This window comes from Marinobacter lipolyticus SM19, from assembly GCF_000397065.2.
Classification (GTDB): domain Bacteria; phylum Pseudomonadota; class Gammaproteobacteria; order Pseudomonadales; family Oleiphilaceae; genus Marinobacter; species Marinobacter lipolyticus.
The window spans coordinates 175,808-406,493 of sequence record NZ_KE007317.1 but is presented as its reverse complement, the minus strand read 5'-3'; the positions used below and the strand labels follow the sequence as shown (position 1 = coordinate 406,493).

Here is a 230,686-nt window from a genome sequence, read left to right as displayed (position 1 = left end):
GGAGTAGCCGCGCTCCGGCGTCTGTGAGTCGGATTTTCCGATGACTGCGGTCAATCAGCGAAGTGCCGAGCTGGTTTTCAAGTGCCGCCAGACGCTTGGAAATAGCAGGCTGCGTCAGGTGAAGGATTTCGGCGGCTTCGGAGAACGATTCCTGATCGACAATTGTTAAAAAAGCCTTCAGTGCATTTGAGTCCACGCGTTTATCCTGTTTGCCTACTTGTTTAAGGGTAGGTCGCGTGGCGGGCAGCACCTTCCAAAACACGCCATAAATACATCCCTGTAGGCTCGGTCGCGCCTTCCTTGGCGCTCCACGGTTTTGGAAGGTGCTGCCCGCCACGCTCCCCAAACATTTTCAGTGCCTACTGCCAGGTGCCGGGGAGCGGATTGGTATCCAAATCCGTGACCTTCACCAAAGCATAATCGATAACTAATCGGCATGCGATAGATGAAAAACATGAATTGAGGTTATTCAGTGCAAAGCGTTAATATAGCTGCATAGAAAGCGATAACCAGAAACCCCCAGAGAATGAGAGAGAACCATGGCGGGCAAGACCTTATACGACAAATTATGGGACGACCATCTCGTCAAACAGCGGGACGACGGCTCCGCATTGATTTATATCGACCGGCAGTTGCTTCACGAAGTCACTTCGCCCCAGGCCTTTGAAGGTCTGCGCCTCGCCAGCCGTAAGCCGTGGCGGATTGATGCCAACATTGCCACGCCGGACCACAACGTGCCCACCACGGACCGCGAACGCGGAGTGGAAGGCATCGTCGACCCGGTCTCCCGTATCCAGGTCGAAACCCTCGACAAGAACTGCGATGAATTCGGCATCCTCGAATTCAAGATCAAGGACCAGCGCCAGGGTATTGTCCACGTGATTGGTCCCGAGCAGGGTGCCACCTTGCCGGGCATGTCCATTGTCTGTGGTGATTCCCACACCTCCACCCACGGTGCCTTTGGCTGTCTCGCCCATGGTATCGGCACCTCGGAAGTGGAGCATGTGCTGGCCACCCAGTGCCTGGTGCAGCAGAAGATGAAAAACATGCTGGTCAGGGTCAATGGCAAGCTTGGCCCCGGAGTCACCGGTAAAGACGTTGTACTGGCCATTATTGGAAAGATTGGTACTGCAGGCGGTACCGGTTACGCCATCGAATTCGGTGGTGAAGCCATTCAGGATCTGAGCATGGAAGCCCGCATGACCATCTGCAACATGGCCATTGAGGCGGGTGCCCGTGTCGGTATGGTGGGCGTGGATGACACCACTATAAATTATGTCAAGGACCGTCCGTTCTCGCCCACAGGCGATCAGTGGGACGCCGCCGTTGACTACTGGCGTACCTTGCACAGTGATGATGACGCTGTGTTTGACAAGGTTGTGGAACTTGATGGTTCTGCCATTAATCCTCAAGTGAGTTGGGGAACCTCTCCGGAAATGGTGGCCGGCGTGGACGGCAATGTGCCCGACCCGGAGAAAGAAGCGGACCCCATCAAACGAGAGGGTATCGTCCGGGCGCTCAAATACATGGGGCTCCAGCCAAACATGCCAATTACCGATATCAAGCTGGATCGCGTGTTTATTGGCTCCTGCACCAACAGTCGCATTGAAGATCTCCGTGAAGCGGCAGCGGTAGTGAAGGGGCGCAAGGTGTCCCCGACACTCAAGCAGGCCATGGTGGTTCCGGGATCCGGGCTGGTGAAGGCTCAGGCCGAACAGGAAGGTCTGGACAAGATCTTTATCGAGGCTGGTCTGGAGTGGCGTGATCCGGGCTGTTCCATGTGCCTGGCGATGAACGCTGACAAGCTGGGGCAGGGCGAGCATTGTGCATCCACCTCGAACCGGAACTTTGAAGGGCGTCAGGGATTTGGTGGTCGTACCCACCTGGTGAGCCCGGCTATGGCCGCAGCGGCGGCCGTTACAGGCCACTTCATTGATGTCCGTGAATTGATGCACTGATCCACAGGAGAGAACCATGCGCGCATTTACGCAACACCAGGGCATTGTCGCCCCCATGGACCGTTCCAATGTGGATACGGACATGATTATTCCCAAGCAGTTCCTGAAATCCATCAAGCGTACGGGTTTCGGCCCGAACCTGTTCGATGAACTTCGCTATCTGGATGAAGGCAAGCCGGATCAGGATTGTTCCCAGCGGCCGATCAATCCGGACTTCGTGTTGAATCAGGATCGTTACAAGAACGCCAGCGTACTTCTGGCCCGGACAAACTTTGGCTGTGGCTCCAGCCGGGAGCACGCCCCTTGGGCGCTGGATGATTACGGTTTTCGAGTCATTATCGCACCCAGTTTTGCTGACATCTTCTATAACAACTGCTTTAAGAATGGCCTGTTGCCTATTGTTTTGGAAGAAAAAGTGGTCGATCAACTTTTCCGGGAAGCCGAAGAGCAAGTGGGCTATCAGCTGGCGGTGGATCTTGAGGCCAGAACTGTGACCACACCGTCCGGTGAATCCTTCAGTTTTGATGTGGATGATTTCCGTCGGCATTGCCTGCTTAACGGTCTGGATGACATTGGCGTCACGCTGGAAGATGCAGACCTGATCAGGTCATACGAAGAAAGTCGCCGAAAAACGGCCCCGTGGTTATTCAAAGCAATTTAAGGAAAAACTATGTCCAGAACTGTATTAATGCTGCCGGGTGACGGCATCGGCCCGGAAATCGTCGCTGAAGCTGAGAAGGTGCTTCACAAGATCAACGAAAAATTTGAGCTGGGTCTGACCTTTGAGTCCGGGTTGGTCGGTGGTGCTGCCATTGATGAAACGGACAGTCCACTGCCTGACGACACCCTGGATAAAGCCCGCAAGGCGGATGCCATTGTTCTGGGCGCCGTCGGTGGTCCCAAATGGGACAGTCTGCCGATGGCCAAGCGTCCGGAAAAGGGCTTGCTGGGCCTTCGCTCCAGCCTTGAACTGTTTGCCAACCTCCGCCCGGCGATTCTCTACCCGCAGCTTGCGTCCGCGTCTTCCCTGAAGCCGGAAGTGGTATCTGGCCTGGACATTATGATCGTGCGGGAACTGACCGGTGGCATTTATTTTGGCCAGCCCCGCGGAGTGCGTGAGTTGGAAAGCGGTGAGCGCCAGGGTTACAACACATACGCCTACACAGAATCAGAAATTCGCCGTATCGGTCGGGTGGCTTTTGAGGCCGCCCAGCAGCGAGGCAAAAAACTGTGCTCGGTCGACAAGGCCAACGTTCTGGAGGTGACGGTTCTGTGGCGGGAAATCATGGAAGACTTGCGCCGGGAGTACCCGGACGTTGAGTTATCCCACATGTACGTTGATAACGCAGCCATGCAGTTGGTTCGAGCCCCGAAACAATTCGACGTGATTGTGACTGGCAACATGTTTGGTGATATTCTTTCGGACGAAGCGGCTATGCTCACTGGCTCGATTGGCATGTTGCCATCGGCGTCGCTGAACTCGGAAAAGCAGGGCATGTACGAGCCTTGCCACGGTTCGGCGCCGGATATCGCCGGCCAGGGCGTGGCCAATCCGCTGGCTACAATCCTCAGTGCTGCGATGATGCTGCGATACAGCCTGGGTGAGGAGAAAGCCGCAGAAAATATTGAGGCGGCAGTCAGCAAGGTATTGGACCAGGGGCTTCGCACCGCAGACATCATGTCTGAAGGTGCGAAAAAAGTGTCCACCCGGGAAATGGGTGAGGCGGTTCTGGCGGCATTGTAAGTCGCACCCCCTTGGTCACAGCATTTGAGACCCGACGGTAACGGGACGCAGTTGCCGCGGGATCATCCATCCTGTCCCTGCCAGCGATAAAGGTAGAGGGCGGGCATAAAACGAGGTTCAAAGGTCGCACATGAAGCGAGTTGGACTTATTGGTTGGCGTGGCATGGTGGGCTCTGTCCTCATGCAGCGCATGCGTGAAGAAAACGATTTCGCGGATATCGAACCGGTATTCTTTACCACATCCCAGGCCGGTAAACCGGCGCCGGACGTCGGTAAGGAGGGCGTTCCTCCCCTGCAGGACGCGTTTGATATCGATATCCTGAAAACCATGGACGTTGTTGTCACCTGTCAGGGGGGCGATTACACCGGCGAGGTCTACCAGAAACTTCGCGACGCAGGCTGGGAAGGATACTGGATTGATGCGGCATCCACGCTGCGGATGGTGGATCATTCTGTCATCGTGTTGGATCCGGTTAACCGCAACGTTATTGACGAAGCATTGGACAAGGGCGTCAAGGACTACATCGGTGGTAACTGCACGGTCAGTCTGATGATGCTGGCCCTCGGCGGGCTGCTGGAGCAGGACCTGATCGAGTGGGTGTCTCCGATGACGTACCAGGCGGCTTCCGGTTCTGGCGCCCAGAACATGCGCGAACTGCTCAACCAGATGGGAGAGTTGAACAGCTGCGTCAAAAGCGAACTGGACAACCCCTCTTCGGCAATCCTCGACATTGATCGCAAGGTCACCGAAACCATGCGCTCGGATGGCTTTCCGACTGAGCACTTCCAGGTGCCCCTGGCGGGCAGCCTGATTCCGTTTATCGATAAGCAGCTCGAAAACGGCATGAGCAAGGAAGAGTGGAAGGCGGGCGTTGAGACCAACAAGATCCTTGGTCGTTCAGACAACCCGATTCCTATTGATGGTATCTGTGTCCGGATCGGTGCAATGCGCTCCCACAGTCAGGCGTTGACCATCAAGCTCAAGAAGGATCTGCCGGTTTCCGAGATCGAGTCGATCCTGGCGAAAGCCAATGACTGGGTGAAAGTCATTCCCAATGATCGCGATGCGACCATCGAGGAGCTGACCCCGGCCAAGGTGACTGGCACTCTGAGTGTGCCTATCGGTCGCATCCGCAAGCTGACCATGGGGCCGGAGTATATTTCCGCGTTTACTGTGGGCGACCAGTTGCTGTGGGGTGCTGCCGAGCCGCTGCGCAGGATGCTGCGTATCCTCCAGGAACGTTAATAGTTGTGTAACGGTTGGTATTAAATGCCAACTGTGTCCGGTTTCAGAGAACTGGTCAGGGGGCGGAGGCTGAAATCAGTCTTCGCCCCTGTTACTTTTCAAGATTGAATTTGTAGGTGTTAGTGCCGGGGTTAGGCTACTATTTCCCGTGTCGGTGACACTGATCATCGTTCGGTAACAGTAAGTTCCGTACCTTTTATAAAAAAATGGTGCAACGACTGTTGCTGATTGATTGATAAAGCGGGCTTTATCAACAATACTTAGCCCACTGAAAATTAAAAAATTACATAATAACTATAGAAAACCAGACGGAAGTCATCCAACCTCGTCCGATTCTGTTTGAGAAAGCAGTAACGAATAACGGAGACTGGTAAGGAAAAAGCATGAAGGTACGCAAGCTTGCGGTTGCCCTGGCTCTGGCGGGAGGGCTCGGTTCCGGTGTCGCACAGGCCCTGGGGCTGGGTGAAATTGAACTGCAGTCCTATCTCAATGAGCCTCTGGAAGCGGATATTAATCTGCGTAAAAGCCAGGGAGTTGATCCTGACGATGTATTCGTCAATATCGCCTCTGAAAATGATTATCAGAGGGTGGGTATTGATCGAAACCACTTCCTTACCAAACTCCAGTTTGAGGTCACGACCAGTAGTGACGGTAGCTTGATCGTCAATGTGTCCTCAAGGGAGCCTCTCCGGGAGCCATACCTTAATTTTCTGTTGGAAGTGACCTGGCCCAGTGGTCGCTTGATGCGTGAGTATTCGGTGTTGGTGGACCCGCCAGTCTATGCTGAAGAATCTGGAGTCCAGGAGCAGGTCACCGCACCATCGACCCGTCAGATATCGGCGCCTGAAACTCGTGCCACGACAACCCCGCGTACCGATAGCCGTGTCGCTTCGCAAACCACAGGCGGTGCCCGCACATTCGGCCCTACCGGCTCGTCTGATACGCTCTGGAAGATCGCTGCGAGTGTCCGCCCGAATGACAGCGTATCCATGCAACAGGTCATGCTCGCTATTCAGGATCTCAATCCTGATGCGTTTATCGGCGATAACATCAACCGCCTCAAGCGCGGTGAAGTCCTCAGGATTCCGGAGCTGGATAAGATCCAGAGTCGCAGTCCTGCGGAAGCGAATCGTCAGGTCGCTGTCCAGAACGTAGAATTTTCCAGCCCCACCCGAACTGTGGACGCTACAGAACCGAGCACACCCGAAACATCGGTGTCAGGCTCCGAAAGTGCCGGTGGTGATGAGCTTCGGCTGATTGCTGCTGATGACTCTGATAGTCGCAATAGCGAGGACGGAGGATCTGCCGGCGGCGATGGCCAGACGGCCGGTGGCGTTGATGCCGGCTCCGCTGTGGCTATGGAGGAGCTGGAAAGCGCCCGTCGAGAGAATGAGGAACTGAATACTCGAGTCGAAGATCTGCAGGATCAGGTGAAAACCCTGCAGCGGTTGCTTGAACTCAAGAACAGTCAACTGGCCGACATGCAGCAGATGACAGGCGAGGAAGACGCTCAGGCTGCGGAACAGGAAGCGGATGATAGCGCCATGGAGGAAGAGTCCATGGTAGCCGTTGACCAGCCTTCTGGGCAGGGCGGCGCGGAGCAGCCGGACGAAGGTGGTTCGGAAGGCGCAGGGGAGACGTCCGATAGCACAGAAGTGACGGACGAAGTTGTCGGGACCGGCGACGTAGCCGATGTCGAGGGGGCTGATTCCGGTGAGGAAATGGCAGGCTCTGGTGCTGACGCGGCGGTAGCTGAGGGCAGTGAGGCTGTTGCTGATGAGGAAATGGTTGCCAGCGATGAATCTGGCTTGGCTGCACAGGATCCGTCTTCCGTGGAAGCGGTTGGTGGGGCGCCACAGGACGAAGCCCAGCCACCAGTTGCTCAGCCTGATGCTGCCGGACAACCCGCTGATGCGGCGCAACAGCCAGCTAAAGGTTTTCCAGCGAATATCATAGATGCGATTACTAATAACTTCCTGTATCAGATCGCCTTGGGCGGTGGGCTGATCCTGCTGCTGTTGTTACTGCTGCTTCTCGCACGTCGTAATGCCAATCGTGAGAAAGCATTTTATGACCAGATAAACGGCGAAGAGGGTGAGGCAGATTCCTTTGATCTGAATCTTGATGATGAAGGTGCTGCCGAGTCGTCTTCGGATGACCCCATGGCGGAGGCTGAAACCTATATCGCTTATGGGCAGACGGATAAAGCCGTTCATACACTGGAGACGGCAATTTCCCGTGAACCCAGCCGTACCGATCTGAGACTGATGCTGCTGGGCGTATATGCAGACGCTCAGGATCGAAGTTCCTTTGACAAGCAGTTCCAGGAGGTCGAGGCGCTTGAGGATGACCGCGCTACCAGCGAGGCTGTTGCGCTGCGTGAGAAGCTGGAAGAGTCGGATGCCATGCCCAGCATCGATGACCTGGAATCCCAGTTGCGCTCCGATTCCTTCGAGCAGACTGATGAGTCCCGTAACGATCAGGCGGAATCCAGTCAGCCGGAGCAGTCTGAGGACGAGTTCGAGGATTTGGACGTTGATTTCTCTGACCTCGAATTAACCGACTCGACTGTCGAAGATGAGAAAGCCGAGACAGAGTCCGGCAGCGGCATGGTCGAATACGACCTGTCTGGTCTGGAAGACTCTGCAGATGAATCCGGGCTCGATACTGAGACCGAAGACACGGAAGAATCTTTGGATTTTGATTTCGAAGTGAGTGGCGATGACGCGTCCGATGATGGGGTAGATGAGCTGTCCCTGGAAGACTTCGACAGTCTTGAAACTGATCTCACGACGGATGAGTCTTCAGAGCTGGCAGAAGAGCTGTCCTCCCCTGAGGAAAGCTCAGAAGAGAAAGCTCAGGAAAGTGAGGGTCTCGGAGATCTCGACGAGTCGTTCCTGGATGAGTTGGACGCAGAGCTTGATAAGGTTGCCGGTGAGTCCGATGATGATGAATCCCTGACCAGCGAGGAGTCAGCTCTGGACGATCTGGAGCTGGATGTCTCTGATGAAGATCTGGCGTTGATGGAAGAATTTTCGGATACCGAGGATGCCGATACTTCTGAAACCCCGGAGCCCGCTCCGGCGCTTGATGAGGAGCTTGACCTGGAGGATTCCCTGATGGACATGGACAGTGACACACCGGAGGAACTGGCTTCTGCGGAGGAAAGTCTTGAGTCCTCCTCGGCGCAGGAAGAAGAATTGTCGGATCTTGGTGAAGCCGAGTCAGACGCGACCCCGGAGGGGTCTTCTTCCGAGAGTGACCTGGAGCCCCCGGTGGCATCTGATGAACTGGGTGCAGGCGCCCGGAAATCAGCCGTTGATGACATCGCCGAGTCCGATCTTGGCGACGAAGACGATTTTGATTTCCTTGCGGGCACTGATGAGGCTGCCACCAAGCTTGACCTGGCCAGGGCTTATATTGAGATGGGCGACGTTGATGGCGCTCGTGACATTCTCGAGGAAGTGGCGCTGGAAGGGGATGATGAGCAAAAGGCAGAGGCGCAGGATCTCCTTAAAAATCTGTCCTGATTCGTTATAATCAGGCTTGTCGAACGCAGAACGCCGACTCCCGGGACAGTGTCCCGGCCACAGTCGGCGTTTTGTTTTGTTATACCGGTCAGTCGGATTATCTCTTGTTTCAGAACCCGCAAGCACTTACCACAGAAAATGCCATTGGCGACGGTCGCGTCGCACTGGCTTTTGAATACGATGGCCGCTCCTTCCATGGCTGGCAGTTGCAGAAATCCGGTGTACGATCAGTAGAGGCTGAATTGACCAGGGCGGTAGCAAAAGTCGCTGATCATGAGGTGGACCTTGTCTGTGCGGGGCGGACCGATGCCGGTGTCCATGCCAGCTATCAGGTTGCGCATTTCGACACCTCGTCGATACGCAACCTGCGCTCTTGGGTGATGGGCATCAACACCGCGTTGCCTGACGATATTGCTGTACATTGGGCGGGTAATGGCATTGGTGATTTCCACGCCCGATTTTCCGCAACCTATCGTCGATACCGGTATGTGATCTATAACCACCCGGTCAGACCCGGCATTCAGCGAGGCCAGGTCAGCTGGACTTTCCGGCCGCTGGATGCCGACCGGATGAATCAGGCGGCTCAGTTCCTCAAAGGCGAACACGATTTTTCGTCATTTCGTGCAGCAGGGTGTCAATCCCGCAGTCCAAATCGTTTCATGGAGCACATCCAGGTAAGCCGAAAGGGCGAGTTTGTCGTAATAGATGTGCAGGCCAACGCATTTCTACACCATATGGTCCGGAACATGGCCGGGGCATTGATGGCGGTCGGAACCGGGAAGCGACCTGTCGACTGGATTCGTGAGATACTGGACGCCAGGGATCGTACAGTGGCGGGGGTAACTGCTCCGGCGTTTGGACTGTATCTGGTCGATGTGGGGTACCCCGACCGATTCTGGATACCACCAGCACTGTGTGGCCCCGGTTTTCTCCGTCCCTGGTATGAGCCTGAAGACAACCGGCCACGGCAGCCCACATGGACTCATCGAACTGACTGATATAAGGCCTATGAGAACCCGAGTCAAAATCTGTGGCATAACCCGTCCCGAAGATGTTCGTGCTGCTGCAAAGGCAGGCGCGGATGCATTGGGTTTCGTATTTTATGAGCCCAGTCCCCGGTCCGTGAGTCCGGCAGTGGCGAAGGAACTGGTGTCGGTTTTGCCGGCTTTTGTCGCAGCGGTAGGGCTGTTTGTCAATCCGGAGCGGGAGTGGGTTGAAAAGGTTCTGAACACTGTTCCTCTTGATCTCCTTCAGTTCCATGGCGATGAGTCACCGGAGTTTTGTGCCAGCTTTGGCATGCGTTGGATAAAGGCGGTCCGTGTTCGTCATGCCGGTGATATCGAGGATGCGTATGAACTCTATGGAAACGCCAGCGGATTATTGGTAGATGCCTGGGATCCCCAGCGTTATGGCGGTACGGGTAAAAGTTTCAACTGGTCATTGATTCCGGCCAGTCGTCCGCTACCACTGATATTGGCCGGTGGGCTGGTATCTGATAATGTTGCCACCGCCGTAGCGCAGGTTCGGCCCTGGGCTGTTGATGTCAGTGGGGGAGTGGAGAGCAGTAAGGGCGTAAAAGACAGTGCAAAAATTTCCGACTTTATAAACGAGGTTCACCGTGTCAATGAAACTGACTGAAGAAATGCTGAGCGCACTTCCGGATGCACGGGGCCACTTCGGTGCCTATGGCGGACGGTTTGTGTCGGAAACCCTGATGGATTCCCTGATGACGTTGGAAAGAGAATACCTGCGTCTGAAGAATGACCCGGAATTTCAGAAAACCTTTGACGAGGATCTGGCGAATTACGTAGGCCGTCCGAGCCCCCTGTATTTTGCCGAGCGTTTGACCCGTGAAACCGGCGGTGCCCAGATCTGGCTCAAGCGGGAAGACCTGAATCACACGGGCGCCCACAAAGTTAATAACACCATCGGTCAGGCGCTGCTGGCCAGTTTCCTTGGCAAAAAGCGGGTCATTGCGGAAACCGGTGCCGGACAGCACGGCGTTGCAACGGCCACGGTTTGTGCCCGACTGGGACTGGAGTGCCATGTGTTCATGGGGGCGGAAGACATCAAGCGCCAGTCCCTGAATGTGTACCGGATGAAACTTCTGGGGGCCGAAGTCCATTCCGTGGAAAGCGGCACCAAGACCCTTAAGGACGCCATGAACGATGCGATGCGCGACTGGGTGTCGAACGTGGATGAAACCTTCTACATCATAGGTACCGTAGCGGGTCCGCACCCTTATCCCTTGCTCGTGCGGGATTTCCAGTCAGTGATCGGTCGCGAGACCCGTCGACAGTCTCTTGAGCAGGCGGGCAAACTGCCTGATGCTCTGGTGGCGTGTGTGGGTGGTGGTTCCAACGCGATTGGCATGTTCTATCCGTTCCTGACCGATGAGAGCGTGCAGATGTACGGGGTCGAGGCTGGTGGACTGGGCATAGAGACCGGTCAGCATGCCGCTCCATTGTGTGCGGGTCGCCCCGGCGTACTCCATGGCAACCGGACCTACCTGATGGAAGATGAGAATGGCCAGATCGCTGGCACTCACTCCGTTAGCGCGGGTCTCGATTATCCGGGTGTTGGGCCAGAGCACAGCTGGTTGAAAGACATCGGGCGTGCCCGTTATGTGTCGGTGACGGATGATGAAGCCCTTGACGGGTTCCGCACGCTAACCCGGGTTGAAGGCATCATGCCAGCCCTGGAGTCCGCGCATGCGGTGGCGTATGCGCTTAAACTGGCACCAACCATGGATAAGGATCAGGTCATCGTGATTAATGTTTCGGGCCGTGGTGACAAGGACATTCATACCATCGCCCAGTTGGATGGCATTGAAGCCTGATTAACCGGTAAACACTCAGTGTAGAACAGACAGGAGCAGGCATGAGTCGAATTGAAGGGGTGCTCAAGTCCCTGAAAGGGCAGGGACGCAAGGCGTTGATCCCTTACATTACGGCGGGCGATCCGCACCCGGACCAAACCGTTGGTCTGATGCACACACTGGTAGAGGCAGGGGCGGATATCATCGAGCTGGGTGTCCCGTTCTCCGACCCCATGGCCGATGGCCCGGTGATTCAAATGGCCTGCGAACGGGCCCTGAAGCATGGCACTTCCCTGCGCCAGGTGATCGCTATGATCAAGCAGTTCAGGGAAACCGATGACGCCACGCCAGTGGTTCTCATGGGGTATCTTAACCCGATGGAAGCAATGGGGTACGAGGCTTTTGCAGATGCAGCAGCTGACGCCGGTGTAGACGGAATACTGACGGTAGACCTTCCTCCGGAGGAGGCAGACGATGTAGCGCCGTTGTTTACCGCCCGCAACCTGGACGCCATTTTTCTGCTGGCTCCGACCACTACGGATGATCGTATTCGCTCAATCAGCGAGCACTCATCCGGATATGTGTACTATGTTTCATTCAAGGGGATTACCGGAGCAAGCAAGATCAATGTGGATGAAGTGGCCGCCAAGGTGGCCCATATTCACGACATCACAGCACTGCCGGTGGGTGTTGGTTTCGGTATTCGTGATGCTGAAACCGCTGCGGCAGTCGGTCGGGTATCCGATGGTGTAATTGTTGGCAGCGTATTGGTCGATACAATAGCCCGAAATCAGGCGGATTCTGATCAGCTGAAACGGGCGCTGACGGATCTGCTCCACCCGATGCGAGAAGCACTGGACGGTCTGGCTTCCTGAACCTTGGAAACCAGGCGGGCAGGCATCAAAGGATAGGATGAAAACATGAGTAACTGGCTGGACAAAATCATGCCGAGCAAAATTCGCTCGGAATCCAAGCAGCGCACTGGCGTACCTGAAGGATTGTGGAAGAAGTGCCCCAAATGCGGTGCTTTCCTCTACAAGCCTGAGCTTGAGAAGAATCTGGATGTCTGCCCCAAGTGTAATCATCACCTGAGGGTGAGTGCTCGTCGCAGACTGGATGTGTTCCTTGATGTCGATGGTCGCGAGGAAATTGCAGCCGATCTGGAACCCTGGGACCGCCTCAAGTTCAAGGACAGCAAGCGCTACAAGGACCGTCTTGCCCAGGCTCAGAAGTCCACGGGTGAGAAAGATGCCCTGGTTGTCATGAAAGGGACGACCCTTGGGCTGCCTTTGGTGGCCTGTGCCTTTGAGTTCAACTTCCTTGGTGGTTCCATGGGGCAGGTTGTGGGCGAGAAGTTTGTGCAGGCGGCGAATGTCTGTCTCGAGGAACGTATTCCCCTGGTGTGTTTTTCAGCCAGTGGTGGTGCCCGTATGCAGGAGGCAATCCTTTCCCTGATGCAGATGTCGAAAACGGCCGCTGTACTTGAGCGCATGAAACTGGAAGGTATCCCCTATATCTCTGTAATGACCGATCCCGTGTTCGGTGGGGTATCCGCGAGCCTGGCCATGCTGGGTGACCTGAACATTGCAGAGCCGAATGCCCTGATCGGGTTTGCCGGTCCCCGGGTCATTGAGCAAACCGTTCGTGAGAAGCTGCCAGAGGGCTTCCAGCGCAGTGAGTTCCTGCTGGAGCACGGTGCCATCGACATGATTCTCCATCGCCACCAGATGCGTGAGCGTATCACCCATGTACTGGCGAAGTTTACCGGTCAGGAAAAGCCTGCAACAGAAGCACCGATTGAGTTTGAAGTCACTGAAAGACCGGAAACCAATGCCCCCGAAAGCTGATCATCTATCCCGGCACCCGGAAGCTCCGGGTGCCGGAGCCACACTGGATCAGTGGCTTTCCTATCTCGAATCGATTCATCCCGCAGAAATTGAGCTCGGCCTTGACCGCGTGTTGATGGTGCTGCGTCGGCTTTTTCCGCGCAAACCGAAGGCACGGATTATCACCATTGCCGGCACCAATGGAAAAGGCAGCACGGTCTCTTGCCTGGAAGCTTTGTTGATGGCTGCGGGCCGGACCACTGGTGCTTACACCTCACCACATCTTCAGCGGTACAACGAGCGTGTACGGTTGAATGGCGAAGACGTTGGCGATGAAGAATTGATGGCTGCCTTCAGTAAAGTGGAGGCAGCCCGTAAGAATATAACGCTGACGTATTTCGAATTCGGCACTCTCGCGGCTTTCGTGCTGTTGGCTGATGCTGGGGTTGAGGACTGGATTCTGGAGGTCGGACTCGGTGGGCGGTTGGATGCGGTTAACGTACTCGATCCTGATCTGGCAATCATAACGTCAGTGGATATCGATCATGTCGCCTTCCTGGGTAATGATCGGGAGATCATCGGCTTCGAAAAAGCAGGGATACTCAGGCCCGGGATACCGGCCATCTATGCGGATATAGACCCACCCCGGTCTGTTCTGCAACAGGTCGCAGCACAGCGTGTCAAGCTACAGCGCCTGGGTCACAGCTATCACATTGACGCCTCGGGCAGGGAAGTCGTTGTTCGTTTTCGGGACGAGAGCCTCGCAATATCCCTTCCAGCGGTGTCGTTGCCGTTAAACAGTGTTGCTGCGGCCGTGGCCGCCTTTCGGGAGCTCGAACCACAACAGTTGCCTGAGTCCGTTGCCGAAGTGATTGCCCGGGTACGGGTCCCGGGGCGGTTCGAGAAGTTGGCCAGTCACCCCGACGTTTACGCGGATGTTGGCCATAATCCCCACGCTGCCCGATGGCTTGCAGCCCGCCTTGAGTCTATGAAGTCTTCGGTCGGGCGTTTGATTGCGGTCTATGGCGCGCTTTCCGACAAAGACGTTGAGGGGGTTGTTCTGGCCATGTCGCCGGTCGTTGATCAATGGTACCGGGGGGGGCTGGACTGCCCCCGGGGCCTGGCCATCGGAGAGCTGGCGGAGCGGGTCAGGTCAGCCGACTCCGGACTGAATGTCATTGAGAGCACTACGGTATCCGGTGCGCTCAAGACAGCACTGGAGAACGCAAACCCGGATGACCTGATAATCGCTTTTGGCTCGTTCTTTACCGTAGCGGAGATCCGTCGAGATCACGATCCCCGGTGACAGGATGGGCAGGAAACAGTCTTAAAGTTTGGTCATACCTGGGAGTGAGGCTTTGAGTTCTCCGTAACAGGCGGTTAGTATCGGGCCTGAATGCCAACTTCCATTGCCGCCAGTGAGACAGAACAGGGGACATAAAAACGTGGACGGACTGAAGCAAAGAATAATCGGAGCATTAGTGCTGGTTTCTCTCGCGGTTATTTTTGTGCCGATGCTCTTTGATGAGCCCCATTCCGAGCGCACCTCCAGTTCTATCAACATCCCGGAAGAGCCACCGTTCCCGGAAGTCGATGCTCCCGAGCCCCCTGCGGCGGACGCTCCGGCCTACCGCCTGGAAGAATCGAACGAACCTGAACCCGTTCGGGATTCAAGCATGCAGCAGCAGGTACAACGCGCCGATGAAGTTGAAGAGCCGGTATCAGAAACACAACCAGATCCGGCCCCCGAAGCTCAGCCGGCTGAACCTGTAGCGCAGGAACCTGCGCCCACGCCTGAGCCGGAAAGTCAGGAAAGCGATCAACAGGCAGATTCCGCCGAATACGCAGGTTCCCTTGATGGCGCCTGGGTTGTTCAGCTTGGCAGCTTTGGCAGTGCTGATAATGCCCGTAACCTTCGTAACAAGATCCGTGAGCAGGGCTACAACTCCCACCTCCAGAAGATCCAGCGCGGTGATACGACTCTGACCCGGGTTTTCAGTGGACCGTTTGCCGAGAAGGCAGAGGCAGAGCGCGCCAAGCGGGCGCTGGATCGTGAATTTGGTCTGAACAGTCTGGTCACCAGCGGAGGCAAGTAAGTCGCTTGCCAACTGTATAATGGAAAACCGGCAGTTTGGTGCGGAGGCGTTTCCTGTTAGAATTCGCGCTTCAATATCACCACCGGGTTTTCCATGGAAGCGCTGATCTGGATTGACTGGGTCATCATTGCCCTAATTTCCGTATCCACTCTTATCAGCCTCAAGCGGGGCTTTGTTAAAGAAGCCCTCTCGCTTGTCACCTGGGTCGGCGCGTTCATTATCGCGCGGACGTTTCACCCCCAGATGCAATCTTTACTGGAAAGTACTGTCGAAACCCCACTGGTTCGGCTGGTAGCGGCGTTTGCCATACTGTTTTTTGGCACCCTGATCATCGGTGCCATTATTAATAACATGATCGGCCATCTTGTACGTGCCACCGGGCTGTCCGCCACTGACCGTGTGCTGGGCATGGGTTTTGGTCTGCTTCGCGGCTTGGTGGTGGTGATTGTGGGGATAGCGTTCACCCGTTATACCCCACTGGCTCAGGACACCTGGTGGAGAACATCCATCATGATCGACCGGCTGGCGGTCGTGGAAGACTGGTCCAGACGTACTCTCGGGGATGAATTTGCCCGATTCCTGGGACCGGCGGATGAGGGCGCCGCCAGTCCTGATAAACCTCAGCAGAAAGAAGGCGTGGAACCTGTTTCCGCGTCCCGCTAACATTCAGTTATAACGCTTCGGAGATTACCGTATCCATGTGTGGCATTGTCGGCATAGTCAGTACTTCCAACGTGAATCAGTCGCTTTACGATGCGCTGACCGTTTTACAGCACCGGGGCCAGGATGCGGCGGGCATTGTTACGTTTCAGGATGATCGGTTTTATCTTCGCAAGGACAACGGGTTGGTTCGGGATGTGTTCCATACTCGACATATGCGCCGTTTGGTCGGCAATGTCGGGATAGGGCATGTACGCTACCCGACTGCTGGCAGCTCGAGTTCCGCCGAAGCACAGCCCTTCTATGTGAACAGCCCTTACGGTATCACCCTGGCTCACAACGGTAACCTTACCAACGCCGATGATCTCAGCAGGGATCTGTTCCGTACTGATCTTCGCCACATCAACACCAACTCCGATTCCGAGGTCCTGCTGAACGTATTTGCCCACGAACTCCAAAAGCTGGGCAAGCTGGACCCCACCAAGGATGAAATCTTTTCTGCGGTCCGTGCGGTTCACAAGCGCTGTCGTGGTGCTTATGCAGTGATAGCGATGATAACCGGGTACGGTATCGTGGGTTTCCGTGATCCCAACGGCATCCGCCCGGCCTGTTACGGTGTGCGTGAAACCGACGAAGGCAAGGAATACATGATTGCCTCCGAGAGTGTGGCGTTGAGTGCCGCCGGCTTCACCCTGGTCCGGGACATCGCGCCAGGCGAAGCAGTTTATATTGAAACCGACGGTAGCTTGTACACTGAGCAGTGTTCAGAGAAGCCGCACCTGTACCCGTGTATTTTCGAGCACGTCTACTTTGCCCGTCCGGACTCGATCATCGACAAGGTGTCGGTCTACAAGGCGCGGCTCCGGATGGGGGAGACCCTGGCGGATAAAGTGTTGAGGGAGCGTCCGGATCACGATATTGATGTTGTAATGCCAATACCTGACACCAGCCGGACGTCTGCCATGCAGATGGCGCACCTGCTTGGCGTCAAGTTCCGTGAGGGTTTCATCAAGAACCGTTATATCGGCAGGACGTTTATCATGCCTGGCCAGAAAATGCGGAAGAAGTCGGTTCGTCAGAAGCTTAACCCCATTGATCTGGAGTTCCGGGGCAAGAATGTCATGCTGGTGGACGATTCCATTGTTCGTGGCACCACCTGTAAGGAAATCGTGCAGATGGCCAGGGATGCCGGTGCCCGCAACGTGTATTTTGCTTCCGCTGCGCCTCCCGTAAGGTATCCGAACGTGTACGGTATCGACATGCCGTCGGCCAGCGAACTCATTGCTCACGATCGCACGGAAGATGAGATCCGCGATCTCATAGGTGCTGACTGGCTTCTGTATCAGGACCTCGAAGACCTGATCACCTGTGTCAGTGACGTGAACCCGGACATTGAGGACTGGGAATGTTCCGTGTTTACCGGCAAGTATGTCACGGGGGATATTGACGAAGCCTACCTCAATAAGCTGGAAGCCATGCGTAACGATGAGAATCGGTTTGAGGCAGCGGGAGGGGACTCCGCCGATAATGGCATCATTGATCTGTATAACGATGAAGATTAATCGCCACACCGCCAACATCAGGAGCGTACCATGACATTTTGCCGCGACGAACAGGTCTGGATTCCCGAGTCGGATCTCGAAGGCATGTCAGTTGACACGCTGGCGGTGCGTGCCGGGCAGATCCGCACCGGTCAGCTGGAACACAGCGACCCGATCTTTCCGACATCGAGCTTTGTCTATGGCAGTGCGGCCCAGGCCGCTGCCCGCTTTGGTGGGGAAGAACCGGGGAACATCTATTCCCGATTCACCAATCCGACAGTGCAAGCCTTCGAGGGCCGGATTGCGGCTATGGAAGGTGGTGAGCGGGCTGTCGCCACGGCTTCCGGCATGGCCGCCATCCTCAGCACGTGCATGGCACTGCTGCAGTCCGGAGATCATGTCATTTGTTCCCGTGGTGTCTTCGGTACCACCAACGTGTTGCTTCAGAAATACATGGCCAGGTTCGGTGTCGAGACAACATTCGTCAATCTGACCGATATGGCGCAATGGAGGGCCGCGATCCGGCCGGAAACCCGGATGATGTTCATTGAAACGCCATCCAATCCGCTGTGCGAAATTGCCGATATGAGGGCGCTGGCTGATCTTGCCCATGACAATGACGCCCTGTTTGTAGTGGATAACTGTTTCTGCACCCCGGTATTGCAGCGTCCTTTTGAGCATGGTGCTGATGTCGTCATCCACTCGGCCACCAAATATCTGGATGGTCAGGGTCGCTGTATTGGCGGTGTTGTAGTTGGGTCAGACAAACTGATGGAAGAAGTGTACGGCTTCCTGCGTTCTGCCGGACCCACCATGAGCCCGTTTAATGCCTGGGTGTTTCTTAAGGGATTGGAAACCTTACCAATCCGTATGCGAGCCCATTGTGACAATGCGTTAGAGTTGGCGCTGTGGTTGGAACAGCAACCGGCGGTTGCCGAGGTATTTTATGCAGGGCTGAGCAGCCATCCGCAACATGAGTTGGCAAAGCAGCAACAGAAAGGCTTCGGTGGCGTTTTATCGTTCCGACTGAAAGGGGGCAGGGAAGAGGCCTGGGCCTTTATCGACGGTACACGGATGATTTCCATTACGGCTAATCTGGGGGATGTCAAAACAACCATCACCCATCCGGCCACCACCACTCATGGGCGGTTATCCCCGGAGGACAAGGCTCAGGCTGGCATTACGGAGAATCTGGTCCGGTTGTCGGTGGGCATCGAAGCGGTCGAGGACCTGAAGAGCGATCTTGAACGTGGTTTCAGGGCCCTTGAAAAATAACAGCAACGGAAACGTCTGAGTATTCATGGCAGAGTCTGCAAAAGCGCAAAAATCAGGGGAACTGACCGATAAACAGCAGCGATTTCGTCGCCTGGCTGCCCAGGGCACCCGCGAGGGCGCCGTTATTGCCCTGATTGCCCTGTGTATATACATGGCGATGGCGTTGGTCACGTTTAATCCGATGGATCCTGGCTGGGCAAGCATTGGGCATGAGACCAGTGTTGAGAACTATGCCGGTCGCACGGGCGCCTGGATCGCCAGTCTGCTGATGGACTTCTTTGGCCATGTGGCCTTTCTGTTTCCGCTGATGATTGCTGGTTATGCGGTGATGCTGATTCGCCGTCGTAATGATCCCCTGGATTTGCATTGGCCGCTACTGATGATGCGTTTTGGTGGCTTCCTGCTGATTCTGCTGTCGTCGACCAGCCTGCTGTCCCTGTATTCAGTGTTCGGGCTGGGGGTGTCCTCAGGCGGGGTGCTGGGAACGTCCGTATCCGAGGCCATGGTGCGGTTCTTCAATTTGCCGGCGACAACTCTTCTGCTTATTGCGATATTCCTGTTTGCACTCACCGTGACTACGGGCCTGTCGTGGTTCTGGTTGATGGATCAGGTGGGCCTGGCGACCATTCGTTTTGGTACCTGGCTTAAGCATATGTTCAGCGCTGATGGTAAATTCGAAAAGGCGCGCAAGCCTGAATCAGAAGCAAAGAAGCCACCGGAACCACCGGTGGTGAAAGACCGGGTTGGCGGAGCCAGTGGGGCGGGAGCCGCAGTGCGTTGGTGGCACAGAATTCCAGGGTTTGCGCCCAAAAAGGCCAAACCTGTCGTTGAAAAGGAAAGGCCGGATCGTCGTGAACCGGCGATCGATGGTGTTGAGTCACCACTGGACCCGGAACCTGCCCGATTGGAGAGTTTCAGTTCACGGGACGATATAGCTGAGCCGATGGAGGCGCCTTCCGTTAACGGTGCCCGTAGAAAAGAAAAGCCGGAGCCCAAGGGGGCGATGTCCCGGGCGCTGAAAATCTCGCCATTCAAGCGCGACGAACCCGCCAGGAACGATAAGAACAGTAAGGGAAGTCAGCCATCCTTGCTTGAGGACGTGGAGAGCCCGATTCCGCCGATCTCTTTGCTGGACCCACCTGAGGAGCATAAGGAAAAGGGCTATTCAGAAGAATCCCTTGAGCACATGTCCCGGTTGCTGGAAGAAAAACTGGCGGACTTTGGCGTTTCCGTTGAGGTCGTTGAAGTGAATCCGGGGCCGGTAATCACCCGCTTTGAAATCAAGCCAGCACCCGGCGTCAAGGTCAGCAAGATTTCCAACCTCGCCAAGGACCTTGCACGCTCCCTTGCGGTACTCAGCGTTCGGGTTGTGGAAGTTATTCCGGGAAAATCCGTTGTCGGGATCGAGATTCCCAACGAAGAGCGTGAAATGGTTCGCCTGAGTGAGGTGCTCAGTGCAAAGGTATTTACAGACTCCTCCTCCGCCCTGACTCTGGCTTTGGGCAATGATATTGGCGGCAACCCGATGGTCGCCAATCTCGCCAAGATGCCTCACCTGCTTGTGGCAGGTACAACCGGGTCCGGTAAATCCGTCGGTGTGAACGCCATGTTGTTGAGCATGCTGTTGAAGGCCACACCGGAAGAGGTCCGCTTTATCATGGTGGACCCGAAAATGCTGGAATTGAGCATTTACGATGGTATTCCGCACCTGTTGGCTCCTGTGGTCACAGATATGAAAGAAGCCGCCAACGCACTGCGCTGGTGTGTAGCTGAAATGGAACGCCGTTATCGGCTGATGGCCAGTCTCGGGGTCCGCAACCTGGCTGGTTACAACCGCAAGATCCGTGACGCTGCGGCGGCCGGCGAGCCGATTCTGGACCCGATCTGGAAGCCGGATGAATACCTCGCCAACGAAGAGCAGGACCGGCCTGAGCTGGAAACCCTACCGTTTATTGTGGTGGTGATCGACGAATTTGCCGACATGATGATGATTGTCGGCAAGAAGGTTGAAGAATTGATTGCCCGGATCGCCCAGAAGGCGAGGGCGGCGGGGATTCACCTGATACTGGCAACCCAGCGCCCGTCGGTGGATGTCATTACCGGCCTGATCAAGGCCAACATCCCGACCCGTATGTCGTTCCAGGTGTCCTCCAAGATTGATTCAAGGACGGTACTGGACCAGGGTGGCGCAGAGCAGCTGCTGGGCCACGGTGACATGCTATACCTGCCCCCCGGTTCCGGTCTTCCGGTTCGGGTTCACGGCGCCTTCGTGGACGACGATGAGGTGCACCGCGTGGTCAGTGCCTGGAAGGCACGGGGCGAGCCGGTGTATGTGGATGACGTATTGAACGGTGCCGAGGGGGAGAATCTACCCGGGGTGCCGACGCTCACTGAAGGTGGCGGCGAGGAGGGCGATGCCCTGTACGATGAGGCCGTCGCGTTTGTGACCGAAGGGCGGAGGGTGTCGATCTCTTCCGTTCAGCGTAAATTCAAGATCGGGTACAACCGGGCGGCGAACCTGGTTGATGCCATGGAAGCATCGGGTGTGGTCAGTGCCGCCGGCCATAATGGCGCGCGGGAAGTGCTGGCACCGCCACCACCAAGAGACTAGGAGTTAGCTGACGATGAAACAACTTGCCCGACTGTTCTGGGTATCGATTGCGGTGGCTGTAATGATGCCGTCATTTGCGGTACAGGCTGAAGACGGAAGCAAGCAGGATGCCTCTGAGCTGGCGCAAATGCTGGAAAGCTACGAATCCTACCAGGCCCGCTTTATCCAGATTGTAGTCAATGAAGGCGGAAACCGGGTCCAGGAATCCCGTGGCTTCCTGAAAGCCAAACGTCCGGGCCTGTTCTACTGGGAAACCCGTGAGCCATATCCCCAGTTTATTGTCAGCAATGGTTCGACCGTTGAAGTTTATGACCCGGACCTGGAGCAGGTGACCGTTCACAATCTCGATGAGCGGGTCCAGACCACGCCAGCGTTACTGCTCAGCGGGGAAGTGGGTAACCTGGACGAAACCTACAAGGTATCCGGTCGCAGCAAGGGTGAGCATACCCACGAATTCACTCTGGAGCCAAGAAGCGCAGACTCTTTGTTTGTGTCATTGCGTCTGACCTTTTTCAAGGGCGAACTCCAGGAAATGCGAATGGAGGACTCCCTGTCGCAGATCAGCGTGCTCAGCTTCGACGATATCGAACTGAATCAGGCCATTGAAGACACCGCCTTCACCCTCGATTACCCTGATGAGGTGGACGTTATCCGGGACGGGGCCTGATGCAGGACAGCCTGTTTGCCGGACAGCAGGGGTTTCGCCCACTGGCAGCCCGCATGCGGCCCGGAAACCTGGATGAGTATGTGGGCCAGGCCCACCTGGTAGGGCCCGGCAAACCCCTGAGGCGCGCTGTCGAGCAGGGGCAGCTCCATTCGATGATCCTGTGGGGGCCGCCGGGTGTCGGTAAGACCACCTTCGCCCAGTTACTGGCCAACCTCGGCGACCTCAGCTTTGAGACGGTTTCTGCGGTCTTAAGCGGTGTGAAGGACATTCGAGCCATCGTCGAGCGGGCGAAACACCGAAAGCATAGCGAGGGCAGGGACACCCTGCTGTTCGTGGACGAAGTCCATCGCTTTAACAAAAGTCAGCAGGACGCTTTCTTACCCCATATTGAAGACGGGACGTTCATTTTCGTGGGCGCCACCACGGAAAACCCCTCCTTTGAACTGAATAGCGCCCTGCTGTCGCGAACCCGGGTCTACGTCCTCAAGAACCTTGAAGAGAGCGATGTGTTGGTTCTGCTTCAGCGCGCACTTGCATCGGACGAGGGCCTTGATGGCCAGGTCGCGGTGGATGAATCCGTGCTGGCTACGATGGCCGCCGCATCAGGTGGTGACGGCCGCAAAGCGCTCAATGTATTGGAAGTAGCAGCTGACCTGGCGGAAGAGGATGCCCAGGGGGTCATGCGGATTACCAGCGAGCATCTGGAGCAGGTGCTCCAGACCAGCCTGCGCCGATTCGACAAGGGCGGTGATGTGTTCTATGACCAGATCTCCGCATTGCACAAGTCCGTGCGGGGATCGGATCCCGATGGCTCCCTGTACTGGCTGTGTCGCATGCTGGATGGTGGATGCGATCCGCTGTACGTTGCCCGTCGACTGGTCCGTATTGCCAGCGAGGACATTGGCAACGCCGATCCCCGGGCGCTGCAACTGGCCATGGACGCCTGGGAAGCGCAGGAGCGCCTGGGCAGTCCGGAAGGGGAGCTGGCTCTGGCACAGGCGGTGACCTATCTGGCGCTGTCGCCCAAAAGCAATGCGGTGTACAAGGCGTTTAACCAATGCATGGCGGATATTCGTAATGATCCGGACTACGAGGTGCCGGTGCATCTTCGTAACGCTCCCACTAAACTGCTTAAAAGTCTCGGTCATGGGGACGAGTACCGCTATGCCCACGACGAACCCGAAGCGTTTGCAGCGGGCGAATCCTACCTCCCGAAAACTATCCATCAACGTCGCTACTATGAGCCCGTTAACCGGGGCCTTGAAATCAAGCTTGCCGAAAAGCGCCAACGACTGGATACCCGCAACACCGAAAGCCCCCGAAAACGCTATCCCTGAGCGGGTGACCACGGTAGCCAGCAGCGCTTGTGCAGGTATAATGGCCTGTCATTCAACACACATCGCTAATCGGAAAAGTCAGGATAACCATGCTCGATCCCAAACGCGTCCGTACTCAGACTGAAGAGATCGCCCGTCGGCTGACCATCAAGAACGTCGAATTTGATACCGCCACCTTCGAGCAGCTTGAAGAGCGCCGTCGTGCCATTCAGGTACGGACGGAAACGTTGCAGAGCGAGCAGAACAAGCGTTCCAAGTCGATTGGCAAGGCCAAGGCTGCTGGCGAGGATATCAAGCCACTGTTGGACGAGGTCGAGAATCTCAAAAAACAGAAATCTGAAGCGGAGGATGAGCTTCGTAAGCTGCAGGAAGAGCTGAATAGCTTTCTTGCTGGTATCCCCAATCTTCCGGACGAGGACGTACCTGAGGGCGACAGCGAAGACGATAACGTTGAGGTGCGAACCTGGGGCACCCCCAGGTCCTTTGATTTTGAACCGAAGGACCATGTAGCGCTGGGAGAACAACTCAAGGGGTTGGACTTCGAAACGGCATCGCGGTTGGCACATTCCCGCTTTGCGGTTATGCGTGGACCGGTAGCACGCCTGCACCGGGCGCTGACCCAGTTCATGCTCGATCTTCACACTGGTGAGCATGGCTACACCGAAACTTATGTACCCTATCTGGTCAATGCCGAGACGTTGTATGGAACCGGACAGCTTCCGAAGTTTGAGGAGGATCTGTTCAAGACCGAGGGAGAGAATCCGCTTTACCTGATTCCCACGGCCGAAGTTCCAGCAACCAACCTGGTATCCAATTCAATTCTTGATGCCGGGGAGCTGCCGCTGCAAATGGTCTGTCATACCCCCTGCTTCCGCAGTGAGGCAGGATCCTACGGTCGGGATACCCGGGGTATGATTCGCCAGCACCAGTTCGACAAGGTGGAACTGGTCCAGATTGTCCGTCCGGCTGACTCGGAAGCGGCTCTGGAGGCCCTCACTGGCCATGCGGAAAAGGTCCTGCAGCTGCTTGAGTTGCCCTATCGTGTGGTTGCGCTGTGTGGCGGTGACATGGGCTTCTCTGCAGCGAAGACTTACGATTTGGAAGTATGGCTGCCGGGCCAGGATAAATACCGTGAAATTTCCTCCTGTTCCAATACCCGTGATTTTCAGGCACGGCGCATGCATGCTCGTTGGCGTAATCCGGAAACCGGGAAGCCCGAGCCCGTCCATACTCTGAATGGTTCAGGCCTTGCTGTTGGCCGTGCACTGATAGCGGTCATGGAGAACTACCAGCAAGCGGATGGCAGCATCGTGGTTCCGGACGTATTGAAGCCGTACATGGGAGGTTTAGACAAGATTCAATGAACGATCGGGACAATGCACCAGGAAAGGGCGTAAGTGCGGGGCGTGCACCAGTTCGGTACCGGGCCAACCCGGTTACCGATAACCCCAACACCTCCAGCGGGGAGGTCGCACTGGTGGGGGCGGGGCCGGGTGATCCGGAACTTCTGACCCTGAAGGCCTGGCGGCTGATGAACTCGGCGGAAGTGGTGTTGTATGATCGCCTGGTGTCACCAGAAATCCTGGAGCTTATTCCCGAGTCCGCCGAGCGGATTCATGTAGGAAAACAACGCGCCAACCATACTTTGCCTCAGGACCAGATCAATAACCGACTGGTAGAGCTGGCGCGAAGCGGTCGCCGGGTGGTGCGTCTGAAGGGTGGTGATCCGTTTATTTTCGGGCGTGGGGGCGAGGAAATCGAAACACTGGCTGAGGCGGGAATTCGCTTCCAGGTCGTTCCCGGTATTACCGCTGCCTCTGGTTGTGCTGCCTATGCCGGTATCCCCCTGACGCATCGGAATTATGCCCAGTCGGTACGTTTCGTTACGGGCCACCTGAAAAATGACACCTGTGATCTGCCCTGGAAGGACTTTGTCCAGAACAACCAGACCCTGGTTTTTTACATGGGTTTGGTGGGACTGCCTATTATCTGTCGGGAGTTGATTGCCCATGGTATGGCCAGCGATATGCCTGTTGCCCTGGTGTCCAAGGGCACTACGCCGGATCAGGAAGTGATCACCGGAGATCTGTCCACCATCGTGGCTCGGGTGAATGAACGTGAGGTTCAACCACCGACGCTCGTCATTATCGGACAGGTGGTCGGGTTGCGGGATCGCCTGGACTGGATCGGCGCGGTTTAATCACACGCCATAGCTACAAAAAAAGGGAGCCTATAGAGGCTCCCTTTTTTGTAGCTTTCAGTTTTCAGTCTTTTCGCTTTGGCAGGACGTCTTTCAGTTTATCCCGCATGTCACGAATAGCTTTCTCTGTGGTCGGCCAGTCAATACAGGCATCCGTGATGGATACACCGTACTCCAGGTCCGCAAGGTTGTCAGGGATGGACTGGTTGCCCCAGTTGATGTTGCTTTCTACCATCAGACCCTGGATAGACCGATTGCCTTCCAGAATCTGATGGGAAATATCCTGCATGACCAGCGGCTGAATGGCCGGATCTTTGCTTGAGTTGGCGTGGCTGCAGTCCACCATGATGGATTTACGCAGGCCGGCCTTGTCCAGGGCCTGTTCGCACAGCGCGACACTGACGGAATCGTAGTTGGGTTTGCCGCCACCGCCACGGAGAACAACGTGACCGTAGTTGTTACCCTTGGTACGAATAATGGCTACCTGACCTTTCTGGTTGATACCCAGGAAACTGTGGGGATGGGAAACCGACTTCATGGCGTTTACCGCGACGTCGAGGCTGCCATCCGTGCCGTTCTTGAAACCGATCGCCATAGAAAGTCCGCTACTCATCTCGCGGTGAGTCTGGGACTCTGTGGTCCGGGCGCCGATGGCCGACCAGGAAATGCTGTCCTGAAGGTACTGGGGGGAAATAGGGTCAAGAGCTTCCGTGGCCGTTGGCAGGCCAATCTCGGCAATGTCCAGAAGCAATCGGCGGCCAATGTGGAGACCCTGCTCAATGTCGAACGTATCGTTCAGGTGGGGGTCGTTGATCAGACCTTTCCAGCCCACGGTCGTACGTGGCTTCTCAAAATAGACGCGCATGACAATCAGCAGGGTGTCGCTGACTTCGTCGGCAAGTTTCTTGAGCCTGGTGGCGTAATCGCGAGCGGCTTCAACGTCATGGATGGAGCAGGGGCCAACGACCACAAATAGCCGGTGGTCCTTGCCATCCATAATGTCATAGATGGCCTGGCGACCCTTTTCAACGGTTTCGGCCGCGGCGCTGGATAAAGGCATTTCCTGCTTCAGCGCTTCAGGGGTAATCAGTTGTTCCTGATTCGCCACGTTAATGTTCTCAAGTTTATTGCCCGACATTCTGTTGTTTTCCCCGGTTCTTAACATTGCAGCGACCCTTTTGAGGGTATCTGATACCCTGCAGGCCGTGCAAATATGAGCTTAACAAGCCGGTATTCATTGCGGTAAACCCCGGCGAGTTGGTTATACTGCGTCATTTGGTAACCCATTTCAACGCTTCTTACCTGCGGATGACGGATGTCTCAGAACCGGCCGAAAACGCCCGCAACACTGCCCCGTGAACTGTTCATGGAGAAGATCCCGGAGGTCCTTTCCGGCATTCGCGTTCCGGACCTACCGTATCCTGCCGGGACAGCGGGAGACGCTGCTGTCTGCGATTGGCGACCACTGTTGTTTTCCTGTTGGACGGAGCAACGGGATGAGCGCGTCATGCAGCTTGTTCGTTCGGTTTCCCTGAATTGGTCGGTACGTCAGATTAATGCTGCCTACGTGGCGGATCGGATTATGGATACCTTTGTCCATACCAGTGGTCTACACCCCGGGCTGGCCCGGCGGGTTGCACGCCTGCGCTTTTTCTTCGCCTGGAGGATGAGTGAGGAAGGTGCCAGTACGTTCAGCGAGGACGTTCTGGCCTGGTTGGATGGCCTTCAGGAATTTCGTGGCTGGAGTGCCTCCGGTGGCCGCTCTGCCAGGGCGTTGCTGGATCAGCTGGATTCCCTGGTCATTTCTGTATCTGCATGTTTTGAGACCGGGGCCCTGGAACCCCTGGAGGCATTCTGCCGGGATTGGCAGGCTGACTCGGAGAAACGGGCCCAGCAAGTATCGCGGCTCCGGCAACGTCTTCTTGAAACCGAGATGGGGGCGGCCAGGCAACGGCGTGCCGAGCAGACTGCCCGTGCCCTGGTGGGGCGTACCCTCAAGGGGCGACATCTACCCAGGCCAATAATCACCTTTATATTTGATCACTGGATGCTTCTGCTCAAGCAGGTGGTGTGGGCAGGTGAAGTGGACGGTGAGAACTGGCGGCATGGCAAGAAACTGTTGGAGTGGCTTGTTTGGATCGGCGATCCGGCGTTGTCCGACAAGGATCGCAATCGCCTGTATCACGTCGGCGAACAGATTGGTGATCGTATTCTGGATGTCTGGCATCGGGTTTTTGGGAAGCCACTGCCGGCAAAGGCTATTGAAGGCATTCAGTCAGTTATGATGGCGCGCCTCCGAAGGGAGATTCCGGATCTGATCGCTGCGTTACCGGACGAGACAGGCTTCTCCTGGGACGCTTCCTGGTTGTCTTTTAATGGCCCTGATTCCAAGAAAGTGGAAGGGCTTGAGGGGCAGTGGTTTGTTGAAGGGGAAGGTGCCGGGGAGCAGCGTCGATATTTCTTTGCGTTGCTGCCAGACACCGCAGAGATTCTGTGGACCAACGGTTCCGGGGTGAAGCTCGGGCTGCAACCCTGGCCATTGTTTGAAGCTGAAAGGCGCCAGGGAGACCTGCGGCCTTTGCCGGCATTAACGCCTTTTGGTCTCGTCCTGACCGAGGCGGTAAGTGCGCTTTCCGGCGTGCTCGAAAGGCAGAGAATATTGCGCGAGAAGGCCGTCAGGGAGGCCAGGAGCAGGGCCGCTGCGATCATGAAAGAGAAAGAGGCCGCAGAAACTAAACGAAGAGCGGAAGAAGTTAAGCGGCTGGCCGAGATCGACAGAGTCCGGCGTGAAGAGCACGAAAAACGGCTCGCCGACGAGCGTGCGGAACGGAAGAGGCTGGAACAGGAAAAGCTGACGGAAGGACAACGACTGGTAGACAGTATCAAACTGGGTGGGTGGATAACGTTTGATGAGAAGGACGCAAACGGTGATCCGGTAAGAATGAAGCTGGCTGTCCGGATCAATGCGTCAAACAAGCTGGTTTTCGTTGACCGACTGGGCCTTAACCGCCGAGAGTACCAGGGTAATGACCTGGTAGAGGCAATCGTTTCCGGGAGTGTGCGAGTACTGGGCAGCTCCGCTGAGTTTGACGAGACCCTAAGCCGTGTTGTGGGAAGGATACGGGTGGGCCGGAATTCGTAGGTCGGGCGTCGAGCCCTTGGAGAAACCGGTGAATGGCCCACCGGGTGTCATGACACCCGTGGGCAGCGAATTCAGTCTTCCAGTTCGCCCATGCCGGTAATATTGAAACCGGCGTCCACATACATGATCTCTCCGGTGATGCCACTGGCCATATCAGAACTCAGGAACGCTGCGGCGTTGCCTACTTCCGCTGTCGTCACATTGCGCCGCAGGGGTGCACGTTTGGCATTTTCCGCCAGCATGCGACGGAAGCTCTTGATGCCCGAGGCGGCCAGGGTCTTGATCGGACCGGCAGATATACCGTTCACCCGGATGCCTTCACGGCCCAGGCTGGCAGCCATATAACGTACGTTGGCTTCGAGAGAGGCCTTGGCCAGCCCCATCACGTTATAGTTCTGCAGTACCTTTTCGGCACCGAGGTAGCTCAACGTCAGCAGCGAGCTGTTCTCGTGCATCATGCTACGGGCACCCTTGGCGAGTGCGACGAAGCTGTAGGAACTGATGTCGTGGGCGATCTTGAAACCCTCGCGGGTTGTCACATCCACAAAGTTACCGTCAAGCTCATGGGCCGGGGCATAGCCCACCGCATGAATGATGATATCGATGGCGTCCCAGTGTTTCCCCAGCTCTTTGAAGACGTTCTCAATTTCTTCGTCACTGGCCACGTCACAGGGGAAGGTGAGTTGGCTACCCCATCCGTCAGCGAATTTTTCCACCCGGGACTGTAGCTTCTCATTCTGGTAGGTAAAGGCCAGTTCGGCGCCTTCACGGGCAAACGCTTCCGCGATGCCATAGGCGATTGAGTGTTTGCTGGCCACGCCAACGATCAGCGCTTTCTTGCCACTGAGTAATCCCATAGATTTTCTCCCTGTGTTCTCGGTTTGCATGCATTATCCCCGAAGTGATCCGATGGGGGTAACGCTCAATTGGTCGTAGGCTTTTGATAGAACAGTGCGGCGCTCAACAGTTCCTGAGTGTAGTCCTGTTTCGGTGCATGGAATATGTCAGTTGCATTTCCGTACTCGACCACCTTGCCGTGCTGGAGTACCAGCAGCTTATGGCTCAGTGCCCGAACCACCGATAGATCGTGACTGATAAAGATATAGCTTAGCTGATATCGGGCCTGGATATCCCGCAACAGATTGATGACCTGTTTCTGAACGGTGCGGTCCAGGGCTGAAGTGGGTTCGTCGAGTATGATCACTTCCGGTTGCAACACCAACGCCCGCGCGATGGCAATGCGTTGACGCTGGCCACCCGAGAATTCATGGGGATAGCGGTGCCTCGCTTCGGGGTCGAGGCCGACATCGACCAGTGCCTGGATGACTTTTCGGTCCTGCTCCTCTGGACTGGCGGGAGCATGGATTTCCAGTCCCTCGCGAACGATTTCAGCGACCGACATGCGGGGGCTGAGGCTGCCAAACGGGTCCTGAAAAACAATCTGCACGCGGCTGCGGTAGGGCCGAAACTGCTTCTGGTCCAGATGAGCCAGTTCCACACCATCCAGTCGAATACTGCCGGTGGCTCCCGTGAGCTTCAGCAATGCGTGACCGATGGTGGTTTTACCGCTGCCGCTTTCACCGACGATGCCCAGTGTTTCCCCGCGAGCAAGAGTGAAGCTGGTATCGCGGACGGCATGGAAGTAGCTGACAGTACGACCGAACAGGCTTTTTTTGGTGGTGAACCGGACATCCAGGTTATCGACTTCAAGCAGCGGCTTAACCGACTGATCCATACTGAGCGGAGCCACCGGAGGCTCGGCATCAAGCAGACGCTGGGTATAGGGGTGTTTGGCGTTGGTGAAAAGCTGTTCTGTGGGTGCCTGCTCCACGACCTTTCCCTGTTCCATAACCGCAACCCGATCTGCATAGCGGTGGACGATGGACAGATCGTGGGTGATCAGCAGGATTGCCATGCCGAATTCCTGTTGCAGGTTCCGCAACAACTCCAACACCTGACGTTGCACCGTGACATCCAGCGCAGTGGTGGGTTCGTCGGCAATCAGTAACTCCGGTTCATTGGCCAGGGCCATGGCAATCATAACGCGTTGTTTCTGGCCGCCGGACAGCTGATGGGGATAGCTGGACAGTCGCGTTTCCGGCGAGGGGATGCCCACCAATTCCAGCAGCTCTATGCACCGTTTTCGTGCCTGAGGGCCACGTAATCCCTTGTGCAGGGCCAGGGTTTCGCTAACCTGCTTTTCCACCGTGTGCAGCGGATTCAGAGACGTCATCGGTTCCTGAAAGATCATGCCGATGCGATGCCCTCGAATCTGTCGAAGCCGCTTATCGTTGGCTGTCAGCAGGTTTTCACCCTGGAAAAGAATTTGTCCCGACGGGTAATGAGCGTGCCGTTCATCCAGCAGGCGCAGGATGGAAAGCGCCGAGACGGATTTTCCGGAGCCGCTTTCACCCACCAGTGCCAGTGTTTCTCCCCGGTTGATATCGATGGAGAGACCATCGACCACCGGTTTGCCGTGGTCGAAATAGATAGAGAGGTCTGAGATTTCCAGAAGTTTGGACATATCAGTTCTTTCTCGGATCAAAGGCATCCCGTACAGCTTCACCGACGAACACCAGTAGGGTCAGCATCACGGAGAGGGATACGAAGGCGGAAATGCCTAGCCAGGGCGCGTGGAGATTGGCTTTGCCCTGAGCAATCAGTTCACCCAGGGAAGGAGACCCGGAAGGCAAGCCAAAGCCAAGAAAATCCAGCGATGTTAGCCCGGTTATAGCACCGGTGAGGATAAATGGCATAAAGGTCAGGGTGGCCACCATGGCATTGGGCAGAATATGCCGGAACATGATCTTGCGATTGCCCAGGCCCAGGGCGCGGGCTGCACGAACGTACTCAAAGTTGCGTGCCCTCAGGAACTCGGCGCGAACCACATCGACCAGCCCCATCCAGCTGAACAGCAGCATAATCCCAAGTAGCCACCAGAAGTTGGGCTGTACAATGCTGGACAGGATGATCAGCAGGTACAGCACCGGAAGCCCGGACCAGACTTCAATGAACCGTTGGCCGAGCAGGTCAATCTTGCCACCGTAGAAGCCCTGGATCGCGCCAACCGCAACCCCGACAATGCAACTGGCAATGGTCAGTGTCAGCCCAAAGAGCACCGAGATGCGGAAACCGTAGATGACCCTGGCGGCGACATCTCGCCCCTGATCATCGGTTCCCAGCCAATTCTCGGAGCTGGGCGGCGCGGGCGAGGGCACATCAAGGTCATAGTTGATGGTGTCATAACTGAAGCGGATCGGTGGCCAGAGCATCCAGCCATTGGCCTTGATCTCGTCAGCAATAAAGGAATCACGGTAATCCGCCTCAGATGGCAGAAAGCCACCAAAAGTCTCCTCGGGCACGGCTTCTGCGACGGGAAAATACAGATCGCCCTGATAGGACACCACCAGCGGCGCATCGTTCGCGATCAGCTCCGCAACCAGGGACAGTCCGAACAACGCCAGGAATATCCACAGGGACCAGAATCCACGGCGATTATTGCGGAAGTTCCGTAGCCTCCGTTGTTGGATGGGGGTGAGTGACATCATGGTTCAGGCACCCTCCCGGCTTTCAAAGTCGATGCGCGGATCCACCAGGACATAGGTGATGTCGCTGATCAGTTTCAGTACCAGACCCATCAGCGTGAAAATATAAAGTGTGCCGAAGATCACCGGGTAGTCCCGGTTCAGGGCAGCTTCGAAGCCCAGTAGACCGAGGCCGTCGAGGGAGAAGATGACTTCGATTAGCAGCGAGCCGGTAAAAAACAGAGACACCAATACTCCGGGCAGGCTGGCGATCACGATGAGCATGGCGTTACGGAACACATGGCCATAGAGCACCTGTTTCTCTTCCAGACCCTTGGCTCTAGCGGTCACCACGTACTGCTTACTGATCTCGTCAAGGAAGGAGTTCTTGGTCAGCAGCGTCAGCGTAGCAAAGCCGCCAATCACGTTGGCAGTCACAGGCAGTGCCAGGTGCCAGAAATAATCCCCGATTTTCTGGTACCAGTTGAGTTCGTCAAAGTTGGTAGAAGTAAGGCCGCGCAGGGGAAACCAGTCGAAATAGCTGCCGCCAGCGAAGAGGACGATCAGCAGGATAGCGAAGAGGAAACCGGGAATGGCGTACCCAACGACAATGGCGGAACTGCTCCAGACGTCAAATCGTGAGCCATCGGTGACGGCCTTGCGAATGCCCAGAGGGATTGAAATCAGGTAAATGATCAGCGTGGACCAGAGGCCGAGGGAGATGGATACCGGCATCTTGTCGAGGATCAGCTCGAGAACGGTACGTTCCCTGAAAAAGGACTCGCCAAAATTGAAGGTTGCGTAATCCCCGAGCATCTTGAAAAACCGCTCATGGGCCGGCTTGTCAAAGCCGTACATGACCTCAATTTCCTTGAGCAGCTCCTCGGGAATACCGCGCGAGCCCCGACTGTCACTGCTGGAAGAGGCCACCTCACCGCCGCTGCTTCCGCCGCTGGCACGGGCCAGTGCACCGCCGCCATGGCCCTCCATTTCAGCTATCAGTTGCTCGACCGGCCCGCCCGGTGCTGCCTGTACGATCACGAAATTGAGCAGCATGATTCCGATCAGGGTCGGGATAATCAGTGCCAGCCGTCTTAGTATGTATACGCCCATCTAGTGGAGCCCTTTCACCGTTGCGTTGATCACAATCATTGGTCAGGGTTGAATCCACCAGTTATCGATATCAATACCGTTCTTTGGTGTTTGTTCAGGGCGTTCGAGGTGGCCCCAGTAAGCAATGCGGTCGCGTGGCAGGTACCACTGCGGAATCACGTAATGTCCGTGTAGTAAGACGCGATCCAGCGCACGTACCCGGTTGACCAGTTCCTCACGATCCGGAGCCTGAATAACCTTGTCGACCAATTCGTCCACGACCGGGTCGCTCACGCCCATGTAGTTCCTGGAGCCGTGCACATCGACATTGGAAGAGTGCCAGTACTCTCGCTGTTCATTGCCCGGCGAATCAGACTGGGGTAGCACCTGGGTAATGACGTCGTAATCGAACTGCCGCACTCGCTGGATGTATTGATTGGTATCGACCAGGCGCACGGACACATCGATGCCCAGTCTTTCCAGATTGTTTTTCAGGGGGAGCACGATGCGCTCAAAATTCTTCTGGTGCAGTAATACTTCAAACGACAGTGGCCGGTCGTTGCTGGTATTCACCATTTTACCGTCCTGAATGTCATAACCGGCTGCCTTGAGCAACTGCATTGCCTTGCGTAAATTGTTCCGCAGGCCATTTTTGCCATCAATAACCGGCGGCTTGTAGGCTTCCTTGAACACATCCTCTGGAAGCTGGTCACGGTATTGGTTCAGTATCTCGAGTTCCCGGCCCTCGGGCAGGCCGGTCGAAGCCAATTCACTGTTTTCGAAATAGCTCTTTGTACGGGTGTACTGGCCGTAGAAAAGGTTCTTGTTGGCCCACTCGAAATCAAAGGCATAGGACAAAGCCTCACGTACCCTTGGGTCCGAGAATTTTGCTTTGCGGGTGTTCAGAACAAACGCTTGCATACCGGCGGGACGTTGATGCTCGATAGCTTCGGTAATAATGGTGTTGTTCTCGAACTTGTCACCGGAATAGGCGGTGGCCCAGTTTTTTGCCGATGGTTCGATGCGGAAATCAAAATTTCCGGCCTTGAATGCTTCCAGGGCGACGGTGTCGTCGGAGTAGTAGTCGAAGCGGATATTGTCGAAATTAAATCGACCTTCTCGCGTGCCCAGGTCTTCTGCCCAGTAGTCTTGCACCCGTTTGAAGGTGATGGATCGACCTGCTTCGAACTCACCGATTTTGTAGGGCCCGCTACCCAGCGGCGGTTTCAGGCCATTACGATCAAATTCACGACCGTCCCAGTAATGGGCCGGCATGATCGGCATCTGGCCAAGAATCAGTGGAAGTTCGCGGTTGTCGGTGTCACCGAAGTCAAAGCGTATTCGATGGTCTCCCTCAACGGTCACCTTGCTGACGTCGGCATAGTAATTCCGGTAGAACGGATGGCCTTCCTTCGTGAGGATGTCAAAGGAGAATTTGACGTCTTCTGCGGTAATGGGATGACCGTCATGGAAGCGGGCTTCTTTACGGAGATTGAAAATGACAAAGCGACGGTCTTCTGGAGTCTCAAGAGACTCAGCAATCAAACCATAGGCGCTGAAGGGTTCGTCACCGGAGGACTCAAGGAGGGTGTCATACAGGTAGCTACTTACACCCGCGGCGGCAACGCCACGGACTACAAAGGGATTGAAGGAATCGTAGCCGTTGGCGACGACAGCCATGCGCAATGTGCCGCCTTTGGGGGCCTCGGGATTGACGTACTCAAAATGACTGAAATCTTCGGGGTATTTTGGTGCGCCATGCATGGCGATAGCGTGACGAACTTCGGCACCGGAATCCGCTGCCAGGACAGGAAGCGGAGCAGTAAGGAGAACCAGGGTCAGGGCACAAAACGACGTAAGGGTTGAGGCTGTCCGTGTTTTTGTCATAGATCTCGCACGTTTTGGTGAATCGTCCAGGAACAATGATTGTTTTTATTCCCCCGGCCCTCCTGCCGTCGGCGACAGAATCAGGGGCTGTTCCTGATATCTACGTAGAGTACCAGACTTTGGCCCGGCTGGAGATAACGGGCTGAGTTAAGGTCATTCCAGCTTGCGATATCGCGCACATTTACCGAAAACCGGCTGGCAATCGCCGACAGGGAATCACCCTTGCGAACCCGGTAGCCGACTTTACGGACCATTGCCTGGCCCCGATTATTGCTGGCGACAGTCTTTGGCTGGCTGGCCTGTGACCAGATGACGATCTTCTTGCCTGGGATCAGGGGATCACCCGGCGCCATATTGTTCCAGGCGGCTACCTCGCGAACGGTGACCCGATGTTCGCGGGCAATATCCCAGAAAGTATCTCCGCGCCGGATAGTATAGTTGACCCGGCTGCCGCTACGATTGCGTGACTGCTTTTTCTCCAGGCGCTGGCTCGCGCTGAGGGCGTACTCGTCGGTACTCTTGCTGGCGGAGGGAATCATCAGGCGTTGCCCAATGCGGATCATGTCACTGTTAAGGTTGTTGACCCTGCGAATGACCGAAGTTGTTGTGGAGAATTTCCGGGCGATGGTGCTCAGGTTGTCTCCGGAGACAACCTGATAGTTTTGCCAGGAGACACGATCTTTTGCAGGGATCTTGCTCAGAGCCACCCTGAAAGTGCTGGCGTTCTCCTTGGGGACCAACAGGCGATGGGGGCCATCTGGAGCTGTCGCCCAGCGGTTGAACGAAGGGTTGAGCAGGTAGATTTCCTCGACATCAACACTGGCGAGCTCTGCGGCTTGGGCCAGATCCATTTGCGAACCCGTTTCCACCACTTCGAAGTAAGGTTCGTCATCCAGCGCCGGTAGTTCAACGCCATAGTCTTCCGGCTTATCAAAAATTTTGGCGAGTGCAATCAGCTTGGGCACATAGTGCGTTGTTTCCCGGGGAAGCTTGAGTGACCAATAATCTGTAGACCTGTTGGCATTACGGTTGCGGCGCATGGCTTTGGATACTGTGCCGCCACCGCTGTTATAAGCGGCCAGGGCAAGGGTGTAATCGCCGTCGAAGCGTTTCGCGAGTCGATCCAGGTAGGTCAGTGCCGCATCCGTCGATGCAAGAATGTCTCTGCGGTCGTCATGCCACCAGCTCTGGGTCAGTCCGAAGTATTTTCCAGTACTCGGGATAAACTGCCATAGTCCTGACGCCCGGCCGTGGGAGTACGCAAAAGGATCAAAAGCACTTTCGACAACCGGAAGCAGTGCAAGCTCGGTCGGTAGCCCACGCTTTTCGGTTTCCGAGATGATGTAGTGCAGGTAGCGGCTGCCACGCTTGACGACCCGGTCGATGTATTTGGGGTGTTTCCGATACCAGTCCAGTTGGGCCTTGACCCTCGGGTCCGTTATATCGTGGTCGAGTTTGAAGCCGGCGCGAAGACGGTGCCACAGGTCGACGCCTCCGTTAGCATTGTCGTCGACATGATCCGATGGCGAGTCCAGCTTTGTCCTGGCAACTTCAGCTGCCGCTTTCAGCTCAGGGGAGATGGCTTCGTCAAGTTCGGTTCGGGAGCTGCCCTGGCTGTCGCCGTGTTCCACAGCCGTCTTGAGTTCCTGGTCACCGGCAGCGACGGTCATTTTTTCTGAATTCAGTGGGTTGCCGTCGGAGGAGGCTCGGTCGGGCGCGTTGTTATAGAAGCTGGCGCAGCCGCCCATTACGGCGCTGGCGAAGACAATTGCAGATATTCGTCTGACCGACATAATAATACTTCCGACTGGCTGACTATGCCGGGTGTGTAGGAAAAACCGGCATATTTAATAAGTTATGGCAATAATTTTGAAAGGATTCTATGGGCGCGCCCAAAGGGGGTCAAGAAACCTCTCGTTACGTCATTGAGAGGATTTGTTAACCACCTAAAAGTGGTCCTTGCCATGTCGTACCGCCGCAAATACGTCGTCCTCGCTGTTTGATGGTAAACCGGTATCGGCACCGTACTCCCGGGCGGCGGCTATGACTGCCGGATCATCCCATCTGAGGAAGGGGTTGAGGCGTTTCTCGTCTTCGAGAATGGACGGAACGGTCGCCTTTCCATTGTCGCGAAGGGTGCGGCATTTTTCTTCGAACTCTCGGAGATTGTCGTCATCAGGAAGCCAATGACGGGCAAATGTCAGGTTGGCAAGTGTGTACTCGTGAGCACAATAGACTTTTGCGTCATCCGGGAGCTTGCGCAGCGTATCCAGGGACTGCCGCATCTGGGCAGGCGTGCCTTCAAACAGCCGGCCGCAGCCACACACAAACAGAGTGTCACCACAGAACAGTACCGGATGACCATCAACCTTTGATTCGGAAAAATAGGCAATGTGATCCAGGGTATGACCGGGAACACCGAGAACCTGGAACGTTATTGCATCCCAGACCACTTCATCACCGGGATGTACCGGCTCGGTAACCCCTTTGAAAGGGGATGTGGCAGGCCCGGTGATTCTGCAGCCAGGTACGTCTGATACAAGGGCGTTGACGCCACCAACGTGGTCCGGATGGTGGTGCGTGACCAATATGGTGTCGAGTGTCAGGTTGTGTTGCCTGAGATGAGCCCTGACGGGATCCGCCTGCCCGGGGTCAACGATGAGAGCTTTGCCGGAATCAGTGTTCGCAAGGCACCATATGTAGTTGTCATTGAAGGCAGGAATCGCGGTAATTGTCAGCATAGGGCCCTACATGTGCCAAGTGGATGTCCCTGTTATGATAATGCATTACGAAGACCGTCCCAAGGGCGGTCATTACATGGCCGGGGACAGACCGTAATGGCATCAAGCGAACCCGTTGATTTTTCGTTACGACACGATAGCTTTGAACGCTGGTATCAGACGCCTCTTGGTCGTGCGTTGCTGGCCGACCAGCGTGCTTGTGTTGATCACCATCTTCGAAACCTTACGGGAGCCAGGCAGTTGCAAGTGGGGATCAGCCATCGTGTTCCGCTGGCCAGCAGTACCGATTTTTCACAGAAGATAGTGACAACCCCAAAGTGGGGGGCGGCTATTCCAGAAGGGGTGGCGGTGTGTGATGCCGATGAGTTGCCATTTCCCGGTGACTCTATGGACCTGGTGATTCTTCATCACACTGCAGACTTTTCTCCCCATCCCCATCAGGTGTTGCGGGAAGCGTCACGCGTCCTGCGCGGAGAGGCCACTATCTTGTTGATCGGGTTCAACCCGGTCAGCGTCTGGGGAGCGCGCCGATTATTATCGCGGTCAAGGACGGGGCCGTGGGGCGGGCGATTCCTGATGAAAAGTCGGATGGAAGACTGGCTCAGGTTGCTGGACTTTTCGGTTGAATTCTCCCGCTCGTGTTTTTATCGTCTGCCGATACAGAAGCCCGTTTCCGAACGGCGCCAGAGTCTGCTTGAGCGGGTATGTGGAAACGGGATCCTGCCTATTGGTGCCTATTACTGTATCGTCGCCAGAAAGCGGGTGTGTTCACGTATTCCCCGCCGCCCCGTGTGGAACAAGCAAAAAGTCATTACACTGCCGGGTTCCGGGACCGTGGGTGTGTCCCGGGGGTGCGCCAGTCGCATCAGTATCAAATCAAGACAGTCAGGGAGTTGTAATGACCGGTAAGGTTGTTCTTTATACCGATGGTGCCTGCAAGGGTAATCCGGGGCCCGGTGGATGGGGCGTGGTTCTCCGGTATGGCGATGCCAGGAAAACCCTGCATGGTGGTGAGCGGCAAACCACCAACAACCGCATGGAACTGATGGCCGCGATCCGTGGGCTGGAAACGCTTAAGCGCGCTTGTGAGGTGGAACTTTTTACCGATTCCCAGTACGTGCGCAAGGGCATAACGGAATGGATGGCCGGCTGGAAACGCAACGGCTGGAAAACCGCCGCGAAGAAACCGGTAAAGAATGAAGACTTGTGGCGGGAACTGGATGATCAGGTTGCCCGCCACAAAGTAAATTGGCATTGGGTCAAGGGGCACTCCGGCGTTCCGGATAACGAACTGGCGGATGAGTTGGCCAACCGGGGTGTTGAAGAGTTGGCTAATACGTAGTCAGAGACAGGGTGAGCATGAGACAGATAGTACTGGATACTGAAACCACGGGTATTGATCCTTCGGAAGGTCATCGCATTATCGAGATTGGCTGCGTTGAAATGATGGAGCGGCAGCTGACCGGTCGTAACTATCACGTGTACATCAATCCCGAGCGTGAGGTAGAGGCGGAAGCCATTACCGTCCACGGAATCACCAATGAGTTCCTGGCGGACAAACCGGTGTTTTCCGAAATCGCCAATGAGTTCTTTGAATTCATCAAAGGGGCCGAACTGGTCATTCACAACGCAGCGTTTGACGTCGGGTTCATGGATTCCGAGTTCGCGAGACTGAAGCCCTTGCGAAAAACCGCCGACCATTGCGGTGTTGTGGATTCTCTTGCCATTGCTCGAAAAAAACATCCGGGTCAGAAGAACAGCCTCGATGCCCTGTGCAAACGTTATGGCGTCGACAACAGTAACCGTGAATTGCACGGGGCACTGCTGGATGCCGAGATTCTGGCCGATGTCTACCTGCTACTGACCGGCGGTCAGACCGCGCTTTCCCTGGATGCGGGAAGTGACGACAACGGTGGTGTTGACGGCATACGTCGTTTGGCGGCAGAGAGAAATCCGCTGAAAGTTCTCAAGGCATCCGAAGAAGAGCAGGCCGCTCATGATGCGTTTATGGAAGTTCTGGCCAAGCAGGCGGGCGGTACTGTCTGGGGGCGTATGGACGGTCCCGGGGAATAACATGGTCGCGGATCCGGAATGAGAACTGGATCAGCCTGTACTATTTGTTACATTCCTGATTTCTTGAGCAACTTGAGTTTTGTGTTATAAGTACCTATTCCAAGAACAGGGCGCGGTAGTTTCCGCGAAGTTAACAGGAAGCGTTTATGGTTCAATCGTCTTTGGCGACGAAGTCACAATCCTTTGATCTGGTCAAAAGTGAAATTGAGCAGACCATAAAGCAGGCCGAGTCCAGCCTTGAACGCTTTCAGGAAAATCGTGAGAGTGGCGAAGACCTCCAGAACTGCGTGGATTTTCTGAACCAGCTTCGCGGTATCTTCATTCTTGTCGAGCTACGCGGTGGTATCCTGCTGTGCCAGGAGGCCGTCACGATGGCGAACGATGTACCCGTCGGCGCCAACGACGACAAGAACATTCTGCTCACCACCCTTAACAGCGCTTTATTTATCCTGCGGCGATACGTCGAGTACTATCACCAGCAACGCGTGGATCACCCGGAACTCTTGTTGCCGGTCATCAACGACTTGCGGGAGGCTCGCAAGGAGAAGCCATACCCGGAATCCTGCTTCTTTGACATTGACGTCAGAAAGCGACCGGACTTCTGTTCCGGGATGTCATTACAACCGTTTGAGGGTAATGAGGCCGAGTACGAGATTCTGGCCCGTCGGATGAGGTTAACCTTTCAGGTGGCCCTGCTGGGCATGTTGCGGGAGCGGAATGAGGTTGTCAGCCAAAAGCTGTTCGGTCGCGCGGCTCGGGGGTTGGCTAGAGTCTGTCGCGGAACGCCAATGGGGGGAATGTGGTGTTTGGCGTCCATCGTCGCGGACACCATGCTCGACCGGGCAATGCCGTTCACAAAGGCGCGCAAGCGCATGTTCATGCGTATCGAGAAGTACGCCAGGGAAGTGGTATACGTCGGAAAAGTATCAACTTCCAAGGATGCCCCGGACTCGCTGATCCGCGATATGATTTATGTGCTCTATCGCAGCGGCTCCGGAAATCCGGAGGTGACGAACATTCTCTCCGCGTATCGATTGACGCCTGCGGAATTTCCAGACTCCATGCTGGAGGCCCATGCCCGCAGGCTTTATGGACCCGGGGCCGACGTTCTCAAGTCCCTGTCAGAAGCCTTGCAGGAGGAGCTTAACCAGCTCAAGGACAAGCTCGACATTATTGAGCGTGGAATTGAACCAGACCTGGCGGAATTCTCATCCATTGCGGAAACCCTTGAGCGTCTAGGCAACACCCTGGTCATGCTGGACCTCAATCAACTGGCTGGCAAGTGTCGTGGAGAAGCGAGCCGATTGCGTAGTTGGGAATCCGAGTCCCGTTCTCCAAGTGAGGATGAACTTTACGCGTTGGCGGACTCTGTGCTGGGTATTGAAGATGCGATCATGCAGATCGTTACCCGGGGCATTACCTCGGAGACGGATTCCCTGGCAGCAGGTGATCGAAAGCGTGATGAGTCCCTGTATCTTCAGGAAGCGACGTACGTTGTTGCCGATGAGGCTCGCAGTGCGCTGACCCTGGCCAAACGCGCTATTACTGCCTTTATTGAGTCTGATTATGACAGGATGCACCTGGCCAATCTTCCAGGCACGCTTCACAGCATTTGGGGTGGCTTGCACATGGTTGGTGATCCCGGCGCGGCAGGCGTTCTGGAGCGTGTTGCTGCATCAATCCAGGCGCGCCTTCTGGATTCCCGGGAGGCGCCGTCGCCCCAGGTGCTGGAAGCTCTGGCCGATGCGCTGACATCCCTTGAGTATTACATCGAGAGCATTGGTAAGCGAGAAGATCGCAACGCCGACCTACTTCGTCTCGCCGAATCGTCAATGAACGACGTAGGCCTGTAGAAAGATATAAAAAACCCCTGCTGCACGGCGGGGTTTTTTTACAGGTCTGTCTGTCCGGGCCGATTCAGCCCATCTTGAACAGTTCACCCAGCTTGGTAGCCAGCATCATGTCGCCTTCGGCGCGCAGTTGACCAGCCATGAATGCCTGCATGCCATCAGTTTCGCCTGACACAATGCCCTGCAGGGTTTCAGAGTTCATGATCAGGGTTACGGAAGGATCGTCGTTCGCACCTTCGTGGAGTTTGCAGGTGCCATCGTTGATGACCAGATGGTAGGTTTTGTCATCTTCGATATCGAACTGGAATACCAGATCCAGGCCTTCGGCTGCGTCTGCGTTGAAATTCTGTTCGAGTTTGTCAAATACCTGAGCTACAGACATTATTTTACCCTTATTGGTGATTGTCATGGCTTGGTGACGGCTTGACGCCCCTGGCAGTGAGCCTGTTCCGGAAGGCCAGGGTTAGCCGACGTAGCCATTCGACTTTATGGTGCCGACCTGGCAGTGTCAAGCTCGATCGAACGCTTGTTTTAAATTTCTATGTTGCTTACCTCAATGAGACCTGTAAGTTACAATCTGCGCTTTGAAAATCAGGCTGGAGAAGCAATTTGGAATTTCTGACAGAGTTCGGTTTATTCGTCGCCAAGGCCGTGACGCTGGTCATTGCAGTGGTCGTGGTTATCTCGGTTGTTATGTCAGCAGCCCAAAGGGATAAAGGAGACGACGGTGAAGGGGAGTTGCGGGTTCGCAAGCTTAACGAAAAGTACCGCAAGCTCAGGGAATCACTCCAGGCCCGTCTACTCTCGGACCATGAACGTAAGGCCTGGGACAAGAAGCATAAGAAAGAAGAGAAAGCCCGGGCCAAGGCGGAAAAGGATAAAGTGAAAGCCGGAGAAGGCCAGGCCGATACCAGGAAACGGGTGTTCGTCCTGGATTTCGATGGTGACATCAAGGCAAGTGACACCGATCCGCTCCGCAGGGCGGTGACGGCGGTATTGAGCGTGGCAGATCCGGCCAGGGATGAAGTTGTGATACGGCTTGAGAGCGGCGGTGGTCTGGTGCATTCCTACGGGCTGGCTGCGGCGCAGTTGGACCGGATCCGCAGCAAGGGCCTGCACCTGACCGCCTGCGTGGATAAAGTGGCCGCCAGTGGCGGTTATATGATGGCCTGTGTCGCGGATCGTATCGTGGCATCCCCCTTCGCCGTACTTGGTTCCATCGGTGTCGTTGCCCAACTTCCGAATTTCCACCGCTTCCTCAAAAAGAATGACGTGGATTTCGAAGTCCTCACGGCTGGTGAGCACAAGCGCACGTTGACGGTATTTGGTGAAAATACCGATAAAGGCCGGCAGAAATTCCTGGAAGACCTCGAAGACACCCATGTGCTCTTCAAGGAGTACGTCAGTGAACGCCGCCCGGGCCTCGACATCACGGCCGTAGCGAATGGCGACATTTGGTTTGGTCGCCGTGCAATGGATGTAAATCTGGTCGACGAAATCAAAACATCCGACGAATATCTCATTGATGCCTGTGAAAGTGCAGACGTAATCTCAGTGAGCTACCAGCGCAAACGGACCTTGCCGGAAAAGCTTGGCCTGGCGACCAGCGCAGCCCTTGAGCACACCGTGTGGAAAGTGTTGGGCGCGTTTCGCAACCAGAAAATCCAATAGCTGATACAGACAAACGGGGACCAGTATGACAACAACGACCAAATTCAAATCCTGGCGTGTCCAGGAGCAGGGCGGAGAATACACTGGCAGTGAACAGACAGTCTCGACCAGCGACCTGCCGGCCAATGAAGTACTGATCAAAGTCAGTCACTCGTCCCTGAACTACAAGGACGCACTGTCCGCTTCCGGCAACAAGGGCGTCACCAGAAACTTTCCCCACACCCCCGGCATCGATGCTGCCGGTGAGGTCATCGAATCCGCTTCTGGTGAGCCAGTTGTTGGCAGCAAGGTTATCGTGACCGGTTACGACCTGGGCATGAACACCGATGGCGGATTTGGCGAGTACGTCCGCGTACCGGCGTCCTGGTGTGTCGCCCTGCCGCAAGGTTGGAATGGCCGCACTGCCATGATCTATGGCACTGCCGGCCTGACAGCCGGCCTGTGCGTCCAGAAATTGCTCCAGATGGGTGCCAGCCCAGAACAGGGTAAAGTCGCTGTGTCCGGCGCCAGCGGCGCTGTCGGTAGTGTCGCGGTGGAATTGTTATCGAAACTTGGTTTTGACGTGGTCGCTATCAGCGGCAAACAGGATCACGCTGACGAACTGAAGGCCCTGGGAGCCTCAGAGGTCGTTGGCCGTGAAGCCCTGGCCGCGGAGAAAAAGCCCATGCTCAAGCCCGTATTCGCCAACGCCGTGGACACCGTCGGCGGACAACCCCTGGCAGAACTGCTGAAACAGATCCAGCCAGGTGGTTCCGTATCCTGCTGCGGCCTGGTCGCCGGCCCGCAACTGGAGACCACAGTTCTGCCGTTCATCCTGCGGGGTGTGAATCTACTTGGCGTTGATTCGGTGGAAATCCCGCTGGCGGACAAAGCCGCTGTCTGGAAAAAGTTCGCTGGAGAGTGGGCCTGCCCGAAAACCGAAGCCTCCGCCCGTGATATCGGACGCGGTCAACTGGACGGCGCCCTGAGGGCGTTTTTGAAAGGAGAGTCGTCAGGAAAGATTGTGCTGGATCACGCTCTTTAAAGCGCTGTCGCTTTGAAGGGAAGGGCTGGCACAAAAGTCAGCGAGAACAAAGGGTAACTCGTTCCCCTTTGTTCGTCCCGGGAGTCAATAGATTCAGGAAGCGCGCCGACGAAATAGCGGCACATCGGTATCCGTAGCAGCCTGATACCCCTGACTGAAAAAGTTCAGAGCACGGGCAGCCTTGGACGCATCCTTATCTTCCCGCAACGCATAGCTATCAAAGCCACAACGCTTCATGAACTGCAACTGATCCAGCAGAACATCCCCGATCGCCCGCAGCTCATTCTCATAGCCAAAGCGCTCCCGCAACAGCCGCGCAATGCTGTAACCCCGGCCATCGGCAAACTTGGGAAAATTCACCGCAATCAGCGGCAGCTCATTGACCAGCCCCTCAAGAATCTCCGGCTCATCGTGGCTGTCGAACCAGACCCCGATATCATCACGGCCTTCAAAGTGCTCCTTGCCAGCCAGCCAAAGATCCGCTGGAATCAGTGCCGGCTGCTCAGGCATGTTCAGGGACTCACCATCCTCAGGACGGGAAACAACAACCCAGGAGTCCTGCTTGATGGCCCCGTCTTTAGTGATAACTTCAGGCATAGACCCGCTCCTTGAATGGCTCAATTCCGATTCGACGATAGGTTTCGAGGAAGGGCTCTTCCTCCTTCCGGTTGTCGACATAAACATCGATGATCTTGGCGATGACATCCGGCATGTCTTCCTGGGCGAAGGAAGGCCCGAGGATCTTGCCGATGGTGGCGTCATGATGTGACGAACCGCCGAGGCTCACCTGATAGAATTCTGCGCCTTTCTTGTCGACACCCAGAACACCGATGTTGCCAACGTGATGGTGGCCACAGGCGTTCATGCACCCGGAGATGTTCAGATCAATGTCCCCTAGGTCGTAAAGGAAATCCTTGTCGTCAAAGCGACGCTGTATGGATTCGGCCACAGGAATCGACTTGGCGTTGGCCAGGGCGCAGTAATCGCCGCCCGGGCAGCAAATGACGTCGGTCAGTGTATTGAGGTTGGCAGTTGCGAAGCCCATGGGCTCAATGCTCTGCCAGAGCTCAAACAGCTGGTCCTGGCGAACGTCAGCCAGCACGACATTTTGCTGGTGGGTGACACGGACCTCGCCAAAGCTGTATTGCTCTGCAAGCTCGGCAATCTGTTCCAATTGGGTGTCAGACACATCCCCGGGCGGTGTGCCGGTTTTCTTCATGGTCAGGGTGACGATGGCGTAACCCGGTTTCTTGTGGCTGTCGACATTGTGGCTGAGCCACTGATCAAACTGACGGTTATCGAAGCGCTGGGACGCCAGCAACTCAGTGGCGTTCTCCAGTGCATCGTAGGCGGGCTCAGTGAAGTAGCCCTGAATCCGTTCAATGGCTTCGCGGGTCAGGCGAGTGGGGGAGTCCTTGATATGGGACCACTCAGCTTCAACCTTCTCGGCAAAACCTTCCGGCGTCAGTGCCTTGACCAGAATTTTGATTCGCGCCTTGAATTTGTTGTCCCGGCGTCCGTAGCGGTTATAAACCCGCAATACAGCTTCCAGGTACGTCAGCAGGTCCAGCTCCGGCAGGAATTCGCGAATAACCGGACCGACCATCGGGGTGCGGCCGAGGCCACCGCCCACATGGACGCGGAAGCCGAGCTCCCCCTGATCATTACGCACCATCTGCAGGCCGATATCGTGAACCTGGATGGCCGCACGGTCGGTTTTCTCGGAAGCGTTGACCGCTACCTTGAACTTGCGGGGCAGGAAGGCAAATTCCGGGTGGAACGTGGACCACTGACGGATAATCTCGCAATAAGGTCTGGGATCAGCGACCTCATCGACCTGAACGCCGGAGAACTGATCCGTGGTGGTGTTGCGAATGCAGTTACCGCTGGTCTGGTTGGCGTGCATTTCCACTTCCGCCAGTTCCGCCAATATGTCCGGGACGTCTTCCAGCGCGGGCCAGTTCAATTGGACGTTCTGGCGGGTGGTGAAGTGGGCATAGCCTTTGTCGTAGTCACGGGTAACCCGTGCCAGACGGCGCAGTTGCTCGGACCGAAGCATGCCATAAGGGACGGCGATCCGCAGCATGGGCGCAAGACGCTGAACGTAAAGACCATTCTGGAGGCGAAGGGGAAGGAACTCGTCTTCGCTCAGCTCGCCAGCGAGAGCGCGCTCGGTCTGGTCTCGGAATTGGGCAACCCGTTCGGCTGCGATTTGCCGATCGTGTTCGTCGTATACGTACATAGTAAAACGTCCTGCTAAAACGCGTGGTATAAGGCATTATAGCCCTTTGAGGGGGGCAGAATATCACCGTGCATATATTCTTAAAATGATTATTTCCAAATATGTTTATCGATTTGGGTGATAATGAATTGCCAACAGGACTGGACGAATATCAATTCAGTGCTTAACTTAACCCTACAACAAAAACAGGTTTCAGGAGGTTTCCGGATGAAGAAAGGTACGCATTCCGATAGCAGTGTCGATGCCGTGGCTGCGGTATTACTGGTCATGCTGGTGGTGGCATTTGCCGTGGTCTGGGTAAGCGGGCAGTAGTCTACTGCCCGGATAGCACCAGTTTCACAACAAGGATCAGAGTCACAACGAAGCCGACAGTGAATAGCAGGCCCGCGATGATATAGGGAAGCGGGCTGTGGCTGGAGAAGTCCTCTTGCCGGCGCTTGTCCGACTGAACGCCGAATGCGCCGGCGATAATGCTTTGCATAATTTTCAGCACCCCTGGACGCACTGAAGGGGATTTCTCGTTCTTGTTGTCCTCTTTTCCTTCGTTTGTCATCAGAGTTATCCCGCTACAGTGAACTATTCTGCCGGATCATAGGCCAGACTGGGAGCCAGCCAGCGCTCGGCTTCCGCTTTTGATATTCCCTTGCGCTCAGCATAGTCTTCAACCTGATCCGCGCCAATCTTGCCGACGGCAAAGTACTTGGACTCGGGGTGAGCAAAGTACCAGCCGGATACCGCAGCTGTGGGATACATCGCAAAGTGTTCGGTTAATTCGATCCCGGCTTTGTCCGTTGCATCGAGCAGAGTGAACAACGTGGCCTTTTCGGTATGGTCGGGACAGGCCGGGTAACCGGGAGCCGGCCGGATTCCGCGATAGCGCTCGCGAATCAGGTCTTCGTTCGCCAGTTTCTCGTCCGTCGCGTAGCCCCAGAATTCCTGCCGAACCCGCTCGTGCATCCGTTCGGCAAACGCTTCCGCAAGCCGGTCAGCAAGGGCCTTCACCATAATGGCGTTATAGTCGTCGTTGCGGTCCTTGTACTCAACGGACAACTCTTCGGCACCAATTCCCGCAGTAACGGCGAAGCCGCCAACGTAATCGTTCTTACCCGAACCCTCGGGCGCTACAAAATCAGACAGAGCCATCATCGGCTTGCCGGGGGCTTTGTCATCCTGTTGTCGCAGGTGGTGCAGGGTGGTCAGCTCTTCGGTTCGCGACTCGTCTTTGAATACGACAATATCATCACCCCGACGTTGTGCCGGCCAGAATCCGATCACGCCCCGTGCAGAGACCCGTTTCTCATCGATCATCTGGTGCAGGATCTTCTGGGCGTCATCAAAGAGTGTTCGGGCTGCCTCGCCGCGCTTGGGGTCATCAAAAATGGCCGGGTATTTTCCGGAAATGTCCCAGGAGATGAAGAACGGGGTCCAGTCGATATAATCCACCAGCTCGTTAAGGTCAAAGTCCTCGAATACGCGGACACCGGTAAACGTCGGTTTCGCAGGCTGGTAATCCGTGAAGTCGATCTCGGGTGCGCGATCCCGGGCCTCTTTCAGGGACACCAGTTTTGTGCGCTCTCCACGATTCTTGCGACGTTCGCGGATTTCGTCGTATTCCTTGTGTGCGGCTTCAACAAAGGCAGGTTTGGCTGTGTCGCTGAGCAACTGGGAGGCCACGTTGACGCAGCGGGATGCATCTGACACATACAGGGCAATATCGTTCTTGTACTGCGGTTCGATTTTGACCGCTGTGTGAGCCTTGGAGGTGGTAGCGCCGCCGATCATCAACGGAATATGGAAGTCCAGGCGCTGCATTTCCCGGGCAACATGAACCATTTCGTCCAGAGACGGAGTGATCAGGCCGCTCAGACCGATGATGTCGACGTTTTCCTTTTTAGCCATTTCAAGGATCTTGTCGCAGGGCACCATCACGCCCATGTCGATCACTTCGTAGTTGTTGCATTGAAGCACGACACCTACGATGTTTTTCCCGATATCGTGGACATCGCCTTTTACGGTGGCCATCAGGATCTTGCCCTTGGCCTTCTGGCCCTCGGACTTTTCCGCTTCGATGAATGGAATCAGGTGAGCAACGGCCTGCTTCATCACGCGGGCACTCTTGACCACCTGTGGCAGGAACATCTTGCCGTCACCGAACAGGTCGCCGACCACGTTCATGCCGTCCATCAATGGGCCTTCGATCACTTCAATAGGATGTTCGGCCTCAAGGCGACAGTCTTCGGTGTCCTCGATAATGTAGCTGGTTATACCCTTGACCAGTGCATGTTCGAGGCGCTTTTGCACGGGCCATTCACGCCAGGCCAGATCCTCTTCCTGGGTTTTGCCGCCTTTACCCTTGAAGCGTTCGGCAATCTCCAGGAGGCGATCGGTGCCGTCGTCCCTGCGGTTAAGCACGACGTCTTCCACCAGTTCCTTGAGCTCCGGATCGATCTCATCATAGATCACCAGCTGGCCCGGATTCACGATGCCCATGTTCATCCCCGCCTTGATGGCGTGGTACAGGAACACGGAATGGATCGCCTCACGGACCACATCGTTGCCACGGAACGAGAATGACACGTTGCTGACGCCGCCAGAAATGCTGGCGTGGGGGAGGTTCTCCCGAATCCAGCGGGTGGCATTGATGAAGTCGACAGCGTAGTTGTTGTGCTCCTCGATGCCGGTGGCGATGGCAAAAATGTTGGGGTCGAAAATGATATCGCCCGGGTTGAAGCCAATGCCGGTAAGAACATCATAGGAGCGTTTGCAGATTTCTGTCTTCCGCTCATAGGTGTCTGCCTGGCCCTGTTCGTCAAAGGCCATAACAACCACGGCGGCACCGTAACGCATGCAGTCACGGGCGCGCTTGATAAACTCCTCTTCGCCTTCCTTGAGGCTGATGGAGTTCACCACCGCCTTACCCTGGATGCAGCGGAGGCCGGCTTCGATCACATCCCATTTGGACGAGTCGATCATGACGGGCACGCGGGAGATATCCGGTTCGGAGGCCACCAGGTTCAGGAAGGTCACCATGACCTCCTTTGAATCCAGCATACCTTCGTCCATATTGATATCGATGATCTGTGCGCCGTTCTCGACCTGATCACGGGCGACGCTAAGCGCTTCCTCGTACTGTTCTTCCTTGATCAGGCGCAGGAAGCGTTTGGAACCGGTTACGTTGGTACGTTCGCCGACGTTAATGAACAGGGTGTTCTCGTCTCCGGTGAACGGTTCCAGTCCGGACAGGCGTAGCGCCTTGGGGCGCTTCGGAATCTTGCGGGGGGGATACTTGGCCACCGCATTGGCAATGGCTTCGATATGGTCCGGGCGTGACCCGCAGCAGCCGCCGATAATGTTGAGGAAACCATCCCTGGCGAAACCTTCGATGATCTCGGCCATTTCTTCTGGCGTTTGGTCATACTCGCCGAATTCGTTGGGCAGACCCGCGTTGGGATGGGCGCTGACATAGGTTTCTGCCTTTGTGGACAGCTCTTCCACATAAGGACGCAGCGCATCGGCACCAAGCGCGCAGTTCAGGCCGACGGAAATGGGCTTGGCGTGAGCCACCGAGTTCCAGAAGGCTTCCGTGGTCTGCCCGGACAAAGTGCGGCCGGAGGCATCGGTGATGGTGCCGGAGATCATGATCGGCAGGGTAATGCCGCTGTCTTCAAAATATTGTTGGGTGGCGTAAATGGCTGCCTTGGCGTTCAGTGTATCGAAAATGGTCTCGATCAGGATCAGGTCTGAGCCACCCTCGACCAGACCTTCCACCGCTTCGTAATAGTTGTCCACCAGGGTCTGGAAATCGACGTTACGATAGCCGGGGTTGTTCACGTCCGGGGAAATTGAGGCAGTGCGCGAAGTGGGGCCCACAGCACCGGCTACAAACCGGGGCTTTGCCGGGTTCTTCGCGGTAAACTCGTCCGCGATTTCCCGCGCCAGCTTCGCGGCGGAAACGTTCAACTCCTTCGCGATGGATTCCAGCCCGTAATCCGCTTGTGACAGCTGGGTCGAGTTGAAGGTGTTGGTCTCAATGATGTCCGCGCCGGCATCCAGGTAATCCGCATGGATATTGCGGAGCAGGGCAGGCTGGGTCAGGTTCAGCAGATCGTTATTGCCCTGAACCTCCCGGTCGTAATCCGCAAAACGATCACCGCGAAACGCTTGCTCGTCCAGTTTCAGATTCTGGATCATGGTACCCATGCCGCCATCAAGGACAACAATGCGTTCCTGCAGGGCCTTGTGGAGTTGTTCAAGGCGTGTGGTGCGATCGGTCATAGCGTATTCCGGAAGTCGTGTTTAACGTCGTATTTAACTGAATGGCGCGGGATCATAGCAAAATTGCGGGATTCCGTCCCGGTACCGATGACGATAGTCAATTATTCACGTCAATAAGGGAAATTCATCATCGCTGTAAAGCCCGACTATTTTACTTGGTCTTTCATGTTCAGGCGAACTCCCTTAAAATGAACTGAAACTTTCAAACGGGTTGAAAACATGGCATTGGTTACTGTGACTGATCCCGCACGGGATTACCTGGCACAACTTATCGAAAAGCAGGACGTGGAAGGCATGGGCGTGCGGATCTTCGTGACCCAGCCCGGCACCAAGAATGCCGAAACCTGTCTGGCCTATTGCCCACCCAATGAAGTTGTTCCAACGGATGAACAGCTGGATATGGGTAAATTTACCCTGTTCCTGGACCATAATTCGGTACCCTTCCTTGAGGAAGCGTATGTCGATTACTCCAAGGACCAGATGGGAGGTCAGCTCACCATTAAGGCGCCCAACGCCAAAGTGCCGAAAATTGATGACGACGCTCCACTGCCGGACCGTGTGAATTATATACTGGCCTCCGAGATTAACCCCAATCTCGCCGCTCACGGTGGGGATGTCTCTCTGGTGGAGATTGTCGAAGAATCTGTCGCCGTGCTCCGCTTCGGCGGCGGTTGTCAGGGCTGTAGCGCTGTCAGTCTGACGCTCAAACAGGGTGTGGAGAGTACGCTGAAGGAACGTGTTCCCGAGATTACGGCTGTCAGGGATGTAACGGATCATACCGTGACCGAAAACGCTTACTACCAGTAAATTTCTGTCCATAGTCTGACGCCCGGTTCCAGCTAACAAGTTGCTGGAATCGGGTATCCTTTCCGCTGCTGCCGCATTACCCCCGCTTGATTGGCTGCTCGGCCAATGCTCTTGCAATTCAATTACTTCATGATCTGTCACACAATCAAGAACTACGGACGGGTACCATGCCTGTCTGATAAATAAGGCGCACTCGCGGGGAACGCATGCCTGCGACATTTACATTACCGGGGTTTGATTTGTTCGACGTTGCACTTCTCACTGTGCCAATGATGGCGGCGATCGTTGGCTGGTTTACCAACTGGCTCGCCATTCAGATGTCCTTTTATCCGGTCCAGTTTATTGGAATCGGCGCCATCGGCTGGCAGGGCGTTATTCCCCGCAAGTCTGAGAAAATGGCACACATCTGTATTGATCGGACCCTGCAGCAATTCGGGGATCTCAATGCTGTTTATCGGAAGCTGGAGCCCCATCGCATCGTTGAGCAGGTCGTCGCCCAGGTACATCCGCGGCTTGATGAATACATTGATGAAGTCATGTACGAGATTCAGCCTGTCCTCTGGGATAACCTGCCGCTGTTCCTGAGAAACCGTATCTATGAATGGGCGAGGGAGCAGCTGCCCTCACGCATTGAGTCGCTGGTGGAAGATTTCGGGGATGATCTGAACGACCTGGTCGATCTCAAGGCCCTGTTGAGTCGCGAACTCGAACATCATCCTGACCTGATGAACCGGATCTTCCAGCAGGCCGGTTCAGTCGAATTGCGCTCTGTTATAAATCGTGGGGCCATTATTGGTGGCCTGCTCGGTGCGATTCTGGCCTCGCTTTGGGCGAAGTATCCGGAGCCCTGGCTTCTGCCGTTAGGCGGTTTTGCGGTTGGTTTCCTGACAAACTGGCTGGCGATTAACCTCATTTTCAGCCCGCTGAAGCCCAGACGGCTCTTGTTCTGGAAAGTCCAGGGTCTGTTTCTGAGGCGGCAACCGGAGATCAGTGATGTGTGGGCGCGCCTGGTCGCAGAAGAGCTGATAACCGTTGAAAAAGTGGCTGATGCGATGATTAACGGTAACCACGGCGATCGCACCCGAGCCATAATCCAGAAGCACCTGCGACCGTTACTGGATAATTCAGTGACGATGAAAATTACCGCGCAGGTGGCTGTCGGAATGACAGGCTACACGGAACTGAAAAAAGCGATGAACCAGAAGGCGGTCGGTGCTACCCGGGACGTCTTCGGCGATCCGGCATTCAACCGGGAGCGGGCTCCTGTGGTTGCTGAGGTGCTTGCAGGGCAGATGAAATCCCTGAAGCCATCGGAATTCCAGGACATACTTCGCCCGGCCTTCCGGGAGGAAGAAGTTCAGTTGATGGTTGTTGGTGGGCTGTTTGGTGCCGTGGCGGGCCTCCTGCAGTTTGTTGCCCTGAACAACCTGCTATTGTAATCAGCCATAAACTACCCCTAGGAGAGCCACGCATGGAATTCGGATTAATGTTACTGGCCCAGGCCAGCATCACCGCCCTGGTCGTATTGGGTGTACTGGCTGGCTTCTGGTTCAAGGTTGTGCGTCCTTACCTGGATCGAAAGGTCGAAGAGTTGATTGAAGCCTCGCGTGAAATCGAGCCGGGTGTTACGCGCGGGGTGAAAGCCGGCGTGGCAGAAACCCTTAGAGAACTGCCTGAAAGCACCGTCAAGGAATCCACTCGCCAGTTCCTGAAGTTCGGTTCAGGGTTATTTGAGAATGGGCTGAGCAGTTTTCTGGGCAGCGCTGCAGACCTGGAGCGCCAATCCCGGGGGAATGGCGCTGATCAGCGGCCGGATTAAAGGCAATTGGTCGGGCGGGGCAGTCCGGCAATACGGCAGGCTGTTTTGGCCGGCGTTCCGGGGAACAGTTGCATCAAATAAATGCTGTTTCCTTTCGCCTCGCCAAAGGCTTCCTTCACCGCTTTGACGAACAGGCGGTTTGAAGGAGGAGATATTTCATGTTCGTTGTAAAAATCCCTCAGAAACATAATGATTTCCCAGTGATTTTCAGATAGATCGATTGCATCTTCAGAAGCAATTTCCCGCGCAATATCTGTTGTCCATGCAGAGGCATCTTCCAGAAACCCCTCGTTGTTACGAATAACCATTGTCATGATTTACCAGCTGATAACCCGTTGCGCCTGAATGGTGAGAGAGACCATATCATCGAAGGTGACCTGGCCGGAAATATCCTGTTCTGGATCAATCGCTCTGGCACGAAGATCCTCCTGCAACGCATAAACGGTCTCTGGCAGTGTGATGGTTGAATCTGCGAGAGCAGTGACGGCATTGCCGGTCAACAGGATTGCATCCTGCTCACCCATCATTCCCAGACATTCACGAAACCGTGTGTGGCCCGGCGACTTGCTTATAATATGGAGTGTGTGCATAACAGTTGTATCCAGTTGGAGGCGGGCGATGCCTTAGCCTGAAAACGCGACGTGTTGGTACTGTTGCAACGTCGCGCCTGTATTATCAATCCGGGTTACGCCATTAATCAGATTGTCTTCATTGAGGCCGAATCGATGGCAGGCCGCGGTATCTGCCAGAAGCGATTCGACTCCGAAAATGCTGGCTGCTGCCAGGTTCCGTTCAACTGATTTCTGGTTAATACCGCCGGGTTCCTGCCCCTGTTTCAGCCAGAGTACGCCAGCATCGATAAATAACAGCGACACCGGCTGATCAAAAGCCGCCAGCGAGAAAGCCATATCCAGGCTCTCACGTCCTCCCCAGCTACCGTAGGGGGGCTGATCAATGACAATCAGCGTGTGCATGATTCAGGCTCCACCGTGGAAATAGATAACGCGGGACGATTGAGCGCTGCTCTTGATCGTACTCTCCACCCACTCGCCGAGGCCGGCAATTTCAAAAGGTGTCGCAAGATTGCTGGCAGGCAGTTGGTAGCGTCTCTGCTCGGACTCGTTAACCAGGCCTCGCCTGAGTGCCGAGGCGATACAGGCAACGGCGGGTACCGAATGTTCCTGCAGGAAGTCGCTCCAGGCCCGTGTCCAGTTGATTTCGTCCGAGGGCGGTGACGGCAATGATGAGGCCAGATGGACGCCATCTCCGTAAAGGAATACCCGATCAATGGTATGGCCGGCCCTGAGGGCTGCCTGGGCGAATCCAAGCGCGGTTTCTGGCGCCTGGGAGCTGTAAGGGGCGCCGGTAATGACCAGCGTGAACGTATGGTTGTCTGCAGGCATCTGTAACGGTCAATTCCGATGAGGTCAGGTTATCAAGTGTACCGAAAGCAAAAGCCCCGGCAAATGCCGGGGCTTTCAGACCAAATCAATATTCGATCATTGATCAGTCTTCGCCGCTGAACGCCATCAACAGGTGTAGCAGGCTGACGAAGAGGTTGTAGATGGATACATACAGCCCCACCGTGGCGATCACGTAGTTACGCTCGCCACCCTTGATGATCTGGGAAGTCTCGAACAGGATCATGATCGAAGCAAAGATGGTGAAGCCCGCGGATACCGCCAGGTGCAGCACGGAGCTTTGCATGAAGAAAGCCAGCAGCATGGCGCCGATCAGCACAAATGCACCAGCAGTCAGGAAGCTGGACATGAAGCTGAAGTCTTTCTTTGTGATGATTGCTGTCGCCGATAGCCCGACAAACGCCACAGCGGTCAATGTGAGTGCCTGAGCCACAATCTGTGAGGCGCCGGCCGCCACGAATGCACCGATAATCGGGCCCAGGGTATAGCCCATGAAACCGGTCAGGGCGAACGTGGTCAGAATGCCCCAGGGGCTGTTCTTCAGTTTATAGGTGGCAAACAGCAGGCCAATATAGCCAACGATGGTGATCAGGAATCCCGGGTGAGTGCCGTTCATGTTCAGGAAGGCAGTCAGAGCCGAGAAGGCCAGGGTCATACCCAGCAGCATATAGGTGTTGCGCAACACCTTCATGGCATCTGCACTGATGCCAGTGGTCGCGCGCTCAGTCTGGGGAGCGGAGTAGGCCCCCTGATTATTGCGAACGCCGAATCGTCTGTCTTCCATTGTCATCTCCGTTGGTAAAACTTCTGGTCACTGACACCACTATAATGTCACTACCGCAACTTTCAATCATTTACGACAGAAAAGCACGTAACAGATTCCATTAAAAGCTGTTAATGTTCAAATTTCCGGTCGACTTCATGCAGGGCGTTGACAGGGCAGGCAATTCCGGTATCATGCTCACCGCTGTCGCAATGACGGCGATGGAAAAACGGTGGGCTGGCAGAGTGGCTGAATGCAGCGGTCTTGAAAACCGCCGAAGGTTAGTAGCCTTCCCGGGGTTCGAATCCCTGGCCCACCGCCATTTTCCTCTTCTTTGCAGTAACGTCCTTATATCCATACCAGATCCGCTCCATCGGAATTCCAACGGGTTTCGCTAAAGAAGCGGTGAAAAACAACCCGCTCGTTCTGGACATCGGCAAGGTTGGCAAAACAGAATTCCAGTTCCTGTCCCGGCAGTCTCTGGGCCAGTTCTCCGGCATCCAGGGCGCCGAGGGTGCCTGGTTTCGGATACCCCCCAATCGTTTGGCAATCATTCAACAAAACAATAGGTTTACCGTCACCGGGAATCTGCACCGATCCCACAGCAATGCCTTCGGAAATAATTCCTTCCGGTGCCCGCTCCAGCGCCGGTCCGTCGAGTCTGAATCCCATCCGATCCGATTGGTTACTGACGCGGTAAGTGTTGGTTGTCAGTCTCAGCAGGTCTTCCTGGTGGAACAATGAGTACTGAGCTGCTGGCACCAGTCGCAGGGTCAGCCGGTCAGAATAGTGGCCACGGAAACGTTCCGGGACCTGTCGAGGCTGATATCTGGCCGTGGCGTGTACAGGTGAGAGGATGTCTCCCTTCTGGATCGCCTCTATACCCTCAATCTGTTCCCGCACGACCACGGATCGTGAGCCAAACCAGGTGGTCGTATCAAAGCCTCCGGGGGTCGCGAGATAGGTGATCCTTCCGGAGCGGGTGGGATCGACGGCGATGGTATCGCCTTTATGAAGTTGAACCGTCTGCCAGCCGTCCGCAGTATTGCCGTTCACGCGGATGCTGGTCGCAGCACCCGCCACTGCAATGACCATGTCGGTTTCGGCCTCAGCTTCAAATCCTCCGAGTAATATTTCGACGCACGCGCAATTGGCGGGATTGTCCAGCAGTTTGTTGGCCCAGCTAAAGCTGTGAATGTCCAGCGCACCACCCGCTGAGAGACCGTGCCTGCGATATCCCCGCCGACCGGAATCCTGCACAGTGGCGCGGGCCCCAGGGTTGATAACGCGAAGCCCGCTCACAGCTCACCGCCCAGTTTCAGGAACCGCTCACGGGATACCGCATGAAAGCTCACGAGATCGCCGACGTTGAGCAGAGACAGGTTGACGGGATCGAACAGGCTGACAGGGCTCCTGCCAATCAGTTGCCAACCGCCGGGGGAGACTTTGGGGTAAACCGCAGTTTGACGGTTGGCAATGCCCACGCTTCCTGCAGGCACTCGTGCGCGGGGGGTGTCCTTTCGGGGTGCAGCTATGGCGGGCTCTACCTCGCCCATAAATGCGAAACCCGGGGCAAAACCGATCGCATAAACGGTGTATTTCCGACCGCTATGAAAGTTGATGACATCATCAACACTGAGGCGGTTGTTCCGGGCGATCCATTCCAGGTCCGGGCCGGTTTCCGGGCTGTAATATACCGGGATGTCGTGGGTGACCTGGCCGGACGAGTCGCCGTAGGGGCTGTCTGGCACGGTTTCACTGGCTTTTCGAAGAGAGCTGTTCAGGTGTGCCTCAACTCCTCGGAAATCAATCCTCACAGGATCGTAGATCACCAGCAAAGTGGTGTAAGAGGGCACAAGGTCTACCAACCAGTCATCACTACTTGCGTCTATCAGGTTACACAATCGGGCAATGTGGCGTGGCAAGGTATCACTGATATCGTCGGCAAGGGTGATCAGTACGCTGTCTTCGGAGACTGGCGAGATCTTCATTGCGCTGATTGCAGGGCGTCTCGTATGGCGCGAACCGCCGCCAGTGCGTTGTCATTGTCGCCATGGACGCAAAGGCTGTCCGCCGGCAGCTCGAGCCATTGTCCATTGACGCTGGTGATGCCGCCCTTCGTGGCAAATGACAGGGCCTGGTCGACAATACGTTGCGGATCATGATGAACCGCGCCTTCCAGCTTTCTGGATACCAGTTGCCCCTGATCATCGTAGGCGCGGTCGGCGAAGGCTTCCAGCAAGAGCGGTATGCCTACTCGTCCGGCCAGCTCCTGGTGCCTTCTGTAGTGAGTGGTGACCGGTATCATCAGTGGCAGGTTGGTGTGGTAGGTCCGGACAGCTTCCATCACCGCTCGCAAAATGGTGGCATCCCTCATCATGTCATTGTTCAGGGCGCCATGAGGTTTGACGTAACTCAGCAGCAGGCCCTCAGCCCGGCACAAACCCTCCAGGGCGCCGAGCTGGTACAACATCAGTGCCTGGATCTCTTCCGGGGAGTGAACGATTGAACGTCGTCCAAAACCGACAATGTCATGATAAGATGGGTGGGCGCCTACCTCTACCTTGTGCCGAGCCGCCAGGGCAACGGTCTGGCGAATCACCATCGGGTCTGCCGCGTGGAAGCCGCAGGCCACGTTCGCCATGTCGATCAGGGGCATAACGTGCTCATCCTGCCCCATACGCCATGGGCCGTAACTTTCACCAAGGTCGCAGTTCAGTTTCATCGTTCATGCACCTTCAGAAAGTTCTGTCCGGGTACACCACATTCTTCTGTTGTTGCGCCAGGACATCCCGATGTTGCAGTGCCTCCGGGCTGTTGTCCGGAACGGTCCAGCCCTTGAGATTATCTTCTATCAATCTGACCAAAGCATCAATATGCCCGGGAGACGCATTCAGGGCGGGGATGTAACTAAAGCCCTGGCCGCCGGATTCCATAAAATACTCGCGGTTCTCTTCGTTGATTTCCTCAATGGTCTCGAGACAATCCGAGGAAAAGCCGGGACAAAACACATCAATGGATGTGATGTCTTTTCCGGGCAGGGCCTTGAGGGTTTCATCGGTGTATGGCTTTAACCATTCCTCTCTCCCGAAGCGGGACTGGAAAGTGGTCAGGTATTCGTCTGCTCCCAGGCCCAGGCACTCCGCGAGCAATCGCGATGTCTTGTGGCATTCGCAGTGGTATGGATCGCCCTTTTTCAGGTATTTCAAAGGAATACCGTGGTAAGACAGAATAAGCTTCTGGTTCCGTCCATGCTGCTCCCAATGAGCCCGGATGTGGGCCGCCATTGCCTCAATGTAAGGCGGGTAATCCGGATAATGGGAGATGAAGCGCAGATCCGGGAGCCAGCGCCTGCGTGTAAAGTCCTTTGCGATGGCGTCGAAGGTTGAAGCCGAGGTCGACGCCGAGTACTGGGGATAGAGCGGAAGAACGATCAGTTTGCGGACGCCCTGATCCTGCATCTCATCCAGCACCTTGGCAATAGAGGGATTGCCATAACGCATGGCAAAACCGACGACAATGTGATTGCCATACTTCCTGGCCAGAATCTTTCGAATACCTTCAGCCTGGTTTGCGGTATGCGTCAGCAGCGGTGATCCCTCAGGCTGCCACACCCCGGCGTAGGCTTTAGTGGATTTCCGTGGCCGAATTCTGAGGATGATGCCGTGCAGTATCAGCCACCAGATGGGGCGGGGAAGTTCCACCACCCGTGGGTCAGACAGGAATTCACCGAGGTAACGTCGAAGCGCGGAAGGGGTCGGAGCATCCGGCGTACCGAGATTGGTGACCAGTACACCAAGCTTCTCAGGCTGCCGGTGGTTAAAGTTTTCTATTCCTTTGTACTGCATTTGCTGATTCCTGGCTGGCGATTGATGGCATGGGCCGTTCTGGTCCGCGTCAGCCCTGCCTGGCTGCCTGCTGTGCGAGCCTGGGAGCCAGACCGCCAATGTCATAACCGGCATTGCGAGCCTTGGTGAAAATGACCTCGACGGGGGTGTTGCGGGCTGCGCTCAGGGCCCACAGAGCCGTGCAACGGGTGCCTGAACGACAGAAGGCCAATACGGGGGTTTCGGCCTGCTGGATCATGGGTGCGAACTGATCCACATCCTGGTCGGTGATATTGCCGGATTCCACGGGCAAATACACCCAGTTGAGACCGTGTTCGCGGGCGGCGGCTTCAAGCTCGGCCATAGGCGGTTGCCCGGGCTCCTCATGGTCCGGTCGGTTGGCAACCAGAGTCCTGAATCCCAGTCTGGCAATTTCCGCTACGTCGTCGACGGCAATCTGGGGAGCCACGGTTATCTGATCATCGATCTTTCTAAGGTCCATAATGCAAACAAGCCTTTGAAGGTGAGTTGAAAAATATGCCGCAATGATGACATAGCAGAACGGATCTTTCAGAGCGGCCAGGTACTATTTTACCGGAAAATGTTTACTGGGTGCGGCGGCGACTGCTCTCGATCATTTCAAAGATCACCATACCTGCAATCATCGATGCGACAAATACCGCAGCTTTGATTTCGCCTGCCCCCAGTGCGACCAGTCCTGGCCCCGGGCAAAAACCCGCAATCCCCCAACCAGCACCGAACATCAGGCTGCCGATCACCAGGCGAGTATCAACTCGGTCGCTTGCTGGTAATTTCATGTGGAACCCGAGAAAACTGAGCGTTCTTTTGCGGGCAATTGCAAAGGCAAAAAAGCCAACAAGGATTGCTCCTCCCATCACAAAGGCCAGGGAGGGATCCCAGAGGCCAGCAATGTCGAGGAATCCGAGCACTTTTTCAGGATTCGCCATCCCTGAAATAAGCAGGCCCAGACCGAAAACGAGTCCGGCACCGAATGCTGAGAGCGAATACTTCATGTTCTTAACCTCCGAATGCGTGACGAATCAGGTATACGGTCACGAAGCCTGTACCCATGAAGGATAGCGTGGCCACCAGTGAGCGCGGAGAAAGGCGTGAAAGACCGCATACGCCATGTCCGCTGGTGCAGCCAGAACCGTATCGAGTGCCGACCCCAACCAACAGACCGGCGGCGATGATGGCAGGGTAGTCGGCCTCGATTCTTATGGCAGGCAGCTCAGTCATCATGAGCCAGGCGACAGGTGCGCCTACCAGCCCGAGGATGAATGCAATCCGCCATCCGATATCGCCAGAACGAGGCGCAAGGAGCCCGCCAAGAACTCCGCTGATACCGGCAATGCGACCGTTGAGCAGAACAAAGCTGGCGGCTGCCAGTCCGATCAAAAGGCCTCCTGTAAGGGCAGACCAGGGAGTGAAACTGTTCCACGAGATGTCGATCATTGAGTGCTCCTTCGGATGTGGGGACAGCCTGAAATTATAAATGGAATAAGCATAGATGTAATAGATATATGTGCCGATTGAGCAAAAAAAAGCCCGGCACTGGTGGCCGGGCAGAGGCGTGCGAGTAGTATCCATGAAAGACTTCCAGACAAACCGGCATCAGCAGGGACACCGGTATAGGGAAGTATTGACTATAATTTGTACACTTCAAGCCGCAGTCGCTTTACTTTGAAAACATTTTTTCATATTGATTGGGTGCTTATACTGCCGCCGGTCGTTGTGCGGGTTACAGGCGCGTACTATCCACTGAAATTCACCATCGCCTGTAATACAATGGTGCCACTATGCAGTTTTGAGCCCCGAGGTTGTTACATGTCTGATGATGAAAACGAAAACAAGCCCCATAATGATCCGCAGCTGGCGGGCAAAATAAAGGATTCCGCGCGTCAGATCTGGCTGGCGGGACTGGGGGCCTACACCAAGGCCGAAGAAGACGCCGGTCGATTCTTCGAGCGACTGGTCCAGGAGGGCGAGCAGTTAGAGGACAAAACCCGCGGCGTGGTTGAGAAACAGATCAAGACCGTCGAGGATCGGGTGGGCGATGTTCGTGAGCGTGCCACCGGTACCTGGGATAAGCTGGAACATATGTTCGACCAGCGGGTATCCGGAGCGTTGCGGCGGTTGGGCATCCACCGCCGTGAGGAAATAGACGCCCTGGAACATCGTATCGAAGCTCTGGAGGCCGAGTTACGCCGTTTGCGGGGTGACATCGGGGATGATTCCGAGGAGTAACGCGAAGCAGTGTTACAGGTAGTCCTGGCTCATCAGGCAAACCTGTTCTTTTTCATCGGGGCCGAGGTACGGCAGCAATAATTGCATCATCTGGTAGACGCCCCGGCCGGGATCGACTGCATCCCGGTCATCCAGATGGGAAAGGCTGTCATAACTGCTCCAATAACAGGCTGTTAGCGTCAACTGTTCACAAAGAGATGAAAGTTGGCTGTCGCTGATGTTCATCATGCCCTGACGCTGCAGGCTTCCGCAAATGGTGGCAAATGCTGCTGTTTTCTTTTTCAGTATCCGCTTGAATCTGTTTTGCAGTTGGTCGTACCGGGACAGGACGTTGACCAGGTCCTGGTACAGAAAACGGTACCGCGCGACCGTTTCGAACAGCAGGTGGAGAAAGAAGCTCTGCTGATCAAGGCTGATCTCCACGTCCTCCGGCACCGCGAGCAAGTCAATCATCTCGTCTTCGTAACGATCAAACAGTTCTCCGACGATATCGCCCTTGCTTTTGAAGTGGTAGTAAAGGTTGCCGGGACTGATCTCCAGTTCGTCGGAGATCAGCAGGGTCGTGACATTGGGTTCACCAACGCCATTGAACAGCATCAGGCTGGCGTCGAGTATTCGGTCGCGGGTTTTGATTTTTTTCATGTCGCGGCCTGGTTGTGGATTAAAGATCGAAGCGGGCCCAGATCGGGCAGTGGTCCGACGGTCGCTCCATGGCGCGGATGTCATAGGACACACCGGCCTCCCTGGCCTTTGGTAACAGGCTGTCGCTGGCCATAATCAGGTCGATGCGCAGGCCCCGCTTGGGCTCCCGCTCAAATCCCCGGCTACGGTAGTCGAACCAGCTGAAGGTATCGGCTTCGTCGGGGTGGAGATGGCGGAAAACGTCAGTGTAACCACGGCTCTCGACCTGACCAAGCCATTCACGCTCTTCCGGGAGGAACGAACATTTGCCTGTGCGTAACCAGCGCTTGGCATTATCGGCCCCGATACCGATGTCTTTGTCGGTCGGTGAAATATTCATATCGCCCATGAGCACAATGTGGCCGCCTTCTGCTTTCAGTTCATCCAGATACCGCATCAGGTCACTGTAGAACTTTTCCTTGGCGGGAAACTTGACCGGATGGTCCCGGCTTTCACCCTGAGGGAAGTAGCCGTTAATAACAGTGATTTTCTCACCATTACGGGAAAATTGACCGGTAATCAGACGCCGCTGTGCGTCCTCGTCATCCCACGGGTAGCCTTTGGTCACTTTCTCTGGTTCCTGCCGCGACAGCAGCGCAACACCGTAATGGGTTTTCTGGCCATGGAAATGCACGTGATAGCCGAGTTCCCGGATCGCCTCTACGGGGAACTCCTCATCCTTCACCTTGGTTTCCTGAAGACCGATGACGTCCGGGTTCAGGGTGTTGATCACTTCTTCCAACTGGTGCAGGCGGGTACGGATACTATTGACGTTGAAGGAAACGAAGGTCATCGATGAACACTCTCTGATTAGCTGGCTCAGTGGTATGGGCTTTAGCGCAGGAGTTTACCACAGCCAACCGGGGATTCCGCCTTGGCTGAGAGGACGTGGTCATGGAGTCAGTTTACAGTCCGGCTGTCGGATGACGTTGTAGCGGATGTGGACGGTATAGTTACCGTCTTCGGATTTCCGGATATTGCTCAAGCCAATGTAGTCGGTGAGGGCGCCTGATTCGTTGTAGCCCAGGATGATAGGGTCTACCAGGAAACGCGCAATCATTCCTGAAGGTCTTATGCGAACGATGTGGGCTGCATCGGTCCTGTTGGTCGATGCCTCCTCCATCACGAACCCGTAATGCTCGCCACGGGTCGGGCCCAGAAAACGGAAGTTGACTGAGCGCCCAGAAACCACTGCATCCCAGTTGCGGCGTACGAAGTTATCGAAGCCTGCATCCACTACGACGGAATCGTTGAAGCTTACATTGAATGCTTCCGTTTTCCCTGACCGGGTCTGCCAACGAATGGCGAGGGTATCGTCATCAGCCTGTTTCACGATGAGAGATTCGTCGAATGCCCGCTGTTGGAAGGTCATTGCCGGGCGAAGCGGCGAGTGCTGGTAGTCCAGTTGCTTGGTGGCAAAGGTCCGTCCAGTGTCGGGCTCTCTGTAATCCACAGAATGTGTATCGGGTTGCCAGATACCACGGTGACAAGTTCCGGCCACAGTATGATGTTCTTCATAGACGAGGGAGCCGCTGTCGCTGGCCTTTCCAACGAACTGAAACGCTGACTCAGCAGCATATGCCCCGGTGGCCAGTAGCCAGGCCGCGGCCATTGACAGGGATTGGTGAGCCTTCATGATGCAAGCTCCGTGTATAGTGCGTTGCGAACCAGCAATAGCAAGGGGAACACCACCATCCACCCAAGAGCCAGTGCCACCAGTGACAGATTCATCATCGGCAATTCCACCGCTCCGAGCTGGCTGGCAGACCAGTACGCGAAGGGGCCAGCCATTGGCGCGAGCACCCAGGGCAACCATCGCTTTCGGCTCACCCATTGCAGCGAATGGCACAGGGTGGTCATGAACATGGCCCAGATTGCGACCAGCCAGACGGGGGTCAGCATGACCTCACCTGACTTGTCGGCCAGCACACCCGTCTGAAACCAGACGCCATCGAGGACACCGCCAACCACGGTACCGAAGCCTATAAATTGAGCTTCAACCCAGCGATGCTGACTGACCAGGACAAAATGCGCGATCAGTAAAAGCACGACGACGCCAGCCGCCAGCAGCCCGGGATACAGCACGCAAATCAGCCACCCGGCCTGGAACAGCAAAAAGTTCAGGATATTGCGAGCTGTTTCGGAGCGGATCATAGGCTCAGAATGTTCTCCCGTTTGTTGCCCGGCTTTGCCAGAACCAGCTGCGACACGCCAATTGCCCGCTCGCTGAAGCCAGCCTCACAATAGGCAAAGTAGAAATGCCACAGCCGACGGAATGCCTGGTCGTACCCCATGGCATCAAGATTCCTGCTGTTGGCCATAAACCTGTCACACCAGTCGTGTAGGGTGCGGGCATAGTGAAAACCAATGTCCTCGGCATGCGTCAGCACCAGATCGCTGCCTTTGCGAACAGATCCGAGAATGGCTCCGAAGGACGGAATGAAGCTACCGGGGAAGATGTAACGCTGGATAAAATCCACGTTACGTAAGGCGCGCTGATAACGCTGCTCCGGCATGTTGATGGCCTGAATCAGTGCAAGGCCATCCGGCTTCAAAAGACCGCTGATCTGGCTCAGGTAGCTGTCAAGGAACTGCGGCCCCACCGCCTCGATCATTTCGATGGACACCAGTTTGTCGAACTGGCCAACTAGGTCCCGGTAATCGTCGAACAACAGTGTAATGCGATCGGTCAGACCTTCCTCAGCGACCCGTTGCTTCGCCAAAGCCAGCTGTTCTTCCGATATGGTGGTCGTGGTCACGTGGCAGCCATAGTGCTTGGCCGCATGAATGGCAAATCCGCCCCAGCCAGTCCCGATCTCGATGACATTATCACCGGGTTGCAGATCCAGCTTGCGGCAGATGGTATCCAGTTTGTACACGGCTGCTTCGTCGAGGGTGCTTTCACGGCTTGGATAGATGGCCGAGGAATACGTCATGGTCGGATCCAGGAACGTTTCAAACAGGTCGTTTCCAAGATCGTAATGGGCGCTGATGTTCTTCCGTGAGCCGGTTTTGGTGTTCCGGTTCAACCAGTGCAAACTCTTCAATGCCGGCTTGGTGATCCAGCTGAAGCGATCTTCGAATGCGTTCATCCGGTCGACGTTACGGGTAAAAAAGCGGAGCAGGGCGACCAGATCCGGCGATTCCCAGTCCCCGGCGACCCAGGCCTCGGCGGCCCCCACGCTTCCGCCGGTGAGAAGATCACGCCAGGTGCTGTGGTGGCGGATAATCAGCTCAGCGGGGGCATATCTGGTGTTGCCGTCACCGAAGACGAGGTCGTCGGAGTCGCGTTCTCGTACCGTCAGGATGCCGTCCTTCAGCAACGCTAATTGCTGGCAAACCAGACGCTTGGCGACGCGGCTGGTGACCGGAACGGACGTACTGCCGGCGCCGGTTTCCAGTGAGGTATTCAGGTTCTCCATGAGCTCACCCTTCCACTTGTCTTGTCAGTGTTGTTTGTTTCAGTCACATCAAGCCCGCTGTCACTACTACCCAGCCGGAAAGCGGTATCGGATTCCTGCAGTTTGTCCGGGTGGGTGTAAAAGGGCGCACCCTTGAGTTTGAGCTTCAGGGCATGCCAATAAATGCCTGCAGCGACTTTCAGGGCTTCAAGAGGGAATTGCCGCAGGCTTTTGTGTAATTTTTTACGTGTCAGTGGGGTACGTTGGACTACCAGAGTGGCATCAAATTGCTTGCGACCTTCCTCGAGCACATTCATGTGAATCCGCAATTCGGGCCCACGGAAGCTGAAGGTCCATTGGTAGTGCTGGTCCATACCATTGAATGGTGACACGTGAAATCGTTTGCTGAATCCAAACCGCTCAGACCGCCAACCCGCCTGGCTTACATCACTGCCGATGGTTTCCAGGCAGTACACATGGCGCTCGTGCCAGGGAGTGTTGGTAATCTGTGCAAGAATAACCTTCGGGACCGCGCCGGTTTCAGGGTGGTCTCCCCGGGCATAACAGAAATAGAAACTGACCGGGTTGAATACGTATCCCAGGTAGCGGGGGTGGGTAATCAGTTCCACGGGGCCGTCTGGTCGCCATCCTGTCGCGGTCTCAACCTGATTCCTCACAGCACCTGACAGATCCCCGGACTCAGGATCAAAATAATCTGAACGATACAGCGACAGCCAATTGAAACGCTCCAGGGAGAACAGCTTACTGACCCGGGTAACACGCTCCCATTCGTCCAGGTTGAGGGCCAGCATCCCGGTGTTGTAACAAAACTCATGACCGACCGGGCTTTTACGGCGATGGCGAATACTGCCTTCAAGCCACTGACTGGACAGCGGGTGAACCACAGGATTGGCAGCATGCGTAGCCATACCTAGAGCTCCACCCCAAAGGCCTCAGTAACGCGAAGGGCGCTGCGGACGCCGTCCTCGTGGAATCCATTGAACCAGTAGGCCCCACAAAAATGACTGCGGTTGCGGTTGCCGATCTCTTCATAGCGGTTCTGAGCAGCCACCGCGTCGAGCGTAAACACCGGATGGGCGTATTCAAAACGTTTGATGATGCGGTCTTCGGCAATATCCCGGCTGCGATTCAAGGTGACGCAGAAGGTTTCCGGTGCATCGTGGAAGTTCTGCAAGATGTTCATGTTATAGGTGACTGAAACCGGTTCAGTCCTGTGCTCTGGCATGTAATAGTTCCAGGCAGCCCAGGCTCGCCGGTTTGATGGCAGTACCGAACTATCGGTATGAAGCACCACGTCGTTTTGTTGGTAGGCGATAGCTCCGAGGATGCTGCGTTCTTCATCTGTGGGGTCGGACAGCATGGCGAGCGCCTGGTCACTGTGACAGGCGAAGATCACCTGATCGAATTCGTGTTCCTGGTCCAGGCATGTGAGCAGGACCTTGTCCGGAAGCCGAGCGACAGAGCTGATCGGGCTATTCAAGTGCGTCCGATCCCCGAGCCTGTCCATCATTTTATTGACGTACTGCGCAGAGCCCCCCGAAATGACACGCCATGTCGGCCGGTCATCGACTGACAACATCCCGTGATTGTTGAAAAACTGCAGGAAGAAGCGAATCGGGAAGCTTTCCAGCACGACTTCCGGAGCAGACCAGATGGCCGCGCCCATGGGCACGATGTAATGATTACGGAAATAGCGAGAGTACCGGTTACGGTTCAGGTACTCGCCAAGCGTTTCTTCATCGGTAATCTCACCGGATCGGAGATCTGCACGGGTTTCCTTGTTGAACCGGAGAATTTCACGGATCATCTTCAGGAATGGCAGATTCAGCAGGTTTCTGCGCTGGGCAAACAGGGTGTCCAGGCTGGTTCCGTTGTACTGAAGGCCATTTGCGCGGCAGTCCACGCTGAAACTCATGTCGCTGACCTCCGAAGCCACACCAAGCCGATCCATCAATTTGATGAAGTTAGGGTAGGTCCAGTCGTTGAAAACGATAAAGCCCGTGTTTACCGGCCAATCCCGTCCTCCGGCCTGAACGTTTTCTGTGTTGGTATGGCCACCGGCATAATCACCGGCCTCAAAAAGCTGAACATCGTGGTGTTCAGACAAAAGCCAGGCAGCAGTGAGGCCGGAAACTCCGGCGCCAATGACAGCAATGCGCTGACGAGGTTCATTCATCTGGGTAATTCCTGTTAATGGTCACTTTGCCGGGCCATGGCTGCCGACATTCGATCAATGATTGAGCGGGGCAGAGCGCCCAGCAGGCGCAGTGTCCACGTAAAGCGTTTGGGGAACGCAATGTCATGCCGCCCGTTGGCCAGACCTTTCACTATTCGCTGGGCGGCGTCCTCGGCGGTCACCAGGAATGGCATGGGGAAATCGTTGCGGTCCGTCAGCGGTGTTTTTACGAAGCCGGGTGATACCACCACCACGTCTATGCCTTCGGCAGCCAGATCGGCTCTGAGCGCATAGGCGAAATAGCTGAGGGCAGCCTTGGAAGCGCCGTAGCCCTCGGCACGCCCGAACGGGAACCACCAGGCCGAGGAGCTCACAATAACCAGCGTTGCTGGTTGGCCCTTTGCTCGGGTCCGGCGGAGGGCGGGCAGGGCGATATCCAGACAGCGTGCGGTACCAACCACGTTGGTCTGAAGGTTGTTGGCGATAACATCGCTGTTGTAATCCCGTACGTCCAGGTACTCACAGGTGCCTGCGTTAAGGATCGCCATGTTCAGGTCGCCATGACTCTCCAGTTGCGGCGCTATGCTCTGGAGCTGCTGGCGATCCGTAGTATCGGCAGGAGCCACAATTACGCGGTCCGGTGACGCGGACTGAATGGCCTCCAAAGGCTCACTGCGCCTACCAGTCAGAATGAGCCGGTGGCTGTGCTCAAGCAGTGAGCGGGACACAGCCTCGCCAATGCCTGACCCGGCACCAGTGATCCAGATATTGGAGGGGGCCCCCAGTCTTCTTCTCATGCCGCGTGCTTCCTGATCGAGCGAATAACCCGGCCAACGAGGGGAAGGTGTTCATACAATAACTGCCCGGCGTCGAAGTAATCCCGGTGGTGAGTTACCTTGCCGTTACAAATGATCAGGTTGCTCATGCCATCGACTCGGATTTCCCGACCCCGACGAATGCGTTTGTGCCGCAGCCGCATGACCCACGGAATCGCCACCTTCCCCCCTGCGACGACGGGGTCACCGAAATCGAACTGGCAAGACAAGACGTTGGCGTACGCGCCTGCAAAGTAATGGGTCAGGTGATCCAGTCCGGACACCGAAGACAGTGGATCCTGAAACTTTACTGTTTCACTGTACACCGACGAGAGCGTACTCAGGTTGCCGGCGTCGAGAGAATTGAACAGTTCCTGGAATCGTTCGAGGGTTGCCTTGACGGCGGAGTTCCTTGTGCCAACTTCAATAACCGGGGCGGTGCTCACGGTTGCTTCCTCTTTTGTTCATCAAGTGTGCGGGTTTCTTCCTGAATGTGTCGTGGAATCCGGTTGAGATCCCATACGATGCCGAGTTTTGACAGTATCCATAGTCCATACCAGGTCATATCGATTTCGTACCAACGAAAGCCCTGGCGAACTGACTGGGGCCAGCGGTGATGGTTGTTATGCCAGCCTTCTCCCAGCGTAAGAAGGGCGAGCCAGAAATTGTTACGACTGTCATCCGGGGTATCGAACCGGCGCTTGCCCCAGACATGGGACAGTGAGTTGATGGAAACGGTGGCGTGGAACAACGCGACCGTTGAGATGAAAAAGCCCCAGACCAGTAACTGCAGCCCATTGGTCCCAAGGCCGGGAGCCCAGGCTGCAAGCGCTTCTCCAACGACATAGATCAACACGGCCGCTGCCGCGGGTACCAGAGAGTCGAAACGGTTAACGAAGCGCAATTCCGGGAACTTCATCCAGTCCTTTACGCGTCTCTCATCCATCGAGAAACCGGCATCACAGGTAAACCAGCCGGCATGAGACCACCAGAAGCCCCCATGGTGCGGGGAGTGCAGGTCCTCCTCCTGATCGGAATGCTGGTGATGGTGACGATGATGTGCTGCCCACCAGAGAGGACCGCGCTGCGCGGCACTGGCACCGAGGATTGCAAAGACAAGTTGCGCCGGACGACTGGTTTTGAACGTTTTGTGGGCAAAGTAACGGTGGTAAAAACCGGTTATGGCAAACATTCGAAGGATAAAAAAGCCCAGGCCGAAAGCCAGTGCGAATCCGCTGACTCCAGTAAAGAGGGCCAGCAGGCACGCAAGGTGTAACGCAATGAATGGGATGACCCGTACCACGTTGAATGATCGTGATGTAGAGTCAATGTGATCCGAACCGGCGGAGGAATCGAACCATCTCAGAATGTTTGTTAGCCAGTATTGCGCTCGGGTCATACCCAGACTGCCCTTGTTTCGTGAGTAACTGTTAAGAATTCAGATAACCGTAAGTTGAAATGCCTGTTCTGAATTACGTTTAAACACTCGCTTTTGGATGCACCATCAATGACGAATCATCAGAATAGCCAGTGCCTTGATATACGCCGAATAGCGGTGGTTGGTTCAGGTGTGGCCGGCTTGTCTGCCGCAATTTTGCTGGAACAGCAGAATCACAGCGTGACTGTCTTCGAAAAAAGCCGCGGCCCAGGCGGTCGTTTGGCTGCCAAACGGGTTACTGGCGGGTCTGCGGACATTGGAGCGCAGTATTTCACAATCCGAAATCCGGAGTTCAGAACCTTTCTTGAGAAAAATGCAGGGAATGACTGTTTCGGCCCATGGCAGGGGCGTTTTGGTTTTCAGCATCCGGATGGGCATTGGCAGGCTTTTCCTGCTGAGACACGCTATGTTGGCATTCCAAGGATGACGGCTATCAGCCGCGCGCTGGCCTCGGATATCGACGTCCGGGCGGAAGTGCGTATTGATACTATGGCCCGGAAAGACAGAAAGTGGTATCTGACAGATACGTTTTCGCGGCATTACGGGCCTTTTGATCAGGTAATTGTTACCGCGCCTCCCGCCCAGGCTCGCGACCTGTTTACGAACAGTGGCCTGATGAATCTGGCCTCGGCACTGGACGGGGCTGTGCCTGCCGTTCAGCCATGCTGGGCCGTGGCGGTTCATTTTGAGTCCGCGCCAGGGGCGGAATTTGAAGGCATGCGTCCGCACAACGGCGTTCTGTCCTGGCTTGCTAATAATTCCAGCAAGCCGGGCCGCGAGGACCACGGGCAGTGGTGGGTTCTCCACGCAACATCGCAATGGTCTGCGGAACACGTGGAAACTCATGCGGATCAGGTGATTGACGTTATGCTCGACGCCTTCAGGGAGATTACCGGTTTTGACTCAATGCCTGACGAGACTGTTCCCCATCGTTGGCTATACGCGCGCTCCGACGGCGACGACCACCCGGGGTGCCTGTGGTTTCCGGCCGAGGGTATTGGCCTGGCCGGGGACTGGCTCTCGGGCGGACGGGTAGAAGGCGCCTTTGACAGTGCCAGCGAGCTGGTGAGAACCATGAATCAGTAACAACGGGACGTCGCGTACGCTAACGCTCCACCTTTATTTCGTCACATCGGGTTGGAGATAAAAGTGAGTAATGGTGTCGTCACTGAACTTGCTGAAGAACGCACTGACTTTCGTGATCTTGCGTAGCGACCGCTTGCGGTTGATCGGCGCCCGGACCAACACCTTTATGCCGTTGAAGTTCTCCTGAATATTGGAAAACCGTGCGCGCATGGAGCAGGTAACCACCCGTGCAGGATCCAGTTTCAGTTCCTTTGCCAGCCACTGGCTATGATTCTCAATACCCTTGGCCGTCAGGTCTTCCCGGGTATCGAGGTGGTTAAGCTTGATCCGGTCAACAATGCACCGGGAGAAACTTTTGGGGTGCTGGCGGGCTACCTTGCGGAATGCCTCCCAGAAAAAATTGTCCGTTAGCTCGGCAAAATAGTGCATGTTGCTGAGGCAGGTATCGACCCACTCAAAGCTCTCCGGGTCTTCCAGAACTTCATTGATCGCCTCCCGCAGCAGCCAGTCAAAACCGAGGGCGGTTTTGTGGGCGTACACCTTGCGATACATCTGGTGGCGGCTGTAGACAAAATCCTCCAGGGCGCCGAGGCCTTTCTGGGTGATGGCCAGCCCAAGCCAGGGCTCCGACACATCCCACCCGAACCGCAGATTGCTGAGCAGGTGGTCCAGATTAAATCCACCAATGGTTACTGACGAGTGAAAACCATCCCTGAGCATGTAGTCAGCCCGGTCGGCGTCGATTTCTCCGGATACGATGGAAGAGAGCAGGTCCATTACCAGTCGGGGTATGTCGGCATCACTGAGGGCACCTGAGTGGGCCTCGTCACCGGCGATGAAGGCCCAGAATGTGCGGGCGTGATTACAGAACGCCTCACTGGGCTGCACATCGGTGGTCTCCATGATGCCGATCACGTCTCGAGCGTCCAGCCCGGCGGCCTGGATATCAATATCCGCCAATACTTCATGGGCAACCCGAACTGAATAATGTTCATGCTCGAGTTCCCCGGGTTGGCTACTGTGGTAGGCGGAAAAATCCACTCCTTCCCAGAGGTCTTCAAATCGGCCCGGGCGGGACATTAAATCGCGGATACGGCGAGCCTGAGTGAACTGATGGGAAAAGCTTGAGTGTCCACTATCGTGCAGCAGGCAGCCCAGGCGAATAGTCTTGGCCAGGTAATCAATGGCATCCAGCTGGCTCAGGCTCAGATCGGTTTTTTCGCTCAGTTGCTTCTCCCGAAGGTAGGCATCGATCATCGAGCGGAACATGCGGGTGCCAACATGCATGACACCAATGCTGTGGAGAAACCGGGAATGAGTCGCCCCGGGGAACACAAGGCTGAGAATGTCGTTCTGGCAGATATTGCGCAGACGTTGGAACAAGGGGTGGTCAATGACCCGGATTTCATGGCGGTAAAGCGGAATACCGCCGTGAACCGGGTCCATGATCAGCTTGTCATAAGCTCCGAGAAGATCGTTTACGGCGCGCCTCATTTCCGGATTTCTCCCAAAATCATCAAACTTGCCTTGTTATATCACAGGGTCGTGCCAGAATAGGCGTTAAGTACCCGATTTATCCTTTACCGATGGTAGTTTAGGGCAGAAGCCATGACTTCGCGCACCGAGCGCATACTAATAATTGACGCCGATGAAAAGGCGCGCACCGAACTGAGCCGGCACCTTGAAACTCGAGGCTTCTACGTGAACGGGTGTCGGGACATCCGCGCGGCAACCAGGATGTTTGCTCAATCGATCCCGGACGTTATCTTTGTGGACATACCGCCCGAAGAAATCCGCGAACTGACGTCCCGGCTGGAAGACCTGGAAACCTTTACCCCCATTGTGGCCTGTTCCGACACGGCGGAATCGGTAGCTGTGGTGAATGCCCTGCGTGCCGGTGCGGCCGATTTTCTCCTGAAGAACTGCTCCGATGATAAGGCCGCGCTGGACGATGTCATCGGCAAGCTCTTTGACAGGGTACGGATTAATCGTCTGAACCAACTGTATCGTCAGGAACTGGAAGAAGCGAACCGGGATCTGCGAAACGGTATTGCGGAATTAAGAGCAGACCAGCGGGCGGGGCGCAAGGTGCAGTTGCGCATGCTGCCGGACAATGACCAGAAGCTGGCTAACCTCAGCGTTTCTCACCTGATCAAACCGTCCCTGTATCTGAGCGGAGATTTCCTGGACTATTTCCGGATATCTGCAGACAAAGTGCTGGTCTATATTGCTGACGTCTCCGGACACGGCGCCAGCTCGGCGTTCGTCACGGTGTTGCTGAAAAATCTCACCAACCGACTTCAGCGTAATCTCCGCCGTGGATCCAGTGATGACATCCTGTATCCCGATCGTTTTCTGGAGAGGATTAATTCGGAGTTGTTGGATACCGGGCTCGGTAAACACGTAACTGTATTTGTTGGCATAATCTCCGTGAATGAGCGTAAATTGAATTATGCGGTAGGCGCTCATTTTCCTATGCCGATCCTGTCCTTTGAAGGCGGCGAGACGGCTTTTCTGGAGGGAAGTGGATTGCCGGTAGGTTTGTTTGAATCACCAGAATGGGAAGTGTACGAAGTGCCACTTGAGAAACCGTTCCGGCTGATCCTGTTTTCGGATGGCATTCTGGAAGTCATCCCGGCAAAAAGCCTGGATGAAAAGGAGCAGACACTACTTGAACTCGTGTCAGGAGGTCGTCACACTATCGCATCTCTGAACGAGGCTCTGAATCTTGACGCGATTACAGAGTTGCCGGACGATATCGCGATCGTTTCGGTTACCGATACGGATATGGTATCTGGTTCGGAAAACACGTCGTCGAATTAGTGGCAGTGTAAATATGGCTGGTTACAAGATCCTGCAAGCCGAAAATCAGGGTATTTACCTCCTGAAGTTTATTGGGGAAATCCGGCTGAACCTTTGTTCAACGCTGGACAATCTGGTTGAGTCCATTACCCAGGATCCCGAATTCAAAACGGTGGTGATCGATCTTACCGAATGCGAGATCATCGATAGCACCACTCTGGGCCTGCTGGCAAAGATCGCCATGGCCGCCCAGAAACGAAGCCATTTCCTGCCCACACTGGTTTCCACCAACCCCGACATTACCCGAATCATCACTTCCATGGGTTTCGACAAGATTTTCATCATTGTTCGTGAGCCCGCATCCCGGATTGAAGAACTTGAGGAAATTCCCGTACTGCGTGCCAGTGAACAACAGGTTCGCGATAAAGTGCTGGACGCCCACCGCGTACTGATGGGTCTGAACAGCCGTAATAGGGAAGAGTTCAAGAATCTGGTTCGCGCCCTGGAATGTGAAGAACACGGCTGATCACGGCCACGTCTCCTGTGAGCATGGCAGCCGCGACCTCATCTGATCCAATAAAAGAACGGACGAACTATGCCTGATCAAAAAGACCCGCAAACAACAGGGGCGTCCTCCACTGGCCGTGATGTGGCCGTATTGGGCGGTGGCAGCTTTGGCACTGCTATGAGTAAGGTGCTGGCGGACAATGGCCACACCGTGCATTTCTGGATGCGAGACAAAACTCAAGTCGAAGAGATCCGCAATACTGACGTTAACAGCCGATACATGCCGGGAGTCAAGCTGGAAGGCGACGTTCAGCCGACTACGGATCTGGCAGGAGCCGTTGACAAGGCCGAGGTAGTATTTCTGGCCATCCCGAGCAAGGCATTTCGAGCTGTAATCCGGGAGCACAGCAAGGATTTTGCGGATGGTCAGATCGTTATCAGCCTTACCAAGGGTATCGAGGAGCTCGGCTTCAAGTTAATGAGTGAAATTCTCCAGGAAGAGATTCCGCGTTGCCGCATCGGCGTCCTGAGTGGGCCCAACCTGGCGGGGGAGATCGTTAACAAGGACCTGACCGCAACCGTTATCGCGGCAAAGGATCCGGAAGTTCGTCGCGCCGTACAGGACCTCCTGGGGTGTGAGTATTTTCGGGTCTATGCCAATGTGGACGTTTATGGGGTTGAGTTGGCTGGCGCGCTCAAAAACATCTATGCCATCGTTTCCGGCCTGGCTGCCGCGCTTGACCTTGGGGAGAACGCCAAGGCCATGCTGATTACCCGCGGGCTGGCGGAAATGAGCCGGTTTGCGGTCAGCCTTGGTGCCAACCCAATGACCTTTATGGGGCTGGCTGGTGTCGGTGACCTGGTTGTGACCTGTACCTCTCCGAAAAGCCGGAATTATCGTGTCGGTTATGCGGTCGGTAAGGGCAAGAAGCTGGATGACGCGGTGGCAGAACTGGGGCAGGTAGCCGAGGGCATTTACACCCTCAAGCTGGTGAAGGAAAAGTCGGAAGCAATTGGCATTTACATGCCCCTTGTGAGAGGGCTGTACGAAATTCTGTACGATGGCGCTTCGATCAGCGCGGTCATTAACAGCTTGATGATGTCGGTCCAGAATTCCGATGTGGAATTTATTTTGCCCCGGACCATTAGCCAATAACCGTCATGTCAGCCGGAGGTAGCCCGTGCATCTGATCGTTATGCGCCATGGTGAAGCCGGGTGGCACACCATTGACCAGGAACGCGAACTGACTGAAGCAGGGCGTGCATCGGTTGCCTCCGTCGCTGCGGATATTGCCGAATCCCCCTGGCGCCCGGAGATTGTCTGGTGTAGCCCGTTGGTTCGTGCCAGGCAGACGGCGGCCATTATGTCCGAGATCATCAATTGTCCGGTGATCGAGAAAGACTTCATAACGCCGGACGATGACCCTGGGCGCTGCCTGGACGAATTGCTGGAAGTGGTGACGTCGCCGCTGATGCTGGTCTCGCACATGCCGTTCGTTGGTGCCTTATCCACCTTGTTGGTGGATGGGCATCGCCGTGGTATTCCGTTCATGACCTCACAGGCGGTTCTTCTGGAAATGCCGGTAGTGGGGCCTGGATGCGCGGATATCCGGGCCCAGTTCCTGCCCTGATTCAGGCGAGTTAAAGCGAAAGAGAGTGCTCGATTCCTATATGTACAGTTTTCCAATTGATTACATAGAACCCGTCTTCCGTCCGCCCAGTGAGGCGAAATCGCTCATTCTGCCTGTCACCAACGGCTGCTCATGGAATAAATGCACCTTCTGCGAGATGTACACACAGCCTCAGAAAAAGTTCAGGGCACGGAAGCCGGAAGAGGTGCGCGAAGATATTGAGAAGGCTGCAAAAAGCCTGGGCGGAGTGCGCCGAGTGTTCCTCGCGGACGGCGATGCCATGGTGTTACCCACACGCAGGCTGCTGGAGATCCTGGCAGACCTGAAAGCCGCGTTTCCTGAACTGCAACGGATTTCCAGTTATTGCCTACCCAGGAATCTTGCCAAAAAGACCGTCGAGGAGCTGGCTCAACTGCGTGAGGCAGGACTGAAGATATTGTATGTGGGGATGGAGTCCGGAGACGACGAGATCCTGCGTCGGGTCAACAAGGGCGAAACCGGTGAATCCACCCGTTCCGCACTCCTGAAAATCCGTGAGGCGGGTCTGACCAGTTCGGTCATGGTCCTTAACGGTCTTGGCGGTGAGGTTCTTTCGGAACAGCATGCTATCAATACCGCAAAACTGTGCAATGACACCCAGCCGGATTACCTGTCTACACTGGTGGTGAGTTTTCCGCAGGGGGAGGAGCGTTTCCGGGAGGGATTTGGCGAGGATTTTGTTCCTCTCAATCAGGACGGCCTGTTTCGGGAGATCCAGCTCTTTCTTGAGCATCTGGAGCTGGAAAAGACCATCTTCCGCAGCGATCACGCGTCCAACTATCTGGTGTTGAAAGGCACCCTGGGACGTGACAAACAACGATTACTGGACGAAGTAAACCTGGCAATAAACAGCCCCGGCGCGGCAGCATTGCGCCCGGAGTGGATGAGAGGGCTATAACGCATGGCGCATAATCCGGAGAGCATAGCGAAACAGGTCGAACAGTCAGGTGGCGCCGGCAAGGGCCTGCCTCCTCTGGATAAATGGCATCCGGAATTGTCCGGTGATATCGATATCCGGATCACCCGGGATGGGCAGTGGGTTTATAACGGTGAGCCCCTGGCGCGAGAGGCTATCGTGCGACTGTTCTCAACCATCCTCCGGCGAGAGGACGACGGCGACTATTATCTGGTAACCCCCGTTGAGAAATGGCGCATCAGTGTTGAGGATGCTCCGTTGCTGGCCCATTCCCTGGAAGTGAAAGGGCAGGGAACTGATCAAACGCTTTACCTGACCACCAATGTGGGTGAAACCCTGGCAGTAGGCGCAGAGCATCCCCTGGCTGTTGGGCGCTACCCGGACAGTGACGAGCCGCGCCCGGTTGTTATGGTCCGGCACGGCCTGGAAGCCAGACTGGTCACTGCCGCCTTCTACGACCTGGCAGACCATGTCGTTGAGAGCATGACGGATGGCGACTCATCGGTTCTGGGTGTCTGGAGTGGCGGAAACTTTTATGAAATCGGGCGGGGGAGTTGAAAAGACTCACTTTGCCCCAAACAACTGACGGTAGAAAAGGCAGTCCGACACTTGTTAAACTGTATTTTCGATCTTGTTACCGAGCCTGGCTCTCTAACGAGGCCCGGTGGTCGTTAGTCCCTCTGTGCAGTCTGGCTGTTCATGATTACTCGCGATTACCCAAATTCAATTAAACAGTCATTGCGACACGCAAGGAGATCACATGGCCCAACCTCGTGTTGTCACCATCCATTACACACTCACTAACGACCAGGGCGAGCAGCTAGACTCTTCCCGTGTAGAAGGTCGTGAGCCTCTGACGTATCTGGAAGGTGCACAAAACATTATCGGCGGACTGGAAAGTGCGCTGAACGAAAAGAACGCCGGTGACCAGGCAAAAGTTACTGTCGAGCCCGGTGAAGGCTACGGTGAAGTTAACGAAGAGCTGATCCAGCCGGTTCCCCGTTCTGCATTTGAAGGCGTTGATACTATCGAGCCGGGTATGCAGTTCCAGGCACAGACTCCGGGCGGCCCTCAGGTTGTTCGTGTAGTTGAAGTTGGCGACGAAACCGTCACTATCGATGCCAACCACCCGCTGGCGGGTGAGACTCTGCACTTCGACGTAGAAGTAGTAGAGACTCGCGATGCGACCGACGAAGAGCAAGAGCACGGCCACGTGCACTAAGCTTTTCCGAAGCGTTATCGAAAAACGGCTCCTTTGTGAGTCGTTTTTTTTATGCCTGGAAAAAGTGTCGGATATGGTAAGGCCGTAATCCGACAAGCCAAAAAAAACGGCCCATGAAGGGCCGTTTTTTATCGGAAGCCGAACTTACATGTTCGGATAGTTGGGGCCACCGCCCCCTTCCGGAGTCACCCAGTTGATGTTCTGTGCAGGATCCTTGATATCACAGGTCTTGCAGTGAACACAGTTCTGGGCGTTGATCTGGAACTTCTTGCCGCTGCCATCTTCGGATTCAACCACTTCATATACACCAGCCGGGCAGTAACGCTGTGCGGGCTCGTTGTATTTGGGCAGGTTGTCCTTCAGCGGGATGTCCGGATCGGTCAGTTTCAGATGAACCGGCTGATCTTCCTCGTGGTTGGTGTTGGAAATGAACACCGAGGAAAGCTTGTCGAAGGTAAGGCTGTTATCCGGTTTCGGATAATCGATCTTCTTGCACTCGGACGCCGGCTTCAGGGTGGCGTAATCCGGGATGGTATCGTGCAGGGTGAACGGTAAGCTGCGACGCAGGATGTTCTGCTCGAAGAAGGCGATGCCGCCGCCCACGATATTGCCGAACTTGTGCATGGCCGGACCAAAGTTGCGCTCGTCATACAGCTCCTTGTAGAGCCAGCTGTCCTTGAAGCGATCGGCAAAGCTGGTGATTTCCTCCCCGGACTTACCTTCTTTCAATGCTTCGAACACCGCTTCCGCGCCCAGCAGGCCGGATTTCATGGCGGTGTGGGAGCCCTTGATCTTGGAGAAGTTAAGGGTACCGGCATCACAGCCCAGCAGCAGGCCACCCGGGAAACTCATCTTCGGCAACGAGTTGAAGCCGCCCTTGGTGATGGCGCGGGCACCGTAGGAAACACGCTTGCCGCCTTCCAGGAACTTGCTGATTTCAGGGTGCAGCTTGAGGCGCTGGAACTCATCGAACGGACTCAGGTGCGGGTTGCTGTAGGACAGGTCGGTGATCAGGCCGACATAGACCTGGCCATTTTCCAGGTGGTACAGGAAAGAGCCGCCTGTGGAACCGCTTTCGTTCAGAGGCCACCCCGTGGAGTGTACGACCAGGCCTGGCTCGTGTTTGGCCGGATCGATGTCCCACAGTTCCTTGATGCCAATGCCGTAGTGCTGGGGATCCTTACCTTCGTCCAGCTTGAAGTCATTGATCAGGCGCTTGCCCAGGTGACCGCGACAGCCTTCGGTGAACAGGGTGTACTTGGCGCGAAGCTCCATGCCCGGCATGTAGCCGTCTTTTTCGCTGCCGTCACGGGCCACGCCCATATCGCCAGTGATGATGCCTTTTACCTGGCCATCTTCAATGATGGTCTCGGAAGCGGCAAAGCCCGGATAAACTTCCACACCCAGGCCTTCAGCCTGCTCGGCCAGCCAGCGGCAAAGGTTGCCCAGGCTGATGATGTAGTTGCCGTGGTTGTGCATGTTCTTCGGCACAAAGGCATTCGGGATTTTGGTGGCCTTTTCCTGATCTTTCAGCAGGAAAATGTCATCCCGGGTGACCGGGGTGTTCAGCGGCGCGCCTTTCTCTTTCCAGTCGGGGAAGAGTTCGTTCAACGATGTTGGCTCGAATACGGTACCGGCCAGGATATGAGCCCCGATTTCGGAACCCTTCTCAACGACACAGACCGTCAGTTCTTCACCAGCTTCCTGCGCCAGTTGCATGACCCGGCAAGCTGCCGAAAGGCCAGCGGGCCCACCGCCGACGATAAGAACATCAAATTCCATCGATTCGCGTTCCACGTTGGTCTCCTCATTACTTCTATAATGGATATTATGTGCCCGCAGGCGGATAATTCAGGGGCGTTATCATACCGGTAAAAGTCCGTATAGACGACTCCCCAAAGTCGAATTGCCCGACTTGATAAGACTTTTGACAACCCCAAGGGTAGCGCATATCGAAAATCAAACAAACGTTTGTTTGAAATTGGGGCGCTCCTTTGGCATTGTTAGCAAAGATGCTAAATATGTGTTCTGAGTCATTTTTTAGTATCGTCTCACAGCTTGACCGAGTCAATACAGAGTCAATTGGCTGTGAAAACAGGCCTGGCGTGTCGAACGGGGCTATTGACCCCGTGCACCTTTGCCTGCAGTATAAGTCCGCCGTGACAGCGGGCCCCGCGTGAGGCAGCTGTTTGTAACGTTCGGTCTGAAGCCCCATAATTCTGGCCTCACATCGAAACGACAGGAATCGAGAAACACTCTGTTTTCCACATAGGTGGAGTCATTTTTTGGGAGTGTTTCTGATTGCGAGTCATTAAACCCATCGTAGAAGAACGAGGAATCTATGAAGGTTCTGGTCGCTGTAAAACGAGTTATCGACTACAACGTAAAGGTGCGCGTCAAGCCGGACAACACCGGCGTTGATCTCGCCAACGTCAAGATGGCAATGAACCCATTCTGCGAAATCGCTGTTGAAGAAGCGGTTCGTCTGAAAGAGAAGGGTGTTGCCAGTGAAATCGTGGTGGTATCCATCGGCCCGAAGGCCGCCCAGGAGCAAATCCGTACTGCTCTGGCTCTGGGTGCTGACCGTGGTATCCACATCGAAACAGACGAAGAGGTTCAGTCTCTCGAAGCGGCCAAGCTGCTGAAGAGCGTGGTGGAGAAGGAAGAGCCGAAGCTGGTCATCCTGGGCAAACAGTCCATCGATTCCGACAACAACCAGACTGGCCAGATGCTGGCCGCGCTGACCGGCATGGGTCAGGGCACGTTCGCATCGGAAGTGGTTGTTGAAGGCGACAAGGTCAACGTCACCCGTGAAATCGACGGTGGCCTGATGACCCTGGCGCTGAGCCTGCCGGCCGTGGTCACCACCGACCTGCGTCTGAACGAGCCGCGTTACGCTTCCCTGCCGAACATCATGAAGGCCAAGAAGAAGCCGCTCGAGTCCATGAGCCCGGCCGATCTGGGTGTCGACATTGCCAACCGTCTGTCCACCCTGAAAGTGGAAGCACCGGCCGCCCGTCAGGCGGGTGTGAAGGTCGCTGACGTGGCTGAGCTGGTCGATAAACTGAAGAACGAAGCGAAGGTGATCTAAATGAGCATCCTTGTAATTGCTGAACACGACAACAGCAGCCTGAAGCAGGCGACCCTGAATGTGGTAGCGGCTGCCAAGGCCATTGGCGGTGACATCGACGTACTGGTCGCCGGCGAGAACTGTGGGGCGGTGGCAGAAGCCGCGGCCAAGGCCGAAGGCGTTAACAAGGTACTGGTTGCCGACAACGCAGCGTATGGTCACTTCCTGGGTGAGAACCTGGGTGAGCTGGTGGCTGAAGTAGGTAAGGGCTATAGCCACATCCTGGCCGCTGCCGGCACCACCGGTAAGGACTTCATGCCGCGCGTCGCCGCGCTGCTGGACGTGGCCCAGGTCTCCGACATCATCCGTGTCGAGTCCGAGGACACTTTCGTTCGTCCGATCTACGCTGGTAACGCCATCGCCACTGTGAAGGCGAACGATGCCATCAAGGTCATCACCGTGCGTCCGACTGGTTTCGATCCTGTTGCCGGTGAAGGCGGTTCCGCCTCCGTTGAGCAGCTGGACATCGTGAAAGACGCTGGCCTGTCCGCCTTCGTGAATGAAGAACTGGCCAAGTCCGATCGTCCAGACCTCGGTAGCGCCGGCATTGTTGTGTCTGGTGGCCGTGGCATGCAGAACGGTGACAACTTCAAGATGCTGGAGCAGGTTGCTGATCTGCTGGGCGCCGCCGTGGGTGCGTCCCGTGCTGCTGTTGACGCCGGCTTCGTGCCGAACGACATGCAGGTTGGCCAGACCGGTAAGATCGTTGCCCCGCAACTGTACATCGCTGTTGGTATCTCCGGTGCCATCCAGCACCTGGCTGGTATGTCCGATTCCAAGGTGATCGTTGCGATCAACAAGGACGAGGAAGCACCAATCTTCCAGGTTGCCGATTATGGCCTGGTAGCGGACCTGTTCGAAGCGGTTCCGCAGCTTGAGGAAGAGTTGAAGAAGGTTCTGTAACTTTCTGAGCTCTCAGAAAAAAGGCACCTACGGGTGCCTTTTTTTATGCTTTCTGGAAATGATCCGTTTTTCCGCTTTGCTGATGATCAGCGTATCCGCCAGGATATGCAGCGCCCGATTGGTTGTACGTACGCCATGATAGATCTGTTGACTGGTCTGATCGTGGGTTTGTCGGGCCTTGCGGGCTGTCTGGCGGAACTGGTCATCCCGGGAGAAATGATCAATCAGGCCAAACGTGGTTGAGGAAATTGCTTTGTGGACCTTTTCTACAGCTGTGGCACCGCCGGTGACGGTTTCTTCCAGTAGCTTCGCACGGTTACGCACTTCCAGCAGGTCCATCCGGCTTTTCTGGATAGCGCTGTTTGCTGCAATGCGGTGGGAATTGACCACCCGCAGTCGGCGACGGCTGTCGAGCACTTGCCAGTATGTATAGGCCAGACCTGCCGAGCTTGCGGTCAACAGGGTGGCAGAGGCAATCAGAATAGACATGGGTTACCTCATTCAGCGATATTCGATGTGCATCTGTACGTCGATTTCACGTTCGTCCAGTTCCCGTTCCAACTCCTTCATCACTTCCTGATACACCATTTTGCGTACCATAACAGGCAAATGATCGGCCAGAACTCGGGCGGACCGGGATTCTCGCTTGGCAACAGAAATCGGATCGACAACGCGGAGCGTAAGGATCAGCTCGGGGTCCCGATCCGGTTCTGTGATGTCATCACTTTCCATCATCTGGGCGATGACTTTACGTTGCTCGCAGATCTGCCAGAACAGAAAGGCGCTGAAGATGGCAAGCAACAGACTCAGGATCAGTAACAGTGTCACCAAGGTTGACCTCCGGGACGTGTGTATTTTTCATTGTGTTTCCTGCAGTGTGCCGGATACATTGTGACAAACGATTGGCCGTGCCGACGGTCATTTTCAGGAGATATTACATGGTTTGGTTCAAGGCATTTGTGAGTGGCTTTATTGCGACTATTATTTTCCACCAGGGACTGTTTGCTTTGTTCTACCTGGGCGGCATGGTGCCAATGGCACCCTTCAATATAACGCCGGTACCGCCTTTTGGGGTGCCGGCGGTGGTATCACTGGCGTTCTTCGGAGGGCTGTGGGGTATTGTGCTTTGGGCCCTCCTGGGACGTCTTGTCGGGATGAAATTCTGGCTGGGCCATGTCATTGTGGGTGCTGTCGGCCCCACTGCAGTGGCCATGTTGGTTGTATTTCCCCTCAAAGGTCTCGATGTCTCAGCTCAGAGCTGGGTCGGTGGGTTGCTGCTGAACGCTTTCTGGGGCCTGGGTGTTGCGATATTTATGCATTTATTCCAACGGAGAAAAGGATAATCAATGACGAAATCAACGCAGACAACCTATGACTTGGTGGTCTTTGGGGCAACCAGTTTTGTGGGCCAGATACTCACACGTTACTTGCTCGAGGCATACGGAGTGGGTAAGTCCGTGTCCTGGGCCATTGCGGGACGCTCCGAGAGCAAGCTTGCCACATTGAAGGAAGATCTCGGTGGCGACGCTGCGGATTTGCCGGTCATCATTGCGGACGCTGCGGGGGAAGCTGATCTGCAGGCCATGTGTGACCAGACACGGGTCATCATCTCCACCGTTGGTCCTTATGCGTTATACGGCGAACCCCTGGTGCAGGCCTGTGTGCGCACCGGCACCGATTACTGTGACTTGACCGGCGAAGTGCAATGGATTCGCAAGATGGTGGAGCGCTATGAGGAAGAGGCCAAATCCTCAGGGGCCCGGATCGTTCATTGCTGCGGCTTTGACTCGATACCATCGGATATGGGTGTGTGGTTCCTGCAACAGCAGGCGGAGCAGACCTTCGGCGCCCCCTGTCGCGATGTCAGGATGCGAGTGAAGGCGGCGAAAGGGGAGTTCTCCGGCGGGACGGTGGCCTCCATGATCAATATCGCCAAGGAAGCGGCTTCCGACCCGAAGCTGAGGAAAGAACTGGCGAATCCCTTTTCCATCTGCCCACCGGATCACCGCTCCCAGGCTCGTCAGCCAAGCCTGAAAACCGCGGAATATGATGAGGACTTTGGTGTCTGGCTGGCGCCGTTTGTCATGGGGGCCATCAATACCCGCGTGGTGCATCGCTCCAACGCATTGCAGCAAGCCCGTTACGGCAAGGAATTCACCTACGACGAGGCCATGATGACCGGGCGCGGCATAAAAGGGCGCCTGACGGCCTATGGCATTACCGGTGGCCTGGGAGCATTCTTCACGGCATCGGCTCTGAAGCCCACACGCTGGCTGGTAGAAAAGTTTGTTCCTGCACCGGGTGAAGGGCCAAGCCCCGAAGCGCAGGAAAATGGCTACTTCGACCTGCGTTTTATTGGCAAAACCGAGGACGGACGCACCCTGATAACCAAAGTCACCGGTGACCGTGATCCAGGCTACGGTTCCACCGGAAAAATGTTGGGGGAAGCGGGTATGTGTCTGGCTTTTGATGTACCCGCCGAGCAACCGGGCGGTTTCTGGACCCCGGCCTCGCTGCTGGATGGCAAACTGATGGACCGGCTGACCAGCAAGGCAGGATTAGCCTTTGAGCTGGTTGAAACCCGCTAACCCGGCAGATGGATCACGCGGTCGGTGCCCGGAAGGGCATCGGGCCCGTGGGCCAGACTGATCACGGTTTTCCCTTCCAGAAGCAAGTCCATTCGTTTCGCAATCCGTGCCCGGGTTCCGGCATCCAGGCCGGTAAACGGTTCGTCCAGTATGACCACCGGAGCCGGGTTCAACAGCACTCGTGCCAATGCTACGCGCCGAGCCTCCCCCCCCGATAAGCGGCTTCCTGAGCTGCCCAGCCAGGTATCAAGCTGGTCGGGCTCTGGGGCGAAGCGATCTGCCAGTTCCACCACTTCCAATATGCGCCACAGTTCGGTCTCGCTGGCGTTCGGGGCCCCCAACAGTAAGTTGGCTCTCAGGGTATCCTCGAACAGCACGGTTTTTTGGGTGAGATACACTAGGTCCCGCGTGGCCAGATTGCCATGGGCGGCTGGCAGCAGCCCGGAAAACACATCCGCCAGGGTGGACTTGCCGCTACCGGAATAACCCAGGATGCCCACACGCTCGCCAGCATTGACCTCAAGTTCAAAATGAGTGAACAGCGGGGCGTGGCCCGGATGTTTTACAGCCAGATTTGTTGCGAAAAGGGCCGCGTTCGCTGGTAAACCTTGAGCACCGGTATCCCGAGCCGGTTCCTCTGCCTGACAATCCCGGTTCAGACGACTGGCTGAGGCAGCCGTTGCCCCCAATTTGCCGAACGCGTCAGGCAGCATGGCGTAGATTTCCGCGAGGCCGAGCAGGGCAATAGGCAACAGGACCAGCACCGGCCCGGATACCACTCCGGCACGAAACAGAGCGAAACCCGCCCATAGGGTCAGAACCGCTGAGAGATTAATCAGCAGATGTGAGCCGGCCAGGTGCCAGCCTGCCAGGGTGTCCGCCTGAGCTTGCTCAGACGTCACTTGGTGGGCCTGACGCATCAGCCACGCCGCGTGCTTGCCGGTTCTGCCGGCAGCGGTCAGCTCGGCAAAGCCCTCGATGTACTCAATCACTGCCGTTCGTAATGATTCCTGACAGTCGCTCTGTCTTGCGGCCAGATGCCGTGTTCTCAGATAGGTGCCGATCGTGGCGATAAGAAACGCGACCAGCAGCACAAGTCCCACCAACGTTGCTGTCTTTATATCAAACAGAGCGGCCGTCAGAGCGACAACGAGGGCGGTAACCAACGCGGCAAGCGCTGTTGGTGCAATCAGCCGGAGGTACAGGGTATCCAGAGCATCGACATCGCTGGTGAGCCTGGACAGCCACTCGGCTCCGGTCAGTTGCCTCCTGTGGCGACGGCTGGCCGAGGCCAGACTCTGAAACAGTGCCACCCGGATGTCTGTAAGCAACCGCAAAACCGTATCGTGGTTGTATACCCGCTCCAGATACCGGAACACCGTTCGGGACACCGCAAAAAAACGGATAGCGCCACCGGGTACATACAGATTGATAGTCGCGGCAACGCCTGCGGCCAGAAGCATCCCGACCAGTGCTGTCTCAGTGATAAACCAGCCAGAAACCGCAAGCAGTCCAATGCCGGAGAGCAACGTCGCCATAATCAGAGCGCCCCCCATCACCAGTCTGCCGGGACGCTTGAAAATAAGCGCCAACCACGGTTTGAGGTCACGCATTGCGAACCTCCCCATCGGAAACCAGCAGCACCCGATTGGCCAGTGTCAGCAGCGCCTGGTGATGGGTAGAAAAGATCAGTGTTTTACCGGCAACCGCCAACTTGTGTAGAGCCTCCAGTACAAACACCTCGCTATCGCTGTCCAGACCGGCGGTAGGCTCGTCCAGAAGGATCAGGTCGTAATCCGCCAGAAAAATACGCGCCAGACTCAGGCGCCGGGCCTGTCCGCCAGACAGGCCCTGGCCGTCTTCGGACACGAGACTGTTTATGCCCTCCTGCCGACTGTCCAGAAGTGGACCCAGGCCAACATTGCGCAGGGCCGTATCGATGGCAATGTCCGAGGCATCCGGCGTAGTCAGGCGGAGATTGTCAGCCCAGGTTCCCTGAACCAGGAAGCCTTTTTGCCCCAGCCAGCCAAAACGAAAACTGCCGGGTGGCTGGGCGAATAGATGAATTCTGCCACTGTCTGGCGCCATGAAACCGGCCAGCAGGTGCAAAAGGGTCGATTTCCCGCCACCGGAAGGGCCGGTGAGGGCAATCACTTCGCCGTTGGCAACCACCAACGAAACGTCCCTGAGCACATCCTGGTTCGCCCTGAACGTCACCGAAACTGAGTCCAGCTCAATAACGTCACGCGCACTGCCGGGATTGGCGGTTCCAGCAAGCTGCCGATGGCTATCCACCGGCGTGGTTAGTCGTTGCAGGATTTCTGCGCCGGCACCCAGGGCGGCAGCGCGATCATGGTAATGCTGGGAGAGCGTTCGTAATGGCTGAAAAAACTCAGGTGCCAGTAACAGGATCAACAGCCCGGAAAACAGCGTCAGTTCCTCCGAAGGGCCATAAGTGATGTAGCCCAGCAAGCCAAAGCCGATGTAAATGGCAATCACCGCAATAGCCACGGACGCAAAAAATTCCAGTACCGCCGAGGAAAGAAAAGCCACCCGCAGGGTTTTCATGGTGATGCGCCGGTAATGGTCCGAGCGATTACGGATGAGCTCCGTGGCGTCGGCCGTCTGGCCAAAAAGCTGAAGGGTTGTGAGGCCCCGCACCTTGTCCAGAAACTGCCCCGACAGCCGGCTGATGGTCTCGAAATGTTGCTGGTTCAGCTTTTCCGCGCCCATACCCACCAGCGCCATGAACAGCGGGATCAACGGCGCTGACAGGATCAGAAACATCCCGGCCAACCAGTCCAGCCAGAACACCAGAACCAAGATCAGCATCGGCACCACAACCGACAGCATCATCTGGGGGAGAAACCGGGCAAAGTAACCATGCAGGGCCTCAACATGGCCAATCCATTCCCGCGCCAGGGTTCCTGCTGAAGACTGCCCCAGGGCAACCGGCCCCGTCGCCTGCCAGTGCTTGTGAATCTGGCGGCGGGCGTCACGCCGGACCTGTTCACTGCAACGGGCGGCAAGTCGAGTCTGGAAACCCTGTCCGATAGCGCGGATAAATAGCGCCAGGATCAGCCAAAGGAAGAGCGGGGTGAGATCCGCAACCGGAACCTCGTCAATGACGCCCAGATGGATAATCCGGGCGAGAAAGACCATCTGCGCGATCGTGGCGATACCGGCAACTACGCCCGCCACAACCGTACTGCGAATCCACAGACGGTTGCCACGGGCCAGTTCCGACAGCCATTGCCTGACGGCCTGCTGACTGGTGGGTGAGGTTATGTCACCCGTCTCAGCCACTTAGTGATAGCCCTCGCCGGCGCGAACCTTGCCCCGGAACACCCAATAAGTCCAGGCGGTATAGACCAGCACGATGGGAATTACGAACAGCAGCCCCAGCAGCAGGAACAATTGGGACTCATAGGCGGAGGCTGCATCCCAGAGGGTGTAATCCGGCGGTACCACATAGGGCCAGCGGCTGACGATCAGGCCCAGGTACGTAAAGATGAACAACCCCATGGTCGCCACGAAAGGCATACCCTCAAACCGATTGCGGACTGACCGGAAAATCTGGAAGGCGCAAAGCAGTGTCAGCACCGGCAGGACCCAGATAACAGTCAGGCTGGAGAACCAGCGTCCCCGCACCAGGTCATCCACGAACGGCGTCCAGACGCTGATAATCCCGAACACCACCAGCACCCCGGCCAACAGTGGCAGGGTGATCCTGTAGGCCCACTCCTGCAGCCGTCCCTCAGTTTTCATGATCAGCCACGTGGATCCCAGCAGGGCATAGCCGGCGAGCATGCCGAGGCCTGTAAGCACGGTGAACGGCGTGAGCCAGTCGAGAGCGCCCCCAACGTAAACCCCATTAGCCGTTTCAAAGCCCTGAATATACGCGCCAACCACCGCGCCCTGGGCAAACGCCGCCAGGGTGGAGCCGCCGGCAAAGGCCCAGTTCCATAGATAGCGGGACGTGCGGGCCTTGAACCGGAACTCGAACGCCACGCCACGGAAGATCAGACCGGCCAACAGCAGGAACACGCCAATATAGAGCGCGGGCAGGAAGATCGAATACACCATCGGAAACGCTGCCAACAGACCAGCGCCACCCAGAACCAGCCAGGTTTCGTTACCGTCCCAAACCGGTGCGACTGAGTTCATCATGGTGTCCCGGCTTTCCTCAGAGGGCGCGAAGGGGAAGAGAATGCCAACCCCGAGATCGAAGCCGTCCATCAGCACATACATGATGATGCCGAAGCCGATAATGAATGCCCAAATCAGGGGCAGATCAAACAGTTCCATAATCAGTGACCTCCCTGGTTGGCTGGTTTTTTTGGCTTGTCGTTGCTGTATTCAAACGGCACATGGGTGGCCGAAAAAGGCCGTGCCGGCCGTTCGGCTTCGTGCTCGTCTTCATCGTGCCGGTCTTCCAGCCCCACATAGAGAACGCGCATCAGGTAATAAACGCCTGCAGAGAACACCAGACCGTACACCACGATATAGCCGATGAGTGTAAACAGCGCCATGCCACCGGTTAGCGAGGGTGTGACGGACTGAGCCTGGGTCATCATCCCATACACCAGCCAGGGTGCGCGGCCCACTTCGGTGACGAACCAACCGGTGAGCACGGCAATGAACGGTGCAATACTCATAAAACGCAGACCTTGGAGGAACCAGCCTGTACGCCAGTAACGGCCGCCTGCACGAAGCACAAGGCCGGTCACGGCGAAGATAATCATCAGCAAGCCAAGGCCCACCATGATTCGGAAAGACCAGAATACAATCGCAACCGGAGGCTGCTCCTCAACCGCCACCTCATTCAAGCCGGGCACTTCGCCATCCCACTCATGGGTCAGAATGAAACTGGCCAGACTGGGGATCGCGATCTCGAACCGGTTGGTCTGGTTTTCCTGATCCGGAATCGCAAACAATAACAGCGGTACATTGCGCGAGGTTTCCCAGTTACCCTCCATTGCCGCAACCTTCATGGGCTGGTGTTCCAGAGTGTTCAGGCCGTGGAAATCGCCCACCACTGCCTGGGCCGGAGCGATAAACAGCAGCAGCCACAGACACATGGACAGCGCCTTTCGGTTGGCTTCTACTTCCCGACCTTTGAGCAGGTACCAGGCACTTACGCCCGCGACCACAAAACTGCCGGTCAGGAAGGAGGCCAGCCCCATATGCAGGAACCGGTAGGGGAAGGACGGATTGAATATTGCCTCGCTCCAGGAAGTCACGTAAAACACGCCATCCCGCAGTTCAGTGCCCGCCGGGGTCTGCATCCAGCTGTTGGCTGACAGTATCCAGAACGATGAAATGAACGTACCGGTGGCAACCATAATAGCGGCGAGCAGGTGAACGCCCGCAGGTACCTTATCGCGGCCAAACAACAACACCCCCAGGAATGCCGCTTCCAGAAAGAAGGCGGTGACCACCTCATAACTCAGTATCGGACCGAGATAGTTGGCCGATGCCTGGGCGAAGTTACTCCAGTTGGTCCCGAACTGGAATGACATCACGATACCGGATACCACCCCCATGCCGAAGACTACTGCAAAGACCTTGGTCCAGAAGGCCGAGAGCTTTTCCCAGATCGGGCTTCGGGTTTTAAAGGCGAGGCCTTCGAGCACGGCGATGAAGGAAGCAAGCCCGATGGTAAAAACCGGGAAAATGGCGTGAAATGACACCACGAACGCGAACTGAATTCGCGATAGGATGAGAGGATCTAGGTCCATGGGAACCCTCCGGTAAAGTTCACATTACAACAAACGGGCCAGCGTACCCGTTCAGCCGCTGCCTTAGCTCAGTTTGTTATATTGTTATTACCGGCAGATAATCATTATGTTACTAAATAAAACGACAACCTCGATAGGGCAGATTGTCGCATCCTTGACATGAAACAAGTATGGGGAAGCCGATGAGCTTTTACGAAAACCGCATACTGCCACACATCATAGACCGCGCCTGTTCAATGGGCCAGGTCATGAAGTTGCGCAGCCAAATAGTGCCCCGGGCGAAAGGCCGGGTGCTGGAAGTCGGCATGGGTTCGGCCATCAACCTGGAGTTCTACAACCCGGACAATGTCAGCCTGGTCTACGGACTGGAACCCTCAGAGGGGATGAGACGCAAAGCACTGCCAAATCTCGCCCGTTCCCCGGTTCAAGTCGAATGGCTGGATCTTCCCGGAGAGAAAATCCCTCTGGACGACCACTCCGTAGACACGGTATTGCTCACATTTACCTTGTGCACCATCCCTGATTGGCAAGCAGCGCTCCAGCAGATGTGGCGGGTACTCAAGCCCGGTGGTGAACTGCTGTTTCTGGAGCATGGCGAATCTCCCCACGACAGCACACGGAAATGGCAGCACCGAATCACACCCGGCTGGAAAAAGCTTGCGGGTGGCTGCCACCTGAACCGTCACATCGCCGACCTGATCCGACACGCAGGCTTCGAAATCCTGGAACTGGAGAACCTCTACATACCCAAGGCACCCAAGATAGCCGGCTACATCTACAAGGGCAGAGCGGTCAAACCGGCAGAAGTCTGATTCGCGGCTGGAGAAGGTGAGGGCAGATTCCGGATTGCGTTAACTTACGCGGCCTTATACAATTCTGCCCCTCAAAACCTCCCTCCGATGCCCGGATGGTGAAATTGGTAGACACAAGAGACTTAAAATCTCTCGGCCGCAAGGCCGTGCCGGTTCGATTCCGGCTCCGGGCACCATAAAAATCAGTATGTTGCGACATTTCCTTCTGATTTACGACATTTAACGCTGCAGACCATTAGTTCTCCCACTCTGAACCCATAGTAGCTGGAGCTTGGCGGTGTGTGGCATTCAAATTGTCAGAGCCGAATCACGATACAGTCCCTCCTTGAGCAAAAACGAGAAGCCACGCGATTACATAGCAACCCAAGTCGGACTCGGCTAGGCTGTTGTAAATATGAGAACTTTAGAAATCGCAGGTTAGAAGAAATGCGGAGTTATGTGGAACGCACGTTTCTGCGATATTTGCGAAAGCGGTCTAATACGGCGTTAAATCAGTAGTGATACCGGAGCTGGGCGATAAGCAAAGCGTCATCCGTGACTTTGTAAACTATTCGGTGTTCTTCGTTGATCCGGCGAGACCAGTACCCGGCGAGGCTGTGTTTTAGGGGCTCTGGTTTGCCAACACCTTCAAACGGTTCTCGCTTGGTCTCTTTGATCAGCTTGTTGATTCGGTTAAGAATCTTTTTGTCGGTTTTCTGCCAGTACAGATAGTCTTCCCAGGCGTTCTCGGAGAAGATGAGTTTCATTCAAGAAGTTCCTTTTCTTGACCACCGCCTTGCTCCAGCTCGGCAACGGATTCCAGCAAACGCCGTGCGTTTTTTGGTGCGCGCAGAAGGTATGCAGTTTCTTGCAGCGCCTCGTAGTCCTCGAGGGAGATCATTACCACTGACTGCGACTTGCTCCGGGTGATGATCACAGGGGAATGGTCTTCACAGACCTGCTCCATGGTTTTTGCTAGATTGGTTCTAGCGGCTGTGTAGCTAATGGCATCCATGAGGTTTCTCCTGTACAGGATGTTGTTCGTGTGCAGAATACCGTACAATAGGTTGTGAGCCAACTCGTAGTTTCGAAAAAGGTGAGCAGAGAACGAAACGCACCGATGTGAACAATAGATACTATCCGTGGCAAGGATGGTTTTTTTCGACTAAAGAGCTTAGCGAATCCAAGGATTGCCGACGGCACCTTGAAATTCTGCTTGCTGGGCCGTTCAAGGACGCTGGGATTTTGGAAGGTCTTCGAGATCGTGGTTGTGAGATGTCTGTGGCGATTATGTACGGTTTCACTCAAGGTGGTCCTACTATCTCGCCAGATCAGATGCGCGGATTGGCCGCTGCGGGTGTAGAGGTGTGGTGGGATTTGTATCACGAACCAGAGATTCAAGGCGATGAATCGGGTTGCTGCTAATGGCCAAACCAATGCAGGCACGGCGACCCCCATTACATTGCGGCTTCGCCTCCACTACAAAGCCGTGCATGCTGGCTGCGTTAGGCTTCAGAAACAAGGCATTCCCTGCTATGGCAGAGTTAATAGAATGTGAGACAGAACGGCTGTGTTTGCGGCAATGGCAAGAAAGCGATTTCAAGTCGTTCGCCACTCTGAACGCCGATCCAAAGGCCATGGAGTACTTTCCCGAACCGCTGAGTGGCCAAGCAAGTACTGAGATGGCGGAGAAAATTCGCTCGCTCATCGAGCAGCGTGGTTGGGGGTTCTGGGCAGTCGAGGTCAAGGGTGCCGAGTCGTTTATTGGTTTCTGTGGGCTACACGTACCCACTGCAACTCTGCCTTTTTCTCCGTGTGTCGAGATTGGCTGGAGGCTATCGTCAGCATACTGGGGGAAAGGCTATGCATCAGAGGCTACTCGTGGTGCGCTAAATGTTGCATTCCAACCGTTAGAGCTCCCCGAGATCGTCTCCTTTACCACAGTTGGCAATCAGCGATCGCGTCGGGTCATGGAACGCATAGGCATGAAGTACAGTGGCCAGTTTGAGCATCCCAGCTTGCCTGAGAATAGCCCCTTGCGGCCGCATGTACTTTACCGTTTACGACGAGAGCAGTGGGGTATAAAAGCTTAACCAGTGCATTAAATTTGTTCCGGCCCGATGGGCCTCCACCGGTATGGAGACAACGTGAAATATTTTGCGTACGGATCAAATATGTCACTCCTCAGACTGAAAGGGAGGGTTCCGGGTGCTGAGCGAATAGGTATGTTCACACTGGTCGAGCACTCTCTCCGGTTCCATAAGTGGAGTAAGAAAGACGGATCTGCAAAATGCGACGCGCTATTCACCGGAAATCCCGATGACTGTGTTATTGGTGCGCTGTTTGAAATACAGGATTACGAGAAGGGCCCGCTAGACAAAGCTGAGGGATTGGGCTTCGGCTATGAGGAAAAACGGGTGATGGTAACAGATACTCAGGGGAACTCCCTTGAGGCTTTTACATACTACGCGACGACAACAGATCCATCGTTACTCCCTTACTCCTGGTATTTACATCACGTCATACAAGGCGCGAAAGAAACAGGGGTTCCTGCTGACTACCTGAATGCTCTCTCAGCCACAAAAAGCCAGGAAGATCCTGATCGGGAAAGAGATGCAAGGGAGCGAGCGATATACAGGTAACCGCCGCAAACAGAGCGACGGCTTTCCGGCCTACTGGGGCACCCTGGCACCTTTTCAGTTTTAAAAAATGGGTTCGCCTGTCGCTTTGACCGCATAAAACAGGCAGTCGCTCTTCGCAATAACGGGGTTGGTGGTAATCATAAAGGCTTTGATGGCCTGGGCGGGGTAGATCTGCCCATCCTTTACCCTGAGAACCTGCTCCATGTTCTCGGTCCGGTTGTGGCTGATCGCTGTGAGGATGCCAAGGCCTTTTTTTCCAATCCATCCGAGAGGCTCATCGGGAGAAACGATCCCGAAATTGCGGTGCTCGATGTCTGGTGGAAACGTGAGGTCAGCATGCCCGCTGGGTTCAAGGCGGTATTCTATGGTCGCTTCGGGTGCCAGTTCCACCCGAATAGGGTTTCGCAGTACGGCGACATTCCACTCCGCTTTTTCCAGCGACAACACGTCGGATCTCGAGGCATACCGAACGAGTCCTTCGTAAGCCAGTTGATGAGCGTGATCATCCTGGGCGCCACCACACTCGATGGTTACCGTGGGTACTTCCTGTTCCGAATATTCCATCAGAGCACCCAGACGAAGATCCGTCATGATGAGGCGATCGGTGTAGAGGGAAGTTAGCGCCTGATGTGCGGCATCATTGGTGATGCTCACAGCGAACGCCGGGCCTGTGCCTGAGGTATTGTGCACATCCAGAAGGCATTCAGGTTGCGCCTTGCGAAGCTCTGCCAGCATGGCTTTTGCGATGGCCCCTTCCTCTCCTTCGAATGGTTCCTTGAAACAACGGTTGAGGTCGCGTCCTTCGGGCAGCTGTCGTGATGAAAACGCCGGTGGAATCTTTGCGGGATAAACTCCTCCGAGCAGAAACAGCATGTTGACCTCGGGCGTGTGTTGCTCCAGTAGCCACCGGTGAAGCGCAAACAGACCCGAAGGCTCATTGCCGTGAAGCAGCGTCGCCATGGCCCGGGTACGGGAGCGATCGCGACCGGCAACATGAACCACCGTGGGCTTGTTCAGTCGGTCCAGCCACTCGAGGGGTGAGCGACCCAGCGTCCGGGGTGACGGGTCATTGAGATAATCAAGTAGGTTGGCGTTGCTCACGGTGACAGTGTCCATTCATGCAGCGGGATGTTCTTCTTCTGGTTGGCCATGTAAAGAGCCAGCATACTCCGGAACGCCTCATCGGGACTCATAGTCCTTAAAAATAACTCGGTGATGTGTCGCTGCCACCGGGCGCCAGACATGTTGGATTCAACTCGGCCTTCGATGATGCCCAGCAGGCGGTGAATCTCTGCCTCATCTACGGCTGTTTGTTTCAATGTTTCCCGGGCCCGTGGCAGCAGTTCACGGGCCACGGTTAACAGGGAGGTATCCTGCAACTGAACCTGGTCCTTTTGTGGCCAGATGATTTCGGCGTCGATGCCATATTTGGCGGCGCGGTAGAAATTGTGTTCAGCGTAATGGAACGGGAGTATCGACGTCAGATGATCGATGTCATCGAGCACTGCCAACGCAGCCCCGATCACGAACAGTCCGTTCGCACACATATCAACGGCCGTCGGACCTGCCGGCATAGAGCGAATCTCGATGCGTAGATGACCACCGTCTGCGTGATCAAAGATGGCCCGGTTCCAGGGCCAGGTGGTGCCCTGGTGCAGACGCAGCTCGGCCAGTTCCGGCACCTCTCCTCGATCAACCACGGCTATGGGATCCTCATCCGACGTTACTGGAAGGATAGGGGGATACAGTGATGCGGAAGCCGCAAACAGCTCCCAGGCACTGCGTGCCCAGCCGTTGCCGTAATAGACTCTTGGTGGGTGGCGCCAGGTTTTATGAGTGGGGGATCGACTGTCTATGGATTGCTTGAACAGCGCAATACGGGTTTCGTCCCAGAGGTGGTGGCCAAACAGGCTGGGCGAATTGCTGGCCAGAGCAAGAACAACCGGAGTAACGAGTTGGACCGCGTTGAAATAATCAGCGAAACGATGCGCGGGGACACGCCAGTGCAACTGGAAGGACGTATTCGCCCCTTCCATATAAACGTCGTCGGCCTCCAGATCGATGACATCGTTACCCCCGATATGGATGCTGAATGGCTCGCCCCGTTGCTTGAGCAGCGCGTTGGATAGGGCATGGTAGCGGGGTACGTCTGTCATCGCCTCCGCCCCTATATCGGACTGACGAAGAGTGGGCAGAATGCCGATTGATACCAGTTCGCCATCCAGTGCTGCGGCGTGGCGGTTAATCCGTCGGATGGCAGCGAGCAGCTCTTGTTCTGTTCTGGCAAATGGTTTCCCCCTGAAAGCCTGGGGGCTGAGATTGTATTCGAGGTTGAAGCGGTTGAGCTCAACCGTCAGTTGGGGATCCTGAACGCGGGCGGCGATCTCTGTGTTGATGGGTTGAACTCGCAGGTCAGAGTTTACGATGTAGAACTCAACCTCGGCGCCAATGGAAAACTCTCCCTCACCAAAGCCGGGCCGGTTCAGAAGACGAGTGAGAGCTTTAAGGTCCGTCCGGACCTTAGCAGCAAAACGTTCAAACTCGTCCGCCGAAAATTCCGTTTTCTTGATCGACAGTCCCACGGCAACGTCATCTCTTGTACTGACTTACCTTGATAGTAGTGGAAGATGCGCCAGGCAGCAGCTCAGGACCATCAGACCATGGGGTTACATAGGTTGTGCAAGTATTCTTCAAATAGCTCCGGGATAACAAAATTGTGAAGATCCCTGGCTTTCGTGACCAGCGTCATGCTCTTCAAGTCCTACCATGCCAAAACATGGTTATTCTCACGACATTCCGCTATAAAAGACGTGGGCCGGGTGCCCTGTCAAGGTAATGAAAAACCAAGGGAATGAGATTTTATGAAGCAGCAAACCTTTATCAAGTCAGTCATGGTGACGTCCGTTGCTCTGGTTCTGTCCGCCTGTGGTGGTGGCGGTGGAGGGGGCGGGAGTGATCGTGAAGTGTCGTCTGGTGGTTCGCTTTCTATGGATGATGGCGGGTATTCAACCCGGAAAGCATCGCTTAACACGCAGCAAGATTTCGAGGGTACGACGTCTGCCTATCAGTCATCGGAAGAAGCTCTGGACCTCGTGACCGAAGTTGAGGACGTGATCAACTCTGGCGGGCTGGAAGAGATTGTTCATGACGGTGCGACTGCGCAGGCGCTGGATGATTCCGTGGATCTGGCTTGCGAAAATGAGAACGGCTCGGTCAAGGTTACCGACAAATCTGTCTCCAGCGTTATTGATGTTCGTTACGACTTCAGTAATTGTCGTTTGACGACGGTCAGTTTCGGGCAGGTTGCGCTGAACGGTTCCTATACCTACAAGGAAAGTGGTAGCTCCAGCTCCGGATCGGAGTCCTGGACTGGTTCGGAAACGTTCAATATCTCCGGGAGTTTCGTGGCCTCTGGCACACCCTTCGCGCTCAAAGGGGGGGATCGCTGGTCGGAAACCTTTGATGCTGCTGCCGAGCAGGGCACGTTGACACTCAGTTCCGATGTTCTGGAGTTCAAAAAAGGGACAAGTTACGTCGCATTGCAGAACTCTCTCATCACCCTCGGCATTGATGGCAACCAGCTGGCTTTAAGTACTGAATTCAGGCTGATCAGCTCTGCTATGAACGGTTACGTTGACTATACAACGCCCAGTCCCATGGTGATCGATCTCTTCCAGGAGAGCACCTGCCCTGTCCAGGGGATTAATCGTATGGAAGGGGACGGAGTGGTTGAAGTGCGTTACGGCGTGGACACCGGGACAGGTGCGGACATTGTCGTAGAGGTAAACAACAATACTGTTGCGTCCTATGAGACCTGCGACGAGTCGGGTATCAACATGTTCCCGGGTGCGTTATAGAAACCGGGTAATCAACTGCGGACCGCCCGCCGATAACGTCTTACTTCGGTCCAGCCGTGAACGGCGAGTGTGGAGAATATAATCACACCGCCGATCAGGCTGAGTTTGGGCGGCACTTCCCCGAGGAACAACCAGACGAGGAAGGAGCCCAGTACGGTTTCCAGTAGCAGCATGAGGCTGACTTCCGCCGCCGGTATGTAGCGGGGGCCGATCTGGATCAGAATGCAGGCCATCGGTAGAAACACCAGGCAGAGCAGGGCGATAAAGAAACTGTCCCGGGGTGAGGGTATTTGTGCGCCGCCGGCCAGGGCGGCTATTCCTGCCAGCGCCAGGGCGCCGAACATCAACATCACGCTCATATCGCTGTCCGGTTTGGAGCGGGCCATATTGAGGTTGGAGGCAAGGGCGGTGGCGGCAACGGCTGCCATCATCAAGCCCAGCGGGTCGCCCTTGCCCCATTCGCCAATGGCCATGAAGGTGGCACCGGTTACACAGACCAGGATGACAATCCAGGTTCTGAGGGGCAGGGTTTCTTTCCACACCAGCCACGCGATCACCGCGGCGATCACCGGTGAGGTGTTGAGGATCACCAGCACATTACCAGCGGCGGTGTTTTTCATGCCTACCACAAAACCCAATGTGCTCACGGCAAAGGCGCTGGCGCAGAAAAGACCCTTGAAGCCACACTTGTGGATTTCGGATACCAGTCGGGAGCGGTACCTGAGCCAGCTGATGGCAAAAAAGCTGAGAGTCAGCAAAAGGCCCCGCCAGAACAGGAATACCACCGGCTCCACGGAGGTTATTTTTACCAGGAGTGCGTCCGGGGTAATAAACAACACACCCAGTGCCGCAATGGTCAGCCCTTTTATACGGGTTGGCTCCACGATCTAGCTGTCCGTTATCAGGCGTGCGCTACTGGCTGCTCTGTTCCGGTAATGGCTCGATGGTGTTGATGTCTCCGGTTGGTACGGCAGGGTCATCCCTCATGACGACGAAGATGCCACCCAGGATGATGGCAACGCCAACAATGATTTTGAAGATCATGGATGTGTGCATGATTGCCCGCTCCCTACATTTGATTTCCTTACTCTTATCGTGCGGGCAGAGGCGGATAATAGCAACTCAACGCAAGGGCAGCTTGCGCTGCCCCTGAGCTCTGTCATTACAGATCGGTTTTTGGGTTCAGGTTCACTCCAAACGCCGGGGAGGCCCAGCCTGCAACTGTTTCACTTCTGGCAGGTAGTGGTTCTCCGCCTGTGGTTACGGTCTCTTCATTGCCATACTGCAACCACGTCATAGTGGGCACTTCGCCGACCGGTGGTTTGCTGTAATCACAGACGCCGTCGGGGAAGATTTCCGCCACTTGTAGCGCAAACTCTTGAGAACTTCTCACACCAGTGAGGGGGTTCTCCGGATAGTCCGCAGGGTCCACGGGTTTGAGTTGGCACTTGTTGCTCAGTGTGGTGATGGAGTCACCGGCTACGGTACGTGGTGTGCCAAACCGTGTCTGGACTACCAGCTTCTGGGCTTCCACCACCTGGTCGGTAATGGGCTGGAGTGGATCAGCAATGGTGTCGGGGAGCCCCAGGTCACCCAGATCCAGGCCACAGACTTGTCCGGTGGCAACGTCCAGTATCTGACCCAGTTCGGCGGGGAATGTGGGAATCTGGTCCGAATCGAGTCCGTCTATCTGCGGTTCCGGATAGAGAAGATTGCCGGTGTAGGGCGCCTTCGGACCTTCCTCCGAGAATGGCGCAGACATTGACAGGCAACGGTCCCTGGCAGTAACTGGCTTGTTGGCGATAACTTTAGCCGGTACCGGCGTTGCTTCCTGATCGGCTTCGATGGCTGCCAGCCATTGGTCCATCACCAGCAGGGCTTCGGTGGTGAAGATAGTGTCACCGGCCAGTGGGAAGGCGCCGTACCAGATCACCTGGTTGCGGGCGTGGCCCTGGGTTTCTTGCAGACGTGCCCGTACCTGCCAGGAGTGGAAGGCATCGTGGGCAATGCCAGGGTCCGGGCCTCGCAGGTCGATGATGGGCACGTTGGCGAGATTTTCCGCAGTATTAACCGCGCCGGTGCGATAGGCGTTTTCCAGCGCTTCCGGATCCGCGACCGTGCGCTCATCCTGGTAGTTAATATCAACGTCCAGACCACCGATGTCGCGGTTGACGGCCAGGAACTGGTCCCCGGTGATGACACCGTCCTGCAGTGCTTTGAGGCCATATTGAACACCGCTGTTGTCCAGCGGGATTCCGGCGAAGCCCCGTGACAGAAGTTGCTCATTGGGAGACCACGCCTCAGGCTGACGAGTGCCAAACTGGCTGACCATGTAGTCAATCAGACCACAACGCAAGCCGTCGGGATGGGTTTCCGGGTCATACACTTCGGCTTCCCCAGCCAGGCCCGGGCAGTTCTCCTGGTCCGGTTCGGCCGATGGGAAGAACGCCAGGTCTGAAACGACCGGGTTTACCGGCAGGTGACCATACAGTGCTGGCCACTGGGCTACAAAGACGGGCGAGGTGAGCAGGCTTTCGACAAATGTAAGAAGGTCAGCCGGGTCTTCGGATACCTGGTTTCCAAGATACTCGTTCAGCAGATTGTAATCGGCAAACTGGGTGGCAGTGGTCCACACGTCGGGGTAGGAACACTGGACGATCAATCCCTGGTAGATACCCGGGTAGGCATTCGCGATGTGCTGTTGGGCGATGGCACCACCAGAGCATCCGGTACCGATGGTGTAACGCACCGGGCCATATTGCTCGACGATGTGTTCTTTCGCCATAACAAGGGATTCCGCCGCCGTTACCAGGTTAACGTTATGACCAAGGTTGGCCTGGGCGGTGGACAGGGTTACAAAGCCGCGGGCAAGGGCAACGGAGATGCTGTCCCCCAGAAGGGTTTCAGCGCCTTCCGGGGCCGTACCGGCGATATCGCCATTGGGCGGGTGCCCCATGCCATAGCTGACCCCGACATTGCCGCCGTGGTGAATCAGGATCTTGCCATTCCACTGCTCCTGCGGTGCCAACGCCGTCCATTTCTGGTCCGGCTGAAACAGGGACATCACTTGATAGCGATCGCGGTTCATGACGCCTGTCTCAACCCTCACGATATAGGGAACCGTGACGCCTTCATCAGTGGTGACCTGAGCAATGTCCTCGGATGGCGGTGGGTTCTCTGGATCGTAAGGCAGGAAGGCACCAGGAAACCCGGGAGATTGCGGGTCAAAGTTTTCAGCAAACAGATCAAACTTTGACTGGGGTACATACTTCAGTTCGAATTCCGCGGGCTGGTTGCACTTGTCGTCCACGGCATTGGCGTTGGTGCAGTTCCAGGGTTGGACTTGAGGTCCGGAGAATACCGGACCACCTTTGGGGTGGTTGGTGATGATTTTACGCAGCACGCCGCCTTTACCCAGAATAACCTTCAGTTCGTTCTCGCCGAGTTCCAGGCCAGAGATCAGGCCACGGAGCGCGCCGTTCTCCATGGTGGTCAGAGCGTCGCTGATGTCTTTGCTATTGAGCAGAATTCTGGCGCCCTTCAGATTCGCTGATGCCACTTCGACCAGGGCATCGCCACCGTTGATCAGGTCAGGGCGGTTTGACAGTACCCGGATAGCACCCTGGCCGGCTACTTCTTGCTGTTCGGAATCCACCACACTGCCAGTGTCATTGGGATTGTCGTCGGAGCTGCCGCCACTTCCGCCGCAGCCGGTGAGCGCTATTATCGCGGCCAGGGGTAAAGCTTGTTTGATTAGTCTCATGGATACCTCTTTTTGTTGTTTTTTGTGATGCTTTGTCACGCTTTGCCGTCATAAAACCATAAGTTTTACGGTCTGGGCGTTGGCCACGCGGACATTGGGGGGCGTCACTTTTGTGACCTGGGTCACGTTTAACTTTGGCGACAGTCAGTGTGATCCCGACGAAAGTCGGCTCGACTTACGAGTAGCAGCCCGGAATACTGAAGAAAACCCTGAGGAGTCCATCGCCATGACTGCGGAAGAGATGATTACGGTTGCCACTGAAAATGGTATTACTACGCTAACCCTCAACCAGCCCGAGAATCGAAACAGCCTGTCCATGTCGATGCTGCGGGCTCTTTCTGAGCGTCTTGAAACCCTCGAGGATGATCCCGATACCCGGGTGGTTGTGCTCGCCGCCAGTGGCCGGGTGTTCTGTGCCGGTCACGATCTCAAGGAGATCCGGGAGCAGTTTGGTGATCAGGATCAGCAGAAAGATTTATTTGACCAGTGCAGCAAGGTCATGCAGCAGGTAGTGAACCTGCCAAAACCGGTGATAGCCCGGGTGGCGGGTGTTGCCACAGCTGCTGGTTGCCAGCTGGTGGCCAGTTGCGATCTGGCGGTGGCGGCGGATACAGCGCGTTTCGCCACCCCGGGCGTCAATATCGGGTTGTTCTGTTCCACGCCGATGGTGGCATTGTCCCGCAATGTTCACAGAAAGCACGCCATGGAGATGCTGCTGACAGGCGAGATGATCAGCGCGCTCCGGGCGGAACAGATCGGGCTGGTGAACAAGGTGGTGGATGAGCAGGTACTGGATGACATGGTGTACAACATGGCGGGGGTCATTGCTGGCAAATCCACTCACACCCTGAAGATCGGGAAGGAAGCCTTTTACCGGCAATTGGAGCTCGGTCTTGCGGATGCCTACGATTACACATCACAGGTCATGACCGATAACCTGGCCGCAGGCGATGCTCAGGAAGGTATCTGCGCGTTTCTGGATAAGCGCACCCCGGAATGGAAGGACAGCTGAATACACAGGGTCTGTTAAGTGCATGTTATAAAATAGGAAATATCCCTTTTATGTACATCTGTACTACTTCGGTGACTCTATAGAGGAAATCCGTCTTTTGCGCACTCCTTGTTAGCACTAATACTCATAATGTGGTTTGGGATACCAGGATAGTAGCCACATTATAAAAAACGACAAGGAGAGTGGAAATGAACCCAGGTACTACAACCCTCGGGAAAGCGGGGATAGCGATAGTTGTAGCCATTGCAATGTGTCTTGCGTCGGCAACGGTTTTCGCTAACTCCAAATCCAATAATGGTAAAAACGGCGGATCTGAACCATCAGTAATGCCGTCCTATATCGGCAGCGCAACCGCGCTCGATGTGTCTCTCAATCTCTTGCTTCTCAACGAAAGAATCGTGCTATCCGATACCGGCGAGCTCGATAGCAGTGGTGGGAGCAAGGATGAGTCCCTGATCAACTATCAAGGAGATGTGGTTCAGGCGAGCGTGCTGCACGCCACCACCGTGGGCTCTGGCAATCGTACTGATTCCATGGCCATTACCGCAGGGCTCGGGCTCGACCTGACTTCTCTGGGCGTCGATCTGACAACCAGCGCCAAGGTTCTTCAGGCCGTTGCTTCGGCGGAGTGTACCAATGGATCGCTTCATCTGTCGGGATACTCCGACATCCTGGGGCTGACGATCAACGGTATGCCCATTAATGTGAGTGGGGAGCCAAACCAGACCCTGGATATTGGCGGGCTGATCAAGGTGACGATCAATGAGCAAGTCGGGACAGACAACAGCCTTACGGTGACCGCCCTGCGTGTTGAAGTGCTGGGGTCTTTGGGGACGCCTGTTGCTGAGGTGGTCGTATCCCGTGCCGAAGCCGGCTTGATCTGTGGTAGTGGACCAGATGGCGAATGCCCGCCAGCGGCGGACTTTGTCACCGGCGGCGGCTTCTTCAACGATGACTATGGCCAGCGGGTGAACTTTGGTATGAACGGCGGAGTGTTCCCCAGTGGGGAACTGAAAGGTCGCTTCAATCTGGTGGCACCGGGTCACCATATTCGGGGCAGCTCCGTTGTGGATTATCGTATTATCGATGCCACAACCCGCGAGCTGGATTACATTGCCGATGACAGCGGCGCGACGTTCTGCACAGTGACTGTTGCAGATAATGGCGAGCCGGGACGAGCCGATACTTTCGGCATCAGTTGTGACTCTGGTTATTCGGCCAGTGGGACGCTGAGCCAGGGCGGAAATATCCAGCTCCACAAACCGACGTCATGCAAGGCAAACGATGACAGCAAAGGTGGCGGTAACGGCAACAAGGGAGGTAAGAAGAAATAGCCGCCATGTTTTGGCCGGCCCGGGCCGTAAGTCTGGGCTGGCCTTTGAATCCTCAAGGTTTGCAGATGGACTCGCTGGATGAGAGTTGGTGGCCCACTGAAATGCCGTTGTTCCGGAAAAAGGACTGGTTCATCTCCAGGGCAGAGGAAAAGCTCACGCCTGCACGATACACCGGGCAACCTGATCCCGACGGAGACCGACAGGGAACCATCTGCCTGATGGCCACGATGGTGCCCTCCTTATCCAGGTAGGCGATATCCAGGGGAATCAGTGTCTGGTACATCCAGAACCCGTGGTCAGGCCTTCTGGGTTCTTCATAGACAAACAGCATCCCGGTATCGGGTGCCAGAGACTCTCTCCCCATCAGGCCATTACGGCGCCCAGATTCCGTGATTGCCATTTCCACCGTAATCGGGACGATCCTGTGATCGGTAATCAGGCATGCCTCTCGGAGTGATTGTGACACCGGCACCTCTGCGTTGATATCCCCGGTAACAAGGCAGGTTAGCAGGAGGCCTGTGTTCAGAGCCCGATTTATCCTGCTCATGAACGCAGTCGATAGCCTGTTTTGAAGATCCACCAGATGGTCGCCATGCACGCGGTCAGGAACAGCAGGATCATGCCGGCACTGATGCCCACGTGGATATCGGATACGCCGTAAAAGGCCCAGCGGAACCCACTGATCAGGTAGACCACCGGGTTAAACAGGCTGATGGTCTGCCAGATCTCCGGCAGCATATCGATGGAGTAAAAGGTGCCACCGAGGAACACCAGGGGTGTCACAATCATCATCGGGATAATTTGCAGTTTCTCGAACCCGTCCGCCCAGATGCCAATAATAAAGCCGAACAGACTGAAGGTGATGGACGTAACCACGAGGAAGAAAAACATCCAGAAGGGATGCAGCACGCTGTAATCCACAAACAGTTTGGCGGTGGCCAGTATGATCAGACCAAGGATGACCGACTTCGTGGCTGCGGCCCCCACATAGCCCAGTACGACTTCCACGTAGGATACAGGAGCGGAAAGCACTTCATAGATGGTGCCCGAGAACTTCGGCATATAAATCCCGAAGGACGCGTTCGAGATGCTCTGCATCAACAACGAAAGCATCACCAGGCCCGGGATAATGTAGGCGCCGTAGCTGATGTTATCGATGGCGCCCATACGGCTGCCGATAGCGGAGCCGAAAACCACGAAATACAGCGATGTCGAAATAACCGGTGACGCCACGCTTTGCATCAGGGTTCGGCGCATGCGGGCCATCTCGAAATTGTAGATTGCACGGATACCAAAGAAATTCATGGGTTGCTCCAGTTTGTCGGCGCCACTATTCGTGAACCAGGCCGACGAAGATCTCTTCCAGCGAACTTTCCCGGGTCTTCAGGTCCCGGTAATCAATGCCGATATCCCCAAGAGTGCGAAGCAAACGGGCTACACCGGCCTGTTCCTGTTGGGAGTCGAACGTGTAGATCAGTTCGTAACCGTCATCAGACAGTTCAATCGGCTCCAGCACCAGTTCACCGGGTACTTTCTCCAGCGGTGAATGAAGTTGCAGGCGTAGTTCCTTTTTGCCGAGTTTGCTCATCAGCCGGTCCTTGTCTTCGACCAGGATGATTTCCCCCTGACGGATGACCCCGATCCGGTCCGCCATTTCCTCGGCTTCTTCGATGTAATGGGTGGTCAGGATAATGGTCACTCCATCTTCCCGAAGATGGCGAACCATCTCCCACATATCCCGGCGGAGCTCTACATCCACCCCGGCTGTCGGTTCGTCCAGGAACAGGATCCTGGGTTCGTGGGACAAGGCCTTGGCAATCATCACCCGGCGTTTCATGCCTCCGGAGAGGGACATGATGCGGTTATCCCGCTTATCCCAGAGCGATAAATCTTTCAGGACCTTTTTGATATGCGACGGTTTGGGCGCCTTCCCGAACAGGCCCCGGCTGAATGACACAGCATCCCAAACCGTTTCAAAGGAGTCTGTGTTCAACTCCTGGGGAACCAGGCCGATGCTCTCCCGGGCCTTGCGATAATCCCGCACGATGTCGTGGCCAGCGGCTTTGACTTCGCCGCTGGACAGGTTGACGATGCCGCAAATGATGCTGATCAACGTGGTTTTACCCGCGCCGTTGGGACCAAGCAGGGCGAAGATTTCACCGGGGGTAATGTCCAGGTTGATATCCTTCAGGGCCTGAAATCCATCGGCGTATACTTTGTTCAGGTGCTTAACGGAAATGTCCGGCTGCACTGGCGTATCCTGTAGGTGGTGAATCAAAGCGCCGTATTTTCTCACGACTGGCAGTGGTTTAGAAACCTTTGCGTTCCTGTTGTGAATGACCATAATGCCACTTTTATCCGGGGGAATTGGAATTGATACGAGCGGTGACGGTTATTGTATTGATTATAGGGCTGGTCGCTGTGGTCGTATTTGGGCCAGGGTGGCTCATGTCAGGTGATACGGATAAAACTTCCAAACTACCGGTATGTGACCTGAATGCGGGCCCCTGCCAATGGGAGATGAATGGGAAGCCATGGGTAGCGGAGCTTGAGCCGGGTAAAGCAGGGGCGCAGGGGCACGAGTATCTGCTGCGCGTCCACACACGCTACGAACCGGACCGGCTTCTGGCGGTTTTGAAAGGGGAGTCCATGTACCTGGGCGAATACCCGGTGCCCCTGAACCGCACTGAAACCAAAGCCGGCATTCATGTATGGCAGGCGACATTCGTTGCCCCATTCTGTACGACCGATCCCGACATGCTGTGGCGTTTGGAGTTTCAGCAAAGCAATAGCGCCCTGGATCCGCTGCCAGTCAAATTGATCTTCGAGGCCGAAGGGCCAGGCGCCTGAGGCCATGACAGCCCGGCAGGATTGTGTAGAATGGCCGGGATAACAAGATTGCCAGGGACGATGCCATGAATTACAGCGACAGTGTTCAGAAAGTCCTTCTCCGTAAGATAACCAAGGCCGAACAGGATCTTCTGCAGCTTAAACTGGATTATTGCCGGTTTGTCTATGGGCTGACGCATCGGTCACGGGTTCAGGTTGGGGGAAAGTCTTACCTCGTGCGTTCGGTGGATGTGGAAGCCATGAGCCGCCAGAATGACGGAAGCTTCAGCAAACCCGATGTTGCCGGTGTAGCTGCGGATACAACCGGACCAGCGCAGCCCATCGACTTGGGTACCCAATGGGAACTGGAACAACCCACAGTCGCAAAAGAGACCAAGGCTTCAGCAAGTCGGCATGGTCTGTAACGCCAGTTTGCGGCGAATGTAACGACCCAGGATGTCGATGCCGATATTCAGTAGCGCCGTGATCAGAATCAGGACCATGGCGCGATCAAAACGGATTTGCTGGATCGCACTGTCCACGTAGAACCCCAGGGTGTAGATACCCAGTATCCCAAGGATGGCGGTTTCCCGCATGATAATTTCCCAACGATAGAACAGGAAAGCCAGGAAGGAGCGGTAGACTCTTGGTACCAGTTCCCAGCTGTATCGGCGATACCCCGTTGGGGCATCGGGGCGAAGCTGTATGGTGTTGGTCTGACGTCCAATCAGGTGACCGATGATGCCGCCGTTGTGTAGCGCCAGGGCGACCACCGCCGGCAGCATGGACGGTCCCCAGAGCTGTAGCAGGATGTAGGCAAGGATATATTCGGGAGTAGAACGAGCGATTACCAGGAACACATGGCCGGATGTGCGCCTGATCGGTCCCCCGAAGTGATTTGAAATCAACGGAAAAGCCAGCAAGGTCAGGATCCCGGTGGCAACCAGTGCAATCTGGGTGAGCAGCAGGGTGTTCCAGATCCCGGGCAGGGCCTCCGTGAGCATCAGGTCGCTGAACCAGGCTCCCAGTTCGGTAAGCCCCTCACCATCCCGAAGCGGTGCTGGAATGATGTCCTGAGTGAAGAAACGTGCCACGTTACCCCAGACGATGGGCATACCATCGCCAAGGAAAAACGGTGCGCCCAGAATGTACACCGGCAGCAGTTTCGGTTTTACCCAAAGGGGAATGGTGGCGATCAACACATAGAACAGGATCAGCATTGCGCCGGCCTGGGAGTACAGCCCCTGGGAGAACGAGGTTTCCAGATAAAAACCCAGGGTTGGCAGCCCGACGAACCCGAGAATCGCACTGGACCGAAGGCCGCATTCCAGCCGGTATGCGGTATACGTCCGGAGCTGAACCCAGCAATCCGGTATGCGGGTGTATAGAAAGGTGGAAATGATGCCGGTGCCCGGGGGCAGCAGACGAGCCGGCCCTGGATCTGCTTCATCCAGAATCTCCGAGTAAACTTTGGCAAAGATGCCTGAGTAGGGAATGGCGATTGCCAATACACCTGTCAGCGGGTGGAAGCCAAAGAACTGCAGAAAAATTAACGCCCAGAAAAGTTCGTGTATGGCGCGGATGAAGGCGCAGAATATCCGCACCGGATAAAATCGATAGATCAGTGAAAGCAGGAAGCCGCAGGCACTGCCCAGTGCCACACCGACAAACGCGAATGCTACCGTTCTCAGTAGCGCAGTGGCCAGGCCTTCGGTACTGAAGAAATCTGGTGTTGCCACCCCAAGGAAAAAGCGCCCGAGATCCCGCCAGGGGTTAGCCGTAGTGATGGCGATGTCTGCAAAAAACAGGGCGGCGATGGCTATCACCAGAAATAGCAGACTGATTCTCAGGGTGGGGGAGAGATGCATAAAGTTGCAGTCGCCCTTTAGTAAAGCGGCATGATATCAGCCGCGGAAAGCCGGTCGCTGGATTCATCCAGGGCAATCTGGCCGTCCTGAATACCGACAATTCGCGTGGCGTAAGCCAACGCTATCTCCACATCATGAAGGGCGATGACGCTGGTCGCAAATCGTTGGCTCAGGGCCTTCATCACAAGATGGGCCAGCGGACCATCCAGCGCTGAAATCGGTTCGTCTGCCAATAACAGGTTTGCATTACGGTAGATCGCGCGGGCGACGGCAACGCGCTGCCGTTGGCCGCCAGACAGGGAGGCGGCCGGAGTCCAGAACTTATCGACCATGCCCAGTTCCCGCAACAGGCTTTTTACAGCTTCCTTATCCTTACGGAAGGGGCGAACAAGAGTGACGGTGTTGTACCACGCCGGATGCGCATCAAGCTGCCCCATAAACACGTTATGGAACACCGGTAACCCATTCACCAAACCAAGATCCTGTGGTACCAGAGAGGCATGACCGTCAACGCGATCATGAATAAGCTTGATCAGCGTTGATTTGCCGGCACCGCTCTTTCCGACCAGTGCCACACGTTCGCCTTCCCTGACATCCAGGCTGAGCGGGCCAAGGACCCGCTCACCATCAAAGGATGCGGTCAGTCCGGATAGTTCAAATCCTGACATTAATCCAGAATTCCAATCTGCTCGGCGACTGAACGAATAGGCTCGTAGTTTTCGTTAGCTGTCGGGATGAAGCCTGAACGGGGGAAGCTTTCCAGCAATTCCGGGTCATCCATGTTCAAAAGAGCCTGGCGGACTTTATCAGTGAAGCCTTCGCCATAACGGGCATCCACGTCTCCACGGATGGTCCACTGGTAGTCCGGGTACGCCGGGGTCTTCCAGATGACGCTCACTTCGTCGGTATTCACATTACCGTTTTCGAGTTCTTTTTCCCAGACCGCATAATTGAGGGCGCCAACTTCGTAGGTGCCAGCTTCCACCAGGCGCAGGGTCCGCGTGTGGTTGCCACTGAAACCTACCCTGGAGAATACGTCTTCCGGAGCCTCAGAAAATGTCTGGCGGATATAGTGTTCCGGCATTACACGGCCGGAAGTAGAACCTTTCGAGCCGAAGGTAAAGGTCTTGCCCCGTATCCCTTCCGGCAGCGTATCGGACGCTTCCAGGCCAGTGCTCTTGTGTGCGATAAAATAGGTGTAGAAGTCTACATCCTCAACTCCCTGGGCCAGGGCCTGTGAACCCGGAACGAGGGAGCGGGCCTGAACGCCGGACAATCCGCCAAACCAGGCCAGTTGTACCTGATTGTTGCGGAAGGCGGAAACGGCCGCTGCGTAGGATTTCACCGGAATGTATCGTACCTCGACACCCAGCTCTTCCTGCAGGTAATCGGCGATGCCCTGAAAGCGCTCCATCAGCTTGGTTTCATCTTCATCGGGTATGGCTGTGAAGACAAAGGTCTGGGCGGAAACGGCAAAAGAAGTGAGGGCTAGCAGGCTGGAAAGCAATATTTCCCGTATATAGCTCATGGCCATTGTGATTCCTTGTTTAACAGTGGGTATTTCAGTGCGTTAGGGCACGGACGTTCAGGATACCCTGATTTACCTCCGGCATGAACATCTATACGATTGACCTGCACAAACAGGTCATCACCTGGCTTCTCGGGTACATCAATAAGAATCAGTAAATGCGGAACGCCGAAAAATGCACATCCAGATTCTGACACCTGCACCACCGGGTTCCCGGGCAGGCAATAGGGCCACAGCGGAACGTTGGGCAACGTTGCTGGAAAATGCAGGGCACCGGGTGTCAGTGATCACCGGATTATCTTCAGAAGACTGCGATCTTTTCATTGCCCTTCATGCCTGGCGCAGCCATGAGGCCATCCGGGATTTTCGCCGGACAAATCCGGCGGTTCCGGTGATTGCCGTGCTGACCGGAACGGATATATACCATCATCAGTTTGAATATCCTGACGACACCCATAAATCCATGGCATTGGCGGACTCCCTGATCGGTCTGCACCATGGGGTTGCCGATGATATTCCGGAAGCTTACCGGTCAAAACTGATGACGGTGGTGCAGTCTGCCGGATTGATCACACCATCCCGAACTGACGATCATTATTTCGATGTTTGTGTGATTGGCCATCTACGGGACGAAAAAGACTCGCTGCGGGCGGCGCTTGCCTGCCACTACCTGCCGGAGATTTCCCGGGTACGGGTCTTCAACGCCGGTAATCCCCATTCTGAAAGTTGGCAGCGTCAGGCCGAAGCCGAACAGGCCAGAAATCCCCGTTTTCAATGGCTCGGCGAACTGGACAAACAGGCCACCGATGCGCTCATGGCCCGCTCAAGGGTGATGGTCATCAGTTCTGTGATGGAAGGTGGCGCCAACGTGGTGTCGGAGGCCTGTCGCGCTGGTCTTCCCATTATAGCGTCGGATATTCCCGGAAACCGGGGACTGCTGGGCACCAACTATCCCGGCTATTTTCGGGTGAAGGATGAGCAACACCTTGCCGAATTGCTATACCGTGCGGAAAGCTCTCCGGATTACTTGTCGCAACTCCAGCAGTGGGTAGCAAAACTGGCTGGGGAGTTTGTTCCAGAGGCAGAACAGGCGGCCTTGCTGAGGGCAATAGAAGTGGCCATCGCCAACAGCAAGAAGAGACTCAGTCCCGAAGACTGATCGGTTCGATGGGCCCGCGTTCGTCCTGCGGTTTGACCATGCCGATAATCGTTGTGTGGGGATAACCCAGGGCCTTCAGTTCCCGTACGCAATCATCCGCAACGTCCGCAGGCACACTTGCCAACAGTCCACCAGCCGTCTGTGGATCAAAAATCAGAGGATAGCGGGGATGATTGATCCATTTCTCCTGATCCTGAATACCCCGGCGAAGCCGGATATTGGCGGGCTGAAGCGAGCTCAAAATGCCGGCCGCAGCCGTTTCCTCAGCACCTGGCAGAATCGGGATGGCAGACAGATCCAGCTCGGCATCCACACCGGAGGGCCTGGTCATCTCCACCAGGTGCCCCAGCAGGCCAAACCCGGTCACATCTGTACACGCTTTGGAGCCGTATTTCCGCAGGCACTGGGCCGCACTCTTGTTGGACTGGATCATTGATGCGAGAGCCGAATCAATCCAGCGGCCTTTTGCCGCCAGTCTTGCATGGGCAGCAAACAGGGTGCCTGTGCCAATGGGCTTGGTGAGGATCAGTGCATCGCCGGCCTTGAGACCGCCCTTGCTCATGACTTCGTCGGGATTGATCAGTCCGTTGACGGCAAACCCCAGGGCCAGCTCCCGGCCCTCGCCGGTATGACCACCCACCAGGGCGCAGCCGGCAGCGTTCAATACCTCTACGGCACCGGACATCATCTGGTACACCACATCTTCCACCTTGGACTCGATGCCATAGGGCACGGTCGCAACGGCGGTGGCGCTCTGGGCTTCGGCGCCCATGGCGAACACATCGCCGAGGCTGTGGTTCGCCGCCACCTGACCAAAGATGTAGGGATCATCAATAAACGCACGGAAGAAGTCGACGGTATGAACCACCGCTTTTCCGGGAGGCACTCTCAGCACGGCCGCATCGTCAGGGGCGTGAAGACCGATAATAATGTCATCCCGTTCAATCGGCTTCAGTTCACCGAGCGCACGTGACAGGACCGTGCTGCCAACCTTGGCGCCACAGCCACCACATCGCATGGCGACTGCGGAAATGGCCTGAGACGCTTCCTCGGCACTCTGTGCGGCAGCGGTATCCGGTAATTTTCCGGTATCTTCCATGGCTGGAAGATCGCTGAACTTGTCCATGAAGCGGCGATCAATCCAGTCTTTCCAGCGCCACACCCACGAGCCAGAGAACGAAACATCACCGCGGGAGGCGACAGCGTATTGATCGCCAGTACTGATCAGCGCCAGCCATTTCTTCTGGGGATGAAAGTCCTTCGCAGACTTACCCGTCGCCAGACGTTTTAGATTATCCGCCAGGGGCGGACCCTGTCGGACTGCAAACACGCCGGCTTTCTCTCGGGGATGATTGACCACGTTGGCGATATCACCGGCAGCTAAAATGGCTTCATCCGTTTCGGTTTGCAGTGTGTCCCGAACACGAATAAATCCACCGTCGTCGAGTGCCAGTCCGGTTTCCCTCAGCCAGGCAGGTCCCCCGGCGCGAGTGACCCAGAGTACTTCGTCAACGTCGAATTTCTCACCGTTCTCGGTATGAAGTCTTCCTGCTTCTACTTGCGAGACAGGGGAGGCCAGATGCACCTTCACACCACGGCTGCTGAGTTTCTCGGAAAATACTGCGCGCACCTTGGCATTGTGTGTAGGCAGGATTTCCGTGGCGGCATCAAACAGATGGAAGTGCAACTGGTCCGGATCAAGGCCCCGCTGTTTCAACTCATTCCGCAAACGGAACTGCATGGCGAGGGTCAGTTCCACGCCACCGGCGCCGGCACCCACCACAGCCACAGTCATGGGACCCCGGTGGTTCTCAAGCCGAGACAGCAACGCCAGCCATCGACTGTTGAAACCGTTAATCGGTTTAACAGGCACGGCATGATCCGCCGCACCAGAGACTTCTTCGACACGCGGGGAAGAGCCGATGTTGATGGACAGAAGGTCGTAAGGCACATTCGGACGACTTTTACAGATAACCCGTTTCCGGTCGCGGTCGAGCCCCACGGCTTCATCACGATAGAAGCGTGCGCCGGCGTACTCTGCCAGCCGGCTCAGGTCTATGTGTACATCGTCGTAGGAATAATGCCCGGCCACGTACCCCGGAAGCATGCCGGAGTAGGGGGTATGGGTGTCGCGGCAGATCAGTGTTAACCGGACACCCGGTACGGGGTTCATGGCGAACCGCTTCAGAACCCCTACGTGGCTGTGCCCGCCGCCAATCAGGACAATATCCCGTAATACAGGCTGATCAGGCGTTCGCATCAAAGAACTTTTTTGGCTTCGTCAGACAGCGTCGCGAACCCCTTTATTTTTGAGAACGCTTGCAGCTTTTCCTTATCAGCATCAGAGGGTGTGGCGATCTGCTCAATGGAATTAATACCGGCTTCCTGCATCTTCTTTGCGGTCGCCGGGCCGATGCCCTTAACGCGGGTCAGGTCGTTCTTGTTCACAGGCTTTGCGGCCTTCTTGGCGGGTGCCTTTTTGGCCGTGGTTTGGGGTTTGGGCTTGGCAACTGTCTTGGCCGGCACCTTTTTAGCGGCAGGCTTTTTAGCAGCAGGTTTTGCCGCCGTTTTTGGTTTGGTGGCCTTTGATTTGGCTGCACTGACTTTGGCAGAAGCCGAGTCTGCAGTTTTCTCTATTTCCTTTTTGGCTTCTTTGCTGGCAATGCCCAGACGATCCAGGATGCTGTTCTGCAACTCATGAAATTCATTCAGGCGGCGCTCAAATTCCTCATTAAAACGTTTCATTTCCCGATCGCGCAGCTCATCTACCTCTTTCAGCAGCTTACGAACCGGTTCCTGAATCTGATTCTGGAGACTGTCGAATTGTTTGAGTGCGTCGTTAATCAGTTTTTCGATCTGGGAAGACGTTTTGTCGAATTCCTTGTTCACTTTTTTGACGATTTTATCCACGCTTGGCTTGGCTTTCTTGGCCATGAAGGCAATCTCCTTGCGGTTTGAACGAAGTGAGGGTGGTGCTTAATCAGGCCGTTTGCTGTAAAGCAGAACCTGGCCCGGAGGAACGTCGTGATTTCAGTGACTGTTTTTTTATGACCACATCCCGGATACGCCGGAGTTTGTCGGTCACCGGAGAAGCATCTGAATCTCCGACTTCAATAAAATCAATCGAATAAAAGAAATTGCTACAGTGTTTTCGGCGCTCTGTGACCAGGCCGGATATACCCTTGGCCTGAATATTCTCAAACGGCATATCCATGATCAGGTCCAGAGTGACCGTATCGCCCGGTTTAAAGACTTTGTCCGTTTTCATTACACAGCCAAAGTTGTCCAGCTCAAACAGTGCCGCTTCAACCGTTTCCTTACGAAAAAGGCCATGCTTGATGCGAAAGCGTGCGATGAGATCCGGTAGTGCTTCGTTCATGAAAGATTGTCTCGGGTTCTCCGGGGCCGGAATGCTGTCCGGTCCAACTATACCGTTGGTGGTTGATTAAACAATAGTCACACATAAAAGATTTGGCAACGGTGTCAGCGCCATACGATAGCCCTCTCAGACTGTTCATCAACTCTATGAACAGTCTATCCGGGCTAAATCAGCGTGTTTTGACATCATACATGTCCGTTCTACGGTCCTTGAGGTTTGTCACCGAACCCTCATTGCGCACCAGTTTGAGTTTTTCCAGATCCATGTCGGAAAACATGATCATCTCGGTGTTGGGCGTGGTTTCGGCCATGACAGCATCATGGGGAAACGCAAAGTCAGAGGGTGAGAATACGGATGACTGAGCGTACTGGACGTCCAGGTTCTCTACTTTCGGCAGGTTGCCGACGCTACCGGTGATCACCACGTAACATTCGTTTTCGATGGCGCGCGCCTGGGCACAGTGCCGGACCCTCAGATAGCCATTTTTGGTATCAGTCCAGAAGGGCACGCAAATGATATCGACGTCCTGGTCGGCAGCGATACGCCCCAGTTCCGGAAACTCTATGTCGTAGCAGATCATGATGGCGACACGGCCCGCATCGGTATCGAATACCTGAAACTGGTCACCCCCTTCAATCACCCAGTCCCGGCGTTCGTGCGGGGTGATGTGAATCTTCCTCTGTTCGTCGACCCGACCGTCACGATGGCACAGGTACGACACGTTATAAACCCGGTCGTTCTCCAGTAAAGGCATTGAGCCGGTGACGATGTTGATGTTGTAGCTCACCGCCATTTCGGACATCTCATTACGGAATTGTTCTGTGAAACCCGCCAGGAAACGAATGGCTCGGGTCTGGTCCATCTGGTCGGTCAGGCCCATCAAGGGTGCGTTAAAAAACTCGGGAAACAGGGCAATGTCACTCTTGTAATCGGACAGCGCATCAACGAAGTACTCCACCTGCTTGAGCACTTCTTCCACCGATGTGAACTCCCGCATCTGCCACTGGACGGCACCGAGGCGAACCTGTGTCTTTTTCACGTCGAGTACGGGTGAGGGTGGCGTATAGAGGATATTTCGCCATTCGAGCAAGGTTGCGTACCCGAGGGATTTCTTGTCCTCCGGCAGATATTTGTGCATCAGGCGAGTGACCTGAAAATCGTTTGAAAGCTGGAATGTGAGGATCGGGTCGTAGATTTCCTTCCGGTCCACTCGCTGTATGTATTCCGCTGGGGAGTATTGGTCCGCATACTTGTAGTAACCGGGAACACGACCACCGGCAAGAATGGCGCGCAGATTCATCGAGCGGCACAACTCCTTGCGGGCTTCATACAGCCGGCGTCCCAACCGATAGCCCCGGTACTCAGGATGGATAAACACGTCCAGCCCGTAGAGAGAATCACCCTTGGGGTTATGCCAGATTTTTTCGTTGCGAAGAATCAGGTCGTCATACGTATGGGGGTTACTAAAGCGTTCGTATTTCACGCAAACTGTCAGCGCGACGGCAATCAACTGCCCGGAGTCTTCGATGCATATCTGGCCATCGGGGAACTGCTCAACCAGTGCCTTGATGGTCTCCTTTGGCCATGCGCCACCAATATCATCATAAATCTGATCCATCAGCTGCTGAAGCTGTTCGTAATCGTCCAGGGTAAGGTTGCGGAGATTGAGATGCAGCTCTTCGTGGGCCATACAGAGAGGCTCCCGTAACTAATGATGGAATGGATCGGCTCAGGTTTGGATTACTATACCTTAAGCAATAGCAGGCATTTTATCAGAAGGCATTAAAGACTTCGCATTCGCCGCCGAAAGACTGGGTAACTTATATTGGAGATCCCCCCCGTGCAATTGACGTTTGGTCAAAAACTGCTTACCGCTTTTGGTGTCCTGCTGGTTCTGGTCATGGTGGCGTTCACGTTCTCCAGCGACTTGCGATTGCAGCACACCACGGATACTTATGTTGATGCCCTCATAGACGAGGCCGTCGCGCAGAGTACGTCCGGCATTGCCGATTGGCTCAACACCCGGCTGGCCATGACCGAGGCAACGGCTGAATCCATGGAGCAAATACGCACCGACCGGCAGGCGAGGGTGCTGCTGCGATCCGCTACGGCCGGCGGTAAGTTCAAGGATGTTTACGTGGGGCGAGAAGACGGCTACATGCTGATGAAAACCGAGGAGGATAACGCCAGCCTACCATCGGATTTTGATCCCCGAACCCGTCCCTGGTACCAGATTGCCATGGATCTTGGCCGCGCCTCATTCACCAAGCCGTACAGGGATGTTATTACCGGCAACACGATCATCACCGCTTTGGCTCCGATAAAATCTGGCCCTTACCGAGGGGTAACAGGGGGAGACATCGCTCTGCAAGCCATTGAAGAAAGTCTGTCAGAGGTTACGTTGGCGGGTACAGGATACGCGTCATTGATCAGCGCCGACGGCACGGTGTTGTTCCATCCAGATGAAGAGTTGATTGGCAAGGGAATCAGTGAACTGATTGGTCAATCCCCGAAACTGGATGGCGCAGATCACCGTTACCAGGCCGACGGGGCTAACTGGAATGCCAGTTTTCATGGGATCAGCGATGCACGGGGCGTGGACTGGTATCTCGGTACATTCGTGAATCAGGACATGATCCACGAGCCGGTCGCAGCTGCCCGGGTGACAGGTATCATTATGGCGCTGGCGGGTTTGGTGATCTCAGTGCTTGTCTTGCATTTTGGTATTCGCGTACTGATGGCACCAGTGCACCGTCTGAACCGTGCAATGGCGGATATTGCCACTGGTGATGCGGATCTGTCTCAGAGGCTGGATGATAGCGGGACAGATGAGTTTGCACGCCTGGCCCTCAGCTTTAATAGCTTTGTCAGCAACATTCAGGCAGTAATCCGCGATGTTCAGAAAGGCACCGCGGAACTCAAGGATAATGTTGCATCCCTTCGCCAGACCGCAAGCACCAGCCGCACCAGCGTCGAAAGCCAGCAGGCGGAAGTCGATATGGTCGCCACCGCTATTAATGAGATGTCGGCCGCCGCCGGCGAGATTGCCCAGAATGCCCAGCAAACTGCCGATGCCGCCAATACAGCTGACAGCGACAGTCGCGCGTCACTGGAGACAGTTGAGGCCTCCCGTGATGCGGTTCAGAAGCTGTCCCGGGAGATCACCGCTGCAGCGGAGGTAATCGACACCCTGGGCAAGGATGTGAGCAATATCACTTCCGTGCTGGCTGTCATTCAGGGGATTGCCGAACAAACCAACCTGCTTGCTCTCAACGCCGCCATCGAGGCTGCACGTGCAGGCGAAGCCGGTCGTGGCTTTGCCGTGGTCGCGGACGAAGTGCGTAATCTGGCCAGCCGGACTCAGGACAGCACGGAAGAGATCAACAGCATGATTGAGCGACTGCAGAAGGGCGCCAGCAACGCGGTAGATGTCATGAAGCAGTCAACGGCTGTCTCTAATGTCAGCATGGAGAAAGCCCAGGATGCCATGGAAGCACTGAACCGTATAGCCGAGGCGATCACCTCAATCAGTCAGATGACCACGCAAATCGCCACCGCATCCGAAGAGCAGACATCGGTGACGGAAGAGCTGAATTCCTCCATTACACGAATTTCGGATCAAGGTCAGGAAGCGGCCACGGCTGCCAGTGAGAACGACGTCTACAGCAGCCAGATTGAGTCGATCGGCAACACGCTAAACCAGAACGTATCGCGGTTTCAGGTCTAGCGTTCGGTTTCTGACATTACTGGCTCAGCAGCTGAAGCCTGCGCTGAAGGTTGTCCAGAGTCTGGCGGCCAACCATACGTGATTCTTCGCTCAGGAAAGGATTCTTGAGCACGATAACGGTACGACGATCAAGGGCCAGGGTTTCAATCGCCTTGCCGTAGTAATTGGCAAGAAACTGCGCGAAGCTGCCATCCAGAATGGCGCGTTCCATACCCAGTTGAACACGGTGCGCTGTCAGATAATCGTAGGGAGAGGTGAAAAAATAGGAGGGCATGGGATAAGCCAGCATTATTGACGGCTCAATAACCAGCTCCGGGTCATTTTCAATGGCCAGATCGAACATGACTTCACTTACACCCCGGGCAAAACAATCAAACCGATCGTTGCGCAGCATCCGAAACAGTAGCTCATAGCGGGTGTGGGTGATCACCGGAATATCATTAATCTTCAGGATATCCGTATCGGGCCAGTGCAGGCCCTGTCCGATACGGATGCCCCGATCCCTCAGGTCCTCCACTGTGCGGACGCCCTCAAACAGGGGTAGCGAATGGGGAAGAACCACGCAGACCCGGAACCCAAGCAGGCCGCCGTCAATCGGGATGGGAATAGCCAGCAGTTGTGATTCCCGCTCGGTGCTGCTGGCGACATTGGCAATATCAATCAGCCTGGTGCGGCCATGGGCCAGTTCCCGAAGCACTCGCCCTTGACCCATCTCCTCGCTGCGGATGATCCGGAAATCGCCATACTCAGGCGTTTTTTTCAGGGCGAGCTCGAGCAATGCCCGAATGGCGGGACTGTCGTAGTTTCGGTACCAGAGTATGTATTCCTGTAGCGGAGGGGGCTGATAGGAGGTATTCCTGACCTCTGCCAGACATTGAGCTGTGCCTGCAAGGATGCTTAAAAGTATCCCGAACACCATCCTCAGCGGGTAGGGGCTCCTTGGCGGAGGAGGGTGGGAGCTACATGCCATGCAGTCTTTCTCCGTGCTTCCATGTTGCGGGAAAGTAGGTTCGTATCCAGTTTAGAGCATAATCCTTTTAACTTAAGGTATGTAATTCAAAAAAACTGTAAAAACTGACCCGGGTCCAAAAAGAAAGAGACTAACCCGGAGCAAGATCCCCCAGGGTTTGCAGAAAAATCTCACCGTATTTTTCCAGCTTTGCCGCACCCACACCATTCACTTCCGCCAGCTCGGAAAGGGTGGTGGGGCGCCGCTCCAGCATGTCGAACAGTGTCGTGTCGTGGAAAATCACATAGGGTGGAACGCCTTGCTGTTCCGCCAGCGACTTGCGGCAGGCTCTTAACGCATCCCATCCGGCCTGATCGGTAATCTGATCGCTGATTTTTGTGCGGGCGCTGCCGGAGCTGGCTCGCCCGGACGATTTGACCGGCGCCGGGTCCTTACGTAACTGAATCGGTTCATTACCTTTCAGCAGCGGGCGACACTGTTCCGTGAGCTGAAGCGAGCCGTAGCCTTCAGGATCAGCCCGGAGATACCCGTTGGCGACCAGTTGCCGAAACACCGATTTCCATTCGTTGACCGAGAGTTCCGTGCCGATGCCGTAGGTGGAGACCTTGTCGTGGCCAAATTGACGGATACGCTCGTTCTCAGAGCCTCTGAGCACATCGATCAGGTAGGTAACGCCATAGCGCTGACCGGTCCTGAACACGCAGGACAAGGCTTTCTGTACCGCAACGGTGCCGTCCCAGGTGTCCGGCGGATTCAGGCAGGTGTCGCAGTTTCCACAGGGCCGGTCCAGGACGTCGCCAAAATACCGGAGCAGAACCTGCCGGCGGCAGCTGGTCACTTCACAGAGCCCCAGCATGGCGTCCAGTTTTTGCCGCTCGACCCGCTTGAACTGGTCGTTCCCCATGGACGCTTCGAGCATCTGCCGGAGCTTAATGACGTCCTGCAGGCCGTAGACCATCCAGGCGGTAGAGGGTTTGCCGTCACGTCCGGCGCGGCCGGTTTCCTGATAATAGGCTTCCAGGCTCTTGGGGAGATCCAAGTGAGCAACAAACCGCACGTCGGGCTTGTCGATGCCCATGCCAAACGCGATGGTAGCCACCACAATGACGCCATCTTCCCGCAGAAAACGCTCCTGGTTTCGGGCTCGTTCCATCGCATTCAAACCAGCATGATAGGGCAGAGCGGTATAGCCCTTATCCGCCAACATGCGCGCCGTGGCGTCGACCTTGTTGCGGGACATGCAGTAAACAATGCCACAATCACCATCATGTTCTGCTTTAATAAAATCCAGCAACTGTTTGTTTGCATTTGTTTTTGGCGAGATTCTGTATTGAATGTTCGGACGATCGAAACCGCTGACGAAGTGGCGGGCGCGGGTCAGAGATAACCGCTCGGCGATTTCCTTACGGGTTCGTTCGTCGGCGGTCGCCGTCAACGCGATGCGGGGTACCCCGGGGAATTGCTCTGCCAGCAGACTCAACTCCAGATAATCAGAGCGGAAATCATGCCCCCACTGAGAGACACAGTGGGCTTCGTCGATGGCAAACAGGGATATCGACGCGTTGTGGAGCAGGTCGATTGTCCGCGGCTGTATCAGTCGTTCTGGCGCGCAATACAGCAGGTCCAGCTCGCCAGTCATCAGCGCATTTTCGGTATCTCTGGCCTGGGCATAATCCATCGTGGAATTCAGGAACGACGCCCTGACGCCCAATTCATTCAGTGCGGCTACCTGATCCTGCATCAAGGCAATCAACGGTGAGATAACAACTGCCGTACCTGCCCGCACCAGCGCCGGCACCTGGTAGCACAGGGATTTACCACCACCGGTAGGCATCAATACGAGAGCGTCACCACCATTGACCACCTCGTGGATGATCTCTCCCTGCAGTGGTCGGAAGGTTTCATAACCAAAGACCTCGTGCAGAACCTGTTCAGGTTCTTTCCGGGAAAGAGTTGGGCGTTCTGTGCTCAGTTGATCAAAGTCCATGGATGCCAGTGCCGGGATGCGGGAATGGTCGGTCAGGTTATTCGAGGGTCGAAATCATACCAGATTAGCGCGCTAATTAGAGGCAAAACACCCGGATAAACGCTACAATACCGCGATTTTTAACGTCATCGCCAAGAACTGCAGACTTTGAATGACACTGAAAACAACAGGAACTCCATGCAGGAATTTGATGCCATCCGTCCTTACTCGGACGAAGAAACCGGTTCTGCCATCAAGCGCCTGGTGAATGATCCGGAATTTCTGGACATGATCGCCCGTTTCAAATCCCCCACACTGGCCCGCTGGGCTCCGGGAGTGTTGCGCCTGTGGATCAAGCGCTGGCTCGTCAAAAATTTTGGTCGTTTGACGCGGGTCGATGACCTGCAAGCCAAGGTGTCTGAGTATGTAGGGGAGTTGGTGGAGCACACAACCACCCGTGTAACCCAGAGTGGTCTGGAGAATCTCGATAAACATACGGCGCACCTGTTTATTTCCAACCATCGGGACATCGTGTTTGATCCCATGGTGGTGAACCACTTGCTGTTCGCCAATGGGTTCAACACAACCCGTATTGCAATTGGTGACAACCTGCTTGCCAATCGGGTATTTGCCGAGATGATGCGCCTGAACAAGAGCTTCGTAGTGCGCAGGAACATGACCAGTCCCCGGGAAATGCGGGATGCTTACATCACGTTATCCGGCTTCATCAATCACAGCATTGATACCAACCACAGCATCTGGATTGCCCAACGGGAAGGTCGTGCAAAGGATGGTCTGGATTTTACCGATCCGGCGATCATCAAGATGTTCTACATGAGCAAGAAAAAAAGTGGTCTGGATTTCGCCGAAGCGATGAATCGCCTGCACATTGTGCCGGTGTCCATCGCCTATGAATACGACCCCTGCGACGCGGACAAGGCCCGAGAGCTGGAAACCCGCGCCCGGACCGGAAGCTACACCAAGGCATCGGGCGAAGATACCGAACAGATCATGAAGGGGTTGACGGGATTCAAAGGGCATGTACATGTGCATTTTGGCGCCCCAATTGCGGACTCCCCGGATAACGCCAAGGATCTCGCCGCACGAATCGACCGGGAAATGCACGCCAACTACCACTTGCATGCCTCGAATCTGGTGGCACATCGGCAGAGGGGCATTCATCCGGATGCCCACGCCACGCCTGAGACGGTAAGTGATTCCGTGGTGACTGCGGAAACCTGGTCCCCTGCTGAACTGGAAGCTGCAGAGGCGGAAATGGAGCGAAGGCTCGACAGCTGCGACGAGGCGATTCGACCCTACCTGCTGGACATGTACGCAAACCCCGTAGCGACCGCATTGCAGGCGAACGATCCCGACGCGAACACACCCGGCACCGACGATTGAGGTATTTTGTGCAGGAACTTGAGTATATTGAACTGGAGACCATCCCCAACCCTACGGCTTCCGTGATCTGGCTTCACGGACTGGGTGCCAGCGGTCACGATTTCGAGCCGGTGGTTCCCGAACTGGGACTGCCCGCCGGCGCGGCCGTGCGTTTTCTGTTTCCCCATGCACCTGTGATGCCGGTAACCATCAACGGCGGTATGAGTATGCCTGCCTGGTACGACATAAAAGCCATGGACATCGACAGGGTGGTCGACACAGAACAGCTTAAAGCCTCAGCCGATGCTGTGGCCCGCATGATAGACCGTGAGATTGAAAGAGGCATTTCCGCCGAGAACATTATTATTGCCGGCTTTTCCCAGGGTGGCGCGGTGGCTTATGAACTCGGCCTGAGCTACCCGAAGCGGCTGGCGGGCATTCTCGCTTTGTCTACCTACTTCGCAACATGCGACACAATTGAGCTGTCTGCTGCCAACCGGGCCATTCCCATCAATGTCTATCATGGGTCGTTTGATCCAGTGGTACCCGAGGCCCTGGGCCGCCGGAGTGTGGAACAGCTTGAAAGCATGGGCTATCAGCCCCGTTATGAAACCTACCCGATGGAGCACAGCGTCTGCCTTGAAGAAGTTCAGGATATTGGTCGCTTCATTCGTCAGCACGCGCTGTAGTCCCGGACAAGGTCCCCTACAGCCAGATCATTGCACCCATCTCCAGGGGATGGGTCAGTCCCTCGTGGAAGGGGTACATCCGGATCCTCAGAGACTGTAGTCCCGGATAAGGCGGCAGAATTCGTGCAGAAAAGAGCGTATCGCCGCCTGTCTGTTCGTCGTCCTCGGCTTCACACTGCAGCAGAATACGGTCAGATCCGGTGCATTCGTGGGTGCCGGTGCATTCTGGTGTTACCAGACATTCCACGTGCACATCTTCCGGCTTCAGGCCATTGAGTTGCACGCTCACTGCGAGGTTTATCTCCTGGTCGTGCAAACACTCTGCGGGCATGCGTTGACGGACCGATAAACTCACTCCCTTCCAGTCACGGCGAATTCTTTCTTTCCAGTCCGCCAGTTCCGTTGCCAGTTGGTAGTTGTTGGCGGAGAGTTTTTTACCCTGAGTACAGGCCGGTTGGTAGTAGCGCTCGACATAGTCCATAACCATGCGTTGGCTGTTGAATCGAGGCGTGATGGTTTTCATCGAGGCTTTGGAGCGTTGTACCCAGCCCTTGGAATAGCCCTGGGAAGCCCGGTTGTAGTAAAGGGGTATGACTTCAAACTCGATAAGATCGAGCAGGTCCCGGGCTTCTTCCTGGTTCCGGAACTCCGGATCGAGATCGATGCTGCGCGGATTGATGGTCCAGCCGTTTTTGCCGTTGTAACCCTCACCCCACCAGCCATCCAGCACGCTGAGGTTGAGGGCGCCGTTCAGAGCGGCTTTTTCTCCCGAGGTTCCGCTGGCTTCCTTAGGATATTCCGGTGTGTTCAGCCAGACATCGACGCCACACAGCAGACGGCGTGCCATTGCCTGGTCGTAGTCCTCCAGAAGAATGATGTGGCCCATCAACGCCGGCTGCATAGCCAGATCATGAATGACCCGGATCATTTGCTGACCAGGCTTGTCTTTCGGGTGAGCTTTCCCGGCAAAAACCACAACCACCGGGCGTTCGGGATCCGTCAGCAGGCGTTCGAGACGTTCCAGGTCGGAAAAAATCAGTGTTGCTCGTTTGTAGGTAGCAAACCGACGCGCAAAGCCGATAACCATGGTGTCTTTTTCCGGTGACACCAGGTGTTGTGTCATCCGTTCGGTTGCTGAGTGACCGGTGCCGTTACGACGGTGTTGACGCCTGAGGCAGCGCACGATGTAGTCACCCATCTGCTGTTTCAGGGCTTTGTGTACACTCCAGTAATGATAATCCGGAATTCTGTCAACAAACTCCCAGAAATCCGGATTTCGAAGCTCGCTTTTCCAGGTGGGGGCCTGGATATCGAACAGGCTGGACCACTCCGGTGCGAGGAAGGTGGGTACGTGGACACCGTTCGTGATGTAGCCGATGGGGTTATCTTCGGGCGGTATCTGGGGCCAGATTTCACCTTCCATTCTTGAGGCAACGCCTCCATGGATTCGGCTGACACCATTGTGGAAGCGCGAACCGCGCAATCCGAGGCTGGTCATATTGACCGAGTCGCCAGAGTTTTTCGAGCCAAGCCGGAATACCGTGTCAAAATCCAGGCCGGCTTCTGCAAGGTATTCTCCCAGACTATGCTGGACCAGCCCACGGGAAAAGATGTCATGACCGGCCGGAACCGGGGTGTGGGTGGTGAACAGTGTTGATCCGGCATTCAGCTCCAGGGCAGCGTCAAACGTGAGGCCTTCGGCCATTGCCTTGCGACAGCGTTCCAGGATCAGGAAAGCGGCATGGCCTTCATTTATGTGCCAGACGGTAGGAGAAAGTCCGAGTGCATCCAGCACCCGAACGCCGCCAATGCCCAGCAGCATTTCCTGGCTGATCCGTGTGGTCTCGTCGCCGCCATATAACTGCAGAGTGAGTTCTCTGTCCTCAGGACTGTTTTCTTCAACATGGGTGTCCAGCAGATAAAGACAAATATGACCCACCCGGGCTTTCCAGACTTTGGCGTAAACGACTCGGCCAGGGAAGGGCACAGAAACCAGTAATGGCGCGCCGTCCAGTTCGACCAGTGAAATCGGCAATTCATCGCTGAAATGAGACTGATAGCGGGCAACTTGCTGGCCCTGGGCGTTGATGGTCTGGATAAAATAGCCCTGCTGATAGAGCAGCCCTACCGCGACGAACGGTAAACCAAGATCACTGGCGGCTTTACAGTGATCACCTGCGAGAATCCCCAGACCACCAGAGTAAATCGGAAAACTCTCATGGAAACCAAACTCGGCGCAGAAATAGGCAACCAGTGATGTTTCCGGATCAAGCTGAGTGGTTACCTCCGGTCCCGGCTCCACTTCCAGGTAGGCGTCGTAAGTGCTCAGAATACGCCGGTACTCAGAGAGAAACGCCCGATCTTCAGCTGCCTCGTCCAGGCGATTCTGGGCCACGCGCCGGAGAAACAGTTTTGGATTATGGGCCACCTTCTGCCATAGTCGCGGATCTATACGGGCAAACAGGTTGCGAACGCCGTGATCCCAGCTGTAGAACAGATCGTTGGCCAGTTCGTCCAGCCGGGAAAGGGATTCCGGGATGCTTGGCCGGGCTTCCAGCTTGAACTCAGTCGCTTTGTGCATGTTCGTTGCCTCCCACGAGGGCTTTCCCTGTTAGTCGTCAATAATGCTCTGTCGGGCGGCCAGAATTTGACGGTAAATATCGATATATTCCCGTGCGCGGGGCTGCCAAGAATAATCTCCGGCCATACCGTTGCGCTGGAGGCGCTGACGCGTATTCGGGCGATTAAAGCCTTCAAGTGCCCTTGTAAGAGCCGCCAGTAGCGCCGGTCGTTCCGGCGAGTCGAAAGTAAAGCCATTTGCCTGGTCAAACGGAACATGTTGGGGTTCGAAAACAGTATCCCTGAGCCCACCAACGCGGTGCACCACAGGTAGTGTTCCGTACCGCAGGCTGTACATCTGGTTCAGACCACAAGGCTCAAACCGGGAGGGCATGACAAACAGGTCAACCCCAGCGGTAATACGGTGGGCGAGCGCCTCGTTGTAACCCAATGTTACCGATAGCCTGCCGGGGTACTGTTCCGCGAGTTGGACAGCTGCTTGCTCGTACTCTCGAAGCCCCGACCCCAGAATTACGCACTGACAGCCTTTATCGAGTAAAGCAGGCAGCACATCCAGTAGGAGATCTATGCCCTTTTGCTCGACGAACCGACCGACGAAACCCAGCAACGGAGCTTCTGTGTTGGCTTCAAGCTCGACCTGTTGCTGCAGATCTTTGCGGCATTGTTGTTTGTCGAGTAGATGATCCACATCATAGTGATGATCAAGATACGGGTCGGATTCCGGATCCCATTGGCGGGTATCGATTCCGTTGAGAATTCCGGTAAGGGCGTGCTCACGATGTCGCAGCAAGCCGTCCAGGCCATAGCCAAGTTGCGGATTGCAGATTTCCTTCGCGTATCCCGGGCTGACTGTGGTCAGATGGTCGCTGAACACCAACCCGCCTTTGATAAACGACAGTTGGCCATGAAACTCCAGTTGGTCAAAGCGCCACAGAGAATCCGGTAACCCCAGTGACCGAAAGGTCTCGTGGGAGAAAAGCCCCTGATAGGCAAGATTATGGATGGTGAACACCGTCGCGGGACGTTTGTAACTGCTGTTCATCAAAACGGGTACCAGCCCGGTTTGCCAGTCATTGCAGTGGACCACATCCGGTATCCAGTTCAGATCGGCCTGACCCAGCGCCATCATGGTCGCTACCCGGGCGAACAGATGATACCGATGAGCATTGTCCCACCAATCGCTGCCTTCCTCGTTCTGATAAGGATTTCCGGGACGATCAAACAGGGGCGGGCAGTCCACGAGCCATAACGTCACAGACGAACCAGGAAGCTGAGTCTGCCAGAGCGTTACCGGATAGACACCGATTCGCAGTTGTGCCTTTCGGAGCGAACCGTTCTTCCTTGCTGCGGCCATTGCTGCCGGATAACCGGGCAGTAGAATGTGTACATCCTGATCCTGCTGATGCAGGGCTTCGGGCAAGCTTGCCGATACATCCGCAAGCCCGCCTGTTTTGATAACGGGGTAAACCTCACTGGTGACAAACAGTACCCGGATCATGGTTTGTGCTCCAGCACGATGGCACCCAACGGTGGTAGTGTCAGGCTTACCGAATGGGGTCTGCCCATCCACGGCACTTCCTCGGCTCTGATGGCCAATGGGTTGCCGAGATTACTGCCACCGTAATAGGTCGAGTCCGAGTTCAGTCGTTCCTGCCAATGTCCGTCACAAGGGACACCGATGCGGTAGTCAAATCGGGGCACCGGGGTATAGTTGATGATAACGACAACAGACCGATCGTCGGCTTTTCTAAGAAAGCTGATCACCGACTGGGGAGAATCGTGGCAGTCGATCCACTCAAAGCCATCCGGATGAAAATTGACCCGATGCAGTGCAGGCTGTTCTTTCAACAGGTGATTCAAGTCCCTGACCAGATGTTGTAGCCCCCGATGTGAGTCTTGCTCCAGAAGTCCCCAATCGAGTTCTCGTTTTTCACTCCATTCCCGTCGTTGGCCGAATTCGCCACCCATGAACAGCAATTTGGCGCCGGGGTAGGTGTAGAGGTAAGTGAACAGGAGCCGGAGGTTGGCCCGCTGCTGCCAATCATCCCCGGGCATCTTATTCAGCAGGCTGGCTTTCTCATGAACCACTTCGTCGTGGGACAGGGGCAACAAAAAGCGCTCGTTGAAGGCGTAGATCAAGCCGAACGTAAGTTTATCGTGGTGATACTGTCGATACACCGGATCCTGACTGAGGTAGTCCAGCGTGTCGTGCATCCATCCCATATTCCATTTCAGGCAGAAATCCAGGCCGCCGACCGATGCCGGCCGAGTCACCTGGGGCCATGATGTCGACTCTTCTGCAATTATCATGGTGCCGGGATAACGCTCACGGCAGACCTGGTTCAATTCCCGCAGAAAGGCGATGGCTTCCAGGTTTTCGTGGCCACCGTGAACGTTTGGTAGCCAATTGCCTTCAGTTCGCGAATAGTTCAGGTACAACATGGATGCCACCGCATCCACCCGTAGACCGTCAATATGGTAGGTGTCCAACCAGAACAGCGCACTGCCAATCAGAAAATTACGTACCTCGTGACGGCCGTAATTGTAAATCAGGGTTCCCCAATCCTGATGTTCACCCTGCCGGGGGTCTTCGTGTTCATACAATGCCGAACCATCAAATCGCGCCAGGGCGTGCTCATCCTTGGGAAAGTGTCCGGGTACCCAGTCCAGTATCACCCCGATGGAGTTTCTGTGACAGCAATCCACGAAATAGCGGAAGTCATCAGGGTTACCAAACCGGCTGGTCGGTGCATAGTAACCGGTAGTCTGGTAACCCCAGGATTCATCAAGCGGGTGTTCGGTGATCGGTAGCAGTTCAATATGGGTAAACCCCATCTCCCGGACGTAAGGCACCAGCTGCTCTGCCAGCTCCCGGTAATTCAGCCAACGACCGGATCCATGCACACGCCAGGAACCGGCATGAACCTCATAGACGGAGAGCGGTTGTTCTCGCCAGTTCCAACGGCTGCGGTGGAATAGCCAGTCGCCGTCACCCCAGCTGAAATGACTGCGTCGGGTGACAACCGCTGCGGTCGCTGGACGAGGCTCGAACGCCTGACCATAGGGGTCGGTTTTAATCAGCAACGCACCGTTAGCTGAAGTGATCGAAAACTTGTAAAGCCCGCCTTCTGGAACATCTGGAACAAACAACTCCCAGACACCGCTTTGCTCATGCTTGTACATAACATCAGCATTGCTGTCCCAATCGTTAAAGTCACCAATGACACTGACGGCTGCAGCGGAGGGTGCCCACACGGCAAAACGGACACCCTCCGCGCCTTTTTGTCGGCACAAATGAGCACCCAATACGTTGTATATATGCCAGTGTTTTCCCTGGCCGAAGAGGTGCAGATCAAACTCACTGAGGCTGGGGTTATCCATAATCCATCCTGATCTCTCCTGAAACAGAGCCACTCCATTGGACGCCAATCAGGCTGGCCAAATAATGACCTATGACAAGTTTACGTCATCTTCCCGGTGCTAGAGTTCTATAATGAGTATGTCGGTCAAAATATAGTCGACTCTGCCCTATAAGGTAATGGGAGGAGTAGAAGACCATTCAGGTTTTCAGGGAAGCCGCTATGCAAACTACGAAACGATTCGTTAGCCGACTCACGCGACAGACACTCGCGCTCGTGTTGGCCGGGGGCAGGGGAACACGTCTGTATGATCTCACCAAATGGCGCGCAAAGCCGGCGGTGCCTTTCGGTGGCAAATTCCGCATCATCGATTTCCCTCTATCCAACTGTATCAACTCGGGTATTGCTCAGGTTGGCGTCGTAACCCAGTACAAATCCCACTCCCTGATGCGCCATATCCAGCGCGGTTGGGGGTTCCTGAGAGGGGAGCTGGGTGAGTTTGTCGAGCTCCTGCCGGCACAGCAACGAATCGAAACCTCGTGGTATGAGGGGACGGCAGATGCCGTGTTACAGAATCTCGACATCATTCGCAGCCACGCTCCCGAGTATGTGCTGATACTGGCCGGTGACCACGTATACAAGATGGACTACGGCACGATCCTGGCGTCCCACGTCGAAAACGATGCGGATGTGACGGTAGGGTGCATTGAAGTACCACTCGACGAAGCCACTGCCTTTGGTGTGATGTCAGTTAATGACGAATTCCGGATTACCGAGTTTGTAGAAAAACCGGAACACCCTAAACCTCTACCGAAACAGCCGGGCAAGGCGCTGGCGTCCATGGGCATATATGTGTTCAGCACCCGGGTTTTGTTTGATGAATTGTTGCGTGATCATCAGCTTGCATCAGATTCTTCACACGATTTCGGCAAGGATATTATTCCTTCGATTATTTCCCGGCTGCGAGTCATGGCGTTCCCGTTCCGCAATCCCATGCTCAATTGCCCTGCCTACTGGCGGGATGTCGGCACCATTGATTCTCTTTGGCAGACAAACCTGGAACTGATTGGTGTCAGCCCGGAACTGAATCTCTATGACCCCGAGTGGCCAATCTGGACCTACCAGGAACAGCAGCCTCCGGCGAAGTTTGTGTTTGATGATGATGACCGCCGGGGTATGGCAGTGGACTCCATGCTGGCGGGAGGGTGTATCGTTTCGGGTGCACTGGTGCGGCACTCGCTGCTGTTTTCCCAGGTGCGGGTGCATTCCTATAGCACGGTTTCCGATGCGGTTATATTTCCTGATGTTGATATTGGTCGCCACTGCGAGATTCACCGTGCCATTATCGATCGAGGCTGTCGTATTCCGGCCGGCACCAAAATAGGCGTAGACTCCGAGAAAGACCGTGAGCGGTTTTACGTGTCTCCCAAAGGCGTTGTGCTCGTCACTCCCGAGATGCTCGGGCAGGATTACCCCCATGGCCTCTGACCAGAGTACCCCGGTTGTCTTCTGTTGGCATATGCACCAACCCGGATACCGCGATCTTAAAACGGGTACCTTTCTGTTTCCCTGGGTGTATCTGCACACCCTGAAAGATTACAGCGATATGGCCGCGCATCTTGAGGCCCATCCCGCCGCTAAAGCGGTGGTAAATTTCGCCCCGGTCCTGCTTGAGCAGATCGAAATCTATCTGGTGGACATCGAGCGCTGGCGTCATGGAGCAGGGGAGATCGGTGATCCTTTATTGGCGGCGCTGGTTGCCTCCCGTTTGCCTGATCCGGGAACGCCGGGATTTCTCGATATCGTGGAGAAGTGCTTGCGCGCCAACAATGAACGAATCATTCAGCGTTTTCCCGCCTATGCACGATTGGCGCAGCTTGCAGAGTTCTATCGCTCAAAGCCTGAAATGCAGCGGTATATCGCACCGGCGTTTCTCTCGGATCTGCTCGTCTGGTATCACCTTGGCTGGATGGGAGAGACCATTCGCCGCAGTAATAGCTGCGTACAGGCGCTGCAGGAGAAAGCCATGGGATTCAGCCTCGACGACCGTACTGCGCTGTTGAATGTCATCTTTGAAACACTTGCAGGCATAGGCCCCAGATACCGCCACCTGGCTCAGACGGGGCAGGTAGAGTTATCTGTCAGCCCATTCACACACGCCATGGTGCCGTTGCTGATTGATCTTGGCAGTGCCCGTGAGGCATTGCCAGAGATAGCATTACCGGAACACGCCAGTTATCCCAATGGCGACGCCCGCGCGCAATGGCAACTCGAAAAGGCCAGGGAGGTATTTCGTCGTTTCTTCGGCACCGAGCCCACTGGCTGCTGGTCTTCGGAAGGAGGCCTCAGTCAGCAGACACTGCACCATTTGCAACAGTCGGGATATCGCTGGACCGCCAGTGGTGATTCGGTTCTGCAAAACAGCCTTTCGCGGGCGCAGGCCGACGGATACGAGCCAGGAGATGGTTCTATTCACCAGCCTTACCAGTTCGGTGACGCCGACGTCACCGTTTATTTCCGTGATGACGGTTTATCGGACCTGATTGGATTCACCTATGCAGACTGGCACGCGGAGGATGCCGTAGGTGATCTTGTCCATCACATGGAAAATATTGCCTCCCACACCAGCCCGCACTCCCATCGAGTCATTTCAGTCATTCTGGATGGGGAAAATGCCTGGGAATACTATCCGGAGAATGCGTTCCATTTCCTGGGCGAGCTATACCGGGTACTGGAGAATCATCCTCGCCTGGCACTGACGACTTATCGTGAACTGTTGGAGAAGAGCGCCACTGAACCTCAGCATCTCCCGTCGATTGTTGCCGGGAGCTGGATTTACGGGACATTTTCAACCTGGATAGGTGATCCGGACAAGAATCGTGCCTGGGACCTGCTCTGTGAAGCCAAACAGCATTATGACCGTGCTATTGATAATGGCTCTCTGACCGCAGAGCAGAAACTGGCAGCAACAGAACAATTGGCGATCTGTGAAGGCTCTGACTGGTTCTGGTGGTTTGGAGATTACAATCCTGCCCAGGTAGTAAGTGACTTTGAGCACCTTTACCGCCGCCACCTGGTCAACCTGTATGAAATGATTGGCTATCCGGCCCCTCCGTCCGTATTCCAGACCCTTAGCCAGGGCAGTGGTGCTCCCGCTCGAGGTGGTGCAATGCGTCCAGGTCATGATTTCGATGGTGTGCTATGAGTCAGACCCGCAACTATCCAGAAGCGTTGGCGCGCCGCCGTGCAGGGGTGCTGCTCCACCCGACTTGCCTGCCGTCACTGCATGGTGTACTCGGCGACAGTGCCCGCCGTTTTGTCGACTTTATGACAGAGTCGGGCCTGTCTGTGTGGCAAACACTACCACTGGGGCCCACCCATGCCGACCTTTCGCCCTATCAATCCTTATCCGCACACGCTGGCAATCAGGACTTGATTGATCTTGGGGAGTTGGTTCACGTTGGCCTGATCAGAGATATCGAACTGACTGATAGCGAAACAAGGATTGAACGGCAGTCGATATTGGCCACGGCCTGCGACCGTTTTTTCAAGCATACAGAAGAACGGTTTCATGGCCCTACGCTAGCCGAATTTGAGGCGTTCCGTAAGGCAAACGAGAGCTGGCTTGAGGACTACTGCCTGTTCAGTGCCATTCGCGGGGTCTACCCGGAAGAAAGCTGGCTGTCCTGGCCCGCGGAACTGAGAGACAGGGACCCCGTTGCTCTTGAGAGTTTTTCGGCGACTCATGCAGAAACCATACGAAGGCTGCAATTCGAGCAATTTCTGTTTGATCACCAATGGCATAGATTACGAGAGTACGCCCACGAGCGCGGCATTCTGATGTTTGGCGATATTCCCATCTTTGTCGCTCACGACAGCGCCGATGTGTGGGCTGCGCCCCATCTGTTCAAGCTGAATGCGTCGGGTGAACCCCAGTTCGTGGCTGGTGTGCCGCCGGACTACTTCTCTCCGGAAGGGCAGCATTGGGGAAATCCGCTTTACGATTGGCCGGTCATGGCCCAGGACGGTTATCAGTGGTGGATGTCGCGACTTGAAACCCAGCGGCGTTTTTTCGATCTGATTCGCATCGATCACTTCCGGGGATTGCAGGCGTATTGGGAAATTCCCGCTGAACACCCCACTCCTCATAATGGCTACTGGGTAGCCGGCCCCGGACACGATTTTCTTGACGCTTGCTTTCAACGCTTTCCGGATCTACCCCTGGTGGCCGAGAATCTGGGCATTATCAGCGATGATGTTGAAAATCTGCGTCACCAATTCCAGTTGCCGGGCATGACCGTTATACAGTTCGGTTTCGATGGCAGCGCGGCCAATCCCCATCTGGTTCACAATCACCGGCGACATGATCTGGTCTATTCAGGCACCCATGATAATGACACCACTCTGGGTTGGTACCTGAACCTTGATGAACACACCAGGGATTACGTAGACAACTACCTGGGCCATTCAAGTGATCCCATGCCCTGGCCAGCCATCCGAACGGCCTTTCAATCCGTCTGCCAGCTTGCCGTCATCCCCATGCAGGACCTGCTTGGACTGGATGGTCGCGGGCGGTTCAATACACCAGGAACAACCACTGGCAACTGGACCTGGAAGCTCGACTGGGGCCAATGCCCAGCCAACTTGCCAGCACATCTGGGCCACCTTGTGCGACTATACGGAAGATTTCCCTAGTACCCACAGTACATTACAAATCAGGCACCACTTTTTGACCTGAATCAAGAGCGGATTGTGCTCAAAGGCGCTATGATTTGAACACTATTTGCTCAATCCGGAAGCGCTGTCAACCAACAGTGGGAGGCTCCATGGAACACCGAGTTAGCAAACGTATTTTGGGAAAACTAGGGCTCCTCGTATATAGGCGCGGGATGCCTGTCGCAACAGGACAGATCCGGGATGCCAGCAAACGCGGCCTTTTTATCGCTACGGATTACACCGACGTTCAACTGAACCAGACCGTCGAGCTTGAATTCCGATTCCCGGATAGAAAGGAGAAAGCTTTCCGTCGTCTCAAGGCTCAAGTGGTCAGAAAATCCGATCAAGGTCTGGGTGTAGATCTGGAGGGACTGGATAATGATGGGTTCACCATATCCGCATTGCTGTCATGGCTTCAGAAGCACAATCACATTGTCAGTTACTTTCCGCCCATTCGTCAGAACTACTTTCATTGAGCACGCCAATGTCGTCGATCCGGGATGAACACCATGGGACGACACTGCACACTGATTTCGCGAACTAGCGGTTAGTCAGATCATGCCGGCACCTGCGGGGCTGTACCTGCATTGGAAATTGCCCGGGGAGCTTACCGGGTTGGCTGACCTTGCCCTGGATCTCCGATGGACGTGGCATCACGGCAGCGACGTACTGTGGCGAACCATTGACCATGAGTGTTGGGATGCAACGCACAATGCCTGGCTGGTACTTAACAGTGTGTCAGGTAAACAACTACTGACCCTTGCCGAAGACGCTGATTTCATCGCCCTTTTGACTGCTCAACTCGCAGCCTACGACGAGTTTTGCCAATCTGCGACCTGGTTTGGTGCAGCCTATCCGGAAACACTGAAGGGCCAGGTTGCCTACTTCTGCATGGAATACGGATTAGCCGCCTGCTTGCCGCTGTACTCCGGCGGGCTGGGCGTTTTGGCGGGAGATGCCCTGAAGGCAGCAAGTGACCTTGGCGTTCCCGTCATCGCAGTGGGTTTGCTGTACCAGCAAGGTTATTTTCGTCAGGAAGTGAATACTGACGGGGAGCAAGTAGAGTTTTACCCCTACAACGACCCTACCATGCTGCCGCTGATGCCCCTCAGAGATGACCAGGAAGACTGGGTGAGGGTGGCTGTGGATCTCCCGGGCCGCTCAGTCCGCCTGCGTGTCTGGATCGCTCGTATCGGGCGCTGCCGTCTGTTGCTACTCGACAGCAACGATCCCCGTAACGAACCCAAGGACCGCGGTATCACCAGCGAACTTTATAGCGGGGATTCGGAAAAGCGCCTCCAACAGGAAATGATGTTAGGGCTGGGAGGATGGCGTTTACTTCAGCGCATGGGAATTCAACCTTCGGTCGTTCACATCAATGAGGGACATTGCGCCTTTGCGCTACTGGAGCAAATCCGAGCGCTGTGCAACGCTACGGGTATGGGGTTCGAAGCCGCCAGACTGGCAACCAGAGCGGCCAATCTGTTCACAACACACACATCGGTTGCTTCCGGTTTCGATCTGTTTCCTGTCAAACTTATCAGCCAGTATTTTTCAGATTACCTGAGGGAAGTCGGGCTGGGTCTGGATGACTTTTTACAGTTGGGCCAGGCTGGCGGCCGCTTCTCTGATGACTTCAACATGAGTTACCTGGCCATTCGCCTGAGCGGTCGTCTGAATGCCGTTAGCCGTGTTCATCAGGAGGTATCACGACATATCTTCAGTGACCTGTTCCCGCAATGGCCTCTGGACGATATCCCGGTAGACTATGTGACGAATGGCATACACACCCCTAGCTGGGATTCCCCGGAAGCGGATGCAATCTGGACCGAAGCCTGCGGCAAGAACCGATGGTGTGGCAGTCTGGAGAAGATCTACCTTCCTTCTGTCTCCATCAGCGACGAACGCCTGTGGGAAATGCGAAGCAAACAGCGTCACCGGCTGATTCGCTTTCTTCGTGGACGACTCCATACCCAGCACTGTGAACACGGAAACGGGACAAATGCAGAAGCTTCCTGCGGACTGCTTCTTGATAATGAGGCGCTGACGCTCGGGTTTGCTCGCCGCTTTACCGATTACAAGCGTCCGGACCTGTTGCTGAGAGATGAATCTCGCCTGCTCCGGTTATTGAATGACCGGGATCGACCGTTGCAGGTTGTAATGGCCGGTAAGGCCCACCCGAATGACCTGCATGGCAAGGCACTTATCCGGCGCTGGAAACAGTTCATTAAACGGTCCGACATGCACGGCCGGGTTGTATTCATCGATGATTACGATCTGGACGTGGCGACCGAACTGATCCAGGGCGTGGATGTCTGGCTCAATACCCCGAGACATCCGTGGGAGGCCTGTGGAACCAGCGGCATGAAAGTGCTGGTAAATGGCGGCCTGAACCTGTCCCAATTCGACGGTTGGTGGGCTGAGGCCTGGCGGCCCGACGTCGGCTGGGCGATACGGCGGGACGCGTCGTTATTCCGGCTGAGTAATTCGTCGGAATACGATGAGGAGGACGCAACAGAACTTTTCACGCTTCTGGAACAACAAGTTATACCAGGTTTTTATGATTTTGATTCAGCTGGCCTGCCCAGGAAATGGTTAGCGATGATTCGCAACAGCATGGAAACACTGACCCCCCTGTATTCCGCCAACAGGATGGTGCGGGAATACACCGAGCAATTTTATATACCAATGGAGAAAAGGCGTCAGGAGCGGTCCGCACAGCATACCCAGTCCCTGGTACTGCAACTGCAGCAGCTTCAGAAACAGTGGCCGCTGCTCAGGTTTGGCCTAATGGATTGCGTCGAACACGGCGACAACCTGGAAGTTTCCGTTCAGGTTTATATGGACGAGCTCGACCCCGGGTTGTTGAAACTGGAACTGGTGGCGGACGAATCCGAATATGGTGGCCGTGTCGTCATGGAAATGCGTGGGGAACACGCCATGAGTGGAAACTATTTATTTCGCTGCCGTGTGCCGATCAGGCCACTGGAGCATTACACGCCAAGGTTGGTGGTGGGCGACTGCCGGCTGAACCTGCCGCTGGAAGACCCCCGGATCCTCTGGCGGTCATAAGTCAATCAGCTTCGCCAGAAAGCAGGGGATAGCACAATCACCACACTCAGGATTTCCAGGCGCCCCATCAGCATACCGACCGACAAAATCCATTTGGCAGCATCGGGCAGTGACGTGAATGTTCCTGCTGGACCGATAATGGCGCCCAAGCCGGGGCCGACGTTGGTCAGGGCGGTCAGGGCACCGGAAATACTGGTGATGAAATCCAGTTGCAGGGCGGCTAATGCCACTGTTAGCAGCAGCAGGCAGAGCAGGAAAATGAAGCTGTAGGCAATCATAGAGGAAATGATTTCGTCGCTCACCGCACGGCCGTTATAGTTACGCGTCAGCACTGCTCGCGGGTGAAGCAGACGCATCAACTGTTCCCTCAGCACGATGAGTGACAACTGGAAGCGGAAAATCTTCATGCCGCCGGCAGTTGATCCGGAGCAACCGCCCACAAACATGAGGAAGAAGAACAGGACAAACGCGAGGGGGCCCCACGCGGAATAATCCTCGGAGGCATACCCTGTCGTGGTAACCACGGAAGTAACGTTGAACAATGTGGCGACGTAGCCATGAATGGGGTCAAATTCCTCGACCGATACGTGCCACCGATGGAGGGTCAGCAGCGCTGGTACAACCAAAAGAATGGTTAAAAACAGACGAACCTGCTGGTCTCGCCATAGCACACCCCGTTGACCATGCATCTCCCGCACAAACAGGAAGAACGGCATGCTCCCGATCATCATGAACAGGGCTCCCTGGAGCAGTATCAGGTCCGAGTCAAACTTACCCATGGATGAGTCCGACGTCGAGAAGCCGCCCGTGGCAATGCTGGTGAGTCCGTGGTTAAAAGCATCAAACAATGTCATGCCTGACAGCCAATAGGTCGTTACGGCAAGCACTGAAAATATGACGTAAACAAGCAGCAGACCTCGGCTGAGGGTTTTCATACGAGGCAGTGCCTTGTCCGTCCATTCCGATGATTCGGTGGCAAACAGGCGCATACCACCCACCCTCAGGAACGGTAGCACGGCGACGAACATACCGATGATCCCGATTCCTCCAATCCATTGCAGAATAGAGCGCCAAAGCAAGAGGTCCCGATCCATGGTATCCAGCCCTGTCAATACGGTCGCGCCAGTGGTGGTGATACCGGAGGTACCCTCGAATAGTGCATCCGTTATTGAGATACCGTTATCACTCAGATAAAACGGTAGTGAAGATAACACTGCGATGATGAACCAGCTCGAAACCGTCAGAACAAACATGAATCGGGGTTTCAGGTCACGGGGCTGGCGATAGGTGGCAACAATTCCCAGGAGCCCAATCGCAAATACGATAGCGGCAGATTCCGCAAACGCCATTGCATTAGGCGCCTCAGAACCTGATAGAAGTATGACCGGTAACGTCATGAAAATACTCAAGAGCACGAACATGACGCTGACAATAAAGATTACGGGGTTAAGGTTTCTCAAAGGAAGCTCAAGCCGACTGAACAGAGAGACGGCGTCAGAATACATGCGGCCTGACGCATTCGCAAGGTAACAAGGGCCTGCGGCAACGGCCTTACCGGGGAATTAATTCACTGTAAATATCAGGTAAATCCGGATCCATGCTCTGGATAAATTCGTTGGTGTAGTGCAACTTCTTAAAACAACGGTGAAAACCAGCAAGGAGCATTAACTGTATGAAAACCTCACGCTCATTGGTATTTGGACTGACCGCCCTCGCGGGTAGTATGGCTGCGTCGCCCGCAATGGCGAATGACATGTACAAGTCAGGTGTCGGCGGTCTGTACGCCGGCTTGAACTACACCTTTTTCAATCTGGAGGACAACTCTGACGATGTGGACGTTGGTGCTTTGTCCGCCAAGGTGGGGGCGCTGGCTACACCTTACTTCGGCGTGGAGGCCCGGGCGGGCTTTGGCGTCGACGATGATCGCGTCGGTGGCGTCGACTACTCCGTGGATAATTTCTTCGGCGGGTACGCTACGCTCAACCTGGCCAATGAATCACCGGCCACGCCTTATGTTATTTTCGGCCTGACCCGGGTGGAACTTGAAGCCGAAGGGCCATTCACAACTGTGACCGACGATGACTCCGACTTCTCCTATGGTGTTGGCGTCAATATTGAAATGGCACCACAGGTGTCCGGTAATCTTGAATATATGCGTTATTATGACAAGGACAACGTCACTGTTGATGGCCTGGGCCTCGGTGTGACTTTCAATTTCTGATCAGGGACGCTTCCCGGGATGGCAGGGAAGGGATTCCCGCCATTAAGCCTTACCTGGAGTCTACTTGAACCATCTTGCCCATCTGTTCCTCGCGCCGGACTCTCCCCACGCCCGCATTGGCAGCGTGATGGGGGATTTCGCCAGAGGACTGAAAGTCCGGGAGCTCCCACCAACGGTACGGGCCGGCGTGCACCATCATCGCGCCGTGGATAGTTTCACAGACAGCCACCCCGAAGTACTTGTCAGCAAGCGACTATTCTCGCAGCAGCGGCGCCGTTTTGCAGGCGTTGCGCTTGATATCCTCTATGATCACTACCTGTTAAGACATTGGCAACAATTCAGCAATGTCGATTCTGGTACCTTCATCGACACTGTTTACCAGGAGTTCCGGGACTACGAATACCTGATGCCCGATAAAATGAAAAGGGTGACCCGGAACATGGTGGAGAATGACTGGTTCGGTACGTACGCTGACCTCGATAGCGTGGGTTTTGCACTGAACCGAGTTGCCCAGCGTATCCGTTTCCAGCATCAGTTTTTCGATATCATCGACGAGATAAAAGAGAACGATCGGGAATTGGAACGCCAATTCCTGACATTTTTCCCAGAACTGATTAAGTATGCCGGAGATGTTTCATGAAGTTAGCCGTAGGACTCACCTTCGCAGCCATGTTGGCCTCATCCGTTCCTGTCCAGGCCGAGGATCAACAGGATCAGGAGCGCCCACCGGAATCCCTGGGGTTCGTGGAGTGGATTGTGCTTCAGGACACCGGGTTGCGTCTGAAGGCACGGCTGGATACCGGGGCTAAAACATCCTCGCTTCATGCGGTCAACATCGAGCCCTTTGAGAAAGGAGATGAGGAGTGGGTGAGCTTCCAGGTACCCCTTGCCGATCACCGAGACCAGGAAAAAGGAGAAAACGGTACCGAGGCTGAAAACGTCGTCCTGGAATTTGAACGCCCGGTGGATCGAACCGTCCTGATCAAACGAAAAGGGGCACCATCCCAACGGCGGTATGTGGTGCGGATGGAGTTCTGCATCGCCGGTTCTACCCATGAAACGGAGTTTTCCCTGGCCGACCGTGGGCGGTTTTCCTATCCAGCGTTGTTGGGCCGACGCTTCATGAGTGACGACAACATTCTGGTCACGTCATCAGAGAGCTTCCTGGCTGAAAACAAATGCGAACATACCACTCTGGATGAACTGGCACAGAATGGGAAAAATCTGGCGAAATAGCAGATTCGCGACCACACCCGCAGGGACTGCGAGTGTGGTGCGTGCTAAATATTAGCCATTCTTGACGGTATAGCTCTGAATCAGGTTTGCATAGTGTGGTAGATGGTTGGCGAGGATACCACCAAAGCCTTCGATATCATTACGCCAGTCACGGTGCAATTCACAGCCAACACTGAACCAGTTCATCAGTTGTGCCCCGGCCTGTTCCATGCGGCTCCAGGCTGCGTCGCGGGTGGTCTGGTTGAAGGTGCCGGATGCATCTGTTACGACAAAAACCTCATAGCCTTCTTCAAGCGCAGAGAGCGTCGGGAAAGCAACACAGACGTCGGTAACAACGCCAGCAATCAGCAATTGCTTCTTGCCCGTGGCCTTAACAGCTTTTACAAATTCTTCGTTATCCCAGCAGTTGATCTGGCCTGGGCGAGCGAAGTAGGGCGCATCCGGGAACATTTCCTTGAGTTCCGGTACCATCGGACCGTTGGGGCCATCCTCAAAGCTGGTGGTCAGAATGGTCGGAATGTCGAAGAACTTGGCGATGTCCGCAAGCGCCAGCACATTGTTCTTGAAATCGTCCGGAGAGAAGTCCCGTACGAGAGAAAGCAGTCCTGCCTGGTGATCGACCATCAGCAGCGCCACATCATCCTTATCCAATCGATTGTATTTAAAAGCCATTTCCCTTCTCCTTCATTTCAGGTGGGTTCTAATTACCGGCCCCAGGTTGAGGGACCGGATCCTACCGCTAGCCATCACCTGTTCTGACTAGCGGTGAAGAATGCCGAACTTTCCATTCTGAAAGTCCGCGATAGCCTGATGGATTTCAGCCTCTGAATTCATGACAAAGGGGCCGTGTCCAACTACTGGCTCATTAATCGGTTCTCCTGTGAGTACCAGTAACCGGGCATCGTTGTTTGATTCAAACTGCAGTTCCTGGCCCTGGCGCTCGAAGCAGGCAACTTCCGCTTCTCGCAGCACTTCCGATCCATTTGACTGCACCGTACCCTTAAGCACCACGACAATGGCGGTGTGTCCTTCCGGGGCTGTCAGAACGACATCGGCTCCCGGTTCCAGCTTCAGGTCCCAGACGTTCATGGGTGTATGGGTCTTCGCTGGGCCCATGTGGCCCTGGTATTCACCAGCGATTACCCGCAGACTCCCAACGTAATCGCCCAGCGAGATGTCTGGAATGTCTTTATTCAGCAGGGTTTGATAGGCAGCAGGCACGTCTTTCGCCCGGGCAGGGAGGTTGACCCAGAGTTGGACCATCTCCAGGACACCGCCGCGCTCAGTGAATTCACCGGAATGAAACTCCTCGTGAACGATACCGGCGCCAGCGGTCATCCACTGCACGTCACCTTCACCAATCAAACCGCCGCTACCGGTAGAGTCCCGGTGCTCCAGTTCACCTTGCAGAACCAGGGTGACCGTCTCAAAACCACGGTGGGGGTGCTGGCCGACACCGCGCCGATGGGTACCAGGCTGGAACTGTGCGGGCCCGGCATAATCCAGGAGCAGAAAAGGGCTGATATTGTTGGCGCCCATTCGATCGTAGGACAGTAGCGACCGAACGGGGAAACCATCACCCACCCAATGACCATTGGGTGTGCTATAGGTGGTCAGTATCTGTTTCATGCGCTCCCCCTTATCTGAATATTAGATCGGCGTTGATTAGGTTCAAGATAGGGGAACGGAGTTGGCCTGAGTAGGTAGCAAAAATTATAATCTGTGTTCTATATATAGGACTCTGAACTATGCAGGACTTGAACGACCTCTTTTATTTTGTGCAGGTAGTGGAGCACGGGGGCTTTGCGCCGGCCGGGCGTGCACTGGGAGTGCCCAAATCCAAACTGAGCCGACGTATTGCGCTGCTCGAGGAACGCCTGGATACCCGGCTGATTAACCGTTCAACACGTCGATTCAGCGTCACGGAGCTGGGCAAGGAGTATTATCGCCACTGCGTCGCCATGCTGGTTGAGGCTGATGCCGCGCAGGAGCTAATTGATCGTTCCCGCTCCGAGCCCCGTGGTTGTATCCGGATGAGTTGCCCACCAGGACTGATCTATTTTCTGGTGGCGCCACTGGTTGTTCAGTTCATGGAGCTGTACCCAGAGGTCAAAATAGAACTGGTGGCCACCAGTCGCCGCGTCGATGTGATCAAGGAGGGGCTCGATCTGGCGCTCCGGGTCCGGTACCCACCGATTGAAGACAGCGGCCTGACCATGAAGGTTCTGTCCAGGAGCCCCCAATACCTGATGGCGTCAAAAGCTCTGGTGGAACGCTCCCCAGAAATCGGATCGCCTGAAGACCTGACTCGATTGCCAAGCATCGACTTCGAGCAGGCCGATGGGCAGCACATCTGGTGCCTGGATGGCCCGGATGACGTCTCGGTGCAGGTTCACCACAAGCCCCGCCTGGTCACGGACGATGTATTCACTCTCAGGCAGGCTGCACTTGCCGGCCTGGGTGTGGTGAAAATGCCGCTCATTGTTGGCGGGCGTGACCTGATAGAGGGGCGGTTGGTGAACGTACTGCCCGGCTGGCAGCCCCGCGGAGGCATTTTCCACGCCGTCTTCCCGTCCCGCCGCGGTCTGCTGCCGGCGATCCGTGCATTTCTGGATTACCTGTCAGAGCAGGTGGATGAGGTGGACTTTCCAGAGCCTGAGCAGAGTATTACGCGGATGTCTTAAATCTGCGTATCGTTGTTATCGATGACGATCCCCGCTTCGTGTAATGCCTTCTGAACGGTCACCGGCGCAACTTTGGTTGCTGATTGGAATACCCGATGGCGTCGCCCGGGATCCATCATGTTGTAGCCAATAGCCTGCAAAACCTCGGTTGAGGGCTCCAGTCTGATGACCTGTTTTCCGGCGCGTTGCAACAACTCTACTTCCCGATCCACAATCCGCGTCATGTACCGACGCGCCACGCGTTCAATACGTGCAAACAGTGACGGATTGGACTCAATGGTGCGCGATGACATCGGCGCCACCACAACCACAACGTCGAGATCGCTGTCCGCCAATAAATCCGCGGAGACGGGAGAGGTAATTCCACCATCCAGATAGGTTCTTCCACCTATCGCAACGGGTGGACACCAGGCCGGCACGCCGTAGGAGGCGCATACAGCATCGACTAGTGATGCATCGGGGGCGTCTGGACGACCAAAGCCTACACGCTCACCGCTATCATTATCGACTGCCATGATCCAGCAGTTGTCGTGTGGGGACCACTGGCCCTCCGGTACGTGGGTATTAATCAGTTGCCGGAACGGTGTCATGTCGAACTGCCCCTGCGGTAGTACCCCGCAGATAGCCGTTAGTGGAGGTACTTCACCTCGCAATCCCTTTCTCAACAACGGTAACCCGGAAAACTGCAGCTTAGGCAATGGCGGATGCCAGGTCCCCCAGGATGTATCGTGATTCCAGTCGCAACCGGAAGACTGGGATTTACTGCCCAGCGAGCCTTCCATCACATCAATCGACACGCCTGCCGACAGCAGGGCAGCCAGCACTGCGCCGACAGAGGTGCCAATCAGCACATCCGCAGAGCGAGCATCCCACGCCAGTTGTCGCTGTAATTCCGCCAGAATCGGAACCGACCACGCCGCACCAGCCACCGCACCGCATCCCAGCGCCAGGCCGACCTTTTTGTTGCTCAAACTAACATTGGAAGTCACGATCAGTTTCCCCTTTGTTGGAAAGTGTAGGCACGCTTATCCCAGCGACTCAGCAGTGATCGCATTTTCATGGTGTGCCAGGGGAAGCCCACGGAGTTCTTGCCATTGGCGTCCAGGTAATAACTGGAACATCCGCCAGTATTCCAGACCGTTGTTTGAAGCTTTTTCTGAATGACGGCGTTGTACCGGCGTTGCACCTCCGGCCGAACATCGAAGCGTGCAATATTTTTGCGGCGCATGTTCTTTAAGGTATCCATGATGTACTGGATCTGGGATTCGATGACGATGTACGCCGAGTTGTGACCGATACCCAGGTTCGGGCCAAGCATCAGGAAGAAGTTGGGAAAACCGCTGACAGTAGTGCCTTTGTAGGCTTCGGGGCTGCCTTGCCATTTCTCCGCCAGGGTCTGGCCATCGGCGCCCGTTACCTGCTCAGCAATCGGGACATCGGTCACGTGAAAACCAGTGGCCAGGATTATGACGTCGACTTCACGCTCACTACCGTCGCTACCCACCACCACGTTGCCGCGAATTTCCTTAACGCCGGAGGCCAGCACTTCCACATTCTGTTCCGCCAGGGCCGGGTAGTAGTCATTCGACATCAGCACCCGCTTACAGCCCATGGTGTAATCCGGGGTGAGCTTCCGACGGAGGGTTTCATCCTTGATGTAATAACGGATATGAGCCTTCGCAATTCTCTGCGCCTGCCTGAGTATGGCCGGATAACGGAATCCAACGCCCATCAATTCAAACGCACTATACAAGGTCTGACGCACGCCATTCAGCGTAAACGGCCATTTATAAAACCGTTTCTCGAGTTCAGCCGTGGCGCGGTTTGGCTTTGGCAAGACCCATTGCGGCGTTCTCTGGTAAAGGACCAGTTCTTTAGTAAACGGCTGGATTTCCGGGACAAACTGGATCGCTGACGCACCAGTTCCTATGACCGCTACCCGTTTTCCAGTCAAGTCAGCTTCATGATTCCAACGAGATGAATGGAACCATTCCCCGGTAAATTCCTGAAGGCCGGACAGCTCAGGAATGATGGGTTCGTGCAAGTACCCCACACAGGAAATCAGTGTATTGGCGTAGTAGAATCCCTGTGCCGTTCTGACCTCCCACTGACAACGTTCCTCCAACCAACGAGAATGTTCAACTGGCGTCTCGAAGCGAATAAAAGGTAGCACTCCGTAGTGTTCGGCGGTGTGACGCACATAAGACAGAATTTCTGCCTGGCCAGCAAAGGTACGGCTCCAGGAAGGATTCTGAGCAAAAGAGAACGAATAGAGTGCTGACGGTACATCGCATTCACAGCCTGGATAGGTATTGTCGCGCCAGGTACCGCCAAGGCCCGATGCTTTTTCCAGCAAGACAAAGTCCCGGTTACCTGATTCAAGCAACTTGATGGCGGCACCGATGCCGCTGATTCCGGCACCAATAATCAACACATCATAGGTTTCAGGCGCTGTACTTTGTGAATGTGGCGGGGTTACGGCTTCACGGGTAGTCATCGCGATTATCCTGGGTTAAAGGTGTTCAAGCTTTCGCATACGGTATCGTATGTGGAATAATCTGAACGCATACGGTATCGTATGTCAATGGCTTATCGAGCAAAGAGCAAGGCACGCGCATGACATCCACAAAAACTGCACCGTCTCGTGAAGCCGCCAAAAAGGCGAGCAGGGAAGCCCTGGTGAAATCCGCCATGGAATTATTTCCCGACAAGGGGTTGGACGTCAGCCTGGACGACATCTGCGCTCACGCCGGTTATACCCGGGGCGCCTTCTATGTGCATTTCAAGAACCGTGACGAGCTGACCTTTGAGGTCATGGGGCGGGTTGGGGAAGAGTGGCTGGATTCCATCTTTGAGGATGCCAGGGAGAAGGAGGGCGATCTGATAGGACTAATGCAACGGTTCCTTGGAGAGTTGATGCGCGGGACCTATCCCATCTCCCGCAGCGGGATCAGGCCTTACCAATTACTTGATGCTTGCGCCAGATCTCCCGCAATTCACGACCGTTATCTAGAATTCGTGCGCGATAGCGTTCGTCGCCTGGCCGTATACGTCACCAACAGTCAGATGAAAAAGCAGATCCGGCCGGACCTGGATTCCGAGCAACTGGCTTCGATAATGATTACAGTCGTTATCGGGACACACACGCTGTACGACCTGGATTATCCCATCGATTTAGCGCGTACTTCTGCCACGCTGTTGCAGTTGTTGGCAGTTAACAACTAAACCATTAGAAGCTGCCTCGATAAAACACGGTTCGCCACCACTGATGCGCGAACATTTGACGGCAGCCTGTTCGGTGCTAACCTTCGATAAGCACACGGCTTTCACGTGAATTTTCCGATATAACCTTCTGCTGTTTGGCCGACTTGTGAGGGATCACCTGAAATACTTCATATTTACAATCCTCTGCTTGTGCCTCGGCCTGGCACCCGCCAATGGTTCAATACGGTCTGAATACGAAGTCAAAGCAGCCTTTCTATACAATTTCACCCGTTTTGTGAGATGGTCTCAAGTTGTCGACAGCACCGCTCCGCTGATCGTTTGCGTTGTTGGTGATGATCCGTTTGGCGAACTGCTCGACCCCCTGCGGGGTCGCAAATCCCAAGGCCGGGAACTTCAGCTTCGGTACCCTGACAGTACCTTTGAGCTCACCGGGTGTGATGTGCTCTATATCAGCCAGTCGCAGTCCCGAAACCTCCCCGAACTCATCAACCTGGCCCGACAGGAAGGCATGCTCACGGTCAGCGACCTACCGGACTTTATTCGGAAAGGAGGCATGCTTGGTTATGTAAAAAAAGGCAACGTCATCCGCTTTGAAATCAACCTGAAAGCTGCAACGGAAGCGGGCCTGACAATTAATTCCCGTCTTCTGGAACTGGCGGTGAGGGTGTTGCGATGATGAGGGGGTGGCGTTATTGGCGGCTTAAAACCAAGCTCCTGTTCCTGACGCTGTTTGTCAGTACCCTGGGAATAGCCCTGGTCTGCGCCAGTCTGATTTTCGTTGAAAACCGGAACTATAAAAAACAGCTTGAATCCGAACTTCATGTGATCGCAGGCATTCTCGCGGAGCAGTCTGCCGCAGCCCTGGTATTTGAAGATAACGTACAGCTCACCAGCATCATTTCCAGCCTTGAGCGCATCAATACCATCCGGCAGGCATGTGTTTACAACGAGCAGGATAACTTCATGACATCCCTGGTCGGCATTGACGAACAACCATGTCCAAGCCTTGACCAGCGCCTGGAGTTGGGGTTTGTCGACGACGTTTATCGACTGTTAATGCCCGTCAGCCTGGGAAACGAAACCGTTGGCAGGCTTTTCCTCAGCTCGCACCTTGAAGTGTTACGAGGCCATATCCGGACCTTTGTCTGGGTGGCTATAGGGATTGGTAGCACGATTCTACTCGCCCTTGTTTTTCTGGCGCTGAGACTCCAGAGAATTGTGTCCGGCCCCATTCTTACGCTGTCCGAGACCGCGGAGCGTATCGCCATGAACCACGATTATTCCATTCGTGCGCCGGTCTCCGGCACCGATGAGCTGGGGCGTCTGGGGAACACCTTTAATGAAATGATTGGCACGATTCAACAGCAGAACCTTCGGATTCTCGAGAGCCGCGACAATCTGGAGCGTGTCGTGGACGCCAGAACCTCTGAACTGAGCATGGCAAACCGTGAGCTGGAAGCTTTCAGTTATTCCGTATCCCACGATTTGCGACAACCCCTGAGGGCCATTGAGGGGTTTGGACAGGCATTGGAAGAAGACTGCGGTGAACATCTCAATGACGTTGGAAAGGACTATTTAAGACGCATTCGCGCAGCGAGCGTGAGGATGGCAAGCCTGATCGATGGGTTGCTGATTTTGTCACGTGTCAGTCGACAGTCGATGGAAAACCACTCCATCGACCTGAGTCAAATGTTGCGGGAGATAACAGACGAACTTAAGGACATCAGTGACCATCCGCCCGCGGAAATACATATACAGCCAGGCATGCAGGTTGTTGGTGATAGCAGGATGTTGCGAATTGTCTTTCAGAACCTGCTGGGGAATGCGTGGAAATACAGCTCCAAGGAGAAAAAACGGGTCATTGAAGTATCAGCAACCCTGGAGGGCAGCGTAATCGCTATCGAAATACGGGATAACGGCGTTGGTTTCGACATGCGGTATATCGACAAACTCTTTGTTGCCTTTAATCGTCTGCACACACCGTCGGAGTTTGGGGGCACCGGAATCGGTCTGGCCACGGTTTACCGGGTGATTCGCCGCCACCATGGCACTATTTCCGCCACATCGGAAGTGGGGAAGGGGGCCAGTTTTGTTGTGAAGTTGCCTGTTTCCGGAGATCAACGCTAGACTGATACGTAGCGTAGCAATGCTGATGCAATTCATTGAAAGAGCAATAAAATATGGACGCTCATTCAATCCTTGTGGTTGAAGACAACCCGGACGATCAGGTTCTTACCATCCGAGCGCTGAAGAGTGCCAGTGAGAACAGTCCTGTGATCGTACTCGAGGATGGACAGGAAGCCCTCAATTATCTGTTTGGGGACGAAGCTGGACACTCCTGCAGAAACCTGGATTCACTGGGTGTGGTTCTGCTTGATGTCAAACTCCCGAAAGTCAGCGGTCTGGAAGTACTTAAACAAATTCGATGCTCGCCGCGTACTAATTGGCTGCCGGTGGTGATGGTCACGTCCTCCGATGAACCAGCCGACCTGCTGGACGCCTATCGGCTGGGAGCCAACAGTTTCATCACCAAGCAGATCAATTATCGGGAATTTACTGAACAGATGACCGTACTTGCCCGGTATTGGCTACAAATCAACAAAGTGCCAAAAGCCGGCTCGGCCCCCTCAATTGGGTAAGGTAGATCCCATGAATGACACAGCCAGCCCGTTACGAATGTTGATTGTCGAGGATTCGGAAGACGATGCCCTGCTTCTGCTGCGGGAGTTACGCAAGGGAGGCATCACCCCCTATCATGAATTGGTTGATAGCGAGGAACGCCTGAGTAACGCTCTTAGCCAGGACAAATGGGACATTGTCATCACCGACCATAATATGCCTGGTTTTTCCTCGTTCCGGGTGCTGGAGCTGGCAGGAAAATACTGCGCGGACCTGCCGGTAATTATTGTGTCCGGGACCATCGGTGAGGGGGTTGCCGTCAAGGCCATGAAAGCCGGCGCCCAGGATTACATCATGAAGGACAATCTGTCCCGGCTGATTCCGGCTATTGATCGTGAGGTGAGGGAAGGCTACGTACGTCGGGCTAAACGTTTGGCGGAGACAACCCTCGAACACATGGCCTACCATGACAGCCTGACCGATCTGGTAAACCGCCGTGAATTCGAACGTCGGGTGGTACAGTCTCTGGAAGACACCCACGCCAACGATAACAGCCGGCATGTATTGCTTTACCTTGACCTTGACCAGTTCAAGATCATCAACGATACCTGTGGACACATTGCCGGGGATCACCTTTTAAAGCAGATAGCGGCTTTGCTGTCACACCATATCCGTTCCGACGATACCCTGGCGCGCCTGGGAGGCGACGAGTTCGGGATACTCCTGCGGGGCTGCAACGAAGTTGACGCTCAGAATGTCGCCGACAAACTGTGCGACGAAGTCAGCGACTATCGGTTTGTATGGCAGAACAAGCCGTTTTCCATTTCCCTCAGTATCGGCATGGTGCTGGTTAACCGTGACTACCGTAGTGCTGGAGAATTGCTCAGCCATGCCGACCTGGCCTGTTATGCAGCGAAAGACCGCGGGCGTAACAACGTTCAGCTGTACAAATCGAACGACGTCGAGATGCTACAGCGCCAGAGCGATATGCGCTGGACCAGCCGAATCCAGCAGGCCCTGCAAAGCGGCAGCTTTTGTCTCTGGCAACAGGACATGGAGGGGCTCCAGCCGAATTCCGTCGACGGGTATCAAACGGAGTTTCTGGTTCGGCTAAAGGAAGGGGGAAATATCATCCCGCCCGGCGCATTTATCCCCGCAGCCGAACGCTTCGGCCTGATGACCAGGGTCGACCGGAAAGTCATTGAACTGGCGTTTCAATACCTCGACCGGACCGGCCTTGGTCGTAAAGACGCAGGTACGTTTTTTATAAACCTGTCCGGGAGTTCGTTCAATGAACCAGAATTGTTCCTTTTTATCCGCCAGATGGCGGAGCGGCATAAATTGAACCCTGAACGCATTTGTTTCGAGATCACTGAAACGTCGGCCATTGCCAACCTCAATGCGACGCAACGATTCATCCAGAATGCCAAACAGTCAGGCTTCAAGTTCGCGCTGGATGATTTTGGCGCCGGCATGAGTTCCTTCTCCTACCTTAAAGCCCTGCCGGTGGATTACCTGAAGGTAGATGGCGGTTTCGTCCGCAACCTGCTCGATGATTCTATTGATCTCGGCATTGTCGACGCCTGCAACCGGATTGCCCACGCTGCCGGGCTCAAGACAGTTGCCGAGTTCGTTGAGAATGACGCGATAAAGACCCGGCTGGTTGAACTGGGACTTGATTACGCTCAGGGGTTCGGGATTTCGAAACCGAAGCCATTGATATGATAGGCCTGAAGGTAAGGACTATAGATGCTCGAGAATGGTGACTTGATTCTGCGCTATCTTGAGCGCCTTGGGGTTGAGTATGTGTTTGGCGTTCCAGGAGGCAGCATTGAACCGCTCTACGATGCGCTGGCACGGAGCGAACGCCGTGGTGGTATTCGGCCCATCACCGCCCGCCACGAATGTGGCGCTGCCTTTATGGCGGAGGGCTACGCCAGAGAAACAGGGAAACTCGGCGTATGCTGCTCTACTGCAGGTCCGGGAGCGACGAATCTGCTCACAGGGGTAGCGTCAGCTTATGCCGACGGCATTCCAATGCTCGTTATATCCGCTCAAACAGCACTCGATAAATTTGGCCAGGGTTCCCTTCAAGAGACATCTTGTACCAGCATTCATACTGTTGAAATGTTTGCCCGGTGCACTCGATACAATACTTTGGTGTCGCACCCTGCCCAACTGGAAACCAAACTGCTTCAGGCTGTGAGTCATGCCATGAGCAACCAGCCTGGGCCAGTTCACCTGAGCATCCCCCTGGACGTCATGCGGCACAGAAATGCCGATGCGGTGGACCCTGGATTACTCCACGCATTTCTCCACCATGATGTGGCTCCCAATCCAACTTCGGTCCAGGCACTTTTGAAAGAGTTGGCCGCGGCCTCCAAAGTCACACTGGTGCTGGGTGAAGGCGCTGCTGAGGCAAGCGACATGTTGGTTGCTCTGGCGGAAGCCAGAAATTGGTTAATAGTTACAACCCCGCGTGGGAAAGGGCTCATCGATAGCTTTCATCCACTTTATCGTGGCGTATTTGGCTTTGCCGGCCACGACAGCGCGACCGATGCACTCAAGCAGGAACACGCCGAACGGGTGGTGGCTATTGGTACGGCTCTGGACGAGGTGTCGACCTGTGGCTGGGATCCGACAACGATACTGTCCGACCGGCTGATCCATCTTTCCAGCAATCCGACACATCTGAGCCGTTCAACCATGGCAAGGTTGGTGATTCTAGGGTCTCCAAAACTCCTGTTTGAGTCAGTTTCGAAGATTCTCATCAAGGGCCCGGACCTTAAACCGATGCAAACGATGGGCGGCGATGACGGCTTGCCCACCAACACCCGGTTTGACGAGGCTGACAGGTGTTTCGATCGTACCGGCCGTATTAAGCCACAGGCGCTGATGAATTATATGAGTCGGATCTGCCCCCTGGATACTCGCGTGCTTATGGACACCGGGAACAGCTTTCTATGGGGCATCCATTACTGGCACGTACGGCGGCCCAACAGCATGTCGCCTGCGAAGAGCCTCTTTAACATTGGGCTGGGCTTTGCATCCATGGGCTGGGCGATCGGCACCTCAGTTGGTATGGCAGCAGCAAACCGGGAGCACCCGGTGGTCTGTTTCACAGGTGACGGCAGCTATCTTATGGTTGGCCAGGAATTGACGGTTGCGCTTCAGGAGAACCTGAATGTCCTGATGCTGGTACTGAATGATTCCTCACTGGGCATGGTTAACCACGGACAGAAACTCAGCGGGGGAGAACAGATCGCGACCCGGATACCTGAAGTGGATTTTACCATGATGGGGTGCGCACTGGGCGTCGAATCCTACAGAGTCGAAACCATGGAGCAGTTGGAAGATCTGGATTTTCCCGACATATTCTCCCGCCCCGGCCCCTGCCTGCTGGAGGTCATCGTTGACGCGGATCAGATACCTCCCATGGGAGCAAGAATGAAGGTGTTAACCAGTTCAATACAAAACTGACAATGAACCAGGGGAAACCACGTGCCCTCAGATTACGTTTATCACTCCAATTTCTGGCTTGAAGAGCCGGAGGATGCCAACCCCTTCGCCGCAAAAGCCTGTTACTGTCACGGTTATGACGTATACGGCCAGATAATATCCAGGGCCGGCTGGTTTGAGTACCTGTTGCTGATGTTCAAAGGTGAACGCCCGCAACCCGCTGAATCAGCCCTGCTGGAAAGGCTAGCCATGGTCCTTGCCAATCAGGGCCCCAAGGAAGCCAGTATCCGTGCAGCCATGAACGGCGGCGTTGCGGGTACGAATCACAGCTCCGCGCTCATGTCGTCCCTTGCAGTAGGGTCCGGTCTTTACGGCGGCTCCCAGGAACTGGAAGTGTGTATGCGACTCTGGAGCGAATGTGGTCAAAACATCGAGCATTGGAAAACCCGCCTGCAGGATCCTCAGGAGGACGAAAGAGCCGATATCTGGCCGAATCTCGAACATGCCCCGGGATTTGACCCGAACGGCGACGATATTCCCACGACACTGCGGCAGTCATTGGACCTTCTTGTTGAGTACGCCCCCTCGGAAGGTGCATTGCATTGGTTACAGGCCCACCGTAAAGCGCTTGAGACTTCCGTTGGCTATCCGGTTTCCATCAGTTCCGTAGCGGCAGCAGCGTTTGTCGATCTTGGACTGGATCGCGACCAGGGCAGTATGCTTTACCTGATACTGAGATTGCCTGGCGCTGCGGCACATGCCCTGGAGCAAAAGAAAATGGGTTGGAAAAAGTTCCCGTTCTATAGCTCCGCGATCGAACTTGAAGATGACCCCGGACCCTACAAACCACCGGTATCGGAGGGAAAGCCATGAATCATGAAAGGTTATTCAAAACCGAAAGTCATTGGTTGACCCGTATAGGAAAGGCCTACCTGACCGAGCGAGTGGTCCTGCACGGCAAGGATCTCCACCATGAACTGGATCACCTTGAATGGCTTCATCTCTACCTGTACAGCATTCTAGAAAGAGATCCCGGGGTAAACGTCGCCAAGATGTTGAATTCATACTGGGTCGGTACAAGCTATCCGGACCCTTCAATTTGGCCGAATCACGTAGCGGCCTTGGCGGGCTCCGTTCGTACTACGCCGTCACTTGGCCTAATGGCCGGTTTGAGCATCTCTGAAGCGTCCATATACGGACGTCGACCGGAAGTTCGGGCGCTCGATTTTTTCTATAGGGCTGGTCGCTGGTGTGATGAAGGAAATGCGCTGGAAGAATTTGTCGATAATGAAAAATCTCGTGGGAGAATCCTATACGGCTATGGCCGCCCCTTGGCCAACACCGACGAACGCATTGCCTTCACGCTGGATAAAGCCAAGGAATATGGATTTGCCGAGGGACGCTACCTGAAGATGGCATTTGCCGTTTACGAACATCTGAATAGCAAATACGGGTATTCAATGAACGTTGCGGCCGTTCACGCTGCACTGGCCGCGGACATGGGCTTCAGTTGCGAGGAATACCAACTTATTCTGACCCCGTGCTTTGTTACGGGTATGGCCCCATGTTTCCGGGACACCAAGCGGCGGCCGGAAGGCAGCTTTTTCCCAATCCGTTGTGAAAGTATCGTTTACCACGGTGTCGGCAAGCGGGATTGGGAAGATACACCGACTTAGAAGCGGTAAAAGAGTTCACCCACCACCATGCGCCCGGGCATGGGGAAGTCGTTCGGAATGGCAGGGGCAGGGTCGGCGAAGGGGCTTGGGTCTTTAACGTCTTCGTCGAACATATTCCTCACGGATAACGAAAGGTCCAGCCCCTGCCATAACCCCCGGGTACGAATCGTCATATCCACTGTCGTGTAGTCTGATACCGGCTCTCTCGGATCAGCGGCGACCCTCTTCTGTTCTCCCACCCAGTTGATCTGGGAGCTCAACAACCAGCGTGGGGAAATGCTCCAGTCAGCACGGGCATAGACTTGGTGATTTGGAGCTTCACCGACTGATCGCCCCGTATTTTCATCTTTCGTATGCTGATACGCATAGTTCCCTTGCAGAGACAGACTTTCCAGGGCCTGATACACCAGTTCAAGCTCGCCACCGTGTCCGGTTCTTTGACCAGAATTCCGGTATTGAGTCGCAATAGGGCCGGCCGTTGGTTCTGCGTTGATGAGATCATCAATCTCGTAATAGAACAGGTTTACACCATACAAAACGCGTGCAGTAGCCTGGTGGGACATCGCAACCTCAAAGGTATCGATGGTTTCGGCGTCGAGTTCACGGTTACCTGAAAAAACCGGGTTATTGGCGACGTAAAGCTCATTCAGTGACGGTGCACGAAATGCCCGGCCATACAGGAACTTGGTGGTAATGGTATCGGTGGTGGCCCATATGAGGGCAGCCCGGGGATTTACTGTACTGCCGAAGTCCGAGTAATCGTCGAAACGGATGCCGCTAACCAACTGCCAGTTTTGGGCAAACTGCCACTCATCCTGAACAAATACATAGTAATTCGTACGGTCTTCCTCAGGCATCCAGACCTCACTGGGGTCGTCGGAAACGTCGACCACGCTGCCCTTGGGGCTGAAATCCGGATTGAAGTTTTTTTCCTCCGTGACTTCGTAGAGGTCTGCCCATAAGGTACCAATCCCGGTATGCACACGGTGATTCCGGAAACCACGGTAAATGGCACTCAGATCGAAGCGAGCCTGATTTTCCTTATACCCCGGACTTCCGATCAATCCGTCAGGATAGGCGCCGCCGAAAGCTCCGGGCGGATAAAGAAAGATATCGTTCTCCGGCTCCTGGGTGATATTGAAGTAGGAGACCCTTGCTTCCAGATCCAGGCCATCGGCCAGATCGGACCACCGGTAGCTGTAATCCGCGTTCAATCGGCGAGACGAAAACTCCCCCCTGGGGTCCAACGCCTGAGCAACCCCCGGACCAGTACCCAGGTTACTGCGGTCCTGCAGGCCAGCCCGGAATGCCCATTGTTCGCCGCCCACTTCAAACCGGGCATCCAGTTGATCCACACCGGTATTGACCGGGCCAGGCGCAAGGGAGGCAGAGGTACCGAAGGCTTCATCGAAGTTGGTCTGATCGTCCCGGACAATGGTTTCCCGCCAACCGTCCGTTGTCTGGTATTCCAGGACCATGCTCATTCCCAAACTTCCGATCTCATCGCCGGCTTCAAGCCAGCCGCCTCGCGTATCGAAGCTACCAACCCTGCCGCCGATCGTCTGGCCGTCGATGGTCTTCGGCCCCTTGGTGGTGATGTTGATGACACCGGAGTATGCGTCGGCGCCATACAGGGCGGAACCGGGGCCCCGGATGACCTCAATTCTCTCAATGGCCTTAACGGGCATACCGCCCCAGGCGTTACCGCGGTTGCCATACATCATGGTGGTGGCCGGCACACCATTAATCAGCAGGAGCGCCTGCGGATTATTACTGGAGGTAATGCCCCGAAATACATACTTCGGGGAAAATGCCTGGTTAGAGTGGTTTACATGCAGGCCTGGCACGGTTTCCAGTACCTGATCAAGGTCCGTGGCCCCCATCGCGGCGATCTCGTCAGCATTGATGACAGAGGTTATCGCAGCAGCCTTGTCCAGCGGTGTTTCTGTTCCGGAGGCAATGGATACGACACGTATCTGGCCAAGTTCTTCCAGGGGAATATCCCAGAGTGCCTCCTCATTACCAGAAACCGTACTGGTAAATGCCAGGCAAACTGTTGCGGCTACCGCCCGAACACACGACAAAGGAAGCAAAGGTTGAAACGATCCATTCAATGGTGGCACTCCCGGACTCAGTCAGGAATAAAAAATTCAATCTGAATAGGAGTTTAGATGCAATCATTGTAGAAGCAAGTTCAGAGTATGTGGATGAGGTTGATTGAACATCGCGAGCGCCGCCAGCCACCGTAATTGGAATAATGTGTTAACGTCCAACGACGACGCGCGAACTTGCACGCAAGCATCACTTTTCAAAGGCGAAGTATCTATGCTCCGTGGCTTTTTGATCCTCACCATTTTCCTTGTCATCGGGGAGTCGTTGTCCTTTGTCCTGGACTGGCCGGTTAGTGGTGGGATCCTGGGGATGATCCTGATGACTCTGTGGCTGCTGACTCAGTCAGGGGCTGCCGGGACGGACGTCGGAGCAGCGAGCCAGCAGTTCATTTCTATACTTGTTGTGCTGATATTGCCGGGCGTGGTTGGCGTGTTCTTTCTTGGAGGACAGTTCGACGGCCAGTGGCTTGCGGTAGGTGTTGCGCTGGTGTTTGGCACCCTCGCCAGCGTGGCAACAACGATGGTCCTGATGATGGCTCTCTTGCCGAAGACGTTGGAGAAGGAACAGCGTGACTGAGTTGTTTGATCGCGTTCAAGGGCTAGGGGCTCATTTGAGCGACTCCCCATTTCTCGCCATAGCCCTGACGATTACTACTTATTTTTTCGGGACTCGGATTTTCGAGAAACTGGAGCGGCCTGTCTGGTGTCCGCCCGTAGTGCTTTCAGCCCTGCTGGTAGCAGGGGCACTGGTGTTATTGTCGGTTGACTATGTGGATTACCAGAAGGGAGCAGGCTGGCTAACAGTATTGCTCGGCCCGGCTACAGTAGCCCTTGCTGTGCCTCTGGCCCAGCAAATACACCATATACGGGCGCTATGGCGCCCGATTCTCATCACCGTTCCCGTTGCCGCGACACTTGCCGTTGTCTATTCGGTTGCCTTGGCCTGGTGGCTGGGTGCAACGCCGGAAGTGATGGCGTCGCTGGCGCCGAAATCTGTGACCGCGCCTATAGCCATCGGCATCACAGAACAAATCGGTGGCTCGGTTGCCCTGATGATGGGCGGGCTATTGATCACCGGCGTAATGGCAACACTGTTTGTTGACTTGTTAGTGCCACGGCTCGGTGTTGACGATGAACGTATCATTGGCTTCGTTCTCGGTGTTAACGCTCACGCGATTGGTACGGTACGGGCTTTTGAAATCAGTCATACAGCAGGTGCTTTTGCCTCTCTTGGCATGGGGCTCACCGGGGTGTTTACCGCCATTTGTCTGCCGTTTGCCGTAGAGTTTCTTGGCGGAGGTATCTTTAATGGCTGACGAGCCGTTTCGCTATCAGCAATTGGAGCAGTGGCTGCTGCAGGGCATTCATGATGAGCGATGGAAACCGGGTGACCGCCTGCCTTCCATTCGCGAACTGTGTGATCAGCGAGGCCTGTCAAAAGCCACGGTTCAGCACGCCCTACAGCGTCTTGAGGCCCAGGGCCTGGTGGAGGTTCGACCCAAGTCGGGGCATTTTGTTTCGCTGGTGCCGACGATCACAAAAACGCCTCGCATCATTTCCCGTATTGAAGCACCCAGGCCGGTGACGGTCAGTGACTTGTTTCAGGACATCATGCGTCGCAGTGCTGCCTTTGATTTGCTCCCGGACTTGCACGCAGGCGCCTTGCCGCCAGGGATTGTGGTACTCAATCGGGCTATTGGAAGAGCGCTGCGACGTCAGCGAGGTGATGACTTCCAGTATTACGATGAACCGGCAGGTGAGCAACTGACGATTCAGTTGGCCAGGCGTGGCTGGCCGGCTCAGCCCGATGACCTTTGTATAACATCGGGTTGCCAGCATGCGCTCTTCCTGGCGCTCATGGCTTCGTGCCAACGTGGCGATGTGGTGGCGATTGAGTCCCCGGGGTTCTATGGGGTGTTACAACTGCTGGAGCAACTCGAACTCCAGGTTGTTGAAGTGCCGACCTCGACAGACACAGGGATGGATATCGACGCTCTGGAGGAAATCCTGGAACACTGGGATGTACGGGCCTGTGTCGTCTCTCCAGCATTCGCCACGCCGGGTGGGGCGCTGATGCCAATGGATGCCCGTCAACGAATGATGGCATTAGCGGACAGGTACGATCTGGCCCTTATTGAAGATGACATATACGCAGAATCGGGTTTTTCCCAGATCCCCGATACGTTAAAAGCGCTGGATGAGACGAACCGGGTGATTCATTGCAGTTCGTTCTCCAAGGTACTGTCACGGGATCTGCGTCTTGGCTGGATTTCAGGCGCACGATGGCATTCTCGAATACTGCACCTGAAACTGGTAACCCAGCTTGCAAGCAGCCGATATCTGCAACAGGGCGTTGCGGACTACATAGAGGAGGGCGGGCTGACCTCTCATTTACGCCGGCAGCGGGGTTTGCTGCGGGAACGGCGTGACCAGCTTCTGACATCGCTTCAGGCCTGGCCCGTACCGGTGCGAGTAACCATTCCACAGGGAGGACTAGCCATCTGGCTGGAGCTACCAGATGGTGTGAACACCTTGGCCGCTTATCCCCAGGCTCTTGATCAGGGCATTGTGATTACACCAGGCCCCTTGTTTTCCGTTTCTGGCGAGTACACCAACTGCTTGCGGCTTAGCTTTTCGCATCCATGGGATGAACAACGATCCCGCGCACTGAGTTAACTGCCGGCTTTGCTGGATCTTACCTGACGCGCCATCTGTACCCATTAAAAATAAAAAAAGTGAGCCTGCACCGATTCAGTGTAACGAATTAATCTCAACCCGCAATTTCATCAATGTGGGTGAGGTAACGTGTACACAGGTAAAATTCATACGCGGAGTTTTACAGGCTATTTTCGGCGCCTCCGATTTTTCGGCGGCGTCATTCTTTTCGCTCTGTATTTCGGCACCGCCTGGCTGACCTGGGGTGACCGACAGGCGGTATTGTGGGATCTATCAGAGAAAAAATTCCACATCTTCGCCGGCACTTTCTGGCCACAGGACCTGGTTCTGCTGTCCGGCATCCTGATCATTTGTGCGTTTGGACTGTTCTTCCTGACCGTGCTTGCCGGTCGGGTCTGGTGTGGCTATACCTGTCCGCAGAGCGTCTGGATGTGGATCTTCATGTGGGCCGAGAAAGTGGCCGAAGGCGACCGCAACCAGCGCATCAAGCTGGATGAGGCCCCCATGAGTGCCAACAAACTCATCAGGCGCATCAGTAAGCATGCGTTGTGGCTGTTGATCAGTTTGGCAACAGCAATCACCTTCGTTGGGTATTTCACCCCCATCCGTGACCTAGTCTCCAGCATACTGACCATGAACGTTGGTGGATGGGCTTTGTTCTGGACGCTCTTCTTTACTGCTGCAACCTACATCAACGCAGGCTGGCTACGCGAGAAAGTGTGTCTGCACATGTGTCCCTATGGGCGTTTCCAGTCCTCTATGCTGGATGCAGATTCGCTGGTGATCACCTACGACGCGGAGCGAGGCGAGAGCAGGGGATCACGCAAGAAGGGGGCGGACTACAAGTCAGAAGGTCTGGGCGACTGTATTGATTGCCAGATGTGCGTGCAGGTCTGTCCCACCGGTATCGATATCCGTGACGGACTGCAGATGGAGTGCATCGGCTGTGCGGCGTGTGTCGATGCCTGTGATTCCGTTATGGACCTGATAGACTATGACAAAGGGCTGATTCGCTACACCAGCGACCGCGAACTGAACGGAGGCGGCCTGCGGATAGTTCGCCCAAGGCTGGTGGGTTATTCGTTTGTTTTGCTTGCTATGATCGCGGTGTTTTCTTGGACCATGGTATCCAGTCCATTGGTGACCCTAGACATTGCGAAGGACCGCGGCCTGTACCGTTACAACTCGGAGGGCCACATTGAAAACAGTTATGTATTGAAGATTACCAACAAGAATCAAAAGATTCAGAGCTATGCGATCCGCGTGTCCGGATTGGAAGGGCTGCAACTCAGTCACACTGGTACCGTGACGGTAAACTCAGGCGAGATGGTCGAGGTTCCTGTTTCTGTGTCCGTTAATCCTGAATCGCTTTTGGGAGACGTCAGCGATATTAGGTTTCATGTCAGTACAGTTGATAGCCCGGCCTTTAAACTTGTTGAGGACAGCAAATTCACTGGAAGTGTTTCGCTGTGAACCAAGGTCCCGCATTTCATTCTTGTCCGCATGCCCAGTTTGGGGATGCGGACCCCAATGAAGTACAAAGACAGATACTGCATTTAACATAATATACATTATGCGCAGTATTGGTATTGCGCAGGTCTATCTGAACGCATCTAAATGGACGACCACAGAAAGTGCTAAAGAATAGCCACAGAAAGTACTAAATTTTCACAAGAAGCGCTAAAACCGTCGCCCACCTATCTATCTACATGTTTGAACGGGATTTTTCGGCTTCTGTCTTGCTTAGTGGCAGTAATTGTTTGGCCGCTAGTTGCTGCACGCTGAAACGCGTTCATGGAAGCGATGTACTGAAACGCATTACTGCTATGGGGAATACCCGCCTCATGCAATGCATTTTCCAGGTTGCGGTAGATCGCGTGGCATTTGCTTTCAGTATCTCCGTTTCTTTTTGAGCCCAGGGTCAACTTTGACGCTTACTGCTAATTAGCAGTTACACCTTTCCACGGTTTGCGATGTTTACAAGGTCATCAACAGTAAGTGTCTGGTATTTTGTTTTCGAGGCAAATAAACGCCAAAACTTAGATTCAAAGTAACGGAAAGCAAGTACCATTGGATTTTGGTGCTTGCTTATTGCTATTGCAGATAAATAAAAATGCATATTCGCAGTAGCTTCGCATGGAAAGTATTTGTCAAAGTCTAAATCAGAAATATCAACATTAAATTCGGATGAAAAATCAGTCAACAACTCGTCGGCATCATCACCGACAATTCGTAATTCTTCACCTATTTTTGTGGCAGTAGAAATCTGATCTGGCTGACATAAAGCATGTTTCGCAACCAACTTTAAAATTTGGTTCGTTAACTCGTCACTGTTCATTGTTTACATTCACCTTCGCCACATTTTTCCATACATTGATTAAATACATTTATATCGTATATCAGCAAGGCGGTACCAGCATACGGAACTGCACGTGACGCTACCCTTCCCATAGTTCTGGCAGCTGCGGTAGCAGCATTTTTACCTACGCGATTGTTAACTTGATGTACTGCCAAACTCCATGCACTGGTTTTACTTCCAGCTTTACCTCCGCCCGCAATACCACTACGGGGTTTATTTACGTAAGGCCCAGTTGCCGCTTCAGTAGCGGCAACACCTGCTTCGGCATAGCCAAGAAATGCTTTAGAAAAGCAACCACATGGGTCTTGGTTTGGAGGAAGAGCCATAGCTTCTTGCCGGGAAATCCCATGTTCAACCATTGGGCTATATGCAAGTCCCAGTGGATCAACGTAAATCAACGGGTTGCCGCCCACGTAGGCGTAAGTGTTTAACCCACCTTGCAACCCAACGGGATCACTTTGAAGATACCGCCCTACATCAGGATCATAGTATCTATGCCAATTGTAAAAAAGACCTGTTTCGAAGTCATAGTATTGGCCAGGCATACGTATATTATTGGTAACGTCATTGGTCGTAACAACAGCCCGTCCAAAAGCATCCCGTTCAGCCTGCCAAATAGTCGTACCATTACCACTAACGACTTCTAAAGGTGCCCCTAGCTGATCATTTATGTAATAGCCAAACTCACCTCCCTGCTCAATAAATAATGGGTTTGATCCCCAAACCGCATTAGGGGCGTACCCGTACCAGGTGTCGATGGCGTTGGCATCATTAATTTCGGCCACAAGGCCGTCCAGAGAATATACATAGCTGGTTGTAATGCCAGCCACAGTCTTACTAATTCGCCGTCCAAAAGCATCGTATTGGTAGTTCGCAACCGGCGCACCGTCTTTCCAGACACCAACCAGGCGGTTTTCTGCATTCCACTGATACGTCCAGATTGAGCCCCCTGTATCCTTTTCGACGAGGTTTCCATTGGCATCATAGCGATACGTATTACTGCCATGATTAATCAATTGATTCAACGAATTGTAGGTCCAAACGGAGTCGATGTGAGATTGGATGCGATTGCCAACCTGGTCGTATGCATACGATTCTGAGTTAGCTCCCTCACGTGTGACCTGTGTTAGCCTCGATGCTTCGTCATAATCGTATGTTTCTGTTCCGCTGGTTGAGGTTTTCGAAAGAATGTTACCTAGCGGATCGAAACTAAAGGCCAACTCCTCGAATATCTCATTGTTACCTAGTGGATCGAGACTAAAGACCAGGTCCCCGAGTGTCTTGTAGCGACGTGACGTGACTGCGGATGTTAGCCTGGATCGATTATCGTATTGGAAAGACGTATCGATTGCGGCATCGGGGCGAGTCAATAATGTATGCCTGCCAGCGCTATCATAGCTGTAGCCAAACGAATGGCCATTCGTGATAACTGACGCCAGCATGCCATTTTCATTGTAATCATAATTCATCAGGGGCGCGCCGCTGAGGTCCATACTTGTTCGGTGCCCAGCAGGGTCATACGCATAAGTGATCATCCGTCCGCTGTTTTGACTGGTTTCCAAAACAAGTCGTCCGGCGTCATCATAGATATAGGTTAACGTTTCCGCCCCGTTGGCAACGGATGTTAAGCGGCCTACCGCATCATAGGTGTAGCTGACCGATGGCGAGCCATCGGAATAGGTTTTACCGAGCAAACGCCCATTAGCATCGAATGAGTACGCGGTGGTCACACCCTTGTGATCTGTCTTGGTAGACAGCCGCCCCGCAGCGTCATAGGTGAAGGTTCCGCCGGCTGGATGAGAAGCTGCTGTCAGGCGCCCGATAGAGTCATAACCATAAGTTGTCAGGCGCCCCTCTCCGTCGGTTACTGACGTCAGTTTGGACATTACGTCATAACCATAGGCGACTGTTTCGCCGGCAGGATTTGTGACACTGGTAAGGCGGTAACCCGGATCATAGGTGTAGCTTGTGATCTGACCGAGTTCGTCGGTAACACTTGTTAGCCGCCCAGCAGCATCATAGGCCAGCGAAACGGAATTTCCATCTGGGTGCGTGATGGAAACGAGCCGGCCGACTGAGTCATAACTATAGCTGGATGTATTATCAAGTGGGTCGCTAACACTCAAAATGCGCCCATAGCTATCATGAGACAGAGTGGTAGTCTCCCCTAGCGGGGTCGTCAGCGTGCTCAGATTGCCTTGAGCATCGTAACCAAATTCGGTCACATTGCCGTTTGGATCCGTGCTTGTCAGGATTCTTCCATAACTATCATAGGCGTGTTGATAGCCATTCCCCAGGGGATCTACCAAACTGAGCAAGTTACCGTTCCCATCGTAAGTGTACGTATAGGTGTTACCCAAGGTGTCGGTTTTGCTGATCACCTGCCCCAACGAGTTATAGGCAAACTGCGTCGTATTTCCTTGTGGATCAGTTTCACTGATTTTGTTTCCGGAGGCGTCGTAACTATAGGAAATCGTATTTCCCAGACCATCCGTCTCAGTCTTGATCTGGCCAAACTCATTGTAGGTCCAACTTTTCGTTTCGGAGCTACCACAACAGCTTCCCTCCACGCTTGTGACTAAGCTCCTACCCGGCTTGTCCGAGAAATGATAGGTTGTGGTATTGTTGAGCGCGTCTGTGACCAGCGTTTCAGAGGAACTTACATAGTTTAATGTGACTTTCTCAATATCGTTATGACGTGAAGAGGTGATCGCCCGTCCCTGATCATCGTAAATGTGAGATTCCAGGGTATGTCCTAGCATGTCTTTAACCGAGGCTATTTGGAAATAATTAGGACCACCACTGCTAAAAGTAAAGTCATATCCAGATCCATCTCTATACCGTATTCCTGATAGTCTTTGCAATGTTTGGTAGTGATAGTCTATGACGATTCCCTGGTCATCTGATATTGACGTTACGAAACTACTGGTATCAGATGAATAGTCTAATGTCAGAGTCTTTCCAAATGATTGGCTTATACTTGCGGGACGATCGAATTCATCGTAACCAATAACTACCTGCTGATTATTAAGATCGGTTATTGTTGTTAGTCTGCCAGAAACGTCGAACTCTTTTGTGACACCGCCTAAAAGGTAAAGAATATACTTACCATCCTCTGTTTTCGTGATCTCCTTGAACTCCCCTGGACGTTCATCTGGGATATAACCGCTTTCGGTATCATCGCGATAGAAGTAAACAGTCCCTCCATCGGCCAGGTTCAGTCGAACTGCAAGATCACCAAATTCGCTTATCGACTCATCTATAATGGTGGTCCAGCCTCTCCCAAACCGCCCCATTTTACTGGATAGACTGTTATATGTGCGCACGAATTTTGGCAGCAAGTGCGCCTTTGGCCATGTAAAATCCTCCTGCTGCAAATACATGTTCCCGTTGGTGACATCGATCGGCTCGCCTACGGCTTGGTTACATTCTTTTGGACCAAGGTCATCATCAATTTCTTCGACCACTTTCAGGGTTATATTAATCGGCCCCTGAGAATCCGGAGACGCGTCCGTGCAGGCGCCGACACTGTTTGCTGCCCAAAGATCAAACTTCCATAGCCCCGGGTAATATAAAGTCTGATAGACAGGCCCGGTGCTGTTATCAAGAGCCGTGTCCAAAACATTGTAGAATGCCGTAGTGCCTGATTCGTCCTTGCCATACACTAAGCCTGCGCGGTATCGCCCATTCAATGAATCACTTGAGATATTCATCCCATGGAATTGATGATGAACCGGAAGGTTATAGGATGAGATTATTCCACACTCGCCATTTTCTAACACACCGTAGCAATCACATGAGCCAAAGCTTTCCGCACGGCCATCAATTCTAATCTTTGTGCGTGCCTCCACGGTCATGCCGTCAGTGAGTTCCTCCCCTGTATCTACGCGGGTAATAGAAGCTTCCCAATCCCTGTGTGTCGGGTTGTGTTCACAGTAGTTCGCGCAAGCAGAGACAGGTGACGGGGTTGCCAACAATGCCCCCCCAAATAGAAGAAACAGCAGTGGTGTGGAAAGACGAATCAAAGCCTTCATGAACATAACCTCCCTGTCATTCCGCCCTTGGGCGAGTACTAAAAACTGACCATAGGTGGATCCGCACGCTGAAAACTGTCAGCGCCTAACGTCGTTCATAAAGGAAATGATTAGCAGAGGGCTGGGCATTTAACAAATTGATAGCTGAAAAAAGTAATTTTTGAGGCTGACATTCTTCTAGGAAGGAAAGTGTTGTTCTCACCCGTAATCGGCCCAGCTAGTGAGCATGATAAAGGCTTACCATGACCCTGACCCCGTATTTGGAAAAATACGGTTCCCGAGCTGGACGACGAATTTAGTACTTTGTGTGGAAACTGAAATCAGCTCGCTATTCTAGAATTTACTTTAAGTTTGTTTAGCACTTTGTGTGGAATTTCTTCTGTAACCATTTGATTCCTGGTTTCAGCGGTTTAGCACTTTCTGTGGTCGTCCACCAACCTAAGATTCCCCAAACAAGGCTTTTCCAAGTCCTGGAGCGCCTCGCGCGGTTTAAAACCCAAGGCCAGTTACCACGATGCAGAAGATTCGGAGTGAACCACCTGGTACGAGGAAAAACTGGGCACTATATGAAAGTGACGTTTAACCAACCTGCGTTTATTAGGTTCCAGAAACCAATCCCCGCAACAAAATAACCTGTTGACAAGAAGGATCTTAGTAAAGAAAATTTGGAAATACTTGCCTTAAAAAACAAGGCAATACCAAACACGATTATAAATAACGACACAGCCAATGATCCAATCCCTAAAATTCCAATTAAGGTATCTCGAGATATATTGAAGTATATAATAAGATAGATGACTGGAAATAACAAAGCCAGTCCACCCACTCCAATTGCCAATACCTTCAATAGAACCTTTACCATTGTGATTAATGTCCTGCCTTCAGGTGTTATGGCCCAATAACAATCCCAACTATAGTGCCAACTGCAAACCCAACCGCTCCTTTCTGTGGTCGTCCATCTATTTTCGCCCTCTCACTGGGCCGGTACGGAAACCGCCACGCGACCGGCTGCCCGTCAAGACGAGCAGCTATAGTGCGACCAACCACCAACCTCAAAGAGCTCCGGCGGCTTCAGCCTGTAGTATTTCTTCTCTACGTCCTCCGATTGCTCGGCGTATGGCTGCGTCATCACGTCCTGCAGTTCTCTCAGCAAAGCGTAATTCCCCGCTGCCGCTTGCTGATAGGCAGGCACAACGAACCACTCCCTCAAACTGTACTTGGGATTGACGAGCTTCATCTGACTGGAAAGCTCCTCAGGAGAGCGAGATTGAGTTAGCGATTGCCATTTTGTGAGCCACGCTGACCAGCGCTTATCTATCCCTTCGGGGTCTGCAGCATAAGTCGCTCCCTTGTAGAAGCTTTTCTTGAGTGGCTCAATTTCATCTGGCAACGACGAGAGTTCCCGGAAGAATAGGGTGTAATCAACAGGCGTTTGCATCATCAGCGTTGCGAGCTCGCGGAACAAAACCGTGTCAAAGGCGTCAAGTCCAAGCTTGGCCGCCCACATCTGCTCCATTTGCGCTTGCATTACCTTCGGGAAATCCCTTTGAATCTCTTCCAGCTGCCGCAGACAGTCTGGATGCCCTGCCAACAAAGGCCGCACCGCCGAACAAAATGAGTGAAAATTGCGTTCTGCCGCTGCTGGTTGGTTGAGGAACGCGAAGTGATGTCCGCCACCCGTCCATGGTTGGTACTGCGGATCAAACACATCGCAGAATCCGAACGGTCCATAGTCGAGCGTGAAGCCGCCCGCAGCACAATTGTCGCTGTTGAAGTTACCCTGGCAGTAACCAACACGGATCCAGTTCGCTACAAGCGACGTCAATCGGCTGCGGAACTCGCGTGCAAGCAACACGACCTTTTCGGCAGTGGCCAGTGACTGGTCGATGGCGTCACCGTACTCACGATCGATCAGGTGCAAGACGATCTTCTCGAGCTCCTCCATCGCCTGCGGGTGTTCCTGTTTGCGGGCACGACGACTAAAGAGCTCGAGCTGCCCTACCCGAATGAACGATGGTGCAACACGCGTCGAGATGGCAACGGGCTCGGATATAAGGATATCCGGATCCATTGAGCGTGAGCCCTCCGAGTACCAAGGTCGCCTGACTTGCTCGGTTTTTGATACGTACAGGCTCAGAGACCGTGACGTGGGCACACCAAGCGCGTGCATGTGCTCCTGGGCCAGGAACTCCCGTACACTGGATCGCAGCACGGCCCGGCCGTCCGCTCCTCGGCAGTAGGGTGTGCGCCCTGCCCCTTTCAACTGCATTTCCCATCGCTGCCCGTTGATGACAGCCTCAAGCACCGAAATAGCGCGGCCGTCGCCGTAGCCATTGCCGGTCTGGAACGGGCATTGTTGGTAGAATTCGGTGCCGTAGATAGACAGCGCGTAGCCACACGCCCACCCGACATTGCGCAGAGGTTCCGGAACCCGGGATAAGTCGCCCGAGAACATGCGCACGAAGTCGTCTGACTGCGCCATGCTGTCGGCGAAACCCAGTTCGTGAAACAGATGTTTCCCATGCGCGACGTATTCGGGGTTTTCGATGGGCGTGGGTTTAACCGGCACATAGTGACCCGAGAAGACTTGCCGAGGGGCGTGGTCAGCTCCGTTTGCTTTCCCCTCGGGATCGCAGTTGAGCGTGTCCATGAATGAATAGTCTGCCAACGGTGCGAGATCGTCGAGGGTCGCGACCGTTGTGGGCGTTTCCCGGTGACGCCGCTCTATCATTGGGACTCCTCATGCGTTGGTTTGATTATGGGCAACAGTGTGAACCACCGCTATCGATCGATCACTATTTACTGTTGTACTCCTTTAACCGCCGGGGTTGCTGGCCAGCTCCTTCAGTGCCGCCATAGCCTCATCGATTCGATCGCTGGGTACGAACATGTGGTCGTGATAAAACCCTGCGATGACATTGGTGGTAATGCCCCGTTCGGCCAGCAGGCTCGTTACCACGGATGTTAGACCCAGAGCCTCAAGACTGGAGTGGCCCTCAAGGGTAATGCGACGGAAGACCCTGTAGTAGTCCAGGCCTTCGGCTCGGGCCTCATCCAGAGGAATAACCAGAGTAAGGCCTTCCAGTTCGGCAATGCTGACGATGGGCTTGAGGTGTTCCAATTCGCCGTACTTTGCCTTTGGTACTGTGCAGTACACATAGGTCGTCGAGTCCAGTGTTGGCGAGAGCTGCTTGATCAAATCCTGCAGGAACTGTGTTCGCATCATCTTTAACTACCCTTCAGCCGAATGTCGTGGTCATAAAGAGAACTTAGCATTTTCTGGCTTCGTCGAGAGCGAAAATTGGGTAGCGCTTGCGGAAATAAACGTATTGGTATGAAGTTCTGCGACCTGCTCAAGCTCGTGGTAGCCGCCGGCCATTGTAAAAACAACAGGAATCGACTGTCGGCGGCAATACTCAAAAACAAGCCAGTCTCTTTCCTTGAGTTCTGACGCCGACAAGAAACCCCGGCCGATGGGATCCTGCTGGTGGCAATCAACACCGGCCTGATATACCACAAGGTCCGGTTTCCAGCCTGACATGGTGGCGAACGCCCGTTCAAGCGCCTGTTGATAGGCCGAAAAGTTGAACGGTCCCGCTTCCAGGCTGTCTGCCACGCTTCTGTGCCCGCCGATACAGCCAAACCGCTTACCAAAAATGCTGTAGTTGTACAGATTGGGTAATCGCTCCGTGAAATCTTCGGTGCCATTGCCACCGTGTTCGTCACAGTCGAGCACAAACACCCGGTGTTGCGGGAATGCCAGGGCCGTCAGGGCAAGTCCGTTAAAGGTGCAGAAGCCACCGCCTCTGGCATATTTGGCGTGGTGAAATCCGTTGGCAAGATTAGCCGCGATTCCATGTTCCATGGCAATGCTTGCCGCCTTGAGCTGCCCGGCCTGCATGGCAAGCACCGCGGACCGGAGCATGGCTGACCAGGGCAGATTCTGGCTGATCGCCAACGGTTTTTTGCCATTGAGAAAGGCGTCTACATACGCGGGGTCGTGGAGTTCATACAGAAGATCCGTGTCCAGAATGCCTGGGTCGATCAATGTCGCCAGACCGCGGGAGGACAGGGTTTGGGCAAGATAACCCAGTTTCAACATACTCCTGCTTCGGGTTGGCACGACATAATCGTCGCAAAAACAGGTTGGAATCATGACGCAATCCCAAGCATTGCGTCTTCTGCCAACTGCTGCAGTTGCCTCATTTCTGTCTTCTCAGGCTCGAATAGCCCCTCAGCCACCTGAGAATCGAAATGTGTGGAAAAGGCTCTCCTGCGATTTTCGCCGGACACTGACAGCGTGGTTAATCGCAACATCCGAAAACCCTCGCAATCATCAATCCGAATCTGCTGTCCCGGTATGGTGTGATTCTGCGGGGCACTCTCCAGGGCTTTGGCGCCATACTCCACAGCAAGAAGGCTACCGACAGGAATTCGGACGCCATTCATGATCAAAGGCCTCAAGCTCAGGCATGAGCGGTCATCACCCATACCTGTTTTCTCAAGCAAAAGCGGCCTGCCATCTTGGTTCACAATAAAATTGCAGCGGGCTTTTCGTGGAATGAACCCGTGTGCAAGCTCCAGGAACCATTTTTCAGCCATGGGGCAGCTTCCAACCTTCAGTTTCTCGGGCCAGATAGGCAGGTGAACACCCTGCTCCGACTCGTCGGCGTGAGGCAACACGATATCCCTTATCATCAACGTCAGTAATCGACTCTCTTCGCGCTCCATCTCGTCGACCAGTGCGCACAGTTTGGCCTGGCTAGAGGATTCCTCCTCCAGATACCCTTTCCAGTCTTTGAAAATCCCCAGATCATCCAGTCTTGCAGCAGGAAGGCGCGGGTGATTGATACGTACGGCAAGGTATCGGGTGGCTTGTGTAAACCCACTGCCCCGGCGTTCGGTCCGGTGCGAGGGATCTTCTCCCAGCATGGTCTCCAGTGTCGGGCAAAGGCGTAGCCCGGCGGCAGAGAAACGCTCTACTACCTCGTGATGCATAACAAAAGTCCTGCCCTGCGATCAGATTGTTTGGTGGCCGCGGGTGAGAAACACAGCTTTACCGTTCAAACAGTGGTATTTACTGTTTCGGAAATGCGTTTGGTGCAGTGCTTTGCGCCATAGAGAACCGTTCCCAGACTGACGCTTTTCGTGGCAGCCACGCCCAGAATAAGCGGGGAATCGTCAGTATCCGGAACGGACAGGAAAACGATGCTGAGTTGGTCGGTATCGATAATGACGTTGTTACATTTGCCATGCGCCAGTTCATTGGCCACTGTCTCGCCAAGTGCGTGTCCAGAACTGGCCATTGCGGCGATTCGGTTTGGATCAACGTTCCTTCCCGGTGCTGTGACTGAGGCGACAACAAAGCCATCCGACGTTGCAATCATTCCCATGATCATGCCGTTCGTCTCTGCCAGCATAGTATCAAGTGACTCAGTACATTCAGCGACCAGCGCCGATCCCATTGCCATTGCTGTGTCAGTCATCAAGCTTGCTCCATGACCAATGCCTCATTGAGGCTGATAAGAATTTCAAAAAGCTCCAGGACCTCACTGCGCTCACGCACATCAGTGAGTAGGACCGGCCATTGCAACCCTTTACTGTCCAGGTAGTCCTGAATAGCCGGTGCAAGATAGCTGCTCTCATCGTTGCATTTATTCAATCCAACGACGGAGGGGATTGTCCCGGAGCTTTCTCCAAACGCTTTGATAAAACTGTCCAGATCATCAATTGGAGATTCCCGCGTTGCATCAACCAGGTAGATGATCCCAATCGCTCCACGAGCAAGAATCGGCCACATGAAGCTGAACCGTTCCTGGCCAGGGGTCCCGTATATGCGAAGGCAATCCCCTTCACCCAGATCCAGTTCCCCGAAATCAAAGGCGGCTGTCGTGGTCGGTTTCGCGGATTCGTCCTGACGAGTGTTATGAACGTCCGTCAGTACCGCCGGCGAATCACTCACTTGCTGGATGGCAGTGGTTTTTCCCGCGCCCATGGTGCCGGTAATCAATATTTTGTATTCCACGATTGCTAGGCTCCACTCAGTCTGCTGCGAATGCGTGCCAGTACTGACGAATTAACGCCGCCGGGCTTGGACGGAACTTTCGATGCACCGCGTTCAGTTTCAGAGTCCAGACAAAGCTCACCAGTCAGCCATGAACCGTTGAGAAGCACGAGCAATGCGGGTTCACTCAACCCGGTTTTCATACGGGCGTCGCTTACTGTAAAGCTGTTATGTCGTATCAGGCTGACTGCCCTGAGAAACTTGCCAGCGACCCGGGTCTCGGAAAAATTTGGCCAACGCTCAAATTTGATTAACGCCGTATGGTCATTGCCAAACAGGCGGGCCCTGCCTCCCAATTCGTAGGCCAGTTTCCACATCGTCCGGTATAGGGGCGCCTCTTGTTCACTCTCGAGGATCCGGCTGGCCTCCTCTGGTGTAACACGATTGAAAACATGACGATCTCTTGTCAGAAGTCTCTCCTCATTGAGATGCTCAAGATGACCACGAATGCGATCCCTGGCAGGATCAACAACGAGCCATGGTTGCCCCTGTTCTGACAGAACGATGGGCTGGCGATTCGAATCATCTGCAATGACGTTCCTGAGAATCTGGTGCAGTTCCCCCGACTCGCTAACAAGCTTCGGAGTGAGCGCCGCAGAAGGTCGTTGCTCGACACGATTCAATGAATCAAGCACAGCACGGGGCCGTAACGGCCGATACAGGACGTCATCGGCGCCCTGCTCCATCGGCTGCCTCCGATCCTGAATTGCGATCACGTAAACATCGCTACGCAAGAGTGCTGCCTGACCCTCAGATGTTTGAGGATCGGCGAAAATAATACTGGCTGCGTGGGGCTCGGCTATGTCACGTACGCTGGAAAGTCGGTGCGGATAAATTCGTTGTACGCATTCGATGGTATTCTTTTCGTGCGACGCCAAGCCGGCAAAACCAATACTTTGATTAGATTCGGTATCTGGGTACATTGCCGCTCCATGAGCGCTTAGTAGACGTGCACTACCCCTGTGTCTACCTGAACGCAAAAGTGTCCAATCATAGAAACTGCGCTTTTTGTTGGGATCAGGCCCCAGCGCCATCGGTCAGACAGTGCTGGGACCTGGTGTACTCAGGCGATATCCAGACCTTTCTCAAAACTGTTCAATTCGTTTCTGGCCATGCCGAGATTGGCCTTGCTACGATCCAACGCCACGTAAATAAACAGTGCGTCATTGGATTCCAGAGGACGGATCAGGTGGTATTGCTTTTGCAATGAGATAAGCATGTCCTCAATCTTGTCGTTCAACTTGAGCTTTTTCATGACGTCGCGTTTCTTCCTGACGACATCAGTGTTTCCTGCAGCAGCCATTTCGATGTTGAACGACTCTCCGCCGCCATCTACGGCCAACGTCATTCCGCTAGAACTGTCGACGATGGCTGACGCGAGATAACCATCCATTTCCCGCAGGGGGCCGAGATCCAGTTTGTTAGAGACTGGTGCATTCATTTTTGTTACTCCTTTTGGGGTTTAAATGCCCTCACCGGGCATGGTGTTACAGGCAACACACAACAGCATCAGGCGCAATTCGTCTGTGCTTTGGGGAAACATGAATCAGGAATCAGGTAATGCGCTGAAGTTCCGGGATCTTTGAACGGATAGATCGCTTGGGGTACACAAGGTAAAACGTAGCGCTAATTGGAGACTCGGTGGCAGTTCCAATTGACAGGTATGGCGAATTGCAGGAAAGCATAAGTTTCACTCCATTCGGTGGCGCCGCTGCCGTAGCTTCTTATACCAAGAAAGCCTTAGGCCGGTCGCTTTGCGTCACCGCCTTTCGACGGTTTTGCCATTATCGTGTGGTCAAAGCTTCGCAACTAAACTCGAAAAGGTCAAAAAGCGATTTGTATTTTTATATTACATATCGTGTGTGAATGTGTTTGGGTCCCCCCGAAGGGGGAGGCTATTGGTCAATCGGCAATCCCCAATCGCTCATTAACTGCATCACGAACCTCGCGGTAACGATCGGGATCATTAATCAATGTATCCAGATCATCCTCGGGAAACATCTCTTTCATCTTTTTCCTGGCTTCATCTTTAGTAAGAATAGTCGGCAACAATTGCTCCAGACAGCGCAACATCACCTCGGGTGATACCGACGCACCAGGCGATGCCCCCAGTAATGTCCCGAATGACTCGTCCGGGGACACGACGATTTCTGTGCCCATTTGCAAATCCCCGTCTTTGATGATTTGCACTCGCTGGCCGGCTTGAATCGGTTTCCAGTCGAACTTCTTGCTCAAGCCAGGAGCAAAGCTCTCGAGCTCCTCGAACATGCTCTGCTTGCCCTTGAAAGTCTCTGATACCAGATACTTGACCAAGGGAAAGTGCTCCAGGGCGACACTCAGCAGGCTAGGGATATCATGCAGACGAATTGAACTGAGGTAATCAAGAACACCACGACCTTTTTCGAGAAGAGGTTTGAATGATGCAAAAGGGCCAAACAACAAGTAATACTTACCATCCACCAGTCGCAAATCCAGGTGCGGCACGGACATGGGAGGCGCGCCAACTTTCGCTTTGCCATAGGTTTTAGCACTGTAATGCCTGGCCTGTTCTTCGCTGATTGGAGCCTGCAAAAACCGCCCGCCAACCGGAAACCCGGCGAATCGGCGACGGAAGGGTAAATGGCTTCTTTTCAGAATCGGGAATGCACCCCCACCTGCGCCTACAAACAGCACGTCTGCCTTATACTGAACCGCAGATCCCCGGCTTTCAGTTTCCACAAGCCAGGTACCGGCCGGGCTGCGATGCACGCGCTTCACATGAGTGCCGTACTCAATCTTAACGCCGAGATCATTCACGGCATGCGCAGCCATTTGTTCTGTAAGAGCCCCAAAATTAACATCGGTGCCGGTTTCAATGACGGTAGCCGCCATCTTTTCATGGGTAGGCCGCCCTTCCATGGTGTAAGGGATCCAGCTTTTTATCTCCTCAAAGTCTTCCGAGTAACGCATGTGCTCGAAAAAGTGATGAGCCGACATTTCCTTGAATCGCAGTTTCAGCTGTTCGATGGAAGGCTCGGAAACTATGGTGCAGTGCTTGGTTTGATGAATAAAAGTCTGAGGGTCTTTGATGGCGCCCTTCTCAACCAGATACGCCCAGAACTGTTTGGCAACATTGAACTGGGCATGGATCTTCAAAGCTTTTTCAACTGCAATGACCTCTTCATCCACCGGGGTATAGTTAAGCTCACAGTTCGCTTCATGCCCCGTGCCGGCGTTGTTGAATGCCCATGAGTTTCCAGCCCCGGCACCTTCCAGCCTCTCCAGGATGGTGATATCCAGGTTCGGTGCCAGCTCTTTTGCCAGGGTGGCAAAAGTGGTTCCCATAATTCCCGCGCCGATGATAATTACGTTCATAGAGTGTATCCGCCAGCCTGAATTTTTTGAGTATAGTCAATAAGATTGTGTAACTTGAAGGTAGCATGGTTAAGGCAAACACGGGAAACCTGACACAGCGTTTGGCCTTGTTAACCGCTGCTTTCCGGAGGACAACCGGCGCTCAGCCCTCAGGCTAGTTGACTTCTGTCAATCCTGCGTGAGTTAGTCATCTATCGGTACGGAATCTGACATATACTCAGGTAATCATAATTAACGGAATCACGGTTGGAGTGGCGTTAATTTGGTTACCGAGGTGCGTAATCTATGGGCGCAGGAAAAAGCAGTTGGAGGACTATCCGTTTTGCCCTTTTCTTTCTTCTGGTCGTAGCCATCTATATTGGCATAGGACTGGGCCTTCGCGAGCCACTTGAGCCAATCCGCATTGGCGCCCTGCACTCGCTGACCGGCACTATGGCCTCGAGTGAATCTCAAGAGGTAGATACTCTTCGCGCGCTTGTCGCAGCGACTAATCGTCAGGGAGGTCTTCTTGGCCGTCCCCTTGAACTGGTCATAGCGGATGGAGCGTCCGATCCTTCCACGTTCGCCAGGCACGCAGAATCTCTTATCAAGGAACAAGCAGTATCGGTGATCTTTGGTTGCTGGCTGTCTTCCGCACGGAAGGCGGTTAAGCCCGTTATCGAGCGCTACGATTCCTTGCTGATGTACCCTGCCCAGCATGAAGGGCTGGAACGATCCGAACACATCATTTATGCCGGCACCACGCCGAACCAGCAACTATTCCCATCATTAATCTGGGCGCAAAATACTTTCGGAAACAAGCTCTTTCTCGTCGGGTCGGACTACGTGTACCCGAAGAGCTTGAACGTCATAACGCGTATTCTTGCGCCCAAGATTGGCCTTGAAGTGATTGGCGAACGCTATCTGGATCTCGTTGATCACGATGCGGCCAAGGCCCTCGCAGACGAAATCGCTCTTTCCGGGGCGAACTTTGTCCTGAACAGCATTAACGGAGACGGCAATGAAGCGTTTTTTCAAGCCCTGGACAACATCTACCGTAAAAAACCGGACAAGCCCCTTCCTGCCGTTATTTCTCTAAGCCTGGATGAGAATGCGGCCAGGTCACTTCCGAACCTTCAAGGTCATAGCTATCTGTCTTGGAGCTACTTCTATGACCCCGAACACTGGGAACAACCGAATGACCCCGTCATTTCGGACGCCTTGAACCACGAGCTATCAGGGTACCCAATCAGTGCAACCATGGCCGCAACCATCATTAGCTATACGTTGTGGCGCTCGACGGTCGAGCACATCGGTACCCCCCAACCCAGGGCAGTCAACGCCAGCATCCGGAACCGCGGCATTCGGCTACTCGGCGGCCATATTTTTGCGGACCCTGAAACCGGGCATCTCTATCAATTCAGTAAGATTGCTGCCCATCAGAACCAGGTCCCTTTACCGATCGTGTGGCAATCCCATTCTGTCATTCCACCAGAACCCTATCCGCTCGGATACTCTGTGACGGAATGGGAACGGTCGCTTCATGACGCAAAGGCTGATTGACATGTGGAACAGCCTGACACTCCGCAGCAAGCTACTAATGACGTTTGTAGCTGTAGCACTGGTGCCGGCGCTGTTGATTGGCTTGTACGGCCTGGAGGCAGAAAGGGAGCGAATGAAGGCTGAAACGCTCAGTCAGCTGTCGACAACCATGGATCACCGCGCCTCTCAATTGATGTCGTTTATCAGGCAGAAAAAAAGCCATTTAGCGACGTTAGCCCAAGATCCCGAAATCCAGAGTCTTTTTATGGAATTACGGGAAGCCTCGGAGAGCTCTACCGACAGCACCCTGTACCGGAATCTGGTTGATTCAAAAATAGAGGAAATAACGATCCATCTAAGGTCAATAGATTACTACGACCTGTTTTTCATAAAAGGAAACGGAGACATTTTTGTTACGTTGAAACAGGAAAGCGATTTTCGCGATAACCTGTTAACCGGAACCCTGACCGATTCTGCGCTTTCCGAGGTTTTCCGCGTTGCCCATTCAACAATTTCAACCGTCTCTTCAAATATTGAATATTATCCCCCCTCGGATCGGTGGGCGATGTTTCTGGCAGCGCCAATGATTGCGGAAGATCGGGTACTTGGTGTGCTCGCACTTCAGATCAATATTGATAAAGCCGTGTCTACGCTCCTGCTCGACGCTTCCTACGGCCAGGCCGAAATCAGCACGATTGTATATAAGGATTCAGGGGATCAGTTAATCGGAATAAACGCTTCAAATATCAGCCAGCCGCCCCTCTCCTCTGGCAGTGAGAGTGAGATTAAGGAGCGTTTGATTGGCCACCTCTCTGAACAGGACCTGCTTACGGTACAGAACGGAAACTACAGTACATTCAACTTCGATGAAGAAAATTACCTGGTTTTCTATCGGGAAATTCCCCTTCTTGGCGCTGGTCTGGCGGTCGGCTTTGATCAGAGTACGGCGTATCAGGCTATCGGTCAGAAACTCGTTGTCGGGCTGTATTTCCTGGCTGGAATAGTCGCGCTGGCTACTTTGTTCAGCCTCTATTTCGCCCACAAACTGACTCGACCAATACGCACTCTGACAAAAGCCAGCACGGAATTCGCAGCGGGTAACCTTGAGCATCAAATCGAGGTTCAGGGCCGTGATGAACTTGCGCAGTTGGGCGACGCCTTTAACAAGATGGCCAACGATTTGAGAGCCGACAGGATTCAGTTGGAAACTGAGCGGGAGCAACTTCAGAAAATCCTGGACAGTAGTCCAATTGGTCTCGGCATATCGGCGAATGGCGAGGTTCGCTTTGCCAATCCCAAGTTGCAGGAGATGCTTGGCGCACGTGTTGGCATGGACATTGATGACCTTTATGTGCAACCCCAAAATCCCACTTCTTTAAGAAAAGAGCTGGTGACGAAACATACTCTGCTGGATCATGAGGCACAGTTCTTCGCCAAGGACGGCACCGTCCGGGATGTTCTGGCCAACTATGTCACCATGACTTTTGGCGGTGAAGAGAGCACTCTGGCCTGGGTCGTAGATATTACGGATCAAAAACGGATCGAACGAGACGTTCAGGCCAAAGAGGAACGGCTTCGCAGTATCATCAATAGTGCCATTGACGGTATTGTCGTGATCAATGAACGCGGTATCGTCCAGGAATTCAGCCCGGCAGCAGAATCCATTTTTGGCTACAAAGCCAGCGAGATCATTGGGCAGAATATCTCCCTGTTAACGCCCTCCCCCCACAGAGAAAAACACGACGCCTATATCCGGAAATTTCTGGAGACCCGTCAATCCGCGATTGTTGGCGCGGGTCGTGAAGTTGTCGCTGTGCACAAGGATGGCAGGCAGTTTCCTCTGTACCTTGCCGTGTCCGAGACTCCGATCCGCGATCAGTTGTTCTTCACCGCCATTGTTCGGGATATTACCCGGGAAAAACAGGTTGAGGAGGAGCTGCAATCAGCCAAGCAAAGGGCCGAAGCAGCAAGCCAGGCGAAGTCGGCATTCATCGCCAATATGAGCCACGAGATTCGAACACCCATGAATGCCATTATGGGGTTTGCTGAATTGCTGATGAATACGACGAGCCTGTCGTCGGAAGCAAGGAATCAGTCGGAAATCATCTGGAGCGCGAGCAATTCCTTATTGTCGATCATCGACGACATTCTCGATTTCTCGAAACTCGAGGCAGGCCAGATGTCCATCGAGAAAACCACCTTTCACTTGCCAAGCCTTCTTCACGATACGATTTCCATTATGAGCAGAAGGGCCGCTGAAAAGGGGCTGGACATCCGGCTGGACATCGCTCCGAATGCGGAGGAAAACGTGTTGGGCGATCCGACCCGCATACGGCAGATTGTCCTCAACCTTCTCAGTAATGCCGTAAAGTTTACCGATTCCGGTGGCGTAACGGTCTATCTCTATGCGAAAGCCCATTTAACGTGCATTACCGTAAAAGATACCGGTATCGGTATGAATGAAGATCAGATTCAACATGTTTTTGATCCATTCAGTCAGGCAGACGAGTCCATTACCCGCAGATTCGGTGGTACCGGTCTGGGGCTTTCCATATGCAAACAGCTGGCAGAGAGAATGTCCGGGCGAATTTTCGCTGAGAGCGAGTTAGGTCATGGAACCTCCTTTACGCTTGAGCTTCCTCTGGAATCTGCGCCAACTGGCACAGTGAACGAGTATCAGGCTGCTTTCATGCAACCACTCGAACCCATCTCGCAAAGACGCTTCAATATCCTGTTGGCCGAAGACATTGAAACCAACGCCCAGCTAGTGACTACACGATTATCCTCGGAGGGCCATCGAATTAGCTGGGTACGGGATGGCAAGGAGGCGCTGGAAGCCTACAAGTCCGGGAAGTTCCATCTCATCCTGATGGACATGATGATGCCGGTCATGGATGGGCTGGAGGCGACCCGAAAAATACGCGCCACCGAAGGTAAAAACGAACACGTTCCAATTATTGCCTTGACCGCAAGCGTCACCGAAGAAGACTGTGCTAACTGCCTGGCTGCTGGGATGGATGTTGTAGAGCGCAAACCAATTAATGCGTTCAAGCTGTTGAAACGCATGGACTCCCTGGTCCCGGAGGGTCAGGGAACTATGCTGGAGCCCGGCCAGCCGTCCGCAGAATGCTCCAATATAGATTTTGGTCCGCTCGAGGGGGTGGCCGATATTTCGTCAGCGCTGGCTATCTGGGGCAACGATAAAGAGTACGCCAACGGGCTATGTCTATTTTCACGTCAGCTTTCCAAGTATGAGTCCGAATTACAGAGACTGGCCTCACTGAAGGCTTTCTCAGAATCCGACCAGAAAGCGCTGAAAGAGATTGCCCACCTATTGAAAGGATCCGCTGCAAATCTCGGACTTTCACCGCTTAACCGCGCTTCTGCAATCCTTGAAACAACTGCGGACGCCGCACCGACAACGATTCCTACTGGGGCAATTCGAGCTGTGCGAGAGGTACTCTTCGAGATAAAGTCAGCATTGTGCAAATGGCCACCCTGCATTACCCCGGATGAGTACCCGGCAGTCCTTAACATCGACCGGAAATTGGCAACCCTCCGGGTAAGGGAATTAATTACATCCCTGAACTATCTTAATCCTGACCGGTCAGAATCAATCCTGCAGGACCTGTCTGAATGCTGGCCCTTGCAAGACGTACTACCAATACGTAAGGCGCTGGCCCAGTTTGATTTTGTATTGGCTAAACGCCTTGCTTCAAAGCTTCTTGTCTCTATTGGTGAAACTGAGGATTCTCGGGATGAAGAAGATTCTGATAGTTGACGATGAACCCAATAACCTGGAGGTTCTTCGCCAGATTCTCAGGCAGGATTATGACCTGCTGTTTGCCCTGAACGGTGAATTAGCCAAAGAAGCGGCCATAAAACATCGACCCGATCTGATACTACTCGACGTTTCCATGCCACAGATCAGCGGTTTTGATGTCTGCCGGTGGTTAAAGCAACAACCAACCACTCAGCGTATTCCGGTGATTTTCATCACAGCGTTAACCAAGGTCGAGGAAGAGCTTAAAGGATTCAATCTGGGGGCTGTTGATTATATCCACAAGCCCTTCTCTGCCCCCATAGTCAAGCGCCGCGTGCAGACTCATCTGCTCCTCATTCATCAGGACGAATTGAAACGAAGCTATAAAGAAGCGGTGTTTATGCTTGGGCGCGCGGGCCATTACAACGATACGGATACCGGTGTGCATATTTGGCGAATGGCTGAATACTCTCGCCATATTGCCCTCACGCTGGGCTGGGACAAGGATCGGGCTGAATTGCTTGAAATGGCCGCGCCACTGCATGACACAGGGAAAATAGGCATTCCCGACAGCATTCTGAAAGCCCCCAGAAAGCTGGAGCCCCATGAGTGGGAGATCATGAAAACTCACACTACCATTGGTTATGACATCCTTAGTAAAGCTAACTGCGACCTCATGACAATGGCAGCCGAAATCGCTCTCTATCATCATGAAAAGTGGGATGGTACCGGCTACCCTGCGGGCCTGGCCGGGGAAGACATTCCTCAATCAGCCCAGGTGGTTGCGGTGGCCGATGTTTTTGACGCCTTGTCCGTGAGTCGCCCCTATAAGAATGCCTGGCCCATAGAGGACTGCATAGACTTTATAAAGAGCCAGTCGGAAAAACACTTCAATCCAGCGGTTGTCGAGGCCTTCTTATCATGCCTGCCTGAAGTATTGGGTACCCGTGACTACTACGCGTCAGAAGAAACAGAAACCACTCAGTAAAGAGACGCTGTTAAAAGTGTCACCGTAACCTTATCTCTGCCGGCGCTCCTGCGCCGGTTTCAAATATATACCCAGGGGGGTATATCCCAGGATTGCCACTTCTCCGTAACGTTGTATCCCAAGCAAAGACTAAACCGGCCACCCTTCGGAAAGGGCCGGTCAAGACACACTGATGTTTCGGGAGCAACAACGTGACAACAACGTCTCATACCCATTCCTACTACGCTGCGTCGGCCAACGACAAGACTGTCCGACCCACCCTGAAAGGGCACGCAAGGGCTGATGTCTGCGTCATCGGCGCAGGCTTCACCGGCATGTCGACAGCGCTTCACCTCGCCGAAAAAGGGTTCAAGGTCATTGTCCTTGAAGGCAGCCGAATTGGCTTCGGTGCATCCGGCCGTAACGGTGGCCAGATCGTCAACAGTTACAGCCGCGATATTGATTTCATCGAACGGAACTATGGCGAGAAAGTCGGTTCCGAAATGGGCCAGATGGCCTTTGAAGGCGGTCGTATCCTGCGTCGCTTCGTCAAGCAGTACGACATTCAATGCGACCTGAAGGAAGGCGGCATTTTCGCGTCCTGCAACAGCAAGCAATTCGACGGCCTGGTCGAGAAGAAAAAGCTCTGGGAGGCCCACGGCCATGACCAACTCGAGTTGCTCGACGAGAACGCCATCCGGCAATACGTCGGCAGCGAACGCTACACTGGCGGTCTGATCGATCATAGCGGCGGGCATTTCCATCCGCTCAATCTGGTACTGGGTGAAGCTGCAGCCGTTGAATCCCTGGGCGGCATCATCTACGAGAACTCCGCAGCCCTGCGGATTCGTGAAGGCGACAAACCGGTCGTCCACACCGAGGAAGGCTGCGTTGAGGCTGACTATGTGTTGGTTGCCGGTAATGCCTACCTCAATGGCCTGCTGCCCAAACTGGAATCCAAGGCCATACCGTGCGGCACGCAGATCATTACCACCGAGCCATTGGCTGAGAATGTGCGACAGCGCCTGCTGCCCAAAGACAATTGTGTCGAGGACTGCAACTATCTACTCGACTACTTCCGCCTGTCCGGTGACGGTCGGATGATCTACGGCGGTGGCGTCACCTACGGCGCCCGCGAGCCCGGAAAGGTCGAATCCCTGATCGTACCCAAGATGCTCAAGACCTTCCCGGAGCTCAAGGGGGCGAAGATCGACTACGCCTGGACGGGCAACTTTCTCCTCACGCTGATGCGTCTGCCCCAGTTTGGCCGCATTGGCGGGAATATCTATTACGCACAGGGCTATAGCGGCCATGGCATTACCTGTACCCATTTGGCTGGCAAGGTGATCAGTGACGCTATCCAGGGCCAGGCCGAGCGATTCGATATCTTCGCCGGTCTGCCCCAGTACTCCTTCCCCGGCGGACGGGCCATGCGAATTCCGCTGACCGCCATGGGTGCCTGGTACTACAACCTGCGCGACCAGCTCGGTATTTGATTTCTCAATACGTCCCAACCCCCGCGGTGACGCCACTCACCGCGCTTTCTATCAAAAACAAGAGACGGGTAATATGATGACTGACGACACACTACGTTCCGATAGCGGGATCATGCCAATGAACGATGGCCTGAAGGACCGTCCTGGCTGGAGCCCCTTGAATTCAATATTGGGCTACGGCGCAATACTGGCAGCCTTCGCTTATATGTCGACCTGGCAGCTGGAGGGCGGTTCCTACGGCGTTCTGAGTTTGCTGCCTTCACTGTTGATCGTTCTGGTCGCAGTTAAAACCAAGCGCCCCCTTGAATCCATCTTCGCCGGGATCATCGCCGGTTCCCTCCTGATTGACCCGACCAGCCTTTTCACCAGCCTGGGCGACCTGTCCATGAACGTGGTCCAGAATGAGACCATCGCCTGGATTGTACTGGTGTGCGGCATGATGGGCGGCCTGATCAATATGCTGGAGCGCGGCGGCAGTGTGCTGAGTTTTGGCGAGGTGCTCGCCAAGCGTATAAAGACCAAGCGCGGCACCATGCTGACTACTTCTTTCCTGGGCCTGGCGGTCTTTATTGACGATTACCTGAATTCGCTGGCTGTGTCCGCGTCCATGAAGACCCTGACGGATCGATTCAAAATCTCCCGTGAAAAGCTGGCGTTTCTGGTGGACTCCACCGCCGCTCCGGTCTGCATCCTGGTACCGATTTCCACCTGGGCGGTCTATTTTGGCGCTTTGCTGGAAGAAAACGGCGCTGTCGCCGACGGTAAGGGCATGTCCCTGTACATCGATTCGATTCCCTACATGGCCTACGGCTGGGCCGCACTGATTGTGGTTTTCCTGGTTGCCATGGGGGTCCTGAAGGATTTCGGGCCGATGAAAAAGGCCGAGGAACGGGCCCGTAAAGGCCAGCCGATCCCGGACGGATTAGAGGACCAGGGGTTCGATACCAGCAATGTTCGTCGTACTTCCACGATGGTTGGACTGATGAATTTCCTGCTGCCGGTGGCGGTCCTCATTGTCGCCAGCATCTATTACGAGATTGACCTGTTACTGGGCGCGCTGGTGGCTTCCATCTTCACCATGGTCCTGTACTTTTCCCAGCGGCTGATGAGCTTCGGCGAACTGACTGACTCCATGCTGGATGGCTTCAAAGTGATGCTGCACCCGATCGCCGTGGTGTGTGCCGGTTTCATGGTCAAGGCCATCAACGATGAACTGGGCATGACGACCTACATCATCGACACCATCACCCCGTATCTCTCTCCGGAGCTACTGCCAGCGCTGGTGTTTGCCACCATGGCTGCGGTGGTGTTCTCCACCGGGTCAAGCTGGGGAGTGTTTGTGGTATCCCTGCCCATCGTAATCCCAATGGCCCAGGCCATGGATATGTCCATGCCACTGACCGTGGGCGCCCTGCTCTCCGCGTCTGCGTTCGGTAGCCATGCGTGTTTCTTCAATGACTCCACGGTGCTGTCATCCACGGGCTCGGGCTGTACGCCGATGCAGCATGCCCTGACCCAGATCCCTTACGCTACGATAGGCGCGGTCCTGGCGTTCGTATCCTTCATCGTGATGGGTTACACGATCACCTGAACCATCGCTGCTGACAGCCGGGCCAGGTGCTTACACCTCGCCCGGTTTTTTTGTGCGTGCAAAAAAACCGGCGCTGACGCCGGTCGTTGAGGAACGGGAATGGAACCTACCGGTTCATACCCTCTTGCTACCCTGCTGCAGGAACGAGGCCATCCAATGCGCGACCTGCAGGGAATCCGTATCAGCGGACTCGTCGTTGAGGCCTGCCAGCGCCTCATCCACCGCTGCCGGCGGAATGGGATTGTCCCGGCGCGACGCTACTAACCGGGACTCGAAGTCCACGTTGAATTCGGGGTGGGCCTGTAGAGTCAGTATGCAATTGTCGTATTGAAGTGCGGCAAGGGGGCAGAAGGACGAATAGGCGATGACTTCAGCCTGCTTCGGCTTGGTCAGAACCTGGTCCTGATGCATGGCGCTCAGGGTGAACTGCCCTTGCAGTCCGGCCAGTTCCGGTACGGTCTTTTCCAATTGATAGGTGTGCAGGCCAACGCCCCAGCCATTCGGGTATTTGTTGACGTCAGCACCAAAAGCTTCAGCGATAATCTGGTGACCGAAGCAGATACCGACCATCGGACGCGCGGTGCTGTAGATCTCGAGGATCAGGTTCTTCAGGCGAACCATCCACGGCGCGTTCTCATAGACGTTGGACTTCGAGCCGGTAATGATCCAGGCGTCGCAGGATCCAGTCGAATCCGGTAAGACATTGTCCCGGACATCGAAGGTCTCATAGTCGAACTCGTAGCCGGCCTGCCCGAACAGGTTCATGAACATGTCCGAGTAGGACCCGTAGGTATCAATCAAGTCGTCCGGCGTAATGCCGGTGGCGAGTATGCCGATTTTCAGGCTCATCAGGTACTCCTCGCCTACGGCTGAACCGCAGGCGTTATCGGTTGTCAGTGGAATCAGAGCAGGCCGAGGTAGGCTTCGTACTCGACGTCGGAGATCCGCTCATTCAGGCGTTGACGCTCCTGACGCTTGGCTTCGGCGTAGACCCGGACGAACTCTTCGCCCAGGTACTCCCGCAGGATCTCACTCTGATCAAAGCGATTGGTTGCTTCCTGCCATTCACACGGCAGCGGGAATTCAGGGTTCTCCTCGGCATAGGCATCGCCCTCAACCGGCGCGCTCGGCACCAGCTTGTTCTCCATGCCATAGAATGCGCCAGTGAGGACCGAGGCGAGTACGAGATACGGGTTGGCGTCGGCGCCGGCGACCCGGTGTTCGATCCGTCGGGCAATATTGGGGCTTTCCGGTACACGCAGGGCAACCGTTCGGTTCTCGTAGCCCCAACTGGCGAAGGTTGGTGCGTAGGCGCCAGGCATAAAACGGCGGTAGGAATTAAGGTGGGGCGCAAAAACCAGCATGCTCTCCGGCATCAGCTGCATGAGACCGGCGACGGCCTGTTTCAGAAGATCGCTGCCCTCCTCCGTGCCGTTATTAAAGACGTTGTTACCATCCTGGTCGAGCAAGCTGAAGTGGACATGGAAACCGTTGCCACTCTCCTCGGCGTAGGGCTTGGCCATGAACGTCGCAGCATAGCCATGGCGCCTTGACACGCCACGCACCAGGCGCTTGAACAGAATCGCCTGATCGGCTGCATTCAGTGGATCGGCCACATGATTGAGATTGACCTCGAACTGGCCCGGGCCCATCTCGGCGATAATGGTGTCCGCCCCGATACCCTGGGTCTGACAGGCCGCACGAATGTCGGTGAAGAAGGCCTCGAATCCGTCCATTTCCTCGACGGCGTAACCTTCCGTATTGGACAGCCGGCGGCCCTTGCCATCGGCCAATGCCGGTGGGATCGGTCGTTGCGTGCTTTCCGATTCGGCATCCATAAGGTAGAACTCGAGCTCCGTCGCCATCACCGGCGTTAATCCCCGCTCAGCAAAGCGGTCCACGATACGCTTGAGGACCTGACGAGGATCAGCCTCGAAGGGCGTTCCATCCGGATTGAACATCATCGCCAGCATCTGATCCCGGGGTACTTCGGACCAGGGCACCGGTGTGGGGTCGTCAGTGACGGGCATACAGACACCATCACTATCGCCGGTTTCAAACACCAGTCCATTTTCGAGCACGTCCGCGCCCCAGAAATCAAAGCCGACCACCGAGCGTGGTAATTTAAGTCCATCCTTCCGTGCCTTTTTCAGGCCGCTGGAAGGCATGCGCTTTCCGCGTAAATTCCCGTTCAGGTCCGTGATGAAGAAGTCCAGGTCGCGGTTCTTGTTAATATTCATACGCGTCACTCTTGAATGCTTTTTGAAAGTCAGAATGCCACGATATCCCACTGGAGTGAGGGTGTATCTATCACCCGGGGGGTATATCCCCGAAAACACGACTTTTCCTATGGTAGGCGTGGACGTTTATCCAGGCACCTACACTTTGATGGAAACTGTCATGCCATACACAACAAAAATTCCGAACACAGAAACCCATAACGCCGTCCGCGATACCGATGCCCGCCACCACCTGCATCCGTTCACCGACACCCAGGCACTCAACCGCAAGGGCGCACGGGTTATCACCCGAGCCGAAGGCGTCCATGTCTGGGATTCGGACGGCAATCAACTGATCGATGGTATGGCAGGCCTCTGGTGCGTGAATCTGGGGTACGGACGGCAGGAATTGATCAATGCCGCCCACGAGCAGATGCAGGTGCTGCCCTACTACAACACGTTTTTCCAGAGCACCCATTCACCTGTCACGAGCCTCGCCCAGGCCATTGCCGACATCACGCCGGGCGATCTTAACCGGATCTTTTTCGCCAATTCCGGCTCGGAGGCGATCGACACAATCATCCGTATGGTGCGCCATTACTGGACGCTCAAAGGCAAGCCCTACCGCAAGCTGCTGATCGCCCGGGAGAACGCCTATCATGGCAGTACCCTTGGCGGCGCCAGTCTGGGCGGCATGCCCCATATGCACGGCCAGTGTGCCCCGCTGCTGCCGGGTATCCACTGCATCCGGCAGCCCTATTGGTATGGTGAGGCCGATGGGCTTTCCGAAGATGAGTTTGGCCTGATCCGCGCCCGCGAGCTGGAAGAGAAACTATTGGAAGTTGGCCCCGATAACGTCGCCGCTTTTGTTGGTGAGCCCATCCAGGGTGCCGGTGGCGTGATCGTCCCACCACGCACTTACTGGCCGGAAATTCAGCGTATTTGCCGCAAGTATGACGTGCTGCTGGTGGCGGATGAGGTGATCTGTGGTTTCGGTCGGACCGGGCAATGGTTTGGCAGCCAGACGTTCGATTTCCAGCCGGACATCATGTCGATGGCCAAAGGCCTCTCCTCCGGATATATGCCCATTTCCGCCGTAGCGGTTGGTGACCGGATCGCTGACACCCTGATCGAGTCGGGCGATGACTTCAGTCACGGGTTCACCTATTCCGGTCATCCCGTGGCAGCCGCCGTCGCCCTGGAGAATATCCGGATATTGCAGGACGAACGGATTATCGAATCGGTCGCCTCCGACATTGGTCCCTACTTCCAGGCCCGCCTGCGGGACACCCTTAGTGAGCATCCGCTCTGCGGCCATATCGAGGGCACCGGCCTGATTGCTGGCCTGGCCCTGGTGAAGGATCGCAAAACCCGCACGTTCTTTGACGAAGACGTGGGCACCCTGTGCCGGGACGAGTGCACCAACAACGGGCTGATCGCACGGGCCTGTGGCAACCGGATGGTGCTTTCACCGCCTCTGGTTATCAGCCGTACGGAGGTGGATGAGATGGTCGACCGCCTGCGTGTTGCGCTGGATCGCACCTATGCCAGGGTGGGCGGCATTTCTGCGGCATAGTCCTTGCGGTGGATCGAACTGGCTTCGGTCCACCAATTGGCTTAGCCTTGAAAGAAAGACAACAAAGGCCGTGTAATGAAAGACCGCGTGAATCAGATACAGGCGAATGAGAGCTGGCAGAAGAACCTGGCGGTCCTCATTGAGCATCAGCGCCTGCGCAGCTTTCCGGCCATGTTGGAGGCTTTCCTGTCGACATTGTGTTTTTTCGATACGATCCTTCTGCTGACCTACAAGAAGTCCCTGCGACCAATCCTGGTCCATCCCTCCGATCCCGAGGAACAGAGCGATACCCTGCGCCAGTACCTGAACCATGCTTATGTATTGGACCCTCTGTTTCACGCCATCAAAAACGGGTCATCGTCAGGCGTTGTGCGTCTGGCTGAAATCATGCCGGATTCGTTCAGGAGCACGGAGTATTACCAGACCTGCTATCAGAACTTCGGCCTGGTGGACGAGGTCAACCTGCTGATCCGCCTGGATGACAAAGTGACCTGTGCCATCACCCTCGGGCGCAAGGCGTCGCTGGAGAGCATTCCCCGAACCGAGTTAAATGCCCTGCAGGAGTTCTACCCGGTCATCAGTGCACTGGTGCGCCAGTTCTGGCAGGCTCAAGCCGGTGAATTCCTGCAATACGGTCGCTCCGATGGGCCAATGAAGCGCGCTCTGCGTACATTTGCCAGCGGCGTCCTCACCCAGCGCGAGCGGGAAATCACCGACCTGATTCTGCGTGGTTTTTCGTCCCAGGCGATTGCCGATAAACTGAAGATCAGCGTGGGGACCGTGAAGGTGCACCGCAAGAATATCCATACACGGCTGAACACCTCCACGCAGGCAGAAATCTTCACGCAATTCATCAACCACCTGACCCACCTGGAAGACAACCCCACGAGCATTGAGCACTGATCAGAGACTGATCCAGACGGTTTTAAGGTCGGTGTATTTTTCAAGCGCATGCAGGGATTTGTCCCGGCCATAACCGGAAGCTTTCACTCCGCCGAACGGCATTGTACTGTCTCCACCGCCCCAGCCGTTGACCCAGACCATGCCGCTCTGAATTTTCCGGCTAACGCGATGAGCCCGGGACAAATTGCCCGTCCAGACCGATGCGCCCAGGCCGTAACGGTTGTCGTTGGCCAGGTGGATGGCTTCTGCTTCATCGCTGAATTCGCCCACCGCCAGTACCGGGCCGAATATTTCTTCCTGCACAAATCGCATGCCGTTGTGGGCCTCGCCAATGATGGTGGGCTCGACGAAGTAGCCCTGCCCCGGCACCGCTTCCGGGACACCGCCGGTCAACACCTGACCGCCCTCATCGATTGCCAACTGGATATAGCGGGCAACGGTTTCCAATTGGGCCTTGTCGACAAGCGCACCCATTCGGGTGTCCGGATGCAAAGGATCCTGCGGTTGGTAGGCTTTCGCCGCCTCCAGCAATGCTTCTGTGAAACGCTCGCGGATGGACGACTGGACATAGAGCCGGGAACAGGCGATACAGACTTCGCCCTGGTTGGAGAATATCGCTGCCGCCGCCATGGACGCGGCCTTCTCGATGTCCTCGCAATCCTCAAACACCAGCATCGGTGATTTACCACCCGCCTCAATCCATACCCGTTTGAGGTTGGACTGACCGGCGTATTCCATCAGCAGTCCGCCGACGCGGCTGGATCCGGTAAAGGCAAGCACATCGACGTCGTTATGCAGCGCCAGCGCCTTGCCTGCGGTGTGGCCGAAACCGGGTAGCACGCTGAACACGCCATCGGGAATACCCGCCTTTTTCCCCAGCTCCGCCAGTCGCAGTACACTCAGTGCACTTTTCTCGGATGGCTTGAGAATGACTGAATTGCCCGCCGCCAATGCCGGGGCAATTTTCCAGATGGCCATCATCAGCGGATAGTTCCAGGGGGTGATCGCTGCGACGACGCCCGCAGGCTCATGGCTGATCAGGCCGAGGGTGTCGTTGCCGGTTGGGGCAATCTCGCCATAGAGCTTGTCGATGGATTCGGCTGTCCAGCGCAGACAGTCAATGGAATCCGGTACGTCGATACCAACCATCTCACTGATGGGCTTGCCCATGTCCAGGCTGTCCAGCACAGCCAGTTCATCACCGTGTTTCTCAACCAGGTCGGCCAGGCGCAGCAGAATGCGTTTACGGTCACCCGGAGCCAGATCCGACCAGACACCGGAAACAAACGCCTCGCGGGCAGCGGACACCGCCATGTCGACATCAGCTGCATCGCAGCTGGCCACATCGGTGAGCTTTTGTTCCGTCGCCGGGTTGATGGCCGGAAAAGTCTCACCGGACACGGCACTTCGGAACTGACCGGCGATGAAGGCCCGACCCTGCAAGGTTACCAACTCACTCAGGGCTATCCATTCTGCACTGGTTTTCATGGTCTTCTCCCGACATTGAATGACTTTGCAGGTAAGCCTACCCGGCCGGGCCACCAGCGCTCCATATACCTCAGTAGGTATATTCCTCCTTCAGCGCCCGAGGAATTTCAGTACCGCGTCGACACTTTCCTTGGCGTCGCCAAAAAGCATGCGTGTGTTGTCCTTGTAGAACAGTGGATTGTCTACGCCGGCGTAACCGGTAGCCATGCCGCGTTTGAGCACGATGGTGGTCTTGCCGTTCCAGGGTTCGAGGACCGGCATTCCGGCGATGGGGCTGTCCGGTACTTCCTGGGCCGCCGGATTGACGATGTCGTTGGCGCCGATCACCACGGAGACATCCACGTTGGGGAAGTCCTTGTTGATCTCGTCCATCTCGTAGACGATGTCGTAGGGAACCCTGGCCTCGGCCAGCAGCACGTTCATGTGACCCGGCATGCGGCCTGCCACCGGATGGATGCCGAAGCGTACGTTGACGCCCATCTCCCGCAGCTTATTGCTGATCTCGAAGACCGTGTGCTGTGCCTGTGCGACCGCCATGCCGTAACCGGGCAGGATCATCACTTCCCTGGCGCTCTCCAGCAAGTGCGCCACCCCTTCCGCCTCAATCGGATTAACGTTGCCGGCCTCGCCAGCCGGGCCTGCTCCGGCGCTTTTGCTCGAACCACCGCCAAAACCACCGAGGATGACGCTGACGAACCTGCGGTTCATTGCCTTGCACATGATGTAGCTGAGGATGGCACCGCTACTGCCAACCAATGCACCGACCACGATCAACAGGTCGTTGCCCAGCATGAATCCCATCGCCGCCGCGGCCCAGCCGGAGTAGCTGTTGAGCATCGATACCACCACCGGCATGTCGGCGCCCCCGATGGCAATGACCATGTGTACGCCGAACACCAGTGCGACAACGGTCATCAGCACCAGCCAGAACAGGCCACCGCCAGCGGCGGACTGTTCAACGAAAAGCACTCCGAATACCACCGCCGCCACACCCAGGCTGGCGTTGAACAGGTGCCGCCCTGGTAGCTGCAGGGGCTTGCCGCTGATCCTGGCACTCAGCTTGAGGTAAGCGGCGACGGAACCGGTGAAGGTGACCGCGCCAATCAGGATGCCGACGTAGGTTTCGATGTCGTGGATGGTCTTCTCGATACCGCTGAGGTCGCTGTGCCCCAGCGCGTTAGCGTATCCGACGAAGACCGCAGCCAGCCCCACCAGGCTATGAAGGATCGCGACCAGTTCCGGCATCTGGGTCATCTCGACCTTTTTTGCCAGATACCATCCGATAGCACCACCGGCGATCATGCCTGGCAGTAAGAAAAAGTAGTTGTTGGTGACGATGCCGAATATCGTCACAACCAACGCCAGGCCCATGCCCAGCATGCCGTAGAGGTTGCCGCGACGTGCGGATTCCTGATGGCTGAGGCCACCCAGTGCGAGGATAAAGAGTGCGCTCGCTCCTATGTAAGAAGCCGTGATTACACCTGTGATCATCATACCCACCCTATTTCCTGAACATCCGCAGCATGCGCTGGGTGACGGCGAAACCGCCGACGATATTAATGCTGGTGATAAACACCGCCAACACGGCCAGTATCAGCACCAGGGGTTGCTCGCTGGAAATCTGCATCAGAGCGCCGATAACGATGATGCTACTGATAGCATTGGTGACACTCATCAGCGGCGTATGCAGTGAGTGCGACACCCCCCAGATCACCATGTAACCAACGAAGCAGGACAGCACGAAAACGGTCAGGTGCCCCATGAATTCCGGCGGTGCCACCGATCCCAGGCCCAACAGCCCAAGCCCTGCGAGCGCCACGGGGGCCAGGAATGCCAGCGGGTGTTTCGGCTTTGGCTCCGCTTTTTCAACCTCGATCCGGGCCTTGTCCCCCATGTCGGTCTTTGGCGCCGCTGACAGTCGTGGTGCGGGTGGTGGCCAGGTGACTTCGCCTTCTTTCACCACGGTGGCGCCGCGAATCACTTCGTCTTCCATGTTGACGACAATCTCGCCATTCTTCTCCGGGCACAGGTCGCTCAGCAGATGGCGCAGGTTGGTGGCATAGAGTTGGTTGGCCTGAGAGGCCAGTCGGCTCGGCAGGTTGGTGTAGCCGATCAGGGTAACGCCGTGCCTGACCACCACCTGGTCGGCTTCGGTCAGCTTGCAGTTGCCACCGGTTTCGGCCGCCAGATCGACGATGACGCTGCCCGGTTTCATGCTGTCGACCATGCCCTCGGTGATCAGTTCCGGCGCCGGCTTGCCCGGAATGAGGGCCGTGGTGATGATGATATCAACGTCCTTGGCCTGCTCCGCGAACAGTGCCATCTCGGCCTCGATGAACTCGGGGCTCATGGTCTTGGCATAGCCGCCCTGGCCACTACCTTCCTCGCCCTCTCCTTCAAAATTGAGCATCAGGAACTCCGCATCCATGCTCTCTACCTGCTCCTTCACCTCAGGGCGGGTGTCAAAGGCACGGACCACGGCGCCCATGCTCTTGGCCGCACCGATGGCGGCGAGCCCCGCCACACCCGCACCAATCACCAACACCTTGGCCGGGGGGATCCTGCCGGCGGCTGTAATCTGTCCGGTGAAGAAGCGGCCGAAGTGCTGGGATGCCTCAACCACCGCCCGGTAGCCCGCTATGTTGGCCATGGAGCTCAGTGCGTCCATCTTCTGGGCACGGGAAATGCGCGGCACTGAGTCCATGGCCAGGGCGGTTACGCCACGGTTGGACAGTTCCTGCAGCATCTCGGGGTTTTGCGCCGGATAGAGAAAGCTGATCAGGGTCTGGCCCTTGCCCAGCAGCTCAACCCCATAAAAGCCCAGTTCCGGGTGCTGGCTGGGCGGACGGACTTTCATGACAATGTCGGACGAATTCCACAGTTCTCTCGGGTCCTCGATAATCTCAACACCGGCTTCGCGGTACTGGTCGTCATCGAAATTGGCCTGCAAGCCGGCCCCTGTTTCGATAGCGAGCCTGAAGCCCAACTCTTGCAGCTGTATTGCGACTTCCGGAGTCAACGCCACGCGTTTTTCCCCGTCGTCGATCTCTCTGGGAACGCCTATTCGCATCGTGTGCTCTCCACTGGGATTAGCCATGGTAGAAATCCCATTGTTTTTTATGTTGTGCCAGGTGGCGCTGTTGCCACGCTGAAGGTTGGGCGACCTTTTCGCACTGTACGGCGGTGACTTTGTATTCAGGGCAGTTGGTGGCCCAGTCCGAGTTGTCGGTGGTGATGACGTTGGCGCCGCTCACGGGATGGTGGAAAGTGGTATAGACCACACCCGGTTGCATGCGAGTGCTTATTTTGGCCTGCAGCACGGTATTACCTGAGCGGCTGGTAAGGCCAACCCAGTCGCCGTCATTAATGCCGCGTTCTTCGGCGTCGTGGGGGTGCAACTCCAGCCAGTCCTGTTCATGCCACGCCTGATTGTCAGTGCGTCTTGTCTGAGCGCCGACGTTGTATTGGCTGAGGATACGGCCCGTGGTCAACAGCAGAGGGAAACGACGATTGGCGCGCTCTGTTGTCGGCACGTAGTCAGTGACCATGAACCGGCCCTTGCCAATCGGAAAGTCCTGCTCGTGCATGATGGGAGTACCACTCGGATTGTCATCATTACACGGCCATTGGATGCTGCCGAGCTCGTCCAGTTTCTGGTAAGTCACACCCTGGAAACTGGGTGTCAGGCTGGCAATTTCCGCCATGATCTGTTCCGGATGTTCGTAATGCATGGCATAACCCAGGGCGTTCGCCAGGTCCTGGGTGACCTCCCAGTCGCCTTTGCCGGCCAGCGGTGGTATCACCTTGCGCACGCGGTTGATGCGACGTTCTGCGTTGGTGAACGTGCCATCCTTCTCCAGGAACGAGGAGCCAGGCAGCAGTACGTGGGCGAACTTGGCGGTCTCGTTCAGGAAGAGATCCTGCACGATCAGGCATTCCAGCGAACCGAGCGCCTGTTCCACATGGTGGGTGTTGGGATCGGACTGGGCGATGTCCTCGCCCTGTACGTACAGGCCCTTGAAGCTGCCGTTGATGGCGGCGTCGAACATATTGGGAATGCGCAGGCCCGGTTCGCCATCGATCTTAACGCCCCAGGCATCTTCAAAGGCCTTGCGTGGACCTTCATGGGAAACATGCTGGTAGCCGGGCAGCTCATGGGGGAAGCTCCCCATGTCGCAACTGCCCTGCACGTTGTTCTGGCCGCGCAGCGGGTTGACGCCTACACCATCACGGCCGATATTGCCGGTGGCCAGTGCGAGGTTGGCGATGCCCATTACCATGGTTGAGCCCTGGCTGTGTTCGGTCACGCCCAGACCGTAGTAGATGGCGCCGTTACCTGCCTGTGCGTACAGGCGGGCCGCTTCGCGGACTTGGGCTGCCGGAACACAGGTAATGTCTTCCGTTGCTTCCGGTGAATGGCGTTCGTCACGGATAAAGTCGTTCCAGGTGGCGTAATCGCCTCCGTCACAACGGGTGGCGATGAACATTCGGTCTTCCAGTCCTTCGGTGATGACAACATGCGCCAAGGCGTTGATCAGGGCGACATTGGTCCCGGGGCGTAGCGGAAGATGCAGCGCCTCGCCGCCGTGCGGGGTATTCAGCAAATCAATTGAACGTGGATCGGCAACGATCAGCTTGGCGCCCTGGCGGAGGCGGCGGCGAAGTTGCGAGCCGAACACCGGATGGGCGTCGGTCGGGTTTGCGCCAATAACGATGATAACGTCGGATTTCATCACCGAATCGAAGGTCTGGGTGCCGGCGCTTTCCCCAAGGGTCTGCTTCAGGCCGTAACCGGTCGGAGAATGGCAAACGCGGGCACAGGTGTCGGTGTTGTTATTGCCGAAAGCGGTACGCACCAGTTTTTGCACCAGATAGGCTTCCTCGTTAGTGCAGCGGGAGGACGTAATACCACCGACGCTGTCGCGGCCGTATTTGCCCTGGATGGCCTTGATGCGATCGGCTGCGAACTGGATTGCCTCTTCCCAGCTGACTTCGCGCCAGGGTTCGTCGATGTGATCGCGGATCATCGGCTTGGTCAGCCGTTCCGGATGGGTCGCATAACCGAAGGCGAAGCGGCCTTTTACACAGGAATGCCCGTGGTTGGCTTGGCCATCCTTGAACGGCACCATGCGCACCACGGTGTTGCCTTTCATCTCGGCCTTGAACGAACAGCCGACGCCGCAGTAGGCACAAGTGGTCACCACCGAGTGTTCCGGCTGGCCCTGGTCGATCACCGAGTTTTCCATCAGCGTCGCTGTCGGGCAAGCCTGGACGCAGGCGCCGCAGGAAACGCATTCGGAATCCATGAAGTCTTCGCCCTGCCCCGCCGCGACCTTGGAATCAAAGCCCCGGCCGTCGATGGTCAGCGCGAAGGTGCCCTGCACTTCCTCGCAGGCCCGCACGCAACGCGAGCAAACGATGCATTTACTGGTATCAAAGGTGAAATAAGGGTTGCTGGTGTCCTTCTCGGCTTCGAGATGGTTCTTGCCCTCGTAACCGTAGCGCACCTCGCGCAGGCCGACGGCGCCGGCCATGTCCTGCAGTTCGCAGTCGCCGTTGGCTGGGCATGTCAGGCAGTCCAGCGGGTGGTCGGAAATGTACAGCTCCATCACGTTTCGGCGCAGCTTGGCGACGCGCTCATTCTGTGTAATGACGCTCATGCCCTCGGCCACTGGCGTGGTGCAGGAGGCCGGCAGGCCGCGCCGGCCTTCAATCTCCACTGCGCACAGGCGGCAGGAGCCGAAGGCGTCCAGGTTGTCTGTAGCACACAGCTTGGGGATCTGAATGCCGGCGATAGTGGCGGCGCGCAACACCGAGGTACCCTCAGGCACGATCACCTCCTGGCCGTCAATGGTCAGTGATACGGTGTGGCCGGTCTCGACCGGGGGCGGCGTGCCCAGATCACGGTCAGAGCGGGTGTTCGGATCGTAAATATGCAACATGATCAGGCCTCCCCCGCCGGCGTGCGGGATGCGGTGGTGCGGTCTTGGTGAAAGTCGTCCGGGAAGTGATTCAGTGCGCTGCGTACCGGGTTAGGCGTCATGCCGCCCATGGCGCAGAGGGAGCCGTCTTCCAGGGTGTCACAAAGGTCTTCCAGCAAATTCAGGTGGTAATCGCGTTCCTGGTTGTCGCGGATGTGATCAATGACCTCCACACCACGGGTAGAGCCTATGCGGCAGGGAGTGCATTTGCCGCAGGACTCGACGGCGCAGAATTCCATGGCGAAGCGGGCTTGGTCGAGCATGTCCACGGTGTCATCAAACACCACGATGCCGCCGTGGCCCACCACGGCGCCAACCTCGCTGAAGGCTTCGTAATCGAGCGGGGTGTCCCACTGACCTTCGGGCATATAGGCACCCAGCGGACCACCGACCTGGACGGCCCGCATCGGCCGGCCGGAAGCAGTACCACCACCGTAGTCTTCAAGCAGTTCGCGCAGGGTGACGCCGAACGCCAGTTCCACCACGCCACCGCGTTCGATGTTACCGGTCAGTTGGAACGGCAGGGTTCCCCGCGAACGGCCCCTGCCGTAGTCGGCGTAGGCCTGGCCGCCTTCGGCCAGGATAAAGGGCACGGCGGCCAGGGTAAGCACATTGTTGACCACGGTCGGTTGACCGAAAGCACCTTTCAACGCGGGCAACGGGGGTTTGACGCGCACCTGGCCACGCTTGCCTTCCAGGCTGTCGAGCAGAGAGGTTTCTTCGCCGCAGATGTAGGCGCCGGCACCGAGGCGAACTTCCAGGTGGAAGGCCTTGCCGGAGTTCAGGACATTGTTACCCAGGTAGCCAGCTTTCCCGGCCCTGGCGATGGCTTCGTTCAAAATCTTATGGGCAACCGGGTACTCGGAACGCAGGTAGATGTAACCGGTGTCCGCACCCACGGCCAGGCCGGCGATGGTCATGCCTTCGATCAGCATGAAGGGATCGGCTTCCATCACCAGGCGGTCGGCAAAGGTGCCGGAGTCGCCTTCGTCCGCGTTGCAGACGATAAACTTGCGTTTGGAATAGGGGCTGCTGCCGGTGCGGGCGTCCGCATCGAGCACCGTCTGCCATTTGATGCCGGCCGGGAAAGCCGCCCCACCCCGGCCGCGTAGACCGGAGGCTTTCACTTCGTCGACAATCTCCTGGGGAATCCTGGCCAGGGCTTTGCGCAGACCGACGTAGCCGCCGTGGTGAATGTAGTCATCCAGCGACACCGGGTCGATAATGCCGGCCCGTGCAAACGTAAGGCGCTGTTGGTTCTTGAGGTAGGGAATCTCCTCGGTCGGCCCCAGATACAGTGAATGGCCCGGTTGGCCGTCGAGCAGGCCTTCGTCGAGCAGGGCCGGGATGTCCTCGGGCGTGACCGGGCCGTAGGCCATACGGCCCTGGTCGGTTTCGACCTCGACCATGGGTTCGAGCCAGAACAGGCCGCGCGAACCATTGCGGACCAGCTCGATGTCGACACTGCGGTCGGCACAGGCCCGTTGCAGTATGGCGGCTACCTCGTTGGCGCCGAGTGACAGGGCGGTGGTATCGCGGGGCACAAAGACCTTAACCATGGGTATTGTCTTCCTTTGCCAGGACCGGCTGGATGGCGAGCGGCACAGTCTGTAACTGGTCAATCAGGGCGTCGAAACGGGCCGGTGTAACGCGGCCGTGAATGTCATCCCCAATGCGGATGGATGGTCCGGTGGCGCAATTTCCGAGGCAATAGGCGGCCTCCAGGGTAATGTCGCCATCCAGGGTCGTTTGGTGGTAATCGACGCCGAGTGTCTGTTGGGCGTGGCGTTCGAGTGCACGGCAACCGCGGGCCTGGCAGGCTTCGGCCCGGCAGATATGGATGGTGTGCTTGCCGGGGGCACTGGCGCGAAAATCATGATAGAAGCTGATGACGCCGTGAACTTCGGCGCGGGTAATTTGCAGGCCCTCGGCGATGGCCGGCACGGAGTCGCTGGGGATGTAGCCGAGTTCGTCCTGGATGGCATGCAGGATGGGCATCAGGGCGCCCGGTTTGTGATTCAGGTCAGCGATGATTTGATGCACCATGTGCTGAACATCGGTGGCGGTGGTCTTGTTCATATTGGTCACCCGGAAAATTCTGCACTTGAGGGGATATTGTATTCTCGGAGAAAGCGCCGGATTGCTTGCCTGCGACACATTCAAGCGTAGGAGCGCATGGGGGCTGAAGCATGTAACCCGGCCAGGGTGTGGGCGGAAGAGCGGATTGGATATCGCTCTTCCGCCCTGAGGGTTACACGCTGTATTTAAGCTGCGTCTTTGCCTCCCCGTTCAACCCTTTGTACAAACTTACGCACATCAGAATCAGGATGATGGCGAAAGGCAACCCAGCGGTAACCGCGCCCGCTTGAAGCGCACTGAGTGCCTGCGCCCCACCGCCAAATAACAGGGTTGCAGCGATCACGCCTTCCATGGTTGCCCAGAACACACGCTGGGCGACGGGGGCATCCTGTTTGCCACCGGCAGTGATTCCATCAATCACCAGCGACCCAGAATCCGAGGAGGTAACAAAAAACACCAGCACCAGAACAATGGCGAGGAAAGAAATCAAAGAGGTCAGCGGCATGCTGTCCATCATCTGGAACATGGCGAGCGGTACTTCGGTGAGCCCGCCGCTCAACGCGCCCACCTCAGCCTGGATCTGGTCCAGCGCGTTGCCGCCGAATGCAGTCACCCAGATACCACAAACAAGGGTCGGGATAATCAATACCGCGAGCATGAATTCGCGCACGGTGCGGCCTTTGGACACACGGGCGATGAACATACCAACGAACGGCGACCAGGAAATCCACCAGGCCCAATAGAAAACGGTCCAGCCGTGGAACCAGGTTTCATCTTCCCGTCCCACCCAATTACTGAGGGGCAGAATGTTTTTCCCATAGGACCAGAACAAGTCAAAAAGGTTGGCGAAGAAGCCGCTGATGGAACCGGCGAGGATGACGAAAAGCAGCAGAACGAACGCAATGACCATGTTGATATTGCTGAGCAGTTTTACGCCGCCATCCAAACCACGAACCACGGAAAAAATTGCAATGGCGGTTATGAATGCGATCAAGCCAATCTGCGTAGTGATGCCGTTTCCCACGATACCGAGATACGCCAAGCCACTGGCGGCCTGCTGCGCACCAAGGCCAAGAGACGTAGCAAGGCCGAAGATGGTCGCCAATACGGCGACGATGTCGATAACATGGCCGATCGGCCCCCAGATACGGTTCCCGAGAATCGGATAAAACGCGGACCGGACCGTTAGTGGTAAGCCTTTGTTATAGGCAAAGAAAGCCAGCGAAAGACCGACTATCCCGTACATGGCCCATGGATGAAGCCCCCAATGGAACATGGTGGCGCCCAGAGCCATGGATTTACCCTCGGCGGTGTTCGCTTCCACACCAAGCGGGGTGCCATACCAGTCGGTAAAATAGGCAACAGGCTCGGCAACGCTCCAGAACATCAGGCCGATACCCATGCCTGCCGCAAACAACATGGAAAACCAGGATAACGTAGAGAATTCCGGTTTGGCATTGTCACCGCCAATGCGGACTTTGCTGACTGGCAGAACAATCAACGCCAGACAGAACACCACAAACAGATTGCCACCAGCCATGAACAGCCAGTCAAAGTGTTCGATCGCCCAACCGCGGGCGCCCAACAGCATACCGTTGGCCGCTTCGGTCGCGAACAGGGTACCTGCAACAAATACAAGGATGAGTATGGCGCTGATGCCAAACACCGGGTTGTGGACGTCAAACCCGGCGACTTGGATATTGTCTTGCCCGATCTGGTAATCGACGTCGTCGTAAAGACGATCAGCGTCGACCACGGGCTGCGCACGTTCAGTCATAAGGGGCTCTCCAGAGCAATTCGTTATTATCGGGTTGTTGTTTTTCGAGAGCCCGAGGCCATACCGAATAAGGCCTGGAGTCGGGTTTACCTGAGCACCGTTAACGTGCTGCCGGCCGCTCCGATGTGTCCCGGGCGAGAATCATGGTATGGCATTGCAATTGAGGCCAATACTCCAGCAGCGACATGGAAAGGGTGTTGCGTGTCTTAAAGCGGCAAGGTCGGGATATCCCCGCCGCCTCAAGGTATTACCTCACTACTCCCTCGGCAATTAGCAGCTCCATGATCGCCTCAGCCTTTTCCCGATCCGTACCGTCACGGATGACCTTGCCACCCTGCCCCTGGGGTTTTGCCGTGGCCGCCTTGAACCTGTCGGCGGCGGATTTGGCTTTGACAACGTTGAGGCGCTTGGGTCTGGGTTTGGCGGGGCTCTCCTGCCACTCCAACCGGGTTTCGTCAACCGGTGCATCAACCGCCACGCCATCCATCAGTCCACGACGGGCCGGGCCGAAAGCGTATTGCCGCGCATCGGGAGCCGCATTGTCGACGGTCGCAATGAACGGAAGTGAAACCCGCAGCAGGCGGCGCTGTCCACGTGGCAGGGCTTGCAGCACTTCGGCAAAGCCTTCCTCCACCTTCTGGATATCGGCGATACGGGGAACGATAGGCCAGCCGAGGTATTCCGCCAAAAGGTAAGGCACCATGCCGGAGGCCTCGCCCCGCTCGGCGTGAATGCCGGTGAGGACGATGTCCGCGGGCTGTTCCTTGAGATGGCGCACCAAGATGGGGACGGCATCCGCCCTACCGTCAGCCTCGAGCAGGGTTATCTCCGGCAAGCCCATACCAAGGTACTGGCGCAGGCCAGTTTCGTCACCACCACCGACATGGATGAGTCGGGAGGAGGAGCCTGCCATCTTCAGACCGAGTTCGACGGCCCGGGCATCCTGGCTGGCCCGCCGTGCGCGACCGGACTTGGGGTGTTGACCAACAGAAATAAGGGAGGCGACCTTGAGGTCGGGGTTAGAGAAAGAGTTAGGGAAAGAGTCAGGCGACATGACGGTCCTCCTCTGTGGATTCTGCCGTTGCTTTGGGTGATTCGAGCTCCGTCCCACTTTGGCGGGATTCGGCCAACCGCAGCAATTCACCGAGGATGCCCTGGCTGTTACCAATCACACTCAAGTCGGCCCGTTTGATCATGTCGCAGCCATCATCGAGATTGATGGCCACCACCTTGTCGCACCGGCCGATACCCTGCATATGCTGGATGGCTCCGGAAATACCCACGGCAACATAAACCCGTGCCGTAACCCAGGTGCCGGTAGCACCAACCTGGCGGAAACGCGGCATATTGCCATCGTCCACGGCGACCCGGCTGGCGCCTTCGGTGGCGCCAAGGGCCGTAGCCACTTCATGGAACTGGCTCCAGTCGCGCACGCCGTTACCGGCGGAGAGAATGAATTCCGCTTCCCCAAGGGCTATCTTACTCGGGTCGACCTCGACCTGGCCGAGGTCTTCGATTCGGGGTGTTACCTTGGGAATCGACGCCAGTTCGATCGGTTTTGCCTCATGCCGGGTCTCGTCGATTGGCAGCGCGCATTCCTCGGCCAGCAGGATGACTCGGGCCGTGGGTCGGTGCCAATCCGTCAACTGGCTGCCGCCGCGACAGACGCTGTGGTCGGCATCCACTTGCCAGGCATGGACGACCGGGCGCTCGCTGAGGCGGGCAGCCAGGCGGGAGCCGAGGTCGGCGCCGCCGTGGACCGAATCCGGGAACAGCCAATAACGCGGGGCAAGTTCGGATTCAACCGCTTCAAGCACGGCCAGTTTGTGTTCCGGGCAGTAGCCGGTCAGCGACTGGCCGTAAACCTCGGTCAAATGAACCATTCGGTCGGCGCCTGCTTTGTCGAAGTTCGCCTCCCGTGCTTCGCCAAGGGCGACGGCGACAACAGCGCCCTCACCTTCCGCAGCTTTAACCAACTGATGCGCCTGACCAAGCACGTCCTTGTCATGACTGCTCAAGCGGCCGCCCGCCAAGTCAACAACCACGGCCACATAGAAATCGGGTTGCTCAACCCGATGCATGGGCAACTCGACTTCGGCCTGGGCCGAACGACCTTTGGCACGCGACGACAGACCGCCCGCGCCGCCGGTCAGACCTGCGCTGCGGTCGATCCGTTTGATGCCATTGGGTCCGATAAAGCCAACGGCATGGGGATTCTTGCGCAACAGGCCGGTGGGACCGCGCACCGGACCGCTGTTGACTGCAACCATTTCATCATATTGAGGGTGCAGGCGATTGCGCAGTATCCATTCGGTACGCGGGTCGCGCCTTGGGATATCCGTCATCAGTGCACCTCCTCAGCTATCGGTTGGGCCGCTGGAGCGGTCGAATCGGCTGCTTCAATGATCAGGCCATCGGCCACCAGCTCGGCCAAGTCGCGAATCTCAGGGCGCGGCTCCACCACGCCTTCGAGCATGGCGGTGCATTGCTGACAGGCGACGGCGATGGTTTCGGCCTCCACTTTGCGGGCGTCATCGACACGCATGTCGGCGATGCGGTGCTCCCCCGGAATGTCGGTAATGGGTGCCCCGCCGCCACCGCCGCAGCAGCGTGAACGATAGCCGGAGCGGTCCATCTCGCTGACCTGGATACCCAGGGCATTGAGCAATGCGCGCGGAGACTCGTACTCGCCGTTGTAGCGCCCCAGGTAACAGGGATCGTGATAGGTGACGGTACCGCCCTTAAAGCGATCCAGACTGAGCTGGCCCTGTTCGACCAGTTCGTTGATAAAGGTGCTGTGGTGTAATACCTCGTAGTGACCACCAAAATCGCCGTATTCGTTTTTCAGCACGTGGAAGGCGTGCGGGTCGGTGGTGACGATGCGTTGGAAGCGGTACTTACCGAGCGTGGCAATGTTATGTCTGGCCAGCGTCTGGAAAGTGGCGTCGTCGCCAAGACGGCGGGCGACGTCACCGGAATCCCGTTCCTCGTTGCCGAGCACGGCGAAGTCGACCTTCGCAGCCTTCAGGATTTGGACGAAGGCACGCAGGATACGCTGGCTGCGCATGTCGAAACAGCCGTCGCTGACCCAGAACAGCACCTCTGCTTCGTGTTTGTCGGCCATCAGCGGCAGGTCAAGGTCCGCCGCCCAGTTCATCCGGCTGCCGGGTTCGTTCCCGCCAGGATTGTCAGTGGCGATCAGATTGTCCAGCACTTCAGCACCCTTGTTCGGGGTTTCACCTCGTTCCAGGGTCAGGTGACGGCGCATATCGACGATGGCGTCAACGTGTTCGATCATCATCGGACACTCTTCGACACAAGCGCGGCAGGTGGTACAGGACCAAAGGGTGTCGGCACTGACAAGGCCATCGACAATGGGCTGGTGCGGGTTGCCTTCCGCCTTGCCGACGTCGGTACCGGGATAGGGGCTGCCGGCGTAGTTGGCATCGGTTCCTCCGGCCATGCCCACGACCATATCCTGGATCAGCTTCTTCGGGTTTAACGGCTGGCCGGCGGCAAAGGCCGGGCAGACGGCTTCGCAGCGACCACATTGCACGCAGGCGTCAAAACCCAGCAATTGATTCCATTTGAAATCTTTGGGGTCCGCCACACCAAGCTTGCCATCCAGATTGACCGGTTTTAGGCCAGTGGAACGGCCGCCGCCGAAGCGTTCCGGGCGACGGTGGAATGCCAGGTGCAAGGCGCCGGCAAACGCATGCTTCATCGGCCCGCCCCAGCCCATGCCGAAGAGCATTTCGGACAGGCCCAGAGTGACGCCCACCAGCAGTACGGCCACGAGCACCCAACTCCCGAAATTCTCCGGCAGGAAACCGGACGTCACCAGGGTGAGCAGGAAAAACGATGCGGAAAACATCAGCAGGCTTTTCGGCAATCGCATCCAGGGGCCCCTGGACAGACGGGCCGGTGGATTGCGGCGGCGCCGGTAGACGAAGATGGCTCCAGTGAACATGAGGGCCGTGGCGATCAGCAGGGGAATGCTGAGCCACCGACTTTCCAGCCCAAACACGTGCACCGGTATGATCAACAGCATGGACAACACGAACCCGCCCGCCGTGGCGACGTGGGTGTTGGACATGACTTTGTCGCGCTCGACCACGTGATGCAGGTCGACCAGGTAGCGGCGCGGCATGGCCATAAGCCCGGCGATGATGTTCACCGGTTCGGGTTGACCCGCACGCCAGAGCAGGACACGGCGTATGGCGCCGATAACCAGCAAGGCAAGTGCCGTAACCACGAGTGCTGGGAGCAGCCAATCAAGGAGCATGGTGTACCTCATCGGATTGAACTTGGGTTACAGATCCTTGCACAAACGCAGTGCGTCATAGATCGCCGCATGCGTGTTCCGCTGGGACACGCAATCCCCCAATCGCCACAAAATCATTCCCTTATCGGCCTCCTTCAACACCGGCTGGGCGTTACAGGCAAACAGGGTATCCACATCAATCTGTCCCTTGTTAATCGAGCCTTCCTTTAGCTCGTAATACAGGGCTTCGTTCGGTCGGGTACCGTTCTCGATCACAACCTGATCGACCACCCTCTCCTCTTTCTGCCCGGTGTACTCGTTTTCCAGCACCGCGACTTTCTTATCGCCCTCGGCGTAGACTTTTTCCAGCATCATGTCGGAACTCATGATCACTTCCCGCTCATACAAGCTGCGGTAGTACGTTGGGAAGGTGGTGCCGCCGATACCGACACCGGGCTTGATGTCGTCGGTGACCAGTTCGACCTGTGCCCCCTTGGAGGCCAGATAGTCCGCCACGGACATACCGGAGAATTCGCAAATCGTGTCGTAGACCAGGACGTTCTCACCCGGTTCAACCCTGCCGCTGAGGATGTCCCAGGAGGACACCACCAGGCCGTCCTCGAAACCCCATTCCGGGATCTGTTCCATGAACGGCACACCACCGGTAGCAAGGATGCAGACGTCCGGCTGGATATCCCGTACGACAGAGGCATCAGCTTCGGTATTGAAGCGCAGGTCGACGCCGAGGCGATCCAGTTCCAGGGCGTACCAGCGGGTAATGCCGGCGATCTGGTCCCGTTGCGGCGCCTTGGACGCCAGGGTGATCTGGCCTCCAAGCTCGCCGGCTTTTTCGATCAGCGTGACCTGATGGCCACGTTCAGCCGAAACCCGTGCCGCTTCCATGCCTCCAGGGCCACCGCCGATAACCAGTACCTTGCGGATCGGGCCCTCGGTCTTCTCGATAATGTGTGGCATGCCCAGATGCTCGCGGGAAGTGGCGGCATTCTGGATGCAGAGCACGTCGAGGCCCTGGTACTGGCGATCGATGCAGTAGTTGGCACCGACGCACTGGCGGATCTGGTCAACCTGGTTCATCTTGATCTTGGCAATGATGTGCGGATCAGCGATGTGAGCGCGGGTCATGCCGACGAAGTCGACGTAGCCTGCCTCCAGGATGCGTTCGGCCTGGTTCGGGTCTTTGATGTTCTGGGCGTGGATCACAGGCACGTCGACCACTTCCTTGATGCCGGCGGCCAGGTGCAGGAACGGCTCCGGCGGGTAGGACATGTTGGGAATAACGTTGGCCAGGGTGTTGTGGGTGTCACAGCCGGAACCGACCACACCAAAGAAGTCCAGCAGACCGGTGTCGTTGTAATACTTGGCGATCTGCTTCATGTCGTCGTGGTTCAGACCGTCCGGGTGGAATTCGTCACCGCAAATGCGAATGCCGACAGCAAAGTCACGACCGACTTCCTCGCGCACGGCCTTCAACACTTCCATCCCGAAGCGCATGCGGTTTTCGAAGGTTCCGCCCCATTGGTCGGTGCGCTTGTTGACGCGAGGCGACCAGAACTGGTCAATCATGTGCTGGTGCACGGCGGACAGTTCGACGCCGTCGAGGCCACCTTCTTTGGCGCGGCGGGCGGCCTGGGCAAAGTCGCCGATGATGCGCCGGATTTCCTCTTCCTCAATGGTCTTGCAGGTAGCACGGTGCACGGGTTCACGGACGCCGGAGGGCGACATCAGGTTGGGCCAGTTTTCGCCGTCCCAGCGGGAGCGACGCCCCATGTGGGAGATCTGGATCATGATCTTGCCGCCGTGTTTGTGGACGGCGTCCGCGAGGTTCTGGAAATGGGGGATGATGCGGTCAGTGGACAGGTTGACCGAGCTCCACCAGCTTTGCGGGCTGTCGATGGAGACAACGCTGGAGCCGCCGCAGATACAAAGACCGCAGCCACCCTTGGCCTTCTCTTCGTAATATTTAACGTAGCGGTCGGTGGTCATTCCACCCTCGGTGGCGTACACCTCGGCGTGGGCAGTGCTGACGACCCGGTTGCGGATGGTCAACTGATTGATCTGTAAAGGTCGAAAGAGTGCTTCGAATTGGGACATGGTGGCTCTCTCTTTATTCTGTACTCAGGTTACTCAGGCTTTGCGCGATCAATCAGGCAAAGCCCTGTTTACCTCCGGTACTGAATTTTCTGTTTTAGTTGGCTGTGTTTAAGGCCGATATCGGTGTCACTTCGAAGAGGCCGTAATCGACGCCCTCCTCCGCGGCGCTTTGGGTTTGCACCGCCTGGGTGCGCACGTCGTATCCGAGATCGGTGGCAATCTGGTCCATGGCGCCGGCGAACCAGCCGGTGAACATGTAGTCGATCTTGCGTCCGGCTTTGCCGTAGTGATAGACAAAGGCGGAGTGGTCGAGCCGGACTTGCGCCTGACCACTGGCGATGTCGAGATGCTCAACCGTGAACAGGCCCCAGCCACGCTGGGAGAGCCGTTTCATGTAGTGATCGAACACCTCACGACCTGTGAGGCCGTGCAGGGCCGCTTCTTTTTCACACCAATGCCAGGCGGATTTGTAACCGGCCTTGTAGAGAATGTCGGCATATCGTTCTGGACCGATCTCTGCTTCGATGGCCTGATGGTTGTTGATGAAAAAGTGCCGCGGCACATACAGCATGGGCAATGCGTCGGTGGTCCAAATGCCAGTTTCGCTGTCCACTTCAATGGGCATTTCGGGGGCGTGTGTGGTCATGGTCATTCTCCCCATACCTCGCCAAGGACGCGCAGCCAGTTCTCACCCATGATCTTGCGGGTGAGTTCTTCGGAGAAGCCGTTGCGCAGGAGGGCTCCGGTCAGGTTCGGGAACTCGCCGACGGTGCGAATACCTTCGGGGTTGACGATCTTACCGAAGCGGGTGAGTTCGCGGGCGTAGCCCTTGTCGTGGGTGAGCATGTCGAAGAAAGCCTTGTCCTGCCCCTGGGTGAAGTCGGTGCCGATGCCCACCTGGTCTTCGCCGACGATATCGACGATGTAGGCGATGGCTTCGACGTAGTCGTCGATAGTGGCGTCAACGCCCTTCTTGAGGAAGGGTGTAAACATGGTCACTCCAACAAAACCACCATGGTCGGCGATGAATTTGAGTTCCTCGTCGGATTTGTTGCGCGGGTGCTCTTTCAGGCCGGAGGGCAAACAGTGGGAGTAGCAGACCGGCATCCTGGATTCGAGGATGACTTCCTCGGAGGTCTTGCTGCCGACGTGGGACAGGTCGCACATGATGCCAACGCGGTTCATTTCGGCGACGACTTCACGGCCGAAGCCGGACAGGCCTCCGTCCCGCTCGTAGCAGCCGGTGCCGATGAGGTTCTGGGTGTTGTAGCACATCTGGACGACGCCGACGCCCAGGTCCTTGAAGATCTGGATGTAACCGAGCTGGTCTTCGAAGGCGTGGGCGTTCTGAAAGCCCATGATGATACCGGTTTTGCCCAACTCCTTGGCCTTGCGGATGTCGGCGGTGGTTTTGACTTTCATCACCAGGTCGCTGTTGTCTTCGATCAGCTCGTTGACCATAACGATGTTGTCCACCGTGTCCTGGAAGTCCTCCCAGACGGAAACGGTGCAGTTGGCGGCGGTCAATCCGCCCTTGCGCATGTCCTCGAAGAGTTCACGGCCCCACTTGGCGATGATGAGGCCATCGATAACGATGGAGTCCTGGTGCAATTCGGTTTCGTTCATGTAACACCCCGACAGTTGATTGGTTGAGCATAGAGGGAGTGTATCCATGGGGCGTTCGGCCGAGTTCACTGGAAGCGACAGCGGAAACACCAAAATCGGCAGGTCACCGAGGATGAGGAAGCGCAGCACCGGGCCGGGGCCATAACGAAAAAAGGGGCCGAAGCCCCTTACTCTATCCGCATTCCCGATTCATCCCGAGGCGGCAAGCTTTTGAACAAGCTGTGCAGAAGCTGACATGAAGTGAATCGCACCACAGGACGGCTCTGACTGAGCCAACTGCAGGGCAATATAAGAGGAGGTGGGCATGGCAGCAACTTCACCGGAGTTTGGCGGGTCCGATTGCTTTAGTGACCATACTTCGGCTCGCTCTTCCTTGGGAGAGATACCGATGTACTTGCGATAACAGCGGCTGAAATGGGGGGCAGATACAAACCCACACATGGAGGCGACTTCGATGATGGAACAAGTAGTCTGTTTCAGCAGCTGACGGGCCCGGTCCAGCCGGAGCTTTAAATAGTAGCGCGAGGGCGTGCAGTTCAAGTGCTTCAGGAAGAGCCGTTCCAGTTGACGACGGGAAATGCCAACATAGCTGGCAAGCTCCTCCAGCTCAATAGGTTCCTCCAGGTTGGCTTCCATCAACTCAGTGACCTCAGCCAGTTTGGGCTGGGCTGTGGTCAGCAGACGGCGCAAAGGGGTGCGCTGCAATTCGTTGTCCGGGCGGACACGGTCGCAGACGAACATGTCGCAAATCGCATTGGTTAATGCCTTGCCGTGCTGGCGGGCGATCATGCTGAGCATCATGTCCATTGGCACATGGCCTCCGGTGCAGGTCATGCGATCCCGATCCAGAGTGTAGAGTTGATTGGTGCAATGCACCCGCGGAAACCGCTCCTGGAGGGACGCCAGGCATTCCCAATGAGCGCTGCAATGGTAGCCGTCAAGCAGGCCTCCGCTGGCCAGTACGTAGGCCCCGGTACATACGGCACCGAGCAGGACCTTTCTCTGAGCCTGTTGCTGTAGCCAGGCCACTTCCTTGGACGTATAGCTCCGGGTGATGTCAACACCGCCCACGACGATGACAATATCGAACACCTTCTTGTCGGAAATCGACCCGTCTGGCGAAATTCTCAGGCCGTCACTCGCCTTAACCGTCTCGCCATCACGGGATAATAGTTGCCAGGTGTAAAGTTCGGAACTGGTGAGCTGGTTGGCCATACGCAATGGCTCTATGGTTGACGCCAGGGCAGCCAGAGTGAAGTTATCAATCAATAGAAAACCAACCCGATAGGGCTGCGTTTCAATTAGATGATCCTCAGAAACAACGTTCTCTTTCATGGACTTACCCCTCTCTTATGTATTGCAAGTCCAGTTGATCAGCGGGTCCCGAATTACGTCCGGGTCGAGCGACCACTGTCAGGATTTTGTTTTTATTGGGAAAAGCCAACGCCTTCCCTTCCCGTCATAATTGATTAATGTCAGGTGCTTATAGTATGCCCCGCGCTGAACGGGGAACAGTCCAAAAACGTCGCATTGCGTATTATTTTGAGCTCAATTGCGACATGGGCGCCCTGGCCCGCAGGTAACCGGGAGCCAGAGCGCCTGATCAGGGAAACTCAGTGAAACGCCGCCCAAATCAGCCGTCTATGCTGAGATCGGACAACGGGGTACTGCAGCAGGAGAGAATGTAGCCCTCCGTCAGGTCTTCCTCGGTTATGCCGCCATTGTGCTGGATATCAACCTCGCCACCGGTCTTCAGCACCTTGCAAGTACCACAAATGCCGACCCCACAGGCCTTGGGAATATTGAGCCCAAGACGACTGGCGGCGGAGTGGACGGTTTCACCGGGCAGGATCTGGACGCTCATGCCGGAGGTGGTGAAATCGACGGTAAAGGTATCAGCGTCCGTGATGTCCTCCGCCTTTTTGACGGCTATTTCCGCCTGCTCCAGCACATCCTCGGTGACGTCGGCCGGAGTGGCGCCGAAGGATTCCTCGTGGTACCTCGACATATCGAAGCCATTCTCGATGAGAAGGTTCTTGATGGCACGCATGTAAGGAGTCGGCCCGCAGCAGAAAATGCGACGGCTCTGGTAATCCGGTGCAATCATTTCGAGTTTGGTATGGTCCAGGTAGCCCCGGTAGCCATTCCAGGCGTGGCCGATTTCGGTCCGCTCACAAATAACACTAAGGTTAAAATTCGGAACGCGCGAGCACATGTGTTCGAGCTCACGCTGGAAAATAATGTCCTTGGGCGCACGGGCGCTGTGGATGAAGGCCATGTCGACATCCGCATTGGTGTCAAAGTACCAGCGTGCCATGGACATCAGGGGCGTAATACCTACACCGCCGGAGAGCAGCAGGACCTTCTCGGAAGGGTAGTCCATGCAATTGAAGTTGCCGACCGGGCCGTGCACGGCAAGTTCGTCATGCTCTCTGAGGTTGTCGTGCAACCAGTTGGAAACATGGCCACCGGGTACGCGTTTGACGGTGATCGAGAAACTGTAAGGGACGGAGGGCGAACTTGAGATGGTGTAGGAGCGCATCACCTGTTCACCATCGATTTCCAGTTCGAGGGTAACGAACTGGCCGGGCTTAAAAAAGAACATGACGGACTGTTCGGCGTTGAAGCAGAACGTTTTGACGTCCCAGGTTTCCTGGATAACGCGAACACATCGAACCAGGTGACGGCCGTTAGCCCAAACCCGGGTGTTGAGAGGATTGAAATGGGACGAGGGTTCGGTGACTTCGGTAACGCTGGTCATTATCTTGATCTCCATCGTGGGTGATTCAGCACCGGTGGAACTGTGACAATCCATTCTCGTGAAAATCCAAAGCCACGAGTTACCCATTTACGACAAAGTCTTGATCAACTTCTCCAGCCGCTGAGCCTGTATTCGTCTCCCCTTCCCGCCAAGTCGAATTAAAAGCCACGAATGTCGTTAATGGATAACCGGCGCATCTGGCCCCTGCGAAAATGTGTTACCGGAAACCCGCATCCATATTATTTGCGGGTAACGCCACATGCTGAGGTACACCCTTTTAACAGGAAATGCTCCGATGACCGAATACGACCTACTCAATTTGCAATACAACCACATGGGGGAAGCCCGACGGGATATGAGCCGGACGCTGACTGAACGGTCCCGGAATCTTTCCCTGCCCCGGGCGCTGTATAACGACCCTTTCCTCTTTCGGGTGGATATGGAAGAAGTATTCATGAAGGAATGGTTGTTTGTCGGCATGACGTGCGAAGTGCCAACACCGGGTGCCTACATAACGGTGGAGGTCGGTCAAAACCCGGTGCTGGTAGTGCGTGACCGTGATGGTGAAGTGCGTGCATTCCATAATGTGTGCCGTCACCGGGGCTCACGGGTGTGTACCGGGAAGAAAGGCAAGGTGGCAAACCTGACTTGCCCATATCATCAATGGACCTATGACCTGAAAGGCAATCTGATTTTTGCCGGGACCGAAATGGGCGATGGTTTCGATAAGAGCGACTTCGGCCTGAAGCCGGCGCATTGCAGAACGGCCGGCGGCTTTATCTATGTCTGCCTTGCAGAGGATGAGCCGCCCGAGATCGATGCCTACCTGGCCGCCCTGGATGCCTATATGGAACCGTACGACATGGAAAACTCCAAGGTGGCGGCAGAGTCGACTCTCGAGGAGAACGCAAACTGGAAACTGGTGGTTGAAAATAATCGGGAGTGTTATCACTGCTCGGGCTCCCATCCGGAATTGCTCCGTACATTGCTCGAATGGGACGACACCACGGATCCCCGAGCCACACCGGAATTCAAGGAGCACTACGAGCGCCAGGCTGCGGAATGGGACCGTGAAGGCATCCCTCACAAGCATGTGGAGTTCGGGTTGCAAAACCGGATCGTGCGGATGCCGTTAAAGGAAGGCACGGCGGTGATGACCATGGACGGGAAACCGGCCTGCAGGAAAAACCTGGGACGCATTCAAAACCAGAGCCTCGGTTCTATGCGGATTCTCCACCTGCCGAATTCCTGGAATCACATGCAAAGCGATCATGTTATCGTGTTTCAGGTGCAGCCGATTTCCGCGCAGAAGACGCTGGTAACGACCAAGTGGCTGGTACACAAGGATGCGGTGGAAGGCGAAGACTACGACGTAGAGCGAATGCGTTATGTATGGGACCAGACCAACAAACAGGACAGGGAACTGGCGGAGCAAAACCAGAAGGGTATCAATTCTCTGGCCTATCAACCCGGCCCCTACTCGGAGACTTACGAGTTTGGCGTGATTAACTTCCTGGAGTGGTATGGTGAAACGATTCTTAAAAACCTGACCCACGACAGTTTATAGGTCCTGGGTCGGGTGCCATAGTCAGACTGACATAAAAGAGGGGGCCGTTCACACGGCCCCCTCTTCGTTAGGTCAATGGAAGGTCAATCTCAGGCAGCCACGGAAGCATGCGGATCGATCACAAACTTCTTGGCCGCTCCGCCGTCAAAGTCGGCGTAACCCTTGGGAGCCTCATCGAGGCTGATCATCTGCACGTTCACCGCGCTGGCGATATCAACGCGCTCAAACAGGATGGCCTGCATGAGCTGGCGGTGGTACTTCATGACCGGGCATTGGCCGGTGTGGAACGAGTGGGACTTGGCCCAACCGAGTCCAAAACGCATGCTCAGCGCACCCTGTTTAGCGGATTCTTCGGCAGCGCCAGGGTCTTCTGTAACATAAAGACCTGGAATGCCGATCTCGCCACCGGCCCGGGTAACCTGCATCGCGGAGTTCAGTACCGTGGCCGGCTGCTCGTGATGGTGATGGTGGCCGCAGGCATGAGCTTCGAAGCCGACACAGTCGACGAAGCAGTCAACTTCCGGCTCGCCGAGGATTTGCTCGAGCATTTCAGGCAGTTCAGCATCCTGCTTCAGGTCGATGGCCTCACAGCCAAAACTGCGGGCCTGGTCGAGACGTTCTTCGATCATGTCACCGACGATGACGCAGGCGGCGCCGAGCAGCTGGGCACTGACAGCCGCAGCCAGGCCGACGGGACCCGCACCGGCGATGTAGACGGTAGAACCGGGGCCGACGCCGGCGGTGACGCAGCCGTGGAACCCTGTGGGGAAGATGTCGGACAACAGCGTGAGGTCCTTGATCTTTTCCATGGCATGGTTCGGGTCGGGAAACTTGAGCAGATTAAAGTCGGCGTACGGCACCATGACGTACTCGGTCTGGCCGCCGACCCAGCCGCCCATGTCCACGTATCCGTAGGCGGCGCCGGGACGGGCGGGGTTCACGTTCAGGCAGATGCCGGTCTTGCCTTCCTTACAGTTACGGCAGCGACCACAGGCAATGTTGAAGGGTACGGAAACAATGTCGCCCACTTCAAGGAACTCAACGTCCCGGCCGCATTCGATAATCTGGCCGGTAATTTCATGGCCAAGCACCAGGCCCGAGGGTGCAGTAGTGCGGCCGCGCACCATGTGCTGGTCGGAGCCACAGATGTTGGTGGTCAGTACTTTCAGAATCACGCCGTGGTCACAACGTCGGTTACCAAGGGCAAGTTTGGGAAAAGCGATGGATTCGATGGCGACCTGGCCGGGGCCCTGGTACACCACCCCGCGGTTGGATGCATTGCTTGTCATTGTGTCTTCCTTCATCAGGCTGTTGTGGTGGAAGTGCCTCCCCACTTTAAACACCCGGCCGCTGGGCACATGCCTGTATACGACAGATTCTTTCTTGCACAGGACACGGACAACACTGAAACGAGGACGCCCCTGCCCCTCTCCCCGCACTCCCTGTCGCAAATCATTCCTCCGATGTCGTGCCCAAGCAGATCAACTTCCTCCATCGGGCCTAGTATGGCTTCAAATTGATCTGCGCCTGAGTCATCAGGTTTTGTTTGTACCATTGAAAACCCAAGCCATGTCCATACTTGACGGGGTTCAGCTTTACGGACCCAAGTGAATACCCCGTCCTTTTTTTATCCCGGCGACAGGTTTTTCCTGGACGGTAACGGACTGCCTCTGGAGGAACGTTTGCCAGCCACGAATGACTATGGGTACCGACTGTGAAGAAGTTCCTTGCCTGGTATTTCCTGCTATTTACCCTGAGCAGCACCGCATTCGCGGACCCCTTTCGACTTGTGACCTCGGGAAATTTTGTTCCCTTTACCGGGGAAGACTGGAGGAGCCGCGGCATGATCGTTGAAATCGTGGACCGCATCATGCCGGAGGCCGGGCTGAAGCATGAAGTCGTGTTCCAGCCCACCTGGGATGCACTGCTCTCCGATACCGAAGAAGGACGCTATCAGGCAACGTTTCCCTGGTACTTGAACGAAAAACGAGCCCAGCGCTTCCTCTATACGGACCCCCTGATGTCCAATTACATCGTGCCGTTCGTCTTAACCGCCGGCCATGTACGGACATCGGAACGGGAGGGACTGGCCGGGCATCGTTTCTGCCGCCCCCAAGGCTACTTTACCCACGACCTGAATGACTTGCTGAAGCAACCCGGTACCACGCTGGAACAACCCGCGACCCTCAAGCACTGTTTCAAACTATTAAAGGCCGGTGCCGTCGATGTCATACCCGTGGATATTTTCTCAGCCAAGGAAGCCATCGAGACGGTCTTTGACAACCCGGAGGCCGTGCGACGGCTCAGCTTCGTATTCTCACGACAGGAAATGCACATCCTGGTACCCAAGCAAGCCGCGGGTTCCCAGGAGCTGGTGGACCGAATCAACCTCGCCATCGCCAAACTGGAATTGCGTGGCGTGCTACAGTCCATTCGAGACATTCACGCGAACCGGTTCCTGAGACAGTACCAGTGAATCGCCAAGCGCCTGTGGAAGCTTATATTCGGGCAAAGTGTTTTGGATTAGCCCCATGACGACCAAATCAACGCAGACCAAAGACCCCGGTACTTTGCCGGGGGAGCCTCGTGTAGAGACACCGTTGCGCATCGGTTTTATCCTGCGCGAGCATTTTTCCATGGTCACCTTTACCGCCGCCGTTGATACGCTGGTTACGACAAACCTGATCACACCAGAGCCGGTATTCGTACACTTCACCATCGGGACCGGAAGCCGGACCGTGCTCAGCGATCTTGGAATAGAGGTGTCCACCGGGACTACTTTGGATTCCTTGATGGCCAATCCCGGGCACGTCGACATGTTGATTGTCTGCGGCGGCTACCGTAGCCAACTGGCCCCCGAACCTTACCTGCTCAACACCTTGAGGGCAGCCGATCAAAAAGGCATTCGCCTGGGCGGATTATGGAACGGGGGCGTGGCGCTGATTCAGGCAGGTCTGATGGAGCATCATGCCTGTGCCCTACATCCGGACAACCATGCCTATGTCCGCGAAAACTTCCCGAACGTGAAGGTTTCCACTAATGCTTACGAGATTGAGGGCCACCACGCCACCTGCGCCGGCCCAGTCAGTACGCTGGAGATGATGCTGAAGTTGATTGGCGAACTGCTGCACAATCCACATATCGTTCGGGCGGTTCGCGAGATCTTGAGCTGCGATCAGGTCGCCGAGCAGGTGGGCCCAATGCCACTGAACATGGGTGACGATCCTACCTTTCCAGAAGCACTGCAAACCCTGCTGGCGCTAATGCGGGCCAACATCGAAGAACCGCTCTCCCTAGTGGAACTGGCGGAATGTGCCAATATTTCCCGACGACAGGTGGAGCGACTGTTCCAAAACCACCTGGACACGTCTCCTTCGCGCTACTACCTGGAACTCAGACTGGTCCATGCCCGACGCCTGCTGATGCAAACAAATCGGAGCATCCTGAACATTTCCCTGGCAAGCGGCTTTGTCAGTAGTAGTCATTTCAGCAACTGTTTCAAGGACTACTACGGAATAACGCCATCCGAGGCAAGGCACGTCCGGCAATAGTGTCTCCAATCAGATGTCTTGGCGTGTAATAGGCATCTGTCGCAAATTCTCGATCCCATGTCGTGCCCGAGCAGATCAACATCCGCCATCGGGCCTACTATCTCTCCCCATACCCCATACCTGATCCATCAGGTCCGTTTTCACTATCGGGAATCTAAGCCATGTTCAGCAAAACAAAAACGCTTTCTTCATACGACGACACTCTCTGGGCGGCCATGCAGGACGAGGCGGCGCGACAGGAAGACCATCTGGAGCTGATCGCTTCCGAGAACTACACCAGTCCCGTGGTGATGGAAGCCCAGGGGTCTTGCCTGACCAACAAATACGCCGAAGGTTACCCTGCCAAACGCTACTACGGCGGTTGCGAATACGTTGATAAAGTGGAGCAACTGGCCATCGACCGTGCCAAGGCCCTGTTTGGCGCCGACTATGCCAATGTCCAGCCCCACTCCGGTTCCCAGGCTAACGCCGCCGTCTACATGGCGCTGCTGAACCCCGGCGACACCGTCCTCGGCATGAGCCTGGCCCACGGCGGCCACCTGACCCATGGCGCCCATGTCAGCTTCTCCGGCAAACTCTACAATGCCGTGCAGTACGGCCTTGACGAGGCCACCGGTGAGATCGACTACAACCAGGTGGAAGCACTGGCGAAGGAACACAAGCCAGGCATGATTGTCGCTGGCTTCTCGGCCTATTCCCGTACTGTCGATTGGGCGCGTTTTCGTGAGATCGCCGATGCGGTCGGCGCTTATCTGATGGTAGACATGGCGCATGTTGCCGGCCTGGTCGCCGCCGGTGTTTACCCCAACCCACTGCCTCACGCCCACGTGGTTACCACCACTACCCACAAAACCCTGCGTGGCCCCCGCGGCGGCCTGATCCTGACAAAGGGCCAGCCGGAACTGGACAAGAAATTCAACTCCGCAGTCTTCCCGGCTGGGCAGGGAGGACCGTTGATGCACGTCATCGCCGCCAAGGCAGTGGCGTTCAAGGAAGCCGCCGAACCCGAGTTCCAGACCTACCAACAACAGGTTGTCCGCAATGCCCAGGCCATGGCCGAGGTATTGATCGAGCGAGGTTATGAAGTGGTATCGGGCGGCACCGAGAACCACCTGTTTCTCCTCAGTCTGGTCAAGCAGGGCCTGACCGGTAAGGAAGCCGATGCGGCGTTGGGTGACGCGCACATCACCGTGAACAAAAACGCCGTACCCAACGACCCGCAATCGCCGTTTGTCACTTCCGGGCTGCGCATCGGATCACCGGTTATTACCACTCGTGGACTGAAGGAGCCTGAGTCTCGCGAATTGGCCGGGTGGATTGCCGATGTTCTCGACGCCATGTTGGATGGCGATGCCACTCCCGTTGTCGGAGAAGTCCGTGAGAAGGTCCACCAGTTGTGTCGGGATTTCCCGGCTTACGGTTGAGGAGAGAGATACCTGTGGCCATCAGTCTTTTTGATATGTTGAAAATCGGCATCGGCCCATCGAGTTCCCACACCGTGGGTCCGATGCAGGCTGCGCGCCGCTTTGTCCGGGGCCTGAAGAAAGCCGGTGGGCTCACTAATGTCGCCCGCGTCGATATTCAGCTGTACGGTTCACTGGGTGCGACTGGCAAAGGTCATGGTACAGGCCCGGCGGTGCTGCTCGGGCTCGAGGGCCACAGCCCGGACACTGTCGACCCCACCATTCTGTCCCCTCGAATGGAGGAAATCCGCAGCCAGGGAGAGTTACGTTTGCTCAGGGAGCATCCCATTGCCTTCAATGAGGCAACCGATCTCACCTATCACCGTAAGGAAACCCTGCCTTTTCATCCGAACGGCATGATGTTTACCGCCTTCGAAGAGAAAGGCGAGGTGGTGTACCAGCGCACCTACTATTCGGTAGGCGGCGGCTTCGTGGTTGATGAAACAGCTGCCGGTGCGGACCGGATAGTGGAAGACAAGTCGCCCCTGCCCTATCCGTTCAAGAGCGGTGCCGACCTGATCCGCCAGTGTAAGGAACACGGGCTGAGCATCTCTGAACTGATGATGGCCAACGAAAAAGTCTGGCGTAACGAAGTGGAGATTCGGCAAGGAATCCTGGATATCTGGCAAGTGATGCAGGAGTGCGTACAGAACGGCATCACCAACGAAGGCACCCTGCCCGGTGGGCTGAAGGTTAAACGGCGAGCGGCGAAGCTCTACGCATCGTTGATGGAAGTCGATCGTATGGACCTGATCACACCCTCGCTCAGCGCCATGGACTGGGTCAATCTCTATGCACTGGCGGTAAACGAAGAGAACGCAGCCGGTGGCCGCATGGTGACCGCTCCCACCAACGGCGCTGCCGGCATCATACCGGCGGTGCTGCATTACTACTGGAACTGGTGCCCCAATGCCAGCGAGAGCGGTGTCATCCGCTTCCTGTTGACGGCTGCGGCCATCGGCATCCTGTTCAAGGAGAACGCCTCGATTTCCGGTGCGGAAGTGGGCTGCCAGGGAGAAGTCGGCTCCGCCTGTGCAATGGCAGCGGCGGGCCTCGCCGCTGTGACGGGCGGTACGCCGGAACAGGTCGAGAACGCGGCGGAAATTGGCATGGAACACCACCTAGGACTCACCTGCGACCCTATCGGTGGGCTCGTCCAGGTGCCCTGTATTGAGCGTAATGCGGTCGGGGCCGTCAAGGCGATCAACGCTGCTGTGATGGCGCTAAGGGGCGACGGCGAACACTTCGTATCGCTGGACAAGGTGATCCGGACCATGCGGGATACCGGGCGGGACATGCTTGACAAGTACAAGGAGACATCCCGTGGTGGCCTGGCGGTCAACGTTATCGAATGCTGATCACTTTCCCGCCAGTCCTGTCCACTGTCGCAAATATTCACCCGAATGTCGTGAGCGAGCAGATGATGTGGCAGTGGTACGCATAACATCTTTTCAATCCGTCCCGCTTTAACCGGCGGGACATGCCCTGAAAACGAGCGCTGATTCCGACGGCGACACCAGCAGCTTTCCCAGAGAGACGGTTGCCACCGAAGAGGACCTAACAATGCAGAAATATTCCGGATTCGGACTGCTGAAACACTCCCTGACCCACCATGAAAACTGGCAGCGGGTGTGGCGCAATCCCAAACCGAAAAAGAAATACGATGTCATCATCGTTGGCGGCGGTGGCCATGGTCTTGCGACGGCCTACTATCTGGCCAAGGTCCACAACATCACCAACGTAGCAGTCGTCGAAAAGGGTTATCTGGGCGGTGGCAATACGGCGCGAAACACCACCATCGTGCGCTCCAACTATCTGTGGGACGAAGCAGCACTGCTGTACGAACATGCCATGAAGCTCTGGGAAGGCATGTCCCAGGACCTGAACTACAACGTCATGTTCTCGCAGCGAGGCGTGCTGAACCTCGGCCACACCCTGCAGGACATGCGCGACATCCAGCGCCGGGTAAACGCCAACCGCCTGAACGGCATCGACAGTGAAGCTCTGGACACCCAGGGCGTGCAGGAGATTGTGCCGATACTGAATTGCTCCTCCAGCGCCCGCTATCCGATTCTCGGCGCTTCCTGGCAACCCCGTGCCGGTGTGGCCCGCCATGACGCGGTGGCCTGGGGCTATGCCCGCGCTGCCGATGCCATGGGCGTGGACCTGATCCAGCAGTGCGAAGTGAACGACATCGTCACCGAAGACGGTGCTGCCATTGGTGTGAATACCAAACAGCACGGTGCCATCTACGGCGATCGTATCGGCTGTGTTGTAGCCGGTAACTCCGGTGTACTGGCCAAGATGGCCGGGTTCCATCTGCCGATCGAATCCCACCCGCTGCAGGCGCTGGTATCCGAACCGATCCGACCAATCCTGGATACCGTGGTCATGTCCAACCAGGTCCATGGCTATATCTCCCAGTCTGACAAAGGTGATCTGGTAATCGGAGCCGGCATTGATGGCTATAACGGCTACGGCCAGCGGGGCTCCTACTCGACCATTGAGCACACTCTGCAAGCCATCGTCGAAATGTTCCCGATGTTCAGCCGGGTGCGGATGAACCGACAGTGGGGTGGCATCGTCGATACCTGCCCGGATGCCTGCCCGATCATCTCCGATACCCCGGTTGAAAATCTCTTCTTCAACTGTGGATGGGGCACCGGTGGCTTTAAAGCCACCCCCGGTTCCGGTCACGTTTTCGCTGCCACCCTGGCGAAGGGCGAGGCCAACGAACTGGCCAAGCCGTTCTCCATGTTCCGGTTCCACAACGGGGCCTTAATCGACGAACACGGCGCCGCTGGCGTGGCTCACTGACGGAGGACCATTCCATGTTTTACATTTATTGCCCCTATTGTGGCGAACATCGAGAAGAAGAAGAGTTCCACCCCAAGGGACAGGCCCATCTGTCGCGCCCGACCGACCCGGACGCCTGCAGTGATGAGGAATGGGGAGATTACCTCTACTTTCGAGACAACCCGCGCGGCTTGCACCACGAGATCTGGGTTCATGCCATCGGCTGTCGCAAGTTTTTCAACGCCACGCGCGACACCCAGAGCTACGAAATTCTGGAAACCTACCGGATGGGAGACGCACCGCGCGTTACCCATTTCACCGACACGCAGAAGTCCTGAGAGGCGACGACATGACACAACCCAACCGTCTCGATAATGGCGGCCGAATCGACCGCAGCAAGCACCTGACCTTTGAATTCAACGGCCGCCGCTACAAGGGCTTTTCCGGTGACACATTGGCCTCGGCGTTGCTCGCCAATGGGGTCGATGTGATCGGCCGCAGCTTCAAGTACAGTCGCCCCCGCGGCATCGTCGCCGCCGGCGCCGAGGAACCAAATGCGGTATTCCAGCTCGGAGCCACCGAAGCCACCCAGGTACCGAACGTCCGAGCCACACAGCAGGAACTGTTTAATGGGCTGGTCAGCCAACCCACCAGTGGCTGGCCAAACCTGCAGTTCGATTTCCTGGGCGTTTTCGGCTCCATCCTCGGCCGCATGCTGCCCCCCGGCTTCTACTACAAGACGTTCATGTTCCCCCAGGCTGCCTGGGAAACCTATGAGAAGTACATTCGCAAAGCTGCCGGCCTGGGCCGCTCGCCGCGTGATCCGGACGTCGACACATACGACCACCTGAATCAGCATACCGATGTGCTGATCGTCGGGGCGGGGCCCGCCGGGCTGTCGGCAGCCCTGTCCGCTGCCCGCTCCGGAGCACGAGTGATCCTCGCCGACGAACAGGCCGAGATGGGGGGGGCGTTGCTCGACAGCAGAGAGACCCTGAACGGCAAACCAGCCAGCAACTGGGTGCGGGATGCGCTGAAGGAACTGTCGGGATATGACAACGTCCTGTTGTTACCCCGCGCCACCGTCAACGGCTACCACGACCACAACTTCCTGACCATTCACGAGCGTCGTACCGATCACCTGGGCGACCGCGCCCCGGCAAATCAGTCTCGCCAACGCCTGCACCGGGTGCGTGCCAAGTGGGTGATACTGGCCACCGGTGCCCATGAGCGACCGTTGGTATACGGCAACAATGACCTGCCCGGCTGCATGCTGGCCTCGGCGGTGTCCACCTACATCAACCGCTACGCCGTGGCACCCGGCCGCCGGCTGGTACTGATGACCACCAACGACAACGCCTATCGTGCGGCCTTCGACTGGCAGGACGCCGGGCGGGAAGTCGTCGCCATTGTCGACACCCGTGCCTATGCCGACGGCGCCTGGCAGGACGAGGCCAACCGACGTGGCATCAAGTTACTGAAAGGCCACGCCGTCATTGACGCTCAGGGTAAAATGCGTGTGACAGGCGCGGTGGTCGCCGGCTTGAATACTGACGGCACCCAACTCACTGGCAAAGGCGAAGTGCTGAACTGCGACACCCTGGCCAGCTCTGGCGGCTGGAGCCCGGCGGTTCATCTGTCCTGCCATACCGGCAGCCGCCCAGTCTGGGATGACGATGTCATCGGATTCGTGCCTGGCAAAACCGTTCAGAAGCAACTCACGGCCGGTGCCGTGACCGGTTGCTTTTCCCTTGCCGATTGCCTGGCCGACGGAGCGCGCATTGGTGCCGAAGCTGCCACCAATGCCGGCTTCAATGCGGAGCCGGCGGCTGCGCCATCGGTTAGATGCCGACCTGAAACCCGACCCATGGCTCTGTTCTGTGTACCGCACTACAAGCCTAACAGTCGGGCACCGAAGCAGTTCGTCGATTTCCAGACCGATGTGACTGCCGCCGGTATCGAGCTGGCCACCCGTGAAGGTTTTGAATCCATCGAGCATGTGAAGCGATACACGGCGATGGGCTTTGGCACCGACCAGGGTAAGCTCGGTAACATCAACGGCATGGCCGTCGCCGCCAAGTCCCTGAACCAGTCTATTCCGGAAACGGGTACCACCATCTTCCGGCCAAACTACACGCCGGTGACCTTCGGCGCGATCGCCGGACGCCACTGTAACGACCTGTTCGAACCCAAGCGATATTCCGCCATGCATGAATGGCACGTCGAGCACGGCGCCCTGTTCGAAGAGGTTGGCCAGTGGAAACGTCCCTGGTACTTCCCGAAACCAAACGAATCCATGCAGCAGGCGCTTGACCGGGAATGCCTGGCAACGCGCAACAGCGTGGGCATTCTCGACGCCTCGACGCTGGGTAAGATCGACATTCAGGGCAAGGATGCCCGCGAGTTCATAGGCCGCATCTACACCAACGCCTGGGCCAAATTGGCTGTCGGAAAATGCCGTTATGGTCTGATGTGTAAAGAAGACGGCATGGTCTTCGACGATGGGGTTACCTCCTGCCTGGCCGAGGACCACTTCCTGATGACCACCACGACTGGCGGCGCCGCCGGTGTGCTGGAGTGGCTGGAGTTCTATCACCAGACCGAGTGGCCGGAACTGGAGGTCTACATGAACACCGTGACCGACCACTGGGCCACCATGACCATTGCCGGGCCGAACGCCCGCAAGCTGTTGTCCGAGCTGACCGATGATATCGACCTGGACAGGGACAACTTCAAGTTCATGGATTGGCGCCAGGGTACCGTGGCTGGCGTGCCGGCACGGGTGTTCCGGATTTCCTTCACCGGTGAGCTCTCTTACGAGATCAACGTACAGGCAAACTACGGCCTGCACGTCTGGGAGAAGCTCTTCGAACACGGCGCCAAGTACGACCTGACGCCTTACGGCACCGAGACCATGCACATCCTGCGTGCCGAGAAAGGCTTCATCATCGCCGGTCAGGACACCGACGGTTCCGTTCACCCCTACGACCTCGGCATGAGCTGGGCGGTGAAGGAGGACAAGCCGTTCAGCTTTATTGGCAAGCGTGGCATGAAGCGGGAAGACTGCGTACGGGATAACCGCAAGCAACTGGTCGGACTCAAAACCAAAGACCCGAGCATTGTTTTGCCCGAGGGCGCCCAGGCCGTGGACAACCCGAACCATCCGAAACCGGTACCGATGTTGGGGCACGTCACATCAAGCTATTACAGTGCCAATCTTGGTCGCTCAATCGCCATGGGCGTTATCAAGAACGGCCACAAGCGAATGGGTGAAACCGTCCACTACCCATTAGTCGACGGCCGGGTTGTCGAAGCAGAAATCTGTAGCACTATCTTTTTGGATCCGAAGGGGGAGCGTCAAAATGTCTGAAGCAATCAACAAGGCGGTCCTTGAGTCGACCCAGATAGCCATCATGGAGCAGCTGCCAGAGACCGGGGTACCAGCACGCAGTCCGCTGGCGCACCAGCAACAAACCGCGTCCAGGACAGCACCGGAGAACCCGGGGGTCTATCTGTGGGAATCGGCCCTGAAGACTCACCTGGCGTTACGGGGAGACGCCAATAACGCCGACTTCGCCAACGGCGTCGAGGCTGCAACTGGACTGGCGCTACCTGAGGTGTTGCAGAGCAACCATAACAACGAGTGGGCCCTGAGTTGGATCGCGCCGGACGAGTGGCTGCTGACAGGGCCGGGCGATCAAGCGTTGGCCATGGAAATGTCACTGCGCGAACAACTGGGCGGCCACTATGCAGTGATTAATGTCGGCGGCGGCCAGACGCTGGTGCGGTTGGCCGGCCCCAGGGCCCGCTCGGTACTGATGAAGAGCTGCCCCTACGACGTGCACGACCGTAACTTCCCGGTCGGCAAGGTGGTGAACACGGTGCTGGGCAAATCCCAGGCAACGCTTCGCCGTGTCGGCGACGACGAGTGGGAACTGGTGGTGCGCCGCAGTTTCGCGGACTACATCTGGCGCTGGCTGGTTGACGCAAGCCAGGAATACCGCCTGAGTCTGGAGCAACCCACTCAAGGCGCCTCCAAAAACCGTGCCGGTCGACTCCAGGCGAGCCCGGTGGAAAACTGAAGGTATAGCCAATGGGCGTTAAAGAGAAACTCTGGATCCTGACGGCTCAATGTCCGAGCCGTCTGGGTACCGTCGATGCCGTCACCCGCAGTCTGGTCGAAAGCGAGAACTACATCGTGGCGTTGAACTCATTCGACGACAAGGCCACGGGAAGTTTCAGCATTCGCGTGGAGTTCCGGCCGCTGGGGGGCGAAACCTCCCTGCGGCAATTCCGCGAGATTCTCGAACCCCGTGCAGCGAAGTTCGACATGCAGTGGCAGTTGACGGAGCCGGAACACCAGACCCGTGTCGCCATCATGGTCTCGAAATACGACCATTGCCTGAACGACCTGCTTTACCGATACCGTACAGGGGAATTGGCGATCGATATTCCCCTGATCATTTCCAATCACCCGGACCTGCAATCGTTGGCGGACTGGCACGGTATTCCGTATGTCCACCTGCCAGTCACCCCGGAAACGAAACCCGAGCAGGAAGCGAAGGTATGGGAATTGATTAACGAGCATCAGTGCGAGTTGGTTGTTCTGGCTCGTTACATGCAGGTGCTCTCCCCGGAGATGGCCGCCCGGCTCGACGGCTGGGCGATCAATATCCACCATTCGTTGCTGCCAGGCTTCAAGGGTGCCAAACCCTATCACCAGGCCTGGGCCAAGGGCGTCAAGCTGGTGGGTGCGACGGCGCATTACGTGAACGATAACCTCGATGAAGGCCCCATCATTACCCAGGGCGTGCAGGCGGTGGATCACAGCCATTATCCGGAAGATCTGGTGGCGAAAGGTCAGGACGTCGAAAGCCAGACCCTGGCCAAGGCTGTACGCTATCACATTGAAAAGCGGGTGTTCCTGCATGGCAACCGGACCGTTGTGTTTCCTGACTGAAAGCAGGTCTATCACCCATTTCTGGAACACCCAAACCCGAAGCGACTACACTAACAAGTATGCCTTTAGAGGGGGTAGTGACACCGCCTCCGCAATCGTTTGTTGCGATGGAGAGCTCGCGAATTGCACACTTTTCTAGTCATTCTCGGTGGTTTCGTATTACTGGCACTCGCGGTAGCAGTTGCCAGGACCGCGGGTCGAACGTTCAGCGCGGCACTGCCCTTCTACTTGTTGGTCTGGTTTGTGTTTGCCGCGCTCAATATGGGCGTTGGCGTTTATCACGCCGGCTACTCTTTCATGGATGAGCTCCCCATCTTCATCCTCGTATTTGGCCTGCCAGCAGCCACCGCGGCCATTCTGGCCAGGAAGTTTTAGGGGCATTGATCCACAAACTCCGAGGCTTCCTGGCGTGTAAAGAACCGCCCCAATCGAACAAATCCGGAAATGACCGTGGCTTTGAGTTCAACAACATTGCTCGCCAAGTCTCTGTTGACTATCCATTCATCGGGCAAGCCATCAACCAAATGGAAGGGTGCAGGTCGACCGTCGCGATATCGGGATAATTCTACCTGGCCGGTATAAGAGTCTTTAAAGGCTGGAACAAAACGGGCATGTGCGTTGTTTTCGCTCAAACCGCCAGTTCCGGCGTATTGCTGATTCTCTTTTACCAAAAATGATGGACGTTGTTGAACTAACATCATGCCACCTTCTGGAGCTTAAGGTTGCTGTTCTGAACTCCTTACCTGTAAATACATACGATTCCTTTACGCTTTTAACTTAACGCGTTTGCGTTGTTTATGAACTATTCAAAACGGATGGGACTGACCCTCATTTGGCACCAATACCAAAGGAGTAAAACTGCGCCTCTTTGCCCCATCAAAGTTCACTGGCTTGGGGCAAAGAGGCGGTGATATCTATCCGACTCGTACGCTCAGGGACGCACCTCCAGAACAATATTGAAGGGAGTTTCCGCTGCCCTTCGTACCTTGCTGAAACCACCCTCTTTAATAACGGCTGTGAGTTTTCGCTCTCCCGCCTGGGCCCCGAGCGCAAAGCCTGTCCTCTGTGCCAGTGCCGTGGGTACACAGATACTCGTTGAAGCCGCGTAAAACAGCCGTCCTACCGGGTTAAAGTTGTCGCTCAGTTCATCAGCCGCCATGGGCTCCACCACCATCCAGGTACCATCCGGCTTGAGCTGATTCCGCACATGGGTCGCAGTTCCGATCGGATCCCCCATATCATGCAATGCATCAAAGCAGGTCACGAGATCAAAATCACCGCCGTCGAAATCCGTGGCCGTGGCCTGCTCAAACCGGACTCGATCCGGGGCCAGACCATGCTCATCACGATGCGCATTCGCAGAATCGATAGATCCACCGTGAAAGTCGTAGCCAATAAACGTGGAATTCGGAAACGCTGCCGCCATCAATAATGTGGAATGGCCATGACCGCAGCCGAGGTCCGCAACGCGCGCGCCGCGCTCCAGTTTTTCGACCATTCCATCCAGCGCAGGAAGCCAATGCTGCACAAGATTATGGACATAGCCCGGGCGGAAAAACTTGGCTACTGCACAGAACATACAGTGAGCCTGGTCGCCCCAGGCGACCCCCTCACCGGTACGAAACCCTTCGCTCACTTTGGGTTCATTCTCGAATGTGGTGAACGCATTCTCAAAACCGCCGATCATGTAAACCGGGCTGTCCTCATCAGCGAAGACCATGGCCTGTTCCGGGGGTAACCGGAACCGCTTGGTCGTTCTGTCATACGCGAGATAATTCGATGCTGCATGGTGCGCCAGCCATTCCCGCAGGTAACGTTCGGAATAGCCGGTCCGCTCGGAAAGTTCCAATGAGGTTGCAGGCCCCCTGTTGTTTAACTCACGATACAGGCCCAGCCGGTCGCCAATCTTGACCAAAGCAGCGCTGTAGGCGCCACCCAGATCGGCAAGTACCTGCCCTACAAAGGCATTCAGTTTATCTTCATCAAATGTCTGCATTGCTTCCATCATGATTCTTCCATTTCAGGTAGAGATGTGAGGTTGTCCCTGTGGACATAGTCATGATGGGAGCATCGGCATGGTGGATGAATGATCATTCGTCCAGCGTTGATGACTGAAATACCTGAGTTCAGGAAAAGGCCGGGGGAACCGATCGCTCACGACGCCAGGCAGCGGGAGATAAGCCTACAGCACGTTTGAATGAACGGCTAAATGCCTCTTCGGATTCATACCCCACCTCACCGGCAATGGTTGCTATCTTCGCTTTTGATTCGACCAGCAAGTTGGAAGCGACCTGCATCCGCCAGCTTCTGAGGTATTGCATGGGAGGTTGTCCGACCAGTTCCACGAATCTGTCCTGTAGCGCTGATCGGGAGAGGCCCGCATGGCTTGAAAGCTTTTCCAGCGTCCAGGCGTCAGCCGGGGATTGGTGCATCAACCCCAGCACCCGACCAACATGACGATCACGAAGTCCCGCCAACCATCCGGTCTGGCTTTCCGGCATGTTGCCGAGATAAAACCGGATCAGGTCAACAAACATCATTTCGCTCATACGCTCAAGGACCGCTTCACCACCGGGCCTCCTCGACCGCGACTGCGCTTCGACCAGCCTGGCAAGCTGCCCGGCCCAGCTACCGTCAGTCAACTCATGGGCGCGAGCATGCATCACTCTTGGTAATGCGGTCAGCAACGGGTTGAATGGCCCCTTGTCACAACCCAGAAAACCACAGAGCAACGCAGCGCCAGAGGCATTTTCCGGCCCTTTTGTAGCGGCGGTTGCAGGCCGAGCTCGAAAGTCGTCCTCCTGGCAGAGCATGAATGGCAACCCCGAACACTGTTTCAGCGTAGAAACCAGGTGTTCGAGATCCGGCTCTGCTCGCAGTCCCGGTATACTGGACATCACATGAGGGTCGCCGTGAGGAAAGAGGATCACATCCCCCTCATTCATTTCAAAAGGTGCCTCGCCCGTTATACCTGCCCAACAAGATCCCTTTAACACCACGTGATATTCCATCATGTGTTCCGAAGACGGCATAACGGCATGGGCGATCAGGTGAGCGGCCGGAGCCTCAGTCACCCAGGCGCCAACACATTCAACGTGGAAGAATAACGCTCCGCGCAAACGGACACAGCGCAGCAGGCCGGAGAGCGTATCTTCATTCATGACGGCTGCACCGGTAGATGAGAAATAGTCCGGGATACAGCCGCATCCCGGATACCGTTCTACTCAACTCTATTAAAGACGGGAAATCGCTGAATAACCAGAATCTAGTAAAGTCTTTCACGCTCGTCGGTCAATACGATTTCATGCATTTGCTGTTCAGTAAGTTCCAGATTGCCCGCATCAACCATGGTCCTGGCTAAACGGGGCAAATCGTCAACCGCCGGCCAAAGCTCGGGTTGCCAAAGCTTTGATCGGATAATGCATTTGGAACAATGAAAGAAAGCTTCACTGATATTCACGATGATGACCAGCTTCGGACTACGTCCATTAATGGCCATAGACTGCCGAAGCGACTCATCCCGCACGATCTGAGCAGTGCCACTGATACGCAGTGTCTCGGACTTGCCCGGAATCAGAAAGATGAGCCCGACATTCGGGTTCTGCAGAATATTTTCCATGGTATCCGCGCGGTTGTTTCCCGGGCGATCAGGTATGGCCAACGTTGCGTCGTCAAGAACCTTCACAAATCCGGAGGGATCCCCTTTCGGGGAAACGTCGACATTGCCTGCACCATCAGCCGATGCCAGCAATATAAAGGGTGAGCGCTGGATAAATGCACCGCAATGTCGGTCAAGCCGGCTCAAGCTCTTGCTAATCACCAGTTCGCTCGGTTCATTCAGGATTGAGCGAAGCTGATCCCTTGATTCCACTATGTCACTGAATTTGTTCATACCCTTACCCACTCCAAAATCCACCCCAATATCCACACAGAACTCTGGTTGCCTGCAACCCCGAATATCGGTGCTCCGTGGGAAGCTGCAGGTTAAGCAATGGTCTTCTGTGACACCATGATTGAACTACCTGAATACTTGACCGCATGCCTGTAATTGGCCAAACACCGAGGGTCATATATGCTAGGTATAGGCGTGCGAAAGGAGGAAACACTATGCGTTATATAGCTGCACTACTATTTGGTCTGTTCCTTGCTGGCACTGTGGCAGCTTCGCAGTGTCCCGCTCTTGTTGCCAAGGTGGATTCACAACTGGAGTCTGCCCAACTTGACAGTGCAACCGCAAGTAACATCAAGGCGCTCCGTGATCAGGGGCAGACTCTGCACGAGCAGGGCAAACACGGCGAGTCAGTCAGGGTCCTGAAAGAGGCTCTCTCAATGTTCCCTGAATAACCCTGAGCGCCCTGTGACCTATCTTAACGAAGGTCCTGGTATCGAGGTGGGGGGTTAACCTCCCACCTCTGCTTTTAGCGATTAAAATCCCAATTCAATCCCCAGGTTCAGACGGCTTCGATCCTGGAAGCGACCCAGTTGCCCTTCCCTGTCACCACTGAAAAAGTTCGCACCAGTATTGAGAATTACATTGGTCGCGACCTGATAGTCCACGTTTACTTGCCACAAGGCGTCTCGATTGTCGAAGCTGTAGATCAAAAGCGATTCCAGTTGCACAACCTGGTTCATAAAATCCCGTCGCAGCAGCAATGTGGCATTTTCTTCTGTGTGCGGGACATCAAGACCTTTATCCCGAATAGACTGGAAAAACTGTCCGCTTACCAGAGTGTCCGTGAACCCGCTGTAATCCAGGCCCAGAACATAACTGAGTTCATCGGTAGACTGGAGACCATGCGCAGATGATGCGTATTGTCGCTCTGATTCATATCCGGCTTCCAGCCTGAAGGT

Annotated in this window: 202 protein-coding genes, 2 tRNA genes and 1 riboswitch (2 of these 205 cut by a window edge); of the genes, 98 read left to right on the top strand and 106 right to left on the bottom strand. The window is 55.5% G+C overall.

The window, feature by feature from the left end:
• Positions 1-196 carry the start of a LysR family transcriptional regulator gene (locus tag MARLIPOL_RS08255; RefSeq protein ID WP_012137599.1) on the bottom strand. The gene continues 677 nt to the left of window position 1, outside the view, so the window shows 196 of its 873 coding nt (coding positions 1-196); the start codon lies at positions 194-196; its stop codon lies off the left edge, out of view.
• Between the two features lie 343 nt (positions 197-539).
• On the opposite strand from MARLIPOL_RS08255, the gene leuC reads away from it, so the two are divergent.
• The 20 genes from leuC to cobA all read left to right on the top strand — a co-directional run bounded on the left by leuC (position 540) and on the right by cobA (position 25,509).
• Positions 540-1,958 (top strand): 3-isopropylmalate dehydratase large subunit, encoded by a 1,419-nt coding sequence (gene leuC, locus MARLIPOL_RS08250; protein WP_012137598.1) that lies wholly within the window; start codon positions 540-542, stop codon positions 1,956-1,958.
• Positions 1,959-1,974: 16 nt separating this feature from the next.
• A complete protein-coding gene (gene leuD, locus MARLIPOL_RS08245) occupies positions 1,975-2,619 on the top strand; it encodes a 3-isopropylmalate dehydratase small subunit (protein WP_012137597.1) in 645 nt (214 codons plus the stop codon).
• Positions 2,620-2,628: 9 nt separating this feature from the next.
• Positions 2,629-3,702, top strand: a complete 1,074-nt coding sequence (gene leuB, locus MARLIPOL_RS08240; protein WP_012137596.1) for a 3-isopropylmalate dehydrogenase — start codon at positions 2,629-2,631, stop codon at positions 3,700-3,702.
• Positions 3,703-3,832: 130 nt separating this feature from the next.
• Positions 3,833-4,948 carry an aspartate-semialdehyde dehydrogenase gene (gene asd / locus MARLIPOL_RS08235; RefSeq protein ID WP_012137595.1) on the top strand — a complete coding sequence of 372 codons (1,116 nt, stop codon included), beginning with the start codon at positions 3,833-3,835 and terminating at the stop codon, positions 4,946-4,948.
• Positions 4,949-5,331: 383 nt separating this feature from the next.
• On the top strand, positions 5,332-8,478 hold the full coding sequence (locus MARLIPOL_RS08230; protein ID WP_012137594.1) for a FimV/HubP family polar landmark protein: 3,147 nt from the start codon (positions 5,332-5,334) through the stop codon (positions 8,476-8,478).
• 104 nt (positions 8,479-8,582) lie between these two features.
• Positions 8,583-9,476: a tRNA pseudouridine(38-40) synthase TruA gene (gene truA / locus MARLIPOL_RS08225; RefSeq protein WP_012137593.1), complete on the top strand. Its 894-nt coding sequence runs from the start codon at positions 8,583-8,585 to the stop codon at positions 9,474-9,476.
• Between the two features lie 10 nt (positions 9,477-9,486).
• Complete coding sequence (locus MARLIPOL_RS08220; RefSeq protein ID WP_012137592.1) at positions 9,487-10,116, top strand: phosphoribosylanthranilate isomerase; 630 nt, start codon at positions 9,487-9,489, stop codon at positions 10,114-10,116.
• On the top strand, positions 10,109-11,317 hold the full coding sequence (trpB, locus tag MARLIPOL_RS08215; RefSeq protein ID WP_407638059.1) for a tryptophan synthase subunit beta: 1,209 nt from the start codon (positions 10,109-10,111) through the stop codon (positions 11,315-11,317). Before MARLIPOL_RS08220 ends, trpB begins: the two co-directional genes overlap by 8 nt.
• Positions 11,318-11,358: 41 nt before the next feature.
• Positions 11,359-12,171: a tryptophan synthase subunit alpha gene (gene trpA / locus MARLIPOL_RS08210; protein ID WP_012137590.1), complete on the top strand. Its 813-nt coding sequence runs from the start codon at positions 11,359-11,361 to the stop codon at positions 12,169-12,171.
• Positions 12,172-12,216: 45 nt separating this feature from the next.
• Positions 12,217-13,143, top strand: coding sequence for an acetyl-CoA carboxylase, carboxyltransferase subunit beta (gene accD / locus MARLIPOL_RS08205; protein ID WP_012137589.1), 927 nt, complete (start codon positions 12,217-12,219; stop codon positions 13,141-13,143).
• Positions 13,127-14,428, top strand: coding sequence for a bifunctional tetrahydrofolate synthase/dihydrofolate synthase (gene folC, locus MARLIPOL_RS08200; RefSeq protein WP_012137588.1), 1,302 nt, complete (start codon positions 13,127-13,129; stop codon positions 14,426-14,428). Before accD ends, folC begins: the two co-directional genes overlap by 17 nt.
• A gap of 139 nt (positions 14,429-14,567) precedes the next feature.
• Positions 14,568-15,218: an SPOR domain-containing protein gene (locus MARLIPOL_RS08195; protein WP_036190973.1), complete on the top strand. Its 651-nt coding sequence runs from the start codon at positions 14,568-14,570 to the stop codon at positions 15,216-15,218.
• A 93-nt stretch (positions 15,219-15,311) separates the two neighbouring features.
• Positions 15,312-15,881: a CvpA family protein gene (locus MARLIPOL_RS08190; RefSeq protein WP_012137586.1), complete on the top strand. Its 570-nt coding sequence runs from the start codon at positions 15,312-15,314 to the stop codon at positions 15,879-15,881.
• Between the two features lie 35 nt (positions 15,882-15,916).
• A complete protein-coding gene (gene purF, locus MARLIPOL_RS08185; RefSeq protein WP_012137585.1) occupies positions 15,917-17,440 on the top strand; it encodes an amidophosphoribosyltransferase in 1,524 nt (507 codons plus the stop codon).
• 30 nt (positions 17,441-17,470) lie between these two features.
• Complete coding sequence (locus MARLIPOL_RS08180; RefSeq protein ID WP_012137584.1) at positions 17,471-18,694, top strand: O-succinylhomoserine sulfhydrylase; 1,224 nt, start codon at positions 17,471-17,473, stop codon at positions 18,692-18,694.
• Positions 18,695-18,719: 25 nt separating this feature from the next.
• On the top strand, positions 18,720-21,305 hold the full coding sequence (locus MARLIPOL_RS08175; protein WP_012137583.1) for a DNA translocase FtsK: 2,586 nt from the start codon (positions 18,720-18,722) through the stop codon (positions 21,303-21,305).
• A 61-nt stretch (positions 21,306-21,366) separates the two neighbouring features.
• Complete coding sequence (gene lolA, locus MARLIPOL_RS08170; RefSeq protein ID WP_228677603.1) at positions 21,367-21,972, top strand: outer membrane lipoprotein chaperone LolA; 606 nt, start codon at positions 21,367-21,369, stop codon at positions 21,970-21,972.
• On the top strand, positions 21,972-23,309 hold the full coding sequence (locus tag MARLIPOL_RS08165) for a replication-associated recombination protein A (RefSeq protein ID WP_012137581.1): 1,338 nt from the start codon (positions 21,972-21,974) through the stop codon (positions 23,307-23,309). Before lolA ends, MARLIPOL_RS08165 begins: the two co-directional genes overlap by 1 nt.
• Positions 23,310-23,398: 89 nt before the next feature.
• Positions 23,399-24,673: a serine--tRNA ligase gene (gene serS / locus MARLIPOL_RS08160; RefSeq protein WP_012137580.1), complete on the top strand. Its 1,275-nt coding sequence runs from the start codon at positions 23,399-23,401 to the stop codon at positions 24,671-24,673.
• The gene (cobA, locus tag MARLIPOL_RS08155; RefSeq protein WP_012137579.1) at positions 24,670-25,509 is read left to right on the top strand and encodes a uroporphyrinogen-III C-methyltransferase; all 840 of its coding nucleotides are present in this window, start codon (positions 24,670-24,672) and stop codon (positions 25,507-25,509) included. Before serS ends, cobA begins: the two co-directional genes overlap by 4 nt.
• A gap of 64 nt (positions 25,510-25,573) precedes the next feature.
• Here cobA and MARLIPOL_RS08150 read toward each other — a convergent pair whose 3' ends face one another.
• Positions 25,574-26,647, bottom strand: a complete 1,074-nt coding sequence (locus tag MARLIPOL_RS08150; RefSeq protein WP_012137578.1) for a 3-deoxy-7-phosphoheptulonate synthase — start codon at positions 26,645-26,647, stop codon at positions 25,574-25,576.
• Positions 26,648-26,824: 177 nt separating this feature from the next.
• On the opposite strand from MARLIPOL_RS08150, the gene MARLIPOL_RS08145 reads away from it, so the two are divergent.
• Positions 26,825-28,651 (top strand): DUF1631 family protein, encoded by a 1,827-nt coding sequence (locus MARLIPOL_RS08145; protein WP_012137577.1) that lies wholly within the window; start codon positions 26,825-26,827, stop codon positions 28,649-28,651.
• 71 nt (positions 28,652-28,722) lie between these two features.
• On the opposite strand, the gene MARLIPOL_RS08140 is transcribed toward MARLIPOL_RS08145, so the two are convergent.
• From MARLIPOL_RS08140 to gloB, 7 genes are all read right to left on the bottom strand, one after another.
• Complete coding sequence (locus tag MARLIPOL_RS08140; RefSeq protein ID WP_012137576.1) at positions 28,723-29,508, bottom strand: enoyl-ACP reductase FabI; 786 nt, start codon at positions 29,506-29,508, stop codon at positions 28,723-28,725.
• Between the two features lie 65 nt (positions 29,509-29,573).
• Positions 29,574-31,175 (bottom strand): ABC transporter ATP-binding protein, encoded by a 1,602-nt coding sequence (locus tag MARLIPOL_RS08135; RefSeq protein WP_012137575.1) that lies wholly within the window; start codon positions 31,173-31,175, stop codon positions 29,574-29,576.
• A gap of 1 nt (position 31,176) precedes the next feature.
• Positions 31,177-32,196, bottom strand: a complete 1,020-nt coding sequence (locus MARLIPOL_RS08130; protein WP_036191114.1) for an ABC transporter permease — start codon at positions 32,194-32,196, stop codon at positions 31,177-31,179.
• Positions 32,197-32,202: 6 nt separating this feature from the next.
• A complete protein-coding gene (locus tag MARLIPOL_RS08125) occupies positions 32,203-33,288 on the bottom strand; it encodes a microcin C ABC transporter permease YejB (protein ID WP_012137573.1) in 1,086 nt (361 codons plus the stop codon).
• 42 nt (positions 33,289-33,330) lie between these two features.
• Positions 33,331-35,154 carry an extracellular solute-binding protein gene (locus tag MARLIPOL_RS08120; protein WP_012137572.1) on the bottom strand — a complete coding sequence of 608 codons (1,824 nt, stop codon included), beginning with the start codon at positions 35,152-35,154 and terminating at the stop codon, positions 33,331-33,333.
• 80 nt (positions 35,155-35,234) lie between these two features.
• Positions 35,235-36,947, bottom strand: coding sequence for a lytic transglycosylase (locus MARLIPOL_RS08115; RefSeq protein WP_012137571.1), 1,713 nt, complete (start codon positions 36,945-36,947; stop codon positions 35,235-35,237).
• Positions 36,948-37,100: 153 nt separating this feature from the next.
• Positions 37,101-37,895 carry a hydroxyacylglutathione hydrolase gene (gene gloB, locus MARLIPOL_RS08110; RefSeq protein ID WP_012137570.1) on the bottom strand — a complete coding sequence of 265 codons (795 nt, stop codon included), beginning with the start codon at positions 37,893-37,895 and terminating at the stop codon, positions 37,101-37,103.
• Between the two features lie 96 nt (positions 37,896-37,991).
• Between gloB and MARLIPOL_RS18300 the strand changes: the two genes are divergently transcribed.
• The 4 genes from MARLIPOL_RS18300 to MARLIPOL_RS08095 all read left to right on the top strand — a co-directional run bounded on the left by MARLIPOL_RS18300 (position 37,992) and on the right by MARLIPOL_RS08095 (position 41,821).
• Positions 37,992-38,804, top strand: a complete 813-nt coding sequence (locus MARLIPOL_RS18300; RefSeq protein WP_012137569.1) for a class I SAM-dependent methyltransferase — start codon at positions 37,992-37,994, stop codon at positions 38,802-38,804.
• On the top strand, positions 38,794-39,237 hold the full coding sequence (gene rnhA, locus MARLIPOL_RS08105; protein WP_012137568.1) for a ribonuclease HI: 444 nt from the start codon (positions 38,794-38,796) through the stop codon (positions 39,235-39,237). The genes MARLIPOL_RS18300 and rnhA overlap by 11 nt, the downstream gene beginning before the upstream one ends.
• Before the next feature lie 17 nt (positions 39,238-39,254).
• Positions 39,255-39,968: a DNA polymerase III subunit epsilon gene (dnaQ, locus tag MARLIPOL_RS08100; RefSeq protein ID WP_012137567.1), complete on the top strand. Its 714-nt coding sequence runs from the start codon at positions 39,255-39,257 to the stop codon at positions 39,966-39,968.
• Between the two features lie 146 nt (positions 39,969-40,114).
• Positions 40,115-41,821 (top strand): hypothetical protein, encoded by a 1,707-nt coding sequence (locus tag MARLIPOL_RS08095; RefSeq protein ID WP_012137566.1) that lies wholly within the window; start codon positions 40,115-40,117, stop codon positions 41,819-41,821.
• A gap of 64 nt (positions 41,822-41,885) precedes the next feature.
• On the opposite strand, the gene MARLIPOL_RS08090 is transcribed toward MARLIPOL_RS08095, so the two are convergent.
• Positions 41,886-42,200 (bottom strand): SCP2 sterol-binding domain-containing protein, encoded by a 315-nt coding sequence (locus MARLIPOL_RS08090; RefSeq protein ID WP_012137565.1) that lies wholly within the window; start codon positions 42,198-42,200, stop codon positions 41,886-41,888.
• 227 nt (positions 42,201-42,427) lie between these two features.
• Between MARLIPOL_RS08090 and sohB the strand changes: the two genes are divergently transcribed.
• Both sohB and MARLIPOL_RS08080 read left to right on the top strand, forming a co-directional pair.
• Entirely contained in the window at positions 42,428-43,489 is a 1,062-nt protein-coding gene (gene sohB / locus MARLIPOL_RS08085) for a protease SohB (RefSeq protein WP_012137564.1), read from the top strand.
• Between the two features lie 25 nt (positions 43,490-43,514).
• Complete coding sequence (locus tag MARLIPOL_RS08080; RefSeq protein ID WP_012137563.1) at positions 43,515-44,513, top strand: YhdH/YhfP family quinone oxidoreductase; 999 nt, start codon at positions 43,515-43,517, stop codon at positions 44,511-44,513.
• Positions 44,514-44,606: 93 nt separating this feature from the next.
• Here the strand turns inward: MARLIPOL_RS08080 and MARLIPOL_RS08075 are convergent, their stop codons facing one another.
• From MARLIPOL_RS08075 to metH, 4 genes are all read right to left on the bottom strand, one after another.
• A complete protein-coding gene (locus MARLIPOL_RS08075) occupies positions 44,607-45,110 on the bottom strand; it encodes a DUF934 domain-containing protein (RefSeq protein ID WP_012137562.1) in 504 nt (167 codons plus the stop codon).
• Complete coding sequence (locus MARLIPOL_RS08070; RefSeq protein ID WP_012137561.1) at positions 45,103-46,755, bottom strand: nitrite/sulfite reductase; 1,653 nt, start codon at positions 46,753-46,755, stop codon at positions 45,103-45,105. The genes MARLIPOL_RS08075 and MARLIPOL_RS08070 overlap by 8 nt, the downstream gene beginning before the upstream one ends.
• 313 nt (positions 46,756-47,068) lie before the next feature.
• On the bottom strand, positions 47,069-47,308 hold the full coding sequence (locus MARLIPOL_RS08065; protein WP_012137560.1) for a DUF2970 domain-containing protein: 240 nt from the start codon (positions 47,306-47,308) through the stop codon (positions 47,069-47,071).
• A 23-nt stretch (positions 47,309-47,331) separates the two neighbouring features.
• Positions 47,332-51,030 (bottom strand): methionine synthase, encoded by a 3,699-nt coding sequence (gene metH / locus MARLIPOL_RS08060; RefSeq protein ID WP_012137559.1) that lies wholly within the window; start codon positions 51,028-51,030, stop codon positions 47,332-47,334.
• A gap of 219 nt (positions 51,031-51,249) precedes the next feature.
• On the opposite strand from metH, the gene nfuA reads away from it, so the two are divergent.
• The 3 genes from nfuA to MARLIPOL_RS08045 all read left to right on the top strand — a co-directional run bounded on the left by nfuA (position 51,250) and on the right by MARLIPOL_RS08045 (position 53,656).
• On the top strand, positions 51,250-51,837 hold the full coding sequence (gene nfuA, locus MARLIPOL_RS08055) for a Fe-S biogenesis protein NfuA (protein ID WP_012137558.1): 588 nt from the start codon (positions 51,250-51,252) through the stop codon (positions 51,835-51,837).
• A gap of 206 nt (positions 51,838-52,043) precedes the next feature.
• Positions 52,044-53,276: a hypothetical protein gene (locus MARLIPOL_RS08050; RefSeq protein WP_012137557.1), complete on the top strand. Its 1,233-nt coding sequence runs from the start codon at positions 52,044-52,046 to the stop codon at positions 53,274-53,276.
• Between the two features lie 32 nt (positions 53,277-53,308).
• Positions 53,309-53,656, top strand: coding sequence for a hypothetical protein (locus tag MARLIPOL_RS08045; protein ID WP_012137556.1), 348 nt, complete (start codon positions 53,309-53,311; stop codon positions 53,654-53,656).
• Here MARLIPOL_RS08045 and MARLIPOL_RS08040 read toward each other — a convergent pair.
• The 5 genes from MARLIPOL_RS08040 to MARLIPOL_RS08020 form a co-directional block, all read right to left on the bottom strand.
• On the bottom strand, positions 53,653-53,970 hold the full coding sequence (locus MARLIPOL_RS08040; RefSeq protein ID WP_036190972.1) for a TusE/DsrC/DsvC family sulfur relay protein: 318 nt from the start codon (positions 53,968-53,970) through the stop codon (positions 53,653-53,655). The genes MARLIPOL_RS08045 and MARLIPOL_RS08040 overlap by 4 nt on opposite strands.
• Before the next feature lie 3 nt (positions 53,971-53,973).
• Entirely contained in the window at positions 53,974-54,246 is a 273-nt protein-coding gene (gene tusB / locus MARLIPOL_RS08035) for a sulfurtransferase complex subunit TusB (protein ID WP_036190971.1), read from the bottom strand.
• 33 nt (positions 54,247-54,279) lie between these two features.
• The gene (locus MARLIPOL_RS08030; RefSeq protein ID WP_012137553.1) at positions 54,280-54,630 is read right to left on the bottom strand and encodes a DsrE family protein; all 351 of its coding nucleotides are present in this window, start codon (positions 54,628-54,630) and stop codon (positions 54,280-54,282) included.
• 3 nt (positions 54,631-54,633) lie between these two features.
• Positions 54,634-55,059, bottom strand: coding sequence for a sulfurtransferase complex subunit TusD (gene tusD / locus MARLIPOL_RS08025; protein ID WP_012137552.1), 426 nt, complete (start codon positions 55,057-55,059; stop codon positions 54,634-54,636).
• 103 nt (positions 55,060-55,162) lie between these two features.
• Complete coding sequence (locus MARLIPOL_RS08020; RefSeq protein WP_012137551.1) at positions 55,163-55,861, bottom strand: Bax inhibitor-1/YccA family protein; 699 nt, start codon at positions 55,859-55,861, stop codon at positions 55,163-55,165.
• 210 nt (positions 55,862-56,071) lie between these two features.
• Between MARLIPOL_RS08020 and MARLIPOL_RS08015 the strand changes: the two genes are divergently transcribed.
• A tRNA-Ser gene (locus MARLIPOL_RS08015) sits at positions 56,072-56,162 on the top strand.
• Positions 56,163-56,188: 26 nt separating this feature from the next.
• Here MARLIPOL_RS08015 and MARLIPOL_RS08010 read toward each other — a convergent pair.
• The 7 genes from MARLIPOL_RS08010 to MARLIPOL_RS07980 all read right to left on the bottom strand — a co-directional run bounded on the left by MARLIPOL_RS08010 (position 56,189) and on the right by MARLIPOL_RS07980 (position 61,278).
• Positions 56,189-57,142 carry a 5-oxoprolinase subunit C family protein gene (locus MARLIPOL_RS08010; RefSeq protein ID WP_012137550.1) on the bottom strand — a complete coding sequence of 318 codons (954 nt, stop codon included), beginning with the start codon at positions 57,140-57,142 and terminating at the stop codon, positions 56,189-56,191.
• Positions 57,139-57,831, bottom strand: coding sequence for a 5-oxoprolinase subunit PxpB (gene pxpB, locus MARLIPOL_RS08005; RefSeq protein WP_012137549.1), 693 nt, complete (start codon positions 57,829-57,831; stop codon positions 57,139-57,141). Before pxpB ends, MARLIPOL_RS08010 begins: the two co-directional genes overlap by 4 nt.
• Positions 57,828-58,565 (bottom strand): 5-oxoprolinase subunit PxpA, encoded by a 738-nt coding sequence (locus tag MARLIPOL_RS08000; protein WP_012137548.1) that lies wholly within the window; start codon positions 58,563-58,565, stop codon positions 57,828-57,830. Before MARLIPOL_RS08000 ends, pxpB begins: the two co-directional genes overlap by 4 nt.
• A 13-nt stretch (positions 58,566-58,578) precedes the next feature.
• Positions 58,579-59,688 carry a ferrochelatase gene (gene hemH / locus MARLIPOL_RS07995; RefSeq protein ID WP_012137547.1) on the bottom strand — a complete coding sequence of 370 codons (1,110 nt, stop codon included), beginning with the start codon at positions 59,686-59,688 and terminating at the stop codon, positions 58,579-58,581.
• Positions 59,689-59,737: 49 nt separating this feature from the next.
• The gene (locus MARLIPOL_RS07990) at positions 59,738-60,169 is read right to left on the bottom strand and encodes a TIGR01244 family sulfur transferase (protein WP_012137546.1); all 432 of its coding nucleotides are present in this window, start codon (positions 60,167-60,169) and stop codon (positions 59,738-59,740) included.
• 103 nt (positions 60,170-60,272) lie between these two features.
• Complete coding sequence (locus tag MARLIPOL_RS07985; protein ID WP_012137545.1) at positions 60,273-60,701, bottom strand: DUF6691 family protein; 429 nt, start codon at positions 60,699-60,701, stop codon at positions 60,273-60,275.
• 4 nt (positions 60,702-60,705) lie between these two features.
• Positions 60,706-61,278, bottom strand: coding sequence for a YeeE/YedE family protein (locus MARLIPOL_RS07980; protein WP_082446099.1), 573 nt, complete (start codon positions 61,276-61,278; stop codon positions 60,706-60,708).
• 237 nt (positions 61,279-61,515) lie between these two features.
• Here MARLIPOL_RS07980 and MARLIPOL_RS07975 point away from each other — a divergent pair, with 237 nt between their 5' ends.
• Positions 61,516-61,935, top strand: a complete 420-nt coding sequence (locus MARLIPOL_RS07975; RefSeq protein WP_012137543.1) for a phasin family protein — start codon at positions 61,516-61,518, stop codon at positions 61,933-61,935.
• Between the two features lie 12 nt (positions 61,936-61,947).
• On the opposite strand, the gene MARLIPOL_RS07970 is transcribed toward MARLIPOL_RS07975, so the two are convergent.
• The 10 genes from MARLIPOL_RS07970 to MARLIPOL_RS07925 form a co-directional block, all read right to left on the bottom strand.
• Positions 61,948-62,577 (bottom strand): TetR/AcrR family transcriptional regulator, encoded by a 630-nt coding sequence (locus MARLIPOL_RS07970; protein ID WP_012137542.1) that lies wholly within the window; start codon positions 62,575-62,577, stop codon positions 61,948-61,950.
• 19 nt (positions 62,578-62,596) lie between these two features.
• Positions 62,597-63,409, bottom strand: a complete 813-nt coding sequence (xthA, locus tag MARLIPOL_RS07965; protein WP_012137541.1) for an exodeoxyribonuclease III — start codon at positions 63,407-63,409, stop codon at positions 62,597-62,599.
• A 99-nt stretch (positions 63,410-63,508) separates the two neighbouring features.
• Entirely contained in the window at positions 63,509-64,252 is a 744-nt protein-coding gene (locus tag MARLIPOL_RS07960; protein ID WP_012137540.1) for a hypothetical protein, read from the bottom strand.
• Positions 64,249-64,770: a DUF2878 domain-containing protein gene (locus MARLIPOL_RS07955; protein WP_012137539.1), complete on the bottom strand. Its 522-nt coding sequence runs from the start codon at positions 64,768-64,770 to the stop codon at positions 64,249-64,251. The genes MARLIPOL_RS07960 and MARLIPOL_RS07955 overlap by 4 nt, the downstream gene beginning before the upstream one ends.
• Positions 64,767-66,038 (bottom strand): SAM-dependent methyltransferase, encoded by a 1,272-nt coding sequence (locus tag MARLIPOL_RS07950; RefSeq protein WP_012137538.1) that lies wholly within the window; start codon positions 66,036-66,038, stop codon positions 64,767-64,769. Before MARLIPOL_RS07950 ends, MARLIPOL_RS07955 begins: the two co-directional genes overlap by 4 nt.
• Positions 66,026-66,910: a DUF1365 domain-containing protein gene (locus MARLIPOL_RS07945; RefSeq protein ID WP_036191109.1), complete on the bottom strand. Its 885-nt coding sequence runs from the start codon at positions 66,908-66,910 to the stop codon at positions 66,026-66,028. Before MARLIPOL_RS07945 ends, MARLIPOL_RS07950 begins: the two co-directional genes overlap by 13 nt.
• Before the next feature lie 38 nt (positions 66,911-66,948).
• Positions 66,949-68,214 (bottom strand): NAD(P)/FAD-dependent oxidoreductase, encoded by a 1,266-nt coding sequence (locus tag MARLIPOL_RS07940; RefSeq protein ID WP_012137536.1) that lies wholly within the window; start codon positions 68,212-68,214, stop codon positions 66,949-66,951.
• A gap of 14 nt (positions 68,215-68,228) precedes the next feature.
• Positions 68,229-69,011, bottom strand: a complete 783-nt coding sequence (locus MARLIPOL_RS07935) for an SDR family NAD(P)-dependent oxidoreductase (protein WP_012137535.1) — start codon at positions 69,009-69,011, stop codon at positions 68,229-68,231.
• Positions 69,008-69,475, bottom strand: a complete 468-nt coding sequence (locus MARLIPOL_RS07930) for a nuclear transport factor 2 family protein (RefSeq protein WP_012137534.1) — start codon at positions 69,473-69,475, stop codon at positions 69,008-69,010. Before MARLIPOL_RS07930 ends, MARLIPOL_RS07935 begins: the two co-directional genes overlap by 4 nt.
• Positions 69,472-70,428: an acyl-CoA desaturase gene (locus tag MARLIPOL_RS07925; protein ID WP_012137533.1), complete on the bottom strand. Its 957-nt coding sequence runs from the start codon at positions 70,426-70,428 to the stop codon at positions 69,472-69,474. The genes MARLIPOL_RS07930 and MARLIPOL_RS07925 overlap by 4 nt, the downstream gene beginning before the upstream one ends.
• 108 nt (positions 70,429-70,536) lie before the next feature.
• Between MARLIPOL_RS07925 and MARLIPOL_RS07920 the strand changes: the two genes are divergently transcribed.
• On the top strand, positions 70,537-71,553 hold the full coding sequence (locus MARLIPOL_RS07920) for an NAD(P)/FAD-dependent oxidoreductase (RefSeq protein ID WP_036190969.1): 1,017 nt from the start codon (positions 70,537-70,539) through the stop codon (positions 71,551-71,553).
• Between the two features lie 33 nt (positions 71,554-71,586).
• On the opposite strand, the gene MARLIPOL_RS07915 is transcribed toward MARLIPOL_RS07920, so the two are convergent.
• Entirely contained in the window at positions 71,587-73,047 is a 1,461-nt protein-coding gene (locus MARLIPOL_RS07915) for an HD domain-containing protein (protein WP_012137530.1), read from the bottom strand.
• A 114-nt stretch (positions 73,048-73,161) separates the two neighbouring features.
• Between MARLIPOL_RS07915 and MARLIPOL_RS07910 the strand changes: the two genes are divergently transcribed.
• The 7 genes from MARLIPOL_RS07910 to MARLIPOL_RS07880 all read left to right on the top strand — a co-directional run bounded on the left by MARLIPOL_RS07910 (position 73,162) and on the right by MARLIPOL_RS07880 (position 78,670).
• The gene (locus MARLIPOL_RS07910; RefSeq protein WP_012137529.1) at positions 73,162-74,376 is read left to right on the top strand and encodes a PP2C family protein-serine/threonine phosphatase; all 1,215 of its coding nucleotides are present in this window, start codon (positions 73,162-73,164) and stop codon (positions 74,374-74,376) included.
• Positions 74,377-74,389: 13 nt separating this feature from the next.
• Positions 74,390-74,881, top strand: coding sequence for an STAS domain-containing protein (locus MARLIPOL_RS07905; protein ID WP_012137528.1), 492 nt, complete (start codon positions 74,390-74,392; stop codon positions 74,879-74,881).
• 69 nt (positions 74,882-74,950) lie between these two features.
• Positions 74,951-76,018 (top strand): NAD(P)H-dependent glycerol-3-phosphate dehydrogenase, encoded by a 1,068-nt coding sequence (locus MARLIPOL_RS07900; protein WP_012137527.1) that lies wholly within the window; start codon positions 74,951-74,953, stop codon positions 76,016-76,018.
• Positions 76,019-76,043: 25 nt separating this feature from the next.
• Positions 76,044-76,493, top strand: a complete 450-nt coding sequence (locus MARLIPOL_RS07895) for a SixA phosphatase family protein (protein ID WP_012137526.1) — start codon at positions 76,044-76,046, stop codon at positions 76,491-76,493.
• A gap of 40 nt (positions 76,494-76,533) precedes the next feature.
• The gene (locus tag MARLIPOL_RS07890; protein ID WP_012137525.1) at positions 76,534-77,430 is read left to right on the top strand and encodes a radical SAM protein; all 897 of its coding nucleotides are present in this window, start codon (positions 76,534-76,536) and stop codon (positions 77,428-77,430) included.
• A 3-nt stretch (positions 77,431-77,433) separates the two neighbouring features.
• Positions 77,434-78,006 carry a DUF1285 domain-containing protein gene (locus MARLIPOL_RS07885; protein ID WP_012137524.1) on the top strand — a complete coding sequence of 191 codons (573 nt, stop codon included), beginning with the start codon at positions 77,434-77,436 and terminating at the stop codon, positions 78,004-78,006.
• A gap of 202 nt (positions 78,007-78,208) precedes the next feature.
• Positions 78,209-78,670 (top strand): FKBP-type peptidyl-prolyl cis-trans isomerase, encoded by a 462-nt coding sequence (locus MARLIPOL_RS07880; protein WP_012137523.1) that lies wholly within the window; start codon positions 78,209-78,211, stop codon positions 78,668-78,670.
• Positions 78,671-78,814: 144 nt separating this feature from the next.
• Here MARLIPOL_RS07880 and MARLIPOL_RS07875 read toward each other — a convergent pair whose 3' ends face one another.
• Positions 78,815-80,467, bottom strand: coding sequence for an electron transfer flavoprotein-ubiquinone oxidoreductase (locus MARLIPOL_RS07875; protein WP_012137522.1), 1,653 nt, complete (start codon positions 80,465-80,467; stop codon positions 78,815-78,817).
• A gap of 544 nt (positions 80,468-81,011) precedes the next feature.
• On the opposite strand from MARLIPOL_RS07875, the gene MARLIPOL_RS07870 reads away from it, so the two are divergent.
• Together MARLIPOL_RS07870 and MARLIPOL_RS07865 are read left to right on the top strand one after the other, a co-directional pair.
• The gene (locus MARLIPOL_RS07870) at positions 81,012-81,761 is read left to right on the top strand and encodes an electron transfer flavoprotein subunit beta/FixA family protein (RefSeq protein WP_012137521.1); all 750 of its coding nucleotides are present in this window, start codon (positions 81,012-81,014) and stop codon (positions 81,759-81,761) included.
• A complete protein-coding gene (locus MARLIPOL_RS07865; RefSeq protein WP_012137520.1) occupies positions 81,762-82,703 on the top strand; it encodes an electron transfer flavoprotein subunit alpha/FixB family protein in 942 nt (313 codons plus the stop codon).
• Between the two features lie 27 nt (positions 82,704-82,730).
• On the opposite strand, the gene MARLIPOL_RS07860 is transcribed toward MARLIPOL_RS07865, so the two are convergent.
• Positions 82,731-83,192 (bottom strand): hypothetical protein, encoded by a 462-nt coding sequence (locus tag MARLIPOL_RS07860; protein ID WP_012137519.1) that lies wholly within the window; start codon positions 83,190-83,192, stop codon positions 82,731-82,733.
• A gap of 12 nt (positions 83,193-83,204) precedes the next feature.
• Positions 83,205-83,531, bottom strand: a complete 327-nt coding sequence (locus MARLIPOL_RS07855; RefSeq protein WP_228677594.1) for a hypothetical protein — start codon at positions 83,529-83,531, stop codon at positions 83,205-83,207.
• A gap of 110 nt (positions 83,532-83,641) precedes the next feature.
• Here MARLIPOL_RS07855 and MARLIPOL_RS07850 point away from each other — a divergent pair, with 110 nt between their 5' ends.
• Entirely contained in the window at positions 83,642-84,046 is a 405-nt protein-coding gene (locus MARLIPOL_RS07850) for a hypothetical protein (protein ID WP_012137517.1), read from the top strand.
• A gap of 3 nt (positions 84,047-84,049) precedes the next feature.
• On the top strand, positions 84,050-85,291 hold the full coding sequence (locus MARLIPOL_RS07845) for a saccharopine dehydrogenase family protein (protein WP_012137516.1): 1,242 nt from the start codon (positions 84,050-84,052) through the stop codon (positions 85,289-85,291).
• Here the strand turns inward: MARLIPOL_RS07845 and cydC are convergent.
• The 4 genes from cydC to MARLIPOL_RS07825 are packed head-to-tail and all read right to left on the bottom strand — an operon-like array spanning position 85,288 to position 91,032.
• Positions 85,288-86,904, bottom strand: a complete 1,617-nt coding sequence (gene cydC, locus MARLIPOL_RS07840) for a thiol reductant ABC exporter subunit CydC (protein WP_012137515.1) — start codon at positions 86,902-86,904, stop codon at positions 85,288-85,290. The genes MARLIPOL_RS07845 and cydC overlap by 4 nt on opposite strands.
• Positions 86,897-88,597: a thiol reductant ABC exporter subunit CydD gene (gene cydD, locus MARLIPOL_RS07835; protein WP_012137514.1), complete on the bottom strand. Its 1,701-nt coding sequence runs from the start codon at positions 88,595-88,597 to the stop codon at positions 86,897-86,899. Before cydD ends, cydC begins: the two co-directional genes overlap by 8 nt.
• Positions 88,598-89,599, bottom strand: coding sequence for a cytochrome d ubiquinol oxidase subunit II (gene cydB / locus MARLIPOL_RS07830; protein ID WP_012137513.1), 1,002 nt, complete (start codon positions 89,597-89,599; stop codon positions 88,598-88,600). It abuts the gene before it with no gap.
• Positions 89,600-89,601: 2 nt separating this feature from the next.
• Positions 89,602-91,032, bottom strand: a complete 1,431-nt coding sequence (locus MARLIPOL_RS07825; protein ID WP_012137512.1) for a cytochrome ubiquinol oxidase subunit I — start codon at positions 91,030-91,032, stop codon at positions 89,602-89,604.
• 182 nt (positions 91,033-91,214) lie between these two features.
• On the opposite strand from MARLIPOL_RS07825, the gene MARLIPOL_RS07820 reads away from it, so the two are divergent.
• Both MARLIPOL_RS07820 and MARLIPOL_RS07815 read left to right on the top strand, forming a co-directional pair.
• Complete coding sequence (locus MARLIPOL_RS07820; RefSeq protein WP_036191107.1) at positions 91,215-91,844, top strand: class I SAM-dependent methyltransferase; 630 nt, start codon at positions 91,215-91,217, stop codon at positions 91,842-91,844.
• 89 nt (positions 91,845-91,933) lie between these two features.
• Positions 91,934-92,020: transfer RNA gene (locus MARLIPOL_RS07815), tRNA-Leu, on the top strand.
• A 315-nt stretch (positions 92,021-92,335) separates the two neighbouring features.
• Here MARLIPOL_RS07815 and MARLIPOL_RS07810 read toward each other — a convergent pair.
• Both MARLIPOL_RS07810 and MARLIPOL_RS07805 read right to left on the bottom strand, forming a co-directional pair.
• Positions 92,336-92,590 carry a Txe/YoeB family addiction module toxin gene (locus tag MARLIPOL_RS07810; protein WP_008938367.1) on the bottom strand — a complete coding sequence of 85 codons (255 nt, stop codon included), beginning with the start codon at positions 92,588-92,590 and terminating at the stop codon, positions 92,336-92,338.
• Entirely contained in the window at positions 92,587-92,838 is a 252-nt protein-coding gene (locus MARLIPOL_RS07805) for a type II toxin-antitoxin system Phd/YefM family antitoxin (RefSeq protein WP_012137510.1), read from the bottom strand. The genes MARLIPOL_RS07810 and MARLIPOL_RS07805 overlap by 4 nt, the downstream gene beginning before the upstream one ends.
• Before the next feature lie 47 nt (positions 92,839-92,885).
• Here MARLIPOL_RS07805 and MARLIPOL_RS18980 point away from each other — a divergent pair, with 47 nt between their 5' ends.
• From MARLIPOL_RS18980 to MARLIPOL_RS07795, 3 genes are read left to right on the top strand one after another with little or no spacing between them, the layout of a single operon-like run.
• Positions 92,886-93,248 carry a DUF4279 domain-containing protein gene (locus tag MARLIPOL_RS18980; RefSeq protein ID WP_082446097.1) on the top strand — a complete coding sequence of 121 codons (363 nt, stop codon included), beginning with the start codon at positions 92,886-92,888 and terminating at the stop codon, positions 93,246-93,248.
• A complete protein-coding gene (locus MARLIPOL_RS07800) occupies positions 93,248-93,916 on the top strand; it encodes a GNAT family N-acetyltransferase (RefSeq protein ID WP_323807369.1) in 669 nt (222 codons plus the stop codon). Before MARLIPOL_RS18980 ends, MARLIPOL_RS07800 begins: the two co-directional genes overlap by 1 nt.
• 54 nt (positions 93,917-93,970) lie before the next feature.
• Positions 93,971-94,465: a gamma-glutamylcyclotransferase gene (locus MARLIPOL_RS07795; protein WP_036190965.1), complete on the top strand. Its 495-nt coding sequence runs from the start codon at positions 93,971-93,973 to the stop codon at positions 94,463-94,465.
• 60 nt (positions 94,466-94,525) lie between these two features.
• On the opposite strand, the gene MARLIPOL_RS07790 is transcribed toward MARLIPOL_RS07795, so the two are convergent.
• A complete protein-coding gene (locus MARLIPOL_RS07790; RefSeq protein ID WP_228677593.1) occupies positions 94,526-95,566 on the bottom strand; it encodes a M14 family metallopeptidase in 1,041 nt (346 codons plus the stop codon).
• Entirely contained in the window at positions 95,563-97,047 is a 1,485-nt protein-coding gene (locus MARLIPOL_RS07785) for a glutamate--cysteine ligase family protein (protein WP_012137506.1), read from the bottom strand. The genes MARLIPOL_RS07790 and MARLIPOL_RS07785 overlap by 4 nt, the downstream gene beginning before the upstream one ends.
• Positions 97,048-97,326: 279 nt before the next feature.
• On the opposite strand from MARLIPOL_RS07785, the gene MARLIPOL_RS07780 reads away from it, so the two are divergent.
• The gene (locus MARLIPOL_RS07780; protein ID WP_012137505.1) at positions 97,327-98,322 is read left to right on the top strand and encodes a hypothetical protein; all 996 of its coding nucleotides are present in this window, start codon (positions 97,327-97,329) and stop codon (positions 98,320-98,322) included.
• 11 nt (positions 98,323-98,333) lie between these two features.
• Here MARLIPOL_RS07780 and MARLIPOL_RS07775 read toward each other — a convergent pair whose 3' ends face one another.
• The 3 genes from MARLIPOL_RS07775 to MARLIPOL_RS07770 form a co-directional block, all read right to left on the bottom strand.
• Positions 98,334-99,206 (bottom strand): DMT family transporter, encoded by an 873-nt coding sequence (locus tag MARLIPOL_RS07775; RefSeq protein WP_012137504.1) that lies wholly within the window; start codon positions 99,204-99,206, stop codon positions 98,334-98,336.
• A 28-nt stretch (positions 99,207-99,234) separates the two neighbouring features.
• A complete protein-coding gene (locus MARLIPOL_RS18655; RefSeq protein ID WP_012137503.1) occupies positions 99,235-99,378 on the bottom strand; it encodes a hypothetical protein in 144 nt (47 codons plus the stop codon).
• 106 nt (positions 99,379-99,484) lie between these two features.
• A complete protein-coding gene (locus MARLIPOL_RS07770) occupies positions 99,485-102,085 on the bottom strand; it encodes a DUF6351 family protein (protein WP_012137502.1) in 2,601 nt (866 codons plus the stop codon).
• Between the two features lie 226 nt (positions 102,086-102,311).
• Between MARLIPOL_RS07770 and MARLIPOL_RS07765 the strand changes: the two genes are divergently transcribed.
• Both MARLIPOL_RS07765 and MARLIPOL_RS07760 read left to right on the top strand, forming a co-directional pair.
• Positions 102,312-103,097, top strand: a complete 786-nt coding sequence (locus MARLIPOL_RS07765) for an enoyl-CoA hydratase (RefSeq protein ID WP_012137501.1) — start codon at positions 102,312-102,314, stop codon at positions 103,095-103,097.
• A gap of 188 nt (positions 103,098-103,285) precedes the next feature.
• Positions 103,286-104,431, top strand: coding sequence for a choice-of-anchor P family protein (locus MARLIPOL_RS07760; RefSeq protein WP_186008475.1), 1,146 nt, complete (start codon positions 103,286-103,288; stop codon positions 104,429-104,431).
• A gap of 52 nt (positions 104,432-104,483) precedes the next feature.
• Here MARLIPOL_RS07760 and MARLIPOL_RS07755 read toward each other — a convergent pair whose 3' ends face one another.
• The 3 genes from MARLIPOL_RS07755 to MARLIPOL_RS07745 all read right to left on the bottom strand — a co-directional run bounded on the left by MARLIPOL_RS07755 (position 104,484) and on the right by MARLIPOL_RS07745 (position 106,682).
• On the bottom strand, positions 104,484-104,897 hold the full coding sequence (locus MARLIPOL_RS07755) for a DUF192 domain-containing protein (protein WP_228677592.1): 414 nt from the start codon (positions 104,895-104,897) through the stop codon (positions 104,484-104,486).
• Positions 104,898-104,974: 77 nt separating this feature from the next.
• Positions 104,975-105,736, bottom strand: a complete 762-nt coding sequence (locus MARLIPOL_RS07750) for an ABC transporter permease (RefSeq protein ID WP_012137498.1) — start codon at positions 105,734-105,736, stop codon at positions 104,975-104,977.
• 25 nt (positions 105,737-105,761) lie between these two features.
• Entirely contained in the window at positions 105,762-106,682 is a 921-nt protein-coding gene (locus MARLIPOL_RS07745; RefSeq protein ID WP_012137497.1) for an ABC transporter ATP-binding protein, read from the bottom strand.
• A gap of 197 nt (positions 106,683-106,879) precedes the next feature.
• Between MARLIPOL_RS07745 and MARLIPOL_RS07740 the strand changes: the two genes are divergently transcribed.
• On the top strand, positions 106,880-107,281 hold the full coding sequence (locus MARLIPOL_RS07740; protein ID WP_012137496.1) for a hypothetical protein: 402 nt from the start codon (positions 106,880-106,882) through the stop codon (positions 107,279-107,281).
• A 65-nt stretch (positions 107,282-107,346) separates the two neighbouring features.
• Positions 107,347-107,685, top strand: coding sequence for a hypothetical protein (locus tag MARLIPOL_RS07735; protein ID WP_012137495.1), 339 nt, complete (start codon positions 107,347-107,349; stop codon positions 107,683-107,685).
• On the opposite strand, the gene MARLIPOL_RS07730 is transcribed toward MARLIPOL_RS07735, so the two are convergent.
• From MARLIPOL_RS07730 to MARLIPOL_RS07720, 3 genes are read right to left on the bottom strand one after another with little or no spacing between them, the layout of a single operon-like run.
• The gene (locus tag MARLIPOL_RS07730) at positions 107,662-109,128 is read right to left on the bottom strand and encodes a PhnE/PtxC family ABC transporter permease (RefSeq protein WP_012137494.1); all 1,467 of its coding nucleotides are present in this window, start codon (positions 109,126-109,128) and stop codon (positions 107,662-107,664) included. The genes MARLIPOL_RS07735 and MARLIPOL_RS07730 overlap by 24 nt on opposite strands.
• Before the next feature lie 17 nt (positions 109,129-109,145).
• A complete protein-coding gene (locus MARLIPOL_RS07725) occupies positions 109,146-109,796 on the bottom strand; it encodes an ATP-binding cassette domain-containing protein (protein ID WP_012137493.1) in 651 nt (216 codons plus the stop codon).
• A complete protein-coding gene (locus MARLIPOL_RS07720; protein WP_012137492.1) occupies positions 109,796-110,662 on the bottom strand; it encodes a putative selenate ABC transporter substrate-binding protein in 867 nt (288 codons plus the stop codon). The genes MARLIPOL_RS07725 and MARLIPOL_RS07720 overlap by 1 nt, the downstream gene beginning before the upstream one ends.
• A 169-nt stretch (positions 110,663-110,831) precedes the next feature.
• Here MARLIPOL_RS07720 and senB point away from each other — a divergent pair, with 169 nt between their 5' ends.
• Positions 110,832-111,815, top strand: coding sequence for a selenoneine biosynthesis selenosugar synthase SenB (gene senB / locus MARLIPOL_RS07715; protein WP_012137491.1), 984 nt, complete (start codon positions 110,832-110,834; stop codon positions 111,813-111,815).
• On the opposite strand, the gene selD is transcribed toward senB, so the two are convergent.
• The 4 genes from selD to MARLIPOL_RS07695 all read right to left on the bottom strand — a co-directional run bounded on the left by selD (position 111,799) and on the right by MARLIPOL_RS07695 (position 116,884).
• A complete protein-coding gene (selD, locus tag MARLIPOL_RS07710) occupies positions 111,799-114,075 on the bottom strand; it encodes a selenide, water dikinase SelD (RefSeq protein WP_012137490.1) in 2,277 nt (758 codons plus the stop codon). The genes senB and selD overlap by 17 nt on opposite strands.
• A complete protein-coding gene (locus MARLIPOL_RS07705; RefSeq protein ID WP_012137489.1) occupies positions 114,075-114,749 on the bottom strand; it encodes a helix-hairpin-helix domain-containing protein in 675 nt (224 codons plus the stop codon). Before MARLIPOL_RS07705 ends, selD begins: the two co-directional genes overlap by 1 nt.
• Positions 114,750-114,795: 46 nt before the next feature.
• The gene (locus MARLIPOL_RS07700; protein WP_012137488.1) at positions 114,796-115,194 is read right to left on the bottom strand and encodes a hypothetical protein; all 399 of its coding nucleotides are present in this window, start codon (positions 115,192-115,194) and stop codon (positions 114,796-114,798) included.
• A 169-nt stretch (positions 115,195-115,363) separates the two neighbouring features.
• On the bottom strand, positions 115,364-116,884 hold the full coding sequence (locus MARLIPOL_RS07695) for a bifunctional GNAT family N-acetyltransferase/carbon-nitrogen hydrolase family protein (protein WP_012137487.1): 1,521 nt from the start codon (positions 116,882-116,884) through the stop codon (positions 115,364-115,366).
• A 150-nt stretch (positions 116,885-117,034) separates the two neighbouring features.
• Here MARLIPOL_RS07695 and MARLIPOL_RS07690 point away from each other — a divergent pair, with 150 nt between their 5' ends.
• Complete coding sequence (locus tag MARLIPOL_RS07690; RefSeq protein ID WP_012137486.1) at positions 117,035-118,921, top strand: methyl-accepting chemotaxis protein; 1,887 nt, start codon at positions 117,035-117,037, stop codon at positions 118,919-118,921.
• Positions 118,922-118,937: 16 nt separating this feature from the next.
• Here MARLIPOL_RS07690 and MARLIPOL_RS07685 read toward each other — a convergent pair whose 3' ends face one another.
• Both MARLIPOL_RS07685 and recQ read right to left on the bottom strand, forming a co-directional pair.
• Entirely contained in the window at positions 118,938-119,891 is a 954-nt protein-coding gene (locus MARLIPOL_RS07685; protein WP_145768759.1) for a hypothetical protein, read from the bottom strand.
• A gap of 130 nt (positions 119,892-120,021) precedes the next feature.
• Positions 120,022-121,878, bottom strand: coding sequence for a DNA helicase RecQ (gene recQ, locus MARLIPOL_RS07680; RefSeq protein WP_012137484.1), 1,857 nt, complete (start codon positions 121,876-121,878; stop codon positions 120,022-120,024).
• A 177-nt stretch (positions 121,879-122,055) separates the two neighbouring features.
• Between recQ and MARLIPOL_RS07675 the strand changes: the two genes are divergently transcribed.
• Entirely contained in the window at positions 122,056-123,261 is a 1,206-nt protein-coding gene (locus tag MARLIPOL_RS07675; protein ID WP_012137483.1) for a 1-acyl-sn-glycerol-3-phosphate acyltransferase, read from the top strand.
• Positions 123,262-123,269: 8 nt separating this feature from the next.
• Positions 123,270-123,929 carry an alpha/beta hydrolase gene (locus MARLIPOL_RS07670; RefSeq protein WP_012137482.1) on the top strand — a complete coding sequence of 220 codons (660 nt, stop codon included), beginning with the start codon at positions 123,270-123,272 and terminating at the stop codon, positions 123,927-123,929.
• A gap of 16 nt (positions 123,930-123,945) precedes the next feature.
• Here the strand turns inward: MARLIPOL_RS07670 and glgP (MARLIPOL_RS07665) are convergent, their stop codons facing one another.
• Genes glgP (MARLIPOL_RS07665) through glgB form a run of 3 tightly spaced genes read right to left on the bottom strand, consistent with a single transcriptional unit; the run spans position 123,946 to position 129,890 of the window.
• Positions 123,946-126,510, bottom strand: a complete 2,565-nt coding sequence (glgP, locus tag MARLIPOL_RS07665; protein ID WP_012137481.1) for an alpha-glucan family phosphorylase — start codon at positions 126,508-126,510, stop codon at positions 123,946-123,948.
• A 30-nt stretch (positions 126,511-126,540) separates the two neighbouring features.
• Entirely contained in the window at positions 126,541-128,007 is a 1,467-nt protein-coding gene (gene glgA, locus MARLIPOL_RS07660) for a glycogen synthase GlgA (RefSeq protein ID WP_012137480.1), read from the bottom strand.
• Complete coding sequence (gene glgB / locus MARLIPOL_RS07655; protein WP_012137479.1) at positions 128,004-129,890, bottom strand: 1,4-alpha-glucan branching protein GlgB; 1,887 nt, start codon at positions 129,888-129,890, stop codon at positions 128,004-128,006. Before glgB ends, glgA begins: the two co-directional genes overlap by 4 nt.
• A gap of 200 nt (positions 129,891-130,090) precedes the next feature.
• Between glgB and glgC the strand changes: the two genes are divergently transcribed.
• From glgC to glgP (MARLIPOL_RS07630), 5 genes are all read left to right on the top strand, one after another.
• Positions 130,091-131,356, top strand: a complete 1,266-nt coding sequence (gene glgC, locus MARLIPOL_RS07650; protein ID WP_036190959.1) for a glucose-1-phosphate adenylyltransferase — start codon at positions 130,091-130,093, stop codon at positions 131,354-131,356.
• Positions 131,346-133,073, top strand: a complete 1,728-nt coding sequence (locus MARLIPOL_RS07645) for a glycoside hydrolase family 57 protein (protein WP_012137477.1) — start codon at positions 131,346-131,348, stop codon at positions 133,071-133,073. The genes glgC and MARLIPOL_RS07645 overlap by 11 nt, the downstream gene beginning before the upstream one ends.
• The gene (gene malQ, locus MARLIPOL_RS07640) at positions 133,070-134,563 is read left to right on the top strand and encodes a 4-alpha-glucanotransferase (protein ID WP_012137476.1); all 1,494 of its coding nucleotides are present in this window, start codon (positions 133,070-133,072) and stop codon (positions 134,561-134,563) included. The genes MARLIPOL_RS07645 and malQ overlap by 4 nt, the downstream gene beginning before the upstream one ends.
• A gap of 194 nt (positions 134,564-134,757) precedes the next feature.
• Positions 134,758-135,060 (top strand): PilZ domain-containing protein, encoded by a 303-nt coding sequence (locus tag MARLIPOL_RS07635; RefSeq protein WP_012137475.1) that lies wholly within the window; start codon positions 134,758-134,760, stop codon positions 135,058-135,060.
• 82 nt (positions 135,061-135,142) lie between these two features.
• The gene (glgP, locus tag MARLIPOL_RS07630; protein WP_012137474.1) at positions 135,143-137,656 is read left to right on the top strand and encodes an alpha-glucan family phosphorylase; all 2,514 of its coding nucleotides are present in this window, start codon (positions 135,143-135,145) and stop codon (positions 137,654-137,656) included.
• A gap of 5 nt (positions 137,657-137,661) precedes the next feature.
• Here glgP (MARLIPOL_RS07630) and MARLIPOL_RS07625 read toward each other — a convergent pair whose 3' ends face one another.
• On the bottom strand, positions 137,662-139,077 hold the full coding sequence (locus MARLIPOL_RS07625; RefSeq protein WP_036191097.1) for a TrkH family potassium uptake protein: 1,416 nt from the start codon (positions 139,075-139,077) through the stop codon (positions 137,662-137,664).
• Between the two features lie 251 nt (positions 139,078-139,328).
• Here MARLIPOL_RS07625 and MARLIPOL_RS07620 point away from each other — a divergent pair, with 251 nt between their 5' ends.
• From MARLIPOL_RS07620 to MARLIPOL_RS07610, 3 genes are all read left to right on the top strand, one after another.
• Positions 139,329-139,877, top strand: a complete 549-nt coding sequence (locus MARLIPOL_RS07620) for a porin family protein (protein ID WP_012137472.1) — start codon at positions 139,329-139,331, stop codon at positions 139,875-139,877.
• Between the two features lie 64 nt (positions 139,878-139,941).
• The gene (locus tag MARLIPOL_RS07615; RefSeq protein WP_012137471.1) at positions 139,942-140,517 is read left to right on the top strand and encodes an acyl carrier protein phosphodiesterase; all 576 of its coding nucleotides are present in this window, start codon (positions 139,942-139,944) and stop codon (positions 140,515-140,517) included.
• Positions 140,514-141,113, top strand: coding sequence for an ATP-dependent zinc protease family protein (locus MARLIPOL_RS07610; RefSeq protein ID WP_012137470.1), 600 nt, complete (start codon positions 140,514-140,516; stop codon positions 141,111-141,113). The genes MARLIPOL_RS07615 and MARLIPOL_RS07610 overlap by 4 nt, the downstream gene beginning before the upstream one ends.
• A 51-nt stretch (positions 141,114-141,164) precedes the next feature.
• On the opposite strand, the gene ycaC is transcribed toward MARLIPOL_RS07610, so the two are convergent.
• The gene (gene ycaC / locus MARLIPOL_RS07605; RefSeq protein ID WP_012137469.1) at positions 141,165-141,785 is read right to left on the bottom strand and encodes an isochorismate family cysteine hydrolase YcaC; all 621 of its coding nucleotides are present in this window, start codon (positions 141,783-141,785) and stop codon (positions 141,165-141,167) included.
• Positions 141,786-141,872: 87 nt separating this feature from the next.
• Complete coding sequence (locus MARLIPOL_RS07600) at positions 141,873-142,742, bottom strand: pirin family protein (RefSeq protein WP_012137468.1); 870 nt, start codon at positions 142,740-142,742, stop codon at positions 141,873-141,875.
• A 119-nt stretch (positions 142,743-142,861) separates the two neighbouring features.
• On the opposite strand from MARLIPOL_RS07600, the gene MARLIPOL_RS07595 reads away from it, so the two are divergent.
• Positions 142,862-143,797 (top strand): LysR substrate-binding domain-containing protein, encoded by a 936-nt coding sequence (locus MARLIPOL_RS07595; RefSeq protein ID WP_012137467.1) that lies wholly within the window; start codon positions 142,862-142,864, stop codon positions 143,795-143,797.
• Here MARLIPOL_RS07595 and MARLIPOL_RS07590 read toward each other — a convergent pair.
• Both MARLIPOL_RS07590 and MARLIPOL_RS07585 read right to left on the bottom strand, forming a co-directional pair.
• Positions 143,794-144,786, bottom strand: a complete 993-nt coding sequence (locus MARLIPOL_RS07590) for a patatin-like phospholipase family protein (RefSeq protein WP_012137466.1) — start codon at positions 144,784-144,786, stop codon at positions 143,794-143,796. The genes MARLIPOL_RS07595 and MARLIPOL_RS07590 overlap by 4 nt on opposite strands.
• A gap of 2 nt (positions 144,787-144,788) precedes the next feature.
• Positions 144,789-146,294 (bottom strand): flavin-containing monooxygenase, encoded by a 1,506-nt coding sequence (locus MARLIPOL_RS07585; protein WP_012137465.1) that lies wholly within the window; start codon positions 146,292-146,294, stop codon positions 144,789-144,791.
• Positions 146,295-146,413: 119 nt separating this feature from the next.
• Between MARLIPOL_RS07585 and MARLIPOL_RS07580 the strand changes: the two genes are divergently transcribed.
• The 8 genes from MARLIPOL_RS07580 (at position 146,414) to MARLIPOL_RS07545 (ending at position 154,776) form a co-directional block, all read left to right on the top strand.
• Complete coding sequence (locus MARLIPOL_RS07580; RefSeq protein ID WP_012137464.1) at positions 146,414-147,022, top strand: TetR/AcrR family transcriptional regulator; 609 nt, start codon at positions 146,414-146,416, stop codon at positions 147,020-147,022.
• A gap of 145 nt (positions 147,023-147,167) precedes the next feature.
• The gene (locus MARLIPOL_RS07575) at positions 147,168-147,698 is read left to right on the top strand and encodes a YfiR family protein (protein ID WP_012137463.1); all 531 of its coding nucleotides are present in this window, start codon (positions 147,168-147,170) and stop codon (positions 147,696-147,698) included.
• Entirely contained in the window at positions 147,695-149,149 is a 1,455-nt protein-coding gene (locus tag MARLIPOL_RS07570) for an ATP-binding protein (protein ID WP_051123112.1), read from the top strand. The genes MARLIPOL_RS07575 and MARLIPOL_RS07570 overlap by 4 nt, the downstream gene beginning before the upstream one ends.
• A 53-nt stretch (positions 149,150-149,202) precedes the next feature.
• Positions 149,203-149,661, top strand: a complete 459-nt coding sequence (locus MARLIPOL_RS07565; protein WP_012137461.1) for a response regulator — start codon at positions 149,203-149,205, stop codon at positions 149,659-149,661.
• A 10-nt stretch (positions 149,662-149,671) separates the two neighbouring features.
• Positions 149,672-151,366 carry a GGDEF domain-containing response regulator gene (locus tag MARLIPOL_RS07560; RefSeq protein WP_012137460.1) on the top strand — a complete coding sequence of 565 codons (1,695 nt, stop codon included), beginning with the start codon at positions 149,672-149,674 and terminating at the stop codon, positions 151,364-151,366.
• Positions 151,367-151,390: 24 nt separating this feature from the next.
• Positions 151,391-153,121, top strand: coding sequence for a thiamine pyrophosphate-binding protein (locus tag MARLIPOL_RS07555; RefSeq protein WP_012137459.1), 1,731 nt, complete (start codon positions 151,391-151,393; stop codon positions 153,119-153,121).
• Between the two features lie 21 nt (positions 153,122-153,142).
• On the top strand, positions 153,143-153,973 hold the full coding sequence (locus MARLIPOL_RS07550; protein ID WP_012137458.1) for a citryl-CoA lyase: 831 nt from the start codon (positions 153,143-153,145) through the stop codon (positions 153,971-153,973).
• The gene (locus MARLIPOL_RS07545) at positions 153,970-154,776 is read left to right on the top strand and encodes a citrate synthase family protein (protein WP_012137457.1); all 807 of its coding nucleotides are present in this window, start codon (positions 153,970-153,972) and stop codon (positions 154,774-154,776) included. Before MARLIPOL_RS07550 ends, MARLIPOL_RS07545 begins: the two co-directional genes overlap by 4 nt.
• Here the strand turns inward: MARLIPOL_RS07545 and MARLIPOL_RS07540 are convergent.
• Positions 154,773-156,890 (bottom strand): TonB-dependent receptor plug domain-containing protein, encoded by a 2,118-nt coding sequence (locus MARLIPOL_RS07540; protein ID WP_012137456.1) that lies wholly within the window; start codon positions 156,888-156,890, stop codon positions 154,773-154,775. The two genes, MARLIPOL_RS07545 and MARLIPOL_RS07540, sit on opposite strands and share 4 nt — an antisense overlap.
• Positions 156,891-157,101: 211 nt before the next feature.
• Between MARLIPOL_RS07540 and MARLIPOL_RS07535 the strand changes: the two genes are divergently transcribed.
• From MARLIPOL_RS07535 to ccoG, 4 genes are all read left to right on the top strand, one after another.
• Positions 157,102-157,464, top strand: coding sequence for a CidA/LrgA family protein (locus MARLIPOL_RS07535; protein ID WP_012137455.1), 363 nt, complete (start codon positions 157,102-157,104; stop codon positions 157,462-157,464).
• The gene (locus MARLIPOL_RS07530) at positions 157,457-158,203 is read left to right on the top strand and encodes an LrgB family protein (RefSeq protein WP_012137454.1); all 747 of its coding nucleotides are present in this window, start codon (positions 157,457-157,459) and stop codon (positions 158,201-158,203) included. The genes MARLIPOL_RS07535 and MARLIPOL_RS07530 overlap by 8 nt, the downstream gene beginning before the upstream one ends.
• Entirely contained in the window at positions 158,196-159,563 is a 1,368-nt protein-coding gene (locus tag MARLIPOL_RS07525) for an aminotransferase-like domain-containing protein (protein WP_012137453.1), read from the top strand. The genes MARLIPOL_RS07530 and MARLIPOL_RS07525 overlap by 8 nt, the downstream gene beginning before the upstream one ends.
• Positions 159,564-159,692: 129 nt before the next feature.
• Positions 159,693-161,036, top strand: coding sequence for a cytochrome c oxidase accessory protein CcoG (gene ccoG / locus MARLIPOL_RS07520; protein WP_012137452.1), 1,344 nt, complete (start codon positions 159,693-159,695; stop codon positions 161,034-161,036).
• A gap of 478 nt (positions 161,037-161,514) precedes the next feature.
• Here the strand turns inward: ccoG and MARLIPOL_RS07515 are convergent, their stop codons facing one another.
• The 11 genes from MARLIPOL_RS07515 to MARLIPOL_RS07460 form a co-directional block, all read right to left on the bottom strand.
• Positions 161,515-161,901: a DUF1493 family protein gene (locus MARLIPOL_RS07515; RefSeq protein ID WP_012137451.1), complete on the bottom strand. Its 387-nt coding sequence runs from the start codon at positions 161,899-161,901 to the stop codon at positions 161,515-161,517.
• Positions 161,898-165,956, bottom strand: a complete 4,059-nt coding sequence (locus tag MARLIPOL_RS07510) for an RHS repeat-associated core domain-containing protein (RefSeq protein ID WP_012137450.1) — start codon at positions 165,954-165,956, stop codon at positions 161,898-161,900. The genes MARLIPOL_RS07515 and MARLIPOL_RS07510 overlap by 4 nt, the downstream gene beginning before the upstream one ends.
• A 1,015-nt stretch (positions 165,957-166,971) precedes the next feature.
• Positions 166,972-168,687: a protein adenylyltransferase SelO gene (locus MARLIPOL_RS07500; protein ID WP_012137448.1), complete on the bottom strand. Its 1,716-nt coding sequence runs from the start codon at positions 168,685-168,687 to the stop codon at positions 166,972-166,974.
• A gap of 84 nt (positions 168,688-168,771) precedes the next feature.
• Positions 168,772-169,182 carry an ACT domain-containing protein gene (locus MARLIPOL_RS07495; RefSeq protein WP_012137447.1) on the bottom strand — a complete coding sequence of 137 codons (411 nt, stop codon included), beginning with the start codon at positions 169,180-169,182 and terminating at the stop codon, positions 168,772-168,774.
• A gap of 30 nt (positions 169,183-169,212) precedes the next feature.
• On the bottom strand, positions 169,213-170,058 hold the full coding sequence (locus MARLIPOL_RS07490; protein ID WP_012137446.1) for an arginase family protein: 846 nt from the start codon (positions 170,056-170,058) through the stop codon (positions 169,213-169,215).
• A gap of 50 nt (positions 170,059-170,108) precedes the next feature.
• On the bottom strand, positions 170,109-170,954 hold the full coding sequence (locus MARLIPOL_RS07485; RefSeq protein WP_012137445.1) for a hypothetical protein: 846 nt from the start codon (positions 170,952-170,954) through the stop codon (positions 170,109-170,111).
• A 65-nt stretch (positions 170,955-171,019) separates the two neighbouring features.
• Positions 171,020-171,442 carry a roadblock/LC7 domain-containing protein gene (locus MARLIPOL_RS07480; RefSeq protein ID WP_012137444.1) on the bottom strand — a complete coding sequence of 141 codons (423 nt, stop codon included), beginning with the start codon at positions 171,440-171,442 and terminating at the stop codon, positions 171,020-171,022.
• Positions 171,442-171,981 carry a GTP-binding protein gene (locus tag MARLIPOL_RS07475; RefSeq protein ID WP_012137443.1) on the bottom strand — a complete coding sequence of 180 codons (540 nt, stop codon included), beginning with the start codon at positions 171,979-171,981 and terminating at the stop codon, positions 171,442-171,444. The genes MARLIPOL_RS07480 and MARLIPOL_RS07475 overlap by 1 nt, the downstream gene beginning before the upstream one ends.
• A 5-nt stretch (positions 171,982-171,986) precedes the next feature.
• A complete protein-coding gene (locus MARLIPOL_RS07470) occupies positions 171,987-172,943 on the bottom strand; it encodes a hypothetical protein (protein ID WP_012137442.1) in 957 nt (318 codons plus the stop codon).
• Positions 172,944-173,083: 140 nt separating this feature from the next.
• A complete protein-coding gene (locus tag MARLIPOL_RS07465) occupies positions 173,084-173,461 on the bottom strand; it encodes a hypothetical protein (protein WP_012137441.1) in 378 nt (125 codons plus the stop codon).
• A gap of 257 nt (positions 173,462-173,718) precedes the next feature.
• Positions 173,719-173,813: riboswitch (cyclic di-GMP riboswitch) on the bottom strand.
• A gap of 109 nt (positions 173,814-173,922) precedes the next feature.
• A complete protein-coding gene (locus tag MARLIPOL_RS07460) occupies positions 173,923-175,374 on the bottom strand; it encodes a malate:quinone oxidoreductase (protein WP_012137440.1) in 1,452 nt (483 codons plus the stop codon).
• Between the two features lie 285 nt (positions 175,375-175,659).
• Here MARLIPOL_RS07460 and MARLIPOL_RS07455 point away from each other — a divergent pair, with 285 nt between their 5' ends.
• From MARLIPOL_RS07455 to MARLIPOL_RS07435, 5 genes are all read left to right on the top strand, one after another.
• Positions 175,660-176,916 carry a transporter substrate-binding protein gene (locus tag MARLIPOL_RS07455; protein WP_012137439.1) on the top strand — a complete coding sequence of 419 codons (1,257 nt, stop codon included), beginning with the start codon at positions 175,660-175,662 and terminating at the stop codon, positions 176,914-176,916.
• Positions 176,897-180,676 (top strand): PAS domain S-box protein, encoded by a 3,780-nt coding sequence (locus MARLIPOL_RS07450; RefSeq protein WP_082446089.1) that lies wholly within the window; start codon positions 176,897-176,899, stop codon positions 180,674-180,676. The genes MARLIPOL_RS07455 and MARLIPOL_RS07450 overlap by 20 nt, the downstream gene beginning before the upstream one ends.
• A complete protein-coding gene (locus tag MARLIPOL_RS07445; RefSeq protein WP_012137437.1) occupies positions 180,654-181,646 on the top strand; it encodes a response regulator in 993 nt (330 codons plus the stop codon). Before MARLIPOL_RS07450 ends, MARLIPOL_RS07445 begins: the two co-directional genes overlap by 23 nt.
• Before the next feature lie 191 nt (positions 181,647-181,837).
• The gene (locus MARLIPOL_RS07440; protein WP_012137436.1) at positions 181,838-183,121 is read left to right on the top strand and encodes an NAD(P)/FAD-dependent oxidoreductase; all 1,284 of its coding nucleotides are present in this window, start codon (positions 181,838-181,840) and stop codon (positions 183,119-183,121) included.
• A gap of 73 nt (positions 183,122-183,194) precedes the next feature.
• On the top strand, positions 183,195-184,712 hold the full coding sequence (locus MARLIPOL_RS07435; RefSeq protein ID WP_036190949.1) for a Na+/H+ antiporter NhaC family protein: 1,518 nt from the start codon (positions 183,195-183,197) through the stop codon (positions 184,710-184,712).
• A gap of 114 nt (positions 184,713-184,826) precedes the next feature.
• Here MARLIPOL_RS07435 and MARLIPOL_RS07430 read toward each other — a convergent pair whose 3' ends face one another.
• On the bottom strand, positions 184,827-185,561 hold the full coding sequence (locus tag MARLIPOL_RS07430; protein ID WP_012137434.1) for a glutamine amidotransferase-related protein: 735 nt from the start codon (positions 185,559-185,561) through the stop codon (positions 184,827-184,829).
• Positions 185,562-185,614: 53 nt separating this feature from the next.
• Complete coding sequence (locus MARLIPOL_RS07425) at positions 185,615-186,952, bottom strand: glutamine synthetase family protein (RefSeq protein WP_012137433.1); 1,338 nt, start codon at positions 186,950-186,952, stop codon at positions 185,615-185,617.
• 160 nt (positions 186,953-187,112) lie between these two features.
• On the opposite strand from MARLIPOL_RS07425, the gene MARLIPOL_RS07420 reads away from it, so the two are divergent.
• Entirely contained in the window at positions 187,113-188,507 is a 1,395-nt protein-coding gene (locus MARLIPOL_RS07420) for an aspartate aminotransferase family protein (RefSeq protein ID WP_051123110.1), read from the top strand.
• Positions 188,508-188,582: 75 nt separating this feature from the next.
• The gene (locus MARLIPOL_RS07415; RefSeq protein WP_012137431.1) at positions 188,583-189,410 is read left to right on the top strand and encodes a response regulator transcription factor; all 828 of its coding nucleotides are present in this window, start codon (positions 188,583-188,585) and stop codon (positions 189,408-189,410) included.
• On the opposite strand, the gene MARLIPOL_RS07410 is transcribed toward MARLIPOL_RS07415, so the two are convergent.
• The 15 genes from MARLIPOL_RS07410 to MARLIPOL_RS07340 form a co-directional block, all read right to left on the bottom strand.
• On the bottom strand, positions 189,411-190,898 hold the full coding sequence (locus tag MARLIPOL_RS07410) for an aldehyde dehydrogenase (protein ID WP_012137430.1): 1,488 nt from the start codon (positions 190,896-190,898) through the stop codon (positions 189,411-189,413). It lies immediately after the preceding gene.
• Between the two features lie 90 nt (positions 190,899-190,988).
• Positions 190,989-192,389, bottom strand: a complete 1,401-nt coding sequence (locus MARLIPOL_RS07405) for an NAD(P)(+) transhydrogenase (Re/Si-specific) subunit beta (protein WP_036191076.1) — start codon at positions 192,387-192,389, stop codon at positions 190,989-190,991.
• Positions 192,390-192,399: 10 nt separating this feature from the next.
• The gene (locus tag MARLIPOL_RS07400; RefSeq protein WP_012137428.1) at positions 192,400-193,968 is read right to left on the bottom strand and encodes a Re/Si-specific NAD(P)(+) transhydrogenase subunit alpha; all 1,569 of its coding nucleotides are present in this window, start codon (positions 193,966-193,968) and stop codon (positions 192,400-192,402) included.
• A gap of 19 nt (positions 193,969-193,987) precedes the next feature.
• On the bottom strand, positions 193,988-196,840 hold the full coding sequence (fdhF, locus tag MARLIPOL_RS07395) for a formate dehydrogenase subunit alpha (RefSeq protein WP_012137427.1): 2,853 nt from the start codon (positions 196,838-196,840) through the stop codon (positions 193,988-193,990).
• 2 nt (positions 196,841-196,842) lie between these two features.
• The gene (locus MARLIPOL_RS07390) at positions 196,843-198,438 is read right to left on the bottom strand and encodes a formate dehydrogenase beta subunit (protein ID WP_012137426.1); all 1,596 of its coding nucleotides are present in this window, start codon (positions 198,436-198,438) and stop codon (positions 196,843-196,845) included.
• Positions 198,431-198,958 (bottom strand): formate dehydrogenase subunit gamma, encoded by a 528-nt coding sequence (locus MARLIPOL_RS07385; protein WP_012137425.1) that lies wholly within the window; start codon positions 198,956-198,958, stop codon positions 198,431-198,433. The genes MARLIPOL_RS07390 and MARLIPOL_RS07385 overlap by 8 nt, the downstream gene beginning before the upstream one ends.
• 172 nt (positions 198,959-199,130) lie before the next feature.
• The gene (locus tag MARLIPOL_RS07380) at positions 199,131-200,735 is read right to left on the bottom strand and encodes a BCCT family transporter (protein ID WP_012137424.1); all 1,605 of its coding nucleotides are present in this window, start codon (positions 200,733-200,735) and stop codon (positions 199,131-199,133) included.
• 247 nt (positions 200,736-200,982) lie between these two features.
• Positions 200,983-201,789 (bottom strand): electron transfer flavoprotein subunit beta, encoded by an 807-nt coding sequence (etfB, locus tag MARLIPOL_RS07375; RefSeq protein WP_012137423.1) that lies wholly within the window; start codon positions 201,787-201,789, stop codon positions 200,983-200,985.
• Entirely contained in the window at positions 201,779-203,080 is a 1,302-nt protein-coding gene (etfA, locus tag MARLIPOL_RS07370; protein ID WP_012137422.1) for an electron transfer flavoprotein subunit alpha, read from the bottom strand. Before etfA ends, etfB begins: the two co-directional genes overlap by 11 nt.
• On the bottom strand, positions 203,080-205,020 hold the full coding sequence (locus tag MARLIPOL_RS07365; protein WP_036190946.1) for a (Fe-S)-binding protein: 1,941 nt from the start codon (positions 205,018-205,020) through the stop codon (positions 203,080-203,082). The genes etfA and MARLIPOL_RS07365 overlap by 1 nt, the downstream gene beginning before the upstream one ends.
• A gap of 27 nt (positions 205,021-205,047) precedes the next feature.
• On the bottom strand, positions 205,048-207,111 hold the full coding sequence (gene dgcA / locus MARLIPOL_RS07360; protein ID WP_012137420.1) for a dimethylglycine demethylation protein DgcA: 2,064 nt from the start codon (positions 207,109-207,111) through the stop codon (positions 205,048-205,050).
• Between the two features lie 94 nt (positions 207,112-207,205).
• Positions 207,206-207,757 carry a 4-vinyl reductase gene (locus MARLIPOL_RS07355; RefSeq protein WP_036190944.1) on the bottom strand — a complete coding sequence of 184 codons (552 nt, stop codon included), beginning with the start codon at positions 207,755-207,757 and terminating at the stop codon, positions 207,206-207,208.
• A 2-nt stretch (positions 207,758-207,759) separates the two neighbouring features.
• On the bottom strand, positions 207,760-208,737 hold the full coding sequence (locus tag MARLIPOL_RS07350; RefSeq protein WP_012137418.1) for a dipeptidase: 978 nt from the start codon (positions 208,735-208,737) through the stop codon (positions 207,760-207,762).
• A 189-nt stretch (positions 208,738-208,926) separates the two neighbouring features.
• A complete protein-coding gene (gene gbdR, locus MARLIPOL_RS07345) occupies positions 208,927-210,072 on the bottom strand; it encodes a choline metabolism transcriptional regulator GbdR (RefSeq protein WP_012137417.1) in 1,146 nt (381 codons plus the stop codon).
• 298 nt (positions 210,073-210,370) lie between these two features.
• Complete coding sequence (locus tag MARLIPOL_RS07340; protein ID WP_012137416.1) at positions 210,371-211,498, bottom strand: hybrid-cluster NAD(P)-dependent oxidoreductase; 1,128 nt, start codon at positions 211,496-211,498, stop codon at positions 210,371-210,373.
• Between the two features lie 334 nt (positions 211,499-211,832).
• Between MARLIPOL_RS07340 and MARLIPOL_RS07335 the strand changes: the two genes are divergently transcribed.
• Positions 211,833-213,065 carry an aromatic ring-hydroxylating oxygenase subunit alpha gene (locus MARLIPOL_RS07335; RefSeq protein ID WP_222102460.1) on the top strand — a complete coding sequence of 411 codons (1,233 nt, stop codon included), beginning with the start codon at positions 211,833-211,835 and terminating at the stop codon, positions 213,063-213,065.
• An 89-nt stretch (positions 213,066-213,154) separates the two neighbouring features.
• On the opposite strand, the gene fdhA is transcribed toward MARLIPOL_RS07335, so the two are convergent.
• A complete protein-coding gene (fdhA, locus tag MARLIPOL_RS07330; protein WP_012137414.1) occupies positions 213,155-214,354 on the bottom strand; it encodes a formaldehyde dehydrogenase, glutathione-independent in 1,200 nt (399 codons plus the stop codon).
• A gap of 425 nt (positions 214,355-214,779) precedes the next feature.
• Here fdhA and MARLIPOL_RS07325 point away from each other — a divergent pair, with 425 nt between their 5' ends.
• From MARLIPOL_RS07325 to MARLIPOL_RS07280, 10 genes are all read left to right on the top strand, one after another.
• Entirely contained in the window at positions 214,780-215,541 is a 762-nt protein-coding gene (locus MARLIPOL_RS07325; RefSeq protein WP_082446085.1) for a substrate-binding periplasmic protein, read from the top strand.
• A gap of 55 nt (positions 215,542-215,596) precedes the next feature.
• Entirely contained in the window at positions 215,597-216,616 is a 1,020-nt protein-coding gene (locus tag MARLIPOL_RS07320; RefSeq protein WP_012137412.1) for a GlxA family transcriptional regulator, read from the top strand.
• 161 nt (positions 216,617-216,777) lie between these two features.
• Positions 216,778-218,040 carry a serine hydroxymethyltransferase gene (gene glyA, locus MARLIPOL_RS07315; protein WP_012137411.1) on the top strand — a complete coding sequence of 421 codons (1,263 nt, stop codon included), beginning with the start codon at positions 216,778-216,780 and terminating at the stop codon, positions 218,038-218,040.
• Between the two features lie 14 nt (positions 218,041-218,054).
• A complete protein-coding gene (locus MARLIPOL_RS07310) occupies positions 218,055-219,437 on the top strand; it encodes an L-serine ammonia-lyase (protein WP_012137410.1) in 1,383 nt (460 codons plus the stop codon).
• Between the two features lie 205 nt (positions 219,438-219,642).
• Positions 219,643-220,896 (top strand): sarcosine oxidase subunit beta family protein, encoded by a 1,254-nt coding sequence (locus tag MARLIPOL_RS07305; RefSeq protein ID WP_012137409.1) that lies wholly within the window; start codon positions 219,643-219,645, stop codon positions 220,894-220,896.
• Between the two features lie 14 nt (positions 220,897-220,910).
• Positions 220,911-221,213: a sarcosine oxidase subunit delta gene (locus MARLIPOL_RS07300; protein ID WP_012137408.1), complete on the top strand. Its 303-nt coding sequence runs from the start codon at positions 220,911-220,913 to the stop codon at positions 221,211-221,213.
• Positions 221,214-221,224: 11 nt separating this feature from the next.
• A complete protein-coding gene (locus MARLIPOL_RS07295; RefSeq protein WP_012137407.1) occupies positions 221,225-224,245 on the top strand; it encodes a sarcosine oxidase subunit alpha in 3,021 nt (1,006 codons plus the stop codon).
• Positions 224,238-224,957 (top strand): sarcosine oxidase subunit gamma, encoded by a 720-nt coding sequence (locus MARLIPOL_RS07290; RefSeq protein WP_012137406.1) that lies wholly within the window; start codon positions 224,238-224,240, stop codon positions 224,955-224,957. Before MARLIPOL_RS07295 ends, MARLIPOL_RS07290 begins: the two co-directional genes overlap by 8 nt.
• A gap of 11 nt (positions 224,958-224,968) precedes the next feature.
• Complete coding sequence (gene purU, locus MARLIPOL_RS07285) at positions 224,969-225,835, top strand: formyltetrahydrofolate deformylase (protein WP_012137405.1); 867 nt, start codon at positions 224,969-224,971, stop codon at positions 225,833-225,835.
• 123 nt (positions 225,836-225,958) lie between these two features.
• Complete coding sequence (locus MARLIPOL_RS07280; RefSeq protein ID WP_012137404.1) at positions 225,959-226,210, top strand: hypothetical protein; 252 nt, start codon at positions 225,959-225,961, stop codon at positions 226,208-226,210.
• On the opposite strand, the gene MARLIPOL_RS07275 is transcribed toward MARLIPOL_RS07280, so the two are convergent.
• The 4 genes from MARLIPOL_RS07275 to MARLIPOL_RS07260 form a co-directional block, all read right to left on the bottom strand.
• On the bottom strand, positions 226,207-226,536 hold the full coding sequence (locus MARLIPOL_RS07275; protein WP_222102458.1) for a hypothetical protein: 330 nt from the start codon (positions 226,534-226,536) through the stop codon (positions 226,207-226,209). The two genes, MARLIPOL_RS07280 and MARLIPOL_RS07275, sit on opposite strands and share 4 nt — an antisense overlap.
• Positions 226,537-226,766: 230 nt before the next feature.
• Complete coding sequence (locus tag MARLIPOL_RS07270; protein WP_012137402.1) at positions 226,767-227,840, bottom strand: class I SAM-dependent methyltransferase; 1,074 nt, start codon at positions 227,838-227,840, stop codon at positions 226,767-226,769.
• Between the two features lie 121 nt (positions 227,841-227,961).
• On the bottom strand, positions 227,962-228,996 hold the full coding sequence (locus MARLIPOL_RS07265; RefSeq protein WP_012137401.1) for an AraC family transcriptional regulator: 1,035 nt from the start codon (positions 228,994-228,996) through the stop codon (positions 227,962-227,964).
• Between the two features lie 104 nt (positions 228,997-229,100).
• Complete coding sequence (locus tag MARLIPOL_RS07260) at positions 229,101-229,727, bottom strand: pyridoxamine 5'-phosphate oxidase family protein (RefSeq protein WP_012137400.1); 627 nt, start codon at positions 229,725-229,727, stop codon at positions 229,101-229,103.
• A gap of 215 nt (positions 229,728-229,942) precedes the next feature.
• Here MARLIPOL_RS07260 and MARLIPOL_RS07255 point away from each other — a divergent pair, with 215 nt between their 5' ends.
• Positions 229,943-230,179 (top strand): hypothetical protein, encoded by a 237-nt coding sequence (locus MARLIPOL_RS07255; RefSeq protein WP_012137399.1) that lies wholly within the window; start codon positions 229,943-229,945, stop codon positions 230,177-230,179.
• Between the two features lie 81 nt (positions 230,180-230,260).
• Here the strand turns inward: MARLIPOL_RS07255 and MARLIPOL_RS07250 are convergent, their stop codons facing one another.
• Positions 230,261-230,686 carry the final stretch of a DUF1302 family protein gene (locus MARLIPOL_RS07250; RefSeq protein WP_012137398.1) on the bottom strand. Its footprint extends 828 nt past the window's final position, so 426 of the gene's 1,254 nt are visible here — the last part of the coding sequence; the start codon falls outside the window, past its right edge; the stop codon is at positions 230,261-230,263.

Bases quoted from the DNA above. Each gene is read 5' to 3' on its own strand.
- leuC (WP_012137598.1), top strand. From the start codon at position 540: ATGGCGGGCAAGACCTTATACGACAAATTATGGGACGACCATCTCGTC.
- leuD (WP_012137597.1), top strand. From the start codon at position 1,975: ATGCGCGCATTTACGCAACACCAGGGCATTGTCGCCCCCATGGACCGT.
- leuB (WP_012137596.1), top strand. From the start codon at position 2,629: ATGTCCAGAACTGTATTAATGCTGCCGGGTGACGGCATCGGCCCGGAA.
- asd (WP_012137595.1), top strand. From the start codon at position 3,833: ATGAAGCGAGTTGGACTTATTGGTTGGCGTGGCATGGTGGGCTCTGTC.
- MARLIPOL_RS08230 (WP_012137594.1), top strand. From the start codon at position 5,332: ATGAAGGTACGCAAGCTTGCGGTTGCCCTGGCTCTGGCGGGAGGGCTC.
- MARLIPOL_RS08220 (WP_012137592.1), top strand. From the start codon at position 9,487: ATGAGAACCCGAGTCAAAATCTGTGGCATAACCCGTCCCGAAGATGTT.
- trpA (WP_012137590.1), top strand. From the start codon at position 11,359: ATGAGTCGAATTGAAGGGGTGCTCAAGTCCCTGAAAGGGCAGGGACGC.
- accD (WP_012137589.1), top strand. From the start codon at position 12,217: ATGAGTAACTGGCTGGACAAAATCATGCCGAGCAAAATTCGCTCGGAA.
- folC (WP_012137588.1), top strand. From the start codon at position 13,127: ATGCCCCCGAAAGCTGATCATCTATCCCGGCACCCGGAAGCTCCGGGT.
- MARLIPOL_RS08190 (WP_012137586.1), top strand. From the start codon at position 15,312: ATGGAAGCGCTGATCTGGATTGACTGGGTCATCATTGCCCTAATTTCC.
- purF (WP_012137585.1), top strand. From the start codon at position 15,917: ATGTGTGGCATTGTCGGCATAGTCAGTACTTCCAACGTGAATCAGTCG.
- MARLIPOL_RS08180 (WP_012137584.1), top strand. From the start codon at position 17,471: ATGACATTTTGCCGCGACGAACAGGTCTGGATTCCCGAGTCGGATCTC.
- MARLIPOL_RS08175 (WP_012137583.1), top strand. From the start codon at position 18,720: ATGGCAGAGTCTGCAAAAGCGCAAAAATCAGGGGAACTGACCGATAAA.
- lolA (WP_228677603.1), top strand. From the start codon at position 21,367: ATGATGCCGTCATTTGCGGTACAGGCTGAAGACGGAAGCAAGCAGGAT.
- MARLIPOL_RS08165 (WP_012137581.1), top strand. From the start codon at position 21,972: ATGCAGGACAGCCTGTTTGCCGGACAGCAGGGGTTTCGCCCACTGGCA.
- serS (WP_012137580.1), top strand. From the start codon at position 23,399: ATGCTCGATCCCAAACGCGTCCGTACTCAGACTGAAGAGATCGCCCGT.
- cobA (WP_012137579.1), top strand. From the start codon at position 24,670: ATGAACGATCGGGACAATGCACCAGGAAAGGGCGTAAGTGCGGGGCGT.
- MARLIPOL_RS08150 (WP_012137578.1), bottom strand. From the start codon at position 26,647: ATGTCGGGCAATAAACTTGAGAACATTAACGTGGCGAATCAGGAACAA.
- MARLIPOL_RS08145 (WP_012137577.1), top strand. From the start codon at position 26,825: ATGTCTCAGAACCGGCCGAAAACGCCCGCAACACTGCCCCGTGAACTG.
- MARLIPOL_RS08140 (WP_012137576.1), bottom strand. From the start codon at position 29,508: ATGGGATTACTCAGTGGCAAGAAAGCGCTGATCGTTGGCGTGGCCAGC.
- MARLIPOL_RS08135 (WP_012137575.1), bottom strand. From the start codon at position 31,175: ATGTCCAAACTTCTGGAAATCTCAGACCTCTCTATCTATTTCGACCAC.
- MARLIPOL_RS08130 (WP_036191114.1), bottom strand. From the start codon at position 32,196: ATGTCACTCACCCCCATCCAACAACGGAGGCTACGGAACTTCCGCAAT.
- MARLIPOL_RS08125 (WP_012137573.1), bottom strand. From the start codon at position 33,288: ATGGGCGTATACATACTAAGACGGCTGGCACTGATTATCCCGACCCTG.
- MARLIPOL_RS08120 (WP_012137572.1), bottom strand. From the start codon at position 35,154: ATGACAAAAACACGGACAGCCTCAACCCTTACGTCGTTTTGTGCCCTG.
- MARLIPOL_RS08115 (WP_012137571.1), bottom strand. From the start codon at position 36,947: ATGTCGGTCAGACGAATATCTGCAATTGTCTTCGCCAGCGCCGTAATG.
- gloB (WP_012137570.1), bottom strand. From the start codon at position 37,895: ATGCTGACAATTACCGCGATTCCTGCCTTCAATGACAACTACATATGG.
- MARLIPOL_RS18300 (WP_012137569.1), top strand. From the start codon at position 37,992: ATGGCATCAAGCGAACCCGTTGATTTTTCGTTACGACACGATAGCTTT.
- rnhA (WP_012137568.1), top strand. From the start codon at position 38,794: ATGACCGGTAAGGTTGTTCTTTATACCGATGGTGCCTGCAAGGGTAAT.
- dnaQ (WP_012137567.1), top strand. From the start codon at position 39,255: ATGAGACAGATAGTACTGGATACTGAAACCACGGGTATTGATCCTTCG.
- MARLIPOL_RS08095 (WP_012137566.1), top strand. From the start codon at position 40,115: ATGGTTCAATCGTCTTTGGCGACGAAGTCACAATCCTTTGATCTGGTC.
- MARLIPOL_RS08090 (WP_012137565.1), bottom strand. From the start codon at position 42,200: ATGTCTGTAGCTCAGGTATTTGACAAACTCGAACAGAATTTCAACGCA.
- MARLIPOL_RS08080 (WP_012137563.1), top strand. From the start codon at position 43,515: ATGACAACAACGACCAAATTCAAATCCTGGCGTGTCCAGGAGCAGGGC.
- MARLIPOL_RS08075 (WP_012137562.1), bottom strand. From the start codon at position 45,110: ATGCCTGAAGTTATCACTAAAGACGGGGCCATCAAGCAGGACTCCTGG.
- MARLIPOL_RS08070 (WP_012137561.1), bottom strand. From the start codon at position 46,755: ATGTACGTATACGACGAACACGATCGGCAAATCGCAGCCGAACGGGTT.
- MARLIPOL_RS08065 (WP_012137560.1), bottom strand. From the start codon at position 47,308: ATGACAAACGAAGGAAAAGAGGACAACAAGAACGAGAAATCCCCTTCA.
- metH (WP_012137559.1), bottom strand. From the start codon at position 51,030: ATGACCGATCGCACCACACGCCTTGAACAACTCCACAAGGCCCTGCAG.
- nfuA (WP_012137558.1), top strand. From the start codon at position 51,250: ATGGCATTGGTTACTGTGACTGATCCCGCACGGGATTACCTGGCACAA.
- MARLIPOL_RS08050 (WP_012137557.1), top strand. From the start codon at position 52,044: ATGCCTGCGACATTTACATTACCGGGGTTTGATTTGTTCGACGTTGCA.
- MARLIPOL_RS08045 (WP_012137556.1), top strand. From the start codon at position 53,309: ATGGAATTCGGATTAATGTTACTGGCCCAGGCCAGCATCACCGCCCTG.
- MARLIPOL_RS08040 (WP_036190972.1), bottom strand. From the start codon at position 53,970: ATGACAATGGTTATTCGTAACAACGAGGGGTTTCTGGAAGATGCCTCT.
- tusB (WP_036190971.1), bottom strand. From the start codon at position 54,246: ATGCACACACTCCATATTATAAGCAAGTCGCCGGGCCACACACGGTTT.
- MARLIPOL_RS08030 (WP_012137553.1), bottom strand. From the start codon at position 54,630: ATGCACACGCTGATTGTCATTGATCAGCCCCCCTACGGTAGCTGGGGA.
- tusD (WP_012137552.1), bottom strand. From the start codon at position 55,059: ATGCCTGCAGACAACCATACGTTCACGCTGGTCATTACCGGCGCCCCT.
- MARLIPOL_RS08020 (WP_012137551.1), bottom strand. From the start codon at position 55,861: ATGGAAGACAGACGATTCGGCGTTCGCAATAATCAGGGGGCCTACTCC.
- pxpB (WP_012137549.1), bottom strand. From the start codon at position 57,831: ATGAAGATCTCGCCAGTCTCCGAAGACAGCGTACTGATCACCCTTGCC.
- MARLIPOL_RS08000 (WP_012137548.1), bottom strand. From the start codon at position 58,565: ATGAAACTGAACTGCGACCTTGGTGAAAGTTACGGCCCATGGCGTATG.
- hemH (WP_012137547.1), bottom strand. From the start codon at position 59,688: ATGCAGTACAAAGGAATAGAAAACTTTAACCACCGGCAGCCTGAGAAG.
- MARLIPOL_RS07990 (WP_012137546.1), bottom strand. From the start codon at position 60,169: ATGGACCTTAGAAAGATCGATGATCAGATAACCGTGGCTCCCCAGATT.
- MARLIPOL_RS07985 (WP_012137545.1), bottom strand. From the start codon at position 60,701: ATGAAGTATTCGCTCTCAGCATTCGGTGCCGGACTCGTTTTCGGTCTG.
- MARLIPOL_RS07980 (WP_082446099.1), bottom strand. From the start codon at position 61,278: ATGGATACTACTCGCACGCCTCTGCCCGGCCACCAGTGCCGGGCTTTT.
- MARLIPOL_RS07975 (WP_012137543.1), top strand. From the start codon at position 61,516: ATGTCTGATGATGAAAACGAAAACAAGCCCCATAATGATCCGCAGCTG.
- MARLIPOL_RS07970 (WP_012137542.1), bottom strand. From the start codon at position 62,577: ATGAAAAAAATCAAAACCCGCGACCGAATACTCGACGCCAGCCTGATG.
- xthA (WP_012137541.1), bottom strand. From the start codon at position 63,409: ATGACCTTCGTTTCCTTCAACGTCAATAGTATCCGTACCCGCCTGCAC.
- MARLIPOL_RS07960 (WP_012137540.1), bottom strand. From the start codon at position 64,252: ATGAAGGCTCACCAATCCCTGTCAATGGCCGCGGCCTGGCTACTGGCC.
- MARLIPOL_RS07955 (WP_012137539.1), bottom strand. From the start codon at position 64,770: ATGATCCGCTCCGAAACAGCTCGCAATATCCTGAACTTTTTGCTGTTC.
- MARLIPOL_RS07950 (WP_012137538.1), bottom strand. From the start codon at position 66,038: ATGGAGAACCTGAATACCTCACTGGAAACCGGCGCCGGCAGTACGTCC.
- MARLIPOL_RS07940 (WP_012137536.1), bottom strand. From the start codon at position 68,214: ATGAATGAACCTCGTCAGCGCATTGCTGTCATTGGCGCCGGAGTTTCC.
- MARLIPOL_RS07935 (WP_012137535.1), bottom strand. From the start codon at position 69,011: ATGAGAAGAAGACTGGGGGCCCCCTCCAATATCTGGATCACTGGTGCC.
- MARLIPOL_RS07925 (WP_012137533.1), bottom strand. From the start codon at position 70,428: ATGACCCGAGCGCAATACTGGCTAACAAACATTCTGAGATGGTTCGAT.
- MARLIPOL_RS07920 (WP_036190969.1), top strand. From the start codon at position 70,537: ATGACGAATCATCAGAATAGCCAGTGCCTTGATATACGCCGAATAGCG.
- MARLIPOL_RS07915 (WP_012137530.1), bottom strand. From the start codon at position 73,047: ATGAGGCGCGCCGTAAACGATCTTCTCGGAGCTTATGACAAGCTGATC.
- MARLIPOL_RS07910 (WP_012137529.1), top strand. From the start codon at position 73,162: ATGACTTCGCGCACCGAGCGCATACTAATAATTGACGCCGATGAAAAG.
- MARLIPOL_RS07905 (WP_012137528.1), top strand. From the start codon at position 74,390: ATGGCTGGTTACAAGATCCTGCAAGCCGAAAATCAGGGTATTTACCTC.
- MARLIPOL_RS07900 (WP_012137527.1), top strand. From the start codon at position 74,951: ATGCCTGATCAAAAAGACCCGCAAACAACAGGGGCGTCCTCCACTGGC.
- MARLIPOL_RS07890 (WP_012137525.1), top strand. From the start codon at position 76,534: ATGTACAGTTTTCCAATTGATTACATAGAACCCGTCTTCCGTCCGCCC.
- MARLIPOL_RS07885 (WP_012137524.1), top strand. From the start codon at position 77,434: ATGGCGCATAATCCGGAGAGCATAGCGAAACAGGTCGAACAGTCAGGT.
- MARLIPOL_RS07880 (WP_012137523.1), top strand. From the start codon at position 78,209: ATGGCCCAACCTCGTGTTGTCACCATCCATTACACACTCACTAACGAC.
- MARLIPOL_RS07870 (WP_012137521.1), top strand. From the start codon at position 81,012: ATGAAGGTTCTGGTCGCTGTAAAACGAGTTATCGACTACAACGTAAAG.
- MARLIPOL_RS07865 (WP_012137520.1), top strand. From the start codon at position 81,762: ATGAGCATCCTTGTAATTGCTGAACACGACAACAGCAGCCTGAAGCAG.
- MARLIPOL_RS07860 (WP_012137519.1), bottom strand. From the start codon at position 83,192: ATGTCTATTCTGATTGCCTCTGCCACCCTGTTGACCGCAAGCTCGGCA.
- MARLIPOL_RS07850 (WP_012137517.1), top strand. From the start codon at position 83,642: ATGGTTTGGTTCAAGGCATTTGTGAGTGGCTTTATTGCGACTATTATT.
- MARLIPOL_RS07845 (WP_012137516.1), top strand. From the start codon at position 84,050: ATGACGAAATCAACGCAGACAACCTATGACTTGGTGGTCTTTGGGGCA.
- cydC (WP_012137515.1), bottom strand. From the start codon at position 86,904: ATGCGTGACCTCAAACCGTGGTTGGCGCTTATTTTCAAGCGTCCCGGC.
- cydB (WP_012137513.1), bottom strand. From the start codon at position 89,599: ATGGAACTGTTTGATCTGCCCCTGATTTGGGCATTCATTATCGGCTTC.
- MARLIPOL_RS07825 (WP_012137512.1), bottom strand. From the start codon at position 91,032: ATGGACCTAGATCCTCTCATCCTATCGCGAATTCAGTTCGCGTTCGTG.
- MARLIPOL_RS07820 (WP_036191107.1), top strand. From the start codon at position 91,215: ATGAGCTTTTACGAAAACCGCATACTGCCACACATCATAGACCGCGCC.
- MARLIPOL_RS07810 (WP_008938367.1), bottom strand. From the start codon at position 92,590: ATGAAACTCATCTTCTCCGAGAACGCCTGGGAAGACTATCTGTACTGG.
- MARLIPOL_RS07805 (WP_012137510.1), bottom strand. From the start codon at position 92,838: ATGGATGCCATTAGCTACACAGCCGCTAGAACCAATCTAGCAAAAACC.
- MARLIPOL_RS07800 (WP_323807369.1), top strand. From the start codon at position 93,248: ATGGCCAAACCAATGCAGGCACGGCGACCCCCATTACATTGCGGCTTC.
- MARLIPOL_RS07780 (WP_012137505.1), top strand. From the start codon at position 97,327: ATGAAGCAGCAAACCTTTATCAAGTCAGTCATGGTGACGTCCGTTGCT.
- MARLIPOL_RS18655 (WP_012137503.1), bottom strand. From the start codon at position 99,378: ATGCACACATCCATGATCTTCAAAATCATTGTTGGCGTTGCCATCATC.
- MARLIPOL_RS07770 (WP_012137502.1), bottom strand. From the start codon at position 102,085: ATGAGACTAATCAAACAAGCTTTACCCCTGGCCGCGATAATAGCGCTC.
- MARLIPOL_RS07765 (WP_012137501.1), top strand. From the start codon at position 102,312: ATGACTGCGGAAGAGATGATTACGGTTGCCACTGAAAATGGTATTACT.
- MARLIPOL_RS07760 (WP_186008475.1), top strand. From the start codon at position 103,286: ATGAACCCAGGTACTACAACCCTCGGGAAAGCGGGGATAGCGATAGTT.
- MARLIPOL_RS07750 (WP_012137498.1), bottom strand. From the start codon at position 105,736: ATGAATTTCTTTGGTATCCGTGCAATCTACAATTTCGAGATGGCCCGC.
- MARLIPOL_RS07740 (WP_012137496.1), top strand. From the start codon at position 106,880: ATGTCAGGTGATACGGATAAAACTTCCAAACTACCGGTATGTGACCTG.
- MARLIPOL_RS07735 (WP_012137495.1), top strand. From the start codon at position 107,347: ATGAATTACAGCGACAGTGTTCAGAAAGTCCTTCTCCGTAAGATAACC.
- MARLIPOL_RS07730 (WP_012137494.1), bottom strand. From the start codon at position 109,128: ATGCATCTCTCCCCCACCCTGAGAATCAGTCTGCTATTTCTGGTGATA.
- MARLIPOL_RS07725 (WP_012137493.1), bottom strand. From the start codon at position 109,796: ATGTCAGGATTTGAACTATCCGGACTGACCGCATCCTTTGATGGTGAG.
- MARLIPOL_RS07720 (WP_012137492.1), bottom strand. From the start codon at position 110,662: ATGGCCATGAGCTATATACGGGAAATATTGCTTTCCAGCCTGCTAGCC.
- senB (WP_012137491.1), top strand. From the start codon at position 110,832: ATGCACATCCAGATTCTGACACCTGCACCACCGGGTTCCCGGGCAGGC.
- selD (WP_012137490.1), bottom strand. From the start codon at position 114,075: ATGCGAACGCCTGATCAGCCTGTATTACGGGATATTGTCCTGATTGGC.
- MARLIPOL_RS07705 (WP_012137489.1), bottom strand. From the start codon at position 114,749: ATGGCCAAGAAAGCCAAGCCAAGCGTGGATAAAATCGTCAAAAAAGTG.
- MARLIPOL_RS07700 (WP_012137488.1), bottom strand. From the start codon at position 115,194: ATGAACGAAGCACTACCGGATCTCATCGCACGCTTTCGCATCAAGCAT.
- MARLIPOL_RS07695 (WP_012137487.1), bottom strand. From the start codon at position 116,884: ATGGCCCACGAAGAGCTGCATCTCAATCTCCGCAACCTTACCCTGGAC.
- MARLIPOL_RS07685 (WP_145768759.1), bottom strand. From the start codon at position 119,891: ATGGCATGTAGCTCCCACCCTCCTCCGCCAAGGAGCCCCTACCCGCTG.
- recQ (WP_012137484.1), bottom strand. From the start codon at position 121,878: ATGGACTTTGATCAACTGAGCACAGAACGCCCAACTCTTTCCCGGAAA.
- MARLIPOL_RS07675 (WP_012137483.1), top strand. From the start codon at position 122,056: ATGCAGGAATTTGATGCCATCCGTCCTTACTCGGACGAAGAAACCGGT.
- glgP (WP_012137481.1), bottom strand. From the start codon at position 126,510: ATGCACAAAGCGACTGAGTTCAAGCTGGAAGCCCGGCCAAGCATCCCG.
- glgA (WP_012137480.1), bottom strand. From the start codon at position 128,007: ATGATCCGGGTACTGTTTGTCACCAGTGAGGTTTACCCCGTTATCAAA.
- glgB (WP_012137479.1), bottom strand. From the start codon at position 129,890: ATGGATAACCCCAGCCTCAGTGAGTTTGATCTGCACCTCTTCGGCCAG.
- glgC (WP_036190959.1), top strand. From the start codon at position 130,091: ATGCAAACTACGAAACGATTCGTTAGCCGACTCACGCGACAGACACTC.
- MARLIPOL_RS07645 (WP_012137477.1), top strand. From the start codon at position 131,346: ATGGCCTCTGACCAGAGTACCCCGGTTGTCTTCTGTTGGCATATGCAC.
- malQ (WP_012137476.1), top strand. From the start codon at position 133,070: ATGAGTCAGACCCGCAACTATCCAGAAGCGTTGGCGCGCCGCCGTGCA.
- MARLIPOL_RS07635 (WP_012137475.1), top strand. From the start codon at position 134,758: ATGCCTGTCGCAACAGGACAGATCCGGGATGCCAGCAAACGCGGCCTT.
- glgP (WP_012137474.1), top strand. From the start codon at position 135,143: ATGCCGGCACCTGCGGGGCTGTACCTGCATTGGAAATTGCCCGGGGAG.
- MARLIPOL_RS07625 (WP_036191097.1), bottom strand. From the start codon at position 139,077: ATGTTCGTGCTCTTGAGTATTTTCATGACGTTACCGGTCATACTTCTA.
- MARLIPOL_RS07620 (WP_012137472.1), top strand. From the start codon at position 139,329: ATGAAAACCTCACGCTCATTGGTATTTGGACTGACCGCCCTCGCGGGT.
- MARLIPOL_RS07610 (WP_012137470.1), top strand. From the start codon at position 140,514: ATGAAGTTAGCCGTAGGACTCACCTTCGCAGCCATGTTGGCCTCATCC.
- ycaC (WP_012137469.1), bottom strand. From the start codon at position 141,785: ATGGCTTTTAAATACAATCGATTGGATAAGGATGATGTGGCGCTGCTG.
- MARLIPOL_RS07600 (WP_012137468.1), bottom strand. From the start codon at position 142,742: ATGAAACAGATACTGACCACCTATAGCACACCCAATGGTCATTGGGTG.
- MARLIPOL_RS07595 (WP_012137467.1), top strand. From the start codon at position 142,862: ATGCAGGACTTGAACGACCTCTTTTATTTTGTGCAGGTAGTGGAGCAC.
- MARLIPOL_RS07585 (WP_012137465.1), bottom strand. From the start codon at position 146,294: ATGACTACCCGTGAAGCCGTAACCCCGCCACATTCACAAAGTACAGCG.
- MARLIPOL_RS07580 (WP_012137464.1), top strand. From the start codon at position 146,414: ATGACATCCACAAAAACTGCACCGTCTCGTGAAGCCGCCAAAAAGGCG.
- MARLIPOL_RS07570 (WP_051123112.1), top strand. From the start codon at position 147,695: ATGATGAGGGGGTGGCGTTATTGGCGGCTTAAAACCAAGCTCCTGTTC.
- MARLIPOL_RS07565 (WP_012137461.1), top strand. From the start codon at position 149,203: ATGGACGCTCATTCAATCCTTGTGGTTGAAGACAACCCGGACGATCAG.
- MARLIPOL_RS07560 (WP_012137460.1), top strand. From the start codon at position 149,672: ATGAATGACACAGCCAGCCCGTTACGAATGTTGATTGTCGAGGATTCG.
- MARLIPOL_RS07555 (WP_012137459.1), top strand. From the start codon at position 151,391: ATGCTCGAGAATGGTGACTTGATTCTGCGCTATCTTGAGCGCCTTGGG.
- MARLIPOL_RS07545 (WP_012137457.1), top strand. From the start codon at position 153,970: ATGAATCATGAAAGGTTATTCAAAACCGAAAGTCATTGGTTGACCCGT.
- MARLIPOL_RS07535 (WP_012137455.1), top strand. From the start codon at position 157,102: ATGCTCCGTGGCTTTTTGATCCTCACCATTTTCCTTGTCATCGGGGAG.
- MARLIPOL_RS07525 (WP_012137453.1), top strand. From the start codon at position 158,196: ATGGCTGACGAGCCGTTTCGCTATCAGCAATTGGAGCAGTGGCTGCTG.
- MARLIPOL_RS07515 (WP_012137451.1), bottom strand. From the start codon at position 161,901: ATGAACAGTGACGAGTTAACGAACCAAATTTTAAAGTTGGTTGCGAAA.
- MARLIPOL_RS07510 (WP_012137450.1), bottom strand. From the start codon at position 165,956: ATGAAGGCTTTGATTCGTCTTTCCACACCACTGCTGTTTCTTCTATTT.
- MARLIPOL_RS07500 (WP_012137448.1), bottom strand. From the start codon at position 168,687: ATGATAGAGCGGCGTCACCGGGAAACGCCCACAACGGTCGCGACCCTC.
- MARLIPOL_RS07495 (WP_012137447.1), bottom strand. From the start codon at position 169,182: ATGATGCGAACACAGTTCCTGCAGGATTTGATCAAGCAGCTCTCGCCA.
- MARLIPOL_RS07490 (WP_012137446.1), bottom strand. From the start codon at position 170,058: ATGTTGAAACTGGGTTATCTTGCCCAAACCCTGTCCTCCCGCGGTCTG.
- MARLIPOL_RS07485 (WP_012137445.1), bottom strand. From the start codon at position 170,954: ATGCATCACGAGGTAGTAGAGCGTTTCTCTGCCGCCGGGCTACGCCTT.
- MARLIPOL_RS07480 (WP_012137444.1), bottom strand. From the start codon at position 171,442: ATGACTGACACAGCAATGGCAATGGGATCGGCGCTGGTCGCTGAATGT.
- MARLIPOL_RS07470 (WP_012137442.1), bottom strand. From the start codon at position 172,943: ATGTACCCAGATACCGAATCTAATCAAAGTATTGGTTTTGCCGGCTTG.
- MARLIPOL_RS07465 (WP_012137441.1), bottom strand. From the start codon at position 173,461: ATGAATGCACCAGTCTCTAACAAACTGGATCTCGGCCCCCTGCGGGAA.
- MARLIPOL_RS07460 (WP_012137440.1), bottom strand. From the start codon at position 175,374: ATGAACGTAATTATCATCGGCGCGGGAATTATGGGAACCACTTTTGCC.
- MARLIPOL_RS07455 (WP_012137439.1), top strand. From the start codon at position 175,660: ATGGGCGCAGGAAAAAGCAGTTGGAGGACTATCCGTTTTGCCCTTTTC.
- MARLIPOL_RS07450 (WP_082446089.1), top strand. From the start codon at position 176,897: ATGACGCAAAGGCTGATTGACATGTGGAACAGCCTGACACTCCGCAGC.
- MARLIPOL_RS07445 (WP_012137437.1), top strand. From the start codon at position 180,654: ATGAAGAAGATTCTGATAGTTGACGATGAACCCAATAACCTGGAGGTT.
- MARLIPOL_RS07435 (WP_036190949.1), top strand. From the start codon at position 183,195: ATGATGACTGACGACACACTACGTTCCGATAGCGGGATCATGCCAATG.
- MARLIPOL_RS07430 (WP_012137434.1), bottom strand. From the start codon at position 185,561: ATGAGCCTGAAAATCGGCATACTCGCCACCGGCATTACGCCGGACGAC.
- MARLIPOL_RS07425 (WP_012137433.1), bottom strand. From the start codon at position 186,952: ATGAATATTAACAAGAACCGCGACCTGGACTTCTTCATCACGGACCTG.
- MARLIPOL_RS07420 (WP_051123110.1), top strand. From the start codon at position 187,113: ATGCCATACACAACAAAAATTCCGAACACAGAAACCCATAACGCCGTC.
- MARLIPOL_RS07415 (WP_012137431.1), top strand. From the start codon at position 188,583: ATGAAAGACCGCGTGAATCAGATACAGGCGAATGAGAGCTGGCAGAAG.
- MARLIPOL_RS07410 (WP_012137430.1), bottom strand. From the start codon at position 190,898: ATGAAAACCAGTGCAGAATGGATAGCCCTGAGTGAGTTGGTAACCTTG.
- MARLIPOL_RS07405 (WP_036191076.1), bottom strand. From the start codon at position 192,389: ATGATCACAGGTGTAATCACGGCTTCTTACATAGGAGCGAGCGCACTC.
- MARLIPOL_RS07400 (WP_012137428.1), bottom strand. From the start codon at position 193,968: ATGCGAATAGGCGTTCCCAGAGAGATCGACGACGGGGAAAAACGCGTG.
- fdhF (WP_012137427.1), bottom strand. From the start codon at position 196,840: ATGTTGCATATTTACGATCCGAACACCCGCTCTGACCGTGATCTGGGC.
- MARLIPOL_RS07390 (WP_012137426.1), bottom strand. From the start codon at position 198,438: ATGGTTAAGGTCTTTGTGCCCCGCGATACCACCGCCCTGTCACTCGGC.
- MARLIPOL_RS07385 (WP_012137425.1), bottom strand. From the start codon at position 198,958: ATGAACAAGACCACCGCCACCGATGTTCAGCACATGGTGCATCAAATC.
- MARLIPOL_RS07380 (WP_012137424.1), bottom strand. From the start codon at position 200,735: ATGACTGAACGTGCGCAGCCCGTGGTCGACGCTGATCGTCTTTACGAC.
- etfB (WP_012137423.1), bottom strand. From the start codon at position 201,789: ATGTCGCCTGACTCTTTCCCTAACTCTTTCTCTAACCCCGACCTCAAG.
- etfA (WP_012137422.1), bottom strand. From the start codon at position 203,080: ATGACGGATATCCCAAGGCGCGACCCGCGTACCGAATGGATACTGCGC.
- MARLIPOL_RS07365 (WP_036190946.1), bottom strand. From the start codon at position 205,020: ATGCTCCTTGATTGGCTGCTCCCAGCACTCGTGGTTACGGCACTTGCC.
- dgcA (WP_012137420.1), bottom strand. From the start codon at position 207,111: ATGTCCCAATTCGAAGCACTCTTTCGACCTTTACAGATCAATCAGTTG.
- MARLIPOL_RS07355 (WP_036190944.1), bottom strand. From the start codon at position 207,757: ATGACCACACACGCCCCCGAAATGCCCATTGAAGTGGACAGCGAAACT.
- MARLIPOL_RS07350 (WP_012137418.1), bottom strand. From the start codon at position 208,737: ATGAACGAAACCGAATTGCACCAGGACTCCATCGTTATCGATGGCCTC.
- gbdR (WP_012137417.1), bottom strand. From the start codon at position 210,072: ATGAAAGAGAACGTTGTTTCTGAGGATCATCTAATTGAAACGCAGCCC.
- MARLIPOL_RS07340 (WP_012137416.1), bottom strand. From the start codon at position 211,498: ATGACCAGCGTTACCGAAGTCACCGAACCCTCGTCCCATTTCAATCCT.
- MARLIPOL_RS07335 (WP_222102460.1), top strand. From the start codon at position 211,833: ATGGGGGAAGCCCGACGGGATATGAGCCGGACGCTGACTGAACGGTCC.
- fdhA (WP_012137414.1), bottom strand. From the start codon at position 214,354: ATGACAAGCAATGCATCCAACCGCGGGGTGGTGTACCAGGGCCCCGGC.
- MARLIPOL_RS07320 (WP_012137412.1), top strand. From the start codon at position 215,597: ATGACGACCAAATCAACGCAGACCAAAGACCCCGGTACTTTGCCGGGG.
- glyA (WP_012137411.1), top strand. From the start codon at position 216,778: ATGTTCAGCAAAACAAAAACGCTTTCTTCATACGACGACACTCTCTGG.
- MARLIPOL_RS07305 (WP_012137409.1), top strand. From the start codon at position 219,643: ATGCAGAAATATTCCGGATTCGGACTGCTGAAACACTCCCTGACCCAC.
- MARLIPOL_RS07300 (WP_012137408.1), top strand. From the start codon at position 220,911: ATGTTTTACATTTATTGCCCCTATTGTGGCGAACATCGAGAAGAAGAA.
- MARLIPOL_RS07295 (WP_012137407.1), top strand. From the start codon at position 221,225: ATGACACAACCCAACCGTCTCGATAATGGCGGCCGAATCGACCGCAGC.
- MARLIPOL_RS07290 (WP_012137406.1), top strand. From the start codon at position 224,238: ATGTCTGAAGCAATCAACAAGGCGGTCCTTGAGTCGACCCAGATAGCC.
- purU (WP_012137405.1), top strand. From the start codon at position 224,969: ATGGGCGTTAAAGAGAAACTCTGGATCCTGACGGCTCAATGTCCGAGC.
- MARLIPOL_RS07275 (WP_222102458.1), bottom strand. From the start codon at position 226,536: ATGATGTTAGTTCAACAACGTCCATCATTTTTGGTAAAAGAGAATCAG.
- MARLIPOL_RS07270 (WP_012137402.1), bottom strand. From the start codon at position 227,840: ATGGAAGCAATGCAGACATTTGATGAAGATAAACTGAATGCCTTTGTA.
- MARLIPOL_RS07265 (WP_012137401.1), bottom strand. From the start codon at position 228,996: ATGAATGAAGATACGCTCTCCGGCCTGCTGCGCTGTGTCCGTTTGCGC.
- MARLIPOL_RS07260 (WP_012137400.1), bottom strand. From the start codon at position 229,727: ATGAACAAATTCAGTGACATAGTGGAATCAAGGGATCAGCTTCGCTCA.
- MARLIPOL_RS07255 (WP_012137399.1), top strand. From the start codon at position 229,943: ATGCGTTATATAGCTGCACTACTATTTGGTCTGTTCCTTGCTGGCACT.